Here is a 189,167-nt window from a genome sequence, read left to right on the forward strand (position 1 = left end):
TCGGCAATCGCGACGCGCTGCGTGGCCTCTCGCCGGCCGAATTCGTCGACGAGCGTTTCGGCCTGCCGACCGTGCGCGACATTCTGCTGGAACTCGAAAAGCCGGGCCGCGACCCGCGCCCCGAGTTCAAGACCGCGACCTTCCGCGAAGGCGTCGAGAAGGTCAGCGATCTGACGCCGGGCATGGTGCTCGAAGGCGTCGTGACGAACGTGGCGGCCTTCGGTGCGTTCGTCGACATCGGCGTGCATCAGGACGGTCTGGTGCACGTGTCGGCCATGTCGACGAAGTTCATCAAAGACCCGCACGAAGTAGTCAAGGCCGGCCAGATCGTCAAGGTGAAGGTGCTGGAAGTCGACGTGAAGCGCCAGCGTATCGCGCTGACCATGCGTCTGGACGACGAGTTCGGCGCGGCGGCCGCGCAGCGCAGCGGTGGGGGCGCCCAACAGGATCGTGGCGGTTCCGGCCGCTCGGGTGGCGGCGGTGGCCGCGGCGCGCAGCAACAGCGCTCGCGTGAGCCGGAAGCAGGCGGCGCAATGGCCGCGGCATTCGCCAAGCTCAAGCAGAAGTAAGCGGGTTCGTCAGCGCGTGATTCACTCACGCACTGACGTCCACGAGACGAAGCGGCAAAAAAAAGCCCACGCAATTGCGTGGGCTTTTTTTATCTCCTATCGCTTGCCGCGCCTTCGCATGCAAGGCGCGTCCGAACCTCGATCCATCGCGTCAGATCTCGATCTTTGTCCCCAACTCCACCACCCGGTTGGCGGGAATGCTGAAGAAGTCGGTCGGCTTGGCGGCGTTCTGGTGCATCCATGCGAACACACGTTCGCGCCACACCGACATGCCCGGCAACTGCGTTGGCACAACCGTTTCGCGAGCCAGGAAGAAGGACGTGTCCATCATCTCGAAGGTCATGTCGTGCGTGCGACCGACCTCGAGCAGCACCGCCTTCACGTCAGGCGTTTCGTTGAAACCGTACGCCGCCTTGACGAGGTACAGGCCACCATTGAGATCCCTGACCGTCACGCGATCCGCGTCATTTACATACGGAATATCGAGCGTCACGAAGGTCAGGAAAATGGTGCGCTCGTGCAGCACCTTGTTGTGCTTAAGGTTGTGCAGCAAGCTCACCGGCACGAGCGAATCGCTGCCCGTCAGATAGATCGCCGTACCCGACACGCGATGCGGCGGATGCGCGAGCAAGCCCTGCAGGAACGGCATGAGCGGAATGCCGTCAGCGGCCGTGCGCTCCTTGACGATCATCCTGCCCTTGAACCACGTCATCAGCAGGAAGAACAGCAACGCGCCGATGCCGAGCGGCAACCAGCCGCCCTCTTCGACCTTCAGCAGATTGGCGCCGAAAAAGCCTAAGTCGACCACCATGAATACGCCGATGATCATCGCCACGAGAAGCTTGTTCCACTTCCACACCTTGACCATCACGACGCAGGCAAGGACCGTAGTGATCACCATGGTGGCCGTCACCGCGATACCGTAGGCGGCGGCGAGATTATCCGAACTCTTGAACGCGATCACGATGCACAGAATGATGAACAGCAGCATCCAGTTCACCACCGGCACATAGATCTGACCGATCGCCAGGTCCGACGTGTGCAGGATCTTCATGCGCGGCACGTAGCCGAGCTGGATCGCCTGGCTCGTCAGCGAATAGGCACCGGAAATCACTGCCTGTGACGCAATCACGGTCGCCACCGTCGACAGCACCACGAGCGGCAGCAACGCCCAATCCGGCGCGAGCAGGAAGAACGGGTTTTCGATCGCCTTCGGGTCATGCATCAGCAGCGCGCCCTGGCCGAAGTAGTTGAGCACCAGCGAGGGCATCACGAGGCAGTACCACGCCATCCGGATCGGTTTGGCGCCGAAGTGACCCATGTCGGCGTAAAGCGCTTCGGCGCCGGTCAGCACCAGCACGACCGAGCCGAGCACCACGTAGGCCTGCAACACATGCGCTGCCATAAAGGTGTAGGCGTAATACGGGTTCAGTGCGCTGATCACGTTCGGCGACTGAATGATGTGCCACAGACCCAGCGCGGCGAGCACCAGGAACCACAGCACCATGATCGGACCGAACAGGCGGCCGACGGTGGCCGTGCCGTGCCGCTGAATCCAGAACAGCAGCACGAGAATCACCATGGTGAGCGGCAATACCAGATGAGACATATTGGGCGCCGCGATCTCCAGACCCTCGACCGCCGAGATCACCGAAATAGCGGGCGTAATCACCGCGTCACCATAGAACATGCAGGCGCCGAAGATGCCGAGCATCATCAGCAAGCCGGCCGCTTTCGCCTTCTGGTCGACAGAGCGCAGCGCCAGCGCCATCAGCGCGAGAACACCGCCTTCGCCGTTGTTGTCGGCGCGCATTACGAACAATACGTACTTGATGCTGACCACGATCACGATCGCCCAGAACAGCAGCGAGATCACGCCCAAAATCGATTGATCGGTCAGCGGAATGCCATGTGACGGGCTGAAAGCTTCTTTCAGAGAGTACAGCGGGCTCGTGCCGATATCGCCGAACACCACTCCGATCGCGGCAATCGCGAGGGAAGGCAGAGGCTGTTTGTGCACGTGATTGTTATCTGTCATAGACGCGAGGAAATCCGTTCCCTGAGCGGAAAAAACGACCGCTATTCTAAACTGCCCGCCTAGCGCCGCCCGGCTTGTTGTGGATACACCACGTGGATGGTCCGCGCAGTGTAGCACTGCGATTTGGGCGCGTCTGCTGCGTCAGGCGTTTCGCCGGCACAGCATGGGCGTTTTGCAAGGCGCCGTTCGCAGAGCACATACGGCGGACATATAACGCGCCATAAAAAAACGGAGCCCAATCGGGCTCCGTTTTGCAGGCACTGCACGGGATACGACGCGATACACAAGACGTCGTAGCGTGCATCACGTGCCCGACGACTCCTGGTCCTGCTGCATGCCGCGCTTGATCCACGCGCCGAGGTTATGCGGACGAACCGTGTCCCACTCCTCGAACGGCTGGTGAATCCACGGATTGGTAGGCAAATACTGCACATGGTAATCAGGCTTCACTTTCGAGCAGCCCTTGTACCAGAGTACCGCCGAGCGCACCGCGGTGATCGCCGGATAGCGTTCTTTCAGATGCTGCTGCACGCGTGCCAGCGTCACGCCCGAATCGACCAGATCGTCGACCAGCAGCACGTTGCCGTGCAACTCGCCGCGCGTCATCGTGATGTATTGCGCGATGTCGAGCTCGCCCTGCTCCGTGCCTGCCGCCTCACGATACGAACTTGTGGCGAGAATCGCCAGCGGCAGATCGTAAATACGCGAGAGCTGGTCGCCGACGCGCAAACCACCGCGCGCGAGGCACAGAATCTTGTCGAACTTCCAGCCCGATTCGTGCACCTGCAACGCCAGCAGTTCAATCAGCCGGTGATATTCGTCCCAGCCGACCCACAGGTTCTTGTCGTCGTTGCGCGGATCTTTCATCGCAATCATGGGTACACCTTGCACCATGGCTTAAACCTTGAACGGATGACGAAGCAGAATCGTTTCGTCGCGATCCGGACCGGTCGACACCATGTCGATCGGAATGCCCGCGACTTCCTGCACACGCGTCAGATACGCACGCGCGGTGGCCGGCAACTTGTCCCATTCCGTGATGCCGACGGTGCTTTCCTTCCAGCCCGCGAAGGTTTCGTACACCGGCACGCAACGCGCGACTTCCGACGCGCCACGCGGCAGCAGGTCGACGTTCTTGCCGTCGACCGTGTAGCCGACGCACAGCTTCACTTCGTCGAGGCCGTCGAGCACGTCGAGCTTGGTCATGCACAGACCCGACACGCCGTTGATCTGGATCGAGCGGCGCAGCGCGGCGGCGTCAAGCCAGCCGGTGCGGCGCGGACGGCCGGTGACCGAGCCGAATTCCTTGCCGACCTTGGCGAGTTCCAGGCCGATCGGTTCCTGACGCGCGGCGTTATCCGCGTCGTACAGTTCGCTCGGGAAAGGGCCCGAACCGACACGCGTGCAATACGCCTTGGTGATACCGAGAATGTAGTTCAGCTTTTGCGGACCGACGCCGGCACCCGCGGTAGCCGCACCGGCCACGCAGTTGCTCGACGTGACGTACGGATAGGTACCGTGGTCGATGTCGAGCAGCGTGCCTTGCGCACCTTCGAACAGCAGGTTGTTGCCTGCGGCATTTTCGTCGTACAGACGACGCGACACGTCGGTCACCATCGGCTTCAGACGGTCGGCATAGCTCAGCATCGTGTCGAGCGTTTGCTGGAAGTCGACCGCGGCGACGCCCAGGTATTGCGTCAGCACGAAGTTGTGATAATCGAGATTTTCACGCAGACGTTCGGCGAAGCTCTCCGGCTCGAACAGGTCCTGCACGCGCAAACCGCGGCGCGCCACCTTGTCTTCGTAGGCCGGGCCGATGCCGCGGCCGGTGGTGCCGATCTTGCTCGCGCCGCGGCGCGCTTCGCGGCCCTGGTCGATGGCAATGTGGTACGGCAGGATCAGGGTGGTGGCTTCGGAAATGAAGAGGCGATTCTGAACATCGACCCCGGCGGCTTCGAGCTCGCCAATTTCCTTGAACAGCGCTTCCGGCGACAACACGACGCCATTGCCGATGTAGCACGCGACGCCGGGATGCATGATGCCCGACGGAATCAGACGCAAGATGGTTTTCTTGCCGCCGATGATAAGCGTGTGACCGGCATTGTGACCGCCCTGGAAGCGAACGACGCCTTGAGCGTGGTCCGTCAGCCAGTCGACGATCTTGCCCTTGCCTTCATCACCCCACTGGGTCCCCACGACGACGACGTTGCGCCCGGGGTTCACATTCACTGCGCTGGCAGACATGTTGTTTCGTAAGCTGGTTAAAAACGTATTCTACCTATGTTCGCGGAACCTTCCGAATTTTTCCGTTTCCGCTCAACGGTATGCACGTTATGGTGGGTATAGGGAAAATAGCGCGGCGAGTGGCCGCGCCGGGTCCGGCGACGCTTTGGACGCCTTCTGAAATGCCCTTGGGATGCCCCTCGGGCGGTCTATCGATTCGTGCTCAGGAACGGGGTTCGACGACCCACGCGCCGTTGCGCTCGACCAACACGCGGTCGCAGGCAAATTCGTCCAGATCGTGCTCGTGACCAGGAAGCGCCTGGATCACCACTTCACCGGCATCGCGCAATGCGGCGACGCTCACGCGCAGCGCGTCGTCATGTTGCCACGGCGCGAGAATCGCGCTGCTGCGGGCCTCAACGGGCGAAATGCGAGCGACTTCGCGCAGATCGAGCGAGAAGCCGGTTGCCGCGCGCGCACGGCCGTAGGCCTGGCCGACGTGGTCATAACGGCCGCCGCGCGCAACCGCGTTCGGTACGCCGTCCACATACGCCGAGAACATCACACCGCTGTGGTACGCATAGCCGCGCAAATCGGCCAGGTCGATCATCACTTCGGCGCCGTCCACCTGGCTCGCGAGGAATGCGAGGTCGTCGAGCGCGCGGGCGATAGCCGGTGCGTTCGGCAAGCGTGCACGGGCTTCGTCGAGCACCGAGGCGTCGCCGTAGAGCGTGGGGAGCGAGCGCAAGGCGTCGCGCGTAACCGGGGTGAGATTGGCGGTCAGCTCGACGAGGCGCGGCACATCCTTGCCGGCCAACGCGTCGTAGAGCGATTGACCCAGCTCCGCAGCAGCAGGCTCCGCTTCGATCAGCGCGGCGAGCACGCCGGCATGACACAAATCGAGCCGCACTTTCGCGAGGCCGGCCAGACGCAGCGCGTCGAGCATCAACTGCTGGATTTCCAGATCCGCTTCGAGACCGGCGTGACCGTAGATTTCCGCGCCGATCTGGATCTGCTCACGTGTGGCGTGCAGGCCGCGCGGACGCGTATGCGCCACATTGCCGGCATAGCAAAGACGCGTCACGCCCTGACGATTCAGCAGGTGCGCGTCGATACGCGCGACCTGCGGCGTGATGTCGGCGCGCAGACCGAGCGTGCGCCCGGACATCTGATCGACGAGCTTGAATGTGCGCAGATTCAGATCGTGCCCGCCGCCGGTAAGCAGCGACTCGAGGTACTCGAGCAGCGGCGGCATCACCATCTCGTAGCCATACGAGCGGAAACGGTCCAGCAAATGGCGCCGCAACTCTTCGATCTTGCGGGCTTCCGACGGCAGCACGTCGGCGATATTCTCGGGAAGTAACCAGGTCGACATCGATACAGTCCTACGACGTTGAACACGGCGGCTGGGTGCGCCGGTAAGTGTGTGTGAATGGCGGGCGACGGCTCTATTCTGGCGGCTGTCGCGGGTATAGGAACGGCCCTTAGCGGCCCTTCGTAACCCTTCGTGGCCCCTTTTGCCAGCTTCCTGGCCCGCGCCGCTGAACGCTCGCTGTTGCCCCGCCACTGATGCCGCGCATATGGCGGACCAACGCAACGGCGCGCAGCGGCGGCGCCATGCAGCGCCTTCAGGTCACGATAAACAGCAGGATCAACCCGAGCACCATCACGACCAGCCCGCCGACGCGAATCTGATGCGGGGGCCGTTCCGCTATTTTACGGAACGTGTCGCGCCAGGCGCTCGGAAAAACGAAGGGAAACATCCCTTCGATAATCAGCATCAATGCGATCGCGAGCAGTAACGAGCCGGCTATGTCCATGCGAATGAAGGGGCCGCGATGCGGATGCCGCGGCGTTCCGGTTATCAGTGTTTGCGCGGTGCCGCGGGAGCGTCCGGGGCGGCGCCGCCGGTCGGGCTACGCATGAAGCGGAAGAACTCGCTGCTCGGGTCGACCACGATCACGTCGCCTGGTTTGAAGGTGTTCTTGTACGCCTGCATGCTTTGATAAAACTGGTAGAACTGCGGGTCGCTGCCATATGCCTCGGCCGCGATTTCCGCTGCCTTGGCATCGCCCTCGCCCTTGATGGTTTGCGCCTGACGATAGCCGTCCGCGAGAATCGCCTGTTGCTGGCCGACGGCATCCGCCTTGATCTGGTCGGCCTCGGCCGTGCCCTTCGCACGTTCGTCGGTCGCGGCCTGCTGGCGTGCGGCGATCATCCGCTTGTAGACGGAGTCGGCCATCGCGGCCGGGAAATCGACGCGCGTCAGTTGCACGTCGAGCACCGAAACGCCCAGCGATGCCGCGGCTTTGCTCATCGTGCCGCGCGCTTCATCAGCGACGGCTTGTTGCTTTGCCAGCGCATCGTTCAGCGTGACCTTGCTGAACGCGTCGCCGAGCGCGCTACGCGACAGCAGCGCCAGGCGGTCCGCCAGACTTTGCACGTCGCCCCGCGTTTCGGCGAGCAGCTTCAGCGGATCGGTTACACGGTATTTGATGACCGGGTTGGCCAGCAGGTCGGTTTTGTCCGACGTGACATAACGGTCTTCATCTGGCGCGTCGAGCGACTGGATCCGGTTATCGACAAGCGTGACCGTTTGCAACGGCGGCGGCAGCTTCACGTGCAGGCCAGGGCCGAGCAATTCGGGCGCGGTGTCGCCATGCGAGGACAGCACAGCCATATGCCGCTGGTCGACCACGAATACCATCGACGATGCGGCAAACAGCACGATGACGACGGCAACGACGAGCGCAATGATCTTGTTCATGATGTGCGCTCCTTATTGAACGTCGTCTTCGCGCATACGGCTGCGGAAGGAGTCGCGTGAACGCAGTGCATCGCTGCTGGCGGCGGCCTGGCTGGCAGGCGTCGCAACCGCGGCGGGAGCGGAAGCAGCGGCCGGTGCGGTGGTGCTGCTCGCGGCTTGCGGCACGGCAGCGCCCGACGTAACGGCAGCGCCGGAAGCGGCCGCAGCAGCGTCGGCAACGTGCTGCCGGGTCTGCTCGACCAGCTTGTCGAGCGGCAGATACAACACGTTGTTGCCGCTCTTGCTGTCCACAAACACCTTGGTCGTATTCGAATAGATCTGCTGCATGGTTTCCAGGTACATGCGCTCGCGAATCACAGCGGGCGCTTTCGAGTACTGCGCGTAGACCTGCTTGAAGCGCTCGGCATCGCCTTGCGCCTGGGTCACCGTCTTGTCGCTATACGTTTTCGCTTCGTCGACCTGATGCGCCACATCTGCTTGCGCGCGCGGCAGCAGCTCGGCGGCATAGGCCTGCGCGTCGCGTTTGGCGCGTTCGTTGTCCTGACGCACTTTGGCGGCATCGTCGAAAGCGGCCTGCACCTGGTCGGGCACCTGCACACCCTGGATCGTCACACCGGTCACGGCGAGGCCGGACTGGTATTCATCCAGGGATTGCTGAATCGACGCCATCAGTTGCTGGCGAATTGTTTCGCGATCCTGATAGAGGATGTCACTGGTGCTGCGCGCACCGACGATGCTGCGCACCGCCGCCTGTGCGGCCTGCATCACGCTCTGATCGGGATCGATGCTGCGGAAGAGATAGTCGGTCGGCTTGCTCACCTGGTACTGCACGGCAAAGCGCACGTCGACGATATCGGCGTCGTGCGTGAGCATCGACGCGTCCTTCACGTTGGCGAGGTGCACCACGTTGTTACGGCCGATCTCCACCTGGCGAATCTGGCCGATGTTGACGAGCTCGTGCGCTTCGAACGGATACGGCAGGCGCCAATGCACACCCTGCCCCGCGGTGTAGCGATACTTGCCGAACTGCATCACGACGCCGGCCTGGCCATCCTGCACGACAAACACGCCGCTGCCGAGATAGATCGCGATCAATACGCCGATCACGATGCCCACACCAATGCGCGCGCCGCGACCGTTGTCCGGACGGCCACCGCCTGTGCCGCCACCCTTGCGGCCGAACACCCGGCTCAAACGGCGGTTGAAATCGCGCCACATCTCGTCGAGATCGGGCGGGCCTTCACCGTCCTTGGCCGGCGGCCGCTTGGGTTCGTTGGGTCGTTGGCGTTCGCCATTGCCGTCGCCCCGGCCCCAGCGCGGATCGTTCAGTGAAAGCATGGCGCGCATGCGCAGCCAGATACTCCGCTCGTTGTAATCGTTCACCTGTGTTCGTTCACCAGAGTAGACAGCGGGTCAGTGCAATTGGAGCGGGTCAGTGCCCGAGTTCTGAGACCTTGCGGTCCTCGCGTGGTGCTGCCGACCGGTCTTCTTCCGAAAGATCGACCAGCGGATCGGAGAGAGGTTCGGCAGTAGCGATTTCAGCGATGGCAGCGCGCAATGTATCCAGCCCTTGCCCCGTGCGCGCGCTCAAAAAGACGCGCGAAATATTACCATACTCATCCCGCTCGACCGCGTCGCCACGGGCCGCCAACTCCGGCACGGCGTCGATCTTGTTGAACACCAGCACCTGGCGGATCGTGTCCGCACCAATTGCGTGCAACACCTCGTTCACCTGATCGATCTGATCGAGCCGTACGGCGCTCGACGCGTCGACCACATGCAGCAGCAGGTCGGCGTGGATGGTTTCCTCGAGCGTGGCGCGGAAAGCCGCCACCAGTTGGTGAGGCAATTCACGGATGAAACCTACCGTGTCGGATACCACCACCTGGCCGGCTTCGTCGCCGAGATAGACACGGCGGGACGTGGTATCCAGCGTGGCGAACAGCTGGTCGGCGGCGTACGCCTGAGCCTTCGTCAGCGCATTGAAGAGCGTGGATTTGCCCGCGTTCGTGTAGCCGACGAGCGACACGGACATCGTCTGATTGCGGCTGCGCGCGCGGCGCTGCGTGCCGTGCTGACGGCGCAGTTTTTCGAGGCGGGTCTTGAGCGCCTTGATGCGCTCGCCGATCAAACGGCGGTCGGTTTCGAGCTGCGTTTCGCCAGGGCCGCGCAAACCGATACCGCCCTTCTGGCGTTCAAGGTGGGTCCATGCGCGGATTAGCCGCGTCGATAGATACTGCAACTGCGCGAGCTCCACCTGCAGCTTGCCTTCATGGCTGCGGGCGCGTTGCGCAAAAATATCGAGAATGAGGCTTGTGCGATCAATCACGCGGCGGTTAAGCGCCTGCTCCAGATTGCGCTGCTGCGCAGGCGCCAGAGCGTGATTGAAAATGACGAGTTCGATGTCGTTCGCCTCACAGGCAAGACGCAATTCTTCGGCCTTGCCACTGCCGACAAACATCTTGGCATCGGGACTGGACCGGCGCCCCGTGAGGGTGACTAAGGGATTCGCGCCCGCGCTTTGCGCGAGCAGGCTGAGTTCTTCCAGACTGGCTTCGAAATCGATCTTACCGAAGTCGATGCCGACAAGCGCTGCATTGATCAAATTGGAGGGTATCAAAATAAGGCGGCCGGGAGTAATCGCCAACGGGCGACGCTACGCCGGCCGCGGACGGGGATTAGGACTGTTCGGAATCCGGGTGGAAATTCACCGGACGGGCAGGCACGACAGTAGAAATTGCGTGCTTGTAGACCATCTGGGTGACCGTATTCCGGAGCAACACGACGTACTGGTCGAACGATTCGATGTTCCCTTGAAGCTTGATGCCGTTGACCAAGTAGATCGACACCGGCACGTGCTCTTTACGCAGTGCGTTCAAAAACGGGTCTTGTAACAATTGCCCTTTGTTGCTCATAGCAAACTCCGTATTTTTTTGCAGGTTGACTGAATTGACGACGAAGAAAAAGAGATCCGCCGTCAACCGCTACACTATAGCCGATTTTCATTTTTGCGCGAGCGGGCCGGCCTCGCGGCCAAACCCAACACACACGCGGGTTTCAGCCTGGATTTAGCCTTTATCCGCGTAAGGGTTCGTCGACGATCTGAACTCTATGCGCAATGGAGTCCCAGTCAGCTTGAAAGTTTCCCTGAAGCGGTTTTCTAGGTAGCGTTTGTACGTTTCGGTGATCGCATCGAGCGCATTGCCGTGAATCACGATGATCGGCGGATTCTGTCCGCCCTGGTGCGCGTAACGCAGTTTCGGGCGCACCGGACCGCGTCGGCGCGGCTGCTGGAATTCCACTGCCTCGATCAGCGCGCGCGTCAACTTCGGCGTCGGCAGCTTGGCCATGGCGGCGGCGTAGGCGTCGTCGACCGAGCGCATCAGCGGGCCGATTCCGGTTTTTTCCGCGGCGGAAATGAAGTGGAATTTGGCGAAGTCGAGAAATTTTAGTTTGCGCTCGATGTCGGCCTTAGTGCGCTCGCGCACATGCGAATCGAGCCCGTCCCATTTGTTCACGCCCACCACCAGCGCGCGGCCCTGCTCCACCACGAAACCGGCAATGTGCGCGTCCTGTTCGGAAATATCCTGCTGTGCGTCAAGCAGCAGGATCACGACGTTCGCGTCCGAAATCGACTGCAGCGTTTTCACCACCGAGAACTTCTCGATCGCTTCGAACACCTTGCCGCGGCGGCGCAAACCAGCCGTGTCGATCAGCGTGTAGGGCTTGCCCTGACGCTCGAAGTCGACGTAGATCGAATCGCGCGTCGTGCCCGGCATGTCGAACGCAATCACGCGCTCTTCGCCCACCAGCGCGTTGATCAAGGTCGACTTGCCGACGTTCGGCCGGCCGACGATCGCGATCTTCACGCCGTGCGCCTGTTTTTCCTCGTCGCTCTCTTCCGGCTGTCCGGCGTACGCGACACCCAGCGCGTCATTGATCATTTCGGTGACGCCGTCACCGTGTGCCGACGAAATCGCGCGCGGGTCGCCGAGACCGAGTTCGTAGAAGTCGGCGGCCACCGTGCTGTACTTCATCCCCTCCGCCTTGTTGACGACGAGGAAGATCGGCCGGCCGGTCTTGCGTAGGTAGTCGGCAATCGTCTTGTCCTGCGGCGCGAGACCGTTGCGGCCATCGACGATGAACACGACGACGTCCGATTCCTCGACCGCCTGGCGGGTTTGACGCGCCATCTCGTGCAGGATGCCGTCTTTCGCGACCGGCTCGAAGCCGCCGGTATCGACGACCAGATACGGCCGGTCGCCGGCGCGCCCCTCGCCGTAATGGCGATCGCGGGTGAGACCGGGCAGGTCGGCAACCAGCGCATCACGCGTGCGCGTGAGACGGTTGAATAGCGTGGATTTCCCCACATTGGGGCGCCCAACCAGGGCAATAACGGGTTTCATCAGATGTTGTTCACGGTGAAACGCGGGATCGAAATCGACGGCCCGCGTAGCGACGCCATGCGGCCGCTACACGGCAGCCTTTGACGAAAATTATCACGAATTCGGCCAGCCCCGGATGTGCTGTCAATATGCGCACCCGGGCGGACGGGGGTTTGGCTGTATGGGGCGGCGCCAGTGGGCCGCCAGCTTCAGTCTTTCTTGCTCAACGGCTCACACGCCGGTTCGATACGATTCTCTGCGGTATCGACCAGGATGCCGTCGAAGGTGGCGCCGCAAGCAGCCACCGATGGCCACATGGGCCGTTTCTGATCCGACTTGCCGGACCAGCCAGTCCGGCGGAATATTTCTGGTTGCCCAGCTATACAACAAAAACGCGTGCGGCCGGCGAAGCCGGCCTGCACGCTTGACGACGCTGGACTGTCAATAGCCTGCGCGATCAGCGCGGGCGGTAGCCGTACAGGTCGCCGTCGTGCGTCAGCACGACCAGCGTTTCGCCGGCCAGCACCGGCGCTGCGGTAATCGGGCTGCCATCGGTTTTCACACGGGCCACGAGCGTGCCGTCGTCGCGCGACAGGAAGTGCACGAAACCCTGGTAGTCACCCAGCACGGCGGCATGACCCAGAATGAACGGGACGCTGAGTTCGCGATTCTTCAGCTTGTCGTTCTTCCACAGCGTCGCGCCATTGCTGACGTCGAACGCCGACACCACCGACCAGTCGTCGGCCGCCACCACAGCGCGGTCATCCTGCGCGAGACCGCTCGTGCTCGAAAACGCCTTTTCCCACACCGCGCGGCCGGAGTTCGCGTCGAAGCAGCCAATCTGACCCTGGAACGTCACCGCGCAGGTTTCCGAGCCAAGCAGCGTGGGCGGGCCCGTCACGTCGTTGATGCGCTCCACTTCCGTTACGCCCTTCGGATACGACACCGGGGTCTGCCAGTAGTTGTCGCCGGTCTGCAGGTTGATCGCAGCGAATGCGCCGCCCGGGAAGCCGGCCAGCACCGCCGCGTCGCCCGCGAACGTCATACCAGAGGAAACGCGCAGGTTGAGCGGCACCGCGCGGTTGCGATAATTCCACTTCTGCTCGCCAGTTTGCGCATTGAACGCGACGATCTGACCGTCGACCGTGCGCACCACCACGAGGCCGTTGCCGACCAGCGGCGGCGAGATGATTTCGCCAGGCGCCTTGGCGGTCCACAATTGTTTGCCGTCCGCGCCGAGCACGTAGACATCGCCCTTCAGGCCGCCAACCGCCGTGAGCGTGCCGTCGCTGCCAACACCTGCCGACAGATCGTCATGCAGCTTGACGCGCCAGATGTCCTTGCCGGTTTGCGCGTCGATCTTCGCAACCGAGCCGTTCGCGCCCGCCGCATACACCGCGTTGCCGACCGCGACCGGCGAGAACAGGTAACGACCCGCCTTGCCGACGCTCGTCTTCCACGCCTGCTGCACGTCGAGCACGGGTTTGAACTCGGTGAGCGGCGTGGGCTCGCGGCGCTCGTCTTTCGTGGATGAGCAAGCCGCCATGGTGAGCACGGTCATCGCACAGGCAACGGGCACAGCGTAACGTTTCAGCAGATTCATCGGTGGACGAAGCATTCAGGAAATGAGTTAAAGGAGACCGGTTGGTCGTATCATGCGGCGCGCTGCATGCGGCGATTAGCCGCCCAGCGCGTCCAGCTTGAACTGAATCAACTGGCGAGCCGAGCTATCGTTTTTCGACAGCGAGTCGAGGGCAAGCTTGTAGGCCGCGCGCGCATCGTCACGCTTGCCTTGGGCGGCGAGCAGATCACCGCGGCCGTCCGCCACAATGCCCTTGAACGCATCGGACTGCGGTTCGGCGAGCAGTGCGAGGCCCTGGTCGTAAGCCTTGTCGTCGAGCAGCAGCGAAGCCAGACGGAGCTTGGCGATCTGCTTGAACTCGTCGTCTTTTGCGTGATCGATGGTCCATTGCAACTGGGCCTTCGCGGCAGCTTCGTCACCCGCGGCGTACAGCGCCTTGGCGGCGCCCAGCGCGGTCATCTGCGCATACGCGGTGCGGCTGAACTTGTCTTCCATATCGGTGGCAACGCGCGTGATCTTCGCCTTGTCACCCGATGCAACGGCTTGTTGCACCTGGTCATACAGCACCGCGGCTTCCGCGGCCTGGCGCCGTTGCCAGAAATTCCAGCCGTTCCAGCTAGCGGCGGCAACCAAGGCCACCAGCACGATCCACGTGGTTGCATTGCCCCACTGCGTCCACCATGCCTTCAGACTTTCAATCGATTCTTGTTCGTCGTGGTAACTCATCGCCCGGCGATTTCCTCTTTCTTGATACGTGTGCGTGTCGAGCCAAGGGGCTCGACGACATCGCGATCAGTCGTCGCCGTCTTCGGCGGTTGCAACCATCGCATTGATTAGAAATTCGGTCAAGTCTTCGGCGGGCACGTTATGTTGCTCGTTTTTACCGCCGTTAGAACTTGTATCACGGAGCGGTTTGACGCCGACCGTGCCGTTCGCAATCTCGTCTTCGCCGAGGACCACCGCGAATGCCGCGCCGCTCGCGTCGGCACGCTTCATTTGCGACTTGAAGCTCGCCGTCTGACCGTCCGCGCTGCAATGCAGGATCACGTCGAGACCCGTGTCGCGCAAACGCTCGGCGATGATAAAGGCCTGTTCGCGCGCCGCGTCGCCCTGATGGACTACGTATACGTCGCAGCCTTCGTCTTCCGGTACGAGCTGATCTTCTTTCAGCAGCTCGAGGATACGCTCGACGCCCATGGCCCAGCCGCATGCGCCCGTCGGCTTACCGCCAAGCTGTTCGATCAGCGGATCGTAACGGCCGCCGGCCGCGACGGTGCCTTGCGCGCCGAGCTTGTCGGTCACCCATTCGAACACGGTCAGATTGTAATAATCGAGACCGCGCACGAGGCGCGGATTGATCGTGAACGGAATGTTGTTCGCCTTCAGAATGCGCTGCAGGCCTTCGAAGTGCGCGCGCGATTCTTCGCCGAGAAAATCGATCAGCTTGGGTGCGTTCTGCGCGACTTCCTGCATGGCAGGATTTTTCGTGTCGAGCACGCGCAGCGGGTTCGTGTACAAACGGCGCTTCGCCTCTTCGTCGAGCACGTCCATGTGCTTTTCGAGGTACGCGATCAACTCGACGCGATGCGCCGCGCGCTCTTCCACGAGACCCAGCGAATTGAGCTCGAGCTTGATGCCCATCAAGCCGAGGTCGTCCCACAGACGCTGACACATCATGATGATTTCAGCGTCGGCGTCCGGACCGGCAAAGCCCAGCGCTTCCACGCCGACCTGATGGAACTGGCGATAGCGGCCGCGCTGCGGACGCTCGTGACGGAACATCGGGCCGATGTACCACAGGCGCTTCGGACCGTCGTACAGCATGTTGTGCTCGATCGTCGCGCGCACCACAGCCGCCGTGTTTTCCGGGCGCATCGTCAGATTTTCGCCGTTCAATGCGTCGGTAAAGCTGTACATCTCTTTCTCGACGATGTCGGTCACCTCACCGATACCGCGCTTGAACAACTGCGTATGCTCGATGATCGGCGTACGAATATTCTGGTATCCGTACGAGCGCAGCATCGACTTGACGGTCGCTTCAAAAAATTCCCACAGCCCGGCGTCCTGCGGAAGGATGTCATTCATGCCCTTCACACCGGACAACTTTTCGAGCTTTTTCTTCTGTTCAGTCATCTGTCTTCGATTGGCGGTATTTAGTTGAGTGCTTCGGCGCGGCCATAGCGGCGCTCGACGTAGTCACTCACGATTTGCTGGAATTCTTGCGCGATGTTCTCGCCGCGCAGCGTCTTGACCTTCTCGCCGTCGATGAACACCGGCGCGGCCGGATTTTCGCCCGAACCCGGCAAGCTGATGCCGATATTCGCCTGTTTCGATTCGCCCGGACCGTTGACGATGCAGCCCATCACCGCGACGTGCATCTTTTCGACGCCAGGATATTGATCGCGCCACACCGGCATCTGCGTGCGCAGATAGGTCTGGATTTGCGACGCCAGCTCCTGGAACAGCGTGCTGGTGGTACGGCCGCAACCCGGGCACGCGATCACCATCGGCGTGAACGAACGCAGGCCCATGGTCTGCAGAATTTCCTGGCCGACGATCACTTCACCCGTGCGCGGGCCACCCGGTTCGGGCGTGAGCGAGATACGGATCGTGTCGCCGATGCCTTGCTGCAGCAACACCGACAACGCAGCGGTCGACGCCACAATGCCCTTCGACCCCATGCCCGCTTCGGTCAGACCCAGATGCAGCGCGAAGTCGCAACGGCGCGCGAGTTCACGGTACACCGCGATCAGATCCTGCACGCCGCTGACCTTGCAGGACAGAATGATCTTGTTGCGCGGCAAGCCGATTTCGACCGCGCGCTCCGCCGAGCCGATCGCCGACTGGATCAACGCTTCGTACATCACGCTCTGCGCTTCCCACGGCGTGGAACGCGCGGCGTTTTCGTCCATCATCTTCGCGAGCAGGTCCTGGTCGAGGCTGCCCCAGTTGACGCCGATCCGCACCGGCTTGTCGTACTTCACCGCCGCTTCGATCATCTGCGCGAACTGCGTGTCGCGCTTCGCGCCGTGGCCGACATTGCCCGGATTGATCCGGTACTTCGACAACGACTCCGCGCACGCGGGGTAATCGCGCAGCAGCAAATGGCCGTTGTAATGAAAATCGCCGACCAGCGGCACCGACACGCCCATGCGGTCAAGCTGCTCGCGGACAGCCGGCACGGCCGCCGCCGCTTCCGGCGTGTTGACCGTGATACGCACCAGCTCCGAACCGGCTTGCGCCAGTTCCTTGATCTGGATCGCCGTGCCGATCGCGTCCGCGGTGTCGGTGTTGGTCATCGACTGGACGCGCACGGGCGCATCGCCGCCGATGGTGACGAGCTGGCCGCCCCAACGGACATCGACTGCGTGCGACTTGCGCCGCGCAGCGTGGCCGCCGAACACCGGCTCGTTTGAAACGATCTTGCTACTGGATTGGGATTGAGCTTCGGATTGCATCGAAAAACCCATTTACGCCGCATGCGCCACAAAAAAGACGTAGCGCCTGAATTGAAAAAGCGCCGCGAACCGGTTGGCCGCGACGCATACCGTATCTATCAAGGCAACGCGAAGCGCGCCACGTTACCCTTGGCTGCCGAATATTTGGACGGATCGACTGGCTGACCATCGAGCGTAAGCGACTCGAGACCCGCCTTGTTGCCGACCGTGACCTTGAAAGGGGCCGCGCCCGTTACTTCCTTCGTATCGCCTGCGTGCACGAGGCCGGAGAACACTTCCTTGCCGTCCTTGCCACGCACGCTGAACCAGCTGTCCTGCGTCACCCGCAACGCGATGATCGCCTCACCCGCGGCCGGCGCCGCCGTATCTGCTGCGGCCGATGCGCCTATCGCGGCGACCACTGGCGCGCTCGCGCTTTGCGCCGCCGCCTGGACCTGCGAACCGGCCTTCGGCGCGACTGCTGCCGTGACCGCCGGAGCGGAAGATGGCGCCGCACCGGTCGCCAGCGGCGCGGGCATCGGCGTAGCCGACGCTGCGTTATCCACCGCAGCCTGAGTTCCCGGGGCCGAAGCAGCGTCTTCCGCGGTTGCCTCGGAACCTGCCGGCTGACCCTGTGCCACCGCGCCCGATGCGCCGGTCGCGCCACCCGCGGTGCCGTTAGCGCTCGCCTTCAATCGTGCGAGCCACGCCGACGAATCACCGCCATTGGTATGCCACATGCCGAGCGCGATCACCGCGACGACCACCGCTGCAATGCCCCACAGCCACGAGCGGCTCTTTTGCCCACTGCCGCCGAGCGACAGCGATACGCGACCGCGCGGCAAATCCTTGCCCGACGACGCCGGCATCGACAGATCCGGCGCGGGCACACCCTTCTCGCGGCGCAAAGCCTGCGTAAACGGCGTGGGATCGGCGCCGAGCATCTTCGCGTAGCTGCGCACCACGCCGAGCGCGAAGGTCGTGTCCGGCAAATGGCTGATGTCGCCCGATTCGAGCGCACGCAGCTTGGTGACGGAGACCTTCAGGCGCGCTGACACGTCTTCGATCGTCCAGCCCTTCAGTTCACGCAATTGGGTCAAGCGCGCGCCAACTGCCGCCAGGGAATCAAAACTCGCCGGGCCCGGCTGCTCAACAGGCTGCACCACCGCCCGGGCGACTGGTGCCGGATGGCCTTCGTTTGTATCTGTGTCCTGCGGCTGCGGCTGCGGGTGCTGCGGCTCACTCATCCCAAATCCTTTCGCGTCGATTCTTTTTCACTCGTGCAACCCGGACGGGCCAAAGCCTCGCGCCCGAATCGCAGACCGTTTATAACAAAATGCGCGGCCTTGTGTGCCGCTTCCGATCGCTTCTGCAAACTTTCTTTTCAATCGCGGATGGCGTGGAGCATTTTCGCGCGCCCGGATCGCTTTCCTCCGAACGCTCGCGCCCCACTATCTCGCGCGATTACACGGCGCGCACCTCGATAATCTTCGCCGCCTTCCCGGTGCGCTCAGCGAGGCGCGTGCGGTCTTTCACCGCACCGGCCAACTGACCGCAGGCAGCGTCGATATCATCGCCGCGTGTCTTACGCACTGTGGTGACGACGCCCGCGTCCATCAACACTTGTGCAAACCGTTTGATCTGTTCCGGCTTCGAGCGGATGAGGCCCGATTCAGGGAACGGATTGAACGGAATCAGGTTGAACTTGCACGGTACGTCGCGTGTAACCGCCAGCAATTCGCGGGCTTGCGCTTCGCTGTCGTTCACGCCGTCGAGCATGCAATATTCGAACGTAATGAAATCGCGCGGCGCGACTTTCAGATAGCGCTGGCAAGCGGCCATCAATTCGCGCAGCGGATACTTCTTGTTCAGCGGTACCAGCATGTCGCGCAGCGGGTCGCTCGGTGCGTGCAGCGATACCGCGAGCGCCACCGGCAGATCGGCGCCAAGCCGGTCCATCATCGGCACGACGCCCGAGGTGGACAGCGTGACGCGGCGGCGCGACAGGCCGTACGCGTTATCGTCCAGCATCAGGCGCATGGCGGGCACCACCGCGTCGTAATTGAGCAGCGGCTCGCCCATACCCATCATTACCACGTTCGTGACGACGCGCTCGCCTTTGCCGTCACCGCCCGTGGCGCGCCCACCGTCCGTGCCGCGCGTCGCGCGCAGCGCGAACTCGGCCATACGCAACTGGCCGATGATTTCGCCGGTGGTGAGATTGCGGGAGAAACCCTGTTTGCCGGTCGAACAGAAACGGCAGTTGACCGCACACCCGGCCTGCGACGACACGCACAGCGTGCCACGCGTTTCTTCGGGAATGTATACGGTTTCAACCGCGTTGCTGTTGCCGACGTCGATCAGCCACTTGCGCGTGCCGTCGGTCGAAATATTGTCGCTGACGATGCCGGGCATCGTGATCGTTGCGCGCCCTTTGAGCTTTTCGCGCAAGGACTTCGCCAGATCGGTCATGCCGTCGAAATCGGCAGCGTTGTACTGGTGGATCCAGCGCTGCAATTGCTTGGCGCGAAACGGCTTCTCGCCCAGGCTGTCGCAGTAGGCGACAAGCCCTTGGGCGTCAAGGTCGAGAAGGTTGACGGTGGGACTGCTCGTCATATCGAATCCTGCCATTTCAGTGCGAGACTACGTTCATGCAACAAGCTGCATGAACGCAATGCCGTTCGCGCCCATTCCTGCTGCTTTACCTTACTACTTTGCCGGGCTGTTCGTGCGGATTCGTGCGACAAATCCAACGGCAGCGCACGAATCGCGCGGATCGCGCCTTACAGGTCAAGCGCGCTCAGACGCGCTCAAACCTGCCCATACCCGCTTAACGCGAGTAGACGTTCACTTGCGGGAAGAAGAACGCGATTTCAACTGCAGCCGTTTCAGCGGCGTCCGAACCATGCACCGCGTTAGCGTCGATACTGTCAGCGAAGTCAGCGCGGATCGTGCCCTTTTCTGCCTTCTTCGGGTCCGTTGCGCCCATCAGGTCGCGGTGCTTCAGGATCGCGTTTTCGCCTTCCAGCGCTTGCACGACCACCGGGCCCGAGATCATGAAATCGACCAGGTCCTTGAAGAACGGGCGTGCAGCGTGCACAGCGTAGAACTTCTCTGCGTCAGCGCGCGACAGGTGGACCATGCGCGAAGCCACGATCTTCAGGCCAGCGTTTTCGAAACGGCTGTAGATCTGACCGATCACGTTCTTGGCCACTGCGTCCGGCTTGATAATCGACAGGGTGCGTTCGATCGCCATAAAAACTCCAAAAAATTAAGAGGTTACAGATTCAAATGAATCCGCTATTGTAGCACGTTCCCGTGTATGATTGCGATTGAACCCTTACAACATTGAAAGACTCCAAGCAGGAGTTTCTGAATACTGGTAGCGTAGGTCGTGTGGACATTTTCCGGGTATTGAAACTCCCTGCCACCGCGCCAATCTTAGGGATGAACACCCTGCGACTGGCGGCAAGCATTCCGGCCGGCGCTGCACTACCTGACGCACCACCTGCTGCGCAACCCGCGGCACAACCATTACGCAACACGCTTCTGAGGTAAGGAGAGACCATGAACGATCATCCGTATAGCTTTGGCCGCAATGGCGCAGTCAGCACGGTCGAAACGCGCAACCGCGTACTACGGAACACCTACTGGCTGCTCGCACTGTCCATGATTCCGACCGTGCTCGGCGCATGGGTGGGCGTGGCAACCGGCTTCTCGCTGTTCGCCGCCACCAGCCCCGGCATGAGCATGCTGGCGTTCTTCGCGATCGCCTTCGGCTTCATGTTCGCCATCCAGAAAACCAAAGACAGCGCCATCGGCGTGTTCGTGCTGCTCGGCTTCACGTTCTTCATGGGCCTGATGCTGTCGCGCATCCTGAGCTTCGTGCTCGGTTTTTCGAACGGCCCGTCGCTGATCATGCTCGCCTTTGGTGGCACTGGTGTGATCTTCGCCTCCATGGCAACGATCGCCACGGTCAGCAAGCGTGACTTCTCGGGTCTCGGCAAGTGGCTGTTCATGGGCGTCATCGTGCTGCTGCTGGCTTCGGTCGCCAACGTGTTCCTGCACCTGCCGGCATTGATGCTGACGGTGTCGGTGCTGGCCATCGTGATCTTCTCGGCCTACATGCTGTTCGACGTCCAGCGCGTCGTGAATGGCGGTGAAACGAACTACATCACCGCTACCCTCGCGATCTATCTGGATCTGTACAACGTGTTCGTCAACCTGCTCGCGCTGCTCGGCATCTTTGGCGGCAACCGCAACTAAGTCTGACGCAAGGCGCGGCGCCTGAAACGCCGGCCTTGAAGAAAAAGCCCATGGCGAGCGATCGTCATGGGCTTTTTTCATTGCACTGCCGGCATGTCAGCGGTGAATCGCCGGACATGGCGATGTCAGATGCCAGGCAATCAGAGACGGATCACAAGCTCAGCCAGGCGAAGCCTTCATCCTGAGAAGCGACCACCACTTCGGTCGGCGCGGCGCCCAGCACACCCGCCATGGCGGCCTGCGCCAGTTCCGGCGTGTTGTTCTGCTGGCTCAGATGCGCGGCCACCAGATGGCGCAAGCGCGAACGGTCGAGCGAGGCCAGGATTTCAGCCGCGGCTTCGTTGTTCAGATGCCCGTGATTGCCGCCGATACGCGCCTTCAGCGATTGGGGATACCGGCTACCCGCCAGCATTCGGACATCGTGATTGCATTCGAGCACAAGCGCGTCGCAGCCGCTCAGCACCGCGCTGATGTGCGGCGTGGAAGTGCCGACGTCCGTCAGCACGCCAAGCCGGCTCGCGCCGTTGGAGAGCACGTACTGCAGCGGCTCGCGGGCGTCGTGAGGAACGGTGTAAGGGAGGATGCTGAGGTCGCCGATCGCCACCGCTTCGTCGCCCCACAGCACCTGCAGGTCGACGTCGGCTTCGTCGGCACCCACCGCGCGAGCGGTGCCCCAGCTCATGTACAACGGAATTGACCACTTGCGCGCCAGCGTCAGCGCGCTGCCAATGTGGTCGCTGTGTTCATGGGTAATCAGAATGGCGTCGAGACCCTCGACGCTCGCGCCGAGCCGCGTCAGACGTCGCTCGACTTCCTTGGCCGAAAAGCCGCAATCAAGCAGAACGCGCGTGGTGGTCGCGCCGCTTTGCGCTTCCACCAGCAAGGCATTGCCTTCACTGCCGCTGCCGAGACTGGCGAAGCGCACAGCCCGCTTAGTTCAGTTGCGCGTGCAGCAACGTCACGATGCGCTGCGCGTCGGACGAGTTATCCACCTGCCCGTTCGCGTCCAGCACCGCCACCTGCGTCACGGTGTCGCCCTTCGAGCGCACATTGACGAGGAATTCCTGACCCGGCTTCTTCGACGAATTGCCGCTGTAGAACAGCTTGCCGAAGAGCCCTTCCTTCTTCAGCTCCTGCATCGAGTCCGCGTAACGCACGTAGTAGATGCCTTTCGCGCGGTCGCGGTTGTCGACCGTGAAGTTGGTACGGTCAAGCGCGAGACCCACGCGCAGCCATGCCCGGTCGAACGATTCCTGCAGGTCGAGCGTCGATGCGCCCGCGCTCTGGTCGATCGTGGCCGGCGCGGTAGCCGAACGCGCATCGGTCAGGAGCTGCTTCGATTGTGCTTCGGTCAGGCCGAACTTCTGCATCAGCTTGGTCAGGAACAGCGCTTCCAGCGCCGGATCGCGCGGACGCTCTTCCCAGCGCGACGACGTCTTGTCCTGGCCCGTCAGCATTTCTTCCATCGCGCTATGCGTGATCGAGATGTCCGTCGTCTCAGCCGGCCCGCGCGACACGAGCGTGCGGAAGCTGTCACGAGTACCCGACGAGTAAGCGAAGTCGATCACCTTGCCGACCGTGCGACGGAACCAGTCGTCCGGGATATTGGCGCGGTTTTCAGCCCAGTCGGTGGTCATGATGCCCGTGGCCGGCGCATCGGTTTTCAGCGCGAAGCCGTTTTCCTGCCAGAACTCCTGCAACTGAGGCCACAGTTGTTCCGGCGTGCGGCCGTCGACTACCAGCCAGCGACGATCGCCGTCACGCTCGATGTGCATGCCCAGCGGGTCTTGCGCATTCGGCTGGCCTTCGGTGGAATTGCCTGCGGCGGTGACCGCGCGTTGCTGCGCGCCGCCCAGCGCCAGGTTGGCCGGCGGCGCCACGTAGCGCTGATCGGTCGGCGTGGTGCTCAGATCGCCCGGAACGGCGAGCGGCGGTGCGCTGCCCGCGCCCTTGTAGTTGACGCGGTCGGAGGCGAACCAGTCGTTCAGCGTGTCACAGCCGGCGAGCGTTACCAGGGCAAGCGCCAGCGCCGCCATGCGGGTTGCGTGGAGGGAAAGTGCGGAACGTTTCATGAGGTCCTTCGTGATGCTGGAACGCGGTGCCTGGTTCTGTGTGCCGGGAACGTGGGCTGGATCGACGTCGGTTAAGGGAATGCCGGTGGCAGGCTTTCTTGAGCGCTGGGGGTGCGGGTTTGAGCCCGTTTAGCCCAGCAGACCCGCATCGCGCAGCGCGCCGCGCACAACTTCGTGGTATTGCGCGTCGAGCGGCGTGAGCGGCAGGCGGATTCCGCCCTGCACACGACCCAGTTGCTGCAACGCCCATTTCGCCGGAATCGGATTCGACTCGATGAACAGGTTCTTATGCAGCGACAGGAGTTTCAGATGGATCTCGCGGGCGGTCTTCGCGTCCGCGGCAAGCGCAGCTTTGCACAGATCGCTCATGGCGCGCGGCGCGACGTTCGCGGTGACCGAAATATTACCGTGGCCGCCAAGCAGCATCAGCGCGATCGCCGTGGGATCGTCACCGCTGTAGATGCCGAAATGGGCGGGCGCCGACTTGATCAGGTGCGCGGCGCGATCGATATTGCCGGTCGCTTCCTTCACACCGATGATGCCCGGCACCTGCGCGCAACGCAGAATCGTTTCGTTGCTCATGTCCGCGACCGTACGGCCCGGCACGTTGTACAGGATCACCGGCAGATCGACAGTTTCGGCGATCTTCGCGAAGTGGCGATAGATGCCTTCCTGGGTCGGCTTGTTGTAGTACGGCACGACCTGCAGCGTGGCGTCCGCGCCGACGTCTTTCGCCTGCTGCGTGAGCTCGATGGCTTCGGTGGTGGAATTGCCGCCCGAGCCCGCGATCACCGGAATCCGGCCCGCTGTGTGCTCGACTGCGGTTTTGACCATCAGCACGTGTTCTTCGACCGACAGCGTGGCCGACTCGCCGCTCGTGCCGACCACGACCAGTGCGTTCGTGCCCTCTGCGATATGCCAGTCGATCAGTTTGCGAAACGCCGGCAGATCGAGGCCGCCGTCTTCGAGCATCGGAGTAATGATGGCAGGGATGCTGCCGCGAATCTGAACACCGCCAGTGCTGCTTTGATTGCCGTTAGTCATGAAACGCCATGAATTTGATCAGGTAAACCGCGATTGTAGCGGATTAGCCAGCCAGCTCGTAACAACGCGGGGGTGCCGCCTCTGCACGCTCGGCTGAGCGATCCGTCTCCATAATTGCGCATATCCGCTGGACGTAAGCCGGGCGCGGCTGCGCGAGAAATCCGTCTTGAAATGCGACCACACGGAGGTGGCCGCGCACCACCTCGAGCAGCTCGCCGGGTGCAAGCAAAAACGCCGGGTTAGACGGTTTGCCGACCCTTTCGTTGCCTTGCGCGAAGGTCTCGTAAACCAGTACGCCGCCGGGCGCGAGCGAGCGCAAAAGCTGCTGAAACAGCGGCCGGTGCAGGTAGTTCGTGACCACGATCGCGGCGAATTTCGCGTCCACAGGCAAGGGCCATGCGGCGCCTTCGATGTCAGCCGCGAGCGTGGTAATGCGCGGATCGTCGCGCATCAGGTCCAGCGCAGCCGCATCGCGGTCGAGTGCGGTCACCGGATGGCCCAGCGATGCAAAGAACCGCGCATGCCGCCCTGCCCCCGACGCCACGTCGAGCACCGCGCCGCCCGGCACGACCAGATGCGCCCAGTGGCGCACCCAGCGCGACGGTTCGCCGTTTCCGTGCGAGGGACCGTCCGACGTGGCAACCGAAGTGCTCATCGCTTCAGTGCCGCGCTCAGTTGTACGACAGGCCCATCGCCTCACGCACGTCGCGCATCGTTTCCGTGGCGAACTTGCGGGCCTTGTCGCAGCCGTCGGCGACGATCGCGCGCAACAGCGACGGATCGTCCATGTACTTCTGCGCGCGCTCGAGCATCGGCTGCTGCTCGCGCAGAATGCCTTCGATCACCGGCTGCTTGCACTCGAGGCAACCGATTCCTGCTGTTCGGCAGCCCTTCTGCACCCACTCGTGCGTGGCTTCGTCCGTGTAGACCTGATGCAGTTGCCACACCGGGCACTTGTCCGGATCACCCGGATCGGTGCGGCGCACGCGTGCCGGATCGGTCGGCATGGTGCGGACCTTCTTCGTGATCGTTTCCGCGTCTTCGCGCAGGCCGATCGTGTTGCCGTACGACTTCGACATTTTCTGGCCGTCCAGACCCGGCATGCGCGACGCTTCGGTCAGCATGGCCTGCGGTTCGACCAGGATGATCTTGCGCGATCCTTCGAGGTAGCCGAACAGACGCTCGCGGTCGCTCATCGACAGGCTCTGCGATTCCTGCAACATCGCCCGCGCCTGCTCGAGTGCTTCGTCGTCGCCTTCCTGCTGATAGGCGTTGCGCAGCTCGTGATAAAGCTTGGCCCGCTTGCCGCCCAGCTTCTTGGCCGCTTCATTCGCCTTCTCTTCGAAGCCCGGTTCGCGGCCGTACAGATAGTTGAAGCGGCGCGCGATTTCACGCGTCATTTCGACGTGCGGCACCTGGTCTTCGCCGACCGGCACGAGCGAGCCGCGGTACAGCAGAATGTCCGCCGCCATCAACACCGGATAGCCGAGGAAACCGTAGGTGGACAGGTCCTTGTCCTTCAGCTTTTCCTGCTGCTCCTTGTAGGTCGGCACGCGTTCGAGCCAGCCGAGCGGCGTGCTCATGCCGAGCAGCAGCGCCAGTTCCGCATGTTCGGGCACCTTGCTCTGGATGAAGAGCGTAGCCTGCGCCGGATCGATGCCCGACGCGAGCCAGTCGATCAGCACGTCCCACACGTTCTTTTCGATCACTTCGGGCGTTTCGTAGTGCGTCGTCAGCGCGTGCCAGTCGACCACACAGAAGAAACACGGGTATTCGGACTGCAGCCGCACCCAGTTTTTCAGCACACCGTGATAGTGGCCGAGGTGCAGCGACCCGGTGGGCCGCATGCCGGAGAAGATACGGTCTGGGAACATGGTTATTTAGAAAAGCGAAACAAGTGGAGTCAGAATTGCGGTAATCGCACCGTAGCCGAGCGTCACGAGCGGGCTCAGCCAATAGCGCGTGAGCGTGCCCGTCATGACGAGCGCCATCACGATGAAAAAGCCGTACGGTTCGAGGCGCGACAACGCGATCGATTGCCGTGGCGGCAACAGCGCCATCAGCACGCGGCCGCCGTCGAGCGGGGGCAGCGGAAACAGGTTTAGCACGCCGAGCACGAGGTTCACGCCGACGCCGGCTGCCGCCATGCGCGTGAAGAAAGGCTCGTCAACCCCACCCACAGCAAGTGCAACGCCGATCAGGCCCCACACCAGCGCCTGCACGAAATTGCAGCCCGGTCCGGCGGCCGCGACCCACAGGCTGCCCCAACGCGGATTGCGCAGATTGCCGAAGGCGACCGGCACGGGCTTCGCGTAACCGAACATGAACGCGCCGCTGGTGGCGAAGTACAACAGCAAGGGAATCGCGATCGTGCCGAGCGGATCGATGTGCCGCATCGGATTAACGGAAACGCGGCCGAGCACATACGCGGTATTGTCGCCGAGCCAGCGCGCGACGTAGCCATGCGCAGCTTCATGCAGCGTGATTGCGAAAATCACCGGCAACGCGTAAACCGCAATGGTCTGTATCAGGGAAGAATCCATAACTCGCTATTGTAACAACGCGATTGCGTGCGTCTGTCCGCTTTCACTCATGCCGTCTCTTCGAGACCGAAGGGCGCGAGAGAACCGCGCCCTGGCCGCACCAGCACTGGTTCGGCGCCGGTCAGATCGATCACGGTGGACGGCTCGCACACACACGGGCCGCCGTCGATCACCAGGTCCACCTGTTTCTCGAGCCGTTCGCGGATTTCTTCCGGGTCGTTCAGCGGCTGGGTTTCGCCCGGCATGATCAGGGTGGAGCCGAGCAGCGGCTGGCCGAGTTCTTCGAGAATGGCCAGCGTGATCGCGTGCTCCGGCACCCGCAGGCCGATGGTCTTGCGCGACGGGTGCGACAGGCGGCGCGGCACCTCTTTGGTGGCCTGCAGCACAAAGACGTAAGGGCCTGGCGTGACCGATTTGATCAGGCGGTACTGCCGGTTGTCGACCATCGCGAAGTTCGACAGCTCCGAGAGATCGCGCACCAGCAGCGACAACAAAGCCTTCTCGTCGAGTCCCCGAATGCGCCGCAGGCGCTCGACCGCGTCCTTGTCGTCGAGGTGGCAGGCGAGCGCGTAGCTCGAATCCGTCGGCAACGCGACGACGCCGCCGTCGTTGATGATCTGCACAGCCTGTTTGACGAGACGCGGCTGCGGGTTATCCGGATGAAGCCGAAAGTATTGGGACATTTTGACTAACGGTGGCTACGGGTGATGACGGACGAAAAAGCAGACGAACATCGGACGGAAGACCAGGCGGAAGATCGGGCGAAAGCACGTCCCTCGGACGGGGACCGTCGCGCATATCGTGCCGCCGCGGCACGGCGCGCGATCACAGCCAGCGTTCCCAGACGGGCTTGAGATCGGAAGGCAGCGGCGGCAGCGTGCCGAGATCGACACGGCCTTCGCCGGGTGCATGGAAGTCTGAACCGCGCGAGGCTTCGAAGCCGAAGCGGCGCGCGACGTCCGCGTATTCGCGGTACTGATCCGTCGTGTGGCTACCCGTCACGACTTCGATCGCTTTACCGCCGAGGTCGATGAATTCGGCGAAGAACGCGTCGAATTCGACCGGCGAGTACGCATAGCGCCCCGGGTGCGCGATGATCGCCTCGCCGCCGGCGGCCTGAATCCAGCCAACCGCGTCCGCCAGTTTCGCCCAGCGATGCGACACGTAGCCGGGCTTGCCGTCGCCGAGATAGCGGGTGAACACGTCCTGAGTTGAACTGGCGTAGCCGTTTTCGACCATGAAGCGCGCGAAGTGCGTGCGCGAAATCATGTCCGGGTTCGAGACGTATTTGAGCGCGCCTCGATAGGCGTCGGGGATGCCGAGCGTGGCCAACTGCTCGCCAATGGCTTCGGCTCGCGCGGCGCGGCCGTTGCGGGTTCGCGCGAGGCCGTCGATCAGGATCGAGCTGGTCGGATCGACACCGAGCCCGACGATGTGCACGGTGCGAGACGCCCACGTGACCGAAATCTCCACGCCGTTCAGGTAGCCCATGCCGAGCGCCTCAGCGGCGCTGCGCGCTTCGTGCTGGCCGCCCAGTTCGTCGTGGTCGGTCAGCGCCCACAGTGTCACGCCGCCCGCGTGCGCGCGGCGCGCAACATCGGCCGGCGCGAACTGGCCGTCGGAAACGGTGGAGTGGCAATGGAGGTCAGCGTTCATCTTTGTCTTGAGAAGGTTCTGCACTCATTTTACTGCAACGCAGTAAATGGCCGCAGCGCTATCTCGAGATAGTGACCCGCGCGCCGAAACCCTTTTGCAAGGTTCAGGCGCAGAAGCCCTCGATCAGCGCGGCTACCTGCTCGGGCTGATCGTGATGCACCATATGCCCCGCTTCGTCGATGATCTTCTCGCGCCAGTTCGGAAAAGCCTGGAAGCGCGCCTTGAACTCGTCGAGCGGAATCTCGCCGGCAATCTGTGCGAGCGTGGGCGAGTTGGCGGCCTCGACGTGCAGCACTTTCGCGGTGACCTTGCGCCATACGGCCATCACTTCGTCGAGGCGATACAGCGTCGGCCCGCGCAGTTTGTGCGCCGGATCGGCGAGCAGCATGAAGCGCCCTTCTCCGTCCGGCTTGGACCAATGCTGAGCGAGGAACTCCGCGCGCGGCGGAGCGAGGCGCGGGTTGGTCTTGATCAGACGGCCGGCAACATCGCCCAGCGACGCGTAACGCTTCAACTGCGGCGGATCGCGCAACTCATCGAGCCAGTTGCGCAGACGCTTGGGCGCTTGCGCCGAGTGCGACGGCGCGAGCCCGAAGCCTTCCAGATCGACCACGCGCCGAACCCGTTCCGGTCGCACGCCCGCATACAGGCAGGCGATATTCGCGCCCATGCTGTGGCCGACCAGATTGACTTCGCCGGTCGGTGCATAGTGGTCGAGCAACGCGTCCAGGTCGCCGAGGTAATCCTGGATCCAGTAGTTGCCGCCACCGCGTTCGGCGACCGGCCAGTCCGACAGGCCGAAGCCGCGCATATCCGGCGCAATCACCTGCCAGTCGCCGCCCAACGCGTCGACGACGAACTGGAACGATGCCGCCACGTCCATCCAGCCGTGCAACATGAAGAGCATCGGCGCATCCGGATTGCCCCAGCGCCGCACGTGCAGACGGATGCCGCGCACGGCGACGAATTCAGACCTGGATGTATTCATGAACGGCGCGCCCGAAAAAAGAATGGTCGTTCGATTATAACGAGATAGCCGGACGATGCGTGGCGTCCGGCTATGGAAAAAGGCTTCAGTTACCCGAGGCTTGGGTGGTCGGCGGGGCCGGCTGCTCAGCGTCGAGGCCAGCCAGAGCAACCAGCGCGGCCAGTTCGGTTTCGTCAAAACCGGCGTCGCGACGCGCCTCGAAATTGAACGGACCGCGTAATTTCGGTGCGTGATACTGGTCGGCAAGGCGCGTGTAGGTGGCGTGCGGATCGAGGCCGCCAGCGTCGCACAGATGGCGGAACCAGCGGTTGCCGATCAGCACATGACCGATTTCGTCGCGCAGGATCACGTCGAGAATCGCTGCGGACGCCTGGTCGCCCGCCTGCTGCAGGCGGGCGCGGATCGGCGGCGAGGCGTCGAGGCCGCGTGCTTCGAGGGTGCGCGGCACCAGTGCCATGCGCGCCAGCACGTCGGCACGGGTGCGCTCGCACATGTCCCAGAGGCCGTCGTGCGCGGGAAAATCGCCGTAGACGTGGCCGAATTCCGCAAGCCGCGCGACCAGTAGCGAGAAGTGATGGGCCTCTTCGGCGGCGACTTTGAGCCAGTCGGTGTAGAACGCGGCGGGCATGCCGGCAAAGCGCCAGACGGCGTCGAGCGCGAGGTTGATGGCGTTGAATTCGATGTGCGCCAGCGCGTGCAGTAAGACAGCCCGCCCTTCGGGCGATTGCATGCTGCGGCGCTTCAGTTTGCGCGGATCGACCAGTTCGGGACGGGCGGGACGACCCGGCAGGTCGGTCGGCTCGGCGAGTTCGAGGTCTGCGGAGCATGCGAGGCTGCCTTCGAACACCGCAGCGTATAACGCGCGTGCCGCGGCTGCCTTGGTTGCCGGGTCGACTTCGCGCAATGCGGCCAGCGCTGCGGTGCGCGCGCAGTTCGCGCGATTCGGGCAATGCTCAGGATTCGTCGACATCGGCAGAGCGGGCAGAACAGACGGAGCAGCGGAAATCATGGCAACCAGATTGGCAAAGAGAACAGCAACAGGCAGGACGGAAGGCGCGACGGTTGCCAAAGCTGGGCGCCGGACGGCTTACGGCACCGTCGAGCGGCCCAAGCACACAACCGTTTACAATACTCGATTCGACCATCTCGCGCGCCTATGGCGCGGGGCCGGCAGGACAACCCGGTTCACCAGGGCTTTTTCGGGCGCTTCTTTGGCGTTTGGCTTTAGCGCCCTCAATTAGCTGCCCCATTTCGTAACCGGTTTCGCAGCCCCGGCCCGCCCGCACAGCGTGTAGCGACCGATCAAGAGGAGACAGCGTGACAATTTACAAGCTTGGCGAAGCAGCCCCGACCATCCATGAAAGCGTGTTCGTCGCGGATTCGGCGAACATTATCGGCAATGTGACGCTCGAGGAAAATTCGAGCGTCTGGTTCGGCGCGACGCTTCGCGGCGACAACGAGCCAATCACCCTTGGCGCCGGCAGCAACGTCCAGGAAAACGCGGTGCTGCACACCGACCCGGGCTTCCCGCTGACGATCGAGCCGAATGTGACGATCGGCCACCAGGTCATGCTGCACGGCTGCACGATCAAGGAAGGCTCTTTGATCGGAATTCAGGCCGTGGTCTTGAATGGAGCGGTAATCGGCCGCAACTGTCTGGTCGGAGCGGGCGCCATCGTCACCGAAGGCAAAGTATTTCCCGACAATTCGCTGATTCTCGGCGCGCCCGCCAAAGTGGTGCGCGAACTGACCGAGACGGATATCGCCAATATGCAGCGCGGCGCGGCAAGTTATGCCGAGCGCCGCGAATATTTCAAGGCGCAGCTCGTGCGTATCGGCTAGTCAGCCGGGCGCGCGGCGCGCACGGCGCAGCATCAGGCTGCGTCATTCGACCGAGGAAAAGTTGTGAGCGACCAGTTGCAAAAATTCATGTTCAGCGCGGCGCCGGTGCGCGGCGAGATCGTTTCGCTGCGCAATACGTGGCAGGAAGTGCTGACGCGCCGGGACTATCCGGCGCCCGTGCGAACGATTCTGGGCGAAATGATGGCCGCGTGCGCGCTGCTTTCCGCGAACCTCAAGTTCGACGGCACGCTCGTCATGCAGATTTTCGGCGACGGACCGGCCAAGATGCTGGTGGTGCAGTGCAGCTCCGACCTGTCGATGCGCGCCACCGCCAAGCTCTCCGGTGAAGCGGGCAATACGATCGACGACACCACCTCGATGATCGAACTGGTCAACGCGAGCGGCCATGGCCGTTGCGTGATTACGCTCGACCCGCGCGACAAGCAACCCGGCCAGCAACCGTATCAAAGTATCGTGCCGCTCTCGGGGGTGGACGGCCCGCTCAAGTCGATGTCCGAAGTGCTCGAGCACTACATGCATCACTCGGAGCAGCTCGACACACGCCTGTGGCTCGCGGCGAACACCGAGCGCGCAGTCGGCATGCTGCTGCAAAAGCTGCCGGGCGACGGCGGCATCGTCCCGCATCCGGGCGATCTGGATGCGGACACGTGGGAGCGCGTCTGCACGCTCGGCGGCACGATGTCGCAAGACGAGCTGCTGAAAGAAGAACCGGCGACGATTTTCCGCCGTCTGTTCTGGCAGGAAAATGTGCAGCATTTCGAACCGGCAACAACGCGCTTCGAATGCAGCTGTTCGCGCGAAAAAGTCGGCGCGATGCTGAAGATGCTGGGCCGCGAAGAAGTGGACGGCGTGATCGAAGAGCGCGGTCACGTCGAGATTCATTGCGAATTCTGTAATCAACGGTACGAATTCGATCCGGTCGATATAACGCAACTTTTTGTCGCGAATGCGCTCTCACAAGGCGTGACGCCGGCGGCCGACCAGCGGCACTGAAGCGGCCAGGCGGCGGCGCATTACACCTGCGTTACAGCAGTAAAATGACGTGTCGCCTGCTGCTTTTCTGGGGCTTGGGCGGCGCGTTATCGTCGATCGCTGTGTTGGATCTCGGGTTGTGCGCGTTGCGCATGTTTTGCTTAGGCATCCGACCGATGGAGATCAAAAATGAACACCCCTACTTCGCTAAAGCATTGCATGCGCTCGTTCGCCGTGCTGACGGTCATCGCCGGTAGCGTCGCGCTTACGGGTTGCGTGATGGACCCGCCGGGTCCATCACCGATTTATAGCCGCCTGCCGGCCGACCAGTCTGGCATGACAAGCACCGCCCGGCCGCTCACGCCTGAAGAACGCGAGCGCTATGACGCGATCGACCGTCAGGTGCTGTCCGATCAGAATCAGGCCATTGCTGCCGAGAACGCGGCTCAGGCGTACTCACGTTATTACTCGCCGCCTGTCAGCGTCTACGGCAGCTATTACGGCGGGGGTTGGGGGCACGGCTGGGGTACGGGTGTCGGCGTAGGCTACTCGCCGTATTGGGGCTGGTAAGCCGAAACGGGCACGCCCCAAGGAGAGGCTCAACGATACGGCGATTGAGAGGGATGCCGTTCCTATTGCAGCGCCGATAAAAAAGCCGCCCCACGGGCGGCTTTTTTGTCTTTCTACGCGCTTTTGCGTTCGCTTTTCCGTTCGTTTCTGCGTTCAGTTTCGCGTCGGCCTGCGAGTCCAACCAGCCCGAATAAACTCAGTGTGCCGGCTTCTTCTCTGTCGCCACCTTGCCGCCATGCTTGCGATCCGGCTTCGCACGCGACTCCGGATTCGGCACCATATGCAGCGGCGCCGCCGACACCACACCACGCGTAGACGTGGTAACCGAAGGTGTGTTCGCAGCCGGCAACGGCGCGTTCGGCGCAACGAACTGCACGAACACTTCGCTGTCCTTCACCATGCCCATTTCGTAACGCGCCCGCTCTTCCACCGCGGCCGTACCGCTCTGCAAATCCTGGACCTCGCCCTGGATACGCTCGTTGCGCAGCTTCGAGTCGGTGTTCTTCTGCAGTTGCTGCGCCAGTTGCTGCTGCAACTCGTGCACGCGCAACCAGCCGCCGTGCCCCCACCAGAGCGGGTACTGGATGAGCGCCAGCAGAACGATCAGGACAGCAGTGACAAGCCGCATGAAGTAAGCACAATAAATACACGCCGCCCTGCGCTATACGCAGGGCGGCGGGGTCAATCAGAAACGAAAGGTAACCGGTTCATCGGTCGGCGCTAGCGAACAATCCATTTAGCGCAGATTGTAGAACGCCGACTTGCCCGGGTAGCTGGCGATATCACCGAGGTCTTCTTCGATGCGCAGCAACTGGTTGTACTTCGAGATGCGGTCCGAACGCGACAGCGAACCCGTCTTGATCTGACCGGCGTTCAGGCCGACCGCGATGTCCGCAATCGTCGAATCTTCGGTTTCACCCGAGCGGTGCGAGATCACGGCCGTGTAGCCGGCGCGCTTCGCCATTTCGATCGCCGCGAAGGTTTCCGTCAGCGTACCGATCTGGTTGATCTTGATCAGGATCGAGTTGGCGATGCCCTTCTCGATGCCTTCCTTCAGGATGCGCGTGTTGGTGACGAACAGGTCGTCGCCCACCAGTTGCACCTTCTTGCCGAGCTTGTCGGTCAGAATCTTCCAGCCGGCCCAGTCGCTTTCGTGCATGCCGTCTTCGATCGAAACGATCGGGAACTTGTCGGCGAGGTTCGCCAGGTAGTCAGCAAATTCCGTCGACGACAGTTGCAGGCCTTCGCCAGCCAACTGGTACTTGCCGTCGTGGTAGAACTCGCTCGCTGCGCAGTCGAGCGCGAGCAGCACGTCTTCACCGGCGCGGTAGCCAGCCTTTTCGATGGCTTGCAGGATGGTCGACAGGCATTCGTCGTTGCTGCCGAAATTCGGCGCGAAACCGCCTTCGTCGCCCACGGCCGTGCTCATGCCGCGGTCGCTCAGGATCTTCTTCAGCGCGTGGAACACTTCAGCGCCGCAGCGCAGTGCTTCGCGGAACGTCGGCTGGCTGACCGGTACGATCATGAATTCCTGGATGTCCAGGCTGTTGTTCGCGTGCGCGCCGCCGTTGACGATGTTCATCATCGGCACCGGCAGTTGCATCGCGCCTGAGCCACCGAAGTAGCGGTACAGCGGCAGGCCGGCTTCTTCAGCAGCGGCCTTCGCGACAGCCATCGACACAGCCAGCATCGCGTTCGCGCCGAGGCGCGACTTGTTGTCCGTGCCGTCGAGTTCCAGCAGGGTCTTGTCGAGGAAGGCCTGCTCGGAAGCGTCGAGGCCCATGATCGCTTCGGAGATTTCGGTGTTGATGTGCTCGACAGCCTTCAGCACGCCCTTGCCGCCGTAACGGCCGGCTTCGCCGTCGCGCAACTCGATCGCTTCGCGCGAGCCCGTCGATGCACCCGACGGCACCGCAGCGCGGCCCATCGTGCCCGACTCGAGCAGCACATCGCATTCGACAGTGGGGTTGCCTCGCGAATCGAGAATCTCTCGACCGATGATATCTACGATAGCACTCATGGTTTCCTCAAGAAATGACGTTGAATTCTTTACTGTGAAACTGCACCGGGCGCTGTGTCGATCCGGAGTTAGCGCTTTAGCTGTCGACCAGAGTTAGCGCTTTAGCGCGCTACTCTGGTCCCATGCAGAGCACTCCCCAGCAAACTACACGCACCCCGATGCTTTCGACGACCATTGCGTGCATTCGCCGCGTGCCGACTGAGCCGACCGGGCCAATTATGCGCACCAATCGTGACACCCCGCGAACGCCTGAATCAGTTGAAATCGCTTTCGAGGAACGGCGCGCGCTTGACGGCCTGATCGAGCGTAACCAGCGTTTCGAGCAGATCGGCCATGCGATGCAACGGCACCGCGTTCGGGCCGTCCGACTTGGCTTCCGAAGGCTTCGGATGGGTTTCCATGAAGAGACCCGCCACGCCCGTCGCCACGGCGGCGCGCGCCAGCACCGGCACGAATTCGCGCTGACCGCCCGAGCTCGTGCCCTGCCCGCCCGGCAACTGCACCGAGTGGGTGGCGTCGAACACGACCGGCGCGTTGGTTTCGCGCATGATCGCAAGCGATCGCATGTCCGACACGAGGTTGTTATAGCCGAACGACACGCCGCGTTCGCACGCCATGAAGCGGTCTTCCGAGAGACCGGCTTCACGCGCCGCATCACGCGCCTTGTCGATTACGTTCTTCATGTCGTGCGGTGCGAGAAACTGGCCTTTCTTGATGTTGACCGGCTTGCCCGAACGCGCGCAAGCGTGGATGAAGTCCGTTTGACGGCACAGGAAAGCAGGCGTTTGCAGGACGTCGACCACCGACGCAACCTGCTCGATCTCGTGCTCGGCGTGCACGTCGGTCAGCACCGGCAAACCGAGCTGACGCTTCACTTCCGACAGAATGCGCAAACCTTCGTCCATGCCCAGACCGCGGAACGACTTGCCGCTGCTGCGGTTGGCCTTGTCGTACGACGATTTGTAGATGAACGGAATGTTCAGCTTCGCGCAGATTTCCTTCAGCCGGCCCGCCGTGTCGATCGTCATCTGTTCGGATTCGACGACACAGGTGCCCGCGATCAGGAAAAACGGCTTGTCGAGCCCGATTTCGAAATCGCCCAGTTTCATGCTTTCTCCCCAACTTCCGCCGCCACGCGCGGCTGCTGATGCGCGAGCGCCGCTTCGACGAACGACTTGAACAGCGGATGGCCGTCACGCGGCGTGGACGTGAATTCCGGGTGGAACTGCACGCCGACGAACCACGGGTGCATGCTGCGCGGCAATTCCATCATTTCCGGCAGATCTTCACTCGGGGTACGGGCGCTGATGATAAGGCCACCGGCTTCGAGCTGGGGCACGAAGCGGTTATTGACTTCATAACGGTGACGATGGCGTTCGTTCACATCCTTGCCATAGATCTCTTCGGCCATCGTGCCGGGTTTGATCGGGCAACGTTGCGAACCGAGGCGCATCGTGCCGCCCAGATCCGATTCTTCGGTGCGCTTCTCGACCTTGCCTTCACGGTCGTACCATTCGGTGATCAGTGCGACCACGCGGTTCTCGGTGTCTTGATCGAACTCGGTGCTGTTCGCATCTTTCAGACCGACCACGTCGCGGGCGAATTCGATCACGGCCAGTTGCATGCCAAGGCAGATGCCGAGATACGGCACCTTCGCTTCGCGTGCATAGCGGATCGCGGCCATCTTGCCTTCGGTGCCGCGACGGCCGAAGCCACCCGGCACGAGCACCGCATCCAGATGCTTGAGGCTCTCGACGCCTTGCGTCTCGATCTCTTCCGAATCGATGTACTCGATGTTGACCTTGGTCGACGTATGCATCGACGCATGGCGCAACGCTTCGATCAGCGATTTGTACGATTCGGTCAGATCGACATACTTGCCGACCATGCCGATCGTGACTTCGTGCTTCGGGTTCTCGAGCTTTTCGACGAGGTCGGACCACATCGTCAGATCGGCCGGCTTCGGCGTGAGCTTGAGCTCTTCGCAGATGATCGCGTCCAGACCCTGGTCGTGCAGCATCTGCGGAATCTTGTAGATGCTGTCGGCGTCCCACACGGAAATCACCGCATCTTCCGGCACGTTCGAGAACATCGAAATCTTCGCGCGCTCGTCGTCCGGAATGCGGCGGTCGGCACGGCACAGCAGCACGTGCGGCGAGATGCCGATTTCACGCAGCTTCTGCACGCTATGCTGGGTAGGCTTGGTTTTCAGCTCGCCTGCAGTGGCGACCCAGGGCACCAGTGTGAGGTGCACGAAGCACGCGCTGTTGCGGCCCATGCGCAGGCTCATCTGACGTGCGGCCTCGAGGAACGGCAGCGATTCGATGTCGCCCACAGTGCCGCCCACTTCGACGATGGCGACGTCCGGCTCACCGCACGTCGCGGAAGCCGCGCCGCGTTCGATGAACGCCTGGATTTCGTTCGTGATATGCGGAATGACCTGCACCGTCTTGCCAAGATAATCGCCGCGGCGCTCCTTGCGGATCACCGATTCGTAAATCTGGCCCGTGGTGAAGTTGTTGGCCTTGCGCATCTTCGTGCTGATGAAGCGCTCATAGTGGCCAAGGTCGAGGTCAGTCTCCGCTCCATCTTCCGTCACGAACACTTCGCCGTGTTGAAACGGGCTCATCGTGCCGGGGTCGACGTTGATGTAGGGATCGAGCTTGAGGAGGGTGACTTTAAGACCGCGCGATTCGAGGATCGCGGCGAGGGAAGCGGCGGCAATACCCTTGCCGAGGGAAGATACTACGCCGCCGGTGACGAAAACATATTTGGTCATCGCTGGATGCTCGCGGGAAAAACGGATTATACCGTAAAGCAGGGTCTCAACCCAGCAAAATCCGAGCGACATCTATACGTGCCGATGCTACGGCGGCAGCGATTGCCGCGCGCCGATCATGCACCGTTTATTTGCCCCGACAAGGCGTGCAGTCAGGCGCGCCGCTCCAGTTCGCGCAGCATCCGCTGCACCGCGCGCGCGGTTTCGAGTGGTTTTTCCATCGGATACAGATGGCTGCCTTCGATCCATTCCACATGACCGCCGGTCGCGCGGCGAGTGGCGTCCAGACCCGCCTGGCGCACCTCCTTTGAACGCGTGCCGGCGATGAATCCCACCGGCACCGGGGCGCCGTGCGCAAGGCGGGGGCCGAGCGTATGCGGCAAGGTCTTGTAGATCTGATACTCGGTGCGCCGGTCGAAAGCGAGCGAACGGCCGCCGTCGAGCGAGCTCTGCGGGATGCCGAAGTCGATGTAGTCGGACAGCATGCGCTCGTCCCAGCGCGCGAACGCCGGCTTTGAGTGGAAATGCCGCCATGCTTCCTCGCGGCTCGCCCACTGCGTGCGGCGCGTGCGGGTGGCCGCCGCGGGCGACAGGCGCTCGTCGAGTCCGGTCCATTGCGACACGCGCAGCATGCTGCTGCGCCAGCCCGCGATTACCGGCGAATCGAGCATCACCACGCCCCTCACCCACTGTGGCTTTTTCAGTGCGGCCATCAGCGACAGATAGCCGCCCAACGAATGGCCGATCAGCCACACCGGCTGCTCGTACGACCGGCCGACGTCGTCGAGCAGTTGCTCGACCAGATGCGGCCAATCCTGCGTGACGGGATATCGCGCGTCGTGACCGATGCGCTCGATCGAGCGCAGTTCATAGTCGTCGGCGAGTTCGGCGAAGATCGTCCGGTAGGTCGACGCCGGAAAACCGTTCGCGTGCGAGAAGTGGATGATGTTTTTCAACTGCGGCGATCTCCGTTCTGTTTTGGCGCGCCGGATTGGCTCCTGACTTTTCGTGCAGGCTCCAGACCCCGCGGCGCGTTTGTTCTATCTGTACGGCAGGCAATCCATCAGCGATCCATCCAGTAGCGGCGCTGCGTGTCGCGATAGCGTTCGAGCGTCAGTGCGGCGCCGTTCAGGTCTCGGCCGCCGCTTGGGTTGCTTCCCGGGCTGACACCCGCACTGGCTCGCGCGCTTTCCTCGGGCCCGATGCCCGCACTGATCCCCATGCGTCCCTCGGGTCCGATGCCCGGGTTGAGACCCGAGTCGAAATCCGGGCTGACATCAACGCGCACCGCGCCGTCCGCATCGCTGCGTCCAAGCTCGATGTGCCGTGCCTTGTAACGCTCGAACACACCCGCGTTCGGATGATGAAATCGGTTGCGATAGCCTACCTGAAATAGCGCGACGAGCGGCTCGATAGAGTCGAGGAACGGCTCGGTCGACGAAGTCTTGCTCCCGTGATGCGGCACGACCAGCACCTGGGCGCGCAACGCGTCGTGATCGCGCGCGAGCAGGATGCGTTCGACCGATGCTTCGATGTCGGCCGTCAGCAAGGCGGTTATGCGTAATGGCGTCGGTTTAACATTTCCGGCCGACGCGCTCTCCGCAGCAGGCACCGTGCTCACCCGCAACACGCAGCAATGCGCATTCGGCTTACCCTGCAGCGGCCCGGCATCCGGCCAGAGCATTGCGAACTCGACACCGTCCCACTGCCAGCGCTGCCCCGCCGCACAGGGCAACGTATCAGTGCCGTGTTGCCTTGCGTTCGACCACAACGGATTCGCCGGCGCCAACGCCGCCACCATTTGGCGCACCTCGATCGCGTCCAGTACAGCCGGCGCGCCGCCCGAATGGTCGGAGTCGGCGTGGCTGATGAGCAGCGTATCGAGCACCGCGACGCCATGCGCCTGCAAAAACGGCACGACAACCCGTTCTCCCGCATGCGTCGATTCCGGTCCCGGTCCGGCGTCGAACAGCAGCGCATGGTGCGCCGTTTCGACCAGCACCGAGGTGCCTTGCCCGACGTCGAGCGCCGTCAGACGGAAGGTGCCATGCGGCGGACCGGGCGGCGCAGGCAGCAGCAGCGGCAGCCAGGTGAGCGGTGCAGCCCAGCGCAGAGGCCAGCCGTGCGGCGCCAGACACCAGAGAACGCCGACCGCCGCCGCGGCAAGGGTCCACGCGTCCGGCTGCGGCAATCGCCAGAGCGTCCATGCCGGGCCGGACAGCATCTGCAGGCCTGCGGCGAGCAGATCGAGCAAGGTGTGCGCGGCGCGAAAGGCGTAGGCATCGAATGGCTCGGGCAACGCGACGCCCGCCAATACCGCCGGCGTCACCAGCAGACTCACCCATGGAATCGCGAAGGCATTCGCAAGCGGGCCGATCAGTGGAATCTGCGCGAACCAGTAGACGGTGAGCGGTGCAAGCGCGACCGTCACCGCGAACTGCACATGCGCCGCGCTGCGCAGGCGCTCACCGAAAGCGCGAACGCGACGACACAGACCGGACCAAAGGCGCGAGAGCCTTGTCGGCGTCACGGCCCCTTCCCCCTCTTCGTCACGGCGCTGCTCATGATCCTGCACACGGGGCCGTCCCGACATCGCGAACAAAATTGCCGCCACCGCGCAGAACGACAGCCAGAATCCCGCCGACACCACCGCCCACGGATCGATCAGCAGCACCAACCCCAACGCCCACGCCAACACCACCGATCGCGCGACGTTGCGCCCGCTGATAAACGCGAGCGCCACCACGCCAGCCATCCACAATGCTCGCTGCGCCGGCACATTGAAACCGGCCAACGCCGCATGCAGCCCGGCGAACAACGCGCCGCCCGTCACCGCGACGACCTGCGCGGGTACCAGCAAGGGCCAGTTGCGGCCGATGAACCCCGAACGCCGCCACACCGCACCGGCGAGCCACGCCGCGAGGCCCGCGACAAAGCCAATATGCAAGCCAGAAATCGCCACCAGGTGACTTGTGCCGGTGCCGCGCATCAACAGCCAGTCGGCCGCGCTAACTTCGTCCTGCGCGCCGATGGCGAGCGCCACTACGATCCCACGATGTGGCGCGTCGGCGAGCACCGTGCCGATGCGCGCCCGCAGCGCGGCGCGCCAGCGATCGACCGTCACGCCTACGCCACGCGCGTTGCCCGGCAAACGCGCGGCGTGAGCCGGTGCGCTCACATAGCCGGTGGCGCGTACATTGCGCGCCAGCAAGCTGGCTTCGGCATCGCGCACGCCGAAGTTCGCATTGCCATGCGGCCGTTTGAGCCGCACAGTCAGACGCCAGCGCGCGCCCGGTTCGAGCGACGGCGCAGGCGCATCTTCGGCAATCCACGAAAGTTGAATCACGCGAGGAAAAGCGGCGATCGGCACATCAACCGACTCGACTTCGAAGAGGAAACGCGCGCCCTTTTCATCGCGTGACGGCAGACCCTTGATACTGCCGACGACATCGATATCGCGCCCTTCCCAGGCGCTCGGCAAGCTCACCGCGAGCCGGGTCTCAGCGCGCCAGGCGGCGTAGCCGAAGCCCACACATAAAGCCGCAATCCACACCGCGCCCCAGCCGACGCCCGAACGAAAGCGTGCGCTGAACAAGACGCGTCTCACGCGCGAATTTGCAACCGCCGCACGCGTGTCCGCAATCACAGAAGCACCGCAGCGCAATCCGCCCGAAGGACCGCTGCACACTTCGCTCGAGGAATCGCAGCACACCCCGCCCGGCGAGTTGCCACAAACACTGTAGGGAGAGTAGCCGCGCACTTCCCCTGAGGAACCGCCGCACACTCCCTCCGAAGAACCGCCGCCCCCTTTGCCAGCAGAGCCGCGGCGCAATCCCCACGCCGCTATAAGTATCGCAACGCTCGCCAACAGCACCAGCGCGCACCACCCACCCCAATCCGGCAACACCGCCTGCCGCTGCAGCCAGATCACGCCCAACGCAAACCCGCACCACCATGCCCGCATCCGCCCTCCGCCCCTTCCGACCAGCCATCGCCGAACGGCGCAACGCACGGCGAGCAGACGTCAGCAAGCCCGCCAGGCATGTGTTCCGCCCGGCGCGAATCACTCAAACCATCGCGTTCAATTATGCAGAGGAAAGTGCGAGCCGCGGCAGCGCGGCGAGCGCGTTAGCCGTTGTGCCTAGGGCGGCTTCGTCGGCGGTCATGCCGCGCAGTTGCGCGAGCCCCGCGCCGATGGCCGGAATCTGATCCGGCGAGTTGCGCTGTTTGTACATCCAGGAAGGGGCGATGTCCGGCGCGTCGGTCTCGACGACCAGCGCGTCGAACGGCAATTGCTCAGCAAGACGGCGGATTTGCCGCGCCCGCTCGAAGGTCAGATTGCCGCCGAAACCGAGATGCATGCCCTGGTCGATATACGCCTGAGCCTGCTGGAAACTACCGTTGAAAGCGTGTGCGATGCCGCGATGAATCTGATGCCGCCGCAGCCCTTTGATCACCTGATCCTGCGATTTGCGCACATGGCAAATCACCGGCAGATCGAATTCGCGCGCCAGTTGAAGTTGACCGTTGTAGAAGAACTGCTGGCGCGCATCGTCGAGACCTTCGACGAAATAATCGAGGCCAATCTCGCCGATGCCAACGAACAGCGGATCGTCGAGACTCGCCTCGATTTCCATGCGCAGCAGGTCGAGATCGCGCTCCTCAGCACCCGGCGTGAAGAGCGGATGGATGCCCAGCGCATACGCGCCACCGTCGATGCGGTGCGCGAGTTCACGCACCGTCGTGAAGTTCTCGCGACCGATCGCGGGAATCACGATACGCCCTACGCCGGCTTGACGCGCCGCATCGGCGACTTCGGCGCGGTCGGCGTTGAATTCCGAAGCGTCGAGATGGCAGTGCGTATCGATCCACATGGCGCGCCTCGCTAGTGACAGAGGTGGCGGAGCATCGCTCACGTTCCGCGCGGTGCTTAAACCGGCACCGGCGGCTCTTCGTGCAATACGCCGTCGCGCAACCGCATGATCCGGTCGCAACGTCCGGCCAGTTCCGGATCGTGCGTGACAATCACGAAGCTCGTGTCGAGCGTTTGCGACAGTTCGAGCATCAGGTTGAACACCGTGTCGGCGGTGCCGCCGTCCAGATTGCCGGTGGGTTCATCAGCGAGTACGCAGGCGGGCTTCGTCACCAACGCCCGCGCAATCGCGACACGTTGACGCTCGCCGCCCGACAGTTCACCCGGACGATGCTTCGCCCGATGCCCCATGCCGACGCGCTCCAGCACCGCGAGCGCTTCGCGCCGCGCGGCCTCGGTCGTCATGCGGCGAATCCGCAGCGGCATGGCGACGTTGTCGAGCGCGGTGAATTCCGGCAGCAGATGGTGAAACTGATACACGAAACCGAGCGCGCGATTGCGCAGGTCGTTGCGCTCGCGCTCGGAGAGCTTCGTAAAAGGCTTGCCCATCACCGAAACATGACCGGCACTCGGATCGTCGAGGCCGCCGAGCACATGCAGCAGCGTGCTCTTACCGGAACCCGACGCGCCGACAATCGCCAGCTTTTCGCCGCGCCGGACATTCAGTTGCGCGTTGTTGAGGACCTGCACATTGAGGCCGCCCTGCACGAACGACTTCGAAATGCCGGTCGCTTCGAGCACATAGGGATGCAGCGCGGTGTCTTCAGGGGCCATGGATACGCTAGTGGAACGGTCATTCATAGCGCAGTGCCTCCGCAGGACGGACTTTCGCACCACGCCAGCTCGGATAGAGGGTCGCCAGCGCCGACATCGCAAACGCGATGATGCCGATCCGCGCCACGTCGGCGGGAATCAGTTCAGACGGCAGTTCGCTGATGAAATACACGGACGGCGGCAGGAACTGCACGCCGAGCAGATGCTCGATCATCGGCACGAGCCACGGAATGCTCCACGCAATCAGGCAGCCGAGCGCGACCCCGGTCGCCGTGCCGATAAAGCCGATCGTCACGCCCTGCACCACGAAAATCTTCATGATCGAGCCGGGCTGCGCCCCGAGCGTGCGCAGAATCGCGATGTCAGCCTGCTTGTTGGTCACCGTCATCACCAGCGACGACACCAGATTGAACGCCGCGACCGCGATGATCAGCGTGAGGATGATGAACATCATGCGTTTTTCGATCTGCACCGCCGAGAACCAGGTCTTGTTCTGCTGGGTCCAGTCGCGAATATACAAATCGCCGGACAGGCTGCGCGCCAGTTGGTGCGCGACCTCCGGCGCCCGCTGCATATCGGTCAGGCGCAGCCGCACGCCGGTCGGCGCCGATAGCCGGAACAGCGCCTGCGCGTCCTTGATGTTGATCAGCGCGAGCGTGCTGTCGTACTCGTAATGCCCCGACTCGAAGATGCCCACCACCGTGAACTGTTTCAGCCGAGGCAGCATGCCGGCGGGCGTGATGGTGCCTTCGGGCGCGACCAGCGTGATCTTGTCGTTGACCGTCACGCCGAGATTGGTGGCGAGGTCCGCGCCCAGTACGATGCCGAAGTCGCCCGCCACGAGGTCGGTCAGCTTGCCGCCCTTCATCTCCTTGCCGATGTCGGACACTTCAGGCTCGAGCGTCGGCTCGACGCCACGCAGCGCCACGCCGCTCACCGCGTCCTGACGCGTGAGCAACGCCTGTGCTTCGACATACGGCGCCGCGCCGATCACTTCCTTGTTCTGGCGCGCTTCCTGGGCGGTCAATTGCCAGTTGGGCATCGAACCGGTCGGCGAAAAGATTTCGACGTGCGCCAGCACCGATAACATCCGGTCGCGCACCTCTTTCTGGAAACCGTTCATCACGGACAACACGACGATCAGCGCCGCGACGCCGAGCGCGATGCCCGACATCGACACGAGCGCGATGAAGGAAATGAAGCCGTTACCGGTCGTGCGTTTGCCGGCGCGGGTGTAGCGCCAGCCAATCTGCCATTCGTAGGGAAATTTCAAGCGAATCCTTTTCTGCGTTCTTCGTCTGCTCGCGGGCCTTGTGCCGCGCATGGCGGCGGCAGCTTGCGGCTGTCGCGCCTGTCATGCGGCCCGAGCGTCGTGATCATTGGTGTCGCCGCAACCCGGATGGTTCCGGTATGACGTTCCGGTGCGCTCCTGTGCGCCAGGTCCTCCCCCGCCACCGAAGCCATCGCCCCGTCGCTGCCGCCACTACCGTCAATCAAGCGCGAAGTTTGCCATACAATGCCGCGAACCCACGCAAAGGCCTTGCACGCTGGGCTCACGGCAGACGCAGCGGCCTCACGGCGCAACGCTGCCCGCCCGCCGTCTTGCGCAGACACTCGCCCTAACTCAGGTTGTAGCGGCGGCGCAGATCGTTGATGATCCCGGCCGCCTCGCTGGCTGCAACGTCGCGCACTTCCGCATCCTTACGGTCGCGATGCAGATGGGTGATATCCCAGTTGCAGCCGTCCTCGTCCTCGACGGTCTCGTGGAAACCGGTCGGGATCCAGCCGGCCGTGGCCGGATTGGCGTCGAGCGCCTGCACGACCAATGCAAGCAGTTCCTGCTCGGTTTTCAGTTCACGCGACATGTCGGTCTCCCTCGTCATGGGCGCGGTGCCGCCGCGCGCGGCTGCTGCCATCGGCAAGGCTCGGATGGGGTGCCCGAATCCGCCGATATGGTCTGAATACTCGCACTCTTTGCCCTACAATGCGCAGCATCATGCACGCCAACCGTCTTCATCTTCTCCTGCCCTTCGCGCTGCCCGCCGCAGCGGACGCCTCCACCGCCCTGCACGACATCCAGAGTCCGGCTCTCGACCGGCTGATCGCCCGCGCGACGCTGGTCGAACGGGTGATCGGTGAAGATTTTCAGCGCACGCTGCCGCACGAGCGCTGGGTGGCGCGCCAGTTCGGCGCGCTGCCGAGCGGCGCGGCGGCCGCGGACGAAGCGCCGCTTGCCCCGTACATGCTGCGCGCCGACGGTGGCGAGCCCGGCACTGCGACGTGGGCCTGCGTACAACCGGTGCACGTGCGCATCGCGCACGACCATCTGGTGCTGATCGATCCGGCCTCGCTCGAACTGTCCGACGACGAAGCCAGCGTGCTGCTGGCGGTCGCCCGGCCGTTGATCGAGGAACTCGGTGTGCGCATCGAAGCGCCGAAGCCCGCGCGCTGGTACTTGTCGGGCGACGGCTTCGGCACGCTGGCAGGGGCGTCGCCGTTGCGCGCGAGCGGCCGCAACATCGAAATCTGGCTGCCGCACGAAGCGCATTCCGGCGACCGTTCACGCGCCTGGATGAAGCTGCAGAACGAAGTCCAGATGGCGTGGTTCGAGCATCCCGTCAATGAAGCGCGCGAGGCGCGCGGCCTGCCGGCTGTCAACTCGATCTGGTTTCACGCGCAAGGCGCGGCGCAGCCGGTCAGGAGCCCGTTCGCGCGGGTGTTTTCCGACGCGGCGGCCACGCGTGGCCTCGCCATGACGTCTGGCGTCCAGACCGCGGCGCCGCCGGCGTCGTTTGCGGCGTTCCAGGCCGCTACTGCGGCGAACGGCGCGTCAGGCAACGCGTCGGTTGGCGCGTCCGCCGAGACACATGCCGACGGCGCCACGCTGGTCGAACTCGATCCTTTCTCCGCGCCCTACATCGAGCAGGACTGGGCGCGCTGGAACGACGCTTTCGCCGCATTGCAAGCCGACTGGTTCGAACCCGCATTGCAAGCGCTGCAATCCGGCCATTTGAACGAACTCGCCCTGACGCTGTGCGGCGACACCGGTTCGGTGACGCTCACGGTCACGCGCGGCGATCTGCGCAAATTCTGGCGACGGCGCGTGTTCGCGTCGCTGTTTATCGAATGACCTATCGAATGATCCACGGCCTTTCCGAATGACTCGAATCGTTACGCGCGCCTCGTCACCCGTCGACGCCGAAGTCCTCACCCGCCACGGCCTGCATCCGGTGCTCGCGCGCCTGTACGCCGCGCGCGGCGTGTGCATGCCCGATGAAATCGAAACCGGTCTCGCGCGGCTCGTGCCGCCCGCCGGGCTCAAAGACTGCGAAGGCGCCGCCGTGCTGCTCGCGGACGCGATCCAGAACAAACGCCGCATGCTGGTGGTCGCCGACTACGACTGCGACGGCGCCACCGCCTGCGCGGTCGCGGTACGCGGCCTGCGCATGTTCGGTGGTCAGATCGAATATCTGGTGCCGAACCGCTTCGAATACGGCTATGGCCTCACGCCTGAGATCGTCGCACTGGCCGCCCGCAGCGCGTCGGGCAAGCCGGAACTGCTGATTACGGTCGATAACGGCATCGCCAGCGTCGATGGTGTGGAAGCGGCGAACGCGCTCGGCATCGACGTGCTGGTCACCGATCACCACCTTCCCGGCGACGAACTGCCGGCGGCCCGCGCGATCGTCAATCCGAACCAGCCGGGCTGCACGTTCCCGAGCAAGTGCATCGCGGGCGTCGGCGTGATGTTTTATGTGCTGCTGGCATTGCGCGCGGAATTGCGCCGCCGCGGCGCCTTCAACGACGATTTCCCCGAGCCGCGGCTGGACGGCCTGCTCGATCTGGTCGCGCTCGGGACGGTGGCCGACGTGGTCAAGCTCGACGGCAATAACCGCGTGCTGGTCGCGCAAGGACTGCAGCGGATCCGCAAAGGCAAGATGCAGCCGGGCATCGCCGCCCTCTTTCGCGCGGCCGCGCGCGACGCCCGCAGTGCATCGGGCTTCGACCTCGGTTTCGCGCTCGGGCCGCGCCTGAACGCGGCCGGCCGCCTGTCGGACATGTCGCTCGGGATCGAGTGCCTGACCACCGACGACATCGGCCGCGCATGGGATCTCGCGCAGCAGCTCGACACGATGAACCGCGAGCGCCGCGAAATCGAAGCCGGCATGCAGCAGCAGGCGCTCGAGGACCTCTCGGCGATCAATCCTGAGGGCGCGACCACCATCACGCTGTTCAATCCGAGTTGGCACCAGGGCGTGATCGGCATCGTCGCCGGACGGTTGAAGGAGAAATTCCACCGGCCGTCGTTCACGTTCGCGCTTGCCGACGACAGCGGCCAGCTCGTCAAAGGCTCGGGCCGTTCGATCTCGGGTTTCCATCTGCGTGACGCGCTCGATCTGATCTCGAAGCGCGAGCCGGGCCTGATCGTCAAATTCGGCGGCCACGCGATGGCAGCGGGTCTGACGATGGCCGCCGCCGACGTGCCGCGCTTCACCGCCGCGTTCGAGGCAGTGGGCCGCGAATGGCTCTCCGAAGAGGCGCTTTCGCGCACGGTCGAAACCGACGGCGAACTCGAAGACGCCTATTTCACGCCGCAATTCGTCGAAATGCTCGACGCCGCCGTATGGGGCCAAGGCTTCCCGGCGCCAGTGTTTTCCGGCGAGTTCGACATCGCCTCGCAGGCGCTGGTGAAAGACAAGCATCTGAAACTGCAGTTGGTGCGCGGCCGCCAGCGTTTCAACGCGATCTGGTTCAACCATACGGACACGCTGCCCGCGCGCACCACCGTCGCCTACCGGCTCGCCAGCGACACGTGGAATGGCGTATCGCGGGTGCAATTGATCGTCGAGCACGCGGCGAGCTGAAGCGCGCACGGGCCGTCGCCGCCTCGGGTCCACGCCGCGAAATTTGCGCGCAATGCTTGCGCCGGCTACCCATGGCCGCGTGTACCGCAGCTTGCCCGGCATCGCTCGAAAGCACCGAAAATCACCGCAAAATCAACCCCAAACCCGCGCCGGATCGCTCACAAGCCTCCGGCGCGGGGCGCCGATCGGCTATAATTTCCCCTTTTTACGAAGCTATAAAAGATCGACATGGAAGCGGAACGTCTCAACGCGATCGAAGCCTCTCTGGCGGACCTGCGCACGCGCGCAGACTCGCTACGGGGGTATCTTTGACTACGACGACAAAGCACTGCGTCTAATCGAAGTCAACCGGGAACTCGAAGACCCGGACGTCTGGAACGACTCGAAGCACGCCCAGGCCCTCGGCCGGGAAAAGAAACTGCTCGACGACGTCGTCGGCAAGCTTACGTCGCTCGACAACGACCTGCGCGACGCGCAGGACCTGTTCGAAATGGCCCGCGAAGAAGACGACGAGGAAACCCTCATCTCGTGCGAAACGGATGCCCAAGGGCTCGAGCAGCGCGTCGCCGACATGGAATTCCGCCGGATGTTCGCGAATCCGGCCGACCCGAACAACGCCTTCCTCGACATTCAAGCCGGCGCCGGCGGTACCGAAGCGTGCGACTGGGCGTCCATGCTGCTGCGCCAGTACCTGCGCTACTGCGAGCGCAAGGGCTTCAAGACCGAAGTGCTGGAACAGACCGAAGGCGACGTCGCGGGCATCAAGAACGCCACGATCAAGATCGAAGGCGAATACGCCTATGGCTTTTTGCGCACCGAAACCGGCGTGCACCGCCTCGTGCGCAAGTCGCCGTTCGATTCGTCGGGTGGCCGCCATACATCGTTCTCGTCGGTGTTCGTGTATCCGGAAATCGACGATTCGATCGAAGTCGACATCAATCCGGCCGATCTGCGCATCGACACGTACCGCGCGTCCGGTGCGGGCGGTCAGCACATCAACAAGACCGATTCGGCCGTGCGGATTACGCACATGCCGTCGGGCATCGTCGTGCAGTGCCAGAACGATCGTTCACAGCACCGCAACCGCGCCGAAGCCATGGCCATGCTGAAATCGCGCCTGTACGAAGCGGAAATCCGCAAGCGTCAGGCCGAGCAGGACAAGCTCGAAGCCGGCAAGACCGATGTGGGCTGGGGTCACCAGATCCGCTCGTACGTGCTGGACAACAGCCGTATCAAGGATCTGCGTACCAACGTCGAAATCAGCAATACCAAGAGCGTGCTCGACGGCGACCTCGATCCGTTCATCAGCGCCAGCCTGAAACAGGGCGTCTAAGCGCAACCGGCGCGGCATGCCTGACATCGTCGCGCCGTATCTTTGCACCTTTGTTATAGCGCCTGAGGTTTTTACTGACTGGCCACCCGCATGCGGACCATCCTGGTGCGGGCCACCGAATACCAAACCATCATGACCGAACCGACCCAGCCGAATGCGGCCCAGCCTAATGTCACGCCCGAGGTAGACGACAACAAGATCATGGCCGAACGCCGCGAAAAGCTGCGCGAACTGCGTGAGCAAGGCGTCGCCTATCCGAACGATTTCCGCCCCACGCATCACGCCGAAGATCTGCAATCGAAATACGCCGAAACCGACAAGGAAGCGCTCGAAGTCAATCCGCTCGAAGTCGCGATCGCCGGCCGCATGATGCTCAAGCGCGTGATGGGCAAGGCGAGCTTTGCAACCGTGCGCGACGGTTCGGGTCAGATCCAGTTCTTCATTACGCCCGCCGACGTCGGTCAGGAAACGTACGACGCCTTCAAGAAGTGGGACATGGGTGACATCGTCGCGGCACGCGGCGTGCTGTTCCGCACCAACAAGGGCGAACTCTCGGTGCGTTGCACCGAACTACGTTTGCTGTCGAAGTCGCTGCGTCCGCTGCCGGACAAGTTCCATGGTCTCGCCGACCAGGAAATGAAGTACCGCCAGCGCTACGTCGACCTGATCGTCACGCCGGAAACGCGCAAGACCTTCGTCGCGCGCACCAAGGCAATTTCGTCGATCCGCAAGTTCATGTCGGACGCCGACTTCATGGAAGTCGAAACGCCGATGCTGCACCCGATTCCAGGCGGCGCGGCGGCCAAGCCGTTCAAAACGCACCACAACGCGCTCGATATGCAAATGTTCCTGCGCATCGCGCCGGAACTGTATCTGAAGCGCCTCGTGGTCGGCGGCTTCGAGCGTGTGTTCGAGATCAACCGTAACTTCCGCAATGAGGGCGTGTCGGTCCGCCACAATCCGGAATTCACGATGATCGAGTTCTACGCGGCGTACACCGATTACAAGTGGATCATGGACTTCACCGAGCAGCTGATCCGCCAGGCGGCGGTCGATGCGCTCGGTAGCGCGACGATCAGCTACCAGGGTCGTGAACTGGATCTGGCCAAGCCTTTCCTTCGTTTGACGATCAGCCAGGCGATCCAGAAGTACGCGCCGCAGTACACGGACGCACAACTCGGCGACGACGCATTCCTGCGCACGGAACTGAAGAAGTTCGGCGTGGATGCGTCGCAGCCGCAGTTCCTGAACGCCGGCGTCGGCGCCTTGCAACTGGCGCTGTTCGAAGAGACCGCTGAAGCGCAATTGTGGGAGCCGACTTTCATCATCGACTACCCGATCGAAGTGTCGCCGTTGGCGCGCGCGTCGGACAAGTTCAACGGCATCACCGAGCGTTTCGAGCTGTTCATCACGGGCCGTGAAATCGCCAACGGTTTCTCGGAGCTGAACGATCCGGAAGACCAGGCCGCCCGCTTCAAGAAGCAGGTTGACCAGAAAGACGCCGGCGACGAAGAAGCGATGTTCTACGACGCCGACTACATCCGCGCGCTGGAGTACGGCATGCCGCCGGCCGGCGGTTGCGGCATCGGCATCGACCGTCTGGTCATGATGCTGACCGACAGCCCGAGCATTCGCGACGTAATTCTGTTCCCGCATCTGCGCCGCGAAGACTGATCGTTGCGTGGTTTGCAAAAGAAAAACGCCTGGCTCGATGTTGGGCGTTTTTTCTTTCGGTGCGTGAAAAACACCGCCTGCTGTAATCTGACGGTTTGTAACCATCGGTAAAAGGCGCATATTCGCCGCCGGGCCGCGGTTTTCTTAAGTTGCTGTGGACCCGCAAGAAATCAGGCACCCCGCCGCGCTGCGCGCGCTTTGACGCGAAAGCGCCGCGATGATTGCCCGAAAATGGTTACAAATTGAAACCCTTCCGGGATCGAATTGCCCGACACTCAGTCTCAATAACAGTCGACTCTGCTCCAGACGGAGGCCAATATGGACAATCCAGATACCAAACCCACGCAACAACGTCGTCTTCATCCGCTCGTCGCTACTGCCGCGGGCGCAGTAATCATCGCCAGCCTCGCCGCGACAGCGGCCGTCACGGGCCTGTTCCCGAGCGCGTCGAGCAGCGGCGCGCAAACCGATCAGACCCAGGCTGCGCAAGTGGCCACCCAACCGGGCGTGGTCGATTCAGCGGCGCCGGCAAACCCGGCCGCTCAACAGGCAGCCGCGCAGGCCGAAGCGCAACAGCAGGCAGCGCAGCAACAGGCGCCTCAACGCGCCCCGGCGCCAACGCAGCAACAACAGTACGCTCAGCAGCAACAGGCGCAACCGGCACCTCAGTACGCCCAGCAGCAACAGGCCCGACCGGCACCGCAGTACGCCCAGCAACAGCCGTCGCAACCTGCCTACTGCTCGACCTGCGGCACAGTCGAAGGCATCTCGGCGGTACGTCAGGAAGGCCATGGCACGGGTATCGGTGCGGTCGGCGGCGCAGTGGCCGGTGGCGTAGTCGGCAACCAGTTCGGCAGCGGCAACGGCCGCACCGCGATGACGGTGCTGGGCGCCCTCGGTGGCGGCCTGGCCGGTAACTCGGTTGAAAAGCACATTCGCAGCACGACGTCCTATTCCGTGCGGGTGCGGATGGAAAACGGCAAGACGCGCTACTTCACGTATCACGAAGCGCCGCCGTTCCAGCAAGGCCAGCGCGTGCGGGTCGAAAACGGCACGCTCGTAGCAAGCTGACCGCTGACAGCCTGAAGATTCTCCAGGCGTTAAAAAAGGCGATTCCAATGGAATCGCCTTTTTCTTTGCCGCAGCCGGAGCGGAATCAATCTCGCCCCGCCGCCAGCGAACAACCGGGCATACTGCTCGCTCAGTAATCCGCGTCTTCAATCCATGCAGCCTGAATCGCTTCGAGGATCTTTTCGTTCGACCGGTTAGGATCGTCGTCGAAACCTTCCAGCTCGGTGACCCAACGGTGCAAATCGGTGAAGCGCACCTGTTGCGGATCGATGTCCTGGTGCTTGTCAGTCAGGGCCATCGCGATGTCTTGCGTATCGGTCCACTTCATGGCTGCATCCTCCAGTTAGTGATTTTCCTTCGCGTGATTGATCGAGTAGCGCGGGATCTCGACAACCAGATCCTGCTCGGCCGGCACCATCGCCTGGCACGACAGACGCGAGGCCGGTTCGAGCCCCCACGCCTTGTCCAGCAGATCGTCCTCGTCTTCCTCGGACGGCGTCAAGGCGGCGAAACCCTCACGCACGATCACGTGACAAGTCGTGCACGCGCAAGACTTCTCGCACGCGTGTTCGATTTCGATGCCGTGTTCGAGCAGGCTGTCGCAGATGCTCTTGCCGGGCACGGCATCGATCACCGCGCCTTCCGGGCACAGTTCGACGTGGGGCAGCACAACGATTTGAGGCATACATTTTCCGTTTGGGTCTGCGGCACGGCGGCCGCAAACAGGCTCCGTACCATTTTACTGGCGCTGCGCGGACTTTTTAAGTCCGCGCAGCGCGATTCATTGCCGGCTGGCGCGCATCGCGCAGCCACGCCGCAAGACGCTCAGATCTCGTCGAGCTTGCGGCCGGCCAGCGCACGGCGAATGCCTTTGTTCATGCGGCGGGCGGCAAATTCGTCGGTGCCTTCGGCGAGCGCTTTGGTCGCGGCTTCGATCGCGTCGGCGTCGTCGCTTGCCGCGATGTTGCGCAAGGCGGTGAGCAGCGTGTCGAGTTCGGCGCGTTCGCTGTCGTCGAGCAATTCGGCGTCGGCGGCGAGCGCCGCGTCGGTGGCTTCGACGAGACGGCGCGCTTCGACTTGCGCTTCACGCAGCGCACGCGCGCGCATGTCGACTTCGGCGGTCGAAAAGCTCTCTTCGAGCATTCTGGCGATGTCGTCGTCGGCGAGACCGTAGGACGGTTTGACCACCACCGACGCTTCCACGCCCGAGCCCTGTTCACGTGCGAACACGGACAGCAGGCCGTCCGCGTCGACCTGATACGTGACGCGAATCCGCGCCGCACCGGCGGCCATCGGCGGAATGCCGCGCAGCTCGAACCGCGCGAGCGAACGGCAATCGTTGACGAGCTCGCGCTCGCCTTGCACGACGTGGATCGCCATGGCCGTCTGGCCGTCCTTGAAGGTCGTGAAATCCTGCGCGCGGGCGACCGGAATCGTCGAATTGCGCGGGATGATCTTCTCGGTCAAACCACCCATCGTTTCAACGCCCAGCGACAGCGGAATCACGTCGAGCAGCAGCCAGTCGTCGCCGTCGGCGCCACGGTTGCCCGCGAGCAGATCGGCCTGGATCGCCGCACCGAGCGCGACGACCTGATCCGGGTCGAGGTTGATCAAAGGCGGCTGGCCGAAGAACGACTCGACCGCACGGCGGATCACCGGCATGCGCGTCGCGCCGCCGACCAGCACCACGCCTTCAATGTCCTTGGTCGCAACCTTGGCGTCGCGCAGCGCTTTCTTCGTGGGCCCAAGCGTCCGTTGAACCAGCGCCTGAGTGATGGCCTCGAAAGTGGCCTCGTCGACCGTCAGATCGATCTGAGTGCCGTTCGAGAGCGTTGCCTGTACCTTCGCATTCGGCGCGCCGGACAACGCCTCCTTGGACACGCGTACGCTGTCGAGCAGCAGGCGGACGTCTTCCGGTGCGAGTGTTTGCGGCGCGATGCCCGCCTGCTCCAGCACGTGGCGATACAGGGCATGGTCGAAATCGTCGCCGCCGAGCGCGGAATCGCCGCCCGCCGCGAGCACTTCGAACACACCCTTGGTGAGCTTCAGAATCGACAGATCGAAGGTGCCGCCACCGAGGTCGTAGACCGCGTAGAGACCTTCGGAACCGTTATCGAGGCCGTAGGCGATCGCGGCCGCAGTCGGCTCGTTCAGGAGACGCAGCACGTTCAGGCCGGCCAGACGCGCGGCGTCTTTGGTCGCCTGGCGCTGCGCTTCGTCGAAATACGCAGGCACGGTAATGACTGCGCCGACCAGTTCGTCGCCGAGCGTGTCTTCGGCACGCTGGCGCAGCGTCGCAAGAATTTCCGCCGACACTTCGACTGGGCTCTTCACGCCGTCGACGGTACGGATCTGCACCATGCCGGGCGCGTCGATGAAATCGTACGGCGCGTTTTCGGCGCCTTCCACTTCCGCCTTGCCGCGGCCCATGAAGCGCTTGACCGACACGATCGTGTTGCGCGGATCGATCGCGGCTTCAGCCTTGGCCGTGCGGCCGATACGGCGGCCGCCCTTTTCCAGGTAACGGACAACCGACGGCAGCAGCGCATAGCCGTCTTCGTCGGGCAGCACGTCAGGCACGCCGCTGCGCACGGCGGCGACAAGGGAATTGGTGGTGCCGAGATCGATACCGACCGCCAGACGCCGCTGATGGGGCGCCGGCGCCATGCCGGGTTCGGAGATTTGCAGTAAGGCCATCTGGATCTTCTCGGGGCCGCTGGGCCCCGTCCTGAATTTTCGCGTTGCTGGATGTAATGCTACGGCTGCTATCGCTACCTGTTCATGCACGGCGCCGACTCGCGCCGCTACGCCGGACCGCTAGTTCTCGAGCCGCTCGATCTGCGTGCCGATTTCCGACGCCACCCGCTCGATGAACATCAACTGCCGCACCGCCTCGCCCGCCGCCTGATTCGCGCCGCTGTCGAGCAGCGCGCCGAGCTTGTCGAAACGCATCCGCTCTTCGTCGCGCAGTTCAGCGAGCAAGGCGTCGAGCGCGTCGACGTTCTTCGCCGCGGCCGCGTCTTCAATGCCTTCGCGCCACTCCATCTGCTGCATCAGGAACGCCGGCTCCATCGCCGTATTGTTCTGCGCGCCGACGTCGATGCCGCGCAGATGTAACAGATAGGTCGCGCGCTTCAACGGATCGCGCAGCGTCTGATAGGCCTCGTTCGTACGCGTCGCCCATTGCATCGCGATGCGCTTTTGCGCGTCGCCGGCCGCCGCAAAGCGGTCCGGATGCACTTGCGCCTGCACGGTGCGGTAGGCGTGATCGAGTGCCGCTGCGTCGAGCGCGAATTGCGCCGGCAGATCGAACAGGTCGAAGTGGCTGTCGTTCAGCGAGGCCATCGGATAAAAGGAGTCCGTTCAGGAAAGCGCACCGGAGTGCAGGCTAAAAACGCGGATCGAAAGCGCCGTGGAGACTCACCGGCGGATTTAGCGGCGCATTCAGCGACTAAATCAGCCGAAAAGTGCCAACCCGGACGCGCGGATCAAACTAAAAAGGCGGCACGCGCCGCCTTTGATCCGCTGCACGCGGAGTGAGCCGATTTACACGCGGAACGATTCGCCGCAACCGCACTCGTCCTTCACGTTCGGGTTGTTGAACTTGAAGCCTTCGTTCAACCCTTCGCGTGCAAAGTCGAGTTCGGTGCCGTCGATATAGGCGAGGCTCTTCGGGTCGACAATGATCTTCACGCCGTTGCAATCGAACACTTCGTCTTCGGGCGCGAGTTCATCCACGTACTCGAGCTTGTAGGCCAAACCCGAGCAACCCGTGGTGCGCACGCCCACGCGCAGCCCGACCCCCTTGCCGCGGCGAGTCAGATACTTCTGGACGTGCTGTGCTGCCTTTTCGGTCAACGTAATTGCCATAGCGTTTCTCATTGCGCCGCGCGCGTTCGTCACTCCTGTGCCTACTGACGCGCTGCTACCCTGCCTGCTTCAAATATCGCTCATGCCGGACGGTGTTTCTTGCCCGCACCGCCCGCTTCGACTCACCCAAATGAGCACTCAACCGCGCGCTCGACTGCCGCTTACGCGTGTTGCTTGTCGCCTTCGACGACTGCTTCACCATGGCGTTGCTTGTAGTCGGCGACCGCTGCCTTGATCGCGTCTTCCGCGAGGATCGAGCAGTGGATCTTCACCGGCGGCAGCGCCAATTCTTCGGCGATCTGCGTGTTCTTGATCGACATGGCCTGGTCAAGCGTCTTGCCCTTCACCCATTCGGTAACGAGCGAACTCGACGCAATCGCCGAACCGCAGCCGTACGTCTTGAACTTCGCGTCTTCGATGATGCCGTCCGCGCCCACGCGGATCTGCAGCTTCATCACGTCGCCGCAAGCCGGCGCGCCGACCATGCCCGTACCGACCGCATCGTCGTCTTTCTCGAAGGAACCGACGTTGCGCGGATTTTCGTAGTGGTCCAGAACCTTTGCGCTGTAAGACATGATTACACTCCTTGTTTCGTTTCAACCTGCATTCGTTGCGTTTTCGACGATAAGCGCGACGCTAAGCGTTGGCGCGTCAGTGCGCAGCCCACTTGATCGTCGAAATATCGATCCCGTCCTGGTGCATTTCCCACAGCGGCGACAGATCGCGCAGCTTCGAAATTTTGGTCTTCAACAGGTTGATCACGTAATCGACATCCTGCTCCGTCGTAAAACGGCCGACGGTAAAACGGATCGAGCTATGCGCCAGTTCGTCGTTACGGCCCAGTGCGCGCAGCACGTACGACGGTTCCAGCGAAGCCGACGTACACGCCGAACCCGACGACACCGCCACGTCCTTCACTGCCATGATCAGCGACTCGCCTTCGACGAAGTTGAAGCTGATGTTCAGGTTGTGCGGCACACGCTGTTCCATGTCGCCGTTCACGTAGGTTTCTTCCATGTCCTGCAGGCCGCGCAGCAGACGGTCGCGCAGCATGCGAATGCGCTCGTTTTCCGTTGCCATTTCTTCGCGTGCGATGCGGAATGCTTCGCCCATGCCGACGATCTGATGCGTGGCCAGCGTGCCCGAACGCATGCCGCGCTCGTGACCGCCGCCGTGCATCTGCGCTTCGATACGGATACGCGGCTTGCGGCGCACGTACAGCGCGCCGATGCCCTTCGGACCATACGTCTTGTGTGCCGAGAACGACATCAGGTCGACCTTCAGCTTCTGCAGGTCGATCTCCACCTTGCCGGTAGCCTGCGCGGCGTCAACGTGGAAAATGATGCCCTTTTCACGGGTGATCTCACCGATCGCCTCGATGTCCTGGATCACGCCGATCTCGTTGTTCACCGACATGACCGAGACCAGAATCGTATCCGGGCGCAGCGCGGCCTTGAACTTCTCGAGGTCGATCAGACCGTCGTCCTTCACATCCAGATACGTGACTTCGAAGCCTTCGCGTTCGAGTTCACGGCAGGTGTCGAGCACAGCCTTGTGCTCGGTCTTCACCGTGATGACGTGCTTGCCCTTACTCTTGTAGAAGTGCGCCGCACCCTTGATCGCGAGGTTGTCCGACTCCGTTGCGCCCGAGGTCCAGATGATTTCGCGCGGATCGGCATTCACCAGCGCGGCGACGTTCTCGCGCGCCTCTTCGACCGCACGCTCCGCGTCCCAGCCATACGAGTGGCTACGCGATGCGGGGTTGCCGAACTGCTCGCGCAAGTACGGAATCATTTTGTCCACCACGCGCGGATCGACCGGGGTCGTCGCGCTGTAGTCCATGTAAATGGGCAGGTGGAGAGTGTCGTTGTTCATCAATTGCTCCGGGGACGTCATTGCTCTGGCTTCTGGTTTCCTGATCAGGCTGCGGTGCGTTCAGATTGCCGCGCCTAGGAACCGGCCATGTTGAAAACAGAATTCGGCCCTTTCGGCACGACGCGGGCGGGTTCGACCGCCGGCGCCTCGTTGCGCCGGTCGCGCAACACCGCCGGCGCAGCACCTTCGCGCGAACGCTGCTGATCGACCAGATCTTTCAGGGACACCGAGTCGAGGTACTCGACCATTTTCTGGTTCAGCGTGGACCACAATTCGTGCGTCATGCAGTGGCCGTCGTGCTGTTTGGTGCCCTCGCACGAGCCCTTGCCGCCGCATTGGGTGGCGTCGAGCGGTTCGTCGACCGCGATGATGATGTCGGCGACGGTCACGTCTTCAGCGCGGCGGGCCAGATTGTAGCCGCCGCCCGGTCCGCGCACGGACTCGACGATTTCGTGACGACGCAGCTTGCCAAATAGCTGCTCGAGATAAGACAGGGAGATATGTTGGCGCTGGCTGATACCCGCAAGCGTCACCGGGCCCTGCTCCTGGCGCAGTGCCAGGTCAATCATCGCCGTGACGGCGAAACGGCCTTTCGTGGTGAGTCTCATATGGTGTGGGAACCGCAATTCTCGACAAGTTTGGTCAAGTATAAATACATGACTGAATTAGTCAAGTATCCCTACCGTGATTTGGGTCATTTGCTTAATTGCTGGATAAGCCGGCCCAAACCTCGCCGATGACCCGCCGGTCTTACGTAATCAATTGGGGACGCAGCGCTGCGATCAGTCCGCGGCAGGCTGCTTCACATTGATCCAGTACCTGTTCGAACCCTTCGGCGCCGCCGAAATAGGGGTCGACGACTTCGCGGGCACCGCCCCAGCGCCCGTCCGCCTCAGGCACGAATTCCATCAGCAGACGGATTTTGTCACGCTGCTCCGCCGGACAAATCTGGCGCAGCGCGGCGACGTTTTTGTCGTCCATTGCGATCAGCAGATCGAAACGCTCGAAGTCGGCTGCCGCGACCTGGCGTCCGCGCAAGGCGGCCAACTCGTAACCCCGCTGTTCGGCCGCATGCTGCGCGCGGTCGTCAGGCGGTTGGCCGATGTGCCAGTCGCCCGTGCCGGCGGAATCGATCAGAATGCGCTCCGCCAGCATCGCCTCGTCGACCAGACGGCGCATCACGCCTTCCGCGGTCGGGGAACGGCAGATGTTCCCAAGGCAGACAAAGCAGACGGACACGGTTTTCATCAGAGGCTTTCGGACGCTCAACGCCCGCGGATCGGCAGTTAGGAAACGGTGGCGCGATTATACAAAGGTCGACCAGATCGCGCCGGAGGCTACGCGCGCTTAAGACGCTTAAGATGCTTCGGCCACAGGCATTGCCGTCACGGCGTGCATGGGTTTGGCCGGCAACGTCGTCGTGTTGTCGACCATGCCATACGAGACGGCGCGCGCCAGTTCCGCGGTCAGTTGATCAGCAGCGAGCGGGGCCTGCGAGGAGCGCGAAGCCGCGTCGCCACAAATGTGCAGATAGGCTGCCGCAGCAAGCGGCACGACGATGGCGAGGGGCCAGTACACCGATATTGTCTTTTTCATGATGTGGTTTCTTCCGATTAGGGGCTTATGAGTTCGTGACCCACTATGCCCAGTCCAAATGCTATAGGAATTTACAATCGGGAAAAACGGGCTGGCGCGAGATACAGCGTTGCGCTGGATGGAACAGTCCATTAACTGGTCTGCCTCTGCCGCGTACGACGCTGACCTGCGTCATGGCATGAAAAAGAAATCCTTACAAACACATACAAAGCCGGCGCGACGGTTAGCGATAATAGCTGTCTTACAGACATGAAATCTTCGCACTGGTCCTTCCAATGAAACGTATTGCTCCCCTCGTCGGCTTCACGGTCGTTGCTGCATTGCTTGGCGGCTGCGCGGTCTATCCGGACGGCACTCCAATGGTCGGCAACGGCTATGGCGGCGGTTATAGCGGCTATGACGGTTACGACGGCTATGCCACCGGCGTGCCGGTTGTGCCGCAAACCAACGTCTACATGGGTTACGGCAATGACTGGGGTCCGGGTTACTACAACGGGCCGGGCCGCTATTACGGGCCGGGGCCCGGCTATCGCGGCTACCCAGGCTATCCGGACCGGGGACGGCCGAATAACGGCAACGATGGAAACAACGGTAACCGGGGAGACAACGGTGGCTGGCATGGTCAGCCGAACGGCGGCGGGCAACATGGGGGACCGCCGCCTCAAGGTGCGGTTGGCGGGCCGAGAGGGCCGAGTGGATCTAACGCGCCACGGCCAGGAGCAGGCAGCCCGCCGCCCCCTCCGCCACAGCAGGCAGGCAACAGCGGTGGACGCGGCAATGGTGGCAATGCGCAGGCCAGAAGCAATAACGGCCGCCAGCCAGGGATGACGGATCATTGATCCGGCAGGGAATGGCGTGAACGTAGGCGCAGTCTCGCGTTACGCCTCCCGCATCAGCCGCGCAAACCACAACGACTGTGCCGCTCGCTCAACCAATATGGCTGCGTTGCGCGGCGTACAACTCCCTGAACGTGCGGCCGACCGGTGCCGGCATATCGCGCGTATTGGTCCAGCCCGCTCCACCTAGTGGCAACCTGGCAATCGAACGATTTCGCCCGCCCATTCTTTCCAGCACGCGAACCGCCAGCTTGGTGAAGAGCGCATAAGCATCCGGGTGCAACGCGAGGAAACCCCACACTGCGAGCCCTGCCCGCTCGCGCCACGGCCTCAGATGCCGCTCGACCTGCTTCTCGCGGAGCTTGCGCAGCAGATCGGATAACGGAATGCCGACCGGACACACGCTGTTGCACTCGCCGCACAACGTCGCCGCCTGAGGCAGGTCCAGCGCCTTGTCGATCCCGACGTAGCTCGGCGTCAGCACCGATCCCATCGGCCCCGGATAAACCCACCCGTAGGCATGACCGCCCACCTTCTGATACACCGGGCAGTGATTCATGCAAGCGCCGCAACGGATACAGCGCAGCATCTCCTGAAAGTCGCCGCCGATCAGCCCCGTGCGCCCGCCGTCGACCAGCACCACGTACATATGCTCGGGACCGTCCTGATCGCCCGCGCCGCGCGGCCCGGTCAGCACCGAAAAATAGTTGGACGTCGCCTGACCGGTTGCCGAGCGCGGCAGCAGACGCATTGCCGTCGCGAGATCTTCCAGCGTGGGCAACACCTTTTCGATGCCGGTCACCGCCACATGCACGCGTGGCATCACGGTGCACATGCCCTCGTTGCCCTCGTTCGTGACCAGCACGACCGAACCCGTCTCCGCCACTACGAAGTTGCCGCCGGTCACACCCATGTCCGCCGTCATGAAGTGCGGACGCAGCATCTCGCGCGCTTCGCGGGTCATGTCGGTGATCTCGGTCAGACGCGGCCGGCCATGCGTCTTCGCGAACAGGTCGGCAATCTCGTCCTTATCCTTATGGACGACCGGCGCGATGATGTGGCTGGGCGGCTCGTTGTCGTTGATCTGGAGAATGTATTCGCCCAGATCGGTCTCGATCGATTGCACGCCCATCTGCCCCAGCACCTCGTTCAGACGCATTTCCTCGGTGACCATCGACTTGGTCTTGATCACCTTCTTCACCTCGTGCCGGCGCGCAATATCGCCGACGAGACGCGCGGCCTCCTGCGTCGTCTCGGCGAACAGGACCGTGACGCCGCGCCGGGTCGCCTCACGTTCGAAGGTTTCGAGCCAGACGTCGAGATTTTCCAGCGCGCGATTGCGGCGCTCCTTCAGCGCGGCGCGGGTGGCGGGAAAATCGATCGCGGTCATGGCCGCGGCGCGGGCCGACACGAACTTGGTCGACAGCTTGGTCAGGTTCCGCTGCAGACGCTGGTCAGCGAGTTTCTGGCCCGCGCGGGCCTTGAAATGCATCGATTGGACTTGCATGGCGGCCTTGAGCGTATTCGGATGAAAGCGCGAATGAAAAACGCGAGTGAAATGCGCTGTTGAAGTGCGCGAGCTAAAAGCGAATCAAATGAACGAGTGAAGCGCGCGAAATGGCGGGCACCGAATCCACTGCGCGGTTTGGGCGCTGCGAAAATCGTTACGCGTCGCCGGCCAGCACCTGGGCAATGTGCAGCACGCGCGTGGCGGTATCGCCGGTGCGCCGCAAGCGGCCTTCGATATTGAGCATGCAGCCGAGGTCGCCGAGCACCACCGTGCCGGCGCCGCTCGCGCCGATATTCGCGCATTTCTCGTCGACGATTGCCGTGGAGATGTCGCCGTACTTGATCGCGAAGGTGCCCCCGAAGCCGCAGCAGCGCTCGCAATCCTTCATTTCAGTCACCGCCACGCCCACCTGCGCCAGCAGCGCGCGCGGCTGCGTTTTGACGCCAAGTTCGCGCAGCCCCGAACAGGAATCGTGGTACGTCACCTGGCCCGTGAACTCACCCGGCTGCAATTGAACCTTGGCCACATTGACAAGGAAATCAGTCAACTCGAACACTTTGGCGCGCAACCGGCCGAAGCGGTTCATCAACTCCGGATCGTCGGCAAACAGGTCGCCGTAATGCGCGCGGATCATGCCGCCGCACGAACCGGACGGCACCACGACATAGTCGAACTGTTCGAATTCACGCAGGGTTTTCTCGGCCAGATCGCGCGCGATGCGCCGCTCCCCCGAGTTGTACGCGGGCTGCCCGCAACAGGTTTGCGCGGGCGGCACCACCACCTCGAAACCGGCGCCTTCGATCAGCTTGATGACCGAAAAACCGATCTCCGGGCGCATCAGGTCGATCAGGCAGGTGACGAACAATCCGACTCGCATGAGCCCTCCTTCGGGAAAACGTCCCTGATTATCCGCTGTTTGCCGCACAATACCAACGGCCGGAAGGCATAGGACGAATGCCACGTCAAATTGGAATAGGCGTTCCAACTGCTTTCCATCTTTTCACAATACGGGATACAATCAATCTCCGCTGTTTGACGCGTCAACCGATTCCTCCCCATGAGCGATACGAACCCGGATCCCAAAACGTCGATCCAGGTGATCGAACGCATGATGCGCTTGCTCGATGCACTCGCTGCGCATAGCGACCCGGTCAGCCTGAAAGAACTCGCCATCCGCACGGAGCTGCACCCGTCCACCGCGCACCGCATCCTGAACGACATGGTGATGTGCCGGCTGGTCGACCGGTCGGACCCCGGCACTTACCGCCTCGGTATGCGCCTGCTCGAACTGGGTAATCTGGTGAAGGCGCGGCTGTCGGTGCGCGACGCGGCGCTCACGCCGATGCGCGAACTGCACCGCCAAACCGGGCAGACAGTGAACCTGTCGGTGCGCCAGGGCGACGAGATCGTCTATATAGAACGCGCCTACTCCGAGCGCTCCGGCATGCAGGTGGTGCGGGCGATTGGCGGGCGGGCGCCGCTGCATCTGACCTCGGTGGGCAAGCTCTTCCTCGCCGCGGACGAATCGACCCGCGTGCGGGCCTATGCCACGCGCACCGGGCTGTCCGGCCACACGCAGAACAGCATCACCGATCTGACCAAGCTCGAACGCGAGTTGTCGCACGTGCGCCAGCAGGCCTGTGCGCGCGATAACGAAGAACTGGAGTTGGGCGTGCGGTGCATCGCAGCGGGGATTTACGACGACACCGGCAAGCTGGTTGCGGGCCTGTCGCTGTCAGCACCGGCGGATCGCTTGCAGGACTCGTGGTTGGGGCAGCTCAGCCAAACGGCGCTGCTGATTTCCGAGTCGCTGGGTTATCGCCCTCAGACGCCGCAGGAGCATACGCATCCCCAGCACGCCTAAGCGGGTGGTCGCGCGTCCCCCGACTCAATAAAAAAGCCTCGCATCTGCGAGGCTTTTTTCTGGCCGGTTCGAAAACCGGCCGGCAGAGTAAGCTAGCGCGCTTCAGGTGCCCGCGCCGCTGGCATCCGCGCTGGTAATCCGCGGTTGATCGCCACCGTTATCGAGCCACGTGCGCAGACGCGTCGCGTCCGCAAAGCGCGAGTACTTACCCGACGAGTCAAGCAGCACGATGATCATCGGGCGACCGTGAATGGTCGCCTGCATCACGAGACACTCGCCCGCTTCGTTGATAAACCCGGTCTTTTGCAGACCGATGTCCCACGTCGGGTTACGCACCAATGCATTCGTGCTGTTGTACGCCAGCGAACGCTTGCCGGTGTACACCTCGTAGCTGTGGTCGGTCGAGAACTTGCGGATCATCGGATACTGATACGCCGCATTGACCATCTTCACGAGGTCGCGTGCGCTCGAGACGTTCTGGCTCGTCAAACCCGTGGGGTTTTCAAAGTGCGTGTCGGTCATGCCGAGTTGCTTGGCCTTCGCGTTCATTGCCGCGAGGAACGCCGGACGGCCGCCCGGGAAATAACGCGACATCGCCGCGGCTGCGCGGTTTTCCGAGGCCATCAGCGCGATATGCAGCATGTCTTCACGCGAGAGCACCGAGCCCACTGACAGACGCGAGCCGGTGTTCTTCTCGTAGTCGCGGTCTTCGTCGGTGACTTCGATCTGGTCGGTCATCGGCTCTTTCGAATCGAGCACGACCATCGCGGTCATCAGCTTGGTGATCGACGCGATCGGCACCACGGCGCGCGAATTCTTGTCGAACAGCGATTCGCCGGTGTTCTGATCGATCACATAGGCAACGCTTGAACGCAGCATCAGCGCGTCCGGCGTGTCATGCAGACCGAAAGCCTGGCCGACGGTAGGCGGACGCGGTTCGTACGCGACGCGGCGCATCACCGAGTGGTGACGGCCGTTCGACGAGTACGTCACGCGCTTGCGCTTGACGCTTGTGCGCGGCGCGTCGTCACCGGCGGCAGCGGCCACGTTCGCAGCAGCGCCGTTGGCGGCCTTCTTGCTCGACACTTTGTCAGCGGGGGCCGCGGCGGGCTTTTTGGCCGCTTTCGCGTGTTTGGAGGTTTTTGCCGTGGTGGCGGGCGTGGCGGCAAAAGTGATGACAGGCGTGGCGAACGCCGCTGCGATGACCATGGAGGCGGCCACCGACAGAGCGGTGCTGCGAGCCGCGCCGTGGATCACTTTTAGCGACGAAAACATGTCGGTTTTCATGGGTGTTCAGTAGGGAGCGGCGAGAGGTTTCCGCAAGTGTAGTAAAACAACGAAAAATTAGCAATTTGAAGCACTTATACGCGCTCCTTAAACCGGCTTGTAAGCTCCGATCGCAAAAACACAAATAAGTGCCGCGTTTCGATCGAAAAAAACGATCGCCAACGCGCTTCGCCTCGCCTTTGCCGCCAAATGCAGGAATCGAACCGATTCTTTCAGCATAACGGCAATTTCGAGACAACCTTGATCAGGGGAAATACGGTCAGAGCGCAGGCATGTAAAGCCTTGCCGGCGCACCGGAACGTCGAGCGGGTACTGCTGCGGGCTGTTAAACACCTGCTGGAGACCGCCAACGCGCATTCGACCGGCATAGAGCATTAACGTTCCGTGACACTTTCTGGTTTACATCGGAATGGGCAATCGACGGGTTTTTTGTCAAATGTCGATTTGCCCTTCCACCCGCGCCGGACCTCATCGCGCGGTCAAAATCTCTCCTGAAATCGGTAACAAATGCGGATTTATCCTGCACCAGTGCGGTGCGACAGACAAATCAACTTGCGTCAAACGAATGTCATGCCCACTGCATAACATATTGTTTTATCAGTAATTTCTTAACATTGTGCGACGCACAAAAAACACTTGACATTCGTTAACACCATCCTAAAATGGGAACCATTGCTGCGATGCACAAAACATCGCGGTCCGGGGAGACGATCTGAGAGCGTCTCGCCACCAACCCAATGCGGTCCGCACAGACAGACCGCGATCCAGGAGCGTAAACCATGACTCTGCTGACCCCTGAGCAATTCGCTGCAGCCCAGAAAGCCAACTTTGAAACGCTGTTCGGCCTGACGACCAAAGCATTTGAAGGCGTCGAAAAGCTGGTTGAACTGAACCTGCAAGTCGTGAAATCGACGCTCGCGGAAAGCCAGGAAAATGCCCAACGCGCACTGTCAGTGAAGGACGCGCAGGAACTGCTGGCACTGCAAGCTAGCCTCGCACAGCCGGTGGCTGAAAAGGCGCTGTCGTACGGCCGTCACGTGTATGAGATCGTTTCGGCAACGCAAGGTGAATTCACCCGCGTCGCAGAAGCCCAATTCGAAGAGCAAAACCGCAAGGTCCAGTCGCTCGTCGAAAACGTTGCGAAGAATGCCCCGGCCGGTTCGGAAACCGCCGTCGCCGTGCTGAAGTCGGCAATCACCGCCGCCAACACCACTTACGAAACGGTCCACAAGGCAACCAAGCAAGCTGTCGAAATCGCCGAAAGCAACTTCAATGCAGCCGCAACGGCCGCATCGAAGGCAGCATCGCAAGCCGCTGCACAAGCATCGCGCTCGGCAAAGAAGGCAGTCTAAGTTTCAAGCCGCACATCACGCCGGCCCCGCCTCACGGCAGGGCTGGCGCGATTGCAGCAACAACATGCAAGCAACAGCGTCGTGCCGTTGCCGCTCACACGGTTTCATCTGGCCGAACGCTCCGATACGTTGAATAGCGTATCGTTTGCCCGGCGAAAGGCCGGGATTTTTTTTCCCGCCGCCTGAGACGCGCGGCGCATGTCGCATGCGTTGCTTCGCGTCAAACGCTCTACGCTGCTTGCTGCATAAGAAAAACGGCGCGCCCTTTGCGGGGCGCGCCGTTTTTTTGCATCCGCTTCCTCGAACCCGCCTGCATGCAGGCGGGTTCAGCAGCATTACTTCTTTTTCTGCGGCGGCAAGTCGGTGCAGACGCCTTCGTACAACTCTGCGGCCATACCGATCGATTCGCCGAGCGTCGGATGCGGGTGAATCGTCTTACCGATATCCGTTGCGTCCGCCCCCATTTCGACTGCGAGGCACACTTCGCTGATCAGGTCGCCGGCGTTCAAACCGACGATCCCGCCGCCGATCACGCGGTGCGTTTCTTCGTCGAACAGCAGCTTGGTGAAGCCTTCGTCGCGGCCGTTGGCGATCGCGCGGCCTGACGCTGCCCACGGGAACACCGCCTTGCCGTACTTGACGCCCTCGGCCTTTAGCTGATCCTCCGTCTTGCCGGCCCACGCCACTTCCGGATCGGTGTAGGCCACCGACGGAATCTGCAGCGCATCGAAGTACGCCTTCTCGCCGTGAGCCACTTCAGCGGCGACGTGAGCTTCGTGCACTGCTTTGTGCGCGAGCATCGGCTGACCGACGATATCGCCGATCGCGAAGATATGCGGCACGTTGGTGCGCATCTGCTTGTCGACGTCGATGAAGCCGCGATCCGTTACAGCCACGCCTGCATTGTCCGCGCCGATCTTCTTGCCATTCGGCGACCGGCCGACGGCGACCAGCACGAGGTCATAGCGTTGCGCTTCGGCCGGGGCCTTTTCGCCTTCGAACGACACGTAGATGCCGTCGTCTTTCGCTTCCGCCGCGGTGGTTTTGGTCTTCAGCATGACGTTGGCAAAACGCTTGCTGTTGTACTTCTCCCAGACCTTGACCAGATCGCGATCCGCGCCGGCCATCAGACCGTCGAGCATTTCGACCACGTCGATCTGTGCGCCGAGCGTGGCGTAGACCGTCGCCATTTCGAGCCCGATGATGCCGCCGCCGACCACCAGCATGCGCTGCGGAATCTGACGCAGTTCGAGCGCGCCGGTCGAATCGACCACACGCGGATCTTCCGGAATGAACGGCAGCTTCACCGCTTCCGAGCCTGCGGCGATGATCGCCTGCTTGAACTTGACGACCTTCTTGCCGCCTTCGGTCTGCACTTCCATGTGATACGGATCGACGAACGAGCCGGTACCCGTCACGACTTCGACCTTGCGCATCTTGGCCATGCCGGCGAGACCGCCGGTGAGCTTCTTGACGACACCCGACTTGAAGTCTCGCAGCTTGTCGAGATCGATTTGCGGCTTGCCGAACGTGATGCCATGCGCGCCGAGCGCTTCCGCTTCGTCGATAACGAGCGCCGTGTGCAGCAGCGCCTTCGAGGGAATACAACCGACATTCAGACAGACACCGCCGAGCGTGGAATAGCGTTCGACGAGCACCGTCTTCATGCCGAGGTCGGCCGAGCGGAACGCAGCCGAGTAACCGCCGGGACCCGAACCGAGCACGAGCATGTCACACTCGATATCCGCGTTGCCGGAGAAGCTACCGGCTTGCGGCGCGGGCGCTGCCGCTTTGGACGCAGGCGCAGGCGCCGGTGCAGGCGCTGCTGCCGGAGCGGGCGCCTTCTCAGGCGCCTTAGCCGGCGCTGCGTCCGCAGACGTTTCAACTAGCGCGATGAGCGTACCTTGCGAGACTTTGTCGCCGGCTTTGACGCGTACTTCCTTGACGGTGCCGGCGGTATCGCTCGGCACTTCGATGGAGGCCTTATCGGACTCGAGCGTCATCAGCGCCTGCTCCTTCTCGATGACATCGCCCGGTTTGATATTGACTTCGATGACATCGACGTCCTTGAAGTCACCGATATCCGGCACTTTTACTTCGACGAGACTCATAGTGTCCCCTTCTCTTATTGATCGTGATGAGACGAAGAACCAAAAAAAAGCAGCCTAAAAGCCGGCAACGCGGCGAACAGAAACTTCCTTTGCTGTCCGCCCAAGGACGCGCCTTTCTTTTGCCTACTTTTCTTTGGAAGACAAAGAAAAGTAGGTGCCGCCCCGCACAGGGGCAACGCTAATAGACCACTAAGAAAGCAGGTTCTACAGAAGGACGCGGATAACAGACAAAACGAACCAAACCCGCGCCCCGGGCAACCGTCATCCGATCAAAGAATCACACGCCGAAAATCGGCAAGAATCGCACCCAGATACGCATTGAACCGCGCCGCCGCAGCACCATCAATCACCCGATGGTCATACGACAACGACAGCGGCAGAATCAGACGCGGCACAAACTGCTTGCCATCCCAAACCGGCTTCATCGCGCCACGCGACAAACCGAGAATAGCGACTTCAGGCGCATTGATAATCGGCGTGAAGTTCGTACCGCCAATACCGCCAAGAGAAGAAATCGAGAAGCAGCCGCCTTGCATCTGATCCGGCTTCAGCTTGCCGTCACGCGCCGCCTTCGACAACTCGGTCATTTCCTTCGCGATATCGATCAAACCCTTCTTGTCCGCATCGCGAATCACCGGGACGACCAGACCATTCGGCGTATCGGCAGCAAATCCAATATGGAAGTACTGCTTGAACACCAGGTTGTCACCGTCGAGGCTCGCATTGAACGTCGGGAACTGCTTCAAGGCAGCAACCACCGCCTTGATCACGAACGCCAGCATCGTGAACTTCACACCGGCCTTTTCGTTTTCCTTGTTCAACTGCACGCGCAGCGCTTCGAGATCGGTGATGTCCGCTTCGTCGTTGTTCGTGACGTGCGGAATCATGACCCAGTTGCGATGCAGGTTCGCACCCGAGATCTTCTTGATGCGCGACAACGGCTTCGGATCGACTGGGCCGAACTTGGTGAAGTCGACCTTCGGCCACGGCAGCAGATTCAATTCGCCGCCACCCGCGGCAGCCGGCGCAGCAGCACCTGCCGGTGCAGCGCGTTGACCCGTCATCACACCCTTGATGAAGCCGGTCACGTCCGCTTGCGTAATACGGGCCTTCGGCCCCGTGCCCTGCACCTGCGTCACGTCGACGCCGAGTTCGCGCGCAAACTTGCGCACGGACGGCGAAGCGTGGCTCGCACGGCGAGCGCCACCCTCACCAGCCTGGATCAGCGGCGCTTGTGCAAGCGCTGACGGCGAAGCCGGCGCGGGCGAAGGAGCAGCCGGCGCATCCGACGGCTTCTCGAGCACTTCCTGCTTGGCAGCAGGTGCGGCAGCCGCAGCCGGTGCAGCCGCGCCATCCGCTTCCAGCACGACGATGACCGAGCCTTCCGACACGTTATCGCCGACCTTGACCTTCACTTCCTTGACGACGCCGGCGGCCGAGCTCGGCACGTCCATGGTCGCCTTGTCGGATTCGAGCGTCACCAGCGACTGCTCTTTCTCGACGCGATCGCCGACCTTCACCGCGACTTCGATCACGGGGATGTCTTTGTAGTCGCCGATATCCGGCACTTTGACTTCTTGCAGACCACCGCCGCTCGCAGCCGGCGCCGAGGCAGGCGCAGCAGCCGGGGCCGCTGCGGGAGCCGGTGCAGCGGCAGGCGCCGGAGCCGGAGCAGCCGCGCCCGCGCCATCCAGCACGACGATCAGCGAGCCTTCCGACACGTTGTCGCCAACCTTGACCTTCACTTCCTTGACGACGCCGGCGGCCGAGCTCGGCACGTCCATGGTCGCCTTGTCGGATTCCAGCGTAACGAGCGACTGCTCTTTCTCGACGGTGTCACCCGCCTTCACCAGCACCTCGATCACAGGAATGTCCTTGTAATCGCCGATGTCCGGCACCTTGACTTCGATCGCTTGACTCATTGTTAGTGTCTCCTGGGCCGCGCACGCCGCCCGCTCCTGTCGATCAGGAGCAGGCGCGCACGCCGTGGCACACGGGGAATGATGCCTTAGACGGTCATCGGGTTGGGTTTGGCGGGATCAAGGTTGTACTTCTTGAGCGCCTCGGCGACGACCTTGCGTTCGATCGTGCCTTCATCTGCCAGTGCATTCAACGCGGCAACCGTGACCCAGTAGCGGTCGACTTCGAAGAAGTGACGCAGCTTTTCGCGCGTGTCCGAACGGCCGTAGCCATCCGTGCCCAGCACGACGAACTTCTGCGGCACGAACGCGCGGATCTGCTCGGTCAGCGCGCGCACATAGTCGGTCGAAGCGATGACCGGACCTTGTGCATCCTTCAGCAGCTTCTCGACGTGCGAGACCTTCTTCTCTTCCGTCGGATGCAGCAGGTTCCAGCGCTGCACTTCGTGACCTTCGCGAGCCAGTTCGGTGAAACTCGGCACGCTCCACAGGTCGGCAGCGACGCCCCAGTCGTTCTTCAGCAGATCAGCAGCGGCGATCACTTCGTTGAAGATCGTGCCCGCGCCCATCAGTTGAACGCGCGGTGCCTTCTTATCAGCATCGGCCTTCCTGAACGAGTACATACCCTTGATGATGTCGGCCGCTACGGCATCGCCCTGCGGAATCGCCGGGTGCTCGTAGTTCTCGTTCATCACCGTGATGTAGTAGTACACGTCTTCCTGGTCAGCAACCATGCGACGCAGACCGTCCTGCATGATGACTGCAAGTTCATAACCGAACGTCGGGTCGTAGCTGATGCAGTTCGGCACCGATGCCGCCCACAGGAGCGAGTGGCCGTCTTCGTGTTGCAGACCTTCGCCGTTCAGCGTCGTGCGGCCAGCCGTGCCGCCCAGCAGGAAGCCGCGCGAACGCATGTCGCCCGCCGCCCATGCCAGATCGCCGATACGCTGGAAGCCGAACATCGAGTAGAAGATGTAGAACGGGATCATGATCTCGCCGTGCGTCGAGTACGACGTCGCGGCTGCGATCCAGTCACACATACCGCCAGCTTCGTTGATCCCTTCCTGCAGGATCTGGCCGGTTTCCGATTCGCGGTAGAACATCAGTTGGTCGGAATCTTCCGGCACATACTTCTGGCCTTCCTGATTCCAGATACCGATCTGGCGGAACAGGCCTTCCATACCGAAGGTACGCGACTCGTCCGGCACGATCGGCACGATGCGCTTACCGAGCGCCTTGTCTTTCAGCAAGATGTTCAGGATCCGCACGAACGCCATCGTCGTGGAGATCTCACGGCCTTCGCCCGTGCCCTTCAGCAGCGGCTCGAACGCGTCGAGCGCCGGCACCGGCAGCGACTCGGCTTTCTGACGACGCGCCGGCAGATAGCCGCCGAGGTCCTGACGGCGAGCGCGCATATACTCGAGTTCCTTCGAACCTTCTTCGAACTTGAGGTACGGCACGTTGACGAGGTCTTCGTCGGGGATCGGCAGACGGAACTGATCGCGGAATTTCTTCAGCTGATCGACATGCAGCTTCTTCTGCTGGTGGGTGATGTTCATCGCCTGGCCGGCTTCGCCCATGCCGTAGCCCTTGATCGTCTTCGCGAGGATGACGGTCGGCTGGCCCTGCGAGTTCGAAGCTTCCGAGAACGCTGCGTAGATCTTGTGCGGATCGTGGCCGCCGCGGTTCAGGTTCCAGATGTCTTCATCGGACCACTCGGCAACCAGCGCCTTCAATTCAGGCGTATTGAAGAAGTGTTCGCGAACATACGCGCCCGACTCCGACTTGTACGTCTGATATTCGCCGTCGACGACTTCCATCATCCGGCGCATCAGTGCGCCCGACTTGTCGCGTTGGAACAGCGCATCCCAGCGGCTGCCCCAGACGACCTTGATGACGTTCCAGCCGGCGCCGCGGAATTCGCTTTCGAGTTCCTGGATGATCTTGCCGTTACCGCGCACCGGACCGTCGAGGCGCTGCAGATTGCAGTTGATCACGAACACGAGGTTGTCGAGGCGTTCGCGACCGGCCATGCCGATTGCGCCGAGCGATTCCGGTTCATCCGTTTCGCCGTCGCCGAGGAAGGCCCAGACCTTGCGGCCTTCGGTCTTCGCAATGCCGCGCGCCTGCAGGTACTTCATGAAGCGCGCCTGATAGATCGCCATGATCGGGCCGAGACCCATCGAGACGGTCGGGAATTGCCAGAAGTCCGGCATCAGCCACGGGTGCGGGTACGACGAGATGCCCTCGCCGCCCACTTCCTGACGGAAGTTGTCGAGCTGGTTCTCGGTCAGACGGCCGAGCAGGAACGCGCGCGAGTACACACCCGGCGACGAATGGCCCTGCACGAACACGAGGTCACCACCATGTTCAGCGGACGGTGCGTGCCAGAAGTGGTTGTAGCCGACGTCGTACAGCGTGGCGGCCGACGCGAACGAGGCGATGTGGCCGCCGACGTTCGTGTCCTTGCCCGCGCGCAGCACCATGGCGATGGCGTTCCAGCGCGTGTACGAGCGAATCCGGTGTTCGAGGTCCTGGTCACCGGGAATCGGCGCCTGACGCGAAACAGGAATCGTATTGATGTAGGGGGTATTTGCAGAGAACGGCAGATGTTCGCCATGTACGCGGGCGAATTCGATCTGTTTCTCGATGAGGTAGTGAGCGCGATCGGGGCCCACAGCAGAAATCACGCCATCCAGCGCTTCCAGCCATTCGCCGGTTTCCTGGGGATCGTCGTCTTTTTCAGCAGCGACATATTTCATGACTTCGTCGGGTACAGCGGACATGCTCGTCTCCTGGATATAGAGGAACGCTCTTTGAACAGACGACGCGGACGAAGCACGACCGCGGCAGCTTCGGCCGATTGTAAAAGGGGTCCCGACGTCCGCGCAACAAAATTTTCGAATTACGAGATCGATTCTCATAATGCGGAAAATTGTTGCGGCGCAACCTGATTTGACTGCCGATCGACGGATACGTCGGCTAGTTTGCGCCGAATAACGGTTCTTTCAGCGCTTTTTTGCGCCATTTGCTAGTGACTCGCTGCGCTACAATGCCACGCATGTTGACCGAACGGCTTTTCGCTCGCTCGGCGCGCACCGCTGGTTCGCCGGCGGATTCGACGCCGTCCTCCCGCTGGCACCACGGACCGTGGTGGTCGAACTCCTATTTGCTCACGCCGCTGCTGTCGATCCTGGTTTTCCTGGTCGTCATGAGCCTGATTCTGTGGAGCCTGAACCGGCGCGAACAGCAGCAACAGGAAGACACGCTCTACCGTAACGTCGCGTGGGCGCAGCAGCAGATCCGCCTGTCCATGACGGGCGCGCAGGAACAGATTCAGGCCCTCGCCCGCGATCTCGTCGCCGGCCACGCCGATCCGCATTCATTCCAGGTGTCCACCACGGACATCATGCAGGGGCATCCCGAGATCCTCTACATGAACTGGTACACGAGCCTGCAGCAGCCGCGCTGGCCCAATACCGCACTCCCCGTGTTCGGCCAGCGTCTCGCCAAGCCGAACGACGCGCAGATGGACGAGGCCGTCAAAGCCGCCTTCAACGAGGCGCGCAATACGCGCCGCCAGGTGTACTCGCCGCTGATCTACGACGACCTCGGCAACGGCTACATCACGCTGCAGACGCCGGTCTACCGCGACCGCGACTTCCTCGGCACGATTGCCGCCGTGTTCTCCGTGGAAGGCATCCTGAAGCACGACATTCCGCCCGAGTTGTCGGCGAAATACAAAATCTCGATCATCGACGTGAACAACCGCGAGTTGACCACCACGTCGACCCGCCCGCGCCTGCCGCGCGACATGTTCTACGATCTGCCGCTCGACCCGCCGGGCCAGGGCGTCTCGGTACGCGTCTACGCGTTCCCGCAGATGACCAACTTCACCAACAACACGCTGGTCTGGCTGGTGGCCGGCCTGTCGTGCTTCGTGTTGTGGAGTCTGTGGAGTTTGTGGAAGCACACGCGGCAACGTTTCGAGGCGCAGCAGGCGCTCTACGCCGAAGCCTTCTTCCGGCGCGCGATGGAAAACTCGGTGCTGATCGGTATGCGCGTGCTCGACATGCACGGCCGCATCACTCACGTCAATCCGGCCTTTTGCCGCATGACCGGTTGGGACGAAAGCGATCTGGTCGGCAAGAACGCGCCGTTCGCTTACTGGCCGCGCGACGCCTACCCTGAGATGCAACGCCAGCTCGACATGACGCTGCGCGGCAAAGCCCCCTCTTCGGGCTTCGAATTGCGGGTTCGCCGCAAGGACGGTTCGCTCTTCCATGCGCGCCTCTATGTGTCGCCGCTGATCGACAGCTCGGGCCGCCAGACTGGCTGGATGTCGTCGATGACCGACATCACCGAACCGAAGCGCGCGCGCGAAGAGCTCGCCGCCGCACACGAACGCTTCACGACCGTGCTGGAAAGTCTCGACGCCGCCGTGTCCGTGCTGGCCGCCGACGAAGCCGAATTGCTGTTCGCCAACCGCTACTACCGCCACCTGTTCGGCATTCGCCCGGACGGCCATCTGGAATTGGCGGGCGGCGGGTTCGATAGCGCACAGGCGTCGTCCGATTCGATCGATATGGTGGATGCCTATGCGGGTCTGCCGGCTGCCGCGTTGACCGAAAGCACCGCCGACGCGCAGGAAGTCTACGTGCAAAGCATTCAGAAATGGTTCGAAGTACGCCGCCAGTACATCCAGTGGGTGGACGGCCACCTCGCGCAAATGCAGATCGCGACCGACATCACCACCCGCAAGCAGGCTCAGGAACTCTCGCGCCAGCAGGATGAGAAGCTGCAGTTCACCAGCCGCCTGATGACGATGGGCGAAATGGCCTCGTCGCTCGCGCACGAACTGAATCAGCCGCTCGCCGCGATCAATAACTATTGCTCTGGAACCGTGGCACTGGTTAAATCCGGTCGAACGACGCCTGACAATCTTCTGCCCGTGCTCGAGAAAACCGCCCAACAGGCAGTGCGGGCTGGCATGATCATCAAGCGCATTCGCGAGTTCGTGAAACGCAGCGAGCCGAAACGCCAGGCTACGCGCGTGGCCGATATCGTCGCCGATGCCGTGGGTCTCGCCGAACTCGAAGCGCGCAAGCGCAAGATTCGCATCGTGACCGATCTGCGCTCGCGCCTGCCGGTGATTTACGTCGACCCGGTGCTGATCGAGCAGGTGCTGGTCAACCTGCTGAAGAACGGCGTCGAGGCCATGCACGATGCGCGTCCGAATGCGGTCGACCCCGTGATTCGCGTCGTCGTGCGACTGGAAAGCGGGTTTGTCTGCATCAGCGTCGTCGACCAGGGACCGGGTGTCGACGAAGCGACAGCCGAGCGTCTGTTTGAACCGTTTTACAGCACCAAGTCCGATGGTATGGGCATGGGGCTGAATATTTGCCGTTCGATTATCGAATCGCACCGCGGCCGTCTGTGGGTGGTCAACAACGTCGAATCTGACGGCCACATCACAGGCGCCACGTTCCATTGCAGTCTGCCTATTGGAGAGCCTGACGGCCCGAGCAACGGCGGGTCAGAGGCGCCGACACCACAAACCGTTACGGGAGAGCTATGAACAGCCCAGTCACCACACAGGAAACTGTCTTTGTCGTCGACGACGACGAGGCCGTGCGAGATTCGCTGCGCTGGCTGCTGGAGGCGAACGGCTACCGCGTGCAATGCTTCTCCAGCGCCGAGCAGTTTATCGACGCATGGCAGCCGCATACGCATCCGGGCCAGATCGCTTGTCTGATTCTCGATGTGCGGATGTCCGGCATGAGCGGGCTCGAGTTGCAGGAACGCCTGATCGCCGACAACGCGTCGCTGCCGATCATCTTCGTGACGGGCCACGGCGATGTGCCGATGGCTGTGTCGACGATGAAAAAAGGCGCCATGGACTTCATCGAAAAACCGTTCGACGAAGCCGAACTGCGCAAGCTTGTCGAGCGCATGCTCGACAAGGCGCGCAGCGAAAGCACCAGCGTGCAGCAGCAACGCGCTGCGGCAGAACGTCTCGGCAAGCTGACCGCGCGTGAACATCAGGTGCTCGAACGCATCATCGCCGGCCGCCTGAACAAGCAGATCGCCGACGACCTCGGCATCAGCATCAAGACGGTTGAAGCGCACCGCGCGAACATCATGGAAAAACTCAACGTCAACACGGTCGCCGACCTGCTGCGACTTGCGCTGTCGAACAAGCCGCAACCGGCGCAATAAACTTAACGACCGTGGCACAGCCCGCGGCTCGCTATTGCGGTTCAACGGCCGGACTGTCGACTAGTCCGGTCTGTTCCATTCCCCTCTCCTCCCTTCTCCCGCTTCGCGACAGCGACGCGCGGCATGGCTCGGCACATCCGCTAATCATTACGCATTACTCAGCAAACGCTTACGCTGCGCAGCAATAACTTCTTTCCTCTGACAAGATTGACAAGCTTCGCTGCGCCCCTTAATTTACAAAGAACTCCTCAACAGGAATCTTTGATGCCCGATGAACGCAGAACAAGTGTGCTGTCGTTGTCGTATGCGGCGTCGCCGTGCGGCGCAAATCAGTTAAAGCGGTTCGGCCGCATTGCTGAGGCATCTGTCATATCGAACGGTTCAAGCGAAGCTGAGCCGACCTTTATTCGCTTCCTTCTCCATTCCATCGCGCCGAAGCAACGCAGCATGCGCTGCTCATCGACTTCGCGCGTCTAACGCAGCCGGGAGGATTTCATCGTGAAACGATCCGGAACACACCGTTCGCGTGTGTTGCTTGTTTGCGCCGCACTTGTGGGCGCGCCACTCTTCGCCGGTCTGGCCATGCCGAGTGCGGTCTATGCGCAAAGCGCCGCGAAGATGTCGAACCAGCAACTCGATTCGCTGACCGCGCCCATCGCGCTCTATCCCGACGCACTGCTTGCGCAGGTGCTGATGGCCGCCACCTTCCCACAAGACGTGCAGGCCGCGGCCGCATGGTCGAAAGCAAACTCGAAATTGCAAGGCGACGACGCCGTCAAAGCGGTCGCGTCGGAGCCTTGGGACCCGAGCGTGCAGTCACTCGTCGCCTTCCCGCAGGTCCTCGCGACGATGGCGTCGAAACCCGATTGGGTCTCGCAACTCGGCAACGCCTTTCTGGCCCAGCCAAACGACGTGATGGACTCCGTGCAACACCTGCGCAAACAGGCTCAAGCGGCGGGCAATCTGAAAACGAGTTCACAGCAGAAGGTCGTGGTCGAGCAAAGCACCATTCAGATCGTGCCGGCCAATCCACAAGTGGTCTACGTGCCGACCTATAACCCGACTGTCGTCTATGGGACATGGCCCTATCCGGCCTACCCGCCCGTGTATGTGCCGCCGCCGCCCGGTTATGCAATCGCAACCGGTTTCGCTACCGGCCTTGCGTTCGGCGCCGGTGTCGCGGTTGCCAATTCGCTGTGGGGCGGCTTCAACTGGAACACGCACGACGTCAACATCAACGTGAACCATTACAACAACATCAATGTGAACAACCAGATCAACGTGAATAGCAGCACGACGAACTGGAACCGCAACACCAACGTCAATCGCAACGTCAACAACACCAACGTCAACCGCAACGTCAACAACACGAACGTCAACCGCAATGTCAACAACAACCTCGGCAGTGCGCAGCACGATGCCTATCGCGGCCGTGACGACGCCGCCCGCGCCCAGGCGCAGCAGACCTTGCAGAACCGCACCGGCCAGAACCTGAGCGGCAGCGCGAGCCAGCGCGTGCAAGGGATCCACCAGGGCGGCACGCAGAACGCCGATCTGCAAAACCGCGCGCAGAACGCCAACCGCGATAACGCGTTACGCGGGGCCGGTGACGGGAACACCGCGCGGCAGGACACGCAGCGCGGCGAGGCGAGCCGCAACGCGGCCGCGAACCGTTCCAGCAACGGCGCCTCGGCGCCAACGGCGGCGGTCAGCAACGCACGGGCGCCAGTCTCAGTGCAAACGGCGGCGGAGTCCAGCGCGGCGGCGGTGGCGGCGCTGGTGGCGGCAGACTGGGCGGTGGCGGCGGTGAGCGCCCCCTCGGCCGCAACCGTTGAACGATCAAGAGGAGTCCCTGATGATTCGCTTATTCCCACGCGGCGCCTTGCGCGCCCACGTTCTGACACTCGCCGTCGCCCTCGGCACGACCGGCACCCTGCTGGTGGCGCCGGTATTGCTGCTCGGCACGACCGCCGCCCACGCGCAGGCGATCTATCCCACTGCCGACGAAGCAGCCAGTGCGTTCGTCGACGCCTTGGCCCGCAACGACGAAGGTGCGCTCAAACACGTACTCGGCAACGATTTTCATCGCTACATTCCTTCCGAAGGAATCGGCGAGGACGACATCTACCAGTTCCTCGGCGCTTGGTCGAAGGGGCATCAGATCATCGAGGACCCAGCGAAGAGCAAGGGTCGCGCAACCGCGCATCTGGCGGTCGGCGACAGTGGCTGGACCTTGCCGATTCCGCTCGTGCAAGCTGGCAAGGGTTGGCGTTTCGATCCGCCCGCCGCGCAGGACGAGATGCTGACACGCCGCATCGGACGCAACGAACACGCGGCGATCCTCACCTCGCTCGCCTACCTCGACGCACAAAACGATTACCACAACCTGACCCAGCACTACGCACAGCGCTTCGTCAGTACGCAGGGCCAGCATGACGGCCTGTATTGGGCGACGGCGCCCGGCGAAACGGAAAGCCCGCTCGGACCGCTCGCCGCCACCATGCCCAACGGCACCCTGCCGAAAGAGGCCTACCACGGCTATCACTACCGGATCCTGACGGCGTAAGGTGCGCACGCGAAGGGGGGCGCGCAGAACTACGTCGAAAACGGCGTGCTGACCGAAGGGTTTGGTCTGATCGCCTCGCCGGCCGAGTACGGCAAGACCGGCGTGATGAGCTTTATCGTCAATCAGGACGGTCAGGTCTATCAGAAGAACCTCGGGTCGCAAACCGCGCGTGCCGCGGCCGCCATTAAATCGTTCGACCCGGACGATAGCTGGCAGCCGGTGCAGGAGTAGCGGGAGAAGTCGCTCGACGGTTGGAGGCATCGCGGATTCCGGCGCGCCCGCTCACCCGGAATCCGTACATGGCACGCCATGCCGGGCCGGTATAATGTCGGACTTTGCAGCGCTGCTTATCTCTGATTCGCGCCGCACGCTTTTCACGTGCCGACCCGTTTCCGGTGAAAAGCGCCATCGCACGTGCCGCGCACGCGCGCCTGCGCCCTGCTCCGCTTTCCAAACCGCCCATCTCGACCGACCATGACTGCCAAACTGATCGACGGCCTAGCCCTTTCCAAGTCCCTGCGCGCCGAAGTCGCCACGCGCGCCGCAGCCCTCACCGCCCGCGGGCATCAGCCGGGCCTCGCCGTGGTGCTGGTCGGCGACAATCCAGCGAGCGAAGTCTATGTGCGCAACAAGGTCAAGGCGTGTAATGACAACGGCCTCGGTTCGTCGTTCGACCGCTATCCGGCCGATCTGCCGGAAGCCGAACTGCTGGCACGCATCGACGAACTGAACCACGATCCGCGGATTCACGGCATTCTGGTGCAACTTCCGTTGCCGCCGCATATCGACAGCCACAAGGTGATCGAGGCGATCGCCCCGGAAAAAGATGTCGACGGTTTTCACGTTGCCAACGCCGGCGCGCTGATGACCGGCCGCCCGCTGTTCCGCCCGTGCACGCCGTACGGCGTGATGAAAATGCTGGCGGCCTACGAGATTCCGCTGCAAGGCGCGAATGCGGTGGTGATCGGCCGCTCGAACATCGTCGGCAAGCCGATGGCGCTGCTGCTGCTCGAAGCGGGCGCGACCGTCACGATCTGCCATAGCAAGACGCGCGATCTGGCTGCCCACACCCGCAACGCCGACGTGGTGGTCGCCGCCACGGGCCTGCGCAACATTCTCACGGCAGACATGGTGAAACCGGGTGCGGCTGTGATCGACGTCGGCATGAATCGCGACGAAGCCGGCAAGCTGTGCGGCGACGTCGATTTCGCAGGCGTCAAGGAAGTGGCCGGCTACATCACGCCGGTGCCGGGCGGCGTCGGTCCGATGACCATCACGATGCTGCTGGTCAACACGATCGAAGCCGCCGAGCGCGAAGCGGCAGCAAAGGCGTAACGCTGATGGCTCATGCCGGCGAAGTGATTTCGCCGGCATGCAAACCTTCAAACTCCGGCGTCAAACCAGGGCAGCAAGTGCCGGTGGCAGACATCGGCGCCAAACAGGACACTCACCGCGTCGCTATCCCCGCGCCAAGCGTCGTTGACCGGCGCGCAAGACGCTCGCGGCACCACCTCAGCACCGGCCGCTCAACGAAGTGCCACGACAGCGCCGCGCACAGCACGATGAACGGCGCGGCGATCAGCACCGCCGTCACATGGCTCAACTGCGGCGCGATATTCGCGACGCATTGCTGCACCATGAAGCCGTACAGATAAATCCCATACGAGTAGTCGTGACGCGGCACGAAGCGCCGCAGGAGCGGCGTCGCGCCCACCCACAGCACGCCGTATGCGAAAGCCAGATAGAACAGCGGTTGAGCGCCCGCCGTGTCGCGGAACACCAGAAACACCATCGCCAGCGCGAGCGCGGTCAGGCCGTTGATATCGAGCCGTTCGCGCCAGCCGTACAGCAGCATTCCCAGCATGAAAAACGGTTCCGGCCAGAACGAATAGCCGCCGGGCGTTTCGCTGAAGTCGCGCAGGCCGATCTGCAGATGCGGCAGATGCACGCGCAGAACGAAGGCAGCGCACCCGAGCGCCGCCGCCAGCGCCACGCCGCGCGCGCTAGACAGCAACCCCAGCATGCCGGTCACCATCACGATCAGATAGCAGCGCACTTCGAGCGGCAACGTCCACAGCGGCGCGCAGACGTCGACGGGAAAGCGGTTGTGTTCAAACACGCCAGGCAGCGCCCAGCCGGTTTTCAGCACGATGGTGGAAAAGTTGTCGAGGTTGGCCCACGTCATGCCGGAGGCGAAATAGTCGCGCAGCGGCAGCGTCGTCAACAGCGGCCCGAGGATGAACACCGTCACCAGCGAGCCGCCCGCCACCGCCGGCCACAGGCGCGCGATGCGCAACGCGGCGAAACGAGGCACCGAACGTTGCCGGTCGAAACTGGCGGTCACCAGCATGCCGCTCAGCAGAAAAAACGCATAGACGCCGAGTGCGCCGAAACCATCGAAGCCGAGCGCATTCTGGACCCAATCCGTCGTGCCGTCGGGTGCCTGCAGCAGATACGAATGGCCATACACCACGGCGATGGCGGCAAGGAGCCGCACGAGATCGAAGTTGTTACCGTTGCGCGATAGAGCGTGCGAAAGCGGGTTCATCGATACCTCTTACAGAAAGCGTCACTAACGGGTGCAGACACGCCAGAATGCGGCATGGCAGCAATTTGCACCGTTCGCTTTCCCACAGAGCGTCGCGGCACAGCGGGAGCGGTTCAAGCAGCGGCAACCAGCTAGCGCATTGCCACCGTCTGAACCGCATTCCGGATTCGCTCCTCCGGGCACAGTCACGCGACATCTGATAATTTGTCTACCGACGGATTGGAATCGGCGCGCCCTGCCCCAATAATGTCCCTATGGAGTGTCATTGGGGCGCCATCGCGCGCCCGTCGATGCACCGATTACCCGTTCACCCGCGTCAGACAGGAAGCCTTATGTCCACTACCCCCTCGAAGCACGACAATCCGCTCCTCGATTTCTCCGACCTGCCGCGCTTTGGCGAAATCCGCCCCGAACACGTCACACCCGCCCTCGATATCCTGCTCACCGATGCGGCCGCCGCGGTCGAACGCGCCGCCCAGCCCATTACGCCCGCGTCTTGGGCCGATGTGGTCGAGCCGGTCGAACGCGCAACCGAACCGCTGTCGCGCGCCTGGGGCGTGGTCGGCCATCTGAACGCCGTGGCGGATACGCCGGAACTGCGCGCCGTGTACGGCGAGAATCTGCCGCGCGTCACCGAGTTCTGGTCGAGCGTCGGCCAGAATCTCGCGCTCTATGAGAAGTACAAGGCACTGCACGCCAGCAGCGATTTTTCGTCGCTGACCGGCGAGCGCAAGAAGATCCTCGGCAATGCGCTGCGCGATTTCCGCCTCTCGGGCGCGGAATTGCCGGAAGACCAGAAGCCGCATTTCGCCGAATTGCAGGAAAAGCAGGCGGGGTTGTCGAAAGCGTTTTCGGATCACGTGCTCGACGCAACGAACGCTTACGCCTATCTCGTCGAAGCCGGCGATGAAGCGCAACTGGCCGGCCTGCCCGAAGACGTGATCGAAGCCGCGAAGGAAGCAGCCGAACGCGAGGGCAAAACCGGTTACAAATTCACGCTGCACTTCCCGTCGTATTTCCCGATCATGCAGTACTCGGAAAATCGCGCGATGCGCGAAACGATATACCGCGCGTATGTGACGCGCGCGTCGGAACTCGGTCCGGAATACGGCAACGGCAAGCCGGAATGGGACAACACGGCCGTGCTCGCCGATCAGTTGAAGCTGCGCGCCGAAGAAGCGCACATGCTCGGCTACAACAACTTCGCCGAAGTCTCGCTCGCGCCAAAGATGGCCGAGTCGCCGGCGCAAGTCATGGCCTTCCTCGAAGACCTCGCCACGCGCGCGCGCCCGCACGCTGAACAGGACTGGAAGGAACTGCGCGAATTTGCAGCGAACGAACTCGGCATGGCCGACCTGCAGCCGTGGGATATGACGTTTGCCGCTGAACGTCTGCGTCAGAAGCGCTATTCGTTCTCCGAGAATGAAGTCAAACAGTACTTCCCGGAAGACACCGTCTTCAAGGGCCTCTTCAAGGTCACCGAAACGCTGTTCGGCGTGCGCATCCGTCGCGACGAAGCAGCCGTGTGGCATCCGGACGTGCGCTTTTTCCGCGTCGAGAATCAGGACGGCGGCCTCGTCGCCCAGTTCTATCTCGATCTGTATGCACGCGAAGGCAAACGCGGCGGCGCATGGATGGACGATGCGCGTGGCCGTCACAAGCACACGCACGGCAGCGTGCAAACGCCGGTGGCGTATCTGACCTGCAACTTCTCGGCGCCGGTCGGCGGCAAGCCCGCCTGCTTCACGCATGATGAAGTGATCACGCTGTTCCACGAGTTCGGCCACGGGTTGCATCACATGCTCACGCGTGTGGATGAACTGGGCGTGTCGGGCATCAACGGCGTCGAGTGGGACGCGGTCGAACTGCCGTCGCAATTCATGGAGAACTTCTGCTGGGAGTGGGACGTATTGAGCGACATGACCTCACACGTCGACACCGCCAAGCCACTGCCGCGTGATCTGTTCGACAAGATGCTCGCAGCGAAGAATTTCCAGAGCGGTCTAGGTACGCTGCGCCAGATCGTGTTCTCGATGTTCGACATGCAACTGCACACCGGTTTCGATGCGTCCGGCACGAAGAACGCCACCGAACTCGCGAGCGAGATCAACGAGCGTTTCCACGTCGTGCCGCAAGCTTCGTTCTCGCGTTGGCCGAATACGTTCAGCCATATTTTCGCGGGCGGTTATGCGGCGGGCTACTACAGCTACAAGTGGGCTGAAGTGCTGTCCGCCGATGCGTATGCGGCGTTCGAAGAAGCCGCACAAGCCGCGAGCGGCAGCGTGCTCGATCAGGCAACCGGCATGCGTTATCGCCAGGAGATTCTGGAAGTGGGCGGCAGCCGTCCCGCGATGGAATCGTTCAAGGCGTTCCGCGGCCGCGAGCCGAGTATCGATGCGCTGCTACGTCACAATGGCATGACGCCTGCCCCGACGCATTGAATCTGGCATTGAATCTTGCGTTGAAGCATTCGGCGGCGTTGTAGATAAACGCCGACATCGGCTAAAAATCCGGTGATTGAACTGCACCCCGCATCGTTGGATACCCGTCCAACGATGCGGGGTGTTTTTTCATGAGCAAGCACCTGCATTTTCCATTCGCGCGTATGTCGCGAACGGTGCACGGCGGCTAACCGCGATGCAATTTGAAATCCACCTCGGCAGGACGCCCTTCCAGCGACAACGCCGCGCGCGCAGCAGGCGCGCGGCTCACCACCTTGCCGCGACTCACCACCGCGAGCCGCGCGGCGCGCAAGCGGATCGCTTCGACCGGGTCGCGTGCGTCGAGCAGCACGAGATTCGCCGCGCAACCCGGCGTGACGCCGTAGCCTTCCAGTCCGAGAATACGCGCGGCATTCACCGTGACCGCGTCGAAACACGCATGCATACCGTCGACGCCCGTCATCTGCGCAACATGCAAACCCATGTGCGCAACTTCTAGCATGTCGCCCGAGCCGAGGCTGTACCACGGATCCATCACGCAGTCGTGGCCGAACGCGACGTTGATGCCCGCTGCCATCATCTCCGGCACACGTGTCATGCCGCGCCGTTTCGGATACGTGTCGCTGCGACCCTGCAGCGTGATGTTGATCAACGGATTGGCGATCGCCGCGACGCCCGACTCGCGCATCAGTGGTAAGAGCTTGCTGACGTAGTAGTTGTCCATCGAATGCATCGAAGTCAGGTGCGAACCGGCGACGCGCCCATGCAAGCCGAGCCGGTGCGTTTCGGCTGCGAGCGTTTCGATATGGCGCGACATCGGATCGTCCGATTCGTCGCAATGCATATCGACGCGCAAGCCCTGCTCCGCCGCGAACTCGCACAACATGCGCACGGACTGCGCGCCGTCGGCCATCGTGCGTTCGAAATGCGGAATCCCGCCGACCACGTCGACGCCCATCGCAATCGCACGCTTGAGATTCTCGAATGCGCCGGCGCTGCGCAAGACGCCGTCCTGCGGAAACGCGACCAGTTGCAGATCGAGATAAGGCGCGACGCGACGCTTCACTTCGAGCAGCGCCTCGACCGCGAGCAAGCGCGGATCGCACACATCCACGTGGCTGCGAATCGCCAGCAGACCGCGCGCGACAGCCCAATCGCAGTACTGCAGCGCGCGCTCGATCAGCGCCTCCTGCGTGAGGTCCGGCTTCAGTTCGCCCCACAGCGCGATGCCTTCCAGCAAAGTGCCCGACGCGTTCACGCGCGGCAGACCGTACGACAGCGTCGCGTCCATGTGGAAATGCGGATCGACGAATGGCGGCGTGACGAGTGACCCGGCGGCGTCTATTTCTTCGTGCGCGCTCGCGGCCAGATTCGGTTCGACGGCGACGATACGGCCCGCTTCGATGCCGATGTCGACCGGCTGTTTGTGCTGCTTGTGCTGTGATGTGGCGCCCGGCGGCAGCATCGCTCGGCGGATGATTAGATCCATGATTCGCTCCCTGTTGACCGCTCTTTGACTGATTGCGATTCTATCGGCGTCAGAAATTGCGTGCCGGCGTTTTAGCAAGACGCCGTACCGGCGGGCGGAAAGCAATCCGTACCGGCTACGAATGACAACGCCCGCCTATACTCGACTTTCCACACGTTCGATGCCCGGCATTCGACACGCAACCGCCTGCATCATCCACCAACGGAGCAAGACCATGAAAACCATCGGCGTGATCGGCGGAATGAGTTGGGAGTCGTCCACCGAGTACTACAGGCTCCTGAACCGCCGCGCCAAGGCGCGCCTCGGCGGCCACCACAACGCCCGCAGCCTGATGCTGACGGTCGATTTCGCGCCGATCGAGGCCAACCAGCGCGCCGGCAACTGGACCGCGCTCGGCGATCAGCTGGCCGACGCCGCACGCCAACTCGAACGCGGCGGCGCCGACCTGGTGATACTGGCGACCAACACCATGCATCGCGTGTATGAATCGATCGAACAGGCGATCGGCGTGCCCTTCCTGCACATCGCCGATCCGACCGGCAACGCGCTGCGCGCCGCAGGAATCACGCGGGTGGGCTTACTGGGTACGCGCTATACGATGGAGCAGACGTTTTACACAGGGCGCTTACGCGAACGCTACGACCTCGAGACGCTGATTCCCGATGAAGCCGAACGCGCGGATGTGCACCGCATCATCTACGACGAACTGTGCCACGGCAAAGTGAATGACGCCTCGCGTGCGGTATATCAACGTGTGATCGAAGCACTTGCCGCGCGGGGTGCGCAGGCGGTGATTCTCGGCTGTACGGAAATCACCTTGCTGATCAAGCCGGAAGATTCGGCGCTACCCGTGTTCGACACGACCGCATTGCATGCGCAAGCGGCGGTGGACTGGGCGATCGAGTCGGAGTGAATGCAAGCGCGCGTGGCGCATGCACGCATGAGAGCAGACGGCAGAAGTTAAAAAGCCCGCGTAGCTTGCGCTAGCGGGCTTTCAACAATGCTTGGTTGCGGGGGTAGGATTTGAACCTACGACCTTCGGGTTATGAGCCCGACGAGCTGCCAGACTGCTCCACCCCGCGTCAGAGAAAAAGAGTATATAGGGCCGTTCGCGAGACGTCAAACAATCGGATCAAATAATTTCAAATGAGGTGCCCGTCGCGTGTCCACACTCGTGCAGCAAGTGAATGCGGCGCATGAGCAGGCGACTCAGAGATCCTCGACCGTCGCGCCGTCCACTTTGCCGTCGATGATGTCCGCGCCGTACTGGCTCGCGCTGCGTTTCGCCACGCCGAAATCGGAGAACGTGGACGGCAGCACCAGACGAAACACGCGGCTTGCCTTCGAGCCGCTGATCGCGCCCGGCCGGCATACACGTACCGCCACGTCGTAACCTTCGGCATGACGCTTGTGACCGTCGAACTTGTCGAACTGCCGCGAAAACACCAGCGGATGCACTTCGAAGTCCTTATAAAGGGCTGGATATAGTTGGGCCATGATGCATTCCCGATGCGCGTAAAGGTGATCCCACTATACGCCGCGGCATGACGGCGTCGGGCTTTTATTTTCGACGGCCGCCGGGGCAATTTTCACCGTCGCTCGCCTCGCGCGATAAGATGCGGGACTATCGGAATCGCCCCGATCCTGCCAATCCGAATCCGGGTCGCCAGACGGGTCGTCGCTGAAGCAAAAACAAAGCGGAACGCGGGGTCAGTGCCCCACAAAGCCTTGCCCAGCAAGAATGTGAGAACTTTATGAAAATCGCCACCTGGAACGTCAACTCCCTCAAAGTCCGCCTGCAGCACGTCACCGACTGGCTCGAAACCAGTCACGCGGACGTGCTGTGCCTTCAGGAATTGAAGCTGACCGACGACAAATTCCCTCGCGCCGAACTCGAAGCAAAAGGTTACCGGAGCTGGTTCGCGGGCCAGAAGACCTATAACGGCGTCGGCATCCTCGTGCGCGAAGGCCTGAACGTCGACGAAAGCAGCATCGTGCGCAATATCCCCGGCTTCGAGGACCCGCAGCAACGCGTGATCGCCGCGACCGTCGAGGGCGTGCGCATCATCTCCGCATACTTCCCGAACGGCCAGGCGCCGGGCACCGACAAATTCGCCTACAAGCTGAGCTGGCTCTCCGCCCTGCACGACTGGATCGCGAGCGAAATGGCGGTGTATCCGAAACTCGCGCTGCTCGGCGACTACAACATCGCGCCGGAAGATCGCGACGTGCACGATCCGAAAGCATGGGAAGGCCAGAATCTGGTGTCGCCCGAAGAGCGCGCCGAGTTCGTGCGGCTGGTCGAACTTGGTCTCATCGATGCGTTCCGTCAGTTCGAGCAGCCGGAGAAAATCTATTCGTGGTGGGACTACCGGATGATGGCGTTCCGCCGTAACGCGGGGATGCGTATCGACCATATTCTGCTGTCGAAAGCGCTTGCAGAAGCGTGCTCGGCCTGCGATGTCGACAAGGTGCCGCGCAAATGGGAGCAACCGTCGGACCACGCGCCGGTGGTCGCCCAGATCGACTGAACGCGCGGCCCCAAGCGGGGCCTCAGCAAGATCAGAGCGGAGCGGCAGCCGGCCTCTGTTTCAAAAGCCTACGCCGGCCCGTTCAAACAGCGCCACAAGAACTCGAACACCATCGCATCATGCCCGGCCTGCTCCAGCTCATCGGAGCCGCCGTGGCCCCCTTCCGTGTTCTCCCGATACCAGACCTTCACTGCGCCCAGCGCCTGCATGCGCGCGGCCATCTTGCGCGCGTGTCCGGGGTGCACACGATCGTCAGCAGTCGACGTGGTGAACAGCACCGGCGGATACGCCACGTCCGCACTCACGCGATGATAGGGCGAGTAAGCCGCCAGCACGCGTGCTGCGTCGGGTTCGTCCGGATCGCCGTATTCATCGATCCATGACGCGCCCGCGTGCAGCAGGTGATAGCGGCTCATGTCGAGCAGCGGCACCTCGCACACCACGGCGCCGAATAATTCGGGTCGCTGCACCATGCTCGCCGCGACCAGCAGGCCGCCGTTGCTGCCCCCCTGAATGCCGAGTTGCGCGGCGCTGGTCACGCCTGTGCTGATGAGCGCCTCGGCCACCGCGATGAAATCGTCGAACGAGCGCTGCCGATGCTCGCCCTGCGCCGCCGTATGCCACTGCGTACCGAACTCGCCGCCACCGCGAATATGCGCCACGACGTACACGCCACCCCGCTCGAGCCAGCCGATGCCCGGCCCGGTCAGATAACCTGGCAGCAACGGAATCGCGAAGCCGCCGTAACCGTTGAGCAAGCAGGGGCGCGCTTGCTCCTGCGCTTGCTCGTCCGTTTGCTCATGCGTCCGCTCGTACACTTGATCGCGCGTCTGCTGCGCGGTCTGCGTCGTCTGCTCTTGCGCAGTTTGTTGCGCAACCCGCGGTCCGATCACGGTGTACGGCACCCGCGTGCCGTCCGCGGACACCGCGTGCCCACGCGTCACCGCGAACGGCGCCGCATCGAACTGAGTCGGCCAGCGGTCGAGCAACGTCCAATCGGTCAGGTCATTCTGGGCAAGATCGGTGAGCCAGTACGCAGGCGGTTGCAAATAGTCGTCGGTATCGACAAACACTTCATCGTTCAGCGTCGGCTCGATCGGTGAGACGTCGGCTTGCACATCGTCACGCGACGGAAAGAGGCGTTGATGCCATTGCCAGGCTTGATCGGCCGCTTGCGACGGGGTCCACAGCAAGGTCTTGCTCTGCACATCTTCCAGGTACGACACGATCAGGTGATTGCGCGTGTGTGTCCACTCGCAGGCGGAGGTTTGCGATGTCGGTGTGAAAAGCGGCACCACGTCACGCTCGCCACGCAAGAATGCGGCTTCGCGGATCGCCAGTAACGCGCCGCCCGGATAGCGCACGCCATTGCAGTCCCAATCGAGGCGCGGCTCGAGCAGCAGCCAGCCTTGCCAGCCGCCGACCGCGACGTGCGACGGCACGTCGTACTGCAGCCAGGCGCTCGCGCTATTGGTAACGCTGCCTGCATTAACCGCATCAGCGGGATTGCGCTCATTGGCCGCGTGGGTCACACCGGCGGCATGGGTCGCGTCCGCAGCGCCATCGGTGCCATCGAGGTAGTACGTATACGAATCGAAGAAATCGACGCTGCTCACCACCGTGTGGCGCCGCTCGATCGGATCGTAGTGAGCCTCCACACCGATGTCGCCAAACGCCCCTTTGAAGACCACCGGCGCGTCGGTCAGTGCGCTCCCTCGCGTCCAACGCCGCACTTCGCGCGGATAGCCAGAGCGCGTCAGCGTCTTGCGGCCGTTGTCCCAGCCGACATAAAGCGTGTCCCGATCGATCCACGAGGCCGTGTGCTTGCCGCCCTTCGCAATCACGAAGCCGTCGTCGACAAACCGTCGCGCGTCAATGTCGAACTCGCGTACCACCAGCGCATCCGAGCCTCCCGGCGACAGCGTGACCAGCGCGCGATCGCCATCCGGATAAAGAATGTCGAGTTCGGCGCAGACCCATGGCGTGCCTTCGGCTGCACCAAGCGCGTCGAAGTCGAGCAGGTTCTGCCAGACGGGTGCGCCACTGCGCCAGGCCGCCCACGTCGTGCGCCGCCAGATGCCTTTGGGATTGCGCTCGTCCTGCCACAGATCGTAGGCCCACTCCTTCCAGCGATCGGGGACGACCGGACGCTCGCGCGGCAGATAAGCGTCGGCAAGCCGCTGTTTGAGCGACTCGAATTCCGCGCTGCTGCACCACGCGGCACGCGTGCGGGCGTTCTGCGATTCGACCCACGCGAGCGCGTCAGGGTCGTCGAGCGCTTCGAGCGACAGAAAGGGATCGGAAGAAAGCGGCCAGGAGAAAAGAGCGGGAGAAGCGGGCATCGTCGGCTGTCGAATGAAAACAGCGTCGATTATGCCTTGCGGGAGCCGGAGAGCCTTTGACGCTGCGCGCCGGAGCGGCTGACGGTACAGCCGACGAAGCTGTCCATGCGGCGGTGCCTGCGGGATTGCCCAGGAGCCGACCTAACGGGGCAGCCTAAGTAACAACTGCCGGGGCGGCTGACAAACCGCCCCGGCTAACCGCGCAAACCTCAGGGCTCGAGATTGAGCTCCTGAATCTTGCGCGTAATCGTATTGCGGCCAATGCCGAGCCGCTCCGCCGCCTCTACCTTGCGTCCGCGCGTGAAATCCAGCGCCTCGCGAATCACCGCCGCTTCGAAGCGGCGCGCGAGTTCATCCATGACGTCGGCCGCATTCTCGCGCAACATCCGCGCGACTTCGGTGCGCAAGCCGCCTTCCCAGGCGGCGACGGTGGTCGCGACAGGCATGCCGGCAGCGCTGGCCGGATGAGTGGCCGCGCTGATGCCGTTGATCGGCGCGCCGCCGGCGAGCCCTGCTTCACCCGCACCGATCACGCCGTTGCCACCGCCCGCGAGATCGGCCACGCCGACTTGCGTGGGGCCCAGATCGGGCGGCAAGTCCTTGATCTCGATGGTCTGCGCCGGCGCCATCACCGTGAGCCAGTTGGCAAGATTCTCCAGTTGACGCACGTTGCCCGGAAACGGCAGCGATGCCAGATAAGCGAGCGCCTCTTCCGACACACGCTTAGGCTCCACGCCCAGATCGCGCGCACTCTTTTGCAGGAAGTGGCGCGTAAGCAGCGGAATATCTTCGCTACGCTCGCGCAAGGCCGGCAAACGCAAGCGGATCACATTGAGCCGGTGATACAAATCCTCGCGGAACAAGCCCTGACGCACGCGCGATTCGAGGTTCTGATGCGTCGCGGCGATCACGCGCACATTGGCGCGCAACGGATTGTGACCACCGACGCGATAGAACTGCCCGTCCGACAGCACCCGCAACAGGCGCGTCTGCAGATCGAACGGCATGTCGCCGATTTCATCGAGAAACAGCGTGCCGTTCTCGGCCTGCTCGAAGCGCCCCTGGCGCATGGCCTGCGCGCCGGTAAATGCTCCGCGCTCATGACCGAACAATTCGGATTCCAACAGATCCTTCGGAATTGCCGCCGTGTTAAGCGCGATGAAGGGACCGTTCGCGCGTGGGCTATGTCGGTGCAACGCACGCGCGACCAGTTCCTTTCCGGTGCCTGATTCGCCGGTAATGAGCACGGTGGCCGCGGAATGCGACAGCCGGCCGATCGCGCGAAACATGTCCTGCATCGCCGGCGCCTGGCCGAGCATTTCCGGTGCATCGGCAACGCGGTCGTCCCACGTCTGTTCGCCGCGCATGCTTTCGTCCACCGCGCGACGGATCAGCTCGACTGCCTTGTCGACGTCGAACGGTTTGGCGAGGTATTCGAATGCCCCGCCCTGGAATGCGGCGACCGCACTGTCCAGGTCCGAGAACGCCGTCATGATGATGACGGGCAGGCCCGGCACCTTGTCGCGGACGGTTTGCAGCAATTCGAGGCCGGAGCCGCCAGGCATCCTGATGTCGGACACCAGCACCTGCGGGCTGTCGTGATCGAGCGCGGCCGATGCCTCGCGCACGTTCGCGAAGCTGCGTGTCGCGAAGTTTTCGCGGGCGAGCGCTTTTTCAAGCACCCAGCGAATCGATTGATCGTCGTCTACTATCCAGATCGGCTTCATATAGGTCGTTCAGAAGTCTTGAGATACATATGTTTAGCAGTCGAGCGGCAGCAGAATCTGAAACTCGGTGTGGCCCGGCCGGCTTTCCACTTCGATCAGCCCGTCGTGCTGTTGCACGAAAGTCTGTGCGAGCGTCAGGCCGAGACCGCTGCCGTCCTCGCGCCCCGACACGAGCGGATAGAAAATGCGGTCACGGATTTCTTCGGGAATGCCTGGCCCGTTGTCAGTGATATGCAAGTCCAGTGCCAGCTTACATAAACGTTTCGACACGGTGATCTTGCGCGCAATGCGAGTGCGCAATTCGATGCGCGCATCGCCTTGCGAGATGCGTTCGCGCAAGGCTTCGGCAGCGTTGCGCACGATGTTCAGCAACGCCTGGATCAGTTGCTCCTTGTCGCCGCGCAGGTCCGGCACGCTCACGTCGTAATCGCGCTCGATCGTCAGACCGCGCGGAAACTCCGCGAGAATCACCTGGCGCACGCGCTCGCACACTTCATGAATATTCACGTCGCCGACGATATGCGGATGACGGTGTGGCTCCAGCAGGCGATCGACCAGCGTTTGCAGCCGGTCCGATTCCTTGATGATGACCTGCGTGTACTCGCGCAACTCGTCGCGCTGACGCTCGCCGAGTTCGAATTCGAGCAGTTGCGCCGCGCCGCGAATCCCGCCGAGCGGGTTCTTGATCTCGTGCGCGAGATTGCGGATCAGTTGTTTGTTGACCGCCGTGAGGTCGTTGATGCGTTCCTCGCGGTCGGTGCGGATATGCCGCTCGTTCTCGAACAGTTCGAGCAGCACGTAGTCTTGCACGCTCTCCAGAAAGCCGACGATCGCATGCACATGCAGCGGCTCGTGGCCCGGACGCTCGAGTACGGCGTCCAGATGCGTCGCGTGAAAACGGTGGGCGGCGATCGCCGAAATGGTGGCGAGCAGTTCGTCCGCATTCGAGAAGATGTCCGGCCACGCCATCTGCGTCAATTGCTTGCGCGAGAGCTCCAGCATCGACTCCGCCGACGGGTTCGCAAACACCACGCGCAACGTGCGTTTCTCCAGCACCAGCACGACCGTCGGCAATGCCTCGAAGCCCGGCAGCAAACCGGAACCCACAAGCTGAGCGTCGTCCGACAGCGTCTGCTCGTGCCCTTTCCTTGCCTTCATCAGATTCTTCAGAACCATCTTGCAGTCTGGCCGATAGGAGATGGTGATCAATCAGGTGTACCGCTTATTGTCCTGCCTGATGCGCTACTTCATTGCCCCTGCGCCGCGAACGCTGCGAATGGACTCATTCGCGCCTAACAAAAAAGGGACGGCGCCGCCGTCCCTTCGTGACCGATCGCGAGCGTCGGGCAAAGCGCTTCGCCGTTTGAAGGGCGAAGCGCCATTGCCGCTTACAGCGAGTAGTACATTTCGAATTCGATCGGGTGCACCGACTGACGATAGCGTTGCAGCTCGCCCGTCTTCAGTTCGATGTACGCGTCGAGCATCGAGTCCGTGAACACGCCACCGCGCGTCAGGAATTCGCGGTCCGCGTCGAGTGCGTCAAGCGCCTGGTCGAGGCCGGCACACACGGTCGGGATCTTTGCATCCTCTTCCGGCGGCAGGTCGTACAGGTTCTTGTCGGCCGCTTCGCCCGGGTGAATCTTGTTCTGCACGCCGTCCAGACCCGCCATCATCAGCGCGGAGAAGCACAGGTACGGATTCGCCATCGGATCCGGGAAACGCGTTTCGATACGGCGGCCCTTCGGGTTCGACACGTGCGGAATACGGATCGATGCCGAACGGTTGCGAGCCGAGTAAGCCAGCTTCACCGGTGCTTCGAAGTGCGGCACGAGGCGCTTGTACGAGTTCGTCGACGGGTTCGTGATCGCGTTCAGCGCGCGAGCATGCTTGATGATGCCGCCGATGTAGAACAGCGCGAATTCCGACAGACCTGCGTAACCGTTGCCTGCGAACAGGTTCGTGCCGTCTTTCCAGATCGACTGGTGAACGTGCATGCCCGAACCGTTATCGCCGACCACCGGCTTCGGCATGAACGTAGCCGTCTTGCCGTACGTGTGCGCGACGTTCATGATGATGTACTTCATTTGCTGCAACCAGTCGGCGCGTTGCACCAGCGTCGAGAACTTCGTGCCGATTTCGTTCTGGCCCTGGCCCGCGACTTCGTGGTGATGCACTTCGACCGGGATGCCGATCTGTTCGAGCAACAGACACATTTCCGAACGGATGTCCTGGAACGTGTCGACCGGAGCGACCGGGAAGTAGCCGCCCTTCGTGCCCGGACGGTGGCCGGTGTTGCCGCCTTCGAAGTCCATCGCCGACGACCACGGTGCTTCTTCCGAACCGATCTTGACGAACGTGCCCGACTGGTCCGTGCCCCACTTGACCGAGTCGAAAATGAAGAATTCCGGTTCCGGACCGAAGAAGGCCGTGTCGCCGAGGCCCGTGCTCTTCAGGTACGCTTCAGCGCGCTTGGCCAGCGATCGCGGGTCGCGTTCATAGCCCTTGCCGTCAGCCGGTTCGACGACGTCGCAGGTCAGGACGAGGGTCGACTCTTCGTAGAACGGGTCGATGAAGGCGGTGTTCGCGTCCGGGATCAGCAACATGTCCGATGCTTCGATGCCCTTCCAGCCGGCAATCGACGAACCGTCAAACGCATGGCCGCTTTCGAACTTGTCTTCATCGAATGCCGACACCGGCACCGAAACGTGTTGCTCTTTGCCGCGCGTGTCGGTGAAGCGGAAGTCGACAAACTTGACGTCCTCGTCTTTGACGAGTTGAACGACGTCGGCCACGGATTTACTCATAACCTATCTCCTGATTAACGAATTCGGCGGATTCAGCCGCCGCCCAATCTAGCTGACCCGTCCCGGCGCGTCCACCCCTCTATCGTTGAGGATGAACATAAAAGCCTGCTGGAACAAATCGATCGGCACCAATAAAGCAGCTTCTGTGCCATGTATGCGCCAACCCGGCGCAGAACCACACTGCGCGCGCGTTTGCGGGGAATGGGCGCACCGAACAGCATGCAGCCCTCAAATCTTTACACTGCGCAACGCACCGAGTTAGTGCATTCACAAAATCAGCAACGGGTGACGCCTCTATTTTGGTGCATTCTGGAGAATATGCACCACTATTGAGCGCACGTCTCCTTGCTTCGTGCGGACGGGACGCCGTCTCTGAACCGCATGCGCGTCGCACGCCGCGCGCTAGAATGTTCATTTGGTCCGACGGAGATTTGCGCTCATGAGCACGCTCGAACAGTTGTACGCCCAGGCGGACAAGCGCCGCACCGAGAGCCAGTTGCCCTATGCGGGCGCGATATCGCCCGCCGAGGCGTTCGAACTGCTGCAACTCGATCCGCGCACGCGTCTCGTCGACGTGCGCACCCGTGCCGAACTCGATTGGGTCGGCCGGCCGGTTATCGGCGACGGGCAATACGCCCACGTGGAATGGACGCGCTATCCCGGCGCCGTACCGAACCAGGAATTCCTTCAGCAACTGAGCCACATCGCCTCGCCCGATGCGCCGGTGCTGTTTTTGTGTCGCAGCGCCGCGCGCTCGAAGCTCGCTGCGATCGCCGCTACCCAAGCCGGCTTTACCAAGGCGTATGACCTGCTGGAGGGCTTCGAAGGCGACAAGGACGGCCAGGGGCATCGGAAGACGGTGTCGGGCTGGTGCTTTCGCGGGTTGCCGTGGATCGGCGCCTGATTGCTGATTCGCAGGGGCCTTCGGGCGATGGGCGGGACAATCAGACGCATCGTCCGCGCTGCATGTGACAGGCCGATGATGCGTTGAGTTTTCAGTCAGGCACGGGCGCAAGCGCGCCCGAAGGAAGGATGGCGTGCGCGGCGATCAAACGGCGGCACGACCAGGCTCAATCACTACTCAAGCGCGCGGTTTAGCCGCAGCCGCCTCCGGCTCGACGATATCGCCGCCCAGCAGGTGCACACCTTCACGCAGCTTCACAAAAGCCGCCGCCACCGCTTCCGGTTCGCCCTTCACACCGAGATCAATGTGATGCCGCGCATACACGCCGCCGCGCTCCGCATCGCCTACGCTCGGCAGGCTGAACACCCGCACACCCGGAAAATCGTGTTCGATCTTTTCCATCAACGGCGTCACCCGCGACTCCGGCAGCTCGAACACCAGCAGTGACTTTTCCGCGTGCGGCATCGCGTGATGCAGATGTGCATACTGCGTATCCAGCACCCACTCGATCATCGGCCACGCCATCACCGGAAAGCCCGGCACGAAGTAGTGCTGCTTGATCGAGAAGCCAGGAATCTTGTTGTAGCCGTTGGGAATGATCGACGCGCCCTGCGGATACGTGCCCATGTTCAGACGATGCCGGTTCTCAGCCGAATTCGGATCGAGCGGCGTTGCGGCGTTCGCCGGATACATATCGCGGATACGCTCCTGAATCAGCTTCGCCGCTTCCGGATGCAGTTCGAGCGGCACGCCGAGCGCGGCTGCCGCGCACTGGCGGGTGTGGTCGTCCGGGGTGGCGCCGATGCCGCCCGTGGAGAACACGATGTCGCCCGAGGCGAACGTGCGTCGCAGCGTCGCCGTGATGCGCTCCGGCTCGTCGCCGATGTATTCCGCCCAGCCGAGCGCCAGCCCGCGCGCGCCCAGCAATTCGATGACCTTCGGCAGATGCTTGTCGATACGTCTGCCCGACAGGATTTCGTCGCCGATGATGATGACGCCAAATGCCATTGCCGCCTCTTTCGCTTTGTCAGTAATTCAGTAGGGAACCGGCGCCGCGTGCCGCGGGCCGTGCTCTTCCGCGCGCATGCGTTGCAGTGCGCGCAGACAGTAGTAGCCGAACCACAGCGCCGAAAATACAAGGATGAACGCGTAGATCCAGATCGTCACCGCGGTGATCACGGGAAACAGCACGATCAGCCATACCGACGACGCCCACAGCAGCGTCGGCAGCGAACCCAGCAGCCCACTCGCGATGCCGATCAACAGCAGCGGCAACCGGAAGCGCCGCACCAGCGCGCGCCGCTCGTCACGCGTGGCATGCAGCGCGAGCGCGTCGTAACTCATCACGCGATACGTCAGCCAGCCCCACAGCAGCGGCGGAATCAGCGCGAAGAACGGCGGCACCAGCCAGAGTGGCAACGTGACGACCAGCAGCACCAGACAAACCACCGTGGTCCACAATGCGTGGCCCAAGCTACCGTACCACGTTCCGCCGCGGCGCATTTCAAGGCCGGGGAATTGCCGCGCCGACAGAAAGCGGATCACCGCCGGCATCGACAGCGTGGCGATCAACAGCAGCACCGTGACGACGATCAGCGGAATCGCCATCGCAATCACGATGAACGGCGCGATCGCCGTGTGCAGCGCCGAAAAGCCGAGCCAGTCGAACAGATGATAAAGCGTGACCGTGAACGACCAGCTTTCGAGCCACGTGCGCGTGGCGCCGATCAGCGTCTGCCAGGAAAACCACAGGATCACGCCCCACCCGACCGTTGCCGCCAGAAACGGCAGGAAAGTCAGCCAGAGCATGCGCGGGTGGAGTGCGCTTGCAAGTGCGCGCCCGAACGAGCGCAACAGATCATTCATGCGAGCCAGTGCCGGTGAACGAAACGATGGAATGAAGGAAATAGCGCGGCGAACCGGCGAAGGGTCCGGTGAACAGACCGAAATGCAGACCGGAAAACGACTCAGGAACGTGCGCGCAAACGTGGACAGGATAAACCACGTGACGCGCCGCCGGGGAAACCGGCGGCATGAGAAGAAGACGAATGCTCAGACCGCAGCGGCGTCGTTGCCTTCGGCGCGGCGCTTCGGCGAAAGCCGCCCGGCGATGCGCACAAGAGCGAGCCAGTGCTGCGCCCAGAAACCATCGCCATAGCGGCGACCTTCGAGTTGATCGCGGATGCCAGTGGGCTCCATTTCGCGGCTCCACGATACGCTGCGGAACAGCATGTCCCACCATGGGAACAGCACGCCGAAGTTGCAACCGTACTTCAACCCTTCGTGGCCATAGCCGATTGCATGATGCCGGCGATGGAAAGTCGGGCTGACCAGCAGGCGCTCGCCGAGCCAGCCGAAGTACAGACGGATGTTCGCGTGCTGCACGCTCTGCGCGAGGTTCGTGATTGCCACCAGCACGACGAATTGCGACGGCGGCACGCCGATCACCAGCGCGATCGATGCGAAAAACGACGCCTGCAACAAACTGTCGAGCAGATGGTTACGGTCGTCCGACCATAGCGACATCTGCTGCTGGCTGTGATGCACTGCGTGCAGTTCCCACCAGACGCCGAACCGATGTTCCCAGCGGTGGTACCAGTAACCAGCGAAATCGAGCACGACCAGATACATCGCGAACGTGACGAGCGGCTGCGTAGTGACGCCCGGCCACAGATTGTCGAATTCGATATTCGCGATGTTGTGCAGACGCAGCCAGGCCTGCACGTTGTCGAACAACGGCTGCAGCGCGAAGAAGAAAAACAGGTTCAGGATGCCGAGCTTGACGATCCATGTGTAGATCACGTCGACGCGCACCGCCTTGCGGTTTTCCCATCGCTCGACCGGGCGCAGCGCCTCGAGTGGGCGCAGCACCGCGTACATCGCCAGCACCTCGAAGACGCCGACGATCACCCAATACAGGCTGTCGAAAGTGTCTTCGTCGTAGTCCATCAGATTGAAGCGGAACAGCAGCGGCTGCACCACGTCGACGTACAGCAACGTCTGCACCGTTGAGACGAAGCTGTCGAGCGAAGAAAAAATCAGATGGAACATGGTGCTGGCCTGTTACTTCATTTCTGGCGGTTCGCTGATAACAGCGTCAAGCGCCGTTCGGCGCCGTGACCGGCGCGCGATTGAAGAAATAGATACCGTGCGGCGAACGGCCGACGGCAATCGTCTGGATCAGCTTACGCGTGTTCAGGTCGATGATGCCGATATGCTTCGCGAAACGGAAGGTCACCCACAGATAGCGTTTGTCGGCGGACAGTTCCATGTCGTCCGGCCCCGGCATCAAGCCGGTGATGTCGCCAACGTTGGTGAGCGTATCTTCGTCGATGATGCTGATCGTGCTCGCAACGCGGTTCGACACCGCCACATGTTTGCCGTCAGCCAGCGAACGGAAGTTGTGCGCGCCCTTGCCGGTCGGGATCGTCTTGACGATCTTCTGATTGCGCCAGTCGACCACGGCGACGTAGTCCGCCCCGGTCATGCCGATCAGCAGGTACTTCTCGCCCGGTGTCATCCACAGGCCAGCCGGCACCTTGCCGACCTTCATCTTCCACTTGACGGTTTGCGTGGCCAGATCGATAGCGGCCAGCTCGCCCGAAACCTGCAGCGTGACGAAAACCGTCTTGCTGTCATTGGTGAACGCCATGTGGCTCGGCATCACCGCAAGCGGCAGACGCGAGGCCAGCGTCATCTGGTTCTTCTGGCTGTCGTAATGATAGATGTCGAGGCGGTCCAGACGCAGCCCGGTGGTGACGAGCCACTTGCGGTCGGGCGAAAAACCGATCTGGTACGGATCCTCGATGTTCTCGACCCAGCGCTGAACCTGGCCCGATTTCGGATCGACGAACATCAGGTTGTTCGACACCGAGTTGGCGACGATCAGCGACGAATTGTCCGGCGTGGCCATCAGGTGGTGGGGTTCTTTACCCGTCGGCACCGTGCCGACGACCTGATGAGTGGTCTCGTCGATCAGGCTCAGCGTGGCTTCGCCGGAATTGAGCACGATCACGTTGTTGGCGTGAGCCGCCGGAGAAAAAAAGCCTGCGGCGGCGACCAGCGCTGCACCCGCGGCGAACGTGGCAGTCAAGCCGGGAAGAAAAAATTTACGCATGAAAACTCACTTCGGAGAACAACCGTCATTGTAGAACGTTTGCTGTGACCAGCGGTTGACGTGGATGCGGGTGCGACGCGCGGAAAAGCGGAAACCAGGCGGGATGCGGGCACGACACTGTCAGCATATTCCGCTGCACTGCCGACATAACGCCGGCTTCATGTAGGAAATCCTTATTCGATTTTCACAACGCCATTATTTTAATCAAATCAATGGATCATTACATTCTTACATTTTTAAAATTCGCATAAGACAAATAAAGACAATTCTTTATATTTCCTAATTTTATACATTTGGATATCAATTAATCAAAATAAATTACAAACAATTATTTATTTTCAACCGTTTAGGAATTGGCTTATTCCACCTCTCCCCCGCCACACCTGACAATCCCGCCGATCATCACCCATGCACTTAATCCTGCGGACTCAAGAGCGTAAAGCCGGCGATTCGAACGCGCGAAAAAATCAGCAGGACACGGAAAACGGATACCGGAGAAACCGCGGTCTATATGTTCTTATTTTGTGCGCGACATACCAGGGCGATGACGCCTTATTCGAATCGCCGCGCTTTCATCTGCAGTCCGCGCATGCAATAACCGCGGAGTTACTTAAATAATGAACAAGATTTACAAATCGGTTTGGTGTGAAGCGACGGGAACGGGGGTGGCCACGTCGGAAACGGCCCGGGGGAAGACGAAACGCGGGACGTCGCGGAAACAGGCGTTGGCACAGGCTGTGCTGGCTGGTGCTGTTTTGCTGGGAGGGGTGTCAGGAGCGTATGCGGGGAACGCTGACATTTATTTCGACGCCACATCACTAGTCCCGGCTGGAGATCACGACGCAAGCGCTAGTCAACCAGGCGCTATCGCGGCAGGCGCGAATGCCGTCGCGTCGGGTACAGGCTCCTCCGCGTTCGGTTATGGGGCCAATGCGACTGTCAACGGCGCCAGCGCGTTCGGCTATATGGCAGAGGCTAAAGCCAAAGCAGCGTTTGCCGCCGGCGGTGGAGCGCTAGTCGACACAGGGGCGGAATACAGTACGGCCGTCGGCAACATATCCACGGTCAGGGGAATCAACTCGACGTCCATCGGCGCCTTTTCGGAAGTGGACGGCGCCAACTCCGTTGCAATTGGCTATAAGGCCACTGCCACTAGCGACAACAGCATCGCGGTGGGCAACATGGCCGACGCTAGCGCCGACGGCTCCGTCGCATTGGGCCAGGGTTCGATCGCCGATCGTACTAACACCGTCTCTGTCGGTGCAAGCGGCGCAGAACGTCAAATCACCAACGTCGCAGCCGGCACTGAAGCTACGGACGCCGTCAACCTGAGCCAACTGAATGCGGCCGCCGCTAACGCCTCGCGCTATTTCAAGGCAGGCGGCGCCAATGACGGCTCGGACGACGCCACCGCAAACGGCGACCACTCGGTCGCGATCGGCGCCTACGCCAACGCTTCCGGCTACGCGTCATTTGCAGCCGGCACCTCCTCGTGGGCACAGGGAGACAGCAGCACGGCCGTCGGCACCCTCGCCACGGCAGCAGGCGACGGCTCGACGGCCCTCGGCTACAAGGCGAATGCCGTCGCGGTCAATTCGGTCGCGCTGGGCCAGGGCTCGGTCGCCGATCGTGCTAACACCGTCTCTGTCGGTGCAAGCGGTGCAGAACGTCAAATCACCAACGTCGCAGCCGGCACAGAAGCTACGGACGCCGTCAACCTGAGCCAACTGAATGCGGCTGCCGCTGACGCCTCGCGCTATTTCAAGGCAGGCGGGGCCAATGACGGCTCGGACGACGCCACTGCAAACGGCGACCACTCGGTCGCGATCGGCGCGTACGCCAACGCTTCCGGCTACGCGTCATTTGCAGCCGGCACCTCCTCGTGGGCACAGGGAGACAACAGCACGGCCGTCGGCACCCTCGCCACGGCAGCAGGCGACAATTCAACGGCCCTCGGCTATCAGGCAAATGCCAGCTCCGCCAACTCGGTCGCCCTGGGCAACGGCTCGATCGCCGATCGCATCAACACCGTATCGGTCGGTTCAGCGGGCGCAGAACGCCAGATCACCAACGTTGCAGCCGGCACCGCCGACACCGACGCCGTCAACGTTGCCCAGTTGAAAGAAGTTACGTCGCAGACCGACGCCAAGCTCGACGGCGCCGTGATGTATGACAAGAACGCCGACGGCAGCGTCAACAAGAACAGCGTCACGCTCGGCGGCGATGCATCCAGTGGTGGCACGATCATCCACAACGTCGCCGACGGCGTGGACTCAACCGATGCCGTCAACGTCGGCCAACTGAACACGGCAATCGGCAACGCTGTGCAGAACATCACGGTGAATCCGAACGTGCCGTTCTTCAGCGCCGACGGCAATGTCGGCACAGAAGGTGCACAGGCCTCGGGCACGCATTCGGTCGCTGTGGGCGCCAACGCCAACGCCACCGGCACGAACGCCATCGCCATGGGCGCGAACTCGGTCGCAAGCGGCAACAACGCCACCGCGCTCGGTGCCGCGGCGAACGCCAGCGCCGACAACTCGGTGGCATTGGGTCAAGGCTCGGTCGCGGATCGCGCGAGCACGGTATCGGTCGGCGCAGCAGGTCAGGAGCGTCAGATCACCAACGTCGCGGCCGGCGTGCAAGGCACGGATGCAGTCAACGTCAATCAGTTGCAGCAATCCATGAGCGGCGCAGTCGGCCAGGCTAACAGCTACACCGACGACCAGATCCGCTCGGCCCGCCGCGATGCCTACGGCGGCACGGCAACGGCACTTGCAGCAGCAGGCTTGCCGCAAGCGGTCTTGCCGGGTCACGGCATGGTGGCCATGGCCGGCGGCACCTACGGCGGGCAGTCGGCGATCGCCATCGGCGTGTCGCAATTGTCGGAAACCGGCAAGTGGGTCTACAAGGTACAAGGCACCTCTGACTCGCGCGGCCAGTTCGGCGCGTCAATCGGCGCCGGCATGCACTGGTAAAACGTCGGCAAGAAAGATGACCGGTTCGATCTGAGCCAGTCACATCAAAGTCATCCGCGTTGCTGTACTGGCAGCGAGCAGGCGCGGGTCCGAAAGCGCTCGCGCCCTTTACGCGTGACGTCATTCTCAAAAGGAATGGTGTCACGCGTTTTTTTGCTCGACGCCACGTGCCGCACCGAATCCGCTAGCGCTAGGCAAGCGAAGCGGGCACCTGCGGCGCCCCCTCCATGTGTCGCTCAGCGCCGCGTCGCGCCCTCCTCTCACCGCTCAACGCTGCATCGATTCCCACACCTTGTAGAGACGCTTCACCGAGACCGGCATCGGTGTACGCAACTCCTGTGCGAACAGCGAAATCCGCAATTCTTCGAGCAACCAGCGGAATTCCGACAAGCGCGGATCCAGCACGCCGCCGCGTTGCGCGAGCGCACGCTGGTAGTTCTGCAACAGTGGCTGGAATTCTGCGAACTGCCGTGCGTCGCGCGCGGAGTCCGCCTTCAGCTTGTCGATGCGCAGCGCAATGCCCTTCAGGTAGCGCGGGAAGTGCGCCAACTGCGCATACGGTGTATCGACCACGAAGCGTTTGCTGACCAGGCCATCCAGTTGGTTCTGCATGTCCGCATGCGCGGCCGTGAACGCCTTCGCCTGCACCAGCTTTTTCGTCACAGTCGCGTATTCGCTGAGAATCTGCCCTACCAGCCGCGCGATTTCCTGAGCCAACAAAGTCAGACGGCTGCGGCCTTCGTCGCGGCGCGTGTGGAAACTGACATCATCGGCCGGCAGCGGGTCTTGCAGACAGGCGCGGTCGAGCGCGGTGTCGATCAATTGATCGCGCAGTTCTTCCTGGGTGCCGCGGGGCATGAACTGCATCGCCATTTCGCGCAAACCCGGGAGATTCTTTTCCAGGTACTTGATCGGCTCCTTCAATTGCAACGCGAACAAGCGCCGCAGCCCTGCGCGATGGATGCGCGCGGCTTCATCGGGTGAATCGAACACTTCGACGTCGCAATGCGTGCCGCGATCCACTAGCGCCGGATAACCGAACAAAGTCTGACCGCCACGGCGAATTTCGAGCAACTCGGGGAGCTTGCCGAAATTCCACGTTGTCAGCTTTTCGTACAGCGCGGTGCCTTGCGCGCCTTCTTGCGACGTCGCAAGCGGTCCGGGCGCAGCAGTGCTCTTGCCTCGCAAAGCCGCACCGTTTGCCGCGCCGACTGCTCCGCCTGCTTGCGCGCCGGCGGCCACGCCGCCACCGCCGCCCGCATCCGCCAACGCCACCCCGGCCGCACCCGACGCGATCTTCTGGAAGTGCTGCTGCGCCTGCCCGCCGAGTTCAGCACGCAGTTGCGACATATTCCGGCCCATCGCAAGCTGCCGCCCGTGCTCGTCGACGACCTTGAAGTTCATGAACAGATGCGGCGTCAGCGTTTCGAGTTTGAAATCCGATTGCTTCATCGCGACCTGAGTCTGCTCGCGAACGTCGGCGATCAGCGATTCGAGCAAACCGCCCGCGCCGAAGCGAGGACCACTATGCCGTTCGACGAAACCCGCCGCGAACTCGGGCAGCGGCACGCAATGGCGCCGCAGCTTCTGCGGTAACGATTTCAGCAGAAGTTGCGCCTTCTCTTTCAGCATGCCGGTCACAAGCCATTCGCAGCGTCGTGCGTCGACCTGATTCAGCGCATACAGCGGCACCGCGAGCGTCACGCCGTCGCGCGGCGAACCCGGCTCGAAGTGGTAAGTGAGCGCCATCTCGACGCCCGCCATCGTCATCCGCTTCGGGAACAGGTCGGTCGTGACGCCGGCAGCCTCGTGCCGCATCAGATCGTCGCGCGAGAGATACAGCAGACGCAGCTTGTCTTCCGGCTGGCCGCTCTTCTTCACCTCGTCGCGATACCAGCGCTCGAACGACGCGCCCGTATAGATGCCTTTCGGCAGCGCCTGATCGTAGAAGCCGAAAATCAGTTCGTCGTCGACCAGCACGTCCTGACGGCGCGACTTGTGCTCCAGTTGCTCGATGTCGGCGAGCAGCTTGCGGTTGTGCGCGAAGAACGCGAGCTTCGTATCGAACTCGCCTTCCACCAGCGCGCCGCGAATGAATAGTTCACGGGCGCGCGCCGGGTCCTGTTTACCGAAGCTCACACGCCGCCGGTGGTAAATCGGCAGACCGTACAGTACCGCGCGCTCGAACGCCGACACCTGCGCCGCGCGCTTCTCCCAATGCGGCTCGGACAACGACTTCTTCAGCAAATGCTCACCGATCTTTTCGATCCACTCCGGCTCGATCTTCGCAATGCAACGCGCGTACAAACGGCTCGTCTCAACCAGTTCGGCGGCCATCACCCATTTCCCGGCTTTCTTCACCAGCGCCGAGCCCGGCCAGAGGTAGAACTTGATGCTGCGCGCGCCGAGGAAATACGGTTCGTCGTCGGCTTTCAGGCCGATGTTGCCGAGCAGGCCAGTCAGCAACGCGAGGTGAATCTGCTCGAAAGTCGCTTCGGCCTCGTTCAGCCGCCAGCCGTGCTCGCGCACCACGGTCAGCAGTTGCGAGTGCACATCGCGCCATTCACGCAGGCGCAATTGCGACAGGAAGTTCTTGCGGCACTCGTCCTGCAATTGCCGGTTCGACTTCTTGTGCGCGATCGCTTCTTCGAACCAGTTCCAGATCTTCAGCCATTGCAGGAACTCGGAGCGCTCGTCGGCGAACCGGCGATGCGCCTGGTCGGCCTGCTCCTGCGCTTCGATCGGCCGGTCGCGCGGATCTTGCACCGACAATGCGCTGGCAATGATCAGCACTTCCTTCAACGCCTGCTGATCGCGCGCGGCGAGAATCATCCGGCCTACGCGCGGGTCGAGCGGCAAGCGCGCGAGTTCGCGGCCGAGCGGCGTGAGCTGGTTGTCGTCGTCGACGGCGCCCAGTTCGTTGAGCAATTGATAGCCGTCGGCGATGGCGCGGCCCGGCGGCGGTTCGATGAACGGAAAGGTTTCGATCGCCGTCAGATGCAGCGACTTCATGCGTAAAATCACCGACGCCAGCGACGAACGCAAAATCTCCGGGTCGGTAAAACGCACGCGGCCCTGATAGTCGCTTTCCTCGTACAGACGAATACAGATGCCATCCGCGACGCGGCCGCAACGCCCTGCCCGCTGATTCGCGGCGGCCTGCGAGATCGACTCGACCTGCAACTGCTCGACCTTGTTGCGATACGAGTAGCGCTTCACGCGCGCCAAGCCCGTATCGACCACATAGCGAATGCCGGGCACCGTCAGCGAGGTTTCCGCGACGTTAGTGGCCAAAACGATACGGCGCGCGTTCGAGGTGCGGAACACGCGTTCCTGTTCGGCAGCGGACAAACGGGCGAACAGCGGCAAGATTTCCGTGTGCGGCGGGTGGTGCTTGCGCAGCGCCTCCGCGGCATCGCGAATTTCCCGCTCGCCGGGCAGGAAGACCAGCACGTCGCCGGGGCCTTCGCGGCACAGTTCGTCGACCGCATCGACAATCGCTTCCATCAGATCGCGATCCGTTTCGCGCTGGGTCCTCGGCCTGTCACGCGATTCACGCGAAGACGATGCGGAAGAGCCCTCCGCCGCCTTCACCGCCGGGCTGTCCTCAGCGACCGGCCGGTAGCGCACCTCGACCGGATAGAGACGGCCGCTCACTTCGATCACCGGCGCAGGCTTGTCGTCGCGGCCGAAATGGCGTGCGAAGCGGTCCGCGTCGATCGTCGCCGAGGTCACGATCAGCTTCAGATCGGGCCGCTTGACGAGGATTTCCTTCAGATAGCCGAGCAGAAAATCGATGTTCAGGCTGCGCTCGTGCGCTTCGTCGATGATCAGCGTGTCGTAGGCTTTTAGCAGCGGATCGGTCTGCGTTTCGGCGAGCAGAATACCGTCGGTCATGAGTTTGACCGACGCGCCCGGCGACAGATTGTCGGTAAACCGCACCTTGTAGCCGACCACTTCGCCAAACGGCGTGCCGAGTTCTTCGGCTATGCGGCGGCCCGTTGCCGACGCCGCAATTCGGCGCGGCTGCGTGTGACCGATCAAACCGGAGCCGCCCGCGCCGAGACCACGCCCGAGTTCGAGGCAGATTTTCGGCAACTGGGTCGTCTTGCCCGAACCGGTCTCACCGCAGACGATCACGACCTGATTCTGTGCGATGGCCCGCGCAATTTCTTCCCGACGGCCGGACACCGGCAGCGCTTCAGGAAAAGTAATCGGCGGAATCGGGTTCGGTTCGACGACGCGTTGAACGCGCGGTGGCCGCGGCTCGCGACGGGGCTGGCCGTTTTGAGCATCGCCTGCTTGCGGCGATTTCTGCGCGGGCGCACCGCTTTGCTGATTGGCACGTCCGTCGCCACGCCTCGGCTGATTTGGAGCTCGCGTGTTTTCGGACTGCGCGCGCCGTTCATCGCCCTGCTGCTGGCGTTGGCCGCGAGGCGCGTTCTGCGCGCGTCCATCGTCGCGGCGCGCGGGCTTCTCCGCGCCGCCGGAAGTCGGCTGACTGCGCGCAGCGTCGCCCTGTGGCGTGTGCTTCCGCCCCTCATGAGCAGCTTTCGGCGCCTGCGCGCCCGCTTCGCGGCGCGCCTCACGCGGCGGATTATTTTTCTGTGCGGACACGCGCGCGTCATCCGCGGAGCGCAGAGACTCACGCGCGGCTGGTGGCGTGTTGCGAGTTGCGTCCTGCGCATCGCGGCGGCGCGCGTCGCCGGGCTTCGCCTGATCGGCGGGCGGCGTCACATTCTCGTTCGCCGTAGCGGGACTTTTGGGTACATTCGACATGGGGGCGCATTATAATCCCCGGCATGAATTCCCAAACCGACCTCGTCCCCGCGCCCGCGAGCGTTCCGGCCCCCGCCGGAGCAACGGAAGACCTCGCACAGCACGCGCAATTCGTCGACTGGATGCGCTCAGTCGCCCCTTACATCCATGCGTTCCGTAACAAGACGTTCGTCGTCGGTTTCGGCGGCGAGGTGGTGCATCAGGGGCTCCTGAATGCGCTCGTGTCCGATATCGCGCTGCTGCAGGCCATGGGCATCCAGATCGTGCTGGTGCACGGCTCGCGACCGCAGGTCGAAGAGCAGATGAGCCTGCACGGCGTGGAATCGGAGTTTTCGCACGGTATGCGCATTACCGACGCGCGCGCGTTGGAGTCCGCGAAAGAAGCGGCCGGCGAAGTGCGTCTGGATATCGAGGCGGCGATCAGCCAGGGCTTGCCGAACACGCCGATGGCGCACGCGCACATCAGCGTGGTGTCCGGCAACTTCGTGACGGCGCGCCCGGTCGGCATTCTGGACGGCGTCGATTTCGCCCACACCGGCGTGGTGCGCAAGATCGACGCGGATTCGATCCGCCATTCGCTCGCAAGCCGCAAGCTGGTGCTCCTGTCGCCGCTCGGCTTCTCGCCCACCGGCGAGGCGTTCAATCTGTCGATGGAAGACGTCGCCTCGGCGGCGGCGATCGCGCTGCGCGCCGACAAGATCGTATTCCTGACCGAGACGCCGGGCCTGATGGAGACTGGCGAAGACGGACCCGTACTGGTTCGCGAACTGTCGCTCGACGACGCCTACAAGCTGCATGAAAGCGGCGAAGTCACCGGCGACGCGGGCTTCTATCTGAAACATTCGATCCGCGCCTGCCGCGGCGGCGTGGCACGGGCGCACATCATCCCCTACGCGCTCGACGGCAGCCTGCTGCTCGAACTGTTCCTGCACGACGGCGTGGGCACGATGATCTCGTACGAGAACCTCGAAAGCCTGCGCGAAGCCACGCCGGACGACGTCGGCGGCATTCTCTCGCTGATCGAGCCGCTCGAATCCGACGGCACGCTGGTGCGGCGCGGCCGCCACCAGATCGAACGCGACATCGACCATTTCTCGGTGATCGAGCACGATGGCGTGCTGTTCGGCTGTGCGGCGCTGTATCCGTACCCGCAGGAGCGCATCGGCGAAATGGCGTGTCTCACGGTCGCGCCTGAAGCGCAAGGCACGGGCGACGGCGAGCGCCTGCTCAAACGCATCGAACAACGCGCCCGGGCACGCGGCCTCACGCGGATTTTCGTGCTCACTACGCGCACCGAACACTGGTTCCTCAAGCGCGGCTTCGTCAAGGTCACGGTCGACGACCTGCCGGAAGACCGCCGCCGACTCTATAACTGGCAGCGCAAGTCGCTCGTGCTGATGAAACAGCTCTGAGCGTCCCCATATAAAGCGACTGCCCGCCCCCACATCGATATAGGAGAAGCACAGCATGACTCGTACGGTTCAATGCGCGAAGCTCGGCAAGGAAGCCGAAGGCCTCGATTTCCCGCCGCTGCCGGGCGACCTTGGCAAGCGGATCTACGAAAGCATTTCGAAGGAAGCCTGGCAGGCCTGGTTGAAGCAGCAAACCATGCTGATCAACGAAAACCGCCTGAACATGGCCGATCCGCGCGCACGCCAATATCTGATGAAGCAGACCGAAAAGTTCTTCTTCGGCGAAGGCGCGGATACGGCACAGGGCTACGTGCCGCCGGCAGCCGAGTAAGCGCCTTCTTGCGCTACAAGCCAGGATTGGCGATCACCCTGACGAAAAATCCGCGCCGCGAGCGCGGATTTTTTTCGCCTGTTTGGCCACGAATTTGGCGGCGCATCTCGCCTCTCATTTTTCCTCGCCTTTCGCCACTTTAGAGCCTTGGCAAAATTCACTAACCGGACCATTTCCGGCCACTTTTAAGCCTCTTTTCCATACCGCCGCAATCCGCCGAATCCCCCGCCACGCAAGGGATTGAGCGCCCTCCCCGAGCTGCCGGCTGGACCCCGGGTTTGCACGATCATCCGTCATCGTGCTATCATGTGCACCGTTCCAACAGCAATTCACCTTCATTCGCGTTCAGTTCAAACTTGGCATGCTGTGCGTACCAAGGGCCGGATTGAACAGTTTTTATACAAGAAGGCTTGTCGGTCTTTTCCCCGCTTGAGCTCGCACTATGAGCGGCGATCCAGCACCGGCCTTTTTCGTTTCGAGCCTTTCAGCGGCGCATGGGCCAGCTTTCAGCCACCCCAGCGTCCTCATGCATCTGCCCCCCTTCCACGGCCACGCAGATGCAACAGTCAGCACAATCTAGACGAGTGTTTTTTCGCGAATGATTCGCGAGGCACGGGCGTTCTGTTTTCTTTTTTCACGCCCCCTTCGATCGCCTTCGGGCGAAAGAGACGCCATCGCTCTGCTCGCGAAACTGCACTTCCCCAGCACCCGTGGCGGAACGTTCATGCGCGTTTTCATGAGTTTCGTCGCAGTCATTGGAGTTTTCACCTTGACCGCTTCCAGCAACGGCTTCTGGCGACATCACAAAGAAGAACAACGCCTCTCACTCGATGACATCACCGTCGTCGACAAATCTCTCCTCAAGCGGGCCGTCGGCGCCATGGCGCTCGGCAACGCGATGGAATGGTTCGATTTCGGCGTGTACAGCTATATCGCTGTCACGCTCGGCAAAGTGTTCTTCCCGTCGTCGAGCCCGTCCGCCCAGTTGATCGCCACCTTCGGCACGTTTGCCGCGGCGTTCCTCGTGCGGCCTGTCGGCGGCATGGTGTTCGGGCCGCTGGGCGACCGCATCGGCCGTCAGCGCGTGCTGGCCATGACCATGATCATGATGGCGCTCGGCACCTTCGCGATCGGCCTGATTCCGAGCTACGCGACGATCGGCATTTTCGCGCCGGCGTTGTTGCTGGTCGCGCGCCTCGTGCAAGGCTTCTCGACGGGTGGTGAATACGGCGGCGCCGCTACCTTCATCGCCGAATTCTCGACGGACAAGCGCCGCGGCTTCATGGGCAGCTTCCTCGAGTTCGGCACGCTGATCGGCTATGTACTCGGCGCGGGTACGGTCGCGGTTCTGACGGCAACGCTGTCGAACGAGGCGCTGCTCTCGTGGGGCTGGCGTGTGCCGTTCCTGATCGCGGGCCCGCTGGGTCTGGTGGGTCTCTACATCCGGATGAAGCTCGAAGAAACGCCCGCGTTCAAGAAGCAGGCCGAACAACGCGAAGCCGAAGACAAGGCGCTCCCGAAGCAATCGTTCCGCGAGCTGCTCATCCAGCAATGGAAGCCGCTTCTGCTGTGCGTCGGCCTCGTCCTGATCTTCAACGTCACCGACTACATGGCGCTCTCGTATCTGCCGAGCTATCTGTCGGCCACGCTGCACTTCAACGAAACGCACGGTCTCTTCCTCGTGCTGCTAGTGATGGTGCTGATGATGCCGATGACGCTGGCAGCCGGCCACCTGTCCGACACGATCGGCCGCAAGCCGGTGATGCTGTTCGGTTGCGTGGGTCTGTTCGTGCTGTCGATTCCCGCGCTGCTGCTGATCCGCATGGGCACGGTGCTGCCGGTGTTCGGCGGCCTGATGATTCTCGGCGTGCTGCTGTCGTGCTTTACCGGCGTGATGCCGTCGGCGCTGCCGGCGCTGTTCCCGACCAAGATCCGCTACGGTGCGCTCGCGATCGGCTTCAACATTTCGGTGTCGCTGTTCGGCGGGACGACGCCGCTCGTGACGGCATGGCTGGTCGACAGCACCGGCAATCTGATGATGCCCGCGTACTACCTGATGGGCGCGTCGTTGATCGGTATCGTGTCGGTGTTCGCGCTGCGTGAAACGGCCCGCAAGCCGTTGCTCGGCTCCGGTCCGTGTGTCGCAACGCGTGCCGAAGCGCATGCGGTGCTGCGCGGCGAACGTGAGGCGGCGGAGATGGATGAAGGTTACGCTGCCGCGGCTACGGCGCGTGCCTGATCCTAGGTTGCGCGGTAACTAATCGCTGAAGTTGTACGCGCATCGCCCGCAATCGCTATGACGGGCGGCGACAGGCAACCACAGCAATAAGCGTGAGCATGTCCGAAAACGGGCCGGCAGATGTTTGCCGGCCCGTTTTTTATGTCACCAGAGAATCGAACGTTGCGCTGGCGTGCGCACCTTCAACGATCAGCATGCCGGCGGAAATCGGCAACTTGAAACGCCTTGGCCCTGCGCTGCCCGGATTGACGAACAGCACCCCGTCGCGCTCGCTGATCGCGGGCTTGTGCGAGTGCCCCGTCACGACCACGTCGATGCCCGCGCTGCGCGGATCGTCGCCCACGTCGGCGATGTCATGCACGACTAGGATCGTCACCTGTTGGACGGTCAGCTTGACGTGTGTCGGCAGCGAAGCAACCGGTTCGTCGATATCGTTATTGCCGCGCACGGCGGTGACCGGCGCGATCTGCGCGAGCGCATCGAGCACCGCCTGATTGCAGATATCGCCCGCGTGGATGATCGCATCGCAGCCCGCGAGGTACTGCAGGGCTTCAGGACGCACGAGGTTATGCGTGTCGGAGATCAAGCCGATCCGGGTGACGGGGGAGCTTTGTCTGCGCGAAGTCATGATGTCAGTATCGGCCAAACGGCCTCAATCCGCCGACTGCTGTTCAGCAAGCTCACGCGTCAATACCTGCACTGGCCGCTTCGCGCGAAGCAACCGTCTGGTCGCCCCCTGCACCACCATCGACACCGCCGCCGCACACGCAAAACTGAACCACACGCCGTAGTGCGGCAACATCGTCGCGGTCACGGCGAAGAACGCCGCGAACGAGCCGCGGCCGATCACCATGCCGCGCATCAACAATGCGACGAAGTCCGAGCCATGCGCGCGCTGGGCCGACACCGCGAGGACGATCCCGAGCAAAGGAAACACCGACAGCAGCCCGCTCCACGTCGCACCCATCGACGCCGACAGTGTCGTCACCGCAACAGTCAGCAGCGCGCCGGCGAGCATGCGCAGCGCAAGATCGCCGAGCCCGAGACGCGTCGCCGGCACATGGCCCGTGACGCGCGGCAAGCCGCTTTGCGAAACGACGACGGCCACACAACCCGCGGCCACCGCCCACATCAGTCCACCCGGCAAATGCGTGAGCAACATCGCCACGCCAACCCACCCGAGCATCCCAACCGTGAGCGCAAGCGGCCATGCTGAACGCCGGCACGTCCACGCATACGCAAAATTGAACGCCTCGGAAGCGGCGATCGCCGCAATCGACGCCGCCGACGCCTGCGCCGCGAACGCCGGCCCACGCTCCAGCGCGAGCAGCAACACGATCGGGCCGGACACCACCGGCAGCCCTGCTAGCCATCCCGCCACCGACGGCCCCCACACACGCCCCGCCACGGTCAGCGCGGCGAGAAACGCGGGCACCAGCGCGAGCTTGAGCGCAAGCAACATGCTTACGCTTCCATCAGGTGTTCGATGCGCCGGTCAGGTATCAACCACCACGCCGCGGCCAACGTGTAGAGCGCAGCCGAGAGCCACGGCTGAACAAATGCCAGCCCCATGCCCGCCAGATAGATGACGACCGAGACCTTGCCCTTGAAGTCGTTGCCGACCGCCTTCGCGATCGTCGAGTCGGTGCCGTGCTCGCGGATCAGCACGCGGGTCAGAATGAAATACGCAATCGCCGACATGAACAGCACGGCGCCATACATCGCAGTCGGCCAGGCGGCGAGATGGTTTTCGCCGACCCAATGCGTGACGGCCGGCAGCAGCGACAGCCAGAACAACAGATGGAGATTGGCCCAGAGCACCGCGCCGTTGACCTTCTGCACGGTATGGAACAGGTGGTGATGATTGTTCCAGTAGATGCCGACGTAGATGAAACTCAACACGTAGGCGCAGAACACGGGGATCACGGGGCGCAGCGCGGCGAGATCGAAGCCGTCCGGCACCTTCAATTCGAGCACCATGATCGTGATGATGATGGCGATCACGCCATCGCTGAAGGCTTCGACGCGTCCCTTGCCCATCGGTCGGTTTCCTGATTGTGTAGTCGCGATTGTGAAGACCTGTGCTTGCGGGCATGGCACACCGCAATTGCCCGCCGAAGCCGCAGTATGCGGGACTGCCCGGGCAGGTCCGCACGCCGCCGATTATCGGCGATGACAACGGGACTTGTCGAATGCCGGCCGGCGGCGTATGCACGCCTCACCTTATCAGCGCACCCCGCTCGTCCAACAACTGACGCAGAATGCTGCGATGGCACCGGCTTTCGTCCTCGCAGTAGCAACCGACGGAAAAGTTGGTCGTTTTCGACAAGGCGGCCAGCAGGTCCAACACCTTGCTGGCGTCGCCGCCATTCATCTCCGCGCGGAATTTTTTCGCAAACGCGGCCCAATCGCGATCGCTCGTAACCGCCTTGGCTTCTTTGACCAACTCCGCGTCAGGCGACAGATTGGGGAGCCACACATCGTAATAGTCGCGGGTGGCGAATTCGGCCCGGGGTACGCCGCGCGGCGGTCGCCGAACGGTACCGATACGCAGCCCTTCGTCGGCCGCTCTCGGAGACCCAAGCTGGACGATGCTGATGCTCATGTTTTTTCCTGATCCGTGGTGGACTCGCGGCCTTCCCACGTCGAGTCGATCAACGCCGCTCGTCAGTGGTTCTGCAATGCAGGTTCAGCGTCTCAAGCCCTTCATGGCCTCGATTTCCATCGCGGCGTTCCGCTCTTCGCTCGCCTCGATCGGGTCCATCGCCTCGTCGATCGAGGCCGCCGCACGTTCCGCGGCGGCTTTCGTTTCGTCGAAGTCGGGATCGAATTCTCCGTCGTCATCGCCCGGCGGTTCCAGCATGTCGCGAAGCATGGACGCCAGTTCCGGCGTGTCCCACTCCGCGCCCTGTTGCTTCTGTTTTTTTATGTAGTGTCTGACTTCCGCGTCCTGTTCCGGGGTCAACGGTAGACCGCGAAAAGTGCTTTTAGGGTCAGCATCATTCATGATCTCGCTCCAGGATACGTGCCAGTTCGAGTTTAATCCCCGAGTTCAGTCCCGTCACGGCGACGTGATCTCAGCTATCGGTCAGCGGCAAACGCCAGGGTAGTACACCACCAGCCACACGCTCGGCTCCGTGTCGCTCGTCCATGCCACCCGATGCCGGCAATGCGCGTCGATCAGCACGTGGTCACCCGGCTTCATCGGATGCAGCTCACGCTCGCCTTCGAATTCGAGCGTCGCCGCGCCGCTCAGCAGCACGACCCACTCGGCGCGCAGGCTGTCGGACCAGAAGTCCGGCGGACTTGCGTGCCCCCGCGAGACGATCCGTTCGATGCTCACACCGGCCTCTTCCACGAGCGCGTCGACTTGCTCGTCAGGGCCCGCTGGCGCACCGGGATCGAAGAGGTTGCCGCTGCTGATCGTGCGTTTCATCGCTTGTGCTCCGGCTATGCTCGCTACCTGAGTTCGTTGCACGTTTTCGTCGAGGGCGCTCGCCCCCGGTTTGCCACCGGCTGCATCGCTCATTTCATCGGCTTGAGGCCATCGAGCAAGGTCGGCACCAGTTCGCTGATGGTCGGATGAATGTGCATGGCGTACTGCAAGCTCGGATACTGCGCGCCGGTCGTCATGATGTCGATGAACGTGTGCAGCGCTTCATCACCTTCGATGCCGTGGATCGCCGCGCCAAGAATCTGCTTGCTTTGCGGGTCGACCAGCACCTTCATGAAACCGTCGGTCTCGCCGCGTTCACGGGCGCGGCCCACCCGCGTCATCGGCATGGTGGCGATCAGCGCCTCGCGGCCGGCTTTGCGCACGTCGGTCTCCGAAAGCCCGACACGCGCGAGCGGCGGGTCGACGAACACCGCATACGTCATGATCCGCGTATCGACGCTGCGCGCGCCGCCGTCGAGCAGATTGGCGGCGACGATCTGAAAATCATCGTAGGAAGTGTGGGTAAAGGCGCCGCGTCCGTTGATGTCGCCGATCGCCCAGACGCCCGGCACGTTGGTGCGCAACTGGCCGTCGACGGGAATCATGCCGTGCTTGTCCGTCACGATGCCGGCCACATCGAGGCCGAGGTCGTCGGTATTCGGTTCACGGCCGGTGGCGAACAGCAGGTGCGACGCTTCGAGCGCGGGAATGTTCTGCTCAAAGCCGATGCACACCTCGTTCTCGTGATGCGGATGCGGTTCGACCCGCGAAGGCTGCACGCCGAACACAAACTCGATCCCTTCGCGCGCCAGTACCTTCTGGACCGAGCCGGCGAAGTCGGCATCCTCACGCGTCAGCACGCGTTCGCCGCGCACCAGCACCGTCACCCGGCTGCCGAAGCGGCGAAAAATCTGCGCGAATTCGAGCGCGATATAGCTGCCGCCGACAATCGCCAGATGGTCCGGCAATTCCGTCAGTTCGAGCAGGTTGGAGTTGGTGTAGTAGCGAACGCGCTCAAGCCCATTGAGCGGCGGCACGACGGCGCGCGTACCGGTATTGATGAAGATTTCGTCGGCGCTGAGTTCGTCGCGCACCGAGCCGTCCGGGCCGCTGATGGCGAGCGTATGCGCGCCGGTGAAGCGCGCGTGGCCTGTGAAGACGGTGACGTTAGCCGTGCCGCGCAGCCATTTCTCGACACCGTCGCGCGATTGGCCGATGATCCTGTCCTTGCGCGCCTTGACCGCTGCCAGATCGACGCTGACCGCCCCGCTCACCTGCACGCCGAGGTCCGCGGCGTGGCGCGCCACATGCGCCCCACGGGCGCTGGCTACATACGATTTGGTGGGTGTGCAGCCGACATTCACGCAAGTCCCGCCGAAGGCCCCGCGTTCGATCACCGCGGTTTTACGGCCGCTTTGACCGAGACGGACAGCGAGCGGCGTCCCGCCTTGTCCCGTACCGATCACGACTGCGTCGAAGTGCTGTGGCATGGCAGATCTCCCGAGGCTGGGGTGCAGGTCGTAGCATCTTACCCTTAGCGCCTCGCGTTGCCGTTACCGCCCCTTCTCGTTGCTTCTGTTGCGCGCGGTGACGTTCGCGCGCCGGCTGCCGATCTGTTTTCGCGCCGCCGATGGGCCGGCGCCGCCGATTGATGGAAATTGCGCCCGGTTGTGTTCAGGCGTGGCAATGCACAGCGCAGATCAACTCGCGCGAACGTTGCAGCGCGGCCTGCGCGCCGCGCGCGGCCACGACCCAGCCGACCTGGCCGAGGTTGAAATCCTGCGACACCATCACCTGCATGAGGGCGACCATCGGCAGGATCACCGCGGGTCGATAAAGCTGGTTTTGAATCAAGGCTGGCATAACGGCTCCCATCGCGCTGGGCCGTTTCGGCACGACGCGGAATGTATATTCGATGGGAGAATTTTAGGGAGACCGGGGCCGCGGATAAATACCGGGAACGCGAAGGCACTTGTTCGCGAATCTGAACAATCGAATCTGGGTCCCCGCGGCAGTGGGGTTCAATTGCTCTATTAGCCACTCAGGCGAAGTGGGATTGCGGCGCCTGCGGCCATGGCTGGAGACGTCAGGACAGCTATAAAGCGCTGGCCAGCCCCACCTGCGCGTCATGCAAGCTACGTGCATAAGCGCTCGCCCCGACAGGCCGGCTATAAAAATACCCCTGCTGCTTGTCGCAAGCGATTCCGCGCAAAAACGCCGCCTGCTCGGCGGTTTCGACACCTTCCGCAGTGACATTCATGCCGAGCGAATGGGCCATCGCCACCACCGCCTGCGTGATCGCGATCGAATCGCGATGATCCGGCAACCCCGCGACGAAAGAACGGTCGATCTTCAGGTTATGCAGCGGAAACCGCTTCAGATACGACAGCGACGAATAACCGGTGCCGAAATCGTCGACGGAAATCCGCACGCCCATCGCGCTCAACGCGGTGAGCATCGGCAGAACGGCGTCGCTGTCGCTCATCAACAGCCGCTCGGTAATCTCCAGCTCCAGCGCCGCCGGCTCGAGCCCGGACTGCTCGAGACAGCGCTCGATCCGCTCCACCAGCCCGCCTTTGAACTGGCGCGGCGACAGATTCACCGCGACGATCAAATCCGGCGCCAGCGTGCGCCGCCACTGCGCGACCTGCTCGCAGGCCCGCGCCAGCACCCAGGATCCGATCTCGACGATCAGGCCGGCGTCTTCGGCCACCGGAATGAATTCCACCGGCGAAACGTTGCCCAGCTCGCTGTTGTACCAGCGCAGCAGCGCCTCGGCGCCGATCGTGCGGCCGCACTGGCTGTCGACGATCGGCTGATACACGAGACTGAGTTCGTCGGTGGCGAGCGCGCGCCGCAACGCCTGCTCGATCATGAAACGGCGTTGCAGATGCTGATTCAGCTCGGCGGTGAAGAACTGAAAATTGTTGCGGCCGCATTGTTTCGCGTGGTACATCGCCGAGTCGGCGTTGCGCATCAACGTGGGCACGTCCTGACCGTCTTCGGGAAACAGACTGATGCCGATCGACGCACCCATGTAGTACTCGTTGTCCGCCACTGCGAACGGTACCGCGATCGTGTCGAGAATGCGCTGGGCGAGCGCGATCAGCCGGCCCGTGTTTTCGTAAGCGCTGACCACGATCACGAATTCGTCGCCGCCCACGCGCGCGAGCGTGTCGTCGCGCGCGACACATGCCGACAGCCGCTCCGCCACGCTGCACAGAAGCGCATCACCGGCTTCGTGACCGGCGGTGTCGTTGACCTTCTTGAAACCGTCCAGATCGACGAACAGCACGGCGACCCGCGCCAGTTCGCCCATCCCTGCCACCTCACCCGGCGTGAACAGATCGCGCATCCGCTCGGCCAGGTAGGCGCGGTTGTAAAGGCCCGTGAGCGGATCGCGGGTGGCCAGAAACTTGAGCTGCCGTTGCGCTTCGCGCACCGGCCCGATGTCGGTGAACGAGATCAGCACCGAACTGGGTTCGCTGTCGCCCGGTTTGATGATCGGCACGACATTCTCAGTAATCCAGACGACATCGCCGTCCGTCAGCTCCAGACCGATCGTGACACCGAGCGTGGGTTTGCCGGTCGCCAGCACCTGACTGGTCGGACGATCGACCTCGGTAACGATGGAACCGTCTTCGTGATACGCACGCACCATCACCGTCAGAATGTCGTGACCGACCAGCTCGGCGCTCGCGCGCAGAATGCGCTGCGCACTCGGATTGCAGGCCAGCACCACGCCTTCGCGCGACTGCACGATGATGCCTTCGTTCAGATGGTTCACAACCAGCCGGTGATGCTCCTCGCTGTGCGCGAGGCGCTGCGCCATGGCGTCCTGATGGACGGCGAGACCGACACTGTGGCCGATGTCGTAGAGCATCGCCGCTTCTTCGGCGCTTGGCCGGCGCGAGGTGCGGTGATAGACCGCGAACGCACCCAGCACCGCGCCGGCATCGTTTTCAAATGGCACCGACCAGCACGCGCGCAAACCGAGCGGCAACGCGAGGTGCCGGAAATCGGCCCACAGCGGATCGGTTTCGATATCTTCGACGGCGACCATGCGCCGCTCGTACATCGCGGTGCCGCAGGAACCGGCGCGCGGGCCGATCGGGACGCCGTCGATCGCGGCGCTAAAGTGCGCCGGCAACGAAGGCGCGCCGCCCACGCGTGCGCGTACGCCGTCCGCGTCCAGTAGCAGGATCGAACAGGTCGCACCATCGCCCAGCAGCGCTTCCGCGCGGCGGCATACTTCAGCGAGCAATTCCGGCAGCGGTGTGTTGCGGGTAATCAGCCGCAACACCGTACGCTCCGACGCCAGCACCCCCTCGGCCCGGTCCGGCCCGTAGCGGGTGCCCTCAGGCGTTGCTCCCATCGTGCAATCTGATGTCGCTTCGCGTGTCATTTGTGCGCCCCCTAACCCCACATCGGCAGGTTAGTGTACGCGGCGCACCGGGGTTTACGCGAGGCCGGCGCACTTTAATCGCGAAGCATGGCGCGCAAAACGTGTGACCGGCTAGCCGGTCAGCCAATGAAGCGATTGCCCCATTAACACGGTGAATCCGACGATCGCGGCCATCGGCAGCGCCAGCCCTGCCAGATGCGCGGCCAGCGCCACGCGGATATCGAGCGGCGCTCGCTGCACCGGTTGTGCGGGGGTCACCAGCGCGGCTGCCGGACCGGTCTCAGCCGCTCTGCCGTTGGACGCGCCGCCGGCGCTCACTTCAGGCTCGCGACACCCGGCCGCGCGAGGTGGAGCACCTCGTAGACCGTGCGCCCCGCCGTGGCGACCGGCGCCGCCGACGACAGCGTGAGACGGATCAACTTCCAGTCGGCGACATCGAGCGCGGAGACCACGGCGACCGTATCGTCCTGCTCCGCGATGCGACGGTTCTGCTCGATCAATGCGGCGCGCAACTCGGCGCGGTTGTCCTGCTCGCCGATCGGCTGTTCCTCGCGATACAACGCAAGCGCCCGTTGCGCCGGCCCCTTGCGGGCGTCGAGCGGCAGCCAGGTTTCAACCTCGGGACGGCCGAAGTCGTCGATCACGTTCTGAAAGCGCGAGCCCATGAAGAAGTCGGCGGTCTGCTCGACGTCGAGCCATAGATACACCGCGGAATACACGTTCGCGGTGGCGCCGTAGCGGCCCCGTTCACGGACGACGAAAGCCTTGAATCCCAGCCCCTCGGTTGCGTCCCACAGCGGGCCGCGCCGCGTCGCGCGCTCGCGGATGATCCCCATGTCGTAGGTGGACGGCAGGCGGTGCGAATACTGTTTGGCAAGCATGGCGAAGTCCTTGTGGTTTCGACTGAGGATGAGCTTGCGCCCGCACAATCATTACATCAAGATATGGTGATTTATATCTGCGATAAAGTTTTGATATGAGCAGCCTCACCCGTCCTCTCGATCTGGATGCGATCCAGGCTTTCGTGCTGGTCGCGGATCTCGGCAGCTTCACGCGCGCCGCCGAAGTCATGGATACGTCACAAGCCGCGATGAGCCTCAAGCTCAAACGGCTCGAAGCGCGTCTGGGCTACCGCTTGCTGGAGCGCACACCACGCGCGGTGAGACTCTCGCCGCGCGGTGACGCCTTTATCGGCGCTGCCCGGCAATTGCTGCTCGCTCATGAGCGAGCGCTGGCGGGGACCGCCGACGCGCCGGAACGCCGGCTCAAGCTCGGCATCAGCGACCACGTGGCAGGGCCGAATTTGCCGGTGCTGCTGGGGCGGCTCGCGGCTTACGATCCGCTACTCGTCATCGAAGTACGCATTGCCGCGTCACGCGACGTACTTGCATGGTTCGAGCGGGGTGAAGTCGACGCTGCGATTGGCCGTCGGGAAGGTGATCGCCGCGATGGGCAACTGCTGGCTGAGGAGCGGCTCGGCTGGTTCGCGGCGCCAGGCTGGCAGCATCGCGAGGGACAGCCGCTGAAGCTGGCGACGCTCGCCGCGCCATGCGGGATTCGCGCGATTGCCACGGATGCGCTCGATGCGGCCGGGATTGGGTGGACCGAGGTGTTCGTTGGCGGAGGCGTGATGGCTGTTGGCGCTGCCGTCAGCGCAGGGCTCGCCGTGGCCGCGTTGGCGCAGCGCGTGGCGCCGGCGGGAGCGGTGGAGGTCGGCGAGCAACTCGGCTTGCCGACGCTGCCGACTTCGAAAGTGGTACTGCATACGCGGCTAAGCGACCCGCGCTCGCAGGAAACCTTGCGAGCGGTCAGTTCGGCGTTTCTGAGCGCGGCCTACTGAAGGGAATGGGCGGAGCGGATTGACCGGTCCACCCTGGCTCAGTTGTTTCCACTTCCTGGCGGTCTCCCGCCATCCTGTGGAGATCCACCTTGAGGGCGGTTATTTCCACCGCCTTGCTGACCTCCCTGCGGACGGCCGCCTGCATTGCCCGGTTGCTGCCCGCCCGGAGGGTGTCCGCCCGCATTGCCCGGTTGCTGCCCACCCGGCGGACGACCGCCTGCATTGCCCGGCTGCTGCCCGCCCGGTGGACGACCGCCTTCATTGCCCGGCTGCTGGCCGCCTGGTGGGCGTCCACCTCCATTACCCGGCTGCTGCGCGCTCGGTGGACGACCGCCGCCATTGCCCGGCTGCTGCTCGCCTGGTGGGCGTCCACCTCCATTACCCGGTTGCTGCTCGCCTGGTGGGCGTCCACCTCCATTACCCGGTTGCTGCCCGCCCGGTGGACGACCGCCGCCATTGCCCGGCTGCTGCCCGCCTGGTGGGCGTCCACCTCCATTGCCCGGCTGCTGCCCGCCCGGTGGACGTCCGCCTGCATTATCCGGTGGCCGGCCTCCTGGCGGCCGACCACCCGCATTCCCGGGCGGCGGACCTCCGGGCGGACGCCCTCCTGGTGGCCGTCCGGCACCGGAGCTCGGAGGTGGCGGCGGTGGATGATGCGCCCAGCGGGATTGCTGGCCGTACCACGGCCGGCCACGATAGTAATTGCCCCAGTAGGTACCGATCGAGAACGTCACGATCGGCAAGCCGATCACTGTGCCGTAGCTCATCACCGGCACATTGCTGCCCTGATAGGGATAGCTGAGTCGCGCCGCATAGACCCAACCACGCAGGTTCGGAGCGGCGACGTCACACCATTGGTAGTTGCTGATGCAACCCATCACGCTAACCGGGACACCGCCCGGCAACTGCGTTACAACGGGATAATCCGAAGCCGGCCCGGCGCGCACGTTGACCGTGCTGTTCGTATAGGCCTGCGACTGTGCGGACGCCACTGCTGGCAGCGCCAGCAAGCTGGCCGCCACATACATGCATCGAACGAGGTGTTGTTTCATTTTATCTCCCGTTTTTTACGTCCCGCGTTTGCGTGCGTGCCGCTACGGCTTGCATGTGTACCTGCCTGCACGCACGTGTGAATGCGTCGGGCCTGGTCGTCGCTTCAAGCGGTGTAGCGGCCATAGCGCCTACTCATCCGCACCTGCAATGCGCATGCCTGAAACCACCCGGCAAATGCCGACGGACTTGCCCTGGCCGTTCCAGTGCGCCCCGTGCAAAGCAAGATTTGGTAATCACCCATCCGAACTCACGCTGTTTTCGGGCATCTGCATTCCGGCGACTCGGCCGATCATCCATTGCATGAAAAACCCATGCACCGCCGGGAGCACCATGAAAATTTTCCGACCAATCCTTGTCGCCGCACTGATGCTCACGCATCTGCCCGCTCACGCCACCAGCTTCGACTGCACCAGGGGACGCTCGCTCACCGAACGGATGATCTGCAACGACCCTGCGCTCTCGAAGCTCGATGACACGCTTGGCCAACTGTACTGGAAAGCGCGGCGACGGGTCATCAACCGTCGCGCCTTCCTCACTGACAGTGACAGCAAGTGGGCGTGGCGGGAAGCGAATTGCCGCGATGCGGCGTGTCTGGGGACGTGGTATGCGACGCGGATCGAGGAACTGCAGCGGCTGATCGAAAGTATCCGAACGGGAACCCAGGATGGTCCGGCCGAACCCGACACTCAACGTAAGGCGGTGATGCCCGCGCTACAGCAAACCGAAACCGCGATGCTTCGATGCACCGCGGCGGATCCCGGAATCGTCGTGAACGACCAGTGTTCCACTGTGATCAGGGAGAACAACGGTAAGTGGAAATATCAGCCGCACGGCGGCGACTGGTTCTGCGGACTGGCGATGCTCGCGCCGGCGGAAGTGCAATAGCGCTACCTGGCGCTCCAGAACCGCCGCTGAACCTCCATCACCTCACTCTCCACCTCGGGCACCGGGCCGATCACCTCGACGGGCTTCTGGCAGTGATCGAACACATACCGGCAATCCACGCTCATGGTCGGATTCTCGGAATGATCGCCGGTCGCCTCCAGCAGGCGCTTCTCGGTCATGCCAAACACGACGCGACCGATATTGGCCCAGTACATCGTGCCGGCACACATGCAGCAAGGCTCGACCGACGTGTACAGCGTACAACTCCACAAGTACTCCGGCGTGAAGTTCAACGCCGCCACGCGAGCCAGCACCGACTCGGCGTGATTCACCGTATCGACATTGCCCTGCTCCATCAACACGGTCTCCTGATCCGGGCCGACCAGCACCGCGCCGAACGGATGGTGTCCCAGCAGCGTCGCCCGTTCGGCTACCCGGCTCGAATGCCGCAGATGCCGCACGACCTGCTCGTGCGTCGGCGTTAAACCCTGCGGCGGATAGGCCGGCGCCACTCCAGCGGCGCCGGCATCGGTCAGGACGGTAAGACTCACGGGCGATCTCCTTTAGTTTTTAATAATAGTTAGGCAAGCCAATCAATGCCTTACTTCGGCAGCGAACCGTCGACGCCTTGCACGAACCAGTTCAAACGCAGCAGCTCCGCATCGCTCAACGACTTGCCCGCGGCGACCTTCACCACACCGGACTGATCCGCGATCGGTCCGGCAAACGGATTGAACTTGCCGGAGATGATGTCGTCACGCTTCTGGCTCAACGCCTTTTGCGCCGTCGGCGACACCGCATCCGTGTTGATGTTGGCCAGATCGATCGCCTTCTCTTTCAGCCCCCACCACACGGGCGAGTTATTCCACGAACCCGCCATCACCTGCTGCACCAGATGCGTGTAGTACACGCCCCAGTTGCTCACGCACGCGCCCAACTGCGCGTTCGGCCCGAACTTCTTCATATCGGAGTCCCAGCCGAATGCATGCACTTTCCTCTGCTCGGCTGTCTGCATCGTCGCCGTCGAATCGGTGTTCTGGATCAGCACGTCGGCGCCCTGGCCGATCAGCGTTTCGGCGGCCTGCTTTTCGAGGCCCGGGTCGAACCAGCTATTGATCCACACGACCTTCACGCGTGCATTCGGATTGACCGAGCGCGCACCCATCGTGAATGCGTTGATGTTGCGCACCACCTCCGGCACTGGCACCGAGCCGACAAAGCCGAGCGTGTTGGACTTCGTCGTATAGCCGGCGACCAGTCCGGCCAGGTAGGCGCTCTGGTAGGTCCGCACGTCATAGGTGGCGAAGTTGGCGGCCTTCTTGTAGCCGGTCGCATGTTCGAACACGGCGTCCGGGAAGTCCTTGGCGACCTTCAGCTCGAAATCCTGGAAGCCGAAACTCGAGCCGACCACGATCTTGTTGCCCTTGGACGCCAGATCGCGAAACACGCGCTCCGAATCCGCCGACTCCGGCACGTTCTCGACGCGCGTCACTTTGATCTTGTCGCCGAATTTCGCCTCGACCTCTTTCACGCCCTGCTCGTGCGCGTAGGTCCAGCCGGCGTCGCCCGGATTACCGAGGTAGACGAAGGCGATGCCGAGCGGCTGCGCAGTCGCGGCGGCTGCCGCTCCGGCACCGAGCGCGAGGGACGCGCCGAACGCTGCGGCAAGAACGGTCCGGACGGTTTTGATGCGCAATGAGTGATGCAGCACTCGCGCCAGCTTTGCTTTCATGAATTCTCCGAAGATGATTTCCAGGTGCCTGCCAAAGTGCCGGGACTGTCCCGGGCAAGGCTCCAGCATAGGGGGTCATATTCGAAGGTCAATTTCCGCGGAAAAATTATTTCTCGTTATCTCGCCCATAACGAAATCTGTATTTTGGTGGCAAAAACCTCAGTGAACGCGCGGCGGCGGGTCCGCCTGCTCTTCGCCGGGCGAATCGCCCTCACCGAACAAATCCGCGCACAAGCCCTGCCCGATCTCGCTCAGGCGCGCCGTTCCCGTGCCTTCCTCGTTGAACGTGGTGTCCACCAGGCCGCCGTCGACCAGCGCCGTTAACTGCCGTCGTAAGCCGCTCATCGGCACATCCGCCTGTTTAGAAAGCTTGGCGAGCGACCACGCGCCGCCAGGCGTCTCCAAATGCGCGCGCCACAACTGCGCCAGCACGGCTACCAGTACCGGATCGAGTTCCTCGTCTTCCATCGTGAATGTCTCCTCGCTTTTCTCAAGGCCGATCAGGCCATCTGCGCCACCAGTTCACCCAGCGTCTTCAATGCCGCCTCGGTCTGCGCCGTCCACGGATAGCTGTAATTGAGCCGGATGAAGTGGCGAAAATCGTCGCGCATCGAAAACATCATGCCTGGCCCGATCGTGATGCTGCGCGCGAGCGCCGCCTGATAGAGCCGCATCGAATCGACCCGTTCTGGCAACTCCACCCACAGCACGTACCCGCCTTGCGGCGCCGACATGCGCGTGCCCGCCGGAAAAAACCGCTGCACCATCGCCATCATGATGCTCGCCTGTTGCCGGTAGATCTTGCGCACGTGCCGCAGATGCCGGTCGTAGCCGTCCTGCTTCAGGTAATCGGCGACGGCGACTTGCGGCACCGAAGGCGTGGTCAGCGTGTTGAGAAACTTCAGCTTCTCGACCTGTGCGCGGTAGCGCCCCGGCATCGCCCAGCCGATCCGGTACGAAGCGGTGAGGCTCTTCGAAAACGACGCGCAATGCAGCACCAGCCCTTTGGTGTCGTAGTTCTTCAGCGTCGATGGACGCGCCTCGCCGAAGTACAACTCCTGATAGACATCGTTCTCGATGGCAGGAATCTCGTGCGCGGCGAGCAGTTCGACCAGTTGCTGCTTGCGCGCGTCCGGCATCTGGAAACCGAGCGGATTCTGGAAGTTCGGCATCACCATGCACGCGGCGATCTTCTGCCGCGCGATGACCTGGGCCAATGCCTCGATGTCGATGCCGTGGACCGGATGCGTCGCCACTTCGATGGCGCGCATGCCGAGACGCTCGATGGCGTGCAGCATCGCGTAGTAAGTCGGCGACTCGACGGCGACCGTGTCGCCCGGCTTGGCGACCGCCTGCAAGCTGAGGTTGATCGCCTCCGTCGCGCCGAGCGTGATGATGATTTCGTCGGGATCGACCGGCACGCCATTCTCGGCATAGCGCCGCGCGATCTGCCGGATCAGCTCGGGATTGCCGGGCGGCAGGTCGTCGATCAGATTCCAGCTCGCGTGACGCCGGGCGATCGCATTTGCGTACTGGTTGATGCGCCGCCACGGAAACAGCGACGGATCGGGATACGGTGAGCCGAGCGGAACGGCATCATGCGCGCGGATGCTGCGCAGGGTCGACAGCACGAGGCGGCTTACGTCGACCTCAGCGGCCACCGGCAGCGCCTGGGTTGCCGGCTGGCGGTTCAGACGCGGCTCGTCGAGCGCGGCCGCCGTCGCCACCGCATCGCGCACGAAATAGCCCGACTGCGGCCTGGTTTCGACAATCCCCCGGCTTTCCAGCAACGCGTATGCGTGCAACACGGTCTTGATGCTGACGCCGTGCTGCTGGCTCGCCTGCCGCACCGACGGAATCCGCTCGCCCGCCGCGAAGACGCCGCGGCGTACGGCTTCGGTCATTTCGTCGGCGAGTTTTTCGTACAGTTTCAAGGACCAGGCTCGAACAAAAACATGGGCGGGAACGCCAGTCTATGACAAATTTCCACCAACTGTACCCCTCTCCTTTCCGATTTTCTGTATGCTGCGCCGTTTTTGGAACACAGTAGGCTTTCATGCATCGGCATAAAGCCTCGTCCAAGCCACCTCCGGCGGCAAGATCATGAAGAAACCTGAAGCTCGCATCGAACCGTATACCCACCCCGCCGCTGGCTGGGGCGCGCTCAAATACGTCGCCATCAACCTCCTCAAGGAAAAGGTGACGGGCGGCGACTACCGCATGCTGCTCAAGCAGAATCAGCCGGACGGCTTCGACTGCCCGGGTTGCGCGTGGCCGGACCGCGAGCATGCGTCGACCTTCGAGTTCTGCGAAAACGGCGTCAAGGCTGTGGCGGCCGAGGCGACCAGCAAGCGCGTGACGCCGGCGTTCTTCGAGGAACATACGGTCGAAGAACTGATGGCGCAGTCGGATTTCGAGTTGGAACAACATGGCCGCCTGACCGACCCGCTCGTCTATGACGCCGTGCGCGACCGTTACGTGCCGATCGGCTGGGACGAAGCATTCGACCTCATTGCCGACCACCTGAAACGCCTCGACGATCCGGACAGCGCCGCCTTCTACACGTCGGGGCGCGCCAGCAACGAAGCCGCCTTCCTGTACCAGTTGTTCGTGCGCATGTACGGCACCAACAATTTCCCCGATTGCTCGAACATGTGCCACGAAGCCACCAGCCGCGGCTTGCCGCACACGGTCGGCATCGGCAAAGGCACAGTCACGCTCGACGACTTCGAACACGCCGATACGCTGCTGATCTTCGGCCAGAATCCGGCGACCAACCATCCGCGCATGCTCGGCGAACTGCGTGAATGCGCGAAGCGCGGCGCGACCATCGTGTCGATCAATCCGCTGAAGGAACGAGGCCTCGAACGCTTTGCCAGCCCGCAGCATCCGGTGGAAATGATCACGATGGGCAGCACGAAGATCAGCTCCGTATTCATCCGCCCAAAGGTGGGCGGCGATTTCGCCTTGATCAAGGGCGTTGCCAAACGCGTGATCGAACTCGACGACGAAGCGTTGGCCTCGGGTCTGGAACGCGTGCTCGACGTCGCGTTCATCGCCGAACACACGGTCGGCTTCGATGCGTTCGCCGACGATTTGCGTGCCGAAAGCTGGGACACGATCGTCGCCGAATCGGGTGTGCCGTTTGAAGACGTACTGAAGCTTGCCGACATCTACGTGAAGGGCCGTGCAGTGATTTCGACGTGGGGCATGGGCCTCACGCAGCACAAGAACTCCGTGCCGACGGTGCAGATCCTGTCGAACCTGATGATGATGCGCGGCAATATCGGCCGCCGCGGCGCGGGCTTGTGCCCGGTGCGCGGACACTCGAATGTGCAGGGCGACCGCACGGTCGGCATCGAAGAACGGCCGACTCAGGCGTTTCTCGATCGGCTCGGCGAAGTCTACGATTTCGAACCGCCGCGTGAGCATGGTCTCGACGTCGTCAACACGATCCAGGCGATGCTCGACGGCAAGGTGAAGGTGTTTATCGGCCTCGGCGGCAACTTCTCGATCGCGACGCCGGACACGCCGCGCACATGGGAAGCGATGCGCTCGTGCGAACTGACCGTCCACATCACGACCAAACTGAACCGCAGCCACCTCATACATGGCCGCGACGCGCTGATTCTGCCGACGCTCGGACGCACCGAAATCGATCTGCAGAATGGTGTGGCGCAAGGCGTGAGCGTCGAGGATTCGATGAGCATGGTGCACATCTCGTACGGCATGAACAAGCCGGCCTCGGAGAATCTGTTGTCGGAGATTGCAATCGTCGCGCGCATGGCGCACGCCACGCTCGGCAGCAGCAAGGTCGATTGGCTCGCGCAGGCAGCAGACTACGCGTTGATTCGCGACGGCATTGCGCAGGTGATCGACGGCTTCCAGAACTACAACGAGCGCCTCAAGAACCCGGGCGGTTTTCACCTGGGTGTGGCGTCGCGCGAGCGGATCTGGAAGACGCCAAGCGGCAAGGCGCAGTTCCTCGTGCATGCGATTGACGTCGACACGCCGATTCATCAGGCGCGCGCCGAGCATGGCGAGCGTCTGATGACCCTGATGACGACGCGTTCACACGACCAGTACAACACGACGATTTACGGCCTCGACGACCGTTATCGCGGCGTATATGGGCAGCGGCGCGTGCTGTTCGCCAACAAGGACGATCTCGCGATGCTGGGTTTCGTTGCGGGCCAGCGTGTGGATATCAAGAGCGTGTGGGCCGATGGGATCGAGCGTCACGCGGCCGGGTTCCTGCTGGTGGAATACGACATTCCGCGCGGGTGTCTTGGCGCTTACTATCCGGAGACGAATCCGCTGGTACCGCTCTCTTCGGTTGCCGATGGCGCGGGGACGCCGACTTCGAAGTCGATTCCGGTGTTGTTGACGGCGTCGGCGGTTGAGACGGTTGAAGCAGCCGAAGCGGTTGCCGCTTGACCGCTGACCGTTGCCATCGTTTGCGAGTTTCGCGGGATTCTGATCATCAGTGAATCCCGAAGCTCGAGGCTTAACGCTCAGGTCTGAGCCTTCTTCAGATCGCGGTGCGTGAGATACAAGCGCAGATCGAATTCAATCTGGTGGTAGCCCGGTTGCATGAACTCGCAGAGGCGGTAGAACGCCTTGTTGTGGTCGCTTTCTTTCAAGTGAGCGAGTTCGTGCACGACGATCATTTTCAGGAACTCCGGCGCGGCGTCCCTGAATAGCGAGGCGATGCGGATTTCTTTTTTTGCCTTCAGTTTGCCGCCCTGCACACGCGAGATGCTCGTATGCAGGCCGAGTGCGTGGCGCACGACGTCGAGCTTGCTATCGTAGGTGACTTTGTCGATTTGCGTGCCGTTGCGAAGGTGTTCGCGCTTGAGCTCCGCGCAGTACTCGTACAGGGCCCGGTCTGTTTGCACTTGGTGCGTGTCGGGGTACCGCTTCGCGAGGTAAGGGCCTAGTTGTTCGTCGGCTATCAGTTTTTTGACTTTTTCCTGTAGCCCGGCTGGGTAGCCTGTCAGGTATTTCAGGTGTTGCATGATGGTGTTCTTTGCGAATGGCGACGGCACGGGAGTTGCATGCCTCGCGGCGGAGACAGCGGGACGCGGATTTTCGTTGGGTCGAATTCAACCGCGATTGTCTTCGCAGTCCGTCCACAACCGCAGCGGATCCCGGTGAAGCGGATACTGCTTGTCGAGCCACGCCGACAGCCGGGTCCAATCGGGGTGGTTGGTCCCGGTCTGCGCAGACCATGTCGACGACCTCTCGAGAATCTGTCCGTTCTCGCGATCACGGACAAGCAAACTGCCAAGACCGCTCGAACTGTTCTCCTGCGTTTCGACCCGATACCGTGGCAGGAGTCTCACTTCAGCATCCCCTGCCCAGCCGTACACGGCCCGGACCACGCCGGTTGCGTCCTTTAACTCCACTGCGCCGCTGGCCGGCCGAATGGCCGCCCAGCCTTCAGGAAATTCCGCGACGACCTCATTGCCGCTTTCCCGGACCCATTTCATACGCCAGGCCCGCTCCATCGCATCGCGCACGTGCGACACCGACTCGTACCCCGGAGGCAATTCGATCGCTGCAGGCAAGGTAACGAGGTTGTCTTTCCAAAGCTTTGCCTCGCCACGATCACGTCGATCGGTTGTTCTGGAAACTTTTTCTCCGAACGGGTTATCAGGCCGGCTAGCGAGATGGGCGCCGCTTTGCTGCAGGTCGGGGAAAAGACCGTCTGCATCACGACGCGTTAGTTTTGGTTTTCCGTTTTTCATGGTGTCTCGCTGAAAGGCGCTCTCAAGAACGACCAATTTACATTAAACATGGCAACGTTCTTCGCAACGGCGCAATTATCCGGGCCGCGGCGGCCGCCAGTTCGATATGTTTCGCCACGAGGGCAAGCAGGAAGGCGCGCCGCCTTGCACGTCAATTTGCGGTCTTTGCGAATGATTTTCGAGGACACCGTGACCGTGCGCAGCGACAGCACCGCTACGCCAAGGTCCGCCTGACCGAGTGTGGGCGGTCAAACGTGCGGCAGGTCGTCAATACATTTTTCGACATGCTCGCCAGGGACATCAGTGTCAATCCCGTCATGGCCGTCGGTGTGAGCGACAGACACGATTTTTGGCCCCAGAAACCGTATGCCGCCGAGCGTAAAAAGGGACCAAACAGCATTCCCCCGACGGATCGTGGCCACGACTTCGGCCACCTCGACAATCGACGTGGGGGACAACCAATCACGCGTCGCCGGGTCGACGGGAGCCCAACGCACATGGGTAATCCTGTCGTTCGTCGGATTGATGCGAATGGCGTCTATAGCAAACGTGGCCATATCTGCCTCCATCATTCTGCCAAAGGAATTTCACTATTATGCGCTGCTTCTTTTTCTGGTTCACCAGCCAATTTCCTCGCCGGATCGTCTGCGACGGCGACGCGGCGCGCCTCGAGCGCAATTCCCCGCGGAAGGTGTTCGGCAGCGTTGTCTTCAGTCAGACTGATCTTGACGCGAGACCCCGTCGTCGCTCTGGACAAGCTTCGGGCGCCCGGTCGCGTCTGGACCTGTATCCACCAGCTTGTTGCGGTAGTCACAGGCGGGACAGAGGAAAAAGAATCCTTGTTCATCCAGTTCCGGCTCGACGCGATCGAAGTCGAACGAGACATTGCAGTTTCGACAGGTCCACATAGCGGCCTCCGTCGGTATCTTCGAGGAATCCTCGTATGAAGGATACTATCCGCAAGCCGACCCTCTGGCGCAAGATAATCAGTGCTGCCCCGCGTTCAGGAGCATCCAGATCTGTCGCGTGGGCGCACCTGCGAGAATGCGTGCAAACACGCCGCCGCACCGCACGCACGTGTAGTGCTCTTCTGCTCGCGTATCCTTCACGGTGCCGACGCCGTTAGGCGTCAGGTCGTCATGCGGAGCCGCAGTAGCCGACTGCCCGTAGAGATCAGCGCATCGTGCGCATGGTTGAATCCAGAGTTGCATTTTGAACAACTAGAGCAGTGATCAGCCGTTGCTGACGACCGAGCCGCCTTCGACCATCAGGTCGACACGCCGCTTTCCTTCTACATACCCAGCCTCGCGGGCCGCTTCTTCGCTGCCGAACGTGGCGACAAGTTCCTGGAAGCGAATGCTCTGCCCGGCGAGGTGGGCATCGGAACCGTGGCGACAGATGTACGCCGAGTAGTGCCACAAGATGGTTGGGGCCGGTGGACCGTATGCAAGGATCGGAAGGACCCAGACTTCATATCCGCTGTGTTCGATCTTGTCCCACATAGCTACCTCCATCGTGATCTTCGAGGAATCGTAGCATGTCATACCTGACGACACGGATCTCGCTGGCGAGCACGGCATGCGTCCCAACGCCGCTATTTTGTTGACACTCGCAGTCAGACTTCACTCATACAGGGCCAAATATTCATGCAGCGACTGAAGGACAGCGGCGCCCTCTCCGACAGCAGCCGCGACCCTCTTCACCGAACCACTGCGAACGTCACCAACTGCAAAGATGCCTTGCCGGCTCGTCTCCAGAAATCGAGGCGGACGATCCGGCGGACACGCCTTAAGTGCATCGGTGCCGGTGAGCACGAAGCCGTTCTTGTCCAGCGCAACACAATCGCCGAGCCAGCCGGTACTGGGCTGCGCACCGAGAAACAGGAAGACGTGCCGGATCGGTTTTTGTTCGATCTCCCCTTGCCGGTCCCATTTGACCGATTCAAGCCGCTCCTCGCCGTACAGCTCCACGACTTGGGTCCGCTGATGAACGGTAATGTTGGACGCCGCATCGATCCGTCGGATCAGATAATTCGACATGCTCGCATTGAGTCCGTCACCGCGAATCACGATGTGAACATGCCGCGCAAATCCCGCGAGAAAAACCGCTGCCTGGCCGGCTGAATTTCCGCCACCAACGATAATCAATTCTTCGTTGGCACAAAACGCGGCTTCCATGAACGTTGCGCTGTAGTAAACGCCGCGCCCCTCGAAATTCTCCAGGCGGTCCAGCGGCGGTTTCCGATAACGCGCGCCAGTAGCAATGACGACGGCGCTGGCATATACGTGCTCGTCGTAATTGAGCCGAATGTGAAAAGGCGGTGCGTCCTGGCAATCGATGCCGAGCGCTTCAATGGGTACGCCGACCTCGGCACCGAACTTGCGGCATTGCGACAGGCCGCGGCCGGCAAGCGCTTGACCCGAGATGCCCGTTGGAAACCCGAAGTAATTTTCTATCTTTGAACTGGTACCCGCCTGGCCACCCGGCGCCTTGGTGTCGAGGACCGCGACCTTCAAGCCTTCGGAGGCCGCGTACACCGCGGCCGCAAGACCTGCCGGGCCGGCGCCCACCACGACCACATCGAACCGCTCGCCATTCAGCTTGTCGGGACTGAGACCGATTGCATCGGCCACGGCGCGGTGGGTCGGGCACTTCAGAACGTGACCTTGTAGCGTGATGACCACTGGTATATCAGCTTCTGTCGCGCCATTGCGTTCGAGAAGCGCCTGCGCTTCCTGATGCTCGACGATATCGAAGTAGGCCGATGGCTGACCGTTGCGGCTCAGAAAATGCCGAAGACGGAACGTGGCCGCGGACGCCGAACTGCCAATGACCAGAATACCCCCGCTCTGGTCCTGAATAAAAGCGACCCGGCGCAGGATGAACGCGCGCATGATTGTTTCGCTTAATTCAGCTTCCGCGATGACGAGCGCGCGCAGCGATTCCTCGTCGATAACGATGACTTCGCAATCACTGGTGGCGCGCGCCGTGGCCACCGCGGCGCGGCCGGCAAGCGTTCCGACCTCACCTGTGAAGCTGCCTGGACCGTGCCTGCCCAGCACATGGAGACCGTCTCCTGAGCCTCTCGTCGCCTCGATAGTCCCTGAGACGATGGCGAACATGGGAATGTGCCGGTCGCCTTCGGAGAACAGCACATCGCCCGTGTTCAGCCTGCGTCGCTCACCGTACCTCTCCAATAGTGCAAACTGTCTTTCATTCAGCGTTGGAAAAATCTGGTGGTGGCGGCTGCCGCCTGACACCAATTCTCCAACTCCGCCCGACGATTTATCGCTCATGGAGAGATTCCAAATGAGTGGGCACGGATTGTGACCCGGGTGAGCACCTTGAGGGCACGAATAATCAAAAGGACTGGAGACTGCGAACTGCAATATCCGTGCTGATTGTGTACCTGAATTTCGGTCGCAGTAAAGTGCGCGAGACGCGGTGGCTCGCCCGCACGCTGGATGGTAATGGCAGCGCGCCTATTCGAAAAGCCTTGAAGCGGCTGGTCCCTGCCGCTTCGTGAATCGTTATGTGTCTGCGGTCTAACGGGCCAGCGTTGCAGCCGATTCGATTGTTGCCGCGTCCTTCTCAGCTTTGGCGACGCGACCGGGGTTTACGCGGACGGCCTCCCCGCTCTGGTTCGGAAGGGATCACGTACGGCTCGAGCTCCATCAGGATCTCGTCGAGCCTGATACGTAGTTCCTTTGGCACTTGCGCCATCATCTCGGCATAGGCCTCGGTTGTTACCTGGCGCATGGCCTCGATTTTTTTCAAGCCAGCAGGTGTCAATTCAACACACTTCTGCCTGCGATCCTCGGCCGCCTCCCGACGATCCACCACGCCTTCCCGATACAGTCCGTCGACCATACGACTGGCCGCAGCATGACTCAGGCCAGTTGCCTCGGCCAGTTCAGCAATGGTCTGCGAATCGTGGTGATGGAGATGGAACAGAGAGATGACACGCGCGAAGGTCACGTCGCCGCTTAACATCGTCGACTCAAGGGTTTACAGAATTTCCGGAAATCGAGCGGAGTACAACTTGGTACGGGGACCGCATGTGATCGAAGCGGCTATGTGCGTCAGCGAAGAGACTTTAGCGCGGTAAGGTAAGCGGTGCGCTCGGCCGTGACCAATCGGCGACCTTCAACTTGCGGGCGGAGGATCTGTTCGAAGAATAGTCGTTCGTCCACTGTGAACTGCGTCGCGAGAATGTCGCCGAGCCGCGGAGCCCAAGGGTGCGGCGAGCTGCCAAGCAGCACGTCCCAGGAGGTGACCGCGGCGGGACGTACATCAATGTGAAACTCCATATGAATATCCGCGAACCCCGCATCTAAAGCGAAGCGGACCAGATCGCGTTCGCCGTAGTTGGCAATCGGATTCGCAGAAATTTTTTCGTCAGTATCGGGAAACTGAGCGGATTTCCAGCGATGCAGCAGGTGGAAGAAGTTGTCCCCTGCTTTCTCGGGCAGACCTTCAACGATTTTCCGCAGCGAGCTTGCCTCGATTGCATCGTCGCGCATAATCGGTTCGGCGATCGACAGCCGGCCACCGGGCCTGAGAATCCGATGAAATTCCCGCAGGGCGGCCATCTTGTCCGGGACATACGCGAGAACGGCCCGTGTCGTGACTGCATCGACAGTGCCAGCCTCAATGCCATCGAGCGATTCGGCGGAGCATTGGATGAAGACGCACTGATCCTGGATGTTCCGCTGAACTGCGAGTGCTTCAGTGTGACGAAGCAGAGGTGCCGAAATATCCGTCATAAGCACGCGCAGCGATGGGCCTATGCGGTCGATCGCGCTTAAACCGATCAGCCCATCTCCGGTACCGATGTCGGCGAGCGTCATGCCAGGGGTAAGCCTCGCGCCGTCGAGAACGCGGTCCACATGGTGTTTGAGTTCGACATGGAGGGCTCGTTCGTGCCCTGGATCATCTCCGTGCCGGATATGTAACAGCCAATCGGACCACACATCGGATTGGGGCTGGGAGTCGGAGCTATTCATGTCGAAGGACGAATGTCGATTGGATAACGAGGTGTGTCGAATGACCAAAGACTCGAACCTCATCCCGGATCAGCCGACCAGCAGTTGGGCGGCATCGCCGTCGGCGAATGAATGTAAGGGACGTTACCTTATGAGAACCTGAGGGACTTGCTATCAGAGCGGGAAACCACGCAGGAATGTCTGGCGTCGGACTGTGGATAGACAAAGAGGTCCGCGCTATGAGAGGCTTCGCATCACGTCGACCCGACGGCGAGGCGATCCGCGCCCGCTGACGTTGACCGTATCGCCCGGCCTCCGCTGAAAGTGGGTTGGGAAGTCGCCGCTCCAGCACGGCGATCCTTCAAGAAAACGAGAGCTAGAACGTGAGTGAGTGGGAAGCCGGCGGCATTGATGGTATTGCGTACACGTACGGCTATTGCGACGAACTGGATCCGCTGCGCCTTAGACTTCCGTTGCTACAGTCTGGATTCGCCCCTCCGGCCCTGCGTACCGCCTGCGAACTGGGATTCGGCCACGGCGTCAGCGTGAATATCCACGCAGCCGGGTCAGCTACAAGATGGTTCGGTACCGACTTCAACCCGTCTCATGCGAGCTTTGCACGGCAATTGACACAGTGCGCCGGATCGCAGGCAAGCTTGTTCGCTGAAAGCTTCGCAGAATTTTGTAGGCGAGACGAATTGCCGAAATTTGATTTCATTGGCATGCACGGTATCTGGAGCTGGATTTCCGACGAAAACCGTGCGCTCATTGCCGATTTCATACGACGCAAACTCAATGACGGCGGCGTCGTGTATATGAGCTATAACACCCAGCCCGGGTGGGCCACGATGTTGCCCGTGCGCGAATTGATGAACTGTCATTTCCAGGCGAGCGCGAGGTTGAATGCCCACGGCGGCGTGCCCGCCGAAACGCAAGTCCAGACGCACATTGCAGCGGCGTTAGACTTCGTAAAGACCGTGGTTGCGACGCAACCCGGCTACGCAGTGGTCAACCCGCAGCTGGCTGAACGTGTCGACGCATTGTGCAACGAGAACACGCACTACCTCGCGCATGAATATTTCAATCGTGACTGGCAGCCCATGACTTTCTCGCAGGTCACATCATCGCTTGCCGCGAGCGGTTTGACCTATGGCTGTTCTGCGGACTATCGCGATCACGTCGACGAGATCAATCTCAACCCAGCTCAACGCGCCTTGTTGGTGGGCATTCCGGATACCGCTTTACGGGAGACCGTACGAGACTTTTGCATCAACCGGTCGATGCGGCGAGATTACTGGGTCAAAGGGAGCCGAACACTCGGTGAGGAGGCGCAGCAGACGGCGCTGCGCGCGCATCGCGTCATGCTGGCGCTGCCGAGGGCTTCGGTCTTGCTGAAGGTGCGCGGAGCGCTGGGAGAAGCGACGCTACCGGAAAGCTCATATGGTCCGATTCTCGACGCGCTTGCCAGCCATCACCCCGCACGTCTCTCCGATATCGAAACCAGCGTCCGCGGACGCGGAATTACGCTCTCCTTCATTGTCAAGGCCGTAACATTGTTAGTGGGGGCCGGCGTGTTGCTGAATGTACAGGACGAGGCGCACATTAATCTGGCTCGTCCGTCGTCGGACAGGCTGAACGCCGCCATTTGCGAGCAGGCGCTCCAGCATGGGGACGTACAATTTCTGGTCAGTCCCGTGTCCGGATCGGGTGTTTTGATTCCCCGTGTGCCACAGCTCTTCCTGTTGGCAAGGCGACGTCATTTAAGGGAACCCACACAGTGGGCCGAATTCGCCGAAGCTGCTTTGCGTACGAGTCCCACGCCAGTTCACGTCACGGAGGGCGTTTCCGTTAGCCCGCTGAACACCCGCGACGATCTGATTGCGAAAGCGAATCGCTTTGCTGAAATACATCTACCCATATTGCAGGCACTGGGAATCGCTTGAGGAAGAGATACGGTCGGCAAGCGGATGGCGCTACCTCCATGACCGCGTCCCCTCCAGGGGACAATCGCGCGTTCGGCCAACGCAATCGCCGCAGAATTGCTTACGGCGACCACGTCATCCTGCAATCAACGCGCGGCCGTTACTGCCGGTCGTCTGTCGATACAAAGGCCATGCCGTGCGGACTTACCAAATTGGTCACCAGAGGAAGGAGTGCTCCGCTACGCAGATCAAGTTGGCCGACATAAGCCGGCACCGCCGGCGTGCTACTCGTAGCGGCCACGCCCGTTGATGCGGAGAACGCCGCGTCGCGCTGCCAGACATTGGCACTAATCTTGTACACCACGTTCGCCTTCGTATCGGACACCAGCAGGTAGCCCCGTCGCGCAGTGGCGAATACCGTGTCGTCCACCTGCACGTTGCCGAGAAGCGGCAGATATTGCACTCGCGGTTCGTCGCCCGACGAGCGCAACAAGACAAGCTGACCATCTCCCTGATCATCGAGCAGTACATCACCCGACGGCGTCAGCGTCATTGAATCCGGATCGGTCAGGGTCAGGTTCGCCACCGTGCCAAACGGAATGTTGCTGGCGTCCAATGTGCCGCGCATTACCGGAGTGACGTCGATTGTGTAGGTGCTCGCATCAAGGTGCACAACGCGGACAATCGCGGGCCCCATATTCTTGCCGCTACTGTTAAGGGTGGGATTGGACGCGCTGAAGTAGGCCTGGCCGTCCTTGAACACGATGTCATCGTAACCGCCGCCGTGCAGCGTCTTGCCAAAGGAATACGGTTTGGATGCCTGGCCGGTCGAGGGATTAATGATGACGAGGTTTGGATTCGCATCCTCATTCTGCATCGCCCAGATCTCGCGAGTATACGGATTGATCTTCAGGCCATCGTTGTGTCCCGCGACTTGATAAGTCTTCACGACACTGCCGTCTTGCGCGTATTCAACAATCACGCTCATCGCGCCGTTCGAGCCATCTGGTGCGCCGTTATTTGCATAGCCGACCCAAACGTGACCATCGAGCACGGCCAGTGAATCCGGTGCGCTCATCAACCCGCCGGAACCCGCCGCGAACACGGTTATGCTAAAACCCGGAGTGACTAACGGCTTCGCCGCGGTTTGCGCGTTGGCGCCGCCAGCCGCGAAACTGAGGGCGGTGAACGCTAGTGCGGTGCGACTAAAAATGCGGCTTACTGTGTAAGCAGATCGAATGCGGGGCATGTTCGTCTCCGGAAACAGGTATGCGGGCGGAAAAGGCAGAGGCACCGGCATATGCCAGGTACCCGGCAATGAAACGAAATATATGGAAACATGCGCGCATGACTGAACGGTGACGGCGCGTAAAACTACGCCGGCTGGTATGCCCCCATGCGTCTGCAAAGCTCGTCGCTAGTAGTGTTCTTGCTGCCAGTCTGTGCCGAATGCGGGCGAGAACCGTTTGGCATTTTTACCTCTCCTTAAGAGATCCTTAAGAAGATGGAAATTTTGAAAAAATATACTGTTCAAGCACTCCGAATCGAGGCCGATAGACAGAACGCAGTACACACGTTTTTTCTCTATCGGGAGATTGGGATGTCCATTCAGGCAATCGGTCAAAGCGCCGCACAAGCAGCGGCTTCATCCGCCGCGTCTACCTCGAGTTCAGCGTCGAGCGCCCCGGCATCGGGCACGAGCGCCTCTTCGGCTACGGGGTCGAGCACCAGCACGCCCGCGTCGTCCGCTTCGTCAGCGTCGTCGTATACGGTCAACATCAGCAGCGCCGCACGTGCTTTGTTGGCCGAAGCAAGCGAGACGTCGGTTCAAACCGCGCAGGAAGCAGGAAAGGGCGATCAACAGGCGCAACGCCTGCTCGCCAAGGAGGCCGCAGCCAAAGTGCACTAACGCACTCAGGAAATTCAGCCGGAGGGTAAGGACCGCCGCGCCGGATCGGCGGCGGTCCCGCAGAATTGGAATGCGTGCCGAGACGACACGCTGAGCAGGGTGAGCGCGCCGGCAGTCAAGCACCGGCCGCTATGCACCGCGTTGCGCGCCGTCGGCGCTCAACCTACCGGTTCACGCTCGAGCATGCCGCCTTTCGCGCGCCGTTTCGCCAGCCAATGGGACAGACGATCGAACCACAGATGCACCACCGGCGTCGTGAAAAGCGTCAGCATCTGCGAAACGATCAGGCCGCCGACAATCCCGATACCCAGCGGGACACGCAATTCCGCCCCCGCGCCGTGGCCGAGCGCGAGCGGCAGGGCGCCAAACAGCGCGGCGAGCGTCGTCATCATGATCGGCCGGAAGCGCAGTACGCACGCCTGACGGATCGCCTCGCGCGGCGATAAGCCTTGCTCACGCTCGGCCACAAGCGCGAAATCGATCATCATGATGGCGTTTTTCTTCACGATACCGATCAGCAGAATGATGCCGATCATCCCCATGATCGAGAGATCCTGGCCGCACAGCATCAGCGCCAGCAACGCGCCCACACCCGCCGAGGGCAGCGTCGAAATAATGGTGAGCGGATGAATCGCGCTCTCGTACAGGATGCCGAGGATCAGATACACCACCACCAGCGCCGCGGCGATCAGATACGGTTCGCTCGCGAGCGACGCCTGAAACGCCTGCGCCGTGCCCTGGAACGAGCCCGTCAAACTGTCGGGTTTGCCTGCGGCGACTTCGGCCTGGTGAATTGCCGTCACTGCGTTACCGAGCGATTGCCCCGGCGCCAGATTGAACGAGATCGTCACAGCCGGGAACAGCCCCTGGTGATTCACCGAAATCGGCGACACGTTGTTTTCGATTGTCGCCAGCGTGTTGAGCGGCACCAGTTCGTTCGTCAGCGGCGAACGAACATAGAGGTGCGCGAGCGCATCGGTGGTCAGCTGGAAGCCCGGATCGACTTCTTCGACAACGTGGTACTGGTTCAACTGTGTGAACAGCGTCGCGATCTGCCTTTGACCGAACGCGTCGTATAGCGTGTCGTCGATGGCTTGAGCAGTAATGCCGAAACGCGAAGCCGTGCTGCGGTCGATCACGAGCGTGGCGCTGGTGGCTGCCGCTTGCTGATCCGAAGTGACGTCGGCGAGTTGCGGGAGCTTCGACAGCTTATCGGTTAGTACGCCCGCCCAATGATTGAGTTCATTGATATCGGGGTCCTGAAGCGTGTACTGATACTGCGCGGCGCTGATACGGCCGCCCACCTGAATATCCTGGCGGACCTGCATCGACAAGGAAATGCCCATCACCTTCGCCAGTTGCGGTTTCAGGCGATTGAGCACCTGCGCGGCGCTGTCCTTGCGCTGACCGAACGCTTTCAGGTTGATCATCACGCGGCCCTGGCTCACGGTGGGATTCGCACCCATCCAGTAGTAGACGTTATCGACGGCTGGATCGGCTTCGATGATATTGCCCAGTTGCTGCATTTTCAAAGACATCGCGCGCGGGGAAATATCCGGTGCAGCCTGCGCGACACCCATGATCAAACCACTGTCTTCCTGCGGGAAGAAGCCCTTCGGGATCACGACGAACAGCGCGATAGTCGCGACGATCGTCGCGATCGTCACGCCAAGCATCAGTTTCGGCCAATTCAACACCCAATCGAGACCTCGCTCGTAACGCCGCTCCACCGCGACAAAGCCTCGTTCGAGCCAGGCTTCAAGCTTGCGCATCCGCCCTGTGTCATCCGGCTCAGGCGAGCGGATCAGCCAGCCGCATAGCATCGGCGTGACGGTCAGCGAGACCAACGCCGACATCAGGATCGCCGCGCTCACTGTCACCGCGAATTCGCGGAACAGGCGTCCGACAATGCCGCCCATCAACAGGATCGGAATGAACACCGCGATCAGCGAGATCGTCATCGAGATAATGGTGAAGCGCACTTCCATCACGCCGAGCAGCGCGGCTTTCATGCGCGGCACGCCTTCCTCGACATGCCGCATTACGTTTTCGATCACGACGATCGCATCGTCCACCACGAAACCCACCGCGATGGTCAACCCCATCAGCGACAGATTGTCGAGGCTATAGCCGAGCAGATACATCACGCCGAACGTAGCGACCAGCGACAAAGGAATCGTCAGGCTCGGAATGATCGTCGCCCACACGTTGCGCAGAAACGAGAAGATGACCATCACGACGAGCGCGACCGTCAGCATCAGCGTGAACTGCACGTCGTGCACCGACGCATTGATGGTTTGCGTGCGATCGCCCACGACATGCAGATGCGCGGCGGCGGGTAGCGTCGCTTCCAGCGCAGGCAGCTTCGCCTTGATGTTGGCAATCGTCTGCACGACGTTGTAGCCAGGCTGCTTGTGAATATCGAGGATGATCGCGCGTTCGTGCTGAAGCCACGCGGCCTGCTGGTTGTCTTCGGCGGCGTTCAGAACGGTGCCGAGATCCGATACGCGAATCGGCGCGCCGTTCTTGTACGCGATCACAAGATCGCGATACTCGGAGGCGGTCGTGATCTGGTCGGTGGCGTTGAAAATCACCGAGCGATCCGGGCCGTTCAGGCTGCCCTTGGGTGCATTCACCGTCTGCACGCCGACGATCGAGCGCACATCTTCCAGCGTGAGGCCGCGCGCGGTGAGCTTGTCGGGATCGAGCTGGATGCGTACGGCAGGCCGCTGCTGGCCGTGAAAATCGACCAGGCCGACGCCGGGCATCTGCGAGATCTGCTGCGCCAGATAGTCTTCGGCGTAGCTGTCGAGTTGCGTGAGCGTGAGCGATGGCGAGGTCAGCGCGAGTGACAGCAAGGTGAAGTCGGCCGGGTTGACCTTTTCATAGGTCGGCGGGTTCGGCAGATTCTTCGGCAAGGTGCCGCCGGCCGCGTTGATCGCCGTCTGCACGTCCTGCGCCGCGCCGTTGATATCGCGCGACAAGTCGAATTGCACCGCGATGTTGGTGGTGCCGAGCGAGCTTGACGACGTCATCTGCGTGATACCCGCGATCAGCGAGAGTTGTCGTTCGAGTGGCGTCGCGACCGAAGTCGCCATGGTCTCCGCACTCGCGCCCGGCAACTTCGCCACGACCTGAATGGTCGGAAAGTCGACTTGTGGCAAGGGCGCGACCGGCAGCAGGAAATACGCCACCGCGCCCGCCAGCAGCACCGCGATAGCAAGAAAACTGGTCGCAATGCGCCGTTTGATGAACAGTTCCATCAGGCTCATGACGGATTGTCCTGGTTAGCCTGACTGCCCGCGGAGTTTGCGTTGGCCGGTGCCTGGGCTACTGTCGGCACCGTGGTGGCCGCCACATGCACGCCTGGGTTCAAGCGGCTTTGTCCATCGAATACAACGAGATCCGCGGGCGCGACACCGCTGCGAATTTCCGTCATTCCGTCGACCGTCACGCCGATTTTCACCGGACGCATCTGCGCCGTGCCATTCGCGTTGATCACGTATAACTGCGTGCCGTTCTGCGTGTTCACCACCGCGCGGCTCGGCACGGCGACCCGCCGCGTATCGGTACGCAACAGCACGCGCGCATTCACCAGCTCGCCCGGCCACAGCTTGCGATCCCTGTTGGTGAAGGAGGCCTTGAGTTTGATCTGACCGGTGGTGGGGTCGACCGTACTATCGATGAACACGAGCGTGCCGTCGGCGAGCGCGGTGCTGCCGGAACGCGTGGTGACGTTCACCGCCAACGGCGCGGCCGCCTGATTGGCGAGCAAGTCGGGGAGCACGTCTTGCGGCACGGAGAACAGCACGGTAATCGGCTCCATTTGCGTGACGGTGACGATACCGGTCGTGTCGGTGGGATGCACGATCGCGCCGATGTCGGCTTCGCGCGCGCCCACACGGCCTGTGAACGGCGCGAAGAGCATGGTGAAGCTCAGTTGCAGGCGATCGCTCTGCACCAGCGCTGCATCTGCAGCGACCGTGGCGGCGAGCGCTTCGACTTGCGCCTTCGCGGTGTCCACGGCCTGGGTGGTCGCCGCGCCAATGCCGACGAGCTTCGAGTAACGCGCGAGATCGAGCCTCGCGTTATCAAGCGAGGCCTGGTCCTTGCGTTGCGCCGCTTCCGCCTGATGCAATTGCGCGGTGAGCGGTCCCTGGTCGAGTTGCGCGAGCAACTGCCCTGCCTTCACATCCTGCCCTTCAGTGAAAGCCACGCGCTGCAACTGGCCGTCCACACGCACTTTGACGTCCACAGTATTGAGTGCGAGGACCGTACCCACTGCGGCCACGCGAATCGGAAAATCGCTGTTCACCGGATGGCCGGCGTTGACCGGCACCGCAGCCGCCGGCTTCACGGCCGGATGCCTCGGCCATAACCACGCGACAAGGATCGCGACAAGGACAACGAACGCCACCACGAGCGGCGCGCGACGGCGCGCCCGGGGCGCCTCGTGGTTCGGAAGGTCGGCAGGTTTCATGAGCGGGAAGGCGTAGAAGTGGAAGCGGCGCTGCTATCGGTCACGCCGAAGCCGCCGCCGAACGCGCGAAACAGGCTCACCGACGCTTGCAGGCGCGCGAGCCGCGCCTGCACCAGTGTGTCTTCGGCTTGATAGAGCGTGCGTTGGGCGTCGAGTACGGTCAGAAAGTCGACGGTGCCGAGCTCGTATTGGGCTTGCGCGAGTGTGGCGGCTTTGCGGGCAGCGTCAGCGGCGGTCTGGTCGGCGGTTTCCGCGAGCTGCTGCTGTTGCGCCGCCGAGAGCGAATCCTCGACGTCCTGCAGCGCAGTCACCACGGCCTGCCGGTAATCGGCGACGCCCTTGGCTTCGGCGGCCTGGGTTGCGTGCAACTGACCGTGCAGCGCGCCGCCGTCGAACAGCGGCGCGGCCAGCGACGTGGCGAGGCTCGCAAACGGACTCGACAGAAAATGCGAAAGGGACTTGCTGCTGAGCCCGCCGTCGGCGGTCAGCACGATGTTCGGCAGAAAGGCCGCGCGCGCCGCGCCGACGCTCTCATTGGCCGACTGCAACTGTGCTTCTTTCGAGCGGATATCGGGGCGCGTTTCCAGCAGGCTGGCCGGCAGATTCGGACGCGGCTGGGGAATGGTGATACCGGCGAGCGCGGTGTCGGTGACCGTAAACTGCTCAGGCGCGGTGCCCACCAGCACGGCGAGCGCATGGATGTTAGTGTCCAGTTGCTGTTGCAGCGCCGGCACCGCCGCCTGGAAGGTGGCGAGCGCATTGCGCTGCTGCTGGACCTGCAGCTCGGTCGCGACGCCCGCCTCCTGTTGCGCGAGCAACAATTGCAGAATGTGCGCGGCATCGTCGGAAATGGACCGTGCGATCGCCAAACGGCGGCGCAGGCTCTGCACCTGGAAATACGTGTCCGCCACCGACGCGGTCAGCGTCAACGCCACCGTATCGCGATCGAACTCGGACGCGCGCGCGAGCAGGTCCGCCGCGCTGGCGTTGGCGGCGTTGAAGCCCCAGAAGTCGACTTCGTAACTGGCTTCGGCAAACAGGCTCTGGGTCTTGGTGGTCGAGCCACGCCCCTGGTGAGCGCGGTCGAAGGTGGCGCCGACCGAGAGCGACGGATACTGCGGCGCGCCGGCTTTCTCGGCGTTGCCGCGCGCCTGCTCTACGCTCGCGATGGCGGACGCCAGCGTGAAGTTGTTTTGCAGACTGCGATCGACCAGCGCATCGAGCGCGGGGTCGTGATATTCGCGCCACCAGCCGCTCTTTACAGGAACGGTATCGGCGAGCGAAGCATTCGCCGCGCCGTCGAAGCGCTGCGCGAGCGGCGCAACCGGCCGCTGATAGGCCGGCACGAGCGAGCACCCGGCCAGAACCGCGACGCCGAGTGCGCATGCGGCAGCACGCAGGGCCCGACGAGGCGCACGAGGACTGACGACGCGCGAAAACGGCGCCGGACGGGACAGCCCTGACATTGGAGAACACTCCCGCAACATGGCAATGTCGCTAGAGTAGTCAGCGGGTCCTGTCGGCGCTTTCGCCCAATAATGAAAAAAATTTAATGCGCCGCAACACGCCGTCGGAGCGCGTATCCATGTCGCCGCAAAGCACCTGCTAAGGTGCCGGGTTCAGCACATAACCCGCACCCACCACGGTATGAATCAGCGCCACCGGAAAATCGCGATCCACCTTCGCCCGCAAGCGATGCATGTGCATATCAATGATATTGCCGCGCGGTTCGAAATCGTAATTCCACGCTGCCTCGAGCAGCATGCTGCGCGTGACGACCTGCCCTTCGCGTCGCGCCAGACATTCGAGCAACAGGAATTCGCGGTGCTGCAGGCGTAGATCGCGGCCGCCGCGCGTCGCGGTTCGCGCCCGCGTGTCGAGCATCAGATCCGCGCATTCGAGCCTCTCGCTCATCCTGCTGCGATCCGCGCGCCGTGCAAGCGCCTCGATTCTCGCCAGCACTTCGACGAAGGCATACGGCTTCACAAGATAGTCGTCGCAACCGGCGCGGATGCCCTCCACGCGCTCGTTCAGCCCGCCGACCGCGGATAGCATCAGCACCGGCGTGGTATCGCCGCCTGCCCGCAATTGCTGCACGAGGGCGATGCCATCGAGCGCCGGCAAAAGCCGATCAGTCACAATCACGTCGTAGATGCCCTCGCGCGCGTACGCGAGCCCGGTCGCACCGTCGGCCACCGCGTCGACAATGAGACCGCTCTCGCTCAACCCGCGCGCCAGAAAATGGCTGGCGCGCGTATCGTCTTCGATCAGAAGGACTCGCATGCGCTAATCAAGGCAATGAGGACTTACATTAAAATTTTTTCATGTTGGCGCGAAACGCCTGTGCGGCTTCACGCGGCATACTGCGGACATCGCAGGTACGAGCGTAGTGTAAACGGCGCGGTTCGCGCAGGCTCGACACGCGCTCACTTCTGGAAAAAGGCATGTCGAATGTATTGGTCGTCGAGGACGACGAGCAAACCCTCGCGGAGATCGTTGAAGCGCTCACCGATCACGGCTGCAAGGTGCAGGCCGCGAGCACGGGCCGTGACGGTTTGATGCTCGCGGTCGCCAACAGTTATGACGCCATCGTGCTCGATCGCATGTTGCCGGGTGGCCTCGAAGGGCTCGGCATGCTGGCGGCGTTGCGCAGCGCCGGCGTGGTCACGCCGGTATTGATTCTGAGCGCCCTGTCCGCGGTCGACGAACGCGTGCGCGGCTTGCGCGCCGGCGGCGACGACTATCTGACCAAGCCGTTCGAATTCATCGAGCTGACCGCACGGCTCGACGCGCTGATGCGCCGGCGCGAAGCGGCACCCGGTGTGCAGGAATATCAGGTCGGCCCATTGCGTCTCGACCCGCTCAAGCGCGAAGTGAGCTGCGCCGGCCGTCCGGTGTCGCTCTTGCCGCGCGAATACCGGCTGCTCGAATACCTGATGCAGCATGAGGGCCAGGTGGTGAGCCGCACCATGCTGTTCGAGGCGGTGTGGGATTACCGGCTCGACGAGCGGACCAATGTGATCGACGTGCATATCAGCCGCCTGAGAAAGAAGCTCGACCCGGACGGGACGGCTCCGATGATCGATACTGTGCGCGGTTCGGGGTACATGCTCCATGCGCCTGACTGACCTGCACCGCACCACCGGTTTTCGCCTCGCCACGCTGTTCCTGATGCTGTTCGGCGTGATCGCGATACTGTTGTTCGGCTACCTGTACCGCGAGATCACCGGCTTCGAACAGGAACGTATCGACGACTGGCTGATGCGCGAGCACGCACAGTTGACACGCGAAGAGCCGGATGAACTGGTCGCGCGATTCGAACATCAAAACCAGTTCGATCCGCGCCACCAGCGCCCGTTCGGTCTGTTCGACGCTGCAGGAAAACATCTTGCCGGCGGCTACGCGGGCGATCAACCGGCTATCCCCGTGTTCGACCAGCCGTTTTCCATGCGGCTCGCGAAGCTGCCCGGCCACCCGCCCGGCCGATGCATTGCCGCGCGCGTGCCGGATAGCCGCATCGCATTGCAATGCCAGAACACCCGCGAACTCGACCACTTCGACGAAGAACTGCTGCACGCGCTGCTTTCCACCGCCATGATCACACTCGTGATCGGCCTGGTCGGAGCGGGTCTGATCGGCATTTCGGCCATGCGGCGGCTCGACGCGGTGACCGCCTCGATCGAAGAAATCGTCGCCGGCAATCTCAGCAGGCGTTTGCCGATGTCTTCGAAACGGGACGACGTGGATCGGTTGGTAGGCGTCGTGAACGGCATGCTCGACGAAATCGAACGGCTCATGAACGAAGTCAAGGGTGTGTGCGATGCGATCGCGCACGATCTGCGCACACCGCTCACCCGGATGCTCGGCGGACTCGAACGTGCGCAGCGGCGCGCCAAAACCGATGCGGAGTATCGCGCGGCGATCGATGAAACCATCATCGAGACCAGCGGGCTGCTGCGCACCTTCAACGCGCTGCTGCGCATTTCGGAAATCGAAAGCGGCGTGCGCCGTGCAGGTTTCGCAACGGTCGATCTGGCTGCCGTCGCCGACGACGTCTTCGAATTCTACGATCCGACTGCCGAAGACAAGCAAATCGCCTTCGAATTGCAGCGAACGGTATCGGGGCCGCTTGAGATCCAGGGCGATCCGAATCTGCTATTCGAGGCACTAGCGAATCTGGTGGAAAACGCCATCAAGTTCGCACCGCACGGCGGCCATGTGCGGATCACGGTGTTCCGCGACAAGACCGGCGCAGGCATCACCGTTTCGGACGACGGGCCAGGTATCGCGCCCGCCGAACAGCAAGCGGTGCTACGGCGCTTTTATCGCGGTGAAGCGAGCCGCCACACGCCCGGCAGCGGGCTCGGCCTGAGCCTTGTGCTGGCGGTAGCGGGCATGCACGGCATGTCGATCCGTTTCAAGGACACGACGCCCGGATGTGAAATCCTGTTGTACAAACCGACCGAGTAGTGTCGCGTGCACAGTGCGTGCGCCCGGCGTCAAGACTCACTGATCCGGAAGCCGTCTGCTTCGATCGGAACGATTCGTGCGGTGCTAGCGGTAAGGGACCGCAATGTAATCGCCAGGCGGCCAGTAAGTGGCCGGTAAGTGTTCCCGTCGCACTATCGCATCGACTGTCCTTCGCCACGGCCGAAGCGCTGCATGGCTAGTACCTCTTTATCATTTTTGTACCGGGAGTCCCCCGATGAAAAGGCGCGATCTGAATACTCTGGCGCTCGCCGTCACGGTGCTTCTTTCATCGGGATGCGCTACGGGGCCCGGGCGCACCGCAGGCGACCCGCTTGAACCGATGAACCGAACCATCTACTCGTTCAACGACAAGGTCGACAGATACGCGGTCAAACCAGTAGCAACCGCCTACCAGAAGGTGACGCCGACGCCAGTACAGACGGCAGTCCGGAATTTCTTTTCCAATCTCGGCGATATCGGCAACTTTGCCAATGACCTGCTGCAACTGAAAGCGACAGACGCGAGCGAGGATGTAGTGCGCTTTGCGTTCAACTCCACCTTGGGGATTGGCGGCCTGATCGACTGGGCGACGCCTGCGGGCTTGCCCAAGCACCATCAGGATTTCGGCCTGACGCTTGCGCACTATGGCGTACCGATTGGCCCATATCTGGTGATGCCGTTGTTCGGCCCGAGCAGCGTGCGGGATGTCAGCGACGTCGCGGCAGGCGTTCTGCTCAACCCGTTCGCGGCCGCACCAGTTGCCGTTCAGGTGTCGGTGACCGGCACTCGTATTGTCAGCAAACGCGCCGATCTTCTAAGCGCCTCGGACCTGCTTTCACAGGCCGCGATCGATCCCTATTCGTTCACTCGCGACCTCTACCTGCAGAGGCGCCACATGCTCTCGACGAGATCCGCCGACGCCGACAAGTTGCCGGACTACCCAGATCCCTCACCTCAATAGCGGCATGGCCGAAGCATGACAGTCTGCGCAGCTCACCGTTAAGTGTCTGGTAAGCCATGCGCGTCCAGTATGAAGGCCGACTTCATCCGACTGTGGGAGCGTGTCCATGAAAGCCAGTACTGTGACCGCACTGCGCGCCAACCTCGTGCTCTTTTCGGTTTCGACAGTTATCGCGATCGTCCCGTGCGTCAGTCTCGCATCGCTGCTCGGCCTGCTCGACGACGGCACGCCTACATTGCCTTACCAGGGCAGCATTTTTCTGCTCGGCGCCGTGATCATGCTGGCGCTGCGCTGGCGTGCGCGGCAAGCGTTCGACGCAGCGAGGCTCGCGCATAAGGTTCAACTGATCGGGAAGCACGATCTCGTAGCATCGATTGCCGATGACTGCCCGTTTGCGTGGCTGGTCCAGTTGCACCTCGAACTGCGTGGTCATCAATGTATCCACTGACAACAGGTGTAAGCATGAAAAGTCTCGGTTATTGGCTGCTGCTCGGTTTGCTGCGGCTACTGTCGGTTCTGCCGCACGCGCTAGTTGCACGAGCCGGCAACGCGCTTGGCGCCGCGCTGTACACGCGCATGTCGAACACGCGTGTCTGCGAGCTCGCACGGCGTCAACGGGGACGGTTCGGAGCAGATATGATTGAACGCAGCGCAAGTGCGAAACAAGTTGTCCGGCTGCTGCGCTCAGGCGTTCCCGTGATGCTGGCGGCGGACATGGACCACGGAACAACGGGTTCGGTGTTCGCGCCGCTCTTCGGTGTGCCGGCCTGCACGCTCACGTCCGTGTCACGCCTCGCCAGGTTGGGCGGTGCACGCGTCGTGCCCTTTGTGACCGAGGTATTGCCCGCATTTCGCGGCTATAAGCTGACGATCTTCGATTCGCTCGAAAACTTTCCCACGGACAGCGAAGCGCTTGACGCATGCACGATGAACGCGTTTCTTGAGAGGCAAATCCTGCGCCTTCCCGACCAGTACTACTGGGTCCACAGACGCTTCAAACACCGCCCGGCAGGTATGCCCGCAGTCTACTGAAATCTTTCTTGCGACAGCGGCGGTGAAGAAAAATGGTGGCCAAGTTGTTCGCCCTGGGTGCCGCATTTGCGGACACGGTTATCAGCTACATGCGTCCCTTCTCGGCCAACGTCCTGACGAGGTCATCCGCAGTGGGCACAATCTTGCCGAAGTAAAGCCCGAAGTTAGACAGCGCAGCATCATGCATGGCCGGATCGCAATCGGCGCACGCGTCTGAAACCAGCGCGCAGCCGAAACCCCGGTCAGCAGCATCCCGTGCTGTCGTCTCGACGCAGCAACTCGTCACCACCCCAGTGAATACCAGATTTTTGATCCCCATACGATCCAGGACGTTCTGAATTTCACTACCGTTAAACGCACCTTGCGTGGTCTTGCGAATCACAGTCTCTCCATCCAGAGGAGCGACCTCCTCGCGGAACGCATAGTCCGGATTTCCCGTCCACCATAAGTCCTCGATGCCACTGGCCCTTTCCAGCATGCCCGACCATTCGCGAAACCGTATCGGGCAATCACGCATATCTCGATACGCCGACCCAATTGCAAGGTGAATGACCGGTCTTCCCATTCGACGAAAGGCATCGAGCAACGTGCGAATTGCAGGAATGGTCGTGCGCTCAAGCCTTTCGAGGTAGTAATGCATCGAACCGGGTTCTATCGCTTCGCATGCCTTGACCCAGCCACGGTCGGCTGCGGCGTCGCTGTACTGAACGTCGACCACGACTAGCGCCGTGGCGGTGCAATCCGTGAAGTCGATGTCTGGAATCGTCGATGCCAGGCTTTCAAACGCCACCTGCGCAGGAATTGACTCATGCATGTCGGGGTCCTCGATTCAGATTGAACGTATCGCCCTCTCACGACGGCGGTACGCATTCAAGTCGTCCATGCGGGACACTTGATCGTGGCTGCCATTGTGCATATATCAGATAACACGCGCATGCGTTAAAGCGACGGCCAGATACGTTGCAGCGACACCTGCATCGGTCGACCCTGGTGATCGACGCAACCAACTGAATTCCGCATGTTCGCCCCTGCGAGATATGCCGGAACAAAAACCCTCGAAGCATTGCTGCATCAAGGGTTGACGGAATTTCCGGGAATCGGCTGGAATACAACTTGGTACCGGGGACCGGACTCGAATACTGCCGCGTCATCCTTCACCAACAGGCATCTGCGGCTCTACGCGGAAAAACATACCACCAGAAATACCACCAAGCGCCACACGCTGTGTACCTGCCCTCCTGCCGTTGATTGTTGTCGCAGAGACAACACGGTGAGCTCCTTTGCAGAGCTACTGCCGCAAGACGACCACGCTTACGCTTTGTCCTGACGGTAACGACACACGCTGCCTGATGCAAGCCGTGAAACACAACACTGTAAAAGAAACGTGCAAACGCGCACAGCAAGTCTTCACTGCCTTGCGCGCCCACGTCATTGGCCGCGGCAGCAAAAGCTGTTGCGATGCGTGTTACGCAGCACCTCACCAACCGAGGAACGATCCGTGACAGAAGAAGATATCCGCAACAACGCATTTGCGATGCCCGTACACAATCCGGCGTATCCGCGTCCGCCCTTCCGCTTCGTCAATCGGGAGTACTTCATCATTTCATACGAAACGGACATTGATGCTCTTAAGGCCGTCGTTCCGGAACCGCTGACGGTCGACAACGCAATCGTTCACTACGAATTCATCCGCATGCCCGATTCGTCGGGGTTCGGCGACTACACGGAAAGCGGCCAGGTGATCTCGGTGCTGGATGAGGACGGCAATCGCGCCAACTTCACCCACGCGATGTATCTGGACGACGAAGGCCCGATCGCAGGCGGACGCGAAATCTGGGGCTTTCCCAAGAAGCTGGCTTCACCGAAGCTCTGCGTCGATGGCAAGGACACGCTGCTCGGCACGCTCGACTACGGAACGCAGCGCATCGCCACCGGAACGATGGGCTACAAGTATCGCGCGCTCGAGACGGCGGCCGAGCGCCGCAAGCTCGCGGACACGCCCAACTATCTGCTCAAGGTCATTCCGCACGTCGATGGCTCGGTACGCATTTGCGAACTGGTGCGCTTCTTCCTGCGTGACGTCGATGTGATCGGCGCGTGGGAGGGTCCTGCAGCGCTCGAGCTGCATCCGCACGCGCTCGCATCGGTTGCCGATCTGCCGGTTCGCAAGGTGATCGGCGCACGTCACATCATTGCAAATCTCACGCTCGACGTCGGCGAAGTGGTCTATGACTATCTCGCCCCTGCCGAGTCGTTGAAACTCGCAGTCAACCAGTAAGCTCTCGGAGGACGTATGGCATTGAATGATAAGGTCGCGCTCGTTACGGGTGCAGCAAGCGGTATCGGCGAGCAGTGTGCACGTAAGCTCGCGTCAGACGGCGCGACGGTCGTGATCGCGGATCTGAATCTCGCGAACGCTCAAAAGGTCGCTGAAGGTATCGTTGCTAACGGCGGTAAAGCAATCGCTGTTGCAATGGACGTAACCAGCGAAGAAGCGGTCAATGCGGGTGTCGCCGAAACGTTGAGCCGGCTGGGCGGCATCGACGTGCTCGTATCGAATGCAGGCATCCAGATCGTCAACCGGATCGAGGACTACGCATTTTCCGACTGGAAGAAGATGCTGGCCATTCACCTCGATGGCGCGTTCCTGACGACCAAGGCTGCCATCAGGCATATGTACGCGTCGAACAAAGGTGGCGCTGTGATCTACATGGGCTCGGTGCACTCGCACGAGGCGTCGCAGCTCAAATCGGCGTATGTGACCGCGAAGCACGGGCTGCTCGGTCTCGCTCGGGTTGTCGCGAAAGAAGGCGGACCGCGTGGCGTGCGCGCCAATGTCGTGTGTCCGGGCTTCGTCAGAACCCCGCTGGTCGACAAGCAGATCCCCGAGCAGGCGAAGGCCTTGGGAATCTCCGAGCAGCAGGTTGTGAAGGACGTAATGTTGAAGGAGACGGTCGACGGCGAATTCACGTCGCTAGCCGATGTCGCGAACACGGTTGCATTCCTCGCCGGCTTCGAGTCGAGCGCGCTCACCGGACAATCGATTGTGGTCAGCCACGGCTGGTTCATGCAGTAAGGAGACAACCATGTATCCGAGCCAGCGCAACAAGCTGCAGCAGCCCCATCGCATCAAGCTCCCCGCATATGACGAAATCGGACTCGTGCTGCAGGGTGGCGGCGCCCTGGGCTCATATCAGGCCGGCGTGTATGAAGGTATGGCCGAAGTCGGCGTGGAACCGACGCGAATATCCGGAGTATCCATTGGTGCGCTGAATACGGCGATCATCGCCGGCAATGCGCCTGCGGACCGGGTGGAAGCGCTTCGCGGCTTCTGGAACACGATCAGTCAGCCGGCAGATTTCTTCTCACATATCGGTGCGCGCATTCCAGCATGGCCGGGGTTTGAAAATATGGGGCGCAGGTGGTCGAGCGCATGGGCCGCGACGCGCACGCTGATGGAAGGTCAGGACGGGTTCTTCTCCCCGCGCACGCCTATGCCTCTTGCAGGGCTCGGCAGGAAACGTCCAGACCAGGTCAGCTATTACGACACGTCGGCGTTGCGTGAAACGCTTTTGCGGTACGCAAACTTTGATCGCATCAATGACGGGAATATTCGCGTATCCGTTGGGGCGGTCAACGTGCGAACAGGCAATCTCGTCTACTTCGACAATTCGACAATGCGTCTGGCACCGGAGCATTTCATCGCATCCGGCGCGCTGCCACCGGGCTTTCCAGCCGTCGAGATTAATGGAGAGTTCTACTGGGACGGCGGGCTGGTTTCCAACACGCCACTTACCGAGATCATCAAGGAAAGCCAGCATAAGGACACACTCGTTTTCCAGATCGATCTGTGGAGCTCGCGAGGCAAGCTGCCAGGCGACTTCCTCGACGTCAGCGAGCGCACCAAGGACATTCAATATTCAAGCCGTACGCGAGCGATCACCGCGTTCATGTCGCAGAACCAGAAACACGCGCAGATGATCAAGGCGCTGCTCGAACACATTCCCGAAAAATTGCGGCTTGCGCACCCGTTGTTGCGGGAGGCGCAGAAAACAGCGGACGGCAGTGCGGTGAATGTCGTGCACCTGATCTACAAGAACAAATCGTTCGAGGGGCACTACAAGGACTATGAATTCAGCAAGGATACGATGCGCGAGCATTGGGCGAGCGGCCTCGAGGATATTCGCCGTTCGTTCGGACACCCCGAGTGGTTCGATATCCCGAGCCGCGAAATCGGCTTCGTCACGCGGGACGTGCACCGCTATCGACAGGAGGTCAACGAAATCGCCGGGCTGGGCAAGGACGCTTTGCCGCCATTGAAACGCTCGCTGGAGGAAGAACTGTCTGGCGCAAAGTAGCGCGTATCGACTCCCTCCCTCGGTAGCTCTATTTCCGCTGATCAGGCAAAAATGAACCAGACATCCCTGCCTCGATTGCGCCATGACGCGACTTCATGGCAAACAGACTCCCTCCCTCGGTAGCTCTATTTCCGCTGATCAGGCAAAAATGAACCAGACATNNATCCCTGCCTCGATTGCGCCATGACGCGACTTCATGGCAAACCAGAACGAAGACGGTCCGGTCATGTGGCGAGCGCGGCATCGGGGCGTATGCATCCTGGGAGTCGTATCAGGGCTTCAGCCGTCTGATGCAGGGCGCGGCGGCGTCGCCAAATACCCCGTGTTTTGATGCGACCAACACGCTTGACGAAAGCCTGATCGCGCTTCTCGATCTGCGCGCCTCACAAATCAATGGCTGTTTGTTGTGCGTTCAACACCATCTTTGCCGTGCCCGTAAGGCAGGGGTGCCAGCGGCGAAAGCCGAGAACATCGGCGCATGGCGCTGCGCCGGTGTGTTTTCTCCGTGTGAGAAAGCTGTACTTTCCTGGGCCGAACATCTTGCGGCCATGGCCCGGCAGTCTGTTCATGACGCAGTGTGGCCGAGCTTGCAAGGCTACTTCAGTGACATGCAGATCGCCGCATTGTTTATGTACTGGCGTTGCAGCGAGTTGTGGTCGGGCGATGGCGTTCTTCGTTCCTGCACCGTCAATATGCCGGTCACTATGGGGCGAGCGTTAGGCAGCCCGGTTCAGGCGGAGCGATGAACGATCCTCAAGACGGGTACGTGCAGGCCACAAGGAGAGCACCATGTTGTCCCATGAATTGATCGCGCGGTACGGAATGTTAGTCGTGTTCCTGAATGTGCTTGGTTCTTCGCTTGGCCTGCCGTTGCCTGTCTTACCGACATTGATCACCGTTGGAGCAGGCACCGCGCTCGCCATACACGTTGCGTCATCGACGTTGTTGCATTTAGCGACAATGCTAGGCTCCGCTGTGATTGGCGGTGTGCTGGGCGACCTGATCTGGTTTCAGGGTGGCAAGCGATACGGCGAACGCACGCTCCATACCGTTTGCAAACTGTCGCTTTCGCGCGAGACGTGCGTCAGGAAGACGGAGCGCTTCTTTGGGCGCTGGGGAGTCCGCGTGCTGGTCGTTGCGCGCTTCGTACCTGGCTTGTCGCTCGTTGCCGTGCCCCTGTGCGGCGCAATGGCCGTCAGGTTGCGCTCCTTTGTCTTGCATGATTGCGCGGGCGTTGCGCTGTGGGCATCGGTTGGGCTGGCTATCGGTACACTATTCGCGTCGCAGATCGACGTGGTTTTCGTGCTTATCTCTCATCTTGGCTGGCAGGCGTTGATCGTGATCGGCATCGCACTGGTGCTTTACGTGTTGTATCGATACTGCCGGAGAATCATGCTGGCAAAAGCGCTCGAGAAGGCGCGGATCAGTGTGGGCGAATTGCATGCATTGCTCGCGAACAACCCGCGGCCAATCCTGTTCGATATCCGCTCCGCCGAGCGGAGAATGCTCGATCCGTTTGTCATTCCAGGCGCCGTATTTGCCGATGAACGGAAACTGCCGCAGATCGTGGAACGCTATGGGGCGAACCGGACGCTCGTCATCTATTGTTCATGTCCAAACGAAGTCTCTGCGGCGTGGATGGCCAAGCGGTTGCGACTGGCCGGCGTCAAGCTTGCATTGCCGCTTACTGGCGGTATCGATGCGTGGCGTGTGGCGGGCTTCGACGTCGAGCCGATAGTAGCGATGAACGACGCTGCAATCAGTGGAGAAGAGAGAAAACTTTTCGCGCATTAATTACAGTCGTGTCTACAAAGCGCCAGGGCGGCCCACGAGAGGCGCCCTGACCTGTACCGGAGTCTAATCCGACGCTTCGACGCCACAAGAATCCACGGGCGACCGCTTCCAGCCATCTCCGGCCCATTGACCAATCGAGAACTTCGGCCAATCCTCGTACCGGGGAACTAACGCCGTGAGCACGCCCACACATCCATCGCAAAAAAAAACGGCGCACGATGTCACAAATAACAGTGCTGATACGTCTGGCCTAGCATGGACTCCCCGAACCGCGCTCCCATCTCAGCTTTCCCATCACGCTCCCCCGCCGCCAGCGCCGACGATCCGTTTGCAAGCAGATTTGCGACCAGTTACGCTGGCGTCGTTTCCTTTCTGGCCGTTGCCAGCGAAGGCAGCTTTGCCCGCGCGGGCGATCGCCTCGGCATCGGTCGCTCCTCGGTTAGCCGCAACGTGCAGAAACTCGAGGCCCAGCTCGACACGCGTCTCTTCCTGCGCACGACTCGCAGTACGTCGCTGACGCGCGAGGGCGAACTCTTCTATGAGAACTGTCAGCCGGGTATGGAGCGCATCGCCCAGGCGCTGGAAGACATGCGGGAGCTGCGCAACGGGCCGCCGCGCGGCCATCTGCTCATCGGCTCGACGCCTGGCTTCGGCCGCAAGATTGTCGCGCCGCTGCTGCGAGGCTTTCACACGCAATATCCCGAGATAGCCCTGGAACTGTTGCTGAACGATCGCCCCGCCGACGCCGACTTCACTGCCGATCGCGTCGACGTGTCGTTTCGCGATGGACGCATGGAGGACAGCGGAATCGTAGCGCGGCAGTTGATTCCGATGCAGATGATCGTCTGTGCATCGCCCGCTTATGCGCGGATTCACGGCTTGCCACGCCATGTCGGTGAACTGGCGAATCATCGCTGCATCAACTTCCGGTCGGCGTCCGGCCGCGTCAGGGCGTGGGAATTCAAGGTCGACGGTCTCGCACAGCGGCACCAGCCTGCCGCGCTACACACGTTCAACGACGCGGATCTGATCTTGCAGGCGGTGCTCGATGGGCTGGGCATCGCGCAGTTGCCGGCCTATCAGGTTTGCGATCTGATCGGCAACGGGAAACTCCTCCCTTGCCTCGTGCAGCATGCACCCGAAGACGGCGGCCACTACCTCTGCTATCTGAGCCGCAAGCATCTTCCGGCCCGGATCCGTGTGTTCATCGACTACATGACCGAGCAGACCAGAGCACTCGATCTGCAGTGTCTGACGACGATGACGACGTTATCGGTGGTCGAATGATGACGCTCCGAACGACGCTGCGTTGACTGATGTTTCTGATGCAACACAGCGGGTCCCTCGGCGGCCCTACCACATGACGTAGCGCACGCCTAAGATGCTTCCTGTACAGACGGCACGCGAATCGCGGCCAGTCCGGTAAAACACTGTCAAGCACATACGAGGCGCGCCATGACAACATTGCGTCCACCGCCGCTGACATTGCTCGAGAAGTATTACGGGCAAGATGCGCAAACGCTGTATTCAACCACCGTCACCGTAACAGGCGGCGACGCAGGACACGGACGCGCGTCGGGCATTGCCCGTTCCGATGACGGACAGCTCGCAGTCGACCTGCGAATACCGGAGGCACTGGGCGGCCCTGGCGGCGGCACGAATCCGGAGCAGCTATTCGCGGCGGGCTACGCGGCCTGCTTTCATGGCGCGCTGAGTCTGCTTGCAGCGCGGTCGGGCATTCCGATTCCCGGCGCCTCCGTGGGCGTCACGGTCGACTTCGGCCGCGACCCGATCGATGGTTTGTTCAAGTTGACGGCGCACACCCGCGTCCGTTTGCCAGGTATCGAGCGCGCGGTCGCCGAGGAACTGGTGCGCAACACGGAACGCTTTTGTCCTTACACCAAGATGGCACGACACGGAATTGAGAACGTCGTCGCGCTTGCGCCGTCGGACGATGACAGCAACTCATAACGCGACGCGCTTGACGCCTTGAGGAAACCTGAACATGAGCAAAATCGGCTCTGTCGCAGTCAGGCGGTCCGCTGCGATGAGCGAACCGACATGAACGACTGAAACTCTCCTTTCCGACTGCGCATGACGCGCCCGCGAGAGGCGCTCCGCCGTCACCGCAACGGGGCACGGTCGTACGTTACCGGCCGTAGTAGGCAGCAAAAGACGCCTTGCCGAGTACCTTGTCGCCCAACGCCTTGTCCAGTGCAAAGCCATGCAGGGCGGCGGTACCCGTCTTCGGAATGCCCGCTGCGGCGTAGAAGTCGTCGACCGACAACGCATACAGCGTAAAGATATACCGGTGGGGCTTGTCGCCCACCGGCGGACAGGGGCCACCATAGTTACCGTTGCTTCCAACCGCGCCTGTGTCCTGGAAGTCGTTCATACCGGGATTGGCGCCGACGGGCAAACGGGATGGATCGTTGCCGGCACCTCGCGGCAGTTGTGTAACGGCTGCGGGAATGTTGTAGACCGTCCAGTGCCACCAACCGCTACCGCTCGGTGCATCCGGATCGTATACCTGCAGTGCGAACGACCGCGTCCCAGCCGGCGCATTTTTCCAGACAAGTGCGGGCGACACGTTTCCACCAGTACAACCGAACGCGTTGAGCACGAATTTGTTATCGATCTTGCCGCCAGGAGCAATGTCGGGGCTCGAGAGCTTGAAGTCGGTCGGCGGCTGCGCAACGGCCGACGCAGCCAGAAGAATGGACAGACTTGTGGCGGACAAAAGGCGGCAAAGTAGCTTCATTGAAATCCTCGCGTATGTGAAGTGGTCTTACTCAGTGAGCACCCGCCGCCCCGCCGCCGCCCTTGCCGGGCTTGGTGAGCCAGACCAGCGGAATGATCACAATGAAGATCATTGACGAGAGCCAGAAAATATCGTTCAGCGCGAGCATCGCAGCCTGCGCATTCAGCGAGTGTTCGAAAAACGCCACGGCCTGATCCATGCCGCCGCCGAGCGTCGCGTGGAGGTTCGCGATGGCGCTCATATAGTCAGGGTTGTTCACGCTTGACTGTTCGGCGAGTTGCGCATGATGCAGGATCGTACGGTCGTTCCAGCCCGTCGAGATCAACGACGTGCCCACGCCGCCCGCGAACACGCGCACGAAGTTGGACAGGCCGGCGGCCGCCGGAATCTTGTCGGGTGACAGCCCAGACAGGACGATTGCGGTAAGCGGCGTAAAAAAGAGCGCCATCGGAATGCCTTGCAGCAGCGTCGGCAACACCAGGGTATAAGGGTCGACGCCCGTCGTGTAGTGCGAGCGCATGAAAAACACGCCTGCAAAGCCGAGGAAGGCCAGCGTCGCGAGTACCCGTGCATCGGACTTCGGCATGATCTTCGCCATCACGGGTGCAAGCAGCACGGCGAAAATCCCGAGCGGCGCGGTCACGAGACCCGCATCCACCGAACGATAACCGAGATAACCCTGGATCCACTGCGGCAAGATAACGAGGTTCGAGAAAAACACCGCGTAAGCGACCGAGATCGCGATCGTGCCGCCGCGGAAATTGCGTCCCGCGAAGAGGCGAAGATCGACAATCGGGTTCTTCTCCGTGAACTCCCAGATCAGGAAGAACAGGAAGCTGATCGCCGCGACGACCGCAAGAATGCAGATCACGGGCGAGCTGAACCAGTCGAGATCCTTGCCCTTGTCGAGCATGATTTGCAGTGACGCGACCCACACGACGAGGGACATCAGGCCAACCTTGTCGATGGGCAGTTTGTGCGCCGGCGTCTCGCGGTCGCGGTAGATCATCCACGTCACGGCTGCGGCAAACAGGCCTACTGGAATGTTGATGTAGAAGATCCACGACCAACTGTAGCTGTCGGTGATCCAGCCGCCCAGCGCAGGACCTGCGATCGGCCCGACCGTCGCCGTCATCGCCCACAGCGACAGCGCCGTCGAGCTTTTTTCCTTCGGATACGAGCTAAGCAGAATGGCCTGCGAAAGGGGAATCAGCGGGCCCGCGACGGCGCCCTGCAGTACACGCGCAGCGAGTAGCACGATCAGATTCGGCGCGACGCCGCACAGCCACGACGAGAACACGAACAGCACGATCGCAGCCACGAACAGCTTGATCTGGCCGACGCGCTGCGTGAGCCAGCCCGTCAGCGGAATCGCGACGGCATTGGCCGCCGAGAATAGCGTGATCACCCAGGTGCCTTCGTCGACGGATACGCCGAGGTTGCCCGAGATGGTTGGAATCGCAACGTTGGCAATGGATGAATCGAGCACGTTCATGAACGTCGCGAGCGCGACGGCGATTGTCGCGAGAACCAGCTTTCCGCCTGTCAACGGAGGCGGTGCAAGTTGCATTGGGGAATTCATCTCGCTTCCAGTCTGAAGTTTTCGACAGGTCCGGCGCATTGATCCGGCCTGTCAGACTATTGAATGAACCAGGACGCGACTGCGCTGCGCGCCCCGGGATGCAATTCAACCTGCTCGCTGTTTAGCGCCACTCTTGTCGCTTGCGTCGCGCTTTGCGGAAGACATCGACGATACGACGTTGCCCGTGGACGCAACATGCAAACGGACAATGTTCTGCGCGATGATCTTCCCGATCTCGGCATCTGCCTGCGCGCCGTATTCGGCAAACACATCCGTGCGATACGACGTGTTCATCGCCGCGCCGAGCTGCGGGCCCGTGTCGTTGCGCGTATCCACATCGACATTCATCGACAGGCCAATTCGCAGCGGATGCGCTTCGAGTTCCTTCTGATCGAGCTGGATGCGCGCGGGCAAGCGCTGGACGATCTTGATCCAGTTACCCGTCGCGTTCTGCGCCGGCAAGCTCGCGAACGCGCTGCCCGTACCCGCCGAAAAGCCGACGACGCGGCCGTGATACTTAACCTTGCCGCCATACACATCGGCCGTCAGCGTGACGGGTTGACCGATGCGCATGCTGCGCAACTGGTTTTCCTTGTAGTTCGCGTCAACCCACACGCCGTCGAGCGGCACGATCGCCATCAACGGCGTGCCCGGCGACACGCGCTGGCCGACCTGCACCGATCGCTTCGCGACATAGCCTGTGACGGGCGCGGGCAACGTGTTGCGCGCATAGGCAAGATACGCATCACGCACTCTCGACGCGGCGGCTTGCACGTTCGGGTGCTGTTCGATCGTCGTGCGGTCGGTCAACGCCCGGTTGGCTTCCGCTTGTTGATGCGCGGCGTCGAGCGCGGCCCGCGCGGCCGTCACGGTATCGCGCGCGTGCGCGATGTCTTCTGCCGACACGGCGCCCGTATCGGCGACGGCCTGGCGGCGGCGCAGATCGTCCTGCGCGCGTGCCAGATCAGACTGTTTCTGTGTGACGTTCGCTGCGTAGAAATCGTTGTTCACGTAGAGGCTGCTCACCTGCCTCACGGTCTGCCCCAGCGTCGCCTCGGCGTTGCCGAGCGCGACTTTCGCATCGGCGTTGTCGAGCGTAACGACGGGGTCGCCCGCCTTCACGATCTGCGTATCGTCGGCATTCACGGCGACGACGGTGCCAGCCACCTGCGGCGTCAGTTGCACGAGGTTGCCGCTGACGTATGCATCGTCGGTGGACTCATGGTAGCGCGCATAGGTCGTGTAATACGCGCCATAAGCCGCCGCCGACACGACGATAGCCACACCGAACAGCGCGAGCAGCACCTGGCGCTTGCGTGTGTTGGGTTCGTTTGCAACAGAAGCTTTCGTCTGTGCCGCGTCATGTTTCGCGCCCGCCGCTTGCATCGCTCGGGGCTCCGTTGCATCGATTTCACTCATTTCAAGTCTCCAGACAGATTCGGTAGGCAGCCGCTCAGCGCGCGGCGACGACAGGCGTGTTGGGTGCGGACGCATCGGCGCGCGGCGCTGCTCCGGAGTTTGCGTTCGACGTGTCGACGAAACCGCCGCCCAGTGCGGCAGCCAGTGCAATCTGTTGATCGAGGCGGTTCATGCGCAAATTCGTGACGCTCTGATTGGCGGAAAGCGCGTTGACGTCGGCGTTCAACACGGTCAGTTGATTCGTGAGACCGGCCTTGTATTGCACAAGCGCGAGTTCGGCGGCTTTGCTAGCGGCGTCCTGCGCGGTCTGCGCATCGACAAGCTGCACATCCGTCGAACGCACGTCGGCGAGTTGCGTGGCGACTTCGCTCAACGCGGTCACGAGCGCCTGGTTGTAGGTCGCGACGGCATAGTCGAAATCGGCATAGCGGCCCTTCAGTTGCGCACGCAGTTCGCCTGCGTCGAAGATCGGCAGGTGGATTGCCGGACCGACCGATGCCGTCCGGCTCGCCGCCGTCAGAAAGCGGCCGAAGCCGAAAGCGTCGAGTCCGATTGCGGCGCTCAGGTTGATGTCGGGATAGAACTCGGCCTTCGCTTCCTTGACGTCGTGCGTCATCGCGTCGACGCGCCAGCGCGCTGCGACGATCTCCGGGCGGCGGCTCACGAGATCGGCGGGCAGGTTGTCGGGCAGGCGCACTTCGTCGCCAATGCCAAGCGTCGGCCGTGCGATCTGCAGGCCACGGTCGGGACCCGCGCCGAGCAGCGCGGCGATCTGATAGCGCGTCGTGAGGATCTGTCCGTCGAACGATTTCAACGCAGCGCGGCTCGTTGCAAGATTGGCCTGCGCGGTCTTGCGTTCGACTTCCGTTTCCAGGCCCGTCGCGATGCGGCCCGCTGTGATACGGTCGATCTGCTCGCGCTGCGTGATTTCCTGTTGCGCGATATCGCGCAACGCATAGAGACGCCCAAGCTGGTTGTACGTGCGGGCGATCGACGTCGTCAGCGTCAGCTTGACGACTTCCGCGTCGGCCTGGCTCGCCCGAAGCTGCGAGATTGCCGCTTTCAGCGCTTCACGGTTCTTGCCCCAGAGGTCAAGGTCATAGGAGGCGCCCAGCAGGCCCTTGTTCTCCGTCTGCCACGAGCCGCCAAATGGAGGCGGTATGAATGTTGTATTCGAGAACTGTTGACGTGTGAGCGAATAGCTCGCGTCGACGCGTGGCATCGTGCTCGCCTTCGCGGTTTCGCTGTATGCCGATGCAGCCGCAGCGCGGGCACGCGCCTGGTCGAGCGTCGGGCTGCTCCTCAACGCTTCGTCGATTAGCGCCTTCAGTTGCGCGTCGCCGAACTGGTCGGCCCAGTTGGCGGCGGGCCAATGGCCTTGTTCGGCGGGAAGGCTTTGCTGGGTCGCATACTGTTGCGGCTCAGCCGTTTTCGCGTCGCTGTGGATGCCGGCGTAGTTCACGCACGCCGACAGCACCGCCGCTAACATCGCCGAGACACCCAGCTTCAGCGCGCGTGATGCGCGCTGTCCGGTGTGTGACTGAATGCTCATTTTCTGGCCTATCTGATCGTTGAGTAAAAGAGTTCTTCGTAGCGAATCACGGAGCACATCTGGTGCGGCCTCGGCATCATGCAGCGCGACCTAAACTGCGACTGTCCCGACGAGTCCGCTTCGCGCGGACACGGAGGGCATGCATTCTCCCCTCGCAAGCGCAAACAGCATCTTGATACCTGTCCAAGGATTCCTTAAGCACCGGCGTACCTGCTCACTACGCGCGACGCCTAGTACACACCATGTGCAGAAGTGTTCGCAGTTATTGGTCAGCAACTGATACCGGTCTTCGCCGAGGCGGGATCTGGCTCTCTCCACGGCATCAGTCCCGGTATAAATGGCGTCGGGTTCAGATTGAATTTTTATGCCTTTTTCTGCTGCAAAACCGTGCAACGAAATATATTCAATGGGGCGCCGTTTCGCCGAATGATGAAAGCCCCCATAGTGAATAACTTGTCCATTTCCCGCATAAATTCCGTGGTGTGTATAGCCTTTCCGTTCACTAACAAGATGGGCGCCAACTGCGATAGCGCATCCTGTGCTGGTCAACGCCGGCGAAGTTGCGAGCCAATCAACATATGGAGTTTCCATGGCGAGCCACCCATGTCATATCCGCGATGAGTTCGGTACCACCGGCGGACCTCGTTCACAAACACACCGAAGAGCCAATCACCCGCCTGCGGGCCGAAGGCAAAGCAAGTCCTTCCGAGGAGGCTCCCCTCAGGAAAAGTGACCACCTCATCACAGTGGATTTACATTCACCCGCCGCCGACAAATGGGCAGCCAGAAAGATCGAGCAGTGCGGTCGCTCCCAAGCACACTCATGCGGATTGCCAATTCAGCTGGATGTCCGCTTTACGAGCCGCATGTTTCAGTTCTCATGCCTCGCTGGTTATGGAAAATCGCGATCTGGGAGGCGAATATCAGACTTCAGAAAATACCGCTGAACGAGACAGCAATTGCAAGCCCGACACTGACCGCAGATAGCATGATCCAGCCTGCAAACACCGACAGGGGTCCGAGACGAAGCATGACGCTCTCCACTAACGACCTCAACGACCGGCCAACTCAGTCGAGTCGATCGCGATGCCATGTCGGGAATACTAGGCGCCGAGTCCCTACCTTGGTAGATACGCATCACAGCACTCACTGTTGCCTCGTAGACACCAATAGGTACCGCCACGATACTGCGCCCGAACTCAGCGAGGGGAGCACTCTTTCACTATCTGCACGCTCGAAAGAAAGGATCGGCGAATTCGTGTTACGTGGGTCTCCACGGAACACTAGGTATCGCAAACAAAACTGCGCAAGGAAGCTTGAGAAGATGATCGCGCAAGCCAATGAGAGTAACGCCGCGTGGGTATCGAGACTTGTGTCGATCCGGAAACGCAGTTCGCCAAAGCCGGCCGGCCACTGGAGAACCTGAAGTCGATACAGTCGTGCTGATCCAGCTCTTCCAGTGTCGATGGCAGTCCGTGCTTTTCGGCATAGGCACGGGATGCGCGGAGTACCATCTGCATTGGAATCAACAGTTTCGACGGGGCGCTCCGGTTTCATCTGACTATTTAGATTGTCGCCAAACTGGAAACACCGTGTGTACCTGTACCACCCTACCGTCACCCTCTGCGCTCATCTACCATTGAAGCGGCGTTGCCTCGTAGGCTAACCAGGAATCGGAGCGCGCGTCACGGACCTCGAGAGTGCACCATGGACAACAACAAGCTGGAAGCCCCCCCGCTCTCCCTCCTCGACAGGTATCGAGGCCGGGATTTTCATCCACTGTACACAACGACTGTCACCGTTTCGGGCGGCGAGACGGGACACGGCCGCGCATCTGGAGTGGCTCGTTCAGATGACGGAAATCTTGTTGTTGAACTGCGGCTGCCCGCTGAGTTCGGTGGACCCGGTAACGGGACCAATCCCGAGCAGCTGTTCGCGGCGGGCTTTGCCGCGTGCTTTCACGGCGCACTGAACCTGCTCGGGAAACGCGCCGCCATGGAGATCAACGAGACTGTTGTGGAGGTGCAGGTTTCGTTTGGTCGTGATCCCATGGACGGAGGCTATGCATTGGTCATCGACGTCCGGGTCCGGATGCCCGGCGTTGACCGACGCGTAGCGGAAGAGATGGTTCGAGCTGCCGAGCGCTTGTGCCCGTATGCAAAGATGGCCAGACAAGGGACCGTCAATATCGTGACCGTCGTTGGCTGACGTTATTGGCTGACCCAAGCGACGGTGGCGTGTGATCGTCTGTTGAAGACGTTCATTGCCACCGTCGCCACACATCGCTGACCCACTCTGCTCACCGCAACAGCTTTGGTGACGCCTACCGGTTAGCCGAGGGAAGCCTGCGGGTTGCCCGCTGCCAACGCTTCGGTACGGTTCGGCGCGGGCGGGTAGATCCACTGCGTGTTGATCATCTGTTTGCGCACCTTTCCTTCGGCGTGCGTCAGCTTGATCTGTCGATCCCAGCCTTCCGAGTAAACGGCACCCCATTCGCCAAGGTCGAGGCAAGTCGCATAGAACGGCTGTCTGTATTCCAGTGTCGGTACACCGATCAGGTCTGCAGCCACGTTGTGCCCGCCGAATTGCCCCATCACGATAGCGTGTTGACAGGACATCAATGCATAGTGCCCGTCATCGTCGCTTCGGGCTCGCGCCACATCGCCCGCTACAAACACATCGGGCGCTTCGGCCACGCGAAGATCAGGTGTCACCTCGACGCGCCCAAGTGGGTCAAGATGCGAGGAAACTTGCGCTGTCAGTGAGCTGGCACGCATTCCGCCCGCCCAGATCACGGTCATGGCTTCGATCCGGGTACCCGACGCAGTGTGAACCCCGTCCGCATCGACCGACACTACGCCAGATCCAAGTACCGCCTCGACGCCCAGCGAGTCAAAGGCTTCAGATACATACGGCCGAGGATTGGGACCTAGATCGGGACCAATTTCGTCCTGCGATCCGATCACGACGACACGAACCGCCGCGTCAGCACCAAATAGCTCGCGCATTCGCTTTGGCAATTCAGTAGCGACCTCGATACCCGTAAAGCCACATCCGACGACTGCGACAGTGTTGCGTGCTGGCGAATCCGGCAGTTTCACCAGCTCTGCGAAGTGATTGTCGAGCGCTACCGCGTCCTCAATGCGATCGACAGAGAATGCGTACTCCGCCAGACCTGGAACCGGTGGCTTGTTCAACCTGCTGCCACTGGTCAACAGCAACCGGTCATAGGCGAGCGAACGCGTTGACCCGTTGGCCGATACGACATTTACCGTCTTGTCATGAACGGATATCTCTTCGACACTGCCTTCCAGAAAATTCACGCCCACGGCGTCCAGCAGCGAACGCAGCGGTGCGGCCATCCGCTGCGGCTCGCTTTCGTATAGCCGCGGACGGATCTGCAATTCCGGTTTCGGGGAGATCAAGGTGATTTCAACGTCACTGTTCCTTACACCGGCACCATCGAGCACACGAGCTGCGCCTAGTGCGCCCCACACTCCAGCGAAGCCGGCACCTACTATCAAGATTTTCTGCGACATGATTATTGCCTTCGGTTGGAAAATTACGAAGTCGATGATAAGCACCGAACTCATAGCAACAGGTGCCTGGTTTGTTCAGCGGCGAGTTCCGAGATGACTGAGCATGATTCCCGGACTCGGAGAACGATGGTGGCCGCAAGCCCAATCGACATCACAGACATCGCTTGCGCGGCACCGTCAGGGTGGATCGTAGACTCGGACATCGAGGGCCAGTAGCCCCGTGAGCGAACTCACCATGTTGCCTCGACGACAACAATCAACGAATATCTCTTTGCGCATGAAGATCCGCAGCCTGTCCGAAGTCGCCGCTCGAATGGCCAGGAAGAACACCGATGCGACGTGCAACCGCCAGACGAAACGCATGGCAGTGCGGAAACACTCGTGAGCACGTGGCCGACGGCCGCGTAACTGGGCGTGGATGGACATCTGTACAAAGAACGGATTCACCAAAGCCGGCTCGTTGTTTTGTGCGTGGTAGCATGGCCGGCATCATCGGACTCGACGCCGTCGCGTGCACCGCCGGTCCGGAGAAAGGAGGAGAGATGAGTTTGGGGTCGCATTCGACATCTTCCCAAGGTTCAAGCACCCGCAAGGAGCCCGTGGTCTATGTGGTCGACGACGACGAGTCGATTCGCTTCGCCCTCGGCGGTCTGCTGCGCTCAGTCGGGCTACGGGTGGAGACATTCGAATCGTCGCGGGACTTTCTCGCGTTCCCGAAGGGCGACTCCCCGAGTTGCCTGGTTCTCGATGTCAGGCTGCGCGGCGAAAGCGGCCTTGCCGTTCAGGAACAGATTGCGAAGAGCGGCGTGCGTATGCCGATCGTCTTCATGACAGGGCATGGCGATATCGCAATGACGGTCAAGGCGATGAAAGCCGGGGCAGTCGATTTCTTCGCGAAGCCGTTTCGCGACCAGGACATGCTGGATGCGGTTACCAATGCGTTGGCGCGCGACAGTGAGCGCCTCGCGGCCGAACAATCGACCGCGGCGGTTCGTGCCGCCTACGAATCGCTGACGCCGCGCGAGCGAGAAGTCATGGGGTTCGTCGTGGCCGGACTGATGAACAAGCAGATTGCCGCCGAGATGAATCTCAGTGAGATCACCGTGAAGATTCACCGTGGCCAGGCCATGAAAAAGATGGCAGCGCGATCCGTCGCTGATCTCGTCAGAAAATCGGAATCGCTGGGCGTCAATCCACAGCCCCAGAAGTCGTCTTGACAGGCGACATCGGGAGCGCCGTTCCGGCATGTCGTCGGTCCGCTACGGCAGATCCAGCGCGACGCTGAGCCAATGCGCAAAGGCGTCGGCATCAACCGGCTTGTCGAGTACAGCCAGTGCACCATTCGTCATGGCCTTCGCCTTCAGGTCGGCCGCCGGGAACGCCGTGATGAATATCGTCGGCGGCGCATATCCGAGTACCAGTATGCGGTCGCGCATCTCGACCCCCGACATGCCTGGCATCATGACGTCGGAGATCAGGCATGACGTCTCCGCTATGTAGCCGGATTGCAGAAATTCCTCCGCCGACGCGAACAGGCGTGTATGCCTACCGAACGAGCGCACGAGAGTCGCCATCGCAAGGCGGACGGCCTCGTCGTCGTCGACAATCGAAACTACCTGAGCGGAACACAAGACCAGCCTCGACTTTTAGAATAGGGAGTGCACGTAGCCAAAACACCGCCGCGCGCTGCAAGAACGCCACCGCGTGCTTCTACGATACCCAGCGTAATTCTCGTACCGATGACCGAGAATCATACAAACGTGTTAATGCGCCGCAAGCACATCGCTCAATCGTGCTTCAAGGTCGTCCAGGCCAGGTAAGGCCTGTGGGTCCGCTGCGACGGCAACCTCATACTTCAATATGACCGCGTACCGTGCATCGAACCGTGTGACGGGATCGCTCCACATTCGGATCGACACGCGCATGACACAGGCAAATGCGCGCCGTGTGGAGTTGCGAGACTGCCTTATCCATTGCGTGCCCGTCGACAACCCGGATCTGCGCAGCGCTTACGGCGTTGCCCCATGGACGGAAGCAACCGTTGATGCAGGTTCCAGCACCACTGCTCGCAATAGATGCTCGAAAATGGGGCGTCGGACGATCCGTGCCTGAAGCTCGCCGACACCTTGCGGGGGGTGTCCCCGTCCCGCGGGTTATACGTTTGTATGAGTGTTCGAAGCCTATGTACAGGCAGCGCCACCCGTCCGTAGAATGGTTTTGTGACGACCGCGCGCCTACCCTTGTCTCACGGCCGGTGCGCTCGCAACCCAGCGAAGCTTGGCGACCAGTCTCGAAGGGAAAAACCATGTTCAACGGACTGCACAACCGCATCCTGATCGGTGGAAATGCATGCGACGAGTACACGTTCGTAGGTGGCCTGGCAGAAACGTATATCGGCGAGCAGTGGATCTGCATCGTATTTGCTTGCAGTAATGGATGCAACGCAAAGCTCAAACGAATACGGTGAAGGAAGCGGGAGACATCAATGGATCAATCGGATACATTGCAGCGCGGCCTTCGCGTGGGCTTGCCCAGTAGCGCTGACGCCTTGTCTACCTGTTTCGCGACGAGCTACGCGGGGATCATCGCGTTCATGGCGGTCGCTACGGAGGGAAGCTTCGCCAAAGCCGGGGAACGATTGGGGGTTGGACGCTCGGCTGTCTGTCGAAATGTTCAGAAGCTTGAAATGCAGCTAAGCACTCGCCTGTTTCTCCGAACGACAAGGACAACAAGCCTGACGCAAGAGGGCGAGAGGTTCTTCGAGAACTGCAATCAGGGTGTGACCCATATCGTCGAGGCGATGAACGACATGCTGGATCTCCGCGAGGGTCCGCCTCGCGGCTTGCTTCGCATCAGTTCAACGGTTGGATTTGGACGCAAGGTGGTTGCCCCGTTGCTTTCCCGGTTTTCCAAGGCCTACCCAGATATCGCCGTCGACCTGCTTCTGGATGACAGGCCAGCCGATTTCGCTGCAGAACAGATCGATGTCGCGTTTCGCGACGGGTGCATCGAGGACTCCAGCATCATTGCGAAGCAGTTGATTCCCATGCAGATGGTACTCTGCGCATCCCGTGCCTACGCTGAAGAGCGGGGACTGCCATCGACGCTCGAAGAGCTGGGTCAGCATGACTGTATCAACTTCAGGTTCTCCAGCGGTCGCGTCTTCGAGTGGGAGTTCAAGGTAGAAGGCCATGTGCGAAAGTATCTGCCGACCGCCAGATTGACTTTCAGTGACGCAGACCTGGTGTTGACGGCAGTCCTGGATGGTCGTGGAATCGCCCAGATGCCCGGATATCAGATATGCGATTACATTGCACGCAACGAGCTTGTCATGGCTCTAAGGCAGCATGTGCCGGACGACCGGGGCCACTACATCTGCTATCTTTGCCGACAACACTTGCCGTCACGCATTCGCGTGTTTGTCGATTTCATGACGGAAGAGATTCGGGCGCTCGACCTGAATTACCTGACCGTGTTCAACGGGGATGACATCGAGACTTCCGCAGGTAAGATGGCGGCGTGAATCTGGCGTCGTCGCTGTGCGCGGCCGGCGCGATCATCCTCCAGGCGTCGTTCGCGACGCTGGCCTCCCACGCGCTGGACGCGTGTTTCCGCGATTGCTGACGGACGTAGCGCTGTCATCGGGGATGTGTGACGTGTCTGCTCCGCGCCCGGGAGTCTCGGCCGCCTTTGCCACGTTCATCCGACCACACTCAATGGCGCCTCGGTCGTCGAGGTGTATCATGCCGGAATTCCTGCACCTGCAGCGTTGGTAATCGATGAGATGCCATGCTGTAAATCGATTTCGGAGCGTACCCCGCGCCGATCATGCGGACGGATGTAGCGTCCAGACCAATGTCGGGTAGCAGTGTGCGGCAGATGAAGGCCTACATTTGTTTCCGGCGCCAATGGGTAACCTACTCCAGACCTTGTGGGACGATGGCGAGCGCGTTTTCTGCCGCGGGCAGCGCCCGGGCAAGGGCGACGGCCAAAACATCCTGCTTGTGCGGCCCGCCGCCGAACATCCACTACCGGCCAGCCTTGATCGCCTCACTCACGAGTTCGGCCTGAAAGACGAACTCGATGACGCATGGGCGGTGCGGCCGCTGGAACTGGTGCGCGAAGGCGGCCAGACCCTGCTCGTGCTCGAGGACCCCGGCGGTGAGCCGCTTGCGCGGCTGCTCGGCGCACCCATGGAAATGGGAATTTTTTTACGGCTTGCCGTGAGCATCAGCGCGGCGCTGGGCAAGCTCCACCAGCAAGGCCTTGTCCATAAGGATCTCAAGCCCACTCATATCCTGGTGAACTGCGCCGACACACAGGCGCGGCTCACCGGATTCGGTCTCGCCTCGCGGCTACTACGCGAGCGGCAACCGCCCGAGCCGCCCGAAACCATCGCCGGGACGCTCGCCTACATGGCACCCGAGCAGACCGGACGGATGAATCGTTCGATCGATTCGCGCAGCGACCTCTACGCTTTCGGCGTCACGCTTTACCGGATGCTGACCGGCGCACTGCCGTTTACGGCCGCCGACCCCATGGAGTGGGTGCACTGCCATATCGCCAGAAAGCCGGTGCCACCCAGCACGCGGATGGAGACCGTACCCGCCGCGGTCTCCCACATTGTCATGAAGCTGCTCGCCAAGACGGCCGAGGAGCGCTACCAGACTGCCGCCGGTGTCGAGCGTGATCTGCAGCACTGCCTGGCCGACTGGCAGCGTCAGCGCCGCGTCGATGCCTTCCCACTAGGCAAACACGACATGCCTGACCGGCTGCTGATTCCCGAAAAGCTGTACGGGCGGGAGCGCGAGGTCGACACCCTGATCGCCGCGTTCGACCGGATCGTCAGGAGCGGCGCGCCGGAACTAGTGCTCGTCTCCGGCTATTCAGGCATCGGCAAATCCTCGGTCGTCAATGAACTGCACAAGGTGCTGGTGCCGCCGCGGGGGCTCTTCGCATCCGGCAAGTTCGACCAGTACAAGCGAGACATCCCCTATTCGACGCTGGTGCAGGCTATTCAAAGCCTGGTACGGCCGCTGCTCGGCAAGAGCGACGCTGAGCTGGCGATCTGGCGCGGTGCGTTTCTGGAGGCGCTGGGCCCGAATGCGCGGCTCATGACCGACCTCATTCCTGAACTAAAGCTTATTATCGGTGACCAGCCGCCGATCCCGGCGCTTGATCCGCAGCAGGCGCAAAGCCGTTTCCAGTTCGTGTTCCGCCGATTCATCAGCGTATTTGCCCGGGCGGAACATCCACTTGCGCTCTTTCTCGACGATCTGCAGTGGCTCGACGCGGCGACACTCGACCTGCTCGAAGATCTATTGACTCAGGCGGACGTGCAGTACCTGATGCTGATCGGCGCTTATCGCGACAACGAGGTCGAAGCCGCGCATCCGCTAGCGGTCAAGCTTCAGGCCATCAGGAACGCGGGCGTCAAGATCGATGAAATTGCACTGGCGCCGCTCGCCAGTTCGCATGTCAGACAGTTGATCGCGGACGCGCTTCACAGAGAGCCGAAACGCATCGAGCCCCTGGCTCAACTGGTGCATGACAAAACCACCGGCAATCCGTTCTTCGTGATTCAGTTTCTCTATTCGCTTGCCGAGGAGGGCTTGTTCCACTTCGACCATGACGCGGCGTGCTGGTCCTGGGATCTCGATCGCATTCGTGCCAAGGGTTACACCGACAATGTCGTGGACCTGATGGTTGGCAAGCTGACCCGCCTGCCGGCGGAGACGCAGCAGGCGTTGCAGCAGCTTGCCTGTCTCGGCAACGTCGCCGGGATCACGAATCTTTCGACCGTTCTCGGCATCCCGGAGGCGCAGCTCCACGCGGCGTTGTGGGAGGCGCTCCGTCATGAGCTGGTCGAGCGGCTGGACGGATCCTGCGCGTTTGTTCACGACCGGATTCAGGAAGCCGCCTATTCGCTGATCCCCGAAGCCTCGCGCGCCGAGGCCCATTTGCGGATCGGGCGGCTGCTCGCTGCGCAGACGCCCCCGGAAAAGCAGGAGGAGTCGATCTTCGAGATCGTGGGTCAGCTCAATCGCGGCGCCGCGCTGATCACCGAGCAGGACGAACGGGAGCAACTGGCCGGTTTCAACCTGCTCGCAGGCCAGCGCGCCAAGGCGTCGACAGCCTATGCCTCGGCGCTCACCTATCTCGTCACCGGTGCGGAACTATTGAACAACGATTGCTGGGAGCGCCGGCATGGAGAGATCTTCGCGCTGGAACTGAATCGGGCCGAATGCGAATTTTTGACCGGGCAGTTATCGGTCGCAGACGAGCGCCTCACGGCGCTGTCGAATCGCGCCACGACAACGGTCGAACAAGCCCTCGTCGCGAGCCTGCACATCGATGTCTGCACGACCCTCGATCAAAGCGACCGCGCGATCGCTGTTTGTCTCGCCTTCCTCCGGCGCGTCAGCATCGAGTGGCCGCCCCATCCGACCGACGAGGAGGTGCGGCGCGAGTACGATCGCATCTGGTCGCTGCTTGCAGGCCGGACCATCGAGGAACTCATCGATTTGCCGCCGATGGATGATCCGGCATCCCTCGGGACTGCCGGTGTTCTGAGTAAGGGTTTCTCGCCGGCCTTGTATACCGATGCGAACCTGGCTGCCCTCATGAGCTGCAAGGCGGTCAGTCTCAGCCTCGAGCGTGGCAACTGCGATGCGTCCTGTTTCGCCTATGTCATGCTCGGCAAGATAGCCGGACCGCGTTTCGGCGACTACCAGGCCGGATTCCGACTCGGACAGCTCGGCTACGAACTGGTCGAGCGACGCGGGCTAAAACATCTTGAGGCGAGAACGTACGCTTGCTTTTCCGCTTTCGTCGTGCGCTGGATGAAACACGTGCGGGCTTGCCGTGATCTGCTGCGCCGCGCGTTCGAAGCGGCGAACCGCATCGGAGACCTCACGTCTGGGGCCTACGCGTGCAACAATCTGAATTCGGACCTCCTCTTCGCCGGCGAGCCGCTGCCTGAGGTGCAAGGCGAAGCCGAAAATGGCCTCGCGTTCGCCGAGAAGGCACGGTTCGGTCTTGTCATTGACATCATCACCACGCAACGCTCGCTGATCCGGACTCTCCGGGGACTCACGCCGCAATTTGGCTGCCTTGACGATGAGCAGTTTGATGAACTTCGGATCGAGCGTCGTTTTTCAGAAAATCCGGAACTGGCGATCGCTGCGTGTTGGTACTGGATCCGGAAATTGCAGGCACGCTATCTTGCAGGCGACTATTCGGTTGCCATGGATGCCGCATCGAAGGCGCAACCCCTGCTCTGGACCTCATCCTCGTTTTTTGAGGAAGCCGAATATCACTTTTACGGTGCGCTGGCCCACGCCGCGTTGTGCGACTCCGTCCCGGTCGGCGAGCACCCACAGCACCTGGACGCTGTAGCGGCGCATCACAGGCAACTGAAGATCTGGGCGGAGAATTGCCCGGACAATTTCGAGAACCGCGCCGCACTGGTCAGTGCCGAGATTGCCCGCATCGAAGGCCGCGTGATCGACGCCGAGCAGTTCTACGAGCAGGCCATCCGCTCGGCACAGGAAAGCGGCTTTGCCCATAACGAGGCGCTCGCCAACGAACTCGCGTCCCGATTTTACGCGGCACGCGGTCTCGAGAAGATTGCCCGTGTGTATTTACAGGACGCCCGCTACGGCTACCTGCGTTGGGGAGCAGACGGAAAGGTAAGGCAACTCGAGGAGAGGTATCCGTACCTGGCGACGGAAGAGCCCACGCCCGGGCCGACGACCACGATCGCAGCGTCCGTTGAACACCTCGACCTCGCGACCGTGATCAAGGTGTCGAAGGCCGCCTCGGGCGACATCGTTCTGGAAAAGCTGATCGACATGGTCATGCGTACGGCAATTGAACAGGCGGGCGCGGAACGAGGTCTGCTGGTTCTGTCGGACGGCGGCGAACAACGGATAGCGGCAGAAGCGACGACAGGCGCTGAAGCGACCCAGTTGCAACTGCGCGATGTGCCGGTGAGCGCGGCGATGCTGCCGGAGTCGATCGTCTACCATGTCTTGCGCACCGGGGAGAGCATCTTCATCGACGATGCCGCAGCCGAGTCGTCGTTTTCTGCAGATCCCTACATCCGTGCGCATGGCGGCCGTTCCATTCTCTGCATGCCCCTAATGAATCAGGCGAAGCTCACGGGCGCGCTCTACCTCGAAAACAATCTGGCAGCCCGCGCGTTCAGCCCGGCCCGGATCGCCGTACTGAAGCTGCTGGCCTCGCAGGCCGCAATTTCGCTGGAAAATGCCCGTTTGTATCGCGACCTCGCAGAACGTGAAGCGAAGATCCGGCGTCTCGTCGACGCCAACATCATCGGAATCATCGTCTGGAATGCCGATGGTGACATTCTTGAAGCCAATGACGCATTTCTTCACATGGTGGGATACGAGCGGGACGATCTTGTCTCCGGTCGCGTACGCTGGAGGAATCTGACACCGCCGGAATTGCATCAAGGCGATGAACAAGCCCTGGCAGAGGCCATGCAGACAGGGCGCGCGCAGCCCTTCGAGAAGGAATACATCAGAAAGGATGGCAGCCGTGTGCCTGTCATGGTCGGCGCGGCCACTTTCGAGGCGAGCCGGAAGGAAGGCGTCGCCTTCGTGCTCGATCTGACCGAGCGCAAGCAGGCGGAGGAAAAGGTCCACGAGAGCGAGCGGCGCTATCGCGAGGTGCAGACGGCGCTGGCGCACGCGAACCGCGTGGCAACCATGGGGCAACTTACTGCCTCGATCGCTCACGAAGTCAATCAGCCAATCGCCGCGACAGTGACCAACGCTCAGGCTGCGCTGCGGTGGTTGGGCGCACAACCTCCTGACATCGACGAGGTCGAGCAGGTGCTCAGCCGCATTATCAAGGATGCCAATCGGGCGGGGGACGTGCTCGGGCGGATCCGTGGGCTGATCAGGAAGACGCCGCCGCAGAAGGAACCTGTGGACATCAACGAAGCGATCCGCGAGGTGATCGAGCTTACCCGTGGCGAAGCCACGAAGAGCGGCGCCTCAGTGCAAACTCAACTCGCTGAAGGTTTGCCATTCATCGAAGGAGACCGTGTCGAATTGCAACAAGTGCTCCTCAACCTGATCGTCAACGCGATCGACGCGATGAGTGGTGTCAGTGATGGCGTACGGCAATTGCTTATCGGCACAGGAAAAGCCGATTCGAACTGCGTGCTCGTGACAGTACGCGATTCGGGACCGGGCTTTGCTCCGCACACCGCCGAGAGCGTCTTCGCCCCCTTCTACACCACGAAGCCTACGGGTTTGGGGATGGGGCTGTCGATCTGCCGTTCGATCATCGACGCGCATGGCGGTCGATTGTGGGCGAGCGCAAACCAACCCAGCGGCGCGGTCGTTCAATTCACCGTGCCCGCCCATCCAGCCTTTCTATCGTGATTGCCGCGCAGCGCGAGGACCTCCTGCAGTTCGGGCCTGCGCCGACGTTCGAATGTCCGAGCGCGCGTGCAGACTAGTGTCCGCAGATCGCGTGTGCTGCAAAAGGGCGGCACTTTCCACTGGGTGAAAGCCCTTGAGCCTGCCTTCGATTGGTGCCGGGCGGGCAACACCGCGTGTCTGTTTGCGTGTCTACCGCAACAGGTGCCGCACGCCTACGATGACGATGTGCTTTAACGAGCCTGGCGCATGCTCAGGGTACCTCCGACCGGCAAAACGCACAATCGCGGTCGATCTCGACCGGCAACACCGAGTATGGCCGCGCGCCGGGAACCCGTTGCACGACGGACAGTGCGTCGCACAGCGCCAGCTATCTGTAGCCATCTGTCTCAAAGCAGCCCGAGCGCCGGTCACTAAAGTGCACGTCGAGAGGGGGAGGTCGCGGATCAGATCGACTCAGCCGCGATAAGACCCAGATTTCTAAGCGACCAACTGACCATCATGCGTACCATCCAGATTCTGCTTCAAACGACCATCCTGCCTAACGACGACGACTGGTCGATTGCGCGGTTCAGCCGCCTGGCAGAACTACTGCGAACGCATCAAGCTTCCGAAGGGCGCGTGACGTTCAATGTCGTTGCTCGGGACCGCGAGCGGCTCGGGCAACCGGACCCGATTCTTTCTCGTCTCGATGAAACCGGGTTCGACGAGTTGTGGCTGTTTGCCGTTGACGAAGGCGACGGTCTGACCTCCGAAGATTGCGAGGGGATCACGCGATTCCGACGGGCAGGTCGTGGTTTGTTGGTCACCAGGGATCACATGGATCTGGGCAGTTCGCTGTGCAGTTTGGGCGGCGTGGGCAAGGCACACCACTTTCACACGCGCAATCTAGATCCCGACCGATCCAGACGTGTGGCCGACGACCCGTTCTCAACCCACATCTCCTGGCCCAATTTTCACTCGGGCACAAACGGAGACTTTCAGGAAGTCACGATCGTTGGACCCACACATCCCGTATTGGCGGACCCTGACTCTCCTTGCGGCGCAATCCGGTTCCTGCCCGCACACCCCCATGAGGGCGCCGTTGACGCTCCTGACGACGAACCAGCTCGAGTGATCGCACGAGGCAAAAGCAAAGTAACAGGAAAGAGTTTCAATCTTGCAGTCGCATTCGAACCTTCGGTCCGGGGAGGTCCCGCAGTCGCCCAAAGTACCTTTCATCATTTTGCCGACTACAACTGGGACTCGCGACTTGGTTGTCCGAGCTTTGTGACCGAACCTCCTGGGAACGGGATGCAGACCGAGCGGCAAGCTCTGCGGGACATCCACCGTTACTCGGTCAACGTCGCGCTGTGGCTGGCTGGAGCGCTCTAAAGCTATTTGCGCCGAGTAGGACTATCGAAGCGAGCCATCGGGGCTGCGGCGAGTTCCAATCGCGACTTGGCGAGTTCCATGAGTTCCGTGACCAGCGTGTCAGCGGTCGACGTATTCAGGAGATACTTGCGCGATCTGTTCCATCACACTTCATGCCAGAAGGTTCATGCGATCACCCGTCGTTTGTTGCTTTTCAGGCAACATGAAAACCGCAGTGCGCAGTCTTCTATGCCGAACAAGATACGCATACGATAGCGTTCAGATTCGCTTCGTGCGCCATCAGCGCAGACGATTTCTGAATCACCAGGAAAAGGGCACTGACAAACCTCATGCAGGTCTTTCCCGCTCGAGTGTTACGACCACGACGAAATCATTTTCTCAGGATCATAAAATGTTTTCCCATGAGCTGCTTTCTCAGTATGGAGCGTTGATCGTATTCTTCAGCGTGCTTGCCTCATCGCTCGGTCTGCCGTTTCCTTCCATCACGACGCTAATGACGATCGGCGCGAGCATCGCCAGTGCGAGATATGACCTCGCGCGTACGCTGCTTCACTTCGTCATTCTGCTCGGTGCCGCCGTTTCCGGTGGTGTTCTTGGCGATTTTCTCTGGTTTCAAGGCGGCAAACGCTACGGCAGACGCACCCTCCAGTTGGTATGCAAACTGTCGTTCACGGGGCAACGATGTGTTACAAGATTCGAGTACTTCCTTTCTCGACGTGGTGCGCGTGCGTTGATGATTGTCCGCTTTGTGCCCGGGCTTTCGCTGATCGCCGTTCCTCTTTGCGGAGCGATGGCGATCAAAACGCGTTCCTTTCTATTGCACGACTGCGCCAGCGTAAGCATATGGGCATGCGCTGGCCTCCTCGCGGGCGCGTTTCTGCCCGGTCGACTCGCCCCATTGTTCGCACACCTCCATCAATCTGGATGGCAGATGCCATTGTTGGGCATCGTCGCGGTGGTTCTCCTTTGCTATCTGTGGCTTGCTCATAGGGCTCTCACACGAACCCCGATGGCAGACAGGCCACCGGGCACGCCCCCCTGTACCGCCGGCATCGCGGGCTATTGCTGATGGATAACGTATCAACTATATGTTGATGAGCGTCTGATCGACCGTCTGCTGAGTCTTGATCGTCTGTGCATTTGCCTGGTAGTCGCGCTGCGCCGTAATCAAATGAACAAGCTCCGCCGTCAGGTCCACGTTTGAGTCTTCGGTCTCACCGCCTTGCAGCACCCCATGATTGGTTGAACCGGGAGTGGAGATTTGAGCAACGCCAGATTCAGACGTCTGCGCATACGCGTTGTTTCCGAGATTCACGAGACCATTCGCATTGGCGAAGGTCGCGAGCACCACCTGGCCAAGGGCAAGCGTGGTGCCGTTCGAAAACGAGCCGGTCAATACGCCGTCAGGACCAACGGAGAACGACGTGAGTTGCCCTGAACTATTGCCGTCTGGCTGCAAACTGATTACGCCGTTCTTCCCGCCGTACTGCGTCGTACCTGTTAAATCCAGCGACAAGGATTGCGTCGTGACCCCACCGTCCGCACCGTTAGGGATGGTGAAGCTAAGGTTGGAAGCGCCAGGCGAAGTCAGGCGGCCCGAATTGTCAAACGTGATTGCTCCCAGATCGCCTGCCGGGTTCGGACCGACTGGAGTCAATGACGAACCCGAGGTCGCGTACACCTCATAAGAACCCGTTGCTTTTTTCAGTCACTTCCATGGTTGTCACGGACAACGACAACGTATCAATGATTCCCTGACTATCAGGCCTCTGCGCCACGAAGCAGGGAGCGGCGAAGTCGACATTCCATTCATTGACGCACACGAGACACGTCTCGAAGCCGTTCAATTCAGTTGGATCGCCGTGAACCGTAGTTAAGGGCACGGTTGAGTGCTTGTTCTTTGCGGGCGTCGGTTCCGGTTCGTTCAACTGCGCCGGAAAGAACGATGCTCTGATTTTCGGCTCCGCGTCGGGAGCGCGTGTCTGGCGCTCGTCCATTGCGAGCCTTACACGACCAATATTTACATCGCCGCCTTGAATATGGTTTCGACTGTGGTCGCGGTGCGTGAATGACGCGGCAATTTTCGGGGTTGCGATACGTGTCACTTCTCGGGACTCGTTGGCGAGGCTGAATTAACAGGCAATCGTTGCTTGCGACGGCGATCGTGCGCACATCATGAACTCCGTATCGCAAAAGAAGAACTGATAGATTCCAACGTCATGACCGGTAGATGTGAAGCTCCAACGGGAAGGCGCAGACGCGAGCGATCCACCGTCGTATGGTCTCTTCCTTTGGGGGCGCCCAATGCAAACGAAAATTTGCAGCAGTGGTTATACAAGGCATTAAGCCAGGCGATCATCACTGGCCGCTTGCCCCAAGGCGCTCTCCTCCCGGGTACGCGCACACTGGCACAACAGTACGGTCTTGCCAGGGGCACAGTCGCCGGAGCGTACGAACAATTGCTGTCGGAAGGTTATCTGGTGGCCCGCACGGGAAGCGGTACTCGGGTGAGCACCGCATTGCCCGACCACACATTTCCGTGTAACGCAGTGGCTTCACGGCAAACTGTCGCCGGCGACGAACCAGCAAAGGAACTACACGTTCCATGGATCAAGCGGCTCAGGGAGCATGATCCCCCCTTTCCGCTCTCTGGAGCGAACTCACTACCGCAGCCATTCTTTCCGCACCGTGGCGATATTCGCCTGTTTCCAGTCGATCTATGGCGGCAACTTCATGTACGGCAATTGCGCCCGTCGCGCCTGCTTACGCTCAACGACACAAGTCCTGGCGGTTTGCCCGCGTTGAGATTCGCCATCGCGGAACATCTGGCGATCGCGCGCGCAGTGAGAGTGTCGCCGGACCAGATCGTCATTGTGGGCGGTGTGCAACAGGCTCTCGACCTTTGCATGCGCCTGCTGAGCAAGCCTGGGGATTCCGTCTGGATGGAGGACCCCGGATATATGGGCGCGCGACAGATCATGCATGCGAGCGGCGTTCGGGTGGTTGATGTGCCCGTTGACCGGGACGGCCTCCGCGTGCAGGAGGGCATACACATGGCGCCGTCGGCTGTCCTCGCCTATGTCACTCCGTCGCGACAGGCTCCGCTGGGCATGCCGTTGTCCGCAGAACGGCGTTCTGCCTTGCTTCGCTGGGCGGCTTCGAATGATGCAATCATTTTCGAGGACGACTACGACAGCGAGTACTGCTTTCTCTCAAGACCACTTCCAGCGCTCCAGAGTCTGCCGGGCGCCGATTCCCGCGTAGTATTGGCGGGAACATTCAGTAAGCTGATGTTTCCCTCGCTACGGCTTGCCTTTGTCGTTTTACCCCCGCGTCTCGTCGAGCCGTTTATCCGGGCGACGCCAGTCACTGACCGAAGTGCTAACGGCTTGACACAGGCCGTCATGGCGGACTTTTTCGGCGACGGACATTTCGATAAGCACATGCGTCGCACCAGAAAGATCTATGCGACTCGCGCACAGGCGTTCGAACACACGGCTCTGAAACACTGGCAGGGCTTGATCGACTTCCCGCCGGCTTCAGCCGGTCTGGACGTTGTGGGCCGCCTGCCGCAGCTCGATGAGCGCACTGCCGTTCGAAGATTGAAGTTGGCCGGTGTCGACGCGGCGCCGTTGGGCCGATACACTCGGCGCCATAGCGTGGGCCAAGGTCTGGTGATGGGTTTCGCGCCCTTTAGTGAGGATGAAATGGACCGGGCCGCGCAACGCATGGTCGCGGCCTTACGCGAGAGCACATGAGCAGCTCAACCGAGGCAAGCTGGCGCGTGTTGCCGCCGCTTATGGCAACGTCTGAATGCTTCCGTTTCTCTGCGGCATATGCATCTGGGCCCGCTTTCGCTGCGCAGATCCGCCGGAACTGGAATCGGCCAGCCAAGACCCAAACACTGATGCCAGCGCCAAGCCAAACAGGTAAAACCAGAGCATCGCCACACGAGCGTGCTTATTTCTCCGGCACGAGAACAGGCGCGCCTTTGTCCTTCAGAAGAAGCACGATGAACTTCGCCGGTTGGGTCTGGCTCGCGTTACGCCCGACGGTGTGTACATCGTTGGGACCTTCATAGAAGGTCTGCCCAGGCGTGAGCGTGACTTCCTTGCCGCCCTTGACCTGCATCACGATCGATCCCTCCAGCACATAGACGAAGGCGTGCGCGTGATGCCGATGAACTGGATCGACAGAACCCGGTGGATAGGTCACGGTGATCATCAGCGCTTCCTTGCCGGGATAGTCGTCGAGCGGCTTTGTCATCAGCGGTGTCACAACGGCTTCGGGAGCCGCCGCACAAGCCACGCCGATATGTGCGCCCGCGACGACGAGCATTGCGATTGCGGTGTTCTTTAGTGAAAACATGGTCTGCCTGCCAAATAACGCGTCCCGCACATGCGGGACGAAGGTGGAAAGGAATGGAAGAACCAGACGGTTCAGGCGAGATTCGTCTTGTCGAGGCCGAATGCCTTGTCGGCCGAACCCGGCACGGTCCTGAACGCTACGTTCGCGCGGTTCCAGGCGTTGATGGACATGACTTCGTACGTCAGGTCAGACAGTTCCTTCTCTGAGAACTGCGTACGTACATGTTCGTAGATATCGTCGGGCACGCCAGGCTCGGCAAGCTTGGTCAACGCTTCAGTCCACGCCAGTGCGGCGCGCTCGCGCGGCGCGAAGAGCGTCGATTCGCGCCAGATTGCCAGGTGATGGAGACGCAGTTCACGCTCGCCGTGCAGGCGTGCTTCCTTTACGTGCATGTCGACGCAAAACCCACAGCCATTGATCTGCGACGCCCGGATCGAAATGAGATCGCGGATCGATTCTTCGATTGCGCTGTCCTTCAGTTGATTGCTGAATTCAAGGAGTTTCTTGAACAACTCCGGCGATTGCTGAATGTAGTTGATACGCTGTGTCATGGACTTCTCCTGGTGAACACTCGCGCTTAGCGGATGTCGTTAGCGGCAATGCGCCGCACGAAGTCATCGTAGGCCGCCGTGGCGTAGCGCGGTAGGCCCGCAAACGGGCTCACGGTGTTGTCCCTTTGGCACCAATCAAACGCAACCTAGCGCAGGCAGGCCGGAGAAATATCAGCGTTCAGGTGTTGCAGTGTGCCGCGGCGATACGCGCCAGCTTGTCGGGATTGCGCTGCACGAGAATACGGACGATGCGCGCGCCGTCTGTTTCGAACGACTGCGCCGATTCGAGCTTGCCTTCGACAAATCGCAGCAGCGCCCATTGACCGTTGAGCATCACGAGCTTGATGCTGAGTTCGCTGCCGTAGCGCCGGCAAGCAGCATAGAAAAGCTGTGCGATGCGCCGGCCGCCAACCATCGGTTTCGGGAAGCTCGGCACCTTGCCGCCGCCGTCGCCGATCAGCATCGCGTCGTCAGCCAGCAAGGCATTGATCGCAGTGAAATCGCCGCGCTCCAGCGCCTGTGCGAAGGTCTGCAGCAGGCGGAGATGGGTTTCGCGCGGCACAGCATAGCGTGCCCGTTCTTCGCGTAGTTGCGCTTTGGCGCGGCTGACCAGTTGGCGGCACGCGGCCTCCGTCTTGCCGATGGCTTCAGCGACCTCATCATAGTCCGCGTCGAATACCTCGCGTAGCAGGAACGCTGCGCGTGCCTCCGGAGTCAGCCGCTCGAGCAGCATCAGAAAGGCCACGGATACGTCGTCGGCGCGTTCCCTGACCCCTTCTGGCGTAGCAGACGGGTCAGTCATTTCAGGTTCCGGCAACCATATACCCGAATAGTGTTCACGCTGAATTTTTACCGCGCGAAGACGGTCGATGCACAGGCGCGTCGCAACTGCGACAAGCCACGCTTCAGCATTTTCGATGGCCTCCCGCGGCGCCGCATGCCAGCGCAGCCAGACGTCCTGCACGATATCCTCGGCCTCGGCAATTGACCCCAGCATCCGATACGCAATCTTGTGAAGCCGAGGGCGAAGCCCATTGAAGGCACGCGCGTCGTCGTTCATGAACAGATCTCTCCAGCCGTGTGAATACATGAGCGCCAGTCCGACAACTCTCTGACACCAGGATATTGCCACGCATGGAATTGAGATCGTCGTGTGAGACGTCGTTGGCCGGATGGTCCGAGCATAATGCGGTGCCGGAATCGAACCTGGCCGTCATCATATGCATGTCTTGTCCTCAACATAAGACCAAAAACGGGCGCTTCCGTGTTGTCTGAAGAACAACAATCACAACTTGAGTCAACCGTTTAGCATGAAGTCTGACGGAAGATTTTTCGGTCATATGTCACAAAAGTCGAGCGTGCAACGTCTTAGGGGAGGAGCGGTCCGGTCAGTGTCAATTGGGCGCAGAACGTGGCACTGGGTGCGCACGTTGTCCGCGTCTTTTTTCATTACTCACCTGCGGTAGCCTAAGACACACAAAATGCATCTTGGAAAATCCTATAAGCTATTGGAGTTCTTGATCTGGACTCGACGACAGATCTACGGACTTCTCGTTTGCGGTTCCGTACCGGTCGCTCTGTACAAGTTTTTCGCTCTTACATGGCTGTCGGTACCTCTGACGATTGTGGTTCTGCTCGGAACCGCGACGTCGTTTATCGTTGGCTTCAAAAACGTTCAGACATACAACAGAGCAATGGACGCCCTCGACATCTGGATTGACATATTGAGCAGAAGCCGTCGCTGGGGCCAAATCGCACGCGATCTTGTCAAAGACGAAGACATTTCCCGAAAACTGGTGTATCGACACCTTGCCTGGCTGACCGCGCTGCGATATGAGCTACGTCGACCCCGTATCTGGGAAAGCACGAGCAAGCGTTCCAACGCTGAATATCGTCGGTTCTATCGCGTGCCGGAGTGGGAAAGAGACATTAGCGAATTATTGCCAGAATATTTGTCTCCGTCGGAAACAACGCAAGCGCTTTCCTCCACTTCTATCGCTACATTCGTGCTGAGCCTGCAAGGCGCTTCGCTCAAGATGCTTCACATTGCGGGGCACCTGAATTCAAGTTTCTACATGGAGCTTCAACGGGCGGTTGGGGATTTCATTGATCTCCAGTCAAGATCGGAACGTTTCAAGAATTTTCCCTATCCACGTCAATATGCAACAGTCAGTTCGCTATTCGTGAGGTTTTTTTGTTTGCTTTTCCCATTCGGGCTGCTTCACGAATTCGATAAGCTGAATGATGGAGTGAGTGGCTTCATGCATGGCAACATGGTATGGCTGGTGGTGCCATGCAGTGTCGCAGTATCGTGGATGTACACGTCGCTCGAACAGGTTGGGGAAAGCACGGAGAATCCGTTTGAAGGCGGCGCAAATGACGTTCCCATTTCAACGCTGTGCAGCATCATTGAGCGCGATCTGAAGGAGATGCTCGGAGAACGTGCCGACGATCCATCGAGCCAGACAATCATTGCGCTATAGAGAGTTCAGTGTCTTTGTTTAGTAGATCCTCTGTAGCGCGAGAGTCGTCATAGCCCGAGGTAAGATTGACGCGGCCAAGGTTTGCTCAAAGGAAGGCATCATGGGTGGAGCAGCCGGTCAGAAAGCGGGCGACAGACGCCAAGCTCCGCGGAGTGTGAATCCTGGCGTCCGTCGAAGGTCTATCGCCCGGGCTCGACGAGCATGCCTGGATGATCTGCCTGCGATCGGCGGCAACAAACACACGTGGTCCGAGAACCGGGCTCCCCAATGCCCATCGCTCGTACCCGTGGGCAACGCGATGGCCTATTGGTGACACCGCTTTTCACGGTGACTGCGTCGAATTCGGCTAGCGACACACTGCGTCCGCCTGATGGCTTGGTCGAATCGCACATTCTTGGCTCTATCGACCAAGCCGTGCGCTGGGTATCGTGAGCGTCGTTCCTCGTGGAGACGCACATGCCTGCCTCGCTTCGCTTCGTTCACCTCGACACGCCTGATTCGCTGCTGTCCGCATTCGACGTCATGCGTCAGTTGCGCCCGCGTCTGACGGACGCGCACTCGTTCGCCGCGCAGGTGGCGAGGCAGCATGCCGAAGGCTATCGCCTGCTCGCTGCGTCCGACGCGGGCAAAATCGTCGGCCTCGCCGGTTATCGCACGCTGACCAATCTGCTGTATGGCCGCTTTGTCTATGTCGACGATCTGGTTGTCGATGGCAGGCTGCAGCGAGGCGGCATCGGTGCCCAACTGCTCGACGCGGTACGGCAGATTGCGCATGATACCGGCTGCGCGGAATTCGTACTCGACACGGGCCTGCACATGCCGCTTGCGCAACGCTTCTATTTTCGCAATGGGCTGCTCGCCCGAGGCATGCATTTCGTCGAACCACTCGCCCCTCTTTCGCATCCAATAGCGGCGAACGCGCGCGGCAGCCGGATTTCCTGACACCTTATCTGCGCGACGCGTTCGGTTCGATCGGCATCCACAGCATGCAGTTTCTTCTCTTGCAGGGACTTGTGATGGGCGAAGCGACGGTAGCTGAGGCGCTCGATTCGGCGCGCGTTCAACTCACCGGCGATGCGGTGCTCGCCTCGCTCGCCGCACAGGCGGTCGGCAGCGCGAGCACGCCGGCGGGTACGGTTGCGCAAGACGCTTAAAGCATCCCTGTCGCATCGAGCAAAGGCATGCCGCGCCGCACTTCTCCGGGATCTGGACACATGCCCCTCGCGTCAGCCGTCCAGACACGCGCGCAACGTTCGCGCGAGACGGCCGCCTCACGCGCATCGGCAATGTTCGCGAAGCCCATCACGAGGCCGCGCAGCGTGCGCCGCGCGCGGCCGTTCGCGTACCAGATCGAAAGCGGCAGCACCGCGAGCCCCGCCTTGCGGGCGCAGGCGGCGACGGCGACATCGTCGACCGGGCCATCGGGGCCTTCGGCGAACTGCACCGCGATTCAGTGCTCTGCCTGCCCCGCGCGTCCTGAACGCCTTGCGCACGCGACGAGTGTATCGCCGATGCCGGCAGCGACGTCGATACGAAGGTGCCCGCCGCGCCGCGCATCTGCAGGTAGCCCTCGTCGACGAGGATCGTGTAGGCGAGCTCGACCGTGCCGCGCGCCGTGCTCAGTTGCGTGGCGAGACCGCGCAGCGCAGGCACGCGATCGCCGGGACGCAGATGCCCCGCGGCGATCGCGGTCCTGAAACGCTCGCAGATCTGCAGATAGATCGGCAACTGATGCTGCCGATTGATTTCGATGGTCAATGCGGGAGTCGGTACGGTCATGAGGGTCTCGCAGGCAAGGGGAGCGGCAACCGACATGGACTAGTCGGATCGACAATTCTTGGCACTTTTCGATAGAGCATGATTCTTCCACAATGGCCTCACGCGATGCGACGGCGGCGAACACTTTCACGCAATACGACGCCCGCCAGCGCCTCACATGTTCAGTTACTTTCATCTGGAGAATCTGCCATGAAGATCGTCGTAATCGGTGGTTCCGGCCTGATCGGCTCGCGTGTGGTCACGCTGCTCAGCGAAGCGGGTCATGAGGCGCTTGCCGCGTCGCCGCGCACCGGCGTAAACGCCGTTACGGGCGAAGGCTTGAGCAACGCGCTCGTGGGCGCAGACGTCGTAGTGGATGTGACGAACGCGCCATCGTGGGAGCCGCAGGCGGTGCTCGACTTTTTCCGCACCTCGGCCCGTAACCTCGGCAAAGTCGAAGTGGCCGCAGGGGTACGTCATCACGTCGCGCTATCAATCGTCGGCTGCGACCGCACGCCGGAGAACGCGTATTTCGTTGCCAAGGTTGCACAGGAAGAAGTGATCGAAGCGGCGGGCGTGCCGTACACGATCGTGCGCGCGACCCAGTTCATGGAGTTCATCGGCGGTATCGCGGATTTCAGCACGGTCGGCGGCACGGTGCGCGTCGGCGACGGCCTGTTTCAGCCGATCGCCGCGGACGACGTCGCGGCGAGCCTCGCGCAGATCGCGCTCGCCGCGCCGCTGAACGGCACGGTCGAGATCGCCGGCCCGGACCGCGCGCCCTTCGCGGAGATCGTCACCCGTTATCTGAAATCGGTGGGCGACGCACGCCCGGTGGTGACGGATCGCAATGCGCTGTACTACGGCGGCCGTGTCGAGGAGCAATCGCTCGTGCCGCTCGGCGATGCGCGGATCGGCCGCGTCAGTCTCGACCAATGGCTGGCGCAGGCTAAAAAGGGTTGATTGCAGGGTTGTGCGAAATCTGAATCAACGCGCCTACATTTGACTTGATCGGCGCCATCGGCCCGATGGGCGTTGAAGCCGAACAAAATTTTCTGGGTAATACATGAGCACGTCACAAAAGGTTGTCGTCGTTACCGGCGCATCGCAAGGTATAGGCGCCGAAGTCGTCAAGGCGTTTCGTAAGCTCGACTACCGCATTGTTGCGACGGCACGTTCGATCAAGCCGTCGGACGACGCGAACATCCTGACCGTCGCCGGCGATATTGGTGACCCGGCAACCGCCCAGCGTGTCATTTCCGAAGGTGTTGCACGATTTGGCCGGATCAACACGCTGGTGAACAACGCCGGCATATACATCGGGAAGCCCTTCACCCAACATAC

At 61.9% G+C, this 189,167-nt stretch carries 161 protein-coding genes, 1 tRNA gene and 5 pseudogenes (1 of these 167 cut by a window edge); 55 read left to right on the forward strand and 112 right to left on the reverse strand.

The annotated features are described in order from the left end of the window. Window positions 1-569 carry the final stretch of a Tex family protein gene (locus M0D67_RS01975; RefSeq protein WP_154565131.1) on the forward strand. The gene continues 1,786 nt to the left of window position 1, outside the view, so only the last 569 of its 2,355 coding nucleotides appear in the window; its start codon lies off the left edge, out of view; its stop codon occupies window positions 567-569. 151 nt (window positions 570-720) lie between these two features. Here M0D67_RS01975 and M0D67_RS01980 read toward each other — a convergent pair whose 3' ends face one another. The 17 genes from M0D67_RS01980 to ndk all read right to left on the reverse strand — a co-directional run bounded on the left by M0D67_RS01980 (window position 721) and on the right by ndk (window position 20,257). Further along, window positions 721-2,607, reverse strand: coding sequence for a potassium transporter Kup (locus M0D67_RS01980; RefSeq protein WP_154565133.1), 1,887 nt, complete (start codon window positions 2,605-2,607; stop codon window positions 721-723). A 303-nt stretch (window positions 2,608-2,910) separates the two neighbouring features. Continuing rightward, the gene (locus tag M0D67_RS01985; RefSeq protein WP_054041857.1) at window positions 2,911-3,501 is read right to left on the reverse strand and encodes a phosphoribosyltransferase; all 591 of its coding nucleotides are present in this window, start codon (window positions 3,499-3,501) and stop codon (window positions 2,911-2,913) included. Window positions 3,502-3,504: 3 nt separating this feature from the next. Continuing rightward, window positions 3,505-4,851 (reverse strand): adenylosuccinate synthase, encoded by a 1,347-nt coding sequence (locus M0D67_RS01990; protein ID WP_054041858.1) that lies wholly within the window; start codon window positions 4,849-4,851, stop codon window positions 3,505-3,507. Window positions 4,852-5,053: 202 nt separating this feature from the next. Next, entirely contained in the window at window positions 5,054-6,205 is a 1,152-nt protein-coding gene (locus M0D67_RS01995) for an ATP phosphoribosyltransferase regulatory subunit (RefSeq protein WP_154565135.1), read from the reverse strand. Between the two features lie 253 nt (window positions 6,206-6,458). Continuing rightward, a complete protein-coding gene (locus M0D67_RS02000; RefSeq protein ID WP_054041860.1) occupies window positions 6,459-6,650 on the reverse strand; it encodes a DUF2065 domain-containing protein in 192 nt (63 codons plus the stop codon). A 44-nt stretch (window positions 6,651-6,694) separates the two neighbouring features. After that, on the reverse strand, window positions 6,695-7,597 hold the full coding sequence (hflC, locus tag M0D67_RS02005; protein WP_266237043.1) for a protease modulator HflC: 903 nt from the start codon (window positions 7,595-7,597) through the stop codon (window positions 6,695-6,697). A 12-nt stretch (window positions 7,598-7,609) separates the two neighbouring features. Further along, complete coding sequence (gene hflK, locus M0D67_RS02010; RefSeq protein WP_168435890.1) at window positions 7,610-8,980, reverse strand: FtsH protease activity modulator HflK; 1,371 nt, start codon at window positions 8,978-8,980, stop codon at window positions 7,610-7,612. Window positions 8,981-9,029: 49 nt separating this feature from the next. Beyond that, the gene (hflX, locus tag M0D67_RS02015) at window positions 9,030-10,244 is read right to left on the reverse strand and encodes a GTPase HflX (protein ID WP_093633524.1); all 1,215 of its coding nucleotides are present in this window, start codon (window positions 10,242-10,244) and stop codon (window positions 9,030-9,032) included. A 31-nt stretch (window positions 10,245-10,275) separates the two neighbouring features. Beyond that, entirely contained in the window at window positions 10,276-10,512 is a 237-nt protein-coding gene (gene hfq / locus M0D67_RS02020; RefSeq protein WP_006051315.1) for an RNA chaperone Hfq, read from the reverse strand. 153 nt (window positions 10,513-10,665) lie between these two features. After that, window positions 10,666-12,003: a ribosome biogenesis GTPase Der gene (der, locus tag M0D67_RS02025; RefSeq protein WP_093633525.1), complete on the reverse strand. Its 1,338-nt coding sequence runs from the start codon at window positions 12,001-12,003 to the stop codon at window positions 10,666-10,668. A 436-nt stretch (window positions 12,004-12,439) separates the two neighbouring features. Continuing rightward, a complete protein-coding gene (gene bamB / locus M0D67_RS02030) occupies window positions 12,440-13,585 on the reverse strand; it encodes an outer membrane protein assembly factor BamB (RefSeq protein ID WP_054038228.1) in 1,146 nt (381 codons plus the stop codon). Window positions 13,586-13,660: 75 nt separating this feature from the next. Then, a complete protein-coding gene (locus tag M0D67_RS02035; RefSeq protein WP_154565141.1) occupies window positions 13,661-14,290 on the reverse strand; it encodes a tetratricopeptide repeat protein in 630 nt (209 codons plus the stop codon). A 66-nt stretch (window positions 14,291-14,356) separates the two neighbouring features. Further along, window positions 14,357-15,697 carry a histidine--tRNA ligase gene (gene hisS / locus M0D67_RS02040; protein WP_093633527.1) on the reverse strand — a complete coding sequence of 447 codons (1,341 nt, stop codon included), beginning with the start codon at window positions 15,695-15,697 and terminating at the stop codon, window positions 14,357-14,359. 20 nt (window positions 15,698-15,717) lie between these two features. After that, window positions 15,718-17,034, reverse strand: a complete 1,317-nt coding sequence (gene ispG, locus M0D67_RS02045) for a flavodoxin-dependent (E)-4-hydroxy-3-methylbut-2-enyl-diphosphate synthase (protein ID WP_054038222.1) — start codon at window positions 17,032-17,034, stop codon at window positions 15,718-15,720. 86 nt (window positions 17,035-17,120) lie between these two features. Further along, window positions 17,121-18,248: a helix-turn-helix domain-containing protein gene (locus tag M0D67_RS02050; protein WP_266237049.1), complete on the reverse strand. Its 1,128-nt coding sequence runs from the start codon at window positions 18,246-18,248 to the stop codon at window positions 17,121-17,123. Window positions 18,249-18,465: 217 nt separating this feature from the next. Continuing rightward, window positions 18,466-19,617 (reverse strand): 23S rRNA (adenine(2503)-C(2))-methyltransferase RlmN, encoded by a 1,152-nt coding sequence (gene rlmN, locus M0D67_RS02055; protein WP_028199529.1) that lies wholly within the window; start codon window positions 19,615-19,617, stop codon window positions 18,466-18,468. A 214-nt stretch (window positions 19,618-19,831) separates the two neighbouring features. Further along, complete coding sequence (gene ndk / locus M0D67_RS02060; RefSeq protein ID WP_012433533.1) at window positions 19,832-20,257, reverse strand: nucleoside-diphosphate kinase; 426 nt, start codon at window positions 20,255-20,257, stop codon at window positions 19,832-19,834. A 311-nt stretch (window positions 20,258-20,568) separates the two neighbouring features. Here ndk and M0D67_RS02065 point away from each other — a divergent pair, with 311 nt between their 5' ends. Beyond that, complete coding sequence (locus M0D67_RS02065; RefSeq protein ID WP_054038214.1) at window positions 20,569-21,267, forward strand: Bax inhibitor-1/YccA family protein; 699 nt, start codon at window positions 20,569-20,571, stop codon at window positions 21,265-21,267. A 151-nt stretch (window positions 21,268-21,418) separates the two neighbouring features. Here M0D67_RS02065 and M0D67_RS02070 read toward each other — a convergent pair whose 3' ends face one another. From M0D67_RS02070 to M0D67_RS02115, 10 genes are all read right to left on the reverse strand, one after another. Next, window positions 21,419-22,192 (reverse strand): MBL fold metallo-hydrolase, encoded by a 774-nt coding sequence (locus M0D67_RS02070; RefSeq protein ID WP_266237051.1) that lies wholly within the window; start codon window positions 22,190-22,192, stop codon window positions 21,419-21,421. Between the two features lie 7 nt (window positions 22,193-22,199). Next, entirely contained in the window at window positions 22,200-23,339 is a 1,140-nt protein-coding gene (bamC, locus tag M0D67_RS02075; RefSeq protein ID WP_154565478.1) for an outer membrane protein assembly factor BamC, read from the reverse strand. A gap of 129 nt (window positions 23,340-23,468) precedes the next feature. Beyond that, window positions 23,469-24,383: a 4-hydroxy-tetrahydrodipicolinate synthase gene (gene dapA, locus M0D67_RS02080; protein WP_266237054.1), complete on the reverse strand. Its 915-nt coding sequence runs from the start codon at window positions 24,381-24,383 to the stop codon at window positions 23,469-23,471. A gap of 43 nt (window positions 24,384-24,426) precedes the next feature. Further along, window positions 24,427-25,038 (reverse strand): bifunctional 2-polyprenyl-6-hydroxyphenol methylase/3-demethylubiquinol 3-O-methyltransferase UbiG, encoded by a 612-nt coding sequence (locus tag M0D67_RS02085; RefSeq protein WP_266237055.1) that lies wholly within the window; start codon window positions 25,036-25,038, stop codon window positions 24,427-24,429. Between the two features lie 16 nt (window positions 25,039-25,054). Then, on the reverse strand, window positions 25,055-26,257 hold the full coding sequence (locus M0D67_RS02090) for a tryptophan--tRNA ligase (protein WP_154565476.1): 1,203 nt from the start codon (window positions 26,255-26,257) through the stop codon (window positions 25,055-25,057). Between the two features lie 6 nt (window positions 26,258-26,263). Beyond that, on the reverse strand, window positions 26,264-26,926 hold the full coding sequence (locus M0D67_RS02095; RefSeq protein WP_093633535.1) for a site-2 protease family protein: 663 nt from the start codon (window positions 26,924-26,926) through the stop codon (window positions 26,264-26,266). Window positions 26,927-26,973: 47 nt separating this feature from the next. Beyond that, window positions 26,974-27,609: an L-threonylcarbamoyladenylate synthase gene (locus tag M0D67_RS02100; protein ID WP_266237056.1), complete on the reverse strand. Its 636-nt coding sequence runs from the start codon at window positions 27,607-27,609 to the stop codon at window positions 26,974-26,976. 142 nt (window positions 27,610-27,751) lie between these two features. Further along, window positions 27,752-28,582 carry a 3',5'-nucleoside bisphosphate phosphatase gene (locus M0D67_RS02105; RefSeq protein WP_266237057.1) on the reverse strand — a complete coding sequence of 277 codons (831 nt, stop codon included), beginning with the start codon at window positions 28,580-28,582 and terminating at the stop codon, window positions 27,752-27,754. A 103-nt stretch (window positions 28,583-28,685) separates the two neighbouring features. Continuing rightward, window positions 28,686-29,570 (reverse strand): alpha/beta fold hydrolase, encoded by an 885-nt coding sequence (locus M0D67_RS02110; protein WP_171925476.1) that lies wholly within the window; start codon window positions 29,568-29,570, stop codon window positions 28,686-28,688. Between the two features lie 85 nt (window positions 29,571-29,655). After that, entirely contained in the window at window positions 29,656-30,540 is an 885-nt protein-coding gene (locus tag M0D67_RS02115) for a ferritin-like domain-containing protein (RefSeq protein ID WP_233468712.1), read from the reverse strand. Between the two features lie 347 nt (window positions 30,541-30,887). Between M0D67_RS02115 and M0D67_RS02120 the strand changes: the two genes are divergently transcribed. The 3 genes from M0D67_RS02120 (at window position 30,888) to M0D67_RS02130 (ending at window position 32,975) form a co-directional block, all read left to right on the forward strand. Further along, complete coding sequence (locus M0D67_RS02120; protein WP_168435912.1) at window positions 30,888-31,412, forward strand: gamma carbonic anhydrase family protein; 525 nt, start codon at window positions 30,888-30,890, stop codon at window positions 31,410-31,412. Between the two features lie 63 nt (window positions 31,413-31,475). Then, window positions 31,476-32,426, forward strand: coding sequence for an Hsp33 family molecular chaperone HslO (gene hslO, locus M0D67_RS02125; protein ID WP_266237060.1), 951 nt, complete (start codon window positions 31,476-31,478; stop codon window positions 32,424-32,426). 168 nt (window positions 32,427-32,594) lie between these two features. Next, window positions 32,595-32,975 (forward strand): hypothetical protein, encoded by a 381-nt coding sequence (locus M0D67_RS02130; protein WP_266237062.1) that lies wholly within the window; start codon window positions 32,595-32,597, stop codon window positions 32,973-32,975. A gap of 196 nt (window positions 32,976-33,171) precedes the next feature. Here M0D67_RS02130 and ftsB read toward each other — a convergent pair whose 3' ends face one another. The 10 genes from ftsB to M0D67_RS02180 all read right to left on the reverse strand — a co-directional run bounded on the left by ftsB (window position 33,172) and on the right by M0D67_RS02180 (window position 45,337). Continuing rightward, window positions 33,172-33,603, reverse strand: coding sequence for a cell division protein FtsB (ftsB, locus tag M0D67_RS02135; RefSeq protein ID WP_154565471.1), 432 nt, complete (start codon window positions 33,601-33,603; stop codon window positions 33,172-33,174). Window positions 33,604-33,711: 108 nt separating this feature from the next. Then, complete coding sequence (eno, locus tag M0D67_RS02140; protein ID WP_054038196.1) at window positions 33,712-34,995, reverse strand: phosphopyruvate hydratase; 1,284 nt, start codon at window positions 34,993-34,995, stop codon at window positions 33,712-33,714. Between the two features lie 254 nt (window positions 34,996-35,249). Further along, window positions 35,250-36,104: a 3-deoxy-8-phosphooctulonate synthase gene (kdsA, locus tag M0D67_RS02145; protein WP_097389693.1), complete on the reverse strand. Its 855-nt coding sequence runs from the start codon at window positions 36,102-36,104 to the stop codon at window positions 35,250-35,252. Continuing rightward, window positions 36,101-37,774: a CTP synthase gene (locus tag M0D67_RS02150; protein ID WP_154565468.1), complete on the reverse strand. Its 1,674-nt coding sequence runs from the start codon at window positions 37,772-37,774 to the stop codon at window positions 36,101-36,103. The genes kdsA and M0D67_RS02150 overlap by 4 nt, the downstream gene beginning before the upstream one ends. 152 nt (window positions 37,775-37,926) lie before the next feature. Then, window positions 37,927-38,730 carry an alpha/beta fold hydrolase gene (locus tag M0D67_RS02155; protein ID WP_171925473.1) on the reverse strand — a complete coding sequence of 268 codons (804 nt, stop codon included), beginning with the start codon at window positions 38,728-38,730 and terminating at the stop codon, window positions 37,927-37,929. Between the two features lie 107 nt (window positions 38,731-38,837). Next, window positions 38,838-41,738, reverse strand: a complete 2,901-nt coding sequence (locus M0D67_RS02160) for a DNA internalization-related competence protein ComEC/Rec2 (protein ID WP_266237066.1) — start codon at window positions 41,736-41,738, stop codon at window positions 38,838-38,840. A 121-nt stretch (window positions 41,739-41,859) separates the two neighbouring features. Beyond that, window positions 41,860-42,648: a TatD family hydrolase gene (locus M0D67_RS02165; RefSeq protein WP_171925472.1), complete on the reverse strand. Its 789-nt coding sequence runs from the start codon at window positions 42,646-42,648 to the stop codon at window positions 41,860-41,862. A 56-nt stretch (window positions 42,649-42,704) separates the two neighbouring features. After that, window positions 42,705-43,448, reverse strand: coding sequence for a lipoprotein-releasing ABC transporter ATP-binding protein LolD (gene lolD / locus M0D67_RS02170; RefSeq protein WP_154565464.1), 744 nt, complete (start codon window positions 43,446-43,448; stop codon window positions 42,705-42,707). Then, entirely contained in the window at window positions 43,441-44,694 is a 1,254-nt protein-coding gene (locus tag M0D67_RS02175; protein ID WP_171925471.1) for a lipoprotein-releasing ABC transporter permease subunit, read from the reverse strand. Before M0D67_RS02175 ends, lolD begins: the two co-directional genes overlap by 8 nt. 346 nt (window positions 44,695-45,040) lie before the next feature. After that, complete coding sequence (locus tag M0D67_RS02180; RefSeq protein WP_154565462.1) at window positions 45,041-45,337, reverse strand: hypothetical protein; 297 nt, start codon at window positions 45,335-45,337, stop codon at window positions 45,041-45,043. A gap of 68 nt (window positions 45,338-45,405) precedes the next feature. On the opposite strand from M0D67_RS02180, the gene M0D67_RS02185 reads away from it, so the two are divergent. The 5 genes from M0D67_RS02185 (at window position 45,406) to M0D67_RS02205 (ending at window position 52,364) form a co-directional block, all read left to right on the forward strand. Continuing rightward, window positions 45,406-46,551, forward strand: a complete 1,146-nt coding sequence (locus M0D67_RS02185; protein WP_154565461.1) for a regulator — start codon at window positions 45,406-45,408, stop codon at window positions 46,549-46,551. Between the two features lie 28 nt (window positions 46,552-46,579). Further along, a complete protein-coding gene (gene recJ, locus M0D67_RS02190; RefSeq protein WP_266237071.1) occupies window positions 46,580-48,286 on the forward strand; it encodes a single-stranded-DNA-specific exonuclease RecJ in 1,707 nt (568 codons plus the stop codon). 228 nt (window positions 48,287-48,514) lie between these two features. Then, a protein-coding gene (gene prfB / locus M0D67_RS02195) for a peptide chain release factor 2 (RefSeq protein WP_154565459.1) occupies window positions 48,515-49,619 on the forward strand; the annotation gives its coding sequence in 2 pieces (ribosomal slippage) (window positions 48,515-48,595 and window positions 48,597-49,619; 1,104 coding nt in all). Between the two features lie 132 nt (window positions 49,620-49,751). After that, the gene (gene lysS / locus M0D67_RS02200) at window positions 49,752-51,293 is read left to right on the forward strand and encodes a lysine--tRNA ligase (protein WP_266237205.1); all 1,542 of its coding nucleotides are present in this window, start codon (window positions 49,752-49,754) and stop codon (window positions 51,291-51,293) included. A gap of 318 nt (window positions 51,294-51,611) precedes the next feature. Further along, window positions 51,612-52,364, forward strand: a complete 753-nt coding sequence (locus M0D67_RS02205) for a glycine zipper 2TM domain-containing protein (RefSeq protein WP_154565458.1) — start codon at window positions 51,612-51,614, stop codon at window positions 52,362-52,364. Window positions 52,365-52,494: 130 nt separating this feature from the next. Here the strand turns inward: M0D67_RS02205 and iscX are convergent, their stop codons facing one another. The 10 genes from iscX to M0D67_RS02255 all read right to left on the reverse strand — a co-directional run bounded on the left by iscX (window position 52,495) and on the right by M0D67_RS02255 (window position 59,705). Then, on the reverse strand, window positions 52,495-52,692 hold the full coding sequence (gene iscX, locus M0D67_RS02210; protein ID WP_007181290.1) for a Fe-S cluster assembly protein IscX: 198 nt from the start codon (window positions 52,690-52,692) through the stop codon (window positions 52,495-52,497). A 15-nt stretch (window positions 52,693-52,707) separates the two neighbouring features. Then, the gene (gene fdx, locus M0D67_RS02215; RefSeq protein WP_097389705.1) at window positions 52,708-53,049 is read right to left on the reverse strand and encodes an ISC system 2Fe-2S type ferredoxin; all 342 of its coding nucleotides are present in this window, start codon (window positions 53,047-53,049) and stop codon (window positions 52,708-52,710) included. A gap of 140 nt (window positions 53,050-53,189) precedes the next feature. Next, on the reverse strand, window positions 53,190-55,061 hold the full coding sequence (gene hscA / locus M0D67_RS02220) for a Fe-S protein assembly chaperone HscA (protein ID WP_154565457.1): 1,872 nt from the start codon (window positions 55,059-55,061) through the stop codon (window positions 53,190-53,192). 120 nt (window positions 55,062-55,181) lie between these two features. Continuing rightward, window positions 55,182-55,709 carry a Fe-S protein assembly co-chaperone HscB gene (hscB, locus tag M0D67_RS02225; protein ID WP_154565456.1) on the reverse strand — a complete coding sequence of 176 codons (528 nt, stop codon included), beginning with the start codon at window positions 55,707-55,709 and terminating at the stop codon, window positions 55,182-55,184. A 201-nt stretch (window positions 55,710-55,910) separates the two neighbouring features. Next, complete coding sequence (gene iscA / locus M0D67_RS02230; RefSeq protein ID WP_028199494.1) at window positions 55,911-56,234, reverse strand: iron-sulfur cluster assembly protein IscA; 324 nt, start codon at window positions 56,232-56,234, stop codon at window positions 55,911-55,913. A 161-nt stretch (window positions 56,235-56,395) separates the two neighbouring features. Then, window positions 56,396-56,809 carry a Fe-S cluster assembly scaffold IscU gene (gene iscU, locus M0D67_RS02235; protein WP_097389708.1) on the reverse strand — a complete coding sequence of 138 codons (414 nt, stop codon included), beginning with the start codon at window positions 56,807-56,809 and terminating at the stop codon, window positions 56,396-56,398. Between the two features lie 76 nt (window positions 56,810-56,885). Then, window positions 56,886-58,109, reverse strand: coding sequence for an IscS subfamily cysteine desulfurase (locus M0D67_RS02240; protein ID WP_154565455.1), 1,224 nt, complete (start codon window positions 58,107-58,109; stop codon window positions 56,886-56,888). Between the two features lie 74 nt (window positions 58,110-58,183). Then, complete coding sequence (iscR, locus tag M0D67_RS02245) at window positions 58,184-58,717, reverse strand: Fe-S cluster assembly transcriptional regulator IscR (RefSeq protein WP_154565454.1); 534 nt, start codon at window positions 58,715-58,717, stop codon at window positions 58,184-58,186. 142 nt (window positions 58,718-58,859) lie between these two features. Continuing rightward, complete coding sequence (locus M0D67_RS02250; RefSeq protein WP_154565453.1) at window positions 58,860-59,357, reverse strand: low molecular weight protein-tyrosine-phosphatase; 498 nt, start codon at window positions 59,355-59,357, stop codon at window positions 58,860-58,862. Between the two features lie 108 nt (window positions 59,358-59,465). Next, window positions 59,466-59,705, reverse strand: a complete 240-nt coding sequence (locus tag M0D67_RS02255) for a hypothetical protein (protein WP_154565452.1) — start codon at window positions 59,703-59,705, stop codon at window positions 59,466-59,468. A gap of 275 nt (window positions 59,706-59,980) precedes the next feature. Between M0D67_RS02255 and M0D67_RS02260 the strand changes: the two genes are divergently transcribed. Then, entirely contained in the window at window positions 59,981-60,544 is a 564-nt protein-coding gene (locus tag M0D67_RS02260) for a hypothetical protein (protein ID WP_154565451.1), read from the forward strand. Window positions 60,545-60,632: 88 nt separating this feature from the next. Here M0D67_RS02260 and M0D67_RS02265 read toward each other — a convergent pair whose 3' ends face one another. Both M0D67_RS02265 and M0D67_RS02270 read right to left on the reverse strand, forming a co-directional pair. After that, window positions 60,633-62,048: a lactate utilization protein B gene (locus M0D67_RS02265; protein WP_154565450.1), complete on the reverse strand. Its 1,416-nt coding sequence runs from the start codon at window positions 62,046-62,048 to the stop codon at window positions 60,633-60,635. A gap of 157 nt (window positions 62,049-62,205) precedes the next feature. After that, the gene (locus M0D67_RS02270; protein WP_154565449.1) at window positions 62,206-62,928 is read right to left on the reverse strand and encodes a (Fe-S)-binding protein; all 723 of its coding nucleotides are present in this window, start codon (window positions 62,926-62,928) and stop codon (window positions 62,206-62,208) included. A gap of 180 nt (window positions 62,929-63,108) precedes the next feature. Here M0D67_RS02270 and M0D67_RS02275 point away from each other — a divergent pair, with 180 nt between their 5' ends. Beyond that, a complete protein-coding gene (locus M0D67_RS02275) occupies window positions 63,109-63,915 on the forward strand; it encodes an IclR family transcriptional regulator (protein ID WP_097389715.1) in 807 nt (268 codons plus the stop codon). Window positions 63,916-64,017: 102 nt separating this feature from the next. On the opposite strand, the gene pbpG is transcribed toward M0D67_RS02275, so the two are convergent. Both pbpG and M0D67_RS02285 read right to left on the reverse strand, forming a co-directional pair. Next, entirely contained in the window at window positions 64,018-65,202 is a 1,185-nt protein-coding gene (gene pbpG / locus M0D67_RS02280) for a D-alanyl-D-alanine endopeptidase (protein WP_154566157.1), read from the reverse strand. A gap of 87 nt (window positions 65,203-65,289) precedes the next feature. Then, on the reverse strand, window positions 65,290-65,577 hold the full coding sequence (locus M0D67_RS02285) for a hypothetical protein (RefSeq protein WP_171925469.1): 288 nt from the start codon (window positions 65,575-65,577) through the stop codon (window positions 65,290-65,292). 404 nt (window positions 65,578-65,981) lie between these two features. Here M0D67_RS02285 and M0D67_RS02290 point away from each other — a divergent pair, with 404 nt between their 5' ends. Further along, a complete protein-coding gene (locus M0D67_RS02290; RefSeq protein ID WP_054038013.1) occupies window positions 65,982-66,554 on the forward strand; it encodes a phasin family protein in 573 nt (190 codons plus the stop codon). Between the two features lie 335 nt (window positions 66,555-66,889). Here M0D67_RS02290 and lpdA read toward each other — a convergent pair whose 3' ends face one another. The 3 genes from lpdA to aceE all read right to left on the reverse strand — a co-directional run bounded on the left by lpdA (window position 66,890) and on the right by aceE (window position 73,370). Continuing rightward, entirely contained in the window at window positions 66,890-68,665 is a 1,776-nt protein-coding gene (gene lpdA, locus M0D67_RS02295; protein WP_266237083.1) for a dihydrolipoyl dehydrogenase, read from the reverse strand. 269 nt (window positions 68,666-68,934) lie between these two features. Next, the gene (gene aceF / locus M0D67_RS02300) at window positions 68,935-70,587 is read right to left on the reverse strand and encodes a dihydrolipoyllysine-residue acetyltransferase (RefSeq protein ID WP_266237085.1); all 1,653 of its coding nucleotides are present in this window, start codon (window positions 70,585-70,587) and stop codon (window positions 68,935-68,937) included. A gap of 86 nt (window positions 70,588-70,673) precedes the next feature. Then, window positions 70,674-73,370: a pyruvate dehydrogenase (acetyl-transferring), homodimeric type gene (aceE, locus tag M0D67_RS02305; protein WP_154566153.1), complete on the reverse strand. Its 2,697-nt coding sequence runs from the start codon at window positions 73,368-73,370 to the stop codon at window positions 70,674-70,676. Between the two features lie 275 nt (window positions 73,371-73,645). On the opposite strand from aceE, the gene fixL reads away from it, so the two are divergent. The 6 genes and pseudogenes from fixL to folD all read left to right on the forward strand — a co-directional run bounded on the left by fixL (window position 73,646) and on the right by folD (window position 80,704). After that, window positions 73,646-76,162, forward strand: a complete 2,517-nt coding sequence (fixL, locus tag M0D67_RS02310) for an oxygen sensor histidine kinase FixL (protein ID WP_154566152.1) — start codon at window positions 73,646-73,648, stop codon at window positions 76,160-76,162. Beyond that, window positions 76,159-76,803 (forward strand): oxygen response regulator transcription factor FixJ, encoded by a 645-nt coding sequence (fixJ, locus tag M0D67_RS02315; RefSeq protein ID WP_011488992.1) that lies wholly within the window; start codon window positions 76,159-76,161, stop codon window positions 76,801-76,803. Before fixL ends, fixJ begins: the two co-directional genes overlap by 4 nt. 264 nt (window positions 76,804-77,067) lie before the next feature. Then, window positions 77,068-77,280, forward strand: a complete 213-nt coding sequence (locus M0D67_RS02320; protein WP_154566151.1) for a hypothetical protein — start codon at window positions 77,068-77,070, stop codon at window positions 77,278-77,280. A 21-nt stretch (window positions 77,281-77,301) separates the two neighbouring features. Beyond that, window positions 77,302-78,638: pseudogene (locus tag M0D67_RS02325) on the forward strand (DUF3300 domain-containing protein). A gap of 20 nt (window positions 78,639-78,658) precedes the next feature. Next, window positions 78,659-79,600 (forward strand): annotated as a pseudogene (locus tag M0D67_RS02330) (DUF2950 domain-containing protein). A 243-nt stretch (window positions 79,601-79,843) separates the two neighbouring features. Further along, window positions 79,844-80,704 (forward strand): bifunctional methylenetetrahydrofolate dehydrogenase/methenyltetrahydrofolate cyclohydrolase FolD, encoded by an 861-nt coding sequence (gene folD / locus M0D67_RS02335; protein WP_154566149.1) that lies wholly within the window; start codon window positions 79,844-79,846, stop codon window positions 80,702-80,704. Between the two features lie 112 nt (window positions 80,705-80,816). Here the strand turns inward: folD and M0D67_RS02340 are convergent, their stop codons facing one another. Next, window positions 80,817-81,917, reverse strand: a complete 1,101-nt coding sequence (locus M0D67_RS02340) for an acyltransferase (RefSeq protein WP_154566148.1) — start codon at window positions 81,915-81,917, stop codon at window positions 80,817-80,819. Between the two features lie 332 nt (window positions 81,918-82,249). Here M0D67_RS02340 and M0D67_RS02345 point away from each other — a divergent pair, with 332 nt between their 5' ends. Next, complete coding sequence (locus tag M0D67_RS02345; RefSeq protein ID WP_171925463.1) at window positions 82,250-84,358, forward strand: M3 family metallopeptidase; 2,109 nt, start codon at window positions 82,250-82,252, stop codon at window positions 84,356-84,358. 187 nt (window positions 84,359-84,545) lie between these two features. Here the strand turns inward: M0D67_RS02345 and M0D67_RS02350 are convergent, their stop codons facing one another. Continuing rightward, entirely contained in the window at window positions 84,546-85,847 is a 1,302-nt protein-coding gene (locus tag M0D67_RS02350; protein WP_154566146.1) for an amidohydrolase family protein, read from the reverse strand. 214 nt (window positions 85,848-86,061) lie between these two features. Here M0D67_RS02350 and M0D67_RS02355 point away from each other — a divergent pair, with 214 nt between their 5' ends. Further along, window positions 86,062-86,760 carry an aspartate/glutamate racemase family protein gene (locus tag M0D67_RS02355; RefSeq protein WP_266237090.1) on the forward strand — a complete coding sequence of 233 codons (699 nt, stop codon included), beginning with the start codon at window positions 86,062-86,064 and terminating at the stop codon, window positions 86,758-86,760. A gap of 92 nt (window positions 86,761-86,852) precedes the next feature. Here the strand turns inward: M0D67_RS02355 and M0D67_RS02360 are convergent. After that, window positions 86,853-86,929 (reverse strand) — tRNA-Met (locus tag M0D67_RS02360). 127 nt (window positions 86,930-87,056) lie between these two features. Then, window positions 87,057-87,344 carry a hypothetical protein gene (locus M0D67_RS02365; protein ID WP_154566144.1) on the reverse strand — a complete coding sequence of 96 codons (288 nt, stop codon included), beginning with the start codon at window positions 87,342-87,344 and terminating at the stop codon, window positions 87,057-87,059. Window positions 87,345-87,601: 257 nt separating this feature from the next. Here M0D67_RS02365 and xth point away from each other — a divergent pair, with 257 nt between their 5' ends. Further along, window positions 87,602-88,378: an exodeoxyribonuclease III gene (gene xth, locus M0D67_RS02370; protein ID WP_154566143.1), complete on the forward strand. Its 777-nt coding sequence runs from the start codon at window positions 87,602-87,604 to the stop codon at window positions 88,376-88,378. Between the two features lie 68 nt (window positions 88,379-88,446). Here xth and M0D67_RS02375 read toward each other — a convergent pair whose 3' ends face one another. From M0D67_RS02375 to glnA, 4 genes are all read right to left on the reverse strand, one after another. Then, the gene (locus tag M0D67_RS02375; protein ID WP_266237092.1) at window positions 88,447-90,720 is read right to left on the reverse strand and encodes a prolyl oligopeptidase family protein; all 2,274 of its coding nucleotides are present in this window, start codon (window positions 90,718-90,720) and stop codon (window positions 88,447-88,449) included. A 209-nt stretch (window positions 90,721-90,929) separates the two neighbouring features. Continuing rightward, on the reverse strand, window positions 90,930-92,447 hold the full coding sequence (gene ntrC, locus M0D67_RS02380; RefSeq protein ID WP_154566141.1) for a nitrogen regulation protein NR(I): 1,518 nt from the start codon (window positions 92,445-92,447) through the stop codon (window positions 90,930-90,932). A gap of 33 nt (window positions 92,448-92,480) precedes the next feature. Next, the gene (gene glnL, locus M0D67_RS02385) at window positions 92,481-93,623 is read right to left on the reverse strand and encodes a nitrogen regulation protein NR(II) (RefSeq protein ID WP_154566140.1); all 1,143 of its coding nucleotides are present in this window, start codon (window positions 93,621-93,623) and stop codon (window positions 92,481-92,483) included. Between the two features lie 212 nt (window positions 93,624-93,835). Next, a complete protein-coding gene (gene glnA / locus M0D67_RS02390) occupies window positions 93,836-95,251 on the reverse strand; it encodes a type I glutamate--ammonia ligase (RefSeq protein WP_154566139.1) in 1,416 nt (471 codons plus the stop codon). Between the two features lie 439 nt (window positions 95,252-95,690). Between glnA and M0D67_RS02395 the strand changes: the two genes are divergently transcribed. Then, on the forward strand, window positions 95,691-96,155 hold the full coding sequence (locus M0D67_RS02395) for a rhodanese-like domain-containing protein (RefSeq protein ID WP_266237096.1): 465 nt from the start codon (window positions 95,691-95,693) through the stop codon (window positions 96,153-96,155). A 177-nt stretch (window positions 96,156-96,332) separates the two neighbouring features. Here the strand turns inward: M0D67_RS02395 and M0D67_RS02400 are convergent, their stop codons facing one another. The 4 genes from M0D67_RS02400 to M0D67_RS02415 form a co-directional block, all read right to left on the reverse strand. Next, the gene (locus M0D67_RS02400) at window positions 96,333-97,163 is read right to left on the reverse strand and encodes a molybdopterin-binding protein (RefSeq protein ID WP_266237098.1); all 831 of its coding nucleotides are present in this window, start codon (window positions 97,161-97,163) and stop codon (window positions 96,333-96,335) included. 27 nt (window positions 97,164-97,190) lie between these two features. Continuing rightward, entirely contained in the window at window positions 97,191-98,021 is an 831-nt protein-coding gene (locus M0D67_RS02405; protein ID WP_154566136.1) for an EI24 domain-containing protein, read from the reverse strand. A 186-nt stretch (window positions 98,022-98,207) separates the two neighbouring features. Then, window positions 98,208-99,206 carry a sterol desaturase family protein gene (locus M0D67_RS02410; RefSeq protein WP_266237100.1) on the reverse strand — a complete coding sequence of 333 codons (999 nt, stop codon included), beginning with the start codon at window positions 99,204-99,206 and terminating at the stop codon, window positions 98,208-98,210. 46 nt (window positions 99,207-99,252) lie between these two features. Further along, window positions 99,253-100,272, reverse strand: coding sequence for a beta-propeller fold lactonase family protein (locus M0D67_RS02415; RefSeq protein WP_154566134.1), 1,020 nt, complete (start codon window positions 100,270-100,272; stop codon window positions 99,253-99,255). A 617-nt stretch (window positions 100,273-100,889) separates the two neighbouring features. Here M0D67_RS02415 and M0D67_RS02420 point away from each other — a divergent pair. Beyond that, window positions 100,890-103,250, forward strand: a complete 2,361-nt coding sequence (locus tag M0D67_RS02420) for a YadA family autotransporter adhesin (RefSeq protein WP_266237104.1) — start codon at window positions 100,890-100,892, stop codon at window positions 103,248-103,250. A 267-nt stretch (window positions 103,251-103,517) separates the two neighbouring features. Here the strand turns inward: M0D67_RS02420 and hrpA are convergent, their stop codons facing one another. Further along, window positions 103,518-108,029, reverse strand: coding sequence for an ATP-dependent RNA helicase HrpA (gene hrpA / locus M0D67_RS02425; protein WP_266237106.1), 4,512 nt, complete (start codon window positions 108,027-108,029; stop codon window positions 103,518-103,520). A gap of 23 nt (window positions 108,030-108,052) precedes the next feature. On the opposite strand from hrpA, the gene argA reads away from it, so the two are divergent. The 3 genes from argA (at window position 108,053) to proP (ending at window position 112,011) form a co-directional block, all read left to right on the forward strand. Continuing rightward, window positions 108,053-109,441, forward strand: coding sequence for an amino-acid N-acetyltransferase (gene argA, locus M0D67_RS02430; RefSeq protein WP_054043361.1), 1,389 nt, complete (start codon window positions 108,053-108,055; stop codon window positions 109,439-109,441). Window positions 109,442-109,496: 55 nt separating this feature from the next. After that, window positions 109,497-109,772: an oxidative damage protection protein gene (locus M0D67_RS02435; protein ID WP_154562696.1), complete on the forward strand. Its 276-nt coding sequence runs from the start codon at window positions 109,497-109,499 to the stop codon at window positions 109,770-109,772. A 736-nt stretch (window positions 109,773-110,508) separates the two neighbouring features. Continuing rightward, window positions 110,509-112,011, forward strand: a complete 1,503-nt coding sequence (proP, locus tag M0D67_RS02440; protein WP_233464949.1) for a glycine betaine/L-proline transporter ProP — start codon at window positions 110,509-110,511, stop codon at window positions 112,009-112,011. 139 nt (window positions 112,012-112,150) lie between these two features. On the opposite strand, the gene M0D67_RS02445 is transcribed toward proP, so the two are convergent. From M0D67_RS02445 to M0D67_RS02495, 11 genes are all read right to left on the reverse strand, one after another. Then, window positions 112,151-112,639: a metallophosphoesterase family protein gene (locus M0D67_RS02445; RefSeq protein WP_154562692.1), complete on the reverse strand. Its 489-nt coding sequence runs from the start codon at window positions 112,637-112,639 to the stop codon at window positions 112,151-112,153. A gap of 24 nt (window positions 112,640-112,663) precedes the next feature. Next, window positions 112,664-113,473 carry a hypothetical protein gene (locus tag M0D67_RS02450; protein WP_171925457.1) on the reverse strand — a complete coding sequence of 270 codons (810 nt, stop codon included), beginning with the start codon at window positions 113,471-113,473 and terminating at the stop codon, window positions 112,664-112,666. A gap of 2 nt (window positions 113,474-113,475) precedes the next feature. Continuing rightward, entirely contained in the window at window positions 113,476-114,051 is a 576-nt protein-coding gene (locus M0D67_RS02455) for a TMEM175 family protein (RefSeq protein ID WP_154562690.1), read from the reverse strand. A 178-nt stretch (window positions 114,052-114,229) separates the two neighbouring features. After that, window positions 114,230-114,616, reverse strand: a complete 387-nt coding sequence (locus M0D67_RS02460) for a DUF488 domain-containing protein (protein WP_154562688.1) — start codon at window positions 114,614-114,616, stop codon at window positions 114,230-114,232. An 84-nt stretch (window positions 114,617-114,700) separates the two neighbouring features. Next, window positions 114,701-115,018 carry a hypothetical protein gene (locus M0D67_RS02465; RefSeq protein ID WP_154562686.1) on the reverse strand — a complete coding sequence of 106 codons (318 nt, stop codon included), beginning with the start codon at window positions 115,016-115,018 and terminating at the stop codon, window positions 114,701-114,703. Between the two features lie 81 nt (window positions 115,019-115,099). After that, entirely contained in the window at window positions 115,100-115,447 is a 348-nt protein-coding gene (locus M0D67_RS02470) for a cupin domain-containing protein (protein ID WP_171925456.1), read from the reverse strand. 89 nt (window positions 115,448-115,536) lie between these two features. Next, complete coding sequence (locus tag M0D67_RS02475) at window positions 115,537-116,937, reverse strand: FAD-containing oxidoreductase (RefSeq protein ID WP_266237115.1); 1,401 nt, start codon at window positions 116,935-116,937, stop codon at window positions 115,537-115,539. Window positions 116,938-117,121: 184 nt separating this feature from the next. Beyond that, the gene (locus M0D67_RS02480; RefSeq protein WP_054043350.1) at window positions 117,122-117,310 is read right to left on the reverse strand and encodes a hypothetical protein; all 189 of its coding nucleotides are present in this window, start codon (window positions 117,308-117,310) and stop codon (window positions 117,122-117,124) included. Between the two features lie 232 nt (window positions 117,311-117,542). Beyond that, window positions 117,543-119,852 (reverse strand): bifunctional diguanylate cyclase/phosphodiesterase, encoded by a 2,310-nt coding sequence (locus M0D67_RS02485; protein ID WP_171925454.1) that lies wholly within the window; start codon window positions 119,850-119,852, stop codon window positions 117,543-117,545. A 111-nt stretch (window positions 119,853-119,963) separates the two neighbouring features. Next, on the reverse strand, window positions 119,964-120,110 hold the full coding sequence (locus tag M0D67_RS02490; RefSeq protein ID WP_266237117.1) for a hypothetical protein: 147 nt from the start codon (window positions 120,108-120,110) through the stop codon (window positions 119,964-119,966). 56 nt (window positions 120,111-120,166) lie between these two features. Then, window positions 120,167-120,733 (reverse strand): DUF4865 family protein, encoded by a 567-nt coding sequence (locus M0D67_RS02495; RefSeq protein WP_266237120.1) that lies wholly within the window; start codon window positions 120,731-120,733, stop codon window positions 120,167-120,169. Between the two features lie 95 nt (window positions 120,734-120,828). Here M0D67_RS02495 and M0D67_RS02500 point away from each other — a divergent pair, with 95 nt between their 5' ends. After that, window positions 120,829-121,692: a LysR family transcriptional regulator gene (locus tag M0D67_RS02500; protein ID WP_171925451.1), complete on the forward strand. Its 864-nt coding sequence runs from the start codon at window positions 120,829-120,831 to the stop codon at window positions 121,690-121,692. A gap of 38 nt (window positions 121,693-121,730) precedes the next feature. Here M0D67_RS02500 and M0D67_RS02505 read toward each other — a convergent pair whose 3' ends face one another. Continuing rightward, on the reverse strand, window positions 121,731-122,744 hold the full coding sequence (locus tag M0D67_RS02505) for an SH3 domain-containing protein (protein ID WP_266237123.1): 1,014 nt from the start codon (window positions 122,742-122,744) through the stop codon (window positions 121,731-121,733). 331 nt (window positions 122,745-123,075) lie between these two features. Between M0D67_RS02505 and M0D67_RS02510 the strand changes: the two genes are divergently transcribed. Then, entirely contained in the window at window positions 123,076-123,630 is a 555-nt protein-coding gene (locus M0D67_RS02510) for a lysozyme inhibitor LprI family protein (RefSeq protein WP_171925449.1), read from the forward strand. Window positions 123,631-123,632: 2 nt separating this feature from the next. On the opposite strand, the gene M0D67_RS02515 is transcribed toward M0D67_RS02510, so the two are convergent. From M0D67_RS02515 to M0D67_RS02530, 4 genes are all read right to left on the reverse strand, one after another. After that, a complete protein-coding gene (locus M0D67_RS02515; RefSeq protein ID WP_171925448.1) occupies window positions 123,633-124,181 on the reverse strand; it encodes a nucleoside deaminase in 549 nt (182 codons plus the stop codon). A gap of 50 nt (window positions 124,182-124,231) precedes the next feature. Continuing rightward, window positions 124,232-125,362, reverse strand: coding sequence for a BMP family ABC transporter substrate-binding protein (locus tag M0D67_RS02520; RefSeq protein WP_171925447.1), 1,131 nt, complete (start codon window positions 125,360-125,362; stop codon window positions 124,232-124,234). 159 nt (window positions 125,363-125,521) lie between these two features. Then, complete coding sequence (locus M0D67_RS02525; RefSeq protein WP_154562672.1) at window positions 125,522-125,830, reverse strand: helix-turn-helix domain-containing protein; 309 nt, start codon at window positions 125,828-125,830, stop codon at window positions 125,522-125,524. 32 nt (window positions 125,831-125,862) lie between these two features. Then, entirely contained in the window at window positions 125,863-127,296 is a 1,434-nt protein-coding gene (locus M0D67_RS02530) for a PLP-dependent aminotransferase family protein (protein WP_154562670.1), read from the reverse strand. Between the two features lie 169 nt (window positions 127,297-127,465). Here M0D67_RS02530 and M0D67_RS02535 point away from each other — a divergent pair, with 169 nt between their 5' ends. Next, complete coding sequence (locus tag M0D67_RS02535) at window positions 127,466-129,799, forward strand: FdhF/YdeP family oxidoreductase (protein WP_171925446.1); 2,334 nt, start codon at window positions 127,466-127,468, stop codon at window positions 129,797-129,799. 77 nt (window positions 129,800-129,876) lie between these two features. Here the strand turns inward: M0D67_RS02535 and M0D67_RS02540 are convergent, their stop codons facing one another. The 8 genes from M0D67_RS02540 to M0D67_RS02575 all read right to left on the reverse strand — a co-directional run bounded on the left by M0D67_RS02540 (window position 129,877) and on the right by M0D67_RS02575 (window position 136,181). After that, window positions 129,877-130,380 (reverse strand): M48 family metallopeptidase, encoded by a 504-nt coding sequence (locus M0D67_RS02540; RefSeq protein ID WP_171925445.1) that lies wholly within the window; start codon window positions 130,378-130,380, stop codon window positions 129,877-129,879. Window positions 130,381-130,467: 87 nt separating this feature from the next. Then, complete coding sequence (locus M0D67_RS02545; protein ID WP_266237128.1) at window positions 130,468-131,112, reverse strand: hypothetical protein; 645 nt, start codon at window positions 131,110-131,112, stop codon at window positions 130,468-130,470. Between the two features lie 248 nt (window positions 131,113-131,360). Continuing rightward, window positions 131,361-131,669 carry a hypothetical protein gene (locus M0D67_RS02550; protein WP_154562664.1) on the reverse strand — a complete coding sequence of 103 codons (309 nt, stop codon included), beginning with the start codon at window positions 131,667-131,669 and terminating at the stop codon, window positions 131,361-131,363. Between the two features lie 153 nt (window positions 131,670-131,822). After that, window positions 131,823-132,020: a hypothetical protein gene (locus tag M0D67_RS02555; protein ID WP_199203055.1), complete on the reverse strand. Its 198-nt coding sequence runs from the start codon at window positions 132,018-132,020 to the stop codon at window positions 131,823-131,825. A gap of 324 nt (window positions 132,021-132,344) precedes the next feature. Next, window positions 132,345-132,614 (reverse strand): hypothetical protein, encoded by a 270-nt coding sequence (locus M0D67_RS02560; protein ID WP_266237132.1) that lies wholly within the window; start codon window positions 132,612-132,614, stop codon window positions 132,345-132,347. 120 nt (window positions 132,615-132,734) lie between these two features. After that, window positions 132,735-134,408: an FAD-dependent oxidoreductase gene (locus tag M0D67_RS02565; protein ID WP_171925441.1), complete on the reverse strand. Its 1,674-nt coding sequence runs from the start codon at window positions 134,406-134,408 to the stop codon at window positions 132,735-132,737. Window positions 134,409-134,703: 295 nt separating this feature from the next. Then, on the reverse strand, window positions 134,704-135,105 hold the full coding sequence (locus M0D67_RS02570; protein ID WP_171925440.1) for a MarR family winged helix-turn-helix transcriptional regulator: 402 nt from the start codon (window positions 135,103-135,105) through the stop codon (window positions 134,704-134,706). A gap of 89 nt (window positions 135,106-135,194) precedes the next feature. Continuing rightward, entirely contained in the window at window positions 135,195-136,181 is a 987-nt protein-coding gene (locus M0D67_RS02575; protein WP_308112550.1) for a class I SAM-dependent methyltransferase, read from the reverse strand. Between the two features lie 299 nt (window positions 136,182-136,480). On the opposite strand from M0D67_RS02575, the gene M0D67_RS02580 reads away from it, so the two are divergent. Beyond that, complete coding sequence (locus tag M0D67_RS02580; protein WP_171925438.1) at window positions 136,481-138,040, forward strand: class I SAM-dependent methyltransferase; 1,560 nt, start codon at window positions 136,481-136,483, stop codon at window positions 138,038-138,040. 139 nt (window positions 138,041-138,179) lie between these two features. Here the strand turns inward: M0D67_RS02580 and M0D67_RS02585 are convergent, their stop codons facing one another. The 6 genes from M0D67_RS02585 to M0D67_RS02610 all read right to left on the reverse strand — a co-directional run bounded on the left by M0D67_RS02585 (window position 138,180) and on the right by M0D67_RS02610 (window position 146,691). Continuing rightward, a complete protein-coding gene (locus tag M0D67_RS02585; protein WP_171925437.1) occupies window positions 138,180-139,268 on the reverse strand; it encodes a hypothetical protein in 1,089 nt (362 codons plus the stop codon). Between the two features lie 371 nt (window positions 139,269-139,639). Further along, the gene (locus M0D67_RS02590) at window positions 139,640-139,798 is read right to left on the reverse strand and encodes a hypothetical protein (protein WP_171925436.1); all 159 of its coding nucleotides are present in this window, start codon (window positions 139,796-139,798) and stop codon (window positions 139,640-139,642) included. Between the two features lie 288 nt (window positions 139,799-140,086). Continuing rightward, entirely contained in the window at window positions 140,087-143,200 is a 3,114-nt protein-coding gene (locus tag M0D67_RS02595) for an efflux RND transporter permease subunit (RefSeq protein WP_266237139.1), read from the reverse strand. Further along, window positions 143,197-144,408 carry an efflux RND transporter periplasmic adaptor subunit gene (locus M0D67_RS02600; RefSeq protein WP_171925434.1) on the reverse strand — a complete coding sequence of 404 codons (1,212 nt, stop codon included), beginning with the start codon at window positions 144,406-144,408 and terminating at the stop codon, window positions 143,197-143,199. The genes M0D67_RS02595 and M0D67_RS02600 overlap by 4 nt, the downstream gene beginning before the upstream one ends. Next, window positions 144,405-145,874, reverse strand: a complete 1,470-nt coding sequence (locus M0D67_RS02605; protein WP_171925433.1) for an efflux transporter outer membrane subunit — start codon at window positions 145,872-145,874, stop codon at window positions 144,405-144,407. Before M0D67_RS02605 ends, M0D67_RS02600 begins: the two co-directional genes overlap by 4 nt. Window positions 145,875-146,013: 139 nt before the next feature. After that, window positions 146,014-146,691, reverse strand: a complete 678-nt coding sequence (locus M0D67_RS02610) for a response regulator transcription factor (RefSeq protein ID WP_154562644.1) — start codon at window positions 146,689-146,691, stop codon at window positions 146,014-146,016. A gap of 161 nt (window positions 146,692-146,852) precedes the next feature. Here M0D67_RS02610 and M0D67_RS02615 point away from each other — a divergent pair, with 161 nt between their 5' ends. The 5 genes and pseudogenes from M0D67_RS02615 to M0D67_RS02635 all read left to right on the forward strand — a co-directional run. Further along, a complete protein-coding gene (locus M0D67_RS02615; RefSeq protein WP_093633662.1) occupies window positions 146,853-147,536 on the forward strand; it encodes a response regulator transcription factor in 684 nt (227 codons plus the stop codon). Beyond that, the gene (locus M0D67_RS02620) at window positions 147,523-148,878 is read left to right on the forward strand and encodes a HAMP domain-containing sensor histidine kinase (protein WP_171925432.1); all 1,356 of its coding nucleotides are present in this window, start codon (window positions 147,523-147,525) and stop codon (window positions 148,876-148,878) included. The genes M0D67_RS02615 and M0D67_RS02620 overlap by 14 nt, the downstream gene beginning before the upstream one ends. 235 nt (window positions 148,879-149,113) lie before the next feature. Then, complete coding sequence (locus tag M0D67_RS02625) at window positions 149,114-149,839, forward strand: VacJ family lipoprotein (RefSeq protein WP_171925431.1); 726 nt, start codon at window positions 149,114-149,116, stop codon at window positions 149,837-149,839. Window positions 149,840-149,945: 106 nt separating this feature from the next. Continuing rightward, entirely contained in the window at window positions 149,946-150,287 is a 342-nt protein-coding gene (locus M0D67_RS02630; RefSeq protein ID WP_266237142.1) for a hypothetical protein, read from the forward strand. 110 nt (window positions 150,288-150,397) lie between these two features. Next, window positions 150,398-150,871, forward strand: a pseudogene (locus M0D67_RS02635) (lipid A biosynthesis lauroyl acyltransferase); the annotation flags it as partial. 85 nt (window positions 150,872-150,956) lie between these two features. On the opposite strand, the gene M0D67_RS02640 reads toward M0D67_RS02635, so the two are convergent. Then, entirely contained in the window at window positions 150,957-151,685 is a 729-nt protein-coding gene (locus M0D67_RS02640) for a cysteine hydrolase family protein (protein ID WP_171925428.1), read from the reverse strand. A 684-nt stretch (window positions 151,686-152,369) separates the two neighbouring features. Between M0D67_RS02640 and M0D67_RS02645 the strand changes: the two genes are divergently transcribed. The 7 genes from M0D67_RS02645 to M0D67_RS02675 all read left to right on the forward strand — a co-directional run bounded on the left by M0D67_RS02645 (window position 152,370) and on the right by M0D67_RS02675 (window position 158,994). Then, window positions 152,370-153,149, forward strand: coding sequence for an acetoacetate decarboxylase (locus tag M0D67_RS02645; RefSeq protein WP_171925427.1), 780 nt, complete (start codon window positions 152,370-152,372; stop codon window positions 153,147-153,149). Between the two features lie 15 nt (window positions 153,150-153,164). Further along, on the forward strand, window positions 153,165-153,947 hold the full coding sequence (locus M0D67_RS02650; protein WP_171925426.1) for a 3-hydroxybutyrate dehydrogenase: 783 nt from the start codon (window positions 153,165-153,167) through the stop codon (window positions 153,945-153,947). 10 nt (window positions 153,948-153,957) lie between these two features. After that, window positions 153,958-155,229, forward strand: a complete 1,272-nt coding sequence (locus M0D67_RS02655) for a patatin-like phospholipase family protein (RefSeq protein WP_171925425.1) — start codon at window positions 153,958-153,960, stop codon at window positions 155,227-155,229. Window positions 155,230-155,519: 290 nt separating this feature from the next. Continuing rightward, complete coding sequence (locus M0D67_RS02660) at window positions 155,520-155,975, forward strand: carboxymuconolactone decarboxylase family protein (protein ID WP_266237147.1); 456 nt, start codon at window positions 155,520-155,522, stop codon at window positions 155,973-155,975. A 43-nt stretch (window positions 155,976-156,018) separates the two neighbouring features. Then, on the forward strand, window positions 156,019-157,023 hold the full coding sequence (locus M0D67_RS02665) for a DedA family protein/thiosulfate sulfurtransferase GlpE (protein ID WP_171925423.1): 1,005 nt from the start codon (window positions 156,019-156,021) through the stop codon (window positions 157,021-157,023). A gap of 255 nt (window positions 157,024-157,278) precedes the next feature. Further along, window positions 157,279-158,310 (forward strand): LysR family transcriptional regulator, encoded by a 1,032-nt coding sequence (locus tag M0D67_RS02670; RefSeq protein ID WP_171928981.1) that lies wholly within the window; start codon window positions 157,279-157,281, stop codon window positions 158,308-158,310. A gap of 168 nt (window positions 158,311-158,478) precedes the next feature. Next, the gene (locus M0D67_RS02675) at window positions 158,479-158,994 is read left to right on the forward strand and encodes an Ohr family peroxiredoxin (protein ID WP_171928982.1); all 516 of its coding nucleotides are present in this window, start codon (window positions 158,479-158,481) and stop codon (window positions 158,992-158,994) included. 178 nt (window positions 158,995-159,172) lie between these two features. Here M0D67_RS02675 and M0D67_RS02680 read toward each other — a convergent pair whose 3' ends face one another. The 6 genes and pseudogenes from M0D67_RS02680 to M0D67_RS02705 all read right to left on the reverse strand — a co-directional run. Beyond that, window positions 159,173-159,784, reverse strand: coding sequence for a YbhB/YbcL family Raf kinase inhibitor-like protein (locus M0D67_RS02680; protein ID WP_171928983.1), 612 nt, complete (start codon window positions 159,782-159,784; stop codon window positions 159,173-159,175). A gap of 31 nt (window positions 159,785-159,815) precedes the next feature. After that, window positions 159,816-161,366, reverse strand: a complete 1,551-nt coding sequence (locus M0D67_RS02685; RefSeq protein WP_266237153.1) for a DHA2 family efflux MFS transporter permease subunit — start codon at window positions 161,364-161,366, stop codon at window positions 159,816-159,818. Between the two features lie 105 nt (window positions 161,367-161,471). Beyond that, window positions 161,472-162,785 (reverse strand): HlyD family efflux transporter periplasmic adaptor subunit, encoded by a 1,314-nt coding sequence (locus tag M0D67_RS02690; protein WP_171928985.1) that lies wholly within the window; start codon window positions 162,783-162,785, stop codon window positions 161,472-161,474. 34 nt (window positions 162,786-162,819) lie between these two features. Further along, the gene (locus tag M0D67_RS02695; RefSeq protein ID WP_233469081.1) at window positions 162,820-164,337 is read right to left on the reverse strand and encodes an efflux transporter outer membrane subunit; all 1,518 of its coding nucleotides are present in this window, start codon (window positions 164,335-164,337) and stop codon (window positions 162,820-162,822) included. A gap of 90 nt (window positions 164,338-164,427) precedes the next feature. Then, a complete protein-coding gene (locus M0D67_RS02700) occupies window positions 164,428-164,928 on the reverse strand; it encodes a lecithin retinol acyltransferase family protein (protein ID WP_233469082.1) in 501 nt (166 codons plus the stop codon). Between the two features lie 815 nt (window positions 164,929-165,743). Beyond that, window positions 165,744-165,875 (reverse strand): annotated as a pseudogene (locus tag M0D67_RS02705) (LysR family transcriptional regulator); the annotation flags it as partial. 169 nt (window positions 165,876-166,044) lie between these two features. Between M0D67_RS02705 and M0D67_RS02710 the strand changes: the two are divergent. Next, window positions 166,045-166,545, forward strand: a complete 501-nt coding sequence (locus tag M0D67_RS02710; RefSeq protein WP_171928986.1) for an Ohr family peroxiredoxin — start codon at window positions 166,045-166,047, stop codon at window positions 166,543-166,545. Window positions 166,546-166,667: 122 nt separating this feature from the next. Here M0D67_RS02710 and M0D67_RS02715 read toward each other — a convergent pair whose 3' ends face one another. Next, window positions 166,668-167,876, reverse strand: a complete 1,209-nt coding sequence (locus M0D67_RS02715) for an NAD(P)/FAD-dependent oxidoreductase (RefSeq protein WP_266237207.1) — start codon at window positions 167,874-167,876, stop codon at window positions 166,668-166,670. Between the two features lie 542 nt (window positions 167,877-168,418). Here M0D67_RS02715 and M0D67_RS02720 point away from each other — a divergent pair. After that, the gene (locus M0D67_RS02720; protein ID WP_171928999.1) at window positions 168,419-169,093 is read left to right on the forward strand and encodes a response regulator transcription factor; all 675 of its coding nucleotides are present in this window, start codon (window positions 168,419-168,421) and stop codon (window positions 169,091-169,093) included. Between the two features lie 42 nt (window positions 169,094-169,135). Here the strand turns inward: M0D67_RS02720 and M0D67_RS02725 are convergent, their stop codons facing one another. Continuing rightward, the gene (locus M0D67_RS02725; RefSeq protein ID WP_171928987.1) at window positions 169,136-169,507 is read right to left on the reverse strand and encodes a response regulator transcription factor; all 372 of its coding nucleotides are present in this window, start codon (window positions 169,505-169,507) and stop codon (window positions 169,136-169,138) included. 854 nt (window positions 169,508-170,361) lie between these two features. Between M0D67_RS02725 and M0D67_RS02730 the strand changes: the two genes are divergently transcribed. From M0D67_RS02730 to M0D67_RS02745, 4 genes are all read left to right on the forward strand, one after another. Then, on the forward strand, window positions 170,362-171,399 hold the full coding sequence (locus tag M0D67_RS02730; RefSeq protein ID WP_171928988.1) for a LysR family transcriptional regulator: 1,038 nt from the start codon (window positions 170,362-170,364) through the stop codon (window positions 171,397-171,399). Between the two features lie 385 nt (window positions 171,400-171,784). Then, complete coding sequence (locus tag M0D67_RS02735) at window positions 171,785-177,292, forward strand: ATP-binding sensor histidine kinase (RefSeq protein WP_266237163.1); 5,508 nt, start codon at window positions 171,785-171,787, stop codon at window positions 177,290-177,292. A 498-nt stretch (window positions 177,293-177,790) separates the two neighbouring features. Beyond that, window positions 177,791-178,663, forward strand: a complete 873-nt coding sequence (locus M0D67_RS02740; RefSeq protein WP_171928990.1) for a hypothetical protein — start codon at window positions 177,791-177,793, stop codon at window positions 178,661-178,663. 391 nt (window positions 178,664-179,054) lie between these two features. Further along, window positions 179,055-179,732 carry a DedA family protein gene (locus M0D67_RS02745; RefSeq protein WP_171929000.1) on the forward strand — a complete coding sequence of 226 codons (678 nt, stop codon included), beginning with the start codon at window positions 179,055-179,057 and terminating at the stop codon, window positions 179,730-179,732. 15 nt (window positions 179,733-179,747) lie between these two features. Here the strand turns inward: M0D67_RS02745 and M0D67_RS02750 are convergent. Together M0D67_RS02750 and M0D67_RS02755 are read right to left on the reverse strand one after the other, a co-directional pair. Beyond that, window positions 179,748-180,359, reverse strand: a pseudogene (locus M0D67_RS02750) (flagellar hook-basal body complex protein); the annotation flags it as partial. Continuing rightward, complete coding sequence (locus tag M0D67_RS02755) at window positions 180,346-180,768, reverse strand: hypothetical protein (protein ID WP_171928991.1); 423 nt, start codon at window positions 180,766-180,768, stop codon at window positions 180,346-180,348. The gene M0D67_RS02755 and the pseudogene M0D67_RS02750, both read right to left, overlap by 14 nt. A 114-nt stretch (window positions 180,769-180,882) precedes the next feature. Here M0D67_RS02755 and M0D67_RS02760 point away from each other — a divergent pair, with 114 nt between their 5' ends. Continuing rightward, window positions 180,883-182,421, forward strand: coding sequence for a PLP-dependent aminotransferase family protein (locus tag M0D67_RS02760; protein ID WP_266237166.1), 1,539 nt, complete (start codon window positions 180,883-180,885; stop codon window positions 182,419-182,421). 202 nt (window positions 182,422-182,623) lie between these two features. Here M0D67_RS02760 and M0D67_RS02765 read toward each other — a convergent pair whose 3' ends face one another. From M0D67_RS02765 to M0D67_RS02775, 3 genes are all read right to left on the reverse strand, one after another. Next, window positions 182,624-183,031 carry a cupin domain-containing protein gene (locus tag M0D67_RS02765; protein ID WP_115105177.1) on the reverse strand — a complete coding sequence of 136 codons (408 nt, stop codon included), beginning with the start codon at window positions 183,029-183,031 and terminating at the stop codon, window positions 182,624-182,626. Between the two features lie 71 nt (window positions 183,032-183,102). Then, window positions 183,103-183,582 carry a carboxymuconolactone decarboxylase family protein gene (locus M0D67_RS02770; protein WP_171928992.1) on the reverse strand — a complete coding sequence of 160 codons (480 nt, stop codon included), beginning with the start codon at window positions 183,580-183,582 and terminating at the stop codon, window positions 183,103-183,105. 178 nt (window positions 183,583-183,760) lie between these two features. After that, window positions 183,761-184,642, reverse strand: a complete 882-nt coding sequence (locus M0D67_RS02775; protein ID WP_171928993.1) for an RNA polymerase sigma-70 factor — start codon at window positions 184,640-184,642, stop codon at window positions 183,761-183,763. A 421-nt stretch (window positions 184,643-185,063) separates the two neighbouring features. Here M0D67_RS02775 and M0D67_RS02780 point away from each other — a divergent pair, with 421 nt between their 5' ends. From M0D67_RS02780 to M0D67_RS02790, 3 genes are all read left to right on the forward strand, one after another. Further along, window positions 185,064-186,065, forward strand: a complete 1,002-nt coding sequence (locus M0D67_RS02780; protein WP_266237172.1) for a bestrophin family protein — start codon at window positions 185,064-185,066, stop codon at window positions 186,063-186,065. A gap of 456 nt (window positions 186,066-186,521) precedes the next feature. Then, window positions 186,522-187,007, forward strand: a complete 486-nt coding sequence (locus M0D67_RS02785; RefSeq protein ID WP_266237174.1) for a GNAT family N-acetyltransferase — start codon at window positions 186,522-186,524, stop codon at window positions 187,005-187,007. A gap of 44 nt (window positions 187,008-187,051) precedes the next feature. Next, window positions 187,052-187,219 (forward strand): hypothetical protein, encoded by a 168-nt coding sequence (locus M0D67_RS02790; protein WP_171928997.1) that lies wholly within the window; start codon window positions 187,052-187,054, stop codon window positions 187,217-187,219. A gap of 148 nt (window positions 187,220-187,367) precedes the next feature. Here M0D67_RS02790 and M0D67_RS02795 read toward each other — a convergent pair whose 3' ends face one another. Further along, window positions 187,368-187,823: a GntR family transcriptional regulator gene (locus M0D67_RS02795; RefSeq protein ID WP_266237176.1), complete on the reverse strand. Its 456-nt coding sequence runs from the start codon at window positions 187,821-187,823 to the stop codon at window positions 187,368-187,370. A gap of 210 nt (window positions 187,824-188,033) precedes the next feature. On the opposite strand from M0D67_RS02795, the gene M0D67_RS02800 reads away from it, so the two are divergent. Together M0D67_RS02800 and M0D67_RS02805 are read left to right on the forward strand one after the other, a co-directional pair. Further along, window positions 188,034-188,786 carry an SDR family oxidoreductase gene (locus M0D67_RS02800; RefSeq protein WP_266237178.1) on the forward strand — a complete coding sequence of 251 codons (753 nt, stop codon included), beginning with the start codon at window positions 188,034-188,036 and terminating at the stop codon, window positions 188,784-188,786. Between the two features lie 103 nt (window positions 188,787-188,889). Continuing rightward, window positions 188,890-189,167: SDR family oxidoreductase (locus M0D67_RS02805; protein ID WP_266237180.1), on the forward strand; the 278-nt coding region annotated here is incomplete at its 3' end.

The organism is Paraburkholderia sp. SECH4 (assembly GCF_030511745.1).
Lineage (GTDB): Bacteria > Pseudomonadota > Gammaproteobacteria > Burkholderiales > Burkholderiaceae > Paraburkholderia > Paraburkholderia madseniana.

Bases quoted from the DNA above. Each gene is read 5' to 3' on its own strand.
- M0D67_RS01980 (WP_154565133.1), bottom strand. From the start codon at position 2,607: ATGACAGATAACAATCACGTGCACAAACAGCCTCTGCCTTCCCTCGCG.
- M0D67_RS01985 (WP_054041857.1), bottom strand. From the start codon at position 3,501: ATGGTGCAAGGTGTACCCATGATTGCGATGAAAGATCCGCGCAACGAC.
- M0D67_RS01990 (WP_054041858.1), bottom strand. From the start codon at position 4,851: ATGTCTGCCAGCGCAGTGAATGTGAACCCCGGGCGCAACGTCGTCGTC.
- M0D67_RS01995 (WP_154565135.1), bottom strand. From the start codon at position 6,205: ATGTCGACCTGGTTACTTCCCGAGAATATCGCCGACGTGCTGCCGTCG.
- M0D67_RS02000 (WP_054041860.1), bottom strand. From the start codon at position 6,650: ATGGACATAGCCGGCTCGTTACTGCTCGCGATCGCATTGATGCTGATT.
- hflC (WP_266237043.1), bottom strand. From the start codon at position 7,597: ATGAACAAGATCATTGCGCTCGTCGTTGCCGTCGTCATCGTGCTGTTT.
- hfq (WP_006051315.1), bottom strand. From the start codon at position 10,512: ATGAGCAACAAAGGGCAATTGTTACAAGACCCGTTTTTGAACGCACTG.
- der (WP_093633525.1), bottom strand. From the start codon at position 12,003: ATGAAACCCGTTATTGCCCTGGTTGGGCGCCCCAATGTGGGGAAATCC.
- bamB (WP_054038228.1), bottom strand. From the start codon at position 13,585: ATGAATCTGCTGAAACGTTACGCTGTGCCCGTTGCCTGTGCGATGACC.
- M0D67_RS02035 (WP_154565141.1), bottom strand. From the start codon at position 14,290: ATGAGTTACCACGACGAACAAGAATCGATTGAAAGTCTGAAGGCATGG.
- hisS (WP_093633527.1), bottom strand. From the start codon at position 15,697: ATGACTGAACAGAAGAAAAAGCTCGAAAAGTTGTCCGGTGTGAAGGGC.
- ispG (WP_054038222.1), bottom strand. From the start codon at position 17,034: ATGGGTTTTTCGATGCAATCCGAAGCTCAATCCCAATCCAGTAGCAAG.
- M0D67_RS02050 (WP_266237049.1), bottom strand. From the start codon at position 18,248: ATGAGTGAGCCGCAGCACCCGCAGCCGCAGCCGCAGGACACAGATACA.
- rlmN (WP_028199529.1), bottom strand. From the start codon at position 19,617: ATGACGAGCAGTCCCACCGTCAACCTTCTCGACCTTGACGCCCAAGGG.
- ndk (WP_012433533.1), bottom strand. From the start codon at position 20,257: ATGGCGATCGAACGCACCCTGTCGATTATCAAGCCGGACGCAGTGGCC.
- M0D67_RS02065 (WP_054038214.1), top strand. From the start codon at position 20,569: ATGAACGATCATCCGTATAGCTTTGGCCGCAATGGCGCAGTCAGCACG.
- bamC (WP_154565478.1), bottom strand. From the start codon at position 23,339: ATGAAACGTTCCGCACTTTCCCTCCACGCAACCCGCATGGCGGCGCTG.
- dapA (WP_266237054.1), bottom strand. From the start codon at position 24,383: ATGACTAACGGCAATCAAAGCAGCACTGGCGGTGTTCAGATTCGCGGC.
- M0D67_RS02085 (WP_266237055.1), bottom strand. From the start codon at position 25,038: ATGAGCACTTCGGTTGCCACGTCGGACGGTCCCTCGCACGGAAACGGC.
- M0D67_RS02090 (WP_154565476.1), bottom strand. From the start codon at position 26,257: ATGTTCCCAGACCGTATCTTCTCCGGCATGCGGCCCACCGGGTCGCTG.
- M0D67_RS02095 (WP_093633535.1), bottom strand. From the start codon at position 26,926: ATGGATTCTTCCCTGATACAGACCATTGCGGTTTACGCGTTGCCGGTG.
- M0D67_RS02100 (WP_266237056.1), bottom strand. From the start codon at position 27,609: ATGTCCCAATACTTTCGGCTTCATCCGGATAACCCGCAGCCGCGTCTC.
- M0D67_RS02105 (WP_266237057.1), bottom strand. From the start codon at position 28,582: ATGAACGCTGACCTCCATTGCCACTCCACCGTTTCCGACGGCCAGTTC.
- M0D67_RS02110 (WP_171925476.1), bottom strand. From the start codon at position 29,570: ATGAATACATCCAGGTCTGAATTCGTCGCCGTGCGCGGCATCCGTCTG.
- M0D67_RS02115 (WP_233468712.1), bottom strand. From the start codon at position 30,540: ATGTCGACGAATCCTGAGCATTGCCCGAATCGCGCGAACTGCGCGCGC.
- M0D67_RS02130 (WP_266237062.1), top strand. From the start codon at position 32,595: ATGAACACCCCTACTTCGCTAAAGCATTGCATGCGCTCGTTCGCCGTG.
- ftsB (WP_154565471.1), bottom strand. From the start codon at position 33,603: ATGCGGCTTGTCACTGCTGTCCTGATCGTTCTGCTGGCGCTCATCCAG.
- eno (WP_054038196.1), bottom strand. From the start codon at position 34,995: ATGAGTGCTATCGTAGATATCATCGGTCGAGAGATTCTCGATTCGCGA.
- kdsA (WP_097389693.1), bottom strand. From the start codon at position 36,104: ATGAAACTGGGCGATTTCGAAATCGGGCTCGACAAGCCGTTTTTCCTG.
- M0D67_RS02150 (WP_154565468.1), bottom strand. From the start codon at position 37,774: ATGACCAAATATGTTTTCGTCACCGGCGGCGTAGTATCTTCCCTCGGC.
- M0D67_RS02160 (WP_266237066.1), bottom strand. From the start codon at position 41,738: ATGCGGGCATGGTGGTGCGGGTTTGCGTTGGGCGTGATCTGGCTGCAG.
- M0D67_RS02165 (WP_171925472.1), bottom strand. From the start codon at position 42,648: ATGTGGATCGATACGCACTGCCATCTCGACGCTTCGGAATTCAACGCC.
- lolD (WP_154565464.1), bottom strand. From the start codon at position 43,448: ATGAATGACCGTTCCACTAGCGTATCCATGGCCCCTGAAGACACCGCG.
- M0D67_RS02180 (WP_154565462.1), bottom strand. From the start codon at position 45,337: ATGGCAGCAGCCGCGCGCGGCGGCACCGCGCCCATGACGAGGGAGACC.
- M0D67_RS02185 (WP_154565461.1), top strand. From the start codon at position 45,406: ATGCGCAGCATCATGCACGCCAACCGTCTTCATCTTCTCCTGCCCTTC.
- recJ (WP_266237071.1), top strand. From the start codon at position 46,580: ATGACTCGAATCGTTACGCGCGCCTCGTCACCCGTCGACGCCGAAGTC.
- lysS (WP_266237205.1), top strand. From the start codon at position 49,752: ATGACCGAACCGACCCAGCCGAATGCGGCCCAGCCTAATGTCACGCCC.
- M0D67_RS02205 (WP_154565458.1), top strand. From the start codon at position 51,612: ATGGACAATCCAGATACCAAACCCACGCAACAACGTCGTCTTCATCCG.
- iscX (WP_007181290.1), bottom strand. From the start codon at position 52,692: ATGAAGTGGACCGATACGCAAGACATCGCGATGGCCCTGACTGACAAG.
- fdx (WP_097389705.1), bottom strand. From the start codon at position 53,049: ATGCCTCAAATCGTTGTGCTGCCCCACGTCGAACTGTGCCCGGAAGGC.
- hscA (WP_154565457.1), bottom strand. From the start codon at position 55,061: ATGGCCTTACTGCAAATCTCCGAACCCGGCATGGCGCCGGCGCCCCAT.
- hscB (WP_154565456.1), bottom strand. From the start codon at position 55,709: ATGGCCTCGCTGAACGACAGCCACTTCGACCTGTTCGATCTGCCGGCG.
- iscA (WP_028199494.1), bottom strand. From the start codon at position 56,234: ATGGCAATTACGTTGACCGAAAAGGCAGCACAGCACGTCCAGAAGTAT.
- iscU (WP_097389708.1), bottom strand. From the start codon at position 56,809: ATGTCTTACAGCGCAAAGGTTCTGGACCACTACGAAAATCCGCGCAAC.
- M0D67_RS02240 (WP_154565455.1), bottom strand. From the start codon at position 58,109: ATGAACAACGACACTCTCCACCTGCCCATTTACATGGACTACAGCGCG.
- iscR (WP_154565454.1), bottom strand. From the start codon at position 58,717: ATGAGACTCACCACGAAAGGCCGTTTCGCCGTCACGGCGATGATTGAC.
- M0D67_RS02250 (WP_154565453.1), bottom strand. From the start codon at position 59,357: ATGAAAACCGTGTCCGTCTGCTTTGTCTGCCTTGGGAACATCTGCCGT.
- M0D67_RS02255 (WP_154565452.1), bottom strand. From the start codon at position 59,705: ATGAAAAAGACAATATCGGTGTACTGGCCCCTCGCCATCGTCGTGCCG.
- M0D67_RS02260 (WP_154565451.1), top strand. From the start codon at position 59,981: ATGAAACGTATTGCTCCCCTCGTCGGCTTCACGGTCGTTGCTGCATTG.
- M0D67_RS02265 (WP_154565450.1), bottom strand. From the start codon at position 62,048: ATGCAAGTCCAATCGATGCATTTCAAGGCCCGCGCGGGCCAGAAACTC.
- M0D67_RS02270 (WP_154565449.1), bottom strand. From the start codon at position 62,928: ATGCGAGTCGGATTGTTCGTCACCTGCCTGATCGACCTGATGCGCCCG.
- M0D67_RS02275 (WP_097389715.1), top strand. From the start codon at position 63,109: ATGAGCGATACGAACCCGGATCCCAAAACGTCGATCCAGGTGATCGAA.
- pbpG (WP_154566157.1), bottom strand. From the start codon at position 65,202: ATGAAAACCGACATGTTTTCGTCGCTAAAAGTGATCCACGGCGCGGCT.
- M0D67_RS02285 (WP_171925469.1), bottom strand. From the start codon at position 65,577: ATGCTCTATGCCGGTCGAATGCGCGTTGGCGGTCTCCAGCAGGTGTTT.
- M0D67_RS02290 (WP_054038013.1), top strand. From the start codon at position 65,982: ATGACTCTGCTGACCCCTGAGCAATTCGCTGCAGCCCAGAAAGCCAAC.
- lpdA (WP_266237083.1), bottom strand. From the start codon at position 68,665: ATGAGTCTCGTCGAAGTAAAAGTGCCGGATATCGGTGACTTCAAGGAC.
- aceF (WP_266237085.1), bottom strand. From the start codon at position 70,587: ATGAGTCAAGCGATCGAAGTCAAGGTGCCGGACATCGGCGATTACAAG.
- aceE (WP_154566153.1), bottom strand. From the start codon at position 73,370: ATGTCCGCTGTACCCGACGAAGTCATGAAATATGTCGCTGCTGAAAAA.
- fixL (WP_154566152.1), top strand. From the start codon at position 73,646: ATGTTGACCGAACGGCTTTTCGCTCGCTCGGCGCGCACCGCTGGTTCG.
- fixJ (WP_011488992.1), top strand. From the start codon at position 76,159: ATGAACAGCCCAGTCACCACACAGGAAACTGTCTTTGTCGTCGACGAC.
- M0D67_RS02320 (WP_154566151.1), top strand. From the start codon at position 77,068: ATGCCCGATGAACGCAGAACAAGTGTGCTGTCGTTGTCGTATGCGGCG.
- folD (WP_154566149.1), top strand. From the start codon at position 79,844: ATGACTGCCAAACTGATCGACGGCCTAGCCCTTTCCAAGTCCCTGCGC.
- M0D67_RS02340 (WP_154566148.1), bottom strand. From the start codon at position 81,917: ATGAACCCGCTTTCGCACGCTCTATCGCGCAACGGTAACAACTTCGAT.
- M0D67_RS02345 (WP_171925463.1), top strand. From the start codon at position 82,250: ATGTCCACTACCCCCTCGAAGCACGACAATCCGCTCCTCGATTTCTCC.
- M0D67_RS02350 (WP_154566146.1), bottom strand. From the start codon at position 85,847: ATGGATCTAATCATCCGCCGAGCGATGCTGCCGCCGGGCGCCACATCA.
- M0D67_RS02355 (WP_266237090.1), top strand. From the start codon at position 86,062: ATGAAAACCATCGGCGTGATCGGCGGAATGAGTTGGGAGTCGTCCACC.
- M0D67_RS02365 (WP_154566144.1), bottom strand. From the start codon at position 87,344: ATGGCCCAACTATATCCAGCCCTTTATAAGGACTTCGAAGTGCATCCG.
- xth (WP_154566143.1), top strand. From the start codon at position 87,602: ATGAAAATCGCCACCTGGAACGTCAACTCCCTCAAAGTCCGCCTGCAG.
- M0D67_RS02375 (WP_266237092.1), bottom strand. From the start codon at position 90,720: ATGCCCGCTTCTCCCGCTCTTTTCTCCTGGCCGCTTTCTTCCGATCCC.
- ntrC (WP_154566141.1), bottom strand. From the start codon at position 92,447: ATGAAGCCGATCTGGATAGTAGACGACGATCAATCGATTCGCTGGGTG.
- glnL (WP_154566140.1), bottom strand. From the start codon at position 93,623: ATGGTTCTGAAGAATCTGATGAAGGCAAGGAAAGGGCACGAGCAGACG.
- glnA (WP_154566139.1), bottom strand. From the start codon at position 95,251: ATGAGTAAATCCGTGGCCGACGTCGTTCAACTCGTCAAAGACGAGGAC.
- M0D67_RS02395 (WP_266237096.1), top strand. From the start codon at position 95,691: ATGAGCACGCTCGAACAGTTGTACGCCCAGGCGGACAAGCGCCGCACC.
- M0D67_RS02400 (WP_266237098.1), bottom strand. From the start codon at position 97,163: ATGGCATTTGGCGTCATCATCATCGGCGACGAAATCCTGTCGGGCAGA.
- M0D67_RS02405 (WP_154566136.1), bottom strand. From the start codon at position 98,021: ATGAATGATCTGTTGCGCTCGTTCGGGCGCGCACTTGCAAGCGCACTC.
- M0D67_RS02410 (WP_266237100.1), bottom strand. From the start codon at position 99,206: ATGTTCCATCTGATTTTTTCTTCGCTCGACAGCTTCGTCTCAACGGTG.
- M0D67_RS02415 (WP_154566134.1), bottom strand. From the start codon at position 100,272: ATGCGTAAATTTTTTCTTCCCGGCTTGACTGCCACGTTCGCCGCGGGT.
- M0D67_RS02420 (WP_266237104.1), top strand. From the start codon at position 100,890: ATGAACAAGATTTACAAATCGGTTTGGTGTGAAGCGACGGGAACGGGG.
- hrpA (WP_266237106.1), bottom strand. From the start codon at position 108,029: ATGTCGAATGTACCCAAAAGTCCCGCTACGGCGAACGAGAATGTGACG.
- argA (WP_054043361.1), top strand. From the start codon at position 108,053: ATGAATTCCCAAACCGACCTCGTCCCCGCGCCCGCGAGCGTTCCGGCC.
- M0D67_RS02435 (WP_154562696.1), top strand. From the start codon at position 109,497: ATGACTCGTACGGTTCAATGCGCGAAGCTCGGCAAGGAAGCCGAAGGC.
- proP (WP_233464949.1), top strand. From the start codon at position 110,509: ATGAGTTTCGTCGCAGTCATTGGAGTTTTCACCTTGACCGCTTCCAGC.
- M0D67_RS02445 (WP_154562692.1), bottom strand. From the start codon at position 112,639: ATGACTTCGCGCAGACAAAGCTCCCCCGTCACCCGGATCGGCTTGATC.
- M0D67_RS02450 (WP_171925457.1), bottom strand. From the start codon at position 113,473: ATGTTGCTTGCGCTCAAGCTCGCGCTGGTGCCCGCGTTTCTCGCCGCG.
- M0D67_RS02455 (WP_154562690.1), bottom strand. From the start codon at position 114,051: ATGGGCAAGGGACGCGTCGAAGCCTTCAGCGATGGCGTGATCGCCATC.
- M0D67_RS02460 (WP_154562688.1), bottom strand. From the start codon at position 114,616: ATGAGCATCAGCATCGTCCAGCTTGGGTCTCCGAGAGCGGCCGACGAA.
- M0D67_RS02465 (WP_154562686.1), bottom strand. From the start codon at position 115,018: ATGAATGATGCTGACCCTAAAAGCACTTTTCGCGGTCTACCGTTGACC.
- M0D67_RS02470 (WP_171925456.1), bottom strand. From the start codon at position 115,447: ATGAAACGCACGATCAGCAGCGGCAACCTCTTCGATCCCGGTGCGCCA.
- M0D67_RS02475 (WP_266237115.1), bottom strand. From the start codon at position 116,937: ATGCCACAGCACTTCGACGCAGTCGTGATCGGTACGGGACAAGGCGGG.
- M0D67_RS02480 (WP_054043350.1), bottom strand. From the start codon at position 117,310: ATGCCAGCCTTGATTCAAAACCAGCTTTATCGACCCGCGGTGATCCTG.
- M0D67_RS02485 (WP_171925454.1), bottom strand. From the start codon at position 119,852: ATGACACGCGAAGCGACATCAGATTGCACGATGGGAGCAACGCCTGAG.
- M0D67_RS02495 (WP_266237120.1), bottom strand. From the start codon at position 120,733: ATGCTTGCCAAACAGTATTCGCACCGCCTGCCGTCCACCTACGACATG.
- M0D67_RS02500 (WP_171925451.1), top strand. From the start codon at position 120,829: ATGAGCAGCCTCACCCGTCCTCTCGATCTGGATGCGATCCAGGCTTTC.
- M0D67_RS02505 (WP_266237123.1), bottom strand. From the start codon at position 122,744: ATGAAACAACACCTCGTTCGATGCATGTATGTGGCGGCCAGCTTGCTG.
- M0D67_RS02510 (WP_171925449.1), top strand. From the start codon at position 123,076: ATGAAAATTTTCCGACCAATCCTTGTCGCCGCACTGATGCTCACGCAT.
- M0D67_RS02520 (WP_171925447.1), bottom strand. From the start codon at position 125,362: ATGAAAGCAAAGCTGGCGCGAGTGCTGCATCACTCATTGCGCATCAAA.
- M0D67_RS02525 (WP_154562672.1), bottom strand. From the start codon at position 125,830: ATGGAAGACGAGGAACTCGATCCGGTACTGGTAGCCGTGCTGGCGCAG.
- M0D67_RS02535 (WP_171925446.1), top strand. From the start codon at position 127,466: ATGAAGAAACCTGAAGCTCGCATCGAACCGTATACCCACCCCGCCGCT.
- M0D67_RS02540 (WP_171925445.1), bottom strand. From the start codon at position 130,380: ATGCAACACCTGAAATACCTGACAGGCTACCCAGCCGGGCTACAGGAA.
- M0D67_RS02545 (WP_266237128.1), bottom strand. From the start codon at position 131,112: ATGAAAAACGGAAAACCAAAACTAACGCGTCGTGATGCAGACGGTCTT.
- M0D67_RS02550 (WP_154562664.1), bottom strand. From the start codon at position 131,669: ATGGCCACGTTTGCTATAGACGCCATTCGCATCAATCCGACGAACGAC.
- M0D67_RS02555 (WP_199203055.1), bottom strand. From the start codon at position 132,020: ATGTGGACCTGTCGAAACTGCAATGTCTCGTTCGACTTCGATCGCGTC.
- M0D67_RS02560 (WP_266237132.1), bottom strand. From the start codon at position 132,614: ATGTGGGACAAGATCGAACACAGCGGATATGAAGTCTGGGTCCTTCCG.
- M0D67_RS02565 (WP_171925441.1), bottom strand. From the start codon at position 134,408: ATGAGCGATAAATCGTCGGGCGGAGTTGGAGAATTGGTGTCAGGCGGC.
- M0D67_RS02570 (WP_171925440.1), bottom strand. From the start codon at position 135,105: ATGTTAAGCGGCGACGTGACCTTCGCGCGTGTCATCTCTCTGTTCCAT.
- M0D67_RS02575 (WP_308112550.1), bottom strand. From the start codon at position 136,181: ATGAGGTTCGAGTCTTTGGTCATTCGACACACCTCGTTATCCAATCGA.
- M0D67_RS02585 (WP_171925437.1), bottom strand. From the start codon at position 139,268: ATGCCCCGCATTCGATCTGCTTACACAGTAAGCCGCATTTTTAGTCGC.
- M0D67_RS02590 (WP_171925436.1), bottom strand. From the start codon at position 139,798: ATGTTGACCGTATACGACGACGCTGACGAAGCGGACGACGCGGGCGTG.
- M0D67_RS02595 (WP_266237139.1), bottom strand. From the start codon at position 143,200: ATGAGCCTGATGGAACTGTTCATCAAACGGCGCATTGCGACCAGTTTT.
- M0D67_RS02600 (WP_171925434.1), bottom strand. From the start codon at position 144,408: ATGAAACCTGCCGACCTTCCGAACCACGAGGCGCCCCGGGCGCGCCGT.
- M0D67_RS02605 (WP_171925433.1), bottom strand. From the start codon at position 145,874: ATGTCAGGGCTGTCCCGTCCGGCGCCGTTTTCGCGCGTCGTCAGTCCT.
- M0D67_RS02610 (WP_154562644.1), bottom strand. From the start codon at position 146,691: ATGCGAGTCCTTCTGATCGAAGACGATACGCGCGCCAGCCATTTTCTG.
- M0D67_RS02615 (WP_093633662.1), top strand. From the start codon at position 146,853: ATGTCGAATGTATTGGTCGTCGAGGACGACGAGCAAACCCTCGCGGAG.
- M0D67_RS02620 (WP_171925432.1), top strand. From the start codon at position 147,523: ATGCGCCTGACTGACCTGCACCGCACCACCGGTTTTCGCCTCGCCACG.
- M0D67_RS02625 (WP_171925431.1), top strand. From the start codon at position 149,114: ATGAAAAGGCGCGATCTGAATACTCTGGCGCTCGCCGTCACGGTGCTT.
- M0D67_RS02630 (WP_266237142.1), top strand. From the start codon at position 149,946: ATGAAAGCCAGTACTGTGACCGCACTGCGCGCCAACCTCGTGCTCTTT.
- M0D67_RS02640 (WP_171925428.1), bottom strand. From the start codon at position 151,685: ATGCATGAGTCAATTCCTGCGCAGGTGGCGTTTGAAAGCCTGGCATCG.
- M0D67_RS02650 (WP_171925426.1), top strand. From the start codon at position 153,165: ATGGCATTGAATGATAAGGTCGCGCTCGTTACGGGTGCAGCAAGCGGT.
- M0D67_RS02655 (WP_171925425.1), top strand. From the start codon at position 153,958: ATGTATCCGAGCCAGCGCAACAAGCTGCAGCAGCCCCATCGCATCAAG.
- M0D67_RS02660 (WP_266237147.1), top strand. From the start codon at position 155,520: ATGCAGGGCGCGGCGGCGTCGCCAAATACCCCGTGTTTTGATGCGACC.
- M0D67_RS02665 (WP_171925423.1), top strand. From the start codon at position 156,019: ATGTTGTCCCATGAATTGATCGCGCGGTACGGAATGTTAGTCGTGTTC.
- M0D67_RS02670 (WP_171928981.1), top strand. From the start codon at position 157,279: ATGGACTCCCCGAACCGCGCTCCCATCTCAGCTTTCCCATCACGCTCC.
- M0D67_RS02675 (WP_171928982.1), top strand. From the start codon at position 158,479: ATGACAACATTGCGTCCACCGCCGCTGACATTGCTCGAGAAGTATTAC.
- M0D67_RS02680 (WP_171928983.1), bottom strand. From the start codon at position 159,784: ATGAAGCTACTTTGCCGCCTTTTGTCCGCCACAAGTCTGTCCATTCTT.
- M0D67_RS02685 (WP_266237153.1), bottom strand. From the start codon at position 161,366: ATGAATTCCCCAATGCAACTTGCACCGCCTCCGTTGACAGGCGGAAAG.
- M0D67_RS02690 (WP_171928985.1), bottom strand. From the start codon at position 162,785: ATGAGTGAAATCGATGCAACGGAGCCCCGAGCGATGCAAGCGGCGGGC.
- M0D67_RS02695 (WP_233469081.1), bottom strand. From the start codon at position 164,337: ATGAGCATTCAGTCACACACCGGACAGCGCGCATCACGCGCGCTGAAG.
- M0D67_RS02700 (WP_233469082.1), bottom strand. From the start codon at position 164,928: ATGGAAACTCCATATGTTGATTGGCTCGCAACTTCGCCGGCGTTGACC.
- M0D67_RS02710 (WP_171928986.1), top strand. From the start codon at position 166,045: ATGGACAACAACAAGCTGGAAGCCCCCCCGCTCTCCCTCCTCGACAGG.
- M0D67_RS02715 (WP_266237207.1), bottom strand. From the start codon at position 167,876: ATGTCGCAGAAAATCTTGATAGTAGGTGCCGGCTTCGCTGGAGTGTGG.
- M0D67_RS02720 (WP_171928999.1), top strand. From the start codon at position 168,419: ATGAGTTTGGGGTCGCATTCGACATCTTCCCAAGGTTCAAGCACCCGC.
- M0D67_RS02730 (WP_171928988.1), top strand. From the start codon at position 170,362: ATGGATCAATCGGATACATTGCAGCGCGGCCTTCGCGTGGGCTTGCCC.
- M0D67_RS02735 (WP_266237163.1), top strand. From the start codon at position 171,785: ATGGGTAACCTACTCCAGACCTTGTGGGACGATGGCGAGCGCGTTTTC.
- M0D67_RS02740 (WP_171928990.1), top strand. From the start codon at position 177,791: ATGCGTACCATCCAGATTCTGCTTCAAACGACCATCCTGCCTAACGAC.
- M0D67_RS02745 (WP_171929000.1), top strand. From the start codon at position 179,055: ATGTTTTCCCATGAGCTGCTTTCTCAGTATGGAGCGTTGATCGTATTC.
- M0D67_RS02760 (WP_266237166.1), top strand. From the start codon at position 180,883: ATGACCGGTAGATGTGAAGCTCCAACGGGAAGGCGCAGACGCGAGCGA.
- M0D67_RS02765 (WP_115105177.1), bottom strand. From the start codon at position 183,031: ATGTTTTCACTAAAGAACACCGCAATCGCAATGCTCGTCGTCGCGGGC.
- M0D67_RS02770 (WP_171928992.1), bottom strand. From the start codon at position 183,582: ATGACACAGCGTATCAACTACATTCAGCAATCGCCGGAGTTGTTCAAG.
- M0D67_RS02775 (WP_171928993.1), bottom strand. From the start codon at position 184,642: ATGAACGACGACGCGCGTGCCTTCAATGGGCTTCGCCCTCGGCTTCAC.
- M0D67_RS02780 (WP_266237172.1), top strand. From the start codon at position 185,064: ATGCATCTTGGAAAATCCTATAAGCTATTGGAGTTCTTGATCTGGACT.
- M0D67_RS02785 (WP_266237174.1), top strand. From the start codon at position 186,522: ATGCCTGCCTCGCTTCGCTTCGTTCACCTCGACACGCCTGATTCGCTG.
- M0D67_RS02790 (WP_171928997.1), top strand. From the start codon at position 187,052: ATGCAGTTTCTTCTCTTGCAGGGACTTGTGATGGGCGAAGCGACGGTA.
- M0D67_RS02800 (WP_266237178.1), top strand. From the start codon at position 188,034: ATGAAGATCGTCGTAATCGGTGGTTCCGGCCTGATCGGCTCGCGTGTG.